General features: G+C 55.7%; 177 protein-coding genes, 2 tRNA genes, 1 other RNA gene and 1 pseudogene (1 of these 181 running past the window's edge). 92 read left to right on the top strand and 89 right to left on the bottom strand.

The window, feature by feature from the left end:
- The 3 genes from fdhF to BM205_RS07000 all read left to right on the top strand — a co-directional run.
- Window positions 1-1,761 (top strand): formate dehydrogenase subunit alpha (gene fdhF / locus BM205_RS07010; RefSeq protein ID WP_092413816.1); only part of this gene is annotated, 1,761 nt, incomplete at its 5' end.
- A gap of 17 nt (window positions 1,762-1,778) precedes the next feature.
- Entirely contained in the window at window positions 1,779-2,594 is an 816-nt protein-coding gene (gene fdhD / locus BM205_RS07005) for a formate dehydrogenase accessory sulfurtransferase FdhD (RefSeq protein WP_092413783.1), read from the top strand.
- Between the two features lie 59 nt (window positions 2,595-2,653).
- Window positions 2,654-2,878: a formate dehydrogenase subunit delta gene (locus BM205_RS07000; RefSeq protein ID WP_092413782.1), complete on the top strand. Its 225-nt coding sequence runs from the start codon at window positions 2,654-2,656 to the stop codon at window positions 2,876-2,878.
- A gap of 14 nt (window positions 2,879-2,892) precedes the next feature.
- Here the strand turns inward: BM205_RS07000 and BM205_RS06995 are convergent, their stop codons facing one another.
- Window positions 2,893-4,209, bottom strand: coding sequence for a lactonase family protein (locus tag BM205_RS06995; RefSeq protein WP_254783777.1), 1,317 nt, complete (start codon window positions 4,207-4,209; stop codon window positions 2,893-2,895).
- A 142-nt stretch (window positions 4,210-4,351) separates the two neighbouring features.
- Here BM205_RS06995 and BM205_RS06990 point away from each other — a divergent pair, with 142 nt between their 5' ends.
- The 5 genes from BM205_RS06990 (at window position 4,352) to BM205_RS06970 (ending at window position 6,352) form a co-directional block, all read left to right on the top strand.
- The gene (locus BM205_RS06990) at window positions 4,352-4,867 is read left to right on the top strand and encodes an FUSC family protein (RefSeq protein WP_092413781.1); all 516 of its coding nucleotides are present in this window, start codon (window positions 4,352-4,354) and stop codon (window positions 4,865-4,867) included.
- Window positions 4,868-4,939: 72 nt separating this feature from the next.
- Complete coding sequence (locus tag BM205_RS06985) at window positions 4,940-5,191, top strand: coiled-coil domain-containing protein (protein ID WP_092413780.1); 252 nt, start codon at window positions 4,940-4,942, stop codon at window positions 5,189-5,191.
- Window positions 5,188-5,499: a cell division protein ZapA gene (locus tag BM205_RS06980; RefSeq protein WP_092413779.1), complete on the top strand. Its 312-nt coding sequence runs from the start codon at window positions 5,188-5,190 to the stop codon at window positions 5,497-5,499. The genes BM205_RS06985 and BM205_RS06980 overlap by 4 nt, the downstream gene beginning before the upstream one ends.
- A gap of 121 nt (window positions 5,500-5,620) precedes the next feature.
- Window positions 5,621-5,801: non-coding RNA, 6S RNA (gene ssrS / locus BM205_RS06975), on the top strand.
- 86 nt (window positions 5,802-5,887) lie between these two features.
- Complete coding sequence (locus BM205_RS06970; RefSeq protein WP_092413778.1) at window positions 5,888-6,352, top strand: EVE domain-containing protein; 465 nt, start codon at window positions 5,888-5,890, stop codon at window positions 6,350-6,352.
- 33 nt (window positions 6,353-6,385) lie between these two features.
- Here the strand turns inward: BM205_RS06970 and BM205_RS06965 are convergent, their stop codons facing one another.
- The 4 genes from BM205_RS06965 to BM205_RS06950 form a co-directional block, all read right to left on the bottom strand.
- Window positions 6,386-7,933: a malonate--CoA ligase gene (locus tag BM205_RS06965; RefSeq protein WP_092413777.1), complete on the bottom strand. Its 1,548-nt coding sequence runs from the start codon at window positions 7,931-7,933 to the stop codon at window positions 6,386-6,388.
- Between the two features lie 76 nt (window positions 7,934-8,009).
- Window positions 8,010-8,867, bottom strand: a complete 858-nt coding sequence (gene lgt / locus BM205_RS06960; protein WP_092413776.1) for a prolipoprotein diacylglyceryl transferase — start codon at window positions 8,865-8,867, stop codon at window positions 8,010-8,012.
- 5 nt (window positions 8,868-8,872) lie between these two features.
- On the bottom strand, window positions 8,873-9,766 hold the full coding sequence (locus tag BM205_RS06955) for a LysR family transcriptional regulator (protein WP_092413775.1): 894 nt from the start codon (window positions 9,764-9,766) through the stop codon (window positions 8,873-8,875).
- Window positions 9,767-9,878: 112 nt separating this feature from the next.
- The gene (locus tag BM205_RS06950) at window positions 9,879-10,115 is read right to left on the bottom strand and encodes a TIGR04438 family Trp-rich protein (RefSeq protein WP_092413774.1); all 237 of its coding nucleotides are present in this window, start codon (window positions 10,113-10,115) and stop codon (window positions 9,879-9,881) included.
- A 163-nt stretch (window positions 10,116-10,278) separates the two neighbouring features.
- On the opposite strand from BM205_RS06950, the gene BM205_RS06945 reads away from it, so the two are divergent.
- A complete protein-coding gene (locus tag BM205_RS06945; RefSeq protein WP_092413773.1) occupies window positions 10,279-10,590 on the top strand; it encodes a c-type cytochrome in 312 nt (103 codons plus the stop codon).
- A gap of 157 nt (window positions 10,591-10,747) precedes the next feature.
- Here the strand turns inward: BM205_RS06945 and BM205_RS06940 are convergent, their stop codons facing one another.
- From BM205_RS06940 to BM205_RS06930, 3 genes are all read right to left on the bottom strand, one after another.
- Window positions 10,748-11,881 (bottom strand): branched-chain amino acid ABC transporter substrate-binding protein, encoded by a 1,134-nt coding sequence (locus BM205_RS06940; RefSeq protein WP_254783780.1) that lies wholly within the window; start codon window positions 11,879-11,881, stop codon window positions 10,748-10,750.
- A 278-nt stretch (window positions 11,882-12,159) separates the two neighbouring features.
- The gene (locus BM205_RS06935; RefSeq protein WP_371326464.1) at window positions 12,160-13,305 is read right to left on the bottom strand and encodes a branched-chain amino acid ABC transporter substrate-binding protein; all 1,146 of its coding nucleotides are present in this window, start codon (window positions 13,303-13,305) and stop codon (window positions 12,160-12,162) included.
- Window positions 13,306-13,633: 328 nt separating this feature from the next.
- Complete coding sequence (locus BM205_RS06930; RefSeq protein WP_092413771.1) at window positions 13,634-14,782, bottom strand: branched-chain amino acid ABC transporter substrate-binding protein; 1,149 nt, start codon at window positions 14,780-14,782, stop codon at window positions 13,634-13,636.
- A 177-nt stretch (window positions 14,783-14,959) separates the two neighbouring features.
- On the opposite strand from BM205_RS06930, the gene BM205_RS06925 reads away from it, so the two are divergent.
- Window positions 14,960-15,469, top strand: a complete 510-nt coding sequence (locus BM205_RS06925) for an Lrp/AsnC family transcriptional regulator (protein WP_092413770.1) — start codon at window positions 14,960-14,962, stop codon at window positions 15,467-15,469.
- 196 nt (window positions 15,470-15,665) lie between these two features.
- Here BM205_RS06925 and BM205_RS06920 read toward each other — a convergent pair whose 3' ends face one another.
- From BM205_RS06920 to folD, 6 genes are all read right to left on the bottom strand, one after another.
- Window positions 15,666-16,982, bottom strand: a complete 1,317-nt coding sequence (locus tag BM205_RS06920; protein ID WP_092413769.1) for a D-amino acid dehydrogenase — start codon at window positions 16,980-16,982, stop codon at window positions 15,666-15,668.
- A gap of 157 nt (window positions 16,983-17,139) precedes the next feature.
- Window positions 17,140-17,568 (bottom strand): hypothetical protein, encoded by a 429-nt coding sequence (locus BM205_RS06915; RefSeq protein ID WP_092413768.1) that lies wholly within the window; start codon window positions 17,566-17,568, stop codon window positions 17,140-17,142.
- 10 nt (window positions 17,569-17,578) lie between these two features.
- Window positions 17,579-18,004: a DNA polymerase III subunit chi gene (locus BM205_RS06910; RefSeq protein ID WP_092413767.1), complete on the bottom strand. Its 426-nt coding sequence runs from the start codon at window positions 18,002-18,004 to the stop codon at window positions 17,579-17,581.
- Window positions 18,005-18,031: 27 nt separating this feature from the next.
- Entirely contained in the window at window positions 18,032-18,643 is a 612-nt protein-coding gene (locus BM205_RS06905) for a glutaredoxin family protein (protein WP_254783776.1), read from the bottom strand.
- A gap of 96 nt (window positions 18,644-18,739) precedes the next feature.
- Entirely contained in the window at window positions 18,740-20,818 is a 2,079-nt protein-coding gene (locus BM205_RS06900) for a M3 family metallopeptidase (protein WP_175511190.1), read from the bottom strand.
- 5 nt (window positions 20,819-20,823) lie between these two features.
- Window positions 20,824-21,669 (bottom strand): bifunctional methylenetetrahydrofolate dehydrogenase/methenyltetrahydrofolate cyclohydrolase FolD, encoded by an 846-nt coding sequence (folD, locus tag BM205_RS06895; protein ID WP_092413765.1) that lies wholly within the window; start codon window positions 21,667-21,669, stop codon window positions 20,824-20,826.
- Between the two features lie 337 nt (window positions 21,670-22,006).
- Between folD and gshA the strand changes: the two genes are divergently transcribed.
- The 4 genes from gshA (at window position 22,007) to BM205_RS06875 (ending at window position 25,196) form a co-directional block, all read left to right on the top strand.
- Window positions 22,007-23,593: a glutamate--cysteine ligase gene (gshA, locus tag BM205_RS06890; RefSeq protein WP_092413812.1), complete on the top strand. Its 1,587-nt coding sequence runs from the start codon at window positions 22,007-22,009 to the stop codon at window positions 23,591-23,593.
- 116 nt (window positions 23,594-23,709) lie between these two features.
- Window positions 23,710-24,195 carry a MarR family winged helix-turn-helix transcriptional regulator gene (locus BM205_RS06885; RefSeq protein ID WP_092413764.1) on the top strand — a complete coding sequence of 162 codons (486 nt, stop codon included), beginning with the start codon at window positions 23,710-23,712 and terminating at the stop codon, window positions 24,193-24,195.
- A gap of 182 nt (window positions 24,196-24,377) precedes the next feature.
- On the top strand, window positions 24,378-24,803 hold the full coding sequence (locus tag BM205_RS06880; RefSeq protein WP_092413763.1) for an organic hydroperoxide resistance protein: 426 nt from the start codon (window positions 24,378-24,380) through the stop codon (window positions 24,801-24,803).
- Window positions 24,804-24,914: 111 nt separating this feature from the next.
- Window positions 24,915-25,196, top strand: a complete 282-nt coding sequence (locus BM205_RS06875) for an autotransporter domain-containing protein (RefSeq protein WP_256381757.1) — start codon at window positions 24,915-24,917, stop codon at window positions 25,194-25,196.
- A 5-nt stretch (window positions 25,197-25,201) separates the two neighbouring features.
- Here the strand turns inward: BM205_RS06875 and BM205_RS06870 are convergent, their stop codons facing one another.
- The gene (locus BM205_RS06870; protein ID WP_092413762.1) at window positions 25,202-27,910 is read right to left on the bottom strand and encodes an FtsK/SpoIIIE family DNA translocase; all 2,709 of its coding nucleotides are present in this window, start codon (window positions 27,908-27,910) and stop codon (window positions 25,202-25,204) included.
- 284 nt (window positions 27,911-28,194) lie between these two features.
- Between BM205_RS06870 and BM205_RS06865 the strand changes: the two genes are divergently transcribed.
- The gene (locus tag BM205_RS06865; RefSeq protein WP_092413761.1) at window positions 28,195-29,151 is read left to right on the top strand and encodes a hypothetical protein; all 957 of its coding nucleotides are present in this window, start codon (window positions 28,195-28,197) and stop codon (window positions 29,149-29,151) included.
- 58 nt (window positions 29,152-29,209) lie between these two features.
- Here BM205_RS06865 and BM205_RS06860 read toward each other — a convergent pair whose 3' ends face one another.
- The 12 genes from BM205_RS06860 to ybiB all read right to left on the bottom strand — a co-directional run bounded on the left by BM205_RS06860 (window position 29,210) and on the right by ybiB (window position 44,369).
- Window positions 29,210-32,029: an IPT/TIG domain-containing protein gene (locus BM205_RS06860; RefSeq protein ID WP_092413760.1), complete on the bottom strand. Its 2,820-nt coding sequence runs from the start codon at window positions 32,027-32,029 to the stop codon at window positions 29,210-29,212.
- A gap of 188 nt (window positions 32,030-32,217) precedes the next feature.
- Complete coding sequence (locus BM205_RS24230) at window positions 32,218-32,469, bottom strand: hypothetical protein (RefSeq protein ID WP_175511189.1); 252 nt, start codon at window positions 32,467-32,469, stop codon at window positions 32,218-32,220.
- Between the two features lie 27 nt (window positions 32,470-32,496).
- A tRNA-Ile gene (locus tag BM205_RS06855) sits at window positions 32,497-32,575 on the bottom strand.
- A 183-nt stretch (window positions 32,576-32,758) separates the two neighbouring features.
- Window positions 32,759-35,233 (bottom strand): RNA polymerase sigma factor RpoD, encoded by a 2,475-nt coding sequence (rpoD, locus tag BM205_RS06850; protein WP_371326463.1) that lies wholly within the window; start codon window positions 35,231-35,233, stop codon window positions 32,759-32,761.
- A 321-nt stretch (window positions 35,234-35,554) separates the two neighbouring features.
- On the bottom strand, window positions 35,555-37,351 hold the full coding sequence (gene dnaG / locus BM205_RS06840) for a DNA primase (RefSeq protein ID WP_092413757.1): 1,797 nt from the start codon (window positions 37,349-37,351) through the stop codon (window positions 35,555-35,557).
- Between the two features lie 52 nt (window positions 37,352-37,403).
- Window positions 37,404-37,853 (bottom strand): GatB/YqeY domain-containing protein, encoded by a 450-nt coding sequence (locus BM205_RS06835; RefSeq protein WP_092413756.1) that lies wholly within the window; start codon window positions 37,851-37,853, stop codon window positions 37,404-37,406.
- Window positions 37,854-38,056: 203 nt separating this feature from the next.
- Entirely contained in the window at window positions 38,057-38,269 is a 213-nt protein-coding gene (gene rpsU / locus BM205_RS06830; protein ID WP_005665410.1) for a 30S ribosomal protein S21, read from the bottom strand.
- Window positions 38,270-38,403: 134 nt separating this feature from the next.
- Window positions 38,404-39,282 (bottom strand): Wzz/FepE/Etk N-terminal domain-containing protein, encoded by an 879-nt coding sequence (locus BM205_RS06825; RefSeq protein ID WP_092413755.1) that lies wholly within the window; start codon window positions 39,280-39,282, stop codon window positions 38,404-38,406.
- A gap of 92 nt (window positions 39,283-39,374) precedes the next feature.
- Window positions 39,375-40,571, bottom strand: a complete 1,197-nt coding sequence (locus BM205_RS06820) for a BaiN/RdsA family NAD(P)/FAD-dependent oxidoreductase (RefSeq protein WP_092413754.1) — start codon at window positions 40,569-40,571, stop codon at window positions 39,375-39,377.
- 32 nt (window positions 40,572-40,603) lie between these two features.
- Window positions 40,604-41,806, bottom strand: coding sequence for a YbdK family carboxylate-amine ligase (locus BM205_RS06815; RefSeq protein WP_092413811.1), 1,203 nt, complete (start codon window positions 41,804-41,806; stop codon window positions 40,604-40,606).
- Window positions 41,807-41,817: 11 nt separating this feature from the next.
- Entirely contained in the window at window positions 41,818-43,026 is a 1,209-nt protein-coding gene (locus BM205_RS06810) for a cation:proton antiporter (RefSeq protein WP_092413753.1), read from the bottom strand.
- A 332-nt stretch (window positions 43,027-43,358) separates the two neighbouring features.
- Window positions 43,359-44,369: a DNA-binding protein YbiB gene (gene ybiB / locus BM205_RS06805; protein ID WP_092413752.1), complete on the bottom strand. Its 1,011-nt coding sequence runs from the start codon at window positions 44,367-44,369 to the stop codon at window positions 43,359-43,361.
- A 171-nt stretch (window positions 44,370-44,540) separates the two neighbouring features.
- Here ybiB and BM205_RS06800 point away from each other — a divergent pair, with 171 nt between their 5' ends.
- From BM205_RS06800 to BM205_RS06785, 4 genes are all read left to right on the top strand, one after another.
- Window positions 44,541-45,110: a sigma-70 family RNA polymerase sigma factor gene (locus BM205_RS06800; protein ID WP_092413751.1), complete on the top strand. Its 570-nt coding sequence runs from the start codon at window positions 44,541-44,543 to the stop codon at window positions 45,108-45,110.
- Between the two features lie 131 nt (window positions 45,111-45,241).
- Entirely contained in the window at window positions 45,242-45,433 is a 192-nt protein-coding gene (locus BM205_RS24650) for a zf-HC2 domain-containing protein (protein ID WP_092413750.1), read from the top strand.
- Window positions 45,434-45,517: 84 nt separating this feature from the next.
- Window positions 45,518-46,543, top strand: coding sequence for a tRNA (adenosine(37)-N6)-threonylcarbamoyltransferase complex transferase subunit TsaD (gene tsaD, locus BM205_RS06790; RefSeq protein ID WP_092413749.1), 1,026 nt, complete (start codon window positions 45,518-45,520; stop codon window positions 46,541-46,543).
- A 266-nt stretch (window positions 46,544-46,809) separates the two neighbouring features.
- Window positions 46,810-48,381 (top strand): DEAD/DEAH box helicase, encoded by a 1,572-nt coding sequence (locus tag BM205_RS06785; RefSeq protein ID WP_254783775.1) that lies wholly within the window; start codon window positions 46,810-46,812, stop codon window positions 48,379-48,381.
- A gap of 20 nt (window positions 48,382-48,401) precedes the next feature.
- On the opposite strand, the gene gluQRS is transcribed toward BM205_RS06785, so the two are convergent.
- On the bottom strand, window positions 48,402-49,295 hold the full coding sequence (gluQRS, locus tag BM205_RS06780) for a tRNA glutamyl-Q(34) synthetase GluQRS (protein ID WP_092413748.1): 894 nt from the start codon (window positions 49,293-49,295) through the stop codon (window positions 48,402-48,404).
- Window positions 49,288-50,253, bottom strand: a complete 966-nt coding sequence (locus BM205_RS06775; RefSeq protein ID WP_092413747.1) for a LysR family transcriptional regulator — start codon at window positions 50,251-50,253, stop codon at window positions 49,288-49,290. The genes gluQRS and BM205_RS06775 overlap by 8 nt, the downstream gene beginning before the upstream one ends.
- Before the next feature lie 349 nt (window positions 50,254-50,602).
- Between BM205_RS06775 and BM205_RS06770 the strand changes: the two genes are divergently transcribed.
- Window positions 50,603-51,178: a flavodoxin family protein gene (locus BM205_RS06770; RefSeq protein WP_092413746.1), complete on the top strand. Its 576-nt coding sequence runs from the start codon at window positions 50,603-50,605 to the stop codon at window positions 51,176-51,178.
- Window positions 51,179-51,262: 84 nt separating this feature from the next.
- Here BM205_RS06770 and BM205_RS06765 read toward each other — a convergent pair whose 3' ends face one another.
- Window positions 51,263-52,141: a sulfurtransferase gene (locus tag BM205_RS06765; RefSeq protein WP_092413745.1), complete on the bottom strand. Its 879-nt coding sequence runs from the start codon at window positions 52,139-52,141 to the stop codon at window positions 51,263-51,265.
- Window positions 52,142-52,247: 106 nt separating this feature from the next.
- Here BM205_RS06765 and dnaE point away from each other — a divergent pair, with 106 nt between their 5' ends.
- From dnaE to BM205_RS06740, 5 genes are all read left to right on the top strand, one after another.
- Window positions 52,248-55,715 carry a DNA polymerase III subunit alpha gene (dnaE, locus tag BM205_RS06760; protein ID WP_092413744.1) on the top strand — a complete coding sequence of 1,156 codons (3,468 nt, stop codon included), beginning with the start codon at window positions 52,248-52,250 and terminating at the stop codon, window positions 55,713-55,715.
- Window positions 55,716-55,777: 62 nt separating this feature from the next.
- Window positions 55,778-57,073: an O-antigen ligase family protein gene (locus BM205_RS06755; protein WP_139227220.1), complete on the top strand. Its 1,296-nt coding sequence runs from the start codon at window positions 55,778-55,780 to the stop codon at window positions 57,071-57,073.
- A gap of 3 nt (window positions 57,074-57,076) precedes the next feature.
- Window positions 57,077-58,834 (top strand): lipid A export permease/ATP-binding protein MsbA, encoded by a 1,758-nt coding sequence (gene msbA, locus BM205_RS06750; RefSeq protein ID WP_092413742.1) that lies wholly within the window; start codon window positions 57,077-57,079, stop codon window positions 58,832-58,834.
- 71 nt (window positions 58,835-58,905) lie between these two features.
- Window positions 58,906-60,021, top strand: coding sequence for a glycosyltransferase family 9 protein (locus tag BM205_RS06745; protein ID WP_092413809.1), 1,116 nt, complete (start codon window positions 58,906-58,908; stop codon window positions 60,019-60,021).
- 3 nt (window positions 60,022-60,024) lie between these two features.
- Window positions 60,025-60,984, top strand: coding sequence for a glycosyltransferase family 8 protein (locus BM205_RS06740; protein WP_092413740.1), 960 nt, complete (start codon window positions 60,025-60,027; stop codon window positions 60,982-60,984).
- A 25-nt stretch (window positions 60,985-61,009) separates the two neighbouring features.
- Here the strand turns inward: BM205_RS06740 and BM205_RS06735 are convergent, their stop codons facing one another.
- The 10 genes from BM205_RS06735 to BM205_RS06690 form a co-directional block, all read right to left on the bottom strand.
- Window positions 61,010-62,056: a glycosyltransferase family 9 protein gene (locus tag BM205_RS06735; RefSeq protein WP_092413808.1), complete on the bottom strand. Its 1,047-nt coding sequence runs from the start codon at window positions 62,054-62,056 to the stop codon at window positions 61,010-61,012.
- Window positions 62,057-62,106: 50 nt separating this feature from the next.
- The gene (locus tag BM205_RS06730; RefSeq protein ID WP_092413738.1) at window positions 62,107-63,099 is read right to left on the bottom strand and encodes a glycosyltransferase family 8 protein; all 993 of its coding nucleotides are present in this window, start codon (window positions 63,097-63,099) and stop codon (window positions 62,107-62,109) included.
- A gap of 7 nt (window positions 63,100-63,106) precedes the next feature.
- Window positions 63,107-64,570 carry a ribonuclease G gene (rng, locus tag BM205_RS06725; RefSeq protein WP_092358991.1) on the bottom strand — a complete coding sequence of 488 codons (1,464 nt, stop codon included), beginning with the start codon at window positions 64,568-64,570 and terminating at the stop codon, window positions 63,107-63,109.
- Window positions 64,567-65,187 (bottom strand): Maf family protein, encoded by a 621-nt coding sequence (locus tag BM205_RS06720; protein ID WP_092413736.1) that lies wholly within the window; start codon window positions 65,185-65,187, stop codon window positions 64,567-64,569. Before BM205_RS06720 ends, rng begins: the two co-directional genes overlap by 4 nt.
- 102 nt (window positions 65,188-65,289) lie before the next feature.
- On the bottom strand, window positions 65,290-65,760 hold the full coding sequence (gene rlmH, locus BM205_RS06715) for a 23S rRNA (pseudouridine(1915)-N(3))-methyltransferase RlmH (protein WP_092413734.1): 471 nt from the start codon (window positions 65,758-65,760) through the stop codon (window positions 65,290-65,292).
- A 22-nt stretch (window positions 65,761-65,782) separates the two neighbouring features.
- A complete protein-coding gene (gene rsfS / locus BM205_RS06710) occupies window positions 65,783-66,412 on the bottom strand; it encodes a ribosome silencing factor (RefSeq protein ID WP_092413732.1) in 630 nt (209 codons plus the stop codon).
- A complete protein-coding gene (locus tag BM205_RS06705; RefSeq protein ID WP_092413730.1) occupies window positions 66,413-67,099 on the bottom strand; it encodes a nicotinate-nucleotide adenylyltransferase in 687 nt (228 codons plus the stop codon). It abuts the gene before it with no gap.
- Between the two features lie 14 nt (window positions 67,100-67,113).
- On the bottom strand, window positions 67,114-68,052 hold the full coding sequence (gene hemF, locus BM205_RS06700) for an oxygen-dependent coproporphyrinogen oxidase (protein WP_092413728.1): 939 nt from the start codon (window positions 68,050-68,052) through the stop codon (window positions 67,114-67,116).
- Between the two features lie 141 nt (window positions 68,053-68,193).
- On the bottom strand, window positions 68,194-69,468 hold the full coding sequence (gene purD, locus BM205_RS06695; protein ID WP_092413726.1) for a phosphoribosylamine--glycine ligase: 1,275 nt from the start codon (window positions 69,466-69,468) through the stop codon (window positions 68,194-68,196).
- A gap of 11 nt (window positions 69,469-69,479) precedes the next feature.
- Entirely contained in the window at window positions 69,480-70,205 is a 726-nt protein-coding gene (locus BM205_RS06690) for a YebC/PmpR family DNA-binding transcriptional regulator (protein WP_092413724.1), read from the bottom strand.
- A 125-nt stretch (window positions 70,206-70,330) separates the two neighbouring features.
- Between BM205_RS06690 and BM205_RS06685 the strand changes: the two genes are divergently transcribed.
- From BM205_RS06685 to BM205_RS06670, 4 genes are all read left to right on the top strand, one after another.
- A complete protein-coding gene (locus BM205_RS06685; protein ID WP_092413722.1) occupies window positions 70,331-71,848 on the top strand; it encodes a helicase HerA-like C-terminal domain-containing protein in 1,518 nt (505 codons plus the stop codon).
- A 126-nt stretch (window positions 71,849-71,974) separates the two neighbouring features.
- Complete coding sequence (locus BM205_RS06680; RefSeq protein WP_092413720.1) at window positions 71,975-72,886, top strand: DMT family transporter; 912 nt, start codon at window positions 71,975-71,977, stop codon at window positions 72,884-72,886.
- A 105-nt stretch (window positions 72,887-72,991) separates the two neighbouring features.
- Entirely contained in the window at window positions 72,992-73,966 is a 975-nt protein-coding gene (locus BM205_RS06675) for a quinone oxidoreductase family protein (protein ID WP_092413718.1), read from the top strand.
- A gap of 7 nt (window positions 73,967-73,973) precedes the next feature.
- Window positions 73,974-74,153: a hypothetical protein gene (locus tag BM205_RS06670; protein WP_092413716.1), complete on the top strand. Its 180-nt coding sequence runs from the start codon at window positions 73,974-73,976 to the stop codon at window positions 74,151-74,153.
- Window positions 74,154-74,244: 91 nt separating this feature from the next.
- On the opposite strand, the gene BM205_RS06665 is transcribed toward BM205_RS06670, so the two are convergent.
- Entirely contained in the window at window positions 74,245-74,877 is a 633-nt protein-coding gene (locus BM205_RS06665; protein ID WP_092413715.1) for a DUF4136 domain-containing protein, read from the bottom strand.
- 488 nt (window positions 74,878-75,365) lie between these two features.
- Here BM205_RS06665 and pepN point away from each other — a divergent pair, with 488 nt between their 5' ends.
- The 5 genes from pepN to BM205_RS06640 all read left to right on the top strand — a co-directional run bounded on the left by pepN (window position 75,366) and on the right by BM205_RS06640 (window position 80,877).
- Window positions 75,366-78,077, top strand: coding sequence for an aminopeptidase N (pepN, locus tag BM205_RS06660; RefSeq protein ID WP_092413713.1), 2,712 nt, complete (start codon window positions 75,366-75,368; stop codon window positions 78,075-78,077).
- Between the two features lie 97 nt (window positions 78,078-78,174).
- Window positions 78,175-79,176, top strand: a complete 1,002-nt coding sequence (locus BM205_RS06655; protein ID WP_092413711.1) for a class 1 fructose-bisphosphatase — start codon at window positions 78,175-78,177, stop codon at window positions 79,174-79,176.
- Window positions 79,177-79,364: 188 nt separating this feature from the next.
- A complete protein-coding gene (locus BM205_RS06650) occupies window positions 79,365-79,649 on the top strand; it encodes a hypothetical protein (RefSeq protein ID WP_092413709.1) in 285 nt (94 codons plus the stop codon).
- 215 nt (window positions 79,650-79,864) lie between these two features.
- Window positions 79,865-80,422: a DUF2726 domain-containing protein gene (locus BM205_RS06645; protein ID WP_175511186.1), complete on the top strand. Its 558-nt coding sequence runs from the start codon at window positions 79,865-79,867 to the stop codon at window positions 80,420-80,422.
- Between the two features lie 77 nt (window positions 80,423-80,499).
- Window positions 80,500-80,877: an RT0821/Lpp0805 family surface protein gene (locus tag BM205_RS06640; protein ID WP_092413705.1), complete on the top strand. Its 378-nt coding sequence runs from the start codon at window positions 80,500-80,502 to the stop codon at window positions 80,875-80,877.
- A 106-nt stretch (window positions 80,878-80,983) separates the two neighbouring features.
- Here the strand turns inward: BM205_RS06640 and BM205_RS06635 are convergent, their stop codons facing one another.
- Window positions 80,984-82,381, bottom strand: coding sequence for a GGDEF domain-containing protein (locus BM205_RS06635; RefSeq protein WP_254783774.1), 1,398 nt, complete (start codon window positions 82,379-82,381; stop codon window positions 80,984-80,986).
- Window positions 82,382-82,710: 329 nt separating this feature from the next.
- Here BM205_RS06635 and BM205_RS06630 point away from each other — a divergent pair, with 329 nt between their 5' ends.
- The 9 genes from BM205_RS06630 to BM205_RS06590 all read left to right on the top strand — a co-directional run bounded on the left by BM205_RS06630 (window position 82,711) and on the right by BM205_RS06590 (window position 90,419).
- Window positions 82,711-83,532, top strand: coding sequence for a GntR family transcriptional regulator (locus BM205_RS06630; RefSeq protein WP_092413701.1), 822 nt, complete (start codon window positions 82,711-82,713; stop codon window positions 83,530-83,532).
- A gap of 11 nt (window positions 83,533-83,543) precedes the next feature.
- Window positions 83,544-85,292: a fumarate reductase/succinate dehydrogenase flavoprotein subunit gene (locus BM205_RS06625; RefSeq protein WP_092413699.1), complete on the top strand. Its 1,749-nt coding sequence runs from the start codon at window positions 83,544-83,546 to the stop codon at window positions 85,290-85,292.
- A gap of 9 nt (window positions 85,293-85,301) precedes the next feature.
- Window positions 85,302-85,535 carry a 4Fe-4S dicluster domain-containing protein gene (locus tag BM205_RS06620; RefSeq protein WP_092413697.1) on the top strand — a complete coding sequence of 78 codons (234 nt, stop codon included), beginning with the start codon at window positions 85,302-85,304 and terminating at the stop codon, window positions 85,533-85,535.
- Window positions 85,536-85,596: 61 nt separating this feature from the next.
- Window positions 85,597-87,003: an ABC transporter substrate-binding protein gene (locus BM205_RS06615; protein WP_092413695.1), complete on the top strand. Its 1,407-nt coding sequence runs from the start codon at window positions 85,597-85,599 to the stop codon at window positions 87,001-87,003.
- A gap of 10 nt (window positions 87,004-87,013) precedes the next feature.
- Window positions 87,014-87,838: an ABC transporter permease gene (locus tag BM205_RS06610; protein WP_092413807.1), complete on the top strand. Its 825-nt coding sequence runs from the start codon at window positions 87,014-87,016 to the stop codon at window positions 87,836-87,838.
- A complete protein-coding gene (locus tag BM205_RS06605) occupies window positions 87,835-88,704 on the top strand; it encodes an ABC transporter ATP-binding protein (protein WP_254783773.1) in 870 nt (289 codons plus the stop codon). The genes BM205_RS06610 and BM205_RS06605 overlap by 4 nt, the downstream gene beginning before the upstream one ends.
- Window positions 88,705-88,721: 17 nt before the next feature.
- Complete coding sequence (locus BM205_RS06600; protein ID WP_092413805.1) at window positions 88,722-89,702, top strand: HEAT repeat domain-containing protein; 981 nt, start codon at window positions 88,722-88,724, stop codon at window positions 89,700-89,702.
- Window positions 89,702-90,016, top strand: a complete 315-nt coding sequence (locus tag BM205_RS06595; protein WP_092413693.1) for a DUF971 domain-containing protein — start codon at window positions 89,702-89,704, stop codon at window positions 90,014-90,016. Before BM205_RS06600 ends, BM205_RS06595 begins: the two co-directional genes overlap by 1 nt.
- Before the next feature lie 28 nt (window positions 90,017-90,044).
- Window positions 90,045-90,419 (top strand): nucleotide pyrophosphohydrolase, encoded by a 375-nt coding sequence (locus BM205_RS06590; RefSeq protein ID WP_092413691.1) that lies wholly within the window; start codon window positions 90,045-90,047, stop codon window positions 90,417-90,419.
- A gap of 21 nt (window positions 90,420-90,440) precedes the next feature.
- On the opposite strand, the gene BM205_RS06585 is transcribed toward BM205_RS06590, so the two are convergent.
- Window positions 90,441-90,851, bottom strand: a complete 411-nt coding sequence (locus BM205_RS06585) for a MerR family transcriptional regulator (protein ID WP_092413689.1) — start codon at window positions 90,849-90,851, stop codon at window positions 90,441-90,443.
- 69 nt (window positions 90,852-90,920) lie between these two features.
- Between BM205_RS06585 and BM205_RS06580 the strand changes: the two genes are divergently transcribed.
- Window positions 90,921-92,168: an NADH:flavin oxidoreductase/NADH oxidase family protein gene (locus tag BM205_RS06580; RefSeq protein WP_217646026.1), complete on the top strand. Its 1,248-nt coding sequence runs from the start codon at window positions 90,921-90,923 to the stop codon at window positions 92,166-92,168.
- A gap of 16 nt (window positions 92,169-92,184) precedes the next feature.
- Here the strand turns inward: BM205_RS06580 and BM205_RS06575 are convergent, their stop codons facing one another.
- On the bottom strand, window positions 92,185-93,045 hold the full coding sequence (locus BM205_RS06575) for a PhzF family phenazine biosynthesis protein (RefSeq protein ID WP_092413687.1): 861 nt from the start codon (window positions 93,043-93,045) through the stop codon (window positions 92,185-92,187).
- A gap of 181 nt (window positions 93,046-93,226) precedes the next feature.
- Between BM205_RS06575 and BM205_RS06570 the strand changes: the two genes are divergently transcribed.
- The 3 genes from BM205_RS06570 to BM205_RS06560 all read left to right on the top strand — a co-directional run bounded on the left by BM205_RS06570 (window position 93,227) and on the right by BM205_RS06560 (window position 95,294).
- The gene (locus tag BM205_RS06570) at window positions 93,227-94,240 is read left to right on the top strand and encodes a M14 family zinc carboxypeptidase (RefSeq protein WP_092413686.1); all 1,014 of its coding nucleotides are present in this window, start codon (window positions 93,227-93,229) and stop codon (window positions 94,238-94,240) included.
- The gene (locus BM205_RS06565) at window positions 94,233-95,021 is read left to right on the top strand and encodes an alpha/beta fold hydrolase (RefSeq protein WP_092413684.1); all 789 of its coding nucleotides are present in this window, start codon (window positions 94,233-94,235) and stop codon (window positions 95,019-95,021) included. The genes BM205_RS06570 and BM205_RS06565 overlap by 8 nt, the downstream gene beginning before the upstream one ends.
- Before the next feature lie 84 nt (window positions 95,022-95,105).
- The gene (locus tag BM205_RS06560; RefSeq protein WP_092413682.1) at window positions 95,106-95,294 is read left to right on the top strand and encodes a hypothetical protein; all 189 of its coding nucleotides are present in this window, start codon (window positions 95,106-95,108) and stop codon (window positions 95,292-95,294) included.
- Window positions 95,295-95,385: 91 nt separating this feature from the next.
- Here BM205_RS06560 and BM205_RS06555 read toward each other — a convergent pair whose 3' ends face one another.
- Window positions 95,386-95,757: a hypothetical protein gene (locus tag BM205_RS06555; protein ID WP_092413681.1), complete on the bottom strand. Its 372-nt coding sequence runs from the start codon at window positions 95,755-95,757 to the stop codon at window positions 95,386-95,388.
- A gap of 391 nt (window positions 95,758-96,148) precedes the next feature.
- Here BM205_RS06555 and BM205_RS06550 point away from each other — a divergent pair, with 391 nt between their 5' ends.
- Window positions 96,149-97,735, top strand: coding sequence for a sensor domain-containing diguanylate cyclase (locus BM205_RS06550; protein ID WP_092413679.1), 1,587 nt, complete (start codon window positions 96,149-96,151; stop codon window positions 97,733-97,735).
- A gap of 113 nt (window positions 97,736-97,848) precedes the next feature.
- Here the strand turns inward: BM205_RS06550 and BM205_RS06545 are convergent.
- The 10 genes and pseudogenes from BM205_RS06545 to BM205_RS06500 all read right to left on the bottom strand — a co-directional run.
- Window positions 97,849-98,175 (bottom strand): annotated as a pseudogene (locus BM205_RS06545) (helix-turn-helix domain-containing protein); the annotation flags it as partial.
- A 275-nt stretch (window positions 98,176-98,450) separates the two neighbouring features.
- On the bottom strand, window positions 98,451-100,061 hold the full coding sequence (locus tag BM205_RS06540; RefSeq protein WP_092413677.1) for a sensor domain-containing diguanylate cyclase: 1,611 nt from the start codon (window positions 100,059-100,061) through the stop codon (window positions 98,451-98,453).
- 636 nt (window positions 100,062-100,697) lie between these two features.
- Window positions 100,698-100,773, bottom strand: a tRNA-Thr gene (locus tag BM205_RS06535).
- 72 nt (window positions 100,774-100,845) lie between these two features.
- Window positions 100,846-102,336, bottom strand: coding sequence for a xylulokinase (xylB, locus tag BM205_RS06530; protein ID WP_092413676.1), 1,491 nt, complete (start codon window positions 102,334-102,336; stop codon window positions 100,846-100,848).
- 76 nt (window positions 102,337-102,412) lie between these two features.
- Window positions 102,413-103,819: a D-arabinitol 4-dehydrogenase gene (dalD, locus tag BM205_RS06525; protein ID WP_092413674.1), complete on the bottom strand. Its 1,407-nt coding sequence runs from the start codon at window positions 103,817-103,819 to the stop codon at window positions 102,413-102,415.
- Between the two features lie 24 nt (window positions 103,820-103,843).
- A complete protein-coding gene (locus BM205_RS06520) occupies window positions 103,844-104,998 on the bottom strand; it encodes an ABC transporter ATP-binding protein (RefSeq protein WP_092413672.1) in 1,155 nt (384 codons plus the stop codon).
- A gap of 77 nt (window positions 104,999-105,075) precedes the next feature.
- A complete protein-coding gene (locus BM205_RS06515; RefSeq protein ID WP_092413803.1) occupies window positions 105,076-105,765 on the bottom strand; it encodes an HAD family hydrolase in 690 nt (229 codons plus the stop codon).
- A gap of 20 nt (window positions 105,766-105,785) precedes the next feature.
- Entirely contained in the window at window positions 105,786-106,601 is an 816-nt protein-coding gene (locus BM205_RS06510; protein ID WP_092413670.1) for a carbohydrate ABC transporter permease, read from the bottom strand.
- The gene (locus BM205_RS06505; RefSeq protein WP_092413669.1) at window positions 106,598-107,527 is read right to left on the bottom strand and encodes a carbohydrate ABC transporter permease; all 930 of its coding nucleotides are present in this window, start codon (window positions 107,525-107,527) and stop codon (window positions 106,598-106,600) included. Before BM205_RS06505 ends, BM205_RS06510 begins: the two co-directional genes overlap by 4 nt.
- 93 nt (window positions 107,528-107,620) lie before the next feature.
- A complete protein-coding gene (locus BM205_RS06500) occupies window positions 107,621-108,895 on the bottom strand; it encodes an ABC transporter substrate-binding protein (RefSeq protein ID WP_175511192.1) in 1,275 nt (424 codons plus the stop codon).
- Between the two features lie 418 nt (window positions 108,896-109,313).
- Here BM205_RS06500 and BM205_RS06495 point away from each other — a divergent pair, with 418 nt between their 5' ends.
- Entirely contained in the window at window positions 109,314-110,279 is a 966-nt protein-coding gene (locus BM205_RS06495) for a sugar-binding transcriptional regulator (protein ID WP_092413665.1), read from the top strand.
- Between the two features lie 436 nt (window positions 110,280-110,715).
- Here the strand turns inward: BM205_RS06495 and BM205_RS24750 are convergent, their stop codons facing one another.
- Genes BM205_RS24750 through BM205_RS06480 form a run of 3 tightly spaced genes read right to left on the bottom strand, consistent with a single transcriptional unit; the run spans window position 110,716 to window position 113,128 of the window.
- Entirely contained in the window at window positions 110,716-111,012 is a 297-nt protein-coding gene (locus tag BM205_RS24750; protein ID WP_092413663.1) for a DUF6587 family protein, read from the bottom strand.
- Window positions 111,009-112,853, bottom strand: a complete 1,845-nt coding sequence (locus BM205_RS06485; protein WP_175511185.1) for a ferrous iron transporter B — start codon at window positions 112,851-112,853, stop codon at window positions 111,009-111,011. The genes BM205_RS24750 and BM205_RS06485 overlap by 4 nt, the downstream gene beginning before the upstream one ends.
- 35 nt (window positions 112,854-112,888) lie before the next feature.
- A complete protein-coding gene (locus BM205_RS06480; protein ID WP_092413802.1) occupies window positions 112,889-113,128 on the bottom strand; it encodes a FeoA family protein in 240 nt (79 codons plus the stop codon).
- A 263-nt stretch (window positions 113,129-113,391) separates the two neighbouring features.
- On the opposite strand from BM205_RS06480, the gene BM205_RS06475 reads away from it, so the two are divergent.
- The gene (locus BM205_RS06475) at window positions 113,392-114,522 is read left to right on the top strand and encodes an ABC transporter substrate-binding protein (protein ID WP_092413801.1); all 1,131 of its coding nucleotides are present in this window, start codon (window positions 113,392-113,394) and stop codon (window positions 114,520-114,522) included.
- Between the two features lie 19 nt (window positions 114,523-114,541).
- Here the strand turns inward: BM205_RS06475 and BM205_RS06470 are convergent, their stop codons facing one another.
- The 9 genes from BM205_RS06470 to BM205_RS06430 are packed head-to-tail and all read right to left on the bottom strand — an operon-like array spanning window position 114,542 to window position 123,942.
- Complete coding sequence (locus BM205_RS06470; RefSeq protein ID WP_254783771.1) at window positions 114,542-116,008, bottom strand: aldehyde dehydrogenase family protein; 1,467 nt, start codon at window positions 116,006-116,008, stop codon at window positions 114,542-114,544.
- Window positions 116,008-117,726: a 5-guanidino-2-oxopentanoate decarboxylase gene (locus tag BM205_RS06465; protein ID WP_092413658.1), complete on the bottom strand. Its 1,719-nt coding sequence runs from the start codon at window positions 117,724-117,726 to the stop codon at window positions 116,008-116,010. The genes BM205_RS06470 and BM205_RS06465 overlap by 1 nt, the downstream gene beginning before the upstream one ends.
- A gap of 6 nt (window positions 117,727-117,732) precedes the next feature.
- Window positions 117,733-118,389 carry an amino acid ABC transporter permease gene (locus tag BM205_RS06460; RefSeq protein WP_092413656.1) on the bottom strand — a complete coding sequence of 219 codons (657 nt, stop codon included), beginning with the start codon at window positions 118,387-118,389 and terminating at the stop codon, window positions 117,733-117,735.
- Window positions 118,386-119,054: an amino acid ABC transporter permease gene (locus tag BM205_RS06455; protein WP_092413654.1), complete on the bottom strand. Its 669-nt coding sequence runs from the start codon at window positions 119,052-119,054 to the stop codon at window positions 118,386-118,388. The genes BM205_RS06460 and BM205_RS06455 overlap by 4 nt, the downstream gene beginning before the upstream one ends.
- 27 nt (window positions 119,055-119,081) lie before the next feature.
- Entirely contained in the window at window positions 119,082-119,897 is an 816-nt protein-coding gene (locus BM205_RS06450) for a transporter substrate-binding domain-containing protein (protein ID WP_092413652.1), read from the bottom strand.
- A 49-nt stretch (window positions 119,898-119,946) separates the two neighbouring features.
- Complete coding sequence (locus tag BM205_RS06445) at window positions 119,947-121,062, bottom strand: ABC transporter ATP-binding protein (RefSeq protein WP_092413650.1); 1,116 nt, start codon at window positions 121,060-121,062, stop codon at window positions 119,947-119,949.
- A gap of 49 nt (window positions 121,063-121,111) precedes the next feature.
- A complete protein-coding gene (locus tag BM205_RS06440; RefSeq protein WP_092413648.1) occupies window positions 121,112-121,963 on the bottom strand; it encodes an ABC transporter permease in 852 nt (283 codons plus the stop codon).
- The gene (locus BM205_RS06435) at window positions 121,960-122,817 is read right to left on the bottom strand and encodes an ABC transporter permease (RefSeq protein ID WP_092413646.1); all 858 of its coding nucleotides are present in this window, start codon (window positions 122,815-122,817) and stop codon (window positions 121,960-121,962) included. Before BM205_RS06435 ends, BM205_RS06440 begins: the two co-directional genes overlap by 4 nt.
- 30 nt (window positions 122,818-122,847) lie before the next feature.
- Entirely contained in the window at window positions 122,848-123,942 is a 1,095-nt protein-coding gene (locus BM205_RS06430; RefSeq protein WP_092413644.1) for an ABC transporter substrate-binding protein, read from the bottom strand.
- Between the two features lie 409 nt (window positions 123,943-124,351).
- Here BM205_RS06430 and BM205_RS06425 point away from each other — a divergent pair, with 409 nt between their 5' ends.
- From BM205_RS06425 to BM205_RS06355, 15 genes are all read left to right on the top strand, one after another.
- On the top strand, window positions 124,352-125,242 hold the full coding sequence (locus BM205_RS06425) for a LysR substrate-binding domain-containing protein (protein ID WP_092413643.1): 891 nt from the start codon (window positions 124,352-124,354) through the stop codon (window positions 125,240-125,242).
- Window positions 125,243-125,633: 391 nt separating this feature from the next.
- On the top strand, window positions 125,634-127,289 hold the full coding sequence (locus BM205_RS06420) for a glycosyltransferase (RefSeq protein WP_092413642.1): 1,656 nt from the start codon (window positions 125,634-125,636) through the stop codon (window positions 127,287-127,289).
- Window positions 127,286-128,611 (top strand): glycosyltransferase, encoded by a 1,326-nt coding sequence (locus BM205_RS06415; RefSeq protein WP_092413641.1) that lies wholly within the window; start codon window positions 127,286-127,288, stop codon window positions 128,609-128,611. Before BM205_RS06420 ends, BM205_RS06415 begins: the two co-directional genes overlap by 4 nt.
- Before the next feature lie 84 nt (window positions 128,612-128,695).
- Window positions 128,696-129,811 (top strand): acyltransferase family protein, encoded by a 1,116-nt coding sequence (locus BM205_RS06410; protein WP_217646025.1) that lies wholly within the window; start codon window positions 128,696-128,698, stop codon window positions 129,809-129,811.
- A 59-nt stretch (window positions 129,812-129,870) separates the two neighbouring features.
- Entirely contained in the window at window positions 129,871-130,704 is an 834-nt protein-coding gene (locus BM205_RS06405) for a class I SAM-dependent methyltransferase (RefSeq protein ID WP_254783770.1), read from the top strand.
- A 54-nt stretch (window positions 130,705-130,758) separates the two neighbouring features.
- The gene (locus BM205_RS06400; RefSeq protein ID WP_092413635.1) at window positions 130,759-131,691 is read left to right on the top strand and encodes a GDP-mannose 4,6-dehydratase; all 933 of its coding nucleotides are present in this window, start codon (window positions 130,759-130,761) and stop codon (window positions 131,689-131,691) included.
- Window positions 131,692-131,774: 83 nt separating this feature from the next.
- Complete coding sequence (locus BM205_RS06395; protein WP_092413633.1) at window positions 131,775-132,746, top strand: GDP-mannose 4,6-dehydratase; 972 nt, start codon at window positions 131,775-131,777, stop codon at window positions 132,744-132,746.
- A 7-nt stretch (window positions 132,747-132,753) separates the two neighbouring features.
- Window positions 132,754-134,241, top strand: coding sequence for a mannose-1-phosphate guanylyltransferase/mannose-6-phosphate isomerase (locus BM205_RS06390; protein WP_217646024.1), 1,488 nt, complete (start codon window positions 132,754-132,756; stop codon window positions 134,239-134,241).
- A complete protein-coding gene (locus BM205_RS06385) occupies window positions 134,241-135,062 on the top strand; it encodes an ABC transporter permease (RefSeq protein WP_305763953.1) in 822 nt (273 codons plus the stop codon). Before BM205_RS06390 ends, BM205_RS06385 begins: the two co-directional genes overlap by 1 nt.
- On the top strand, window positions 135,062-136,318 hold the full coding sequence (locus BM205_RS06380) for an ABC transporter ATP-binding protein (RefSeq protein ID WP_175511191.1): 1,257 nt from the start codon (window positions 135,062-135,064) through the stop codon (window positions 136,316-136,318). Before BM205_RS06385 ends, BM205_RS06380 begins: the two co-directional genes overlap by 1 nt.
- Entirely contained in the window at window positions 136,315-137,715 is a 1,401-nt protein-coding gene (locus tag BM205_RS06375; protein WP_092413630.1) for a glycosyltransferase family 4 protein, read from the top strand. Before BM205_RS06380 ends, BM205_RS06375 begins: the two co-directional genes overlap by 4 nt.
- On the top strand, window positions 137,690-138,829 hold the full coding sequence (locus BM205_RS06370) for a glycosyltransferase family 4 protein (RefSeq protein ID WP_254783769.1): 1,140 nt from the start codon (window positions 137,690-137,692) through the stop codon (window positions 138,827-138,829). Before BM205_RS06375 ends, BM205_RS06370 begins: the two co-directional genes overlap by 26 nt.
- Window positions 138,830-138,951: 122 nt before the next feature.
- Window positions 138,952-140,100 (top strand): glycosyltransferase family 4 protein, encoded by a 1,149-nt coding sequence (locus BM205_RS06365; RefSeq protein ID WP_092413628.1) that lies wholly within the window; start codon window positions 138,952-138,954, stop codon window positions 140,098-140,100.
- Window positions 140,101-140,243: 143 nt separating this feature from the next.
- On the top strand, window positions 140,244-142,031 hold the full coding sequence (locus BM205_RS06360; RefSeq protein ID WP_175511184.1) for a GGDEF domain-containing protein: 1,788 nt from the start codon (window positions 140,244-140,246) through the stop codon (window positions 142,029-142,031).
- 102 nt (window positions 142,032-142,133) lie between these two features.
- Window positions 142,134-143,897: a DUF885 domain-containing protein gene (locus BM205_RS06355; RefSeq protein ID WP_092413624.1), complete on the top strand. Its 1,764-nt coding sequence runs from the start codon at window positions 142,134-142,136 to the stop codon at window positions 143,895-143,897.
- A 42-nt stretch (window positions 143,898-143,939) separates the two neighbouring features.
- Here the strand turns inward: BM205_RS06355 and BM205_RS06350 are convergent, their stop codons facing one another.
- Window positions 143,940-144,839 (bottom strand): LysR family transcriptional regulator, encoded by a 900-nt coding sequence (locus tag BM205_RS06350; protein WP_092413623.1) that lies wholly within the window; start codon window positions 144,837-144,839, stop codon window positions 143,940-143,942.
- Between the two features lie 147 nt (window positions 144,840-144,986).
- Here BM205_RS06350 and BM205_RS06345 point away from each other — a divergent pair, with 147 nt between their 5' ends.
- Window positions 144,987-145,994, top strand: coding sequence for an aldo/keto reductase (locus BM205_RS06345; protein WP_092413797.1), 1,008 nt, complete (start codon window positions 144,987-144,989; stop codon window positions 145,992-145,994).
- A gap of 25 nt (window positions 145,995-146,019) precedes the next feature.
- On the opposite strand, the gene BM205_RS06340 is transcribed toward BM205_RS06345, so the two are convergent.
- Window positions 146,020-146,901, bottom strand: a complete 882-nt coding sequence (locus BM205_RS06340; RefSeq protein ID WP_092413621.1) for a LysR family transcriptional regulator — start codon at window positions 146,899-146,901, stop codon at window positions 146,020-146,022.
- A 291-nt stretch (window positions 146,902-147,192) separates the two neighbouring features.
- Window positions 147,193-147,648, bottom strand: coding sequence for a Cd(II)/Pb(II)-responsive transcriptional regulator (gene cadR, locus BM205_RS06335; RefSeq protein ID WP_092413619.1), 456 nt, complete (start codon window positions 147,646-147,648; stop codon window positions 147,193-147,195).
- Between the two features lie 143 nt (window positions 147,649-147,791).
- On the opposite strand from cadR, the gene BM205_RS06330 reads away from it, so the two are divergent.
- Both BM205_RS06330 and BM205_RS06325 read left to right on the top strand, forming a co-directional pair.
- Window positions 147,792-150,071, top strand: coding sequence for a heavy metal translocating P-type ATPase (locus BM205_RS06330; protein ID WP_092413617.1), 2,280 nt, complete (start codon window positions 147,792-147,794; stop codon window positions 150,069-150,071).
- Between the two features lie 48 nt (window positions 150,072-150,119).
- Window positions 150,120-150,989, top strand: coding sequence for an MBL fold metallo-hydrolase (locus BM205_RS06325; protein WP_092413615.1), 870 nt, complete (start codon window positions 150,120-150,122; stop codon window positions 150,987-150,989).
- A gap of 18 nt (window positions 150,990-151,007) precedes the next feature.
- Here BM205_RS06325 and BM205_RS06320 read toward each other — a convergent pair whose 3' ends face one another.
- From BM205_RS06320 to BM205_RS06295, 6 genes are all read right to left on the bottom strand, one after another.
- A complete protein-coding gene (locus BM205_RS06320) occupies window positions 151,008-151,607 on the bottom strand; it encodes a DUF924 family protein (RefSeq protein WP_092413613.1) in 600 nt (199 codons plus the stop codon).
- 30 nt (window positions 151,608-151,637) lie between these two features.
- On the bottom strand, window positions 151,638-151,868 hold the full coding sequence (locus BM205_RS06315) for an RNA-binding S4 domain-containing protein (protein ID WP_092413611.1): 231 nt from the start codon (window positions 151,866-151,868) through the stop codon (window positions 151,638-151,640).
- A gap of 26 nt (window positions 151,869-151,894) precedes the next feature.
- Window positions 151,895-152,182: a hypothetical protein gene (locus BM205_RS06310; protein ID WP_092413609.1), complete on the bottom strand. Its 288-nt coding sequence runs from the start codon at window positions 152,180-152,182 to the stop codon at window positions 151,895-151,897.
- 16 nt (window positions 152,183-152,198) lie between these two features.
- The gene (locus BM205_RS06305) at window positions 152,199-152,582 is read right to left on the bottom strand and encodes an MAPEG family protein (RefSeq protein ID WP_092413607.1); all 384 of its coding nucleotides are present in this window, start codon (window positions 152,580-152,582) and stop codon (window positions 152,199-152,201) included.
- 28 nt (window positions 152,583-152,610) lie between these two features.
- Complete coding sequence (locus BM205_RS06300) at window positions 152,611-153,510, bottom strand: KPN_02809 family neutral zinc metallopeptidase (RefSeq protein ID WP_092413606.1); 900 nt, start codon at window positions 153,508-153,510, stop codon at window positions 152,611-152,613.
- A 97-nt stretch (window positions 153,511-153,607) separates the two neighbouring features.
- Complete coding sequence (locus tag BM205_RS06295) at window positions 153,608-154,726, bottom strand: SDR family oxidoreductase (RefSeq protein ID WP_092413605.1); 1,119 nt, start codon at window positions 154,724-154,726, stop codon at window positions 153,608-153,610.
- Between the two features lie 534 nt (window positions 154,727-155,260).
- Here BM205_RS06295 and BM205_RS06290 point away from each other — a divergent pair.
- From BM205_RS06290 to BM205_RS06280, 3 genes are all read left to right on the top strand, one after another.
- Entirely contained in the window at window positions 155,261-157,750 is a 2,490-nt protein-coding gene (locus BM205_RS06290; RefSeq protein ID WP_092413604.1) for an acyl-CoA dehydrogenase, read from the top strand.
- Between the two features lie 57 nt (window positions 157,751-157,807).
- Window positions 157,808-158,344, top strand: coding sequence for a spermidine N1-acetyltransferase (speG, locus tag BM205_RS06285; RefSeq protein WP_092413602.1), 537 nt, complete (start codon window positions 157,808-157,810; stop codon window positions 158,342-158,344).
- Window positions 158,345-158,486: 142 nt separating this feature from the next.
- A complete protein-coding gene (locus BM205_RS06280; protein WP_254783768.1) occupies window positions 158,487-159,020 on the top strand; it encodes a PadR family transcriptional regulator in 534 nt (177 codons plus the stop codon).
- 19 nt (window positions 159,021-159,039) lie between these two features.
- On the opposite strand, the gene sbcB is transcribed toward BM205_RS06280, so the two are convergent.
- Window positions 159,040-160,473, bottom strand: coding sequence for an exodeoxyribonuclease I (gene sbcB / locus BM205_RS06275; protein WP_092413598.1), 1,434 nt, complete (start codon window positions 160,471-160,473; stop codon window positions 159,040-159,042).
- Window positions 160,474-160,648: 175 nt separating this feature from the next.
- Here sbcB and BM205_RS24645 point away from each other — a divergent pair, with 175 nt between their 5' ends.
- On the top strand, window positions 160,649-160,969 hold the full coding sequence (locus BM205_RS24645) for a DUF3563 family protein (RefSeq protein WP_371326462.1): 321 nt from the start codon (window positions 160,649-160,651) through the stop codon (window positions 160,967-160,969).
- A gap of 228 nt (window positions 160,970-161,197) precedes the next feature.
- Here BM205_RS24645 and BM205_RS06265 read toward each other — a convergent pair whose 3' ends face one another.
- Window positions 161,198-161,500 (bottom strand): antibiotic biosynthesis monooxygenase family protein, encoded by a 303-nt coding sequence (locus tag BM205_RS06265; RefSeq protein ID WP_092413597.1) that lies wholly within the window; start codon window positions 161,498-161,500, stop codon window positions 161,198-161,200.
- Between the two features lie 122 nt (window positions 161,501-161,622).
- Here BM205_RS06265 and BM205_RS06260 point away from each other — a divergent pair, with 122 nt between their 5' ends.
- Together BM205_RS06260 and BM205_RS06255 are read left to right on the top strand one after the other, a co-directional pair.
- On the top strand, window positions 161,623-162,141 hold the full coding sequence (locus tag BM205_RS06260; RefSeq protein WP_092413595.1) for a DUF1269 domain-containing protein: 519 nt from the start codon (window positions 161,623-161,625) through the stop codon (window positions 162,139-162,141).
- Between the two features lie 236 nt (window positions 162,142-162,377).
- Window positions 162,378-163,676 (top strand): solute carrier family 23 protein, encoded by a 1,299-nt coding sequence (locus BM205_RS06255; RefSeq protein WP_092413594.1) that lies wholly within the window; start codon window positions 162,378-162,380, stop codon window positions 163,674-163,676.
- An 87-nt stretch (window positions 163,677-163,763) separates the two neighbouring features.
- Here the strand turns inward: BM205_RS06255 and BM205_RS06250 are convergent, their stop codons facing one another.
- On the bottom strand, window positions 163,764-165,023 hold the full coding sequence (locus BM205_RS06250; protein ID WP_254783767.1) for an MFS transporter: 1,260 nt from the start codon (window positions 165,021-165,023) through the stop codon (window positions 163,764-163,766).
- A gap of 139 nt (window positions 165,024-165,162) precedes the next feature.
- Between BM205_RS06250 and BM205_RS06245 the strand changes: the two genes are divergently transcribed.
- The 3 genes from BM205_RS06245 to BM205_RS06235 all read left to right on the top strand — a co-directional run bounded on the left by BM205_RS06245 (window position 165,163) and on the right by BM205_RS06235 (window position 167,044).
- Window positions 165,163-166,074 (top strand): LysR family transcriptional regulator, encoded by a 912-nt coding sequence (locus tag BM205_RS06245; RefSeq protein WP_092413592.1) that lies wholly within the window; start codon window positions 165,163-165,165, stop codon window positions 166,072-166,074.
- A gap of 91 nt (window positions 166,075-166,165) precedes the next feature.
- Window positions 166,166-166,570, top strand: a complete 405-nt coding sequence (locus BM205_RS06240; RefSeq protein WP_092413590.1) for a VOC family protein — start codon at window positions 166,166-166,168, stop codon at window positions 166,568-166,570.
- A gap of 72 nt (window positions 166,571-166,642) precedes the next feature.
- Window positions 166,643-167,044, top strand: a complete 402-nt coding sequence (locus tag BM205_RS06235) for a nuclear transport factor 2 family protein (protein WP_092413589.1) — start codon at window positions 166,643-166,645, stop codon at window positions 167,042-167,044.
- 91 nt (window positions 167,045-167,135) lie between these two features.
- Here BM205_RS06235 and BM205_RS06230 read toward each other — a convergent pair whose 3' ends face one another.
- The 8 genes from BM205_RS06230 to BM205_RS06195 form a co-directional block, all read right to left on the bottom strand.
- Window positions 167,136-168,386, bottom strand: a complete 1,251-nt coding sequence (locus BM205_RS06230; RefSeq protein ID WP_092413587.1) for a glycosyltransferase — start codon at window positions 168,384-168,386, stop codon at window positions 167,136-167,138.
- A gap of 28 nt (window positions 168,387-168,414) precedes the next feature.
- Entirely contained in the window at window positions 168,415-169,035 is a 621-nt protein-coding gene (locus tag BM205_RS06225; protein WP_092413585.1) for a TetR/AcrR family transcriptional regulator, read from the bottom strand.
- A gap of 171 nt (window positions 169,036-169,206) precedes the next feature.
- Window positions 169,207-169,716 (bottom strand): DUF1993 domain-containing protein, encoded by a 510-nt coding sequence (locus BM205_RS06220; protein ID WP_092413583.1) that lies wholly within the window; start codon window positions 169,714-169,716, stop codon window positions 169,207-169,209.
- 126 nt (window positions 169,717-169,842) lie between these two features.
- Complete coding sequence (locus BM205_RS06215) at window positions 169,843-170,313, bottom strand: DUF4429 domain-containing protein (RefSeq protein ID WP_092413581.1); 471 nt, start codon at window positions 170,311-170,313, stop codon at window positions 169,843-169,845.
- 213 nt (window positions 170,314-170,526) lie between these two features.
- Window positions 170,527-172,302, bottom strand: a complete 1,776-nt coding sequence (locus tag BM205_RS06210) for a glutamine--tRNA ligase/YqeY domain fusion protein (RefSeq protein WP_092413579.1) — start codon at window positions 172,300-172,302, stop codon at window positions 170,527-170,529.
- Between the two features lie 203 nt (window positions 172,303-172,505).
- Window positions 172,506-173,306: a LytR/AlgR family response regulator transcription factor gene (locus tag BM205_RS06205; protein ID WP_092413577.1), complete on the bottom strand. Its 801-nt coding sequence runs from the start codon at window positions 173,304-173,306 to the stop codon at window positions 172,506-172,508.
- Window positions 173,303-174,430 (bottom strand): sensor histidine kinase, encoded by a 1,128-nt coding sequence (locus BM205_RS06200; protein ID WP_092413575.1) that lies wholly within the window; start codon window positions 174,428-174,430, stop codon window positions 173,303-173,305. Before BM205_RS06200 ends, BM205_RS06205 begins: the two co-directional genes overlap by 4 nt.
- The gene (locus BM205_RS06195) at window positions 174,427-174,723 is read right to left on the bottom strand and encodes a 2TM domain-containing protein (RefSeq protein ID WP_092413573.1); all 297 of its coding nucleotides are present in this window, start codon (window positions 174,721-174,723) and stop codon (window positions 174,427-174,429) included. Before BM205_RS06195 ends, BM205_RS06200 begins: the two co-directional genes overlap by 4 nt.
- Before the next feature lie 281 nt (window positions 174,724-175,004).
- Between BM205_RS06195 and ugpQ the strand changes: the two genes are divergently transcribed.
- The 5 genes from ugpQ to BM205_RS06170 all read left to right on the top strand — a co-directional run bounded on the left by ugpQ (window position 175,005) and on the right by BM205_RS06170 (window position 181,524).
- On the top strand, window positions 175,005-175,790 hold the full coding sequence (gene ugpQ, locus BM205_RS06190; RefSeq protein WP_092413571.1) for a glycerophosphodiester phosphodiesterase: 786 nt from the start codon (window positions 175,005-175,007) through the stop codon (window positions 175,788-175,790).
- Window positions 175,791-175,995: 205 nt separating this feature from the next.
- Window positions 175,996-176,217: a hypothetical protein gene (locus BM205_RS06185; RefSeq protein ID WP_092413569.1), complete on the top strand. Its 222-nt coding sequence runs from the start codon at window positions 175,996-175,998 to the stop codon at window positions 176,215-176,217.
- A gap of 284 nt (window positions 176,218-176,501) precedes the next feature.
- Window positions 176,502-179,126: an alanine--tRNA ligase gene (gene alaS, locus BM205_RS06180; protein WP_092413567.1), complete on the top strand. Its 2,625-nt coding sequence runs from the start codon at window positions 176,502-176,504 to the stop codon at window positions 179,124-179,126.
- 119 nt (window positions 179,127-179,245) lie between these two features.
- Window positions 179,246-179,800: an NUDIX domain-containing protein gene (locus tag BM205_RS06175; protein ID WP_092413565.1), complete on the top strand. Its 555-nt coding sequence runs from the start codon at window positions 179,246-179,248 to the stop codon at window positions 179,798-179,800.
- Between the two features lie 134 nt (window positions 179,801-179,934).
- The gene (locus BM205_RS06170; protein ID WP_092413563.1) at window positions 179,935-181,524 is read left to right on the top strand and encodes a rhomboid family intramembrane serine protease; all 1,590 of its coding nucleotides are present in this window, start codon (window positions 179,935-179,937) and stop codon (window positions 181,522-181,524) included.
- Window positions 181,525-181,537: 13 nt separating this feature from the next.
- Here the strand turns inward: BM205_RS06170 and BM205_RS06165 are convergent, their stop codons facing one another.
- Complete coding sequence (locus BM205_RS06165; protein WP_092413561.1) at window positions 181,538-182,893, bottom strand: DUF4013 domain-containing protein; 1,356 nt, start codon at window positions 182,891-182,893, stop codon at window positions 181,538-181,540.
- Between the two features lie 260 nt (window positions 182,894-183,153).
- On the opposite strand from BM205_RS06165, the gene BM205_RS06160 reads away from it, so the two are divergent.
- The 4 genes from BM205_RS06160 to BM205_RS06145 all read left to right on the top strand — a co-directional run bounded on the left by BM205_RS06160 (window position 183,154) and on the right by BM205_RS06145 (window position 187,510).
- Window positions 183,154-183,381 carry a sulfurtransferase TusA family protein gene (locus BM205_RS06160; protein ID WP_170851072.1) on the top strand — a complete coding sequence of 76 codons (228 nt, stop codon included), beginning with the start codon at window positions 183,154-183,156 and terminating at the stop codon, window positions 183,379-183,381.
- A gap of 383 nt (window positions 183,382-183,764) precedes the next feature.
- Complete coding sequence (locus BM205_RS06155; RefSeq protein WP_092413559.1) at window positions 183,765-184,517, top strand: electron transfer flavoprotein subunit beta/FixA family protein; 753 nt, start codon at window positions 183,765-183,767, stop codon at window positions 184,515-184,517.
- A gap of 117 nt (window positions 184,518-184,634) precedes the next feature.
- Window positions 184,635-185,564, top strand: coding sequence for an electron transfer flavoprotein subunit alpha/FixB family protein (locus BM205_RS06150; RefSeq protein WP_092413557.1), 930 nt, complete (start codon window positions 184,635-184,637; stop codon window positions 185,562-185,564).
- A 155-nt stretch (window positions 185,565-185,719) separates the two neighbouring features.
- Window positions 185,720-187,510, top strand: a complete 1,791-nt coding sequence (locus BM205_RS06145; RefSeq protein ID WP_092413555.1) for an acyl-CoA dehydrogenase — start codon at window positions 185,720-185,722, stop codon at window positions 187,508-187,510.
- Window positions 187,511-187,582: 72 nt separating this feature from the next.
- Here BM205_RS06145 and BM205_RS06140 read toward each other — a convergent pair whose 3' ends face one another.
- Window positions 187,583-188,002 carry an NINE protein gene (locus tag BM205_RS06140; protein ID WP_092413553.1) on the bottom strand — a complete coding sequence of 140 codons (420 nt, stop codon included), beginning with the start codon at window positions 188,000-188,002 and terminating at the stop codon, window positions 187,583-187,585.
- 383 nt (window positions 188,003-188,385) lie between these two features.
- On the opposite strand from BM205_RS06140, the gene rpsP reads away from it, so the two are divergent.
- The 6 genes from rpsP to BM205_RS06110 form a co-directional block, all read left to right on the top strand.
- Window positions 188,386-188,637 carry a 30S ribosomal protein S16 gene (gene rpsP / locus BM205_RS06135; protein ID WP_092413551.1) on the top strand — a complete coding sequence of 84 codons (252 nt, stop codon included), beginning with the start codon at window positions 188,386-188,388 and terminating at the stop codon, window positions 188,635-188,637.
- Between the two features lie 18 nt (window positions 188,638-188,655).
- The gene (rimM, locus tag BM205_RS06130; RefSeq protein WP_254783766.1) at window positions 188,656-189,237 is read left to right on the top strand and encodes a ribosome maturation factor RimM; all 582 of its coding nucleotides are present in this window, start codon (window positions 188,656-188,658) and stop codon (window positions 189,235-189,237) included.
- A gap of 80 nt (window positions 189,238-189,317) precedes the next feature.
- The gene (gene trmD / locus BM205_RS06125; RefSeq protein ID WP_092413547.1) at window positions 189,318-190,067 is read left to right on the top strand and encodes a tRNA (guanosine(37)-N1)-methyltransferase TrmD; all 750 of its coding nucleotides are present in this window, start codon (window positions 189,318-189,320) and stop codon (window positions 190,065-190,067) included.
- A 153-nt stretch (window positions 190,068-190,220) separates the two neighbouring features.
- Window positions 190,221-190,613, top strand: coding sequence for a 50S ribosomal protein L19 (rplS, locus tag BM205_RS06120; protein WP_061942602.1), 393 nt, complete (start codon window positions 190,221-190,223; stop codon window positions 190,611-190,613).
- A gap of 216 nt (window positions 190,614-190,829) precedes the next feature.
- The gene (locus BM205_RS06115; RefSeq protein WP_175511183.1) at window positions 190,830-191,510 is read left to right on the top strand and encodes a CoA pyrophosphatase; all 681 of its coding nucleotides are present in this window, start codon (window positions 190,830-190,832) and stop codon (window positions 191,508-191,510) included.
- Between the two features lie 204 nt (window positions 191,511-191,714).
- Window positions 191,715-192,073, top strand: the beginning of a protein-coding gene (locus BM205_RS06110) for a CobD/CbiB family protein (protein WP_092413545.1). It continues 598 nt past the right edge of the window; 359 of the gene's 957 nt are visible here — the first part of the coding sequence; the start codon lies at window positions 191,715-191,717; its stop codon lies beyond the right edge, outside the window.

Genomic DNA, 192,073 nt, shown 5'->3' with positions numbered 1-192,073 from the left:
CGTGTCTGCCATTCGCCTACCGGCTACGGTTTGAAGCAAACGCTGGGCGAATCAGCCGGCACCCAGACTTTCGATTCTGTGATGAAGTCGGATGTGATCATGGTCATCGGCGCCAATCCGGTTGCCGCGCATCCGGTGTTTGCTTCACAGATGAAACGCCGCCTGCGCCAGGGCGCCAAGCTGATCGTGATCGATCCGCGCACTACTGAAATGGTGAAGTCGCCACATGTGCAGGCCGATTACCATCTCAAACTGCGGCCCGGCACCAACGTCGCCTTGATCACTGCGTTGGCGCACGTGATCCTGTCAGAAGGTTTGCAGAAGGAAGATTTCGTCGCGGAACGATGCGACCAGCAATCCTATGCCGACTGGAAGGAATTCGTGCTGCGGCCGGAGAATTCGCCGGAAATGATGGCTGATGTCATTGGCGTCCCCGCAGACCAGTTGCGCGGTGCGGCACGTTTGTTTGCCACCGCCGGCAACGGCGCCATCTACTACGGCCTCGGCGTGACCGAGCATGCGCAAGGTTCGACCATGGTGATCGGTATCGCCAACCTGGCGATGGCGACCGGGAATGTCGGCCGCGAAGGCGTCGGCGTCAATCCGCTGCGCGGCCAGAACAATGTCCAGGGTTCTTGCGACATGGGTTCATTCCCGCACGAATTACCCGGCTACCGGCATGTTTCTGATAGCACTGTGCGCGGCGAGTTCGAACAAGCCTGGGGCGTCACCTTGAGCCCCGAGCCGGGTTTGCGGATTCCGAACATGTTCGACGCCGCCATGGATGGCAGTTTCATGGGCTTGTATTGCGAAGGTGAAGACATCGTGCAGTCGGACCCGAATACGCAGCACGTCACCGCTGCGCTGGCTGCGATGGAATGCATCGTGGTGCAGGATCTGTTCCTCAACGAGACCGCTAAATATGCACACGTGTTCCTGCCCGGATCGTCGTTCCTGGAGAAGGATGGCACTTTCACCAACGCGGAACGACGTATCTCTCGCGTACGAAAAGTGATGCCGGCCAAGGGCGGCAAGTCGGATTGGGAAGTCACTGTCGCCTTGTCCGCGGCTCTTGGCTATCCGATGGATTACCAGCATCCTTCTCAAATCATGGATGAAATCGCCGCGCTGACACCTACCTTCCGCGGCGTCAGCTATGCCAAGCTGGAACAGGCTGGCAGCCTGCAGTGGCCATGCAATGACGCGGCACCCGAAGGCACGCCGATCATGCACATCAATGAGTTCGTGCGCGGCAAGGGCAAGTTCATCAATACCCAATATTTCGCTACCGATGAAAAGGTGACACCGAAATTCCCGTTGATCCTGACTACCGGCCGGATCTTGTCGCAATATAATGTCGGTGCCCAGACCCGGCGTACGGAGAACGTCGAGTGGCATAGCGAAGACCGGCTGGAGATCCATCCGCACGACGCCGAAGACCGAGGCATCAAGGAAGACGATTGGGTCGGCATTGAATCGCGTGCAGGACAGACCGTATTGCGCGCAACGGTGACCGAGCGGGTGCAGCCGGGTGTGGTGTATACCACCTTCCATTTCCCTGAGTCGGGCGCCAATGTCATCACCACCGATAATTCCGACTGGGCCACCAATTGTCCGGAATACAAGGTCACGGCAGTGCAGGTAATGCCGGTCAGCCAGCCTTCCGAATGGCAGAAGCAGTTCAGCCGTTTTACCGAGCAGCAACTGAAGCTGCTGCAAGGGCAAGCCGGGCATGAGGCTGAGGCCGCAGTCACCAAGTAATCGCATAGAGGAATAGCATGGCCACACCCGAATACGCCAGCAGCACTGAAGTCGATGTCGAAAAATGGAGTAACGGCGTCGTCAGCAAGCGCCGCGACGTGGTTGCCGAAGAAGTGCCGGTGGCGCTGGAATACAACGGTATTTCGCATGCCGTGATGATGGCGTCGCCTGCCGATCTGGAAGATTTTGCACTGGGTTTTTCCTTGACCGAGGGAATCTTGCAGGATCGCAGCGAGTTGTTCGATTGCGAGATCGTCACAGCGGAGGACGGAATTCAGGTGCAGATGCAGATTGCCACCGAGCGTTTTGTCGCGCTCAAGGAGAAGCGGCGCAACCTGACCGGCCGTACCGGTTGCGGTTTGTGTGGCGCGGAAACCTTGCAACAGGCGGTGCGTAAGCCGGCGCCGGTAACTTCCCGTGCGCAGTTTTCAGCGGCAGACATCTACACGGCAATGGCCGACATGCAAAAGCGGCAGCATTTGCAGCAGGTAACCGGCGCAACCCATGCCGCCGCATGGCTACAGGCTGACGGCAAAATTGCGTTGGTTCGGGAAGATGTCGGGCGTCACAATGCGCTCGATAAATTGATCGGCGCCTTGGCGCAAAAAAATCCCAAACAGGATTTTTCCAGCGGCGCAGTGCTGATCACCAGTCGCGCCAGTTATGAAATGGTGCAAAAGGCAGCGAGCACCGGATGTGGTTTTATCGTCGCGGTATCGGCTCCGACTGCGCTGGCGATCCGCCTGGCGGAACAGGCCCACGTCACCTTGCTTGGCTTCGTGCGGCAGCCCGGCCATGTGGTGTACGCTCATCCGCAGCGGTTGTTGCCATGAGTTGCCATGAATTTTCGTGACCACCGCCAAAACCAAACTGCAGCAGAAAGGGTAGCGTTATGAATGTAGAGCACCTGGTGAAGATGGCGAATCAGATCGGGTCATTTTTCGAGACCATGCCCGACCACCAGCAAGCCATGACGGATCTCACCAGCCACCTGAAGCGTAGCTGGGAGCCGCGCATGCGGCGCGCGTTGCTGGCGCATATTGAAGAACAGGGTGGAGCAGATCTCAAGCCTTTCGTGCTGGAGGCGATTCAGCAGCATCCCGGCAAGTTGCAGTAGTTTGCAGCAAGCGCTCAGCGTAAAAACACCATCTGCGAAGGGCTGCCCAGCCCGGTATACCTGTCGATAAATTCCAGCTTGCCGCTGTTCTTGTCGATGGCGAACTGGGTGATATTGTCGCTGCGCTGGTTCAACGCGTAGATATAACGCCCTTGCGGTTCAATCACGAGGCTGCGCGGATAGTCGCCGCGGGTCCATGTTTCTTCTACCCAGCTGAGTTTGCCTTGCGCACCGATGGCGAACTGGGCAATGCTGTTGCGCAGGCGGTTTGCCACATACAGGAAGCGGCCGTCGCGACCCAAGGTAAGGCCGGCGGCAAAACTGGTGCCCTGATAATTTTTCGGCAGGCTTGAGACGGTTTGCTGTTCTTGCAAAGTTCCTGAAGCCTGGTCGAAGTGATAGAGCGTCAGCGTTGAAGATTCTTCATTGATCAGGTAGACATACTTGCCGTTGGGATGAAACACGAAATGGCGCGGGCCGGCGCCGGCCGACGAGGCCTTGATGAAGGACGGCGTATTCGGCGTCAAGCTGCCGGTGCTTTGATCAAAGCACCATTGATATATCCGATCCAGCCCAAGGTCGGTAGAAAAGACAAATTTGCCGCTGGGGTCGCTGGCGATCATGTGCGCATGCGGACTGTCATGGCCGCTGGCGGCAAAGCTGCCGATAGCGGCTGCCTCGGGTCGCCCGGCGCCAACCGGACCGGCGCTTTGCCGGATCGATACGGCCGGTCGCAAGCTACCGTCTTCAGCTAGCGGGAACGACGCCACCGAGCCACTGCCGTAATTCGCAGTGAGCAGATAATTCTGTTTTGGTGTCAGCGCCACATGCACCGGGTTCTTGCCTTGCGCGTCCTGTTGATTCAACAGCGTTAGCGAGCCATCTGTCCGGTTCACCGCATACGCCGCCAGCACGCCGTGCTGGCTATCTTTGTAATTGTCCACCTCACTTGCTACATACAGCGTTTTGCCGGCGGCATCGAGATCTAACTGGGCCGCATTCGGCAGCGTGCTGACGACTTTCACCCGGCTTAGCGCGCCTGACTGGCTATCCACCCTGAACAGGTAGACGCCTTCGCCGTTAGGGTTGTAGGTTCCGACATAGGCAAATAGGGCCGGGGCAGGAGTCGACGGCGTTTCGGCTTTTAGCGGCATACTGGTCATGGTGAGTAGGACAATGGATAGCGCCATCCTTGTGGACAGGCGGGAGATCGCTGACTGAATCTGCATATTTTCTCCGGTAGCCGAGCCGGCAGCTTCGGCGTTTTTCTTCAGATTGTTTTCCAGATTCTTTGTCGGATTATGGCGACGAATGAATATAGGGTGATCCAAACCGATTGGCAATATGTAAATTCACGGCCGCCACGGACGAACCTTCGCCGGAGGTCCGTGTCACAGTGTAAGGTACTGAATTCTCGAGGCGAATCAGGTTCTCGGCTAAAATGGCGCTCGCACCGAAATTCTAAAGGCCGGAATGGACTTTCAATTCATTAGCCCCAGAAAAAATGCCCTGGTTTATCTGATCAAGATCGTGACGGGGTCGTTGATCACCTGGTACGGATTGCGCGCACTGGGTTTGGATGAGCCGTACTGGGCCTTGATTTCCCTGATCATTGTGACTGAGCCGGACGTCAACCTGGCCAAGGCGAACTTCCGGGCCCGTTTGATCAATACCCTGAATGGCTGTGTGGTGGCTTGTCTGGCGCTGGTTGTTCTCGGCCCCGGATTTCTGTCCTTGCTGGTCGCTTTGGCAACATCGGTGCTGGTGGCCATGTTGTTGCAGAACTATCCCGCCAACTGGCGTCTGGGCCCTGCGACCGTGGTTATCTTGATGTCAGCTGCGATTGGCGGTAAAGGCCTGCATCAGGAGTTGCAGTATGCTTTGTTGCGGGTCGGAGAGGTTATTGCCGGCAGTACCGTAGCATTATTGCAATCATTGGCGTATTCCTATGCACTCAAGCGCCTGGCACCGGCACCTACCAACACCTAATTGATGATCAACTGCTAGATTCATTGTTCGAATCTATTGACGTAATTTCCTTAGCGACACTATAGTGACAAAATGATTTCAGAATTCCATCAATTATCAGAGAAAATCGGCCAGTTGGCCGAGCTGACGCACGCCTTGCGTCGCGAAAATGCCGAACTGCGCCTGCGCGTGACCGGTTTGCAGAGTGAAAACGAAGAGTTGAAGCAACGCATCGGAGAAGCGCACCAGCGGGTAGCCGCCTTGCTGGAGAAATTTCCAGCATTGCCGGAAGCAGTATCGCAAGAAGCGTCGCAAAAATCGTTGCAAGATCAGGAGCTTACATGAGCCAGTTAAATGTCAGCATCATGGGCCAGCCATACACACTGGCTTGCAAAGAAGGCGAAGAAAAGGCGCTGCAGGAAGCCGTCACCTATCTGGATGGCAAAATGTCTGCCATCCGCGATGCCGGGAAAATTCGCGGCAATGATCGCATTGCCGTCATCGCCGCGCTTGGCATCGCTGCCGAATTATTGGGCAGCAAAGCTCCCGCAGGTCCGTTGTCCGATCTCACCATGTCGGAAGTAAAGCAGAACATCACTGCGATGCATGCAGTCCTGGATGAAGCGCTGGCTGCACAGGAAGACTTGTTTTAACTCTTGTGCTCATGACGCTGCGCCTGCCGGCCAGCCAAGTATTTGGCTGCTTTGCTGGCCGCATCGCACCAAAATTTTTGCCAAAAGGGGTTTGACTTGGATATCGTTTGGAGTAGACTAACGACTCCTGCCGTGTTCGCGATTGTCATAAAATCCTTGAACCATTTATACGCAACGGCTGCGGAATTTTGTTCGATAGGTGTGAGCGTCGCTAGTCCGATGAGCCCGAAATTGAACTAACTGCGGCCAACTTGAATCGCTTTGGTTCAGGATGCCGACAAAGCGGCACAGGCGGGACTTGATTCTAAAGCGGTTGCACATGTGCAGCCGCTTTTTTTATTTTCGACCGGATTTTCCATTTTATCTTTGATATCAGATTAGAGGCGAAATGAGTTATTGGCTAATGAAATCCGAGCCGGACGACGCCAGTATCGACGACGTCCTGGCCATGCCCAGACAAACCATCGCCTGGTATGGCGTGCGCAATTATCAAGCACGCAATTTCATGCGCGATGCGATGCGGGTCGGCGACGGCGTGCTGTTCTATCATTCCGGCTGCGCCGTGCCAGGGATAGCCGGCTTGGCCGAAGTGGCGAGCACGCCTTACCCTGACGACACGCAGTTTGATCCCAAGAGTAAATATTTCGATCCCAAGGCCGAGCGCGAGAATCCGCGCTGGATGCTGGTCGATGTGCGCGCCCTGAAGAAAACGCGTCTCGTCGCCTTGCCCGAATTGCGAGAACAGGAAGCGCTGGCCGAGATGCAGATCCTGCGCCGCGGCAACCGGCTTTCCATCACGCCGGTCGGCGCCGCCGAATGGCGCCACATCACAACCAAGCTTATGAAGGGGTGACGTTGCCCGTGGTTCGTACTATTTGCGTGCTCTTTATGTTCCGTAACGCTCGCGCAGCAAGTTTTTTTGTACTTTCCCCATGGTGTTGCGCGGCAGTTTTTCTGCAAAGAACACTTGCTTGGGCACCTTGAAATTGGCAATCGTGTTTTTCATCAAGGCGATCACATCCGCCGTCGTCAGCGTGGCTTCGGGCCGTTTCACGATCACCGCAGTCACTGCTTCACCGAAATCCTCGTGCGGAATGCCGATCACTGCGGATTCCAGTACGCCATCGATTTCATCTATCACGCTTTCGATTTCCTTCGGATAGACGTTATAACCGCCGGAAATAATCAAATCCTTGCTACGGCCGACGATTGCCAGGTAACCCTCGCTATCCAGTTTACCGACATCGCCGGTCTTGAAATAGCCGTCGGCAGTGAATTCCTCCGCAGTCTTTTCCGGCATGCACCAGTAACCCAGGAATACATTCGGTCCCTTGACCTGAATTTCGCCGATTTCACCGATTTGATCCGTGCCGCACACCACGTCGTCGCCGTTGCCGTCGGTTGTCATCAAACGTAGCGAGACCCCCGGCAATGGCAGGCCGACGGTGCCGCCGCGCCGTTCGCTGGCATACGGATTGGAGGTCAGCATTGCGGTCTCGCTCATGCCGTAGCGTTCCAGTATGGTGTGGCCGGTACGTGCGATAAATTCGGCAAAGGTATCTGTTAGCAAGGGCGCCGAGCCGGACACGAACAAGCGGATATTGCGGCAAGTGTTGCGATCGAATCCGCTGTTCGCCAGCAGCCGCACATAATAGGTCGGCACGCCCATGAAAACCGTGCTGCGGGGCAGTTGGCGGCAGACTTCTGCAGCGTCGAATTTCGGCAGGAAAATCATCTTGCTGCCGTTCAGCAGCGCGCCGTTGGCCGCTACCAGCAAGCCATGGATGTGAAACAGCGGCAGTGCATGCAGCAGGACGTCATCCGCTTGCCAGTGCCAGTATTGCTGCAACACCTGGGCGTTCGAGCCGATGTTGCCGTGCGAAAGCATGGCTCCCTTGCTGCGGCCGGTGGTGCCCGAGGTGTACAGGATCACGGCGAGATCGTCGGCCTGCTTTTCAACCGTCTCGAATTGGTCAGGATGATGCATGGCGCGCGCCAGCAGCGATCCGGAATTCCTGCGGCCATTACCACCTGCGCCTTCATCCAGCGTAAACAGATGCCGGGTGCCGGCCTTGAATGCGATCTGGGCTATCCAGCCGAAATTCTGCGGCGAGCAGACGAATACCGCAGGTTTTGCATCGCCGATGAAATATTCGATTTCGGCAGCACGATAGGCCGTGTTCAGCGGCAGGTAGACGAAACCGGCGCGTAATGTCGCCAGATAGAGAATCACTGCCTCGGGTGACTTTTCCACCTGCACGGCAATCCGCGCGCCGCTTGGCAGACCCAGGCTGCTGAGTAAGTTGGCCATCCTGGCGGATGCGCGTTCGATGTCGCCCCAGGTGTAGTACTGGCCGTCGTGGGTTTCGATGCAGCAAGCGGTTTTGTCGGCGGGAAAGCGCGAGGCAAAAAGTGCGTAAAGATTGGCAGTCATAGTCAAAACGGAAAAGGTAGGCGGGAAGCGTTCGCCAGGTCACCGTCAGGTGGTAAGGGAACGCCCGCACTTTGGTTCAGGATGTCGATTTGCCTGTTTGGGCTTTGGCTGGTGGCGCATCGGCGGCGCCAGCAAATTGATACGGCTTTCTATAAGCGATGACCAGCAATATGATGCCCAATACGATCATTGGCACCGACAGCATCTGGCCGGCGGAAATGGTGATGCCGCCAAACGTCACGTTATAGTCCGGCACGCGGAAATATTCGGTAAAGAAGCGGGCACAGCCGTACAGCAGCGAGAACATGCCGGCCACGGCCATGCGCGGCCGCGGTTTGCGCGAGAATATCCAGAGGATGATGAACAGCAAAATGCCGTCAACCAGCATCTGGTAAATCGGCGATGGATGACGCGGCAGGCTGTCCACGTTAGGCCAGATCATGGCCCACGGCAGCGACGGATCGGAGACTACGCGGCCCGGCAATTCACCATTGATGAAATTGCCGAGGCGGCCGGCGGCATAGCCGAGCGGTACCATGGGCGCGATGAAATCCATGATATCCATCAGTTTGCGGCCGGACTTGCGACCCCACCACCACATGGCAATCATGACGCCGATAAAGCCGCCGTGGAACGACATGCCGCCTTTCCAGACCGCGATGATTTCGCTCGGGTTGGAAAAATAGTAGGCCGGATCGTAAAAGAATACCTGCCCAAGGCGACCGCCGATCACTACCCCCAACACGCCATAAAACAGCATGTCGTCGATATCTTCTTTTTTCCAGCCGGCGGCGGCAATATGCGGTTGCTTGATCCTGATGCGGCCGACCCAGATGAACTGGATGAACGCCAGCAGATACATCAGGCCGTACCAACGCACATGGAGCGGCCCCAGAGAAAAGGCGATCGGGTCGGGTAATGGATGAATCAGCATGTTCTTTATTTCTTTCTCAATAATTCCAAAAAGGCTTGCAGTACGGGCGAAACATTATCACGGCGCCAGGCCAGGCCGGTTTCTACCAGCGGCGTCTGATCCTGCAATTCGCGATAGTCGACCCCCGGGCGTTGCAGGTTCGACACCGATTGTGGCACAAGCGCGATTCCCATGCCAGCCGATACCAGGCCGACGATGGTTTGCATCTGGATCGCCTCCTGGCCGATATGGGGAGTGACGCCGGCGGCCCGGAAACAACCCAGGATGGTGTCGTGGAAACCCGGCGAGATGCGGCGCGGGAAAATGATCAAGGGTATATCTGCCAGTGAGCTCAACGCGATCTTGCCCTTGGTCCGCAAAATTTTGAGCCCGCTGGGCGCCGCCAGGATCAGCGGCTCCGATAACACCGGCTGGTAATCCAGCGCCAGCTTGGCCTTGTCCGGCAAGGGCGGGATCAGCAGGCCGGCATCGATCCTGCCTTCCATCAATTGCGCCAGCTGGAGATCGCTGGTGGCTTCCTGCAAATCGATCTGCACTTGCGGATAGGCTTCACGGAAGGCCCGCAGCAGCGGTGGCAAGATACTGTAATCGGCAGTAGAGACAAACGACAGCGTAAGCAAACCGGATTCACCGGAAGCCGCACGCCGCACCAGGTCGGGCAGGGTGGCGGCCTGTTGCAACAGGCGTTGCGCCTCAGGCAGCAGCGCCAGCCCGGCCGGTGTCAGCGCCACGCTGCGTTTGGTGCGTGCAAACAGTGGCGTGCCAAGGTTGGCTTCGAGCGCCTGGATGGCTTGCGATAACGGCGGCTGCGTCATGTGCAGCCGCAGTGCGGCGCGGCCGAAATGCTTTTCTTCGGCAACCGCCACGAAATAGCGCAGTTGTCGCAGCTCGATATTCATATATTCTTCTTAAATTCGTCGTCGAACATTCGTCGTCAAAAGCCCGTAACTAATAAAAAAGCCGGAGAAGTACCGGCTTTTGGTGTTGCATAACGATGTCTTCCTGCGTATTTCAGCGGCCCCGGCCTTTATGGTTCTCAAAGGTCTTCTTGACCCGTTCCTGCCTGGTCTTTTCGATTGCTTCGTGCGCTTTGCGCTTGTCCAGGCCGAGCATCCGCTCCAGGAACTCAAACCAGATAAAGGCGACCGCCATCAGGCCAGCGATCCACCACCACGATATGCCGTCAAACGGACCGATCTCGAAGTATTTTAACGCTATTAGTGAAACGATAAGAATAATCAGTGGCATGGCTTTCCCTTTTCTATGCGGAAAGGATAGGGCGAAAGATGCCTGTGGTCAACGGATGTCGGTCTGATATGTTGAATTTCAGATGTATGTAGGTGTTTCCGAGATATGAGACAATGCAGGCGGGCAGGTAAAATGGTGTCACATTTTTTTGACGGAGATAAGAATGAAACGTTTGTTGATCTGTGCAGTGCTTGGTGCAATGGCCTCAGGTTCCGCCCTGGCGGACGCCGGTCTGGATCTGGCAAAAGCCAAGAACTGTCTGGCGTGCCACTCGGTAACTAACAAGGTGGTCGGTCCTGCGTACAAGGACGTTGCAGCGAAATTCGCCGGTCAAAAAGGCGCTGAAGACATGCTGGTGCAAAAAGTGTTGAAAGGCAGCACAGGTACCTGGGGTGCGATCCCGATGCCGGCCAATCCACAAGTGAGCGAAGCCGAAGCGCATACGCTGGTGAAATGGATTTTGTCGCTGAAGTAATAGCGCAGGCCATGCCGCTAACAGGGCGCTCAGATGAGCGCCTTTTTTTATGGCTGGAAGTCTAATAAAAAAAGCGTCCAGGCAAACCGGAACGCTCTTTAACTTGTATCTCGGAATAGGTGGGCGGGCACAAAGGCGTGCCCACCCTGCGACGCAGTTACTTCGTTACTGCCAGCTGGGTACGCTGGCCATCCCTGTAGGTATATAAAGTGATCGTGCCGTCCTTGATGTCGCCCTTGGCGTCAAACGAGATCATGCCGGTCACGCCCTTGTGGTGAATCTTGGCCAGCTCCGGCAGGTATTTTTTCGGATCGGCAGACTTGGCTTTTTGCATCGCGTCTGCCATGGTCATCAAGGCATCGTAGGTGTACGGCGCATAGATCACGACGTCCTTGCCATATTTTTGCTTGTAGGCTGTCTTGAAATCGTCCAGGCCTTTCCGGGCGGACTCTTCCACGCCGCCGGCTTCGGCGCAAATCACTTGATTGTTGCCGATGCCGTCGCCCGCCAGTTTAGGCAGGTCGGAAGTGCAAATGGCGTCGCCACCCATGAATTTGGCATTGATGGCCAGCTGCTTCATCTGGCGCAGCATAGGGCCGCCGCCGGCATCCAGTCCGCCGAAAAACACGATATCAGGTTTCCTGGCCTTGAACGAGGTCAGGATCGCATTGAAGTCGGTCGCCTTGTCGTTGGTGTATTGGGTGGACACGATGGTCATGCCGGCCGCCTTGGCCGCTTTGGTAAATTCTTCCGCCAGGCCCTGGCCATAGGCGGTGCGGTCGTCAATCACGGCTGCGGTCTTGGCATGCAATGTCTTGGCTGCATATCGGCCCAGGGCGCTACCCAGTTGGGCATCGCTAGCCACTACGCGGAAGGTGGTGTTGAAATTTTGCTGGGTATACTTTGCGCTGGTAGTCGAAGGCGAAATTTGCGGGATGCCGGCATCGTAATAAATTTTCGACGCAGGAATCGAAGTGCCCGAATTGACGTGGCCAATGACGCCGGCCACTTTGGCGTCGACCAGTTTTTGCGCTACTGCAGTGGCTTGTTTCGGATCGGATGCATCATCTTCCGCCATCAACATGAATTTGGTTTTCTTGCCGTCCAGCGTAATGCTTTTCGCGTTCAACTCTTCGATCGCCATCCTGGCGCCGTTTTCATTGTCTTTGCCGATGTGGGCGATGGGGCCGGTGATCGGGCCGACGTGTGCGATCTTGACCACTTGTTCCTGCGCATAAGCGCTTGCAGACACGGCCAATGCGATGGCAGCGGTCAACGGAATCATTTTCATTTTGTGCACCAGATTTCCTCCTGAGGATTTGCAGCGAAATTAATAAATTGATAGATTAATGGCAAGCAATTTTTTAGACAGCCGACTTCAATCGGTAGTTCGGTCTGTCCGCGGAGTTAAACGGTACAACATATGAATAGCTTCGCAAAGCGCTTTTATATGTTTTTTTGTCAATTCCGCAGAATGATATGTGTAATGTGCAGAGCAGCAGGGGAAAAATAAAAAAGCGCCCCGACGCTAAGGCCGGGGCGCCCCATGAAACAGCCGGTGAATGTTATTTATTTAGTGACCGCCAGCAAGGTGCGCTTGCCGTCCTTGTAGGTGTACAAGGTCAACGTGCCGTCCTTGATATCGCCCTTGGCATCGAAGGCGACCATGCCGGTCACGCCCTTGTGATGGATCTTCGCCAGTTCCGGCAGATATTTTTTCGGATCGGCGGAGTTGGCTTTTTGCATGGCTTCCACCATGGTCATCACAGAGTCGTACGAGTAGGGCGCATACAGTTTGACTTCAGTGTTGTATTTCTTCTGGAAGGCCGCCTTGAAATCGTCCAGGCCTTTTTTACCCGAATCTTCGACGCCGCCGGCTTCCGCGCACACTACCTGGTCATTGATCACGCCATCGCCTCCCAGTTTGCCCAGTTCGGCAGTACACATGCCGTCGCCGCCCATGAACTTGGCCTTGATGCCGAGCTGTTTCATCTGGCGCAGCATCGGGCCGGCAACCGCATCCATGCCGCCGAAGAAAATAACATCCGGATTCTTGGCTTTGATGGAAGTCAGGATGGCGTTGAAGTCGGTCGCCTTGTCGTTGGTGAACTGGGTCGCGACGATATTCACGCCAGCGGCTTTGGCGCCCTTGGCGAATTCCTGCGCAACCCCTTGACCGTAAGCGGTACGATCGTCGATCACGGCGATATTCTTGGCTTTCAGCGTGGTGGCCGCATAACGTCCCAGCGTGCCGCCCAGCTGGCCGTCGTTGGCGACTACGCGGAATACGCTGTTAAAACCTTGCTGGGTGTATTTCGGGCTGGTGGCAGCCGGCGAGATTTGCGGGATGCCGGCATCGTAGTAGATCTTGGAAGCCGGAATCGTGGTGCCCGAATTCAGGTGGCCGATAACGCCGTCGATTTTGGCGTCCACCAGTTTCTGCGCTGCGGCCGTGCCTTGCTTGGGATCGGATGCATCATCTTCCGCCAGCAAGACGAATTTGATTTTCTTGCCGCCCAGGGTAACGCCCTTGGCGTTCAATTCTTCGATCGCCATCTTGGCGCCGTTTTCCATGTCTTTGCCGAGATGGGCCGAAGGGCCGGTCACCGGACCGACATGGCCGATCTTGACGATTTGTTCCTCGGCATAGGCCGAGCCGGCAGCGCCCAGGGCCATCGCGATTGCTGCAGCCAACGGTAACATTTTATTCTTCATCTGCACGTGTTTCCTCCTAAGGATTAAGTAAGCAAAGATTTCCCGCTGTTTGCTCAGCGGAACATGTAAACATTACAACAGAAAAAAATCTTCGCATAGGTTTTTCCTGTGTTTTAAACAATACCCTCACGGCTGAGGTGGGGAATGCAGCTGGGATAACGAGGATATTTGGCGCGGGGCGGCGCTGGCGGGAAGATAAGCGGCAGTCGCGTTTCGCGTAACTGCCGGCAAATTCTTTGGCACGTACTAATGCGTGCAAATGCGTAATATTGTGTAATAAAAAAAACGCCCCGTCAGACGGGGCGTTTCCGGATACTGCGCGAGACGATTATTTTGTCACTGTCAGCAAAGTGCGTTTGCCATCCTTGTAGGTGTACAAAGTCAGCGAACCGTCCTTGATGTCGCCCTTAGGGTCGAACGAGATCACGCCCGTCACGCCTTGATGGTGAATCTTGGCCAGTTCAGGCAGGTATTTTTTCGGATCGGACGACTTGGCTTTTTGCATGGCGTCAACCATTGTCATCAGCGCGTCGTATTCATACGGTGCGTAGATCACGACTTCCTGGTTGAATCTCTTTTGGTACTTGGCCTTGAAGTCTTCCAGCGCTGCCTTGCCAGCATCTGGCACACCGCCAGCTTCGGCGCAGACTACCTGGTCGTCTTTCAAGCCTGCACCGGCCAGCTTGGCCAGCTCAGTGGTGCACAGGCCGTCGCCGCCCATGTATTTGGCTTTGATGCCGAGCTGGTCCATTTGACGCAGCATCGGGCCGCCGACCGCATCCATACCGCCGAAGAAGATCAGGTCAGGATTCTTGGCCTTGATGGAGGTCAGAATCGCGTTGAAGTCGGTAGCCTTGTCGGTCGTGAACTGAGTGGCGACGATAGTACCGCCGGCCTTCTTGGCGCTCTTGGCGAACTCTTCCGCAACCCCTTGGCCGTACGCGGTACGGTCATCGATCACGGCGATGTTCTTGGCCTTCAGCGTGTTGATAGCGTAGCGGCCCAGGGTGCCGCCCAGCTGGCCATCGTTGGCCACCACGCGGAACGCGGTATTGAAGCCTTGCTGGGTGTACTTAGGATTGGTGGCGGATGGCGAGATTTGCGGAATGCCTGCATCGTAATAGATCTTCGATGCCGGGATGGTCGTGCCGGAATTCATGTGGCCGATAACACCCTTGACCTTGGCGTCCACCAGCTTCTGCGCAACTGCAGTGCCTTGTTTCGGATCGGAAGCATCATCCTCGGAAGCCAATACGAAAGTAACTTTTTTACCGCCGATCATGGTGCCCTTGGCGTTCAGTTCCTCGATCGCCATCGTAGCGCCGTTTTCATTGTCCTTGCCGATGTGAGCGTTAGGACCTGTAAGCGGGCTGACTTGACCGATGGTGACGACTTCTTGAGCTGAAACAGGGCCGGCAAAGGCGAAAGCCATTGCAATTGCGCCAGCCAACGGAATCATTTTGATCTTGTTCTGCATGAATATCCTCCTGAGGATTTAAAATAAAACAATCTAACTACAGTTCTACCGTCCGCTGCTTTTCTATTATTTATTCAGATTGATCCGAATAAAGCAACGTTACAACATAAAAAACGCTTCGCATAGCGGTTTTTGCGAATTCTTAAAACAGCTGGAGTAGCCCTTGATTCCCTTGGCATGAGCAAACAACACACCCTAGACAAAGTCGATCGCAAACTGCTGAACTTGCTGCAGCGCGACAATCAAATGCCGACCCGAACCCTGGCCGAAAAAGCGCACATTTCCCAGCCAACCTGCCTGCGCCGCTTGCGCGATTTGCGCGAGGCCGGCATCATCAGCGGCGATGTCTCCCTGGTCGATCCGTTCGCGCTCGGTTACGGCATGCTGGCGTTCCTTGAAATCTCGCTGAATCACCAGTCAGACGAACACATGCAGGAATTCGAGCTGCGCATGAACAAGGAAGCGGAAGTCATGCAATGCTATTTCGTGTCCGGCGACTATGATTATTTCCTGGTCGTGCATGTGATCGATATGGATGCCTATTATCAGTTTGTGCGCCGGGTCATTTCGGGTTCCGGCAATGTCCGCCATTTCCAATCTCGTTTTCCGATGAAACGCGCCAAATTCGTTACACGGGTCGCCTTCGACGAGAAGCCGGCAACGGTCGAGGTGCGCATCGCCAAGTGATGCACTCGAACAGTGCGCCTTAGCAGCAAAAATAGCGGCGCGACTGATTCCCGCAGACACATACGCAAAAACCGCGCCATGCCACAGCCGATCGCCACAGATAAAAAAAACAGATAAAAAAAAGACCGGTGCTGTCGCCAGCATCGGTCTTTTTTATTGCGTGCTCATTGCCTTGCCATAGCAGGCATGACAGCAATCATGCCTGCACAGGACGCGGCAAAATCAATGGCTGCGGCGCCTGCCGTGGCATGCCGGTAAAGGCAAAATCGACCTCCGGCCGGCGGCCCGAGACGATCTCGGCGATGGCGCGTCCGGAACCGCAACCCATGGTCCAGCCGAGCGTGCCATGGCCGGTATTGAGGAACAGGTTGCTGATTCTGGTCTTGCCGATATACGGCACGTTGGATGGCGTCATCGGGCGCAGGCCGGTCCAGTAAACCGGATTGTCGTAGTCGCAGCCGTCCGGGAACAGCTCGCGGGTACGACGTGTGATCGCTTCGCAGCGAGTGGTGTTGAGTTCACGCGTGTAGCCGTTCAGTTCGCAGGTGCCGGCCACCCGCAGGCGGTCGCCCAGACGTGACACCACCAGTTTGTAACCGTCGTCGGTCAGCGAGACGCTTGGCGCGGCTTCCGAATTGGTAATCTGATAGGTGGCAGAATAACCTTTACCCGGATAGATCATCAGTTCGATACCCAGCGGTTTCAGCAACGGTGTCGAGAAGCTGCCCATGGCAACCACGAAAGCGTCGGCATGCAGTACTTCGTGACGGCCGTCGGCATTGATGACTTCGACTCCGGTGATCTTGGCGCCGGCGCCGCTGCCTTCGGTAATCAGTCGGGTGACGCTGGTGTTGTACTGGAAATTTACGCCCGCTTCGGCGGCTTTATCGGCCAGGCCCGAGGTGAATTTATAGACGTCGCCGGATTCATCGGTGGCGGTAAAGTCGCCGCCGACGATTTTGTCGCGGATGCTGGCCAGGGCAGGTTCGATCTTTACCACTTCATCGGCGCTGATCGAGTCGCGCGGGCAGCCCAGGTCGCGCATCAGCTTCGCGGCCGGCAGCGAGATGTCGAATTCTTTTTGGTCGGTATAGAAATGCAGGATGCCGCGTGTCAGGCAATCGTAGTCGACGCCAGTGTCGGCGCGTACGGCTTGCAGGGTCTGGCGGCTATATTCGCAGATGGCGACGATTTGGCGGATATTGTCGTTGGTGCGTGCCGGTGTGCATTCACGCAGGAAATTCAGCGCCCATTTCCATTGCAGCCATTCCGGACGGAAGCGATACAGCAACGGCGCATCTTCCTGCCCTAGCCATTTCAACACTTTCAACGGTGCTTGCGGATTGGCCCAAGGCTCGGCATGCGATACCGAAATCTGGCAGCCGTTGGCAAAGCTGGTCTCTTGCGCCGCACCTGGCTGGCGTTCGATCACTGTCACATCGTGACCTTCCTTGTTCAGGAACCAGGCAGAGCTAGTGCCGATAACGCCGGCGCCCAATACAATTACTTTCATCTCATCTCCAAAAACTACCGTTTTTAAACAAAATTACCGCTTTTCAATAGCGCTATTGTAAGAAAACATAGATTTTTTAGGCGATCAAAATGAGATCTATTTTTTTTACTTTTATCTACGGCATTGCAAATAGTGATTGAAAATCAAAAAAACTGCGTCAAATGTTTGTTTTTTTTAATTTAACTAATTCCAGGCTTACTGCTCGGCAAATCACTTCATCCAGGGTCTGATGCAAGCCGCTTCTGATTTGCGCCGCCATCCCTTCCACCGCAGTCTGCAACACGTCCGCCAAGCCGTCGCGGACACGCTGCTCGATAACGAAATCGATCCTGTCCTGCAACTGCTGCAAGACTTTTTCCCTTACCTCAGCCTCGAGCCGTTCCCAGTCATGCTGGCTCAGCGTGATCTCCCGCCGGGGCGAGGGCAAGTCGAAACTGTCTTCATCGTCGATTGCCGACGCCGATGTTGATACTGCAGCGCTGGCAATAGCCTCTGGCGGCGTTTCTATAATGTCGGTCAAAGTCGGTAGCGGAACAATGACCTCGGTCAATAAAGGGATATTGGCGTCATGTTTACCGTTGGTCATTACAGATTCCTCAAACATTGTCAGCAACAAAGTGGGTCAGCGGATAGCCGCGTTGCTGGTAAAAACGATAGCGCTCGCGTCCGCCGGCCTTGTCTTCTTCAGCCAGCGAGATGATTTCGAACATTCTTTCGAAGCGGGCGAAATGCAGTGGCGTCCTGCCGGACAGGTTGACCAGGATCTGGTGATGCGGCCACTCGGTTTCTTCGTCGGCGGCCAGGATCACCGGGGTTTGCGCCGCCAGAGGGTCGCCGGCCCTGACGTGCGGCAGGAAGTCGTGCTCGGAGAATGTCCAGAGCGCCTGGTCAAGCGTCGCCAGGTCCTCGGCATTACTGCTCAATATGACGATCTGGCGTTGTGCCATGCGGGCTTTGCGCACCAGTCGGCAGGTGTACAGAAATTTGTCCGAGATATTGGTGTGAAAGTCGATTTGCGTCATGAGTAATAATAGTGGGGCGGCAATGTCTTAAAAGCGGAAACCGGGAGGCGCGTTGCCTGCCGCCGGCAATGCGTCGCCGTTGTTGTTGGTGGTGCTGCCGATGGCCGGAGCTGCCGATTTACCCGGTGAGGCGGCGCCTGGTGCGGCGGCTACCGGCGCTGCATTGCGATAAGTTTTTGGCAAACGGTTGCTTTCCGGGTAGCCGGCTGCCGTCAGCGCGGTGCCCCAGGCTGCAGCAGAGAAGGCGCTTTCCTGGTTGCCGCCAACGGTCAGCACGGGCAGCTGGTCGCCCTTCGTGATCTTGTGTAACGCAGCAATGTCTTCATTGCTCTTCACGGTTTTTTCGCTGAACGGAATGCCGCGTTCGTTCAGCATTTTGCGGCCATCGTCGCAGGGGATGCATTTTTCCGCACTATACAGGGTGACAGGATGGTTTTTCACCGCCAGCGCCAGTTCATATGGCAGGCCGTCGCTACTGTCGCCACCACTGCCGGCAACGGTTTTTTGCGCTATCGCCTTGCCGGCGGCCGGCGGTGTATCACTATAAGTGACCTTGCCATCCGGGCCGGTGGATTTATACAGTTGCGCCTGTACGCTAGCGGCCGACATCAGCAGAAAAAACATTGCAGCGAATTTCATCCCAACCTTCATCCTCTTCCCCTCGTTGTAAGAATCGCCGACCTGCGGCGAAGGTTTACCTGCGTCCGTACTGTATTTGTACTGTGCCTATGGTTGTTATGCCGCCATGCCGCTATGCCGCAGCAGGGCGTCGATGCTTGGTTCGCGTCCGCGGAATGCCTTGAAAGATTCCAGCGCCGGACGCGAGCCGCCGACGGCCAGGATTTCGTCGTGGAATTTTCTGCCGGTCTCGGCCGACACCACATTCCCGCCGTGCGAAGCCGCTTCTTCAAACGCGCTATACGCATCGGCCGACAATACTTCAGCCCACTTGTAACTGTAATAACCGGCGGCGTAGCCACCGGCGAAAATGTGGCCGAAAGAATGCTGGAAGCGATTGAACGGCGGCGGGTTGATGACCGCGATCCCGGCGCGTACCTGGTTGATTACGTCTTGCACGCTTTGGCTGCCATACGGATCATAATCGTCATGCAAGCGCATGTCGAACAACGAAAACTCAACCTGGCGCAGGGTTTGCAGGCCCGACTGGAAATTCTTGGCGGCGATCATCTTGTCGTACAGCGCACGCGGCAAGGGCTCGCCGCTTTCCGCCTCGGATGTCATGTGCTGCAAGACTTCCCATTCCCAGCAAAAGTTTTCCATGAACTGCGAAGGCAATTCGACCGCATCCCATTCGACGCCGGAAATGCCGGACACGCCGATCTCGTCAACCCGGGTCAGCATGTGATGCAAGCCGTGGCCGAATTCGTGGAACAGGGTGATCACTTCGTCATGCGTAAACAAAGCCGGTTTGGCGACGCCGTCAACCACTGCCGGGGCGGTGAAATTACAGGTCAGGTAAGCAATCGGGGTCTGTATTTCGCTGCCAAGGCGGCGCCGGGCGCGTGCATCGTCCATCCATGCGCCGCCACGCTTGCCGTTGCGGGCATACAGGTCCAGATAGAACTGGCCGATCAGCTTGCCGTCTTTTTGAATCCGGAAAAACTTGACGTCCGGATGCCACACCGCGGCCTGGTCGGCGCTGATGTCGACGGAAAACAATTTCTGCACCAGTTGGAACAAGCCTGCGACCACCACCGGTTCCGGGAAATACTGTTTCACTTCTTGCTCGGAAAAAGCGTAGCGCTGCTCGCGCAGTTTTTCGGCGGTATAGGCCAGGTCCCAGGCTTCCAGCGAGGCCAGCCCCAGCTGTTCTGCGGCGAAGGCGCGCAGCTCGGCCAGATCCTGCTCTGCAAACGGGCGCGCGCGCTGGCCCAGGTCTTCCAGAAAATGCATCACCTCGGCAGGCGTCTTTGCCATCTTAGGCACCAGCGACAGCTCGGCATAATTCTTGAAGCCCAGCAGTTTCGCTTCTTCATTGCGCAAGCGCAGGATCTCGACAATGTTGGCGCTGTTGTCCCATTCCGGCTTTTCACCCAGTTCGGATGCCTTGGTCGCATTGGCGCGGTAGATTTTTTCACGCAAGGCGCGGTTGTCCGCATATTGCAGGATCGGAAAATAAGACGGGAAGTGCAGCGTAAATTTATACCCGGGCTTGCCATCCTGCTCGGCAGCGGCGCGCGCGGCCTGGCGCACGTCGTCCGGCAGGCCTGCCAATTCGGCCTCGTCGCTGACAAACAAGCCGTAGGCGTTGGTGGCGTCGAGAATGTTTTCCGAAAACCTGGTGGTGAGGGCTGCGTGTTTTTCCTGGATTTCGGCGAAACGGGTCTTCTTGGCCGGTGGCAGTTCTGCACCGCCCAGCCTGAAATCGCGTAGCGCGTTGTTGACTATCTTGCGCCGCGCCGCCGACAGGTCGGCGAAATCGAGGTTGTTCTTGATGGCTTTGTACTTATCGAACAAGGCCAGGTTTTGCGCCAGTGCAGTCCAGAACTCGATCAGTTTCGGCTGGTTTTCGTTGTACGCGGCACGCAATTCAGGTGTATCCGCTACCGCATTCAAATGGCTGACAATGCCCCACGCCCGGCCTAATTTTTCGGTCACGTGCTCCAGCGGGACGACAAAGTTGTCCCAGGTGACGGCATCGGTCGACGCTTCCAGCAGGGCGACAACGGTATGCGCCTGCTTGAGCAGCGCGACAATCGCCGGCGTGATGTCGGCTGGCGTGATTTTGTCGAACTTGGCCAGGCCGGTAAAGTCGAGCAGGGGATTGCTGGCGTTGATAGCGGTAGATGTCATTGCAATTACATTCTTTCTGCGGCTTCGATGGTGTTGACCAACAACATGGTGATGGTCATCGGACCGACGCCGCCTGGAACCGGGGTGATGTAACCGGCGACTTCCTTGGCGTTGTCGAAATCGACATCGCCGCACAGCTTGCCGTTATCGTCGCGGTTCATGCCGACGTCGATTACGGCCGCGCCGGGCTTGACCATGTCGGCGGTAACGATATTGCGTTTACCGGTAGCCACCACCAGGATATCGGCCATGCGGGTATGCAGCCCGAGGTCGCGCGTCTTCGAATTACAGATAGTGACAGTGGCGCCAGCTTGCAACAGCAGCATGGCTTGCGGCTTGCCGACGATATTCGAGGCGCCGACGACTACAGCATGGGCGCCGCGCACCGGGAAGTTGACCGATTCCAGCATTTTCATCACGCCGTAAGGCGTACACGGGCGGAACAGCGGCTGGCCAGTCATCAACAGGCCGGCGTTGCTGATATGGAAGCCGTCAACGTCTTTTTCAGCGGCGATGGCTTCGATCACCTTGTGGGCGTCGATGTGGGCCGGCAACGGCAATTGCACCAGGATGCCGTTGATTTTCGGATCGTGATTCAAGGCATCGATACGCGCCAGCAGGGCCGCTTCGGTCAGGTCCGCATCGTATTTCTCCAGCACCGAATACAAACCGTTGTCTTCGCAGGCCTTGACCTTGTTGCGCACATACACCTGCGAAGCCGGGCTGTCGCCGACCAGGATCACCGCCAGGCCAGGCTGCTTGCCCTGTGCGGTCAGTGCGGCGGCGCGCTTGGCGACATCGGCGCGCAGTTGTTTTGAAAGGAGGTTTCCGTCAATCAGTTGAGCTGGCATAGTGGTGGCGTGAAAATTGAAAGCAAAGCAGGATTATAAGGGGTGCGCCCCCATAAGTTTGCACCGACAGCGAGTTCCTTGCGGATTCTTGCAAATTTACCGAGGATTGCCTATTTGATAAAATACAGTGTGGGCAAGCTAGAGGCCAGTGCGATTTTCACCTGCCGATTGTGCTCCGGGCGACATCCAACGCGTTCTTTCATTTTCGGCTATTCTCGCCTTCTACGACCCGAGTTACGGGCAGCAATAACGTCGCGAAATCAAAAATCACGAAATCATGAAATCACCAAAGGCCAAAGAGCCCAAGATGATGAATTTGACAACAAAGGATGCTGAATTGACTGATCATTACACTCGCCGGCTGGCGCTGCTAGGGCAAGAGCAGCATCGCGGCTTGCTAGGCCAGGGTTTGCGCGGCATCGAGAGAGAAACATTGCGGGTTGACGGCAACGGCCGGCTGGCCCTGACACCGCATCCGCGCGCGCTGGGCTCGGCGCTGACGCAGCCGCAGATCACGACCGATTATTCGGAATCGCTTCTTGAATTCATTACTCCCGCCGAGCACGACATCGCAACGGCGCTGGCCGAGCTGGATGTGATCCATCGGTTCGTCTATTCGAAGCTGGGCGATGAATTACTCTGGAGCCAGTCGATGCCGGCCCATCTGCCGGCGGAAGAGCAGATTCCGATCGCCTGGTACGGCACATCGCACATGGGCATGCTGAAGCACGTCTACCGGCGTGGCCTGGCGCTGCGTTACGGCAAGCGCATGCAATGCATCGCCGGCATCCATTACAACTATTCGCTGGCGGAAGGGCTGTGGCAGGTCTTGCAGGAAGCTGAGGGCGCCAATGGTACGGCGGTGCATTTTCAATCGGAAAGTTATATCGCGACGGTGCGCAATTTTCGCCGCTACAGCTGGCTGCTGATGTATCTGTTCGGTGCATCGCCGGCCCTGTCGACCTGTTTCCTCGACGGCCGCCAGCATCGCCTGGAGCAACTGGACAAAGATACCTTGTACCTGCCGTACGCCACCAGCCTGCGCATGAGCGACCTCGGTTACACCAGCGAAGCCCAGGCTCGCCTGACGCCGCAGTTCAACAGCCTCGACAGCTACATCAAGAGCCTGGCACGGGCGGTCAGCCAGCCTTACCCGCCGTATGAAGCAATCGGCACCCATCGCGACGGCGAGTGGGTGCAAATCAATACCAATATCCTGCAGATCGAAAACGAGTACTACTCGACGATCCGGCCGAAACGCGTGATCAATTCCGGTGAACGGCCGATCCAGGCGCTCTCGGCGCGCGGCGTGCAATACATCGAAGTACGTTGCATGGACATCGATCCATTCGAGCCGATGGGCATCAACCTGGAAACTTCGCGCTTCCTCGACGCTTTCCTGTTGTTCTGCGCACTGGATGACAGCCCGCTGACCAGTGACGAGGAGAGCCTGGAAAACACCGAGAATTTCTCGCGTGCGGTGAAAGAGGGACGGCGTCCCGGATTGCAATTGCGGCGTGACGGCAATCCGGTCGGCTTGCAAGTCTGGGGCAAGGAATTGCTGGAGCGGATCGGCGCGGCTGCGGTCTTGCTCGACGCCCAACGCAGCGATGGCGCCCATGCCGCGTCGCTGGCAAAACAAAGCCTCAAGCTGGATCAGGTTGAACTGACACCATCGGCGCAAGTGTTGTCTATCCTGCAGCAGAACAAGGAATCGTTTGCCAGCTTCGCACTGCGCCAAAGCAAGGCACATGCGGCTTATTTCCTGGCGCATCCTCCGAGCCCGGAGGAACGCAATTATTTCGACACCCTGGCCGCCACGTCGCTGTCCGAACAGGAGAGCCTGGAACGTAGCCAGACCGGTGATTTCGATACCTTCGTCGCGGCTTATCGGGCCAGCACCTTGGGTAATATGAGCGTGTAAGTGGGGCGATGAGCGAGCGCAAGTCGCCGGGCATAGCTGATAGCAATCCCGGCGATAGTTATAAATGCAAACTAGATTGCTTGCAATTTAATTTCGAGCTATGTAATATTCAATTAATGGAAACCAGCAAACAACCAACCGCAAGCATCCCGTCCGAGTCATTCGGGCCGGAAAGCCTGCTGCTGGATAATCAGTTGTGCTTTGCGTTGTATTCGGCATCGCTGACCATGACCAAGATTTACAAGCCGCTGTTGCAGAAATTGGGCCTGACGTATCCGCAGTACCTGGTGCTGCTGACCTTGTGGGAGCGCGACGAGTTGACCGTGTCGGCCTTGGGCGAGCGCCTGTACCTGGATTCCGGCACCTTGACGCCGCTACTCAAACGCCTGGAAAGCAGCGGGTTTTTACGCCGCCAACGCGCCTCCCACGACGAGCGTCAGGTAATCGTCAGCTTGACCGCTGCGGGTAAAAATCTTCGTCAGCAAGCACAGGTGATACCGCAGCAAGTGAGTTGCAGTGCCGAATGTTCGCTGGATGAATTGAATGCCCTGACCAAGGAGTTGCAGCGGTTACGTGCTGCGATGGCAGGTAATATTGCTTGAAGATAGAGGCATGATTTCGCAGTTGATATAAGTTGCGAGCAATATAATTGCGTATAAGTTTTGTCATGCCTGACGTTTCATTCTTGCGTCATTTTAATGTTGTATCTTTTAATCCGGATCGTCAGTACGGCCGACTGGTCTGATCCAAAGGATTTCCCCAACGGCCATTAAAGGAAATAATCATGTCAGTTGAAAATATCTTGTACACAGCGCAAGCCACAGCAACCGGTGGCCGTGATGGCCGCGCTATCTCGTCCGACAATGTGCTGGACGTTAAATTGACGACGCCAAAAGAATTGGGCGGCGCCGGTGGTGTCGGCACCAATCCTGAGCAATTGTTTGCAGCGGGCTATTCTGCATGCTTCATCGGTGCAATGAAATTCGTCGCCGCGCAAGAAAAAATCACTTTGCCAGCTGACGTGGCGATTACCGGCCTGGTCGGCATCGGTGTGATTCCTGGCGGCTTTGGCATCGCAGTGGAATTGCAAATTTCCTTGCCGGGCATGGATGCCGGCGCAGCTGAAGCGCTGGTCAACAAGGCGCACAAGGTTTGCCCATATTCCAACGCCACGCGCGGCAATGTCGACGTTACCCTGACCCTGGTGTAATTCTGACAAAACATTTCTGATGTAGCGACAGAGGCGGAAGATACGCCTCATCCCCAGCCTGGCTTGCCAGGCTTTTTTTTCGCCCGGTTTATATAGAGGCAGGGTGGGCGCCTGAATCCAGGCGCAACTTCAGACGCGATCTCAGACGTATCCGCCGATGCCCGGCTGACACCCTACGCCGGACTGGCTTTCAGGGCGGCGTATGTGGGTGCGCCGGCGGCGGGCTTTACGGTGCAGGGGATCGGCTTGTCGCGCAATGCCGGCTGGGTCGGACTGGGCTTGACTACGGCGGTGGACAAGCGCTGGGGCTGGTATCTCAACTACGATGCGCAGCTGGGCAACGGCGGCTTGGGTAACAATGTGCTGTCGCTGGGGGCTGCGCTACAAATTTGATTGATTTATTCCGCTTGCACCGGCGTCAGTACTTCACGACTGCCGTTGGTAGCTACTGAAGAAACAATCCCGGCGGCTTCCATCTGTTCCACCAGGCGGGCCGCACGATTGTAGCCGACGCGGAACTGCCGTTGTACCGATGAAATCGAGGCACGCCGGGTGCGCACGACGAAAGCCACGGCTTCGTCGTACAGCGGATCGGCCTCGACATCCTGGTTATCACCGAGCAGGTCTGTGCCGGCACCCTCGGCAGGCACGCCGGCTAAAATCGCTTCTTCGTATTCAGGTTCACCAAACTGTTTCAAGTGCTCGACTACCCGATGCACTTCTGCATCCGAGACAAAGGCCCCATGAACCCGCTGCGGGTAGCCGGACCCTGGCGGCAGGAAAAGCATGTCGCCGTGGCCGAGCAGGGCTTCGGCGCCCATCTGGTCGAGGATGGTCCTGGAATCGATTTTCGACGATACCTGGAACGCCACCCGGGTAGGGATATTGGCTTTGATCAGTCCGGTGATGACATCTACCGAAGGGCGTTGCGTAGCCAAAATCAAGTGAATGCCAGCCGCCCGGGCTTTCTGTGCCAGGCGCGCGATCAGTTCTTCGATCTTCTTGCCAGTTACCATCATCAGATCCGCCAGCTCGTCGATGATCACGACGATCAGCGGCAGGGTAGACAGTGGTTCGGGTGCGTCCGGAGTAAGCGAGAACGGATTGCTGACTTTCTTGCCGCGCATTTCGCCATCGCGGATCTTCTGATTGAATCCTGCCACGTTACGCACGCCGAGTGCAGACATGAGACGGTAACGTTTATCCATCTCGGCCACGCACCAGGTCAGCGCATTGGAGGCCAGTTTCATGTCGGTGACCACCGGCGCCAGCAGATGTGGAATGCCCTCGTATACCGAGAGCTCCAGCATCTTGGGATCGATCATGATAAGGCGCACTTCTTCCGGTGTTGCTTTATACAACAGCGACAAAATCATTGCATTGATGGCCACCGATTTACCGGAACCGGTCGTGCCGGCCACCAGCATATGCGGCGCCCGCGCCAGATCGGCTACCACCGGAGCGCCGGTGATGTCTTTACCCAGGGCTAGCGTCAAGTGCGATGCGGAATCCTGATAGGCTGGCGACTCCAGTATTTCCGACAGGCGGATCATCTGCCGCTTTGGATTGGGTAACTCAAGACCCATGCAGGTTTTGCCGGGAATGGTTTCCACCACCCGGATAGACGTCAGGCCCAATGCGCGCGACAAATCCTTCATCAGGCCGACAATCTGGCTGCCGCGCACACCAAGCGCCGGCTCTACCTCGAAGCGTGTAATCACCGGCCCGGCGTCGGCACCCAGCACGGTCACCGGTACTTTGAATTCCTTCAGGCGCTGCTCGATCAGCAAGCCGGTTTCGGCCAGGCGTTCAAGCGGAATGTCGATCAGTTCGTTGACGGCAGGATCCAGCAAGTCGAGCCCGGGCAAATCAATGCGCACTTCGTGTAGCGGGCGGAACGAGAAATCAGCTTCGTTATCGCTATGGCTAACGTTCGTCGGCAGTGCCGGCACTTCGCTTGAAATCGATGGTTGCAATACGGTTTGCACAACAACGGCGTCCACTTTATCTGCAACAGGACAGGCGGGCGTAATCTCAGGTGATGCAACCGGTACCGCGCGAAGCTGCGGGCTTGCCGCTGCAGAACCGGATGTGACTGCTTCCTGATGGATGATATTGATTGGGGAAATCGGGGTACCGGCAGCAAGCGGCGATATCGCTGCCGCGGGCGTCGGAGCTACCGTATTTGGCATGCCGCCCGGTTCGCTCGGAAGCGTTACCGGCCGATCGGGAAATGTTGTACCTGATATCGAAGTGACGGGCGCCGCTGTCATTGAAGCAGGAGTATGGCTAGAAGTATAGCTAGAAGCGGGGCCGGGACGTGTGCTGATGGTTGTTGTCTGCGGCGCACCGCGACTCTGGATTCGTTCAGTCTGGCGCATGTGCATCGCGTCTTTGCGCGCTGTGCTTGCGTTCCGTGCCTGCTGCGCCATATGCGCGCGCGCCCGCATTGCCGGCGTCGGAATGATCTGTTCAACCGTGGCCCATTCCGCCATGCTTCTGGCGCTGGCTTTCACCTCAATTCGCTTGGCCGGGAGTGTTTGTTGCCTTTGTTTTCTGCCAGGAATTTCAGGCAGATCGGCGCTTGAAGGCAATTGCCAGGATTTCCTGCTGCGCGGCGGCACCGCGATACTTTCGCGCGATCTTGCCGGCCAGGATGCGGAGTGGGCAGGTGTGACGACGGGCGCTATCCGCTGTTCGCGCGAGGCATCGGACTGCTGTTTGTTTGGCGGGAAAAATCGTTGCAACAGGGCGGTTTTTTGCGCGAACGATTTCAACCATTCACTCCCGAATAGCCATGAGAGCGCAAGGACGCCGATTGCCATCAACACCAGCACACTGCCGAAGGTGCCCAGCACGGCCATGCAACCCTGTGCCAGTGCGTAGCCCAGCCGAACGCCATCGGGCGGCGTCGATTCATGTGTGCGCAGCATGGCTTCCAATGCACTACTGCTGCAAAGTAACAGGAACGTACCCAGCCACAAACGGATCGATCCTGGGCCGCGGAGCGGGTTTATCCCTGATCGGCGCGCTTTGAACACGCGTACAAGCAAAGGGGTAAACCACAGTAAAGACCATCCGAACCAACTGAAAACTGCTATATGCATACTCAAATTCAACGAAAAATCGATGTCCGGTAATCCGGAGGCTTATGCTAATCACGATACGGCAGGGTTCCGATCGACATAAGCCGGATCCGCTGCCTGGAGCGAAGGAAGCCCGACGAGGTTGGCAGGACGTCCTGAAATCAAAGTAGGTGATATTAACCGAAAAAGCATCAGGTGTTTCGTACCTGGCAGTAGTGCGTTGTCAGAACTGCGAGCATACTTAGCGTGGTAAAGATGGCAGGGGCGACCAAGGGGATGATATGGATGAGAAGAACTCATCGCGTATGACTTCACTCGGAACACACACGATAGCGAATGGCTGGATCAGCTTCGCGGCGGATCCCGGGCAGAAGGAGCGTTGCCTGGCGCGTTTGCGCGAGGGCGAGCTCGGCCCGGACAACCAACCCTCTGATTGCGCAGCAGGGGGCAAACACCGCTTTAGTGACGAACTTGGCGTGCCCGAGACGCTTGCCGTGGTGATTGACGTACTATGCTGGCTGCGCCAGTCGGAAGGAAAAATCAGCGCGCGCGCGCAGGCAATCGACCTGATCGAAGCCATCCCTGTAGGGGTGGATCTCGGCCCAGCCTCGCAACGTTACGCCCATTGGCTGCTGCACGATACGCAATGGGGTATAGCTCAATATTGCGCTACGGAACCATTGAAGGGTGTGGCGGCGCGACTTAAAGTATTGCACGACAAAGAACTTGCCGGCTTGGCGATTGACGACAGCGAGTGGCCCGTTCTTGCACCGGATACCCCTATAGAGACAGGCGCTGCAGACGAAGAGGACGGCCGGCACCTGGAGGATTTGTTCGCCTCTTTCGCAACTCCTTTGCAGAGGATTGACGTCGAGCAAATGGGACGGCTGTGTGGCGCCGTGGCGTATTTTGCCGGAGAGCAAGCGCGGTCTGATTTCTGGACTGACAGCGAACAGCGCCAGATGGATGATTTGTATGGTGCATTTTGTGTGAGCACGGAACAAATCCTGGGTCCGCGCCCGCCCCCACAGCAAACCGCAGAATTGAAAGACTGGATCCGGCATGAACAAGCTCTGGATGCCGCCTGGGAGAAACAGATGCGTCAGCAGCAGTGGCAGCTATGGCGGCGCTGGGATGCATGGGGTGAAAAACAGGCTGCGCTATATGCCGCGTTCAATGGGGCAGCAGTTGACCTTATCTTGTCGCTGTTCAAGCAGGCGCCACGTCGGGATGTGTTGACCCCGGGGCAGCAGCTGCATTGAATTGATGCCACGGGTTGCTAACTGACCGGACCGCGTGGCGCCGTCCGGTCATATCGCTTTAATGCGGGAAACTAACCAGGCGCGCTTGTATTGGCGATGACAAGCTGAGATCGAAACGGCCGCCGCTTGGCAAGTCTTTAATATCAAATGACGCCTTGCCACTTTCCAGGCCACCGCCAAGCACAGTCTTGACGCCTGCAGGGGAGACGTAGATCACCGACAAGAATGGTTCCAGGGTTGCGTTCCAGGTGATTGCCAGGCGCCCGTTCAAGGTTGCCCAGCTGACCGATGATGCCATCGCCTGAGCACTGCCGGCGGTTGCAGACTGGCTTGCGATTTTCAGGCTTTGCGCTTGCTTAGGCTGCTGCATGGCTTGCAATTGCCCGTTGCGCAAAACCTCGATAGACGCGATCTCTCCCGGATTGGGCAAGCTGACCCAAAAGTGGCTGGTTGCATCTGCGGCATCGGCCACACTGACCGGTTCGAACGGTAGTTTGTAAGTCTGGCCGCTGACTGTATGCAGACGTAATTCATGGATCGACCTGGCTGTCGCGGTATCGATTCCCGTCTTGGCAGCCGACGCTGATGCAGGGTGCAGCAGCACGCCATGGGCAGTTAATTCACCCGATATGGTCAGATAACCGTCAGGCGTTGGCGTTGCTATGCTAGCGGCAGTAGCAAGAACCAGGGGTTGCGGAATGGCGGCGGTGCGCGACTCGGCAAACTGCTGCGCCCGGATGTAACTGAAATCAGAGAACCATGTGCCGCCGCAATAACCCATGACATCTTTCATTTGCGTGTTGCTTGGCGTCAGCGGCGCGCTTAATACACCTACCTGCGTGTCGCTGTTATAGGGGCTGTTGTAGACCGCCAGTGAACTGAGGTCGGCGGTGGCGTTGGGGTAGGCCGGATCCGGATTGGCTGCGCCGCCGCAGGGAGCATGCATCAAGGAATGGTTATGCCCCATCTCATGCACCATGATTGCTTGCCACTGCGGCCATTTATTATCGAACGGATCGCCTTGGCCGGCGCTGCTGGTCCAGTCCAGACCAATTGCTGATACTGGAGAACCGCTGCTTTGAGCTGTGGTACCTAAATAACCGAGGCCCGCGATAAATGACGAAGGGGTCGGCGCATACATCGGGACAAAACCATAGTAAAAGGCGGTCGGAGCTTCGGTCCGGCGCGCACTTTCCAGTTGTCCTAATGCGCTTGACCAATTCATGCCGGCAGTGTTAGTGGCGCCGCTGATCACCAGAGGTGAGCGTTGCTGCACCACGATATTGCCGTTTGCATAGGGATAGACGCGTGCCAATGCTGCCCGGACGTCTGACAGTGCCGGTGGCAACACGCCGGTGGCGCTTCCGACCGTAAGCGGCACCAGAACGACGCGCAGGCTGGTCGGCGCACCGACGGCAGGCGATACGTCCTGGCTAGCCGGGCTGCTGTTGGCGCCAGCCGCTACTCTGATGCCGACTTTGACGCCGGGTTGTACCCAGGCCGCAGGCAGGACTGCATTGAAGCTGTTATTCAGGCTGTAGTCATCTTGCGCGGTAGGCAGATTGGCCGGTCCGCTCATCGTCAGTACGCCTAATGTCGCACCGGTGCTGCTGCTGACTGACAAATTTACTACCGGGCTCTTGGTGCCGGCTGCCGGTGCGAGAACCGTTGCACGTACCAGGGCAGGGCGCCCAGGCGTCAGGCGCAGCGTCGGGTCGGTGGAATTTTTGTCGAACACATTTGCAAAGTCGATGCTGCTGATCCATAGCCCGACGCCGCCTGTGCTATCGATGGTGCCGGCATTGACGGCCGCCTGGCCCGGCGCTGTCAGCATCACGGTGCCGCTGGCGCCAAGTTTTACGTTCAGCACGATCTGGGTAGCGCTGCTGCTGACGATGGTCGCGCTCGAATTGCCGACTTTGGCCGCAGTGACGGTATTCAGGTTTGTTCCGGTAACCGTCAGTACCGTCGTGGCGCCGCTTGTGGAGCTGAGCAGTGCGGTCACGGTGACAGCCGGCACTACGGAGAAGACTGCTGCGCTGTGGACTTCCTGATAGCGGTCAACCACAGCCAGAGGGCCGGAAGCGGCGCCGGCCGGAACGGTAAAGGTGACGGTGCTGTTAGATGCGCTGGATACCGACGCAATCGTACCGTTGGCGAACAGGATGTTGGTTACCGCTGCCAGGCCGCTGCCGCTAATCGTGACGCTGCTGCCAACGATGCCGAGCTGCGGCAGCACGGCCACAATCGATGCCGGCTGATAGCCGTTGAATTGATATCCGCTGTTGACCGGAGCGCCGTTTACGATCAGCGTCAACACACCCGAAACCGCCTGGGCCGGCATGGCGAGTGTCGCCGAAGTGCTGGAACTATTGACGATCGTCAGATTGACGCCCGCTATCTGATAACCGCTAACCCGATCAAGATTAGTCCCGTAAATAGTGAAATTGCTGCCGGCGGCTACGTTGACGGTAGACACGCCTGTTACCAGCGGTGACGGCAGGCTGGAAGTAAACGTGGTCGCCGATTGCACTGAAAATCCTGAACCGGACAATGTGACGGCCCCGCTCACCGCAACGACAGGAATCGTAATCGTAATTTGCGTATCGCTGACGATTGTGAAAGCGACTGTCGCCGAGCCGATGGTAACGGTGGTTACTTTCTGAAAGCCGGTTCCGGTGATCGTCAAGGTGGCGCCGGCAGATGCGCTAGGGCTTGACAGCGCGCTGATGCTTACAGCGGCCACGGGCGCCGGGGCTGCAATCGATGTCGGTGCAGTTCCTGCACTGTCGCCTGATCCGCCGCCACCACCGCAACCGGACTGGCTCAGGATAGTGCCGACTAAAACGAGAGCAAGAAGCTTCTTATTGTTTTTCATTAAAACACGCTGCCTTTGGGCTAAAGAGATAGGACGGCTCGACTTCCTGAGATGCCTTGCCTTGCAATGATTCAGGTAAAGCTAAATGTTTCTTTGTGGAAATTTCGTGCGTGATTGTAATTGGTAAAGATGTCCGGCGTAAAGTGCTGCGGACTCTGAAATGTCAGGGGGTTGTAGGCATTCGTCCATTAGCTGCCTTTGCGTGCATCAATCGATCGTCGTCGCAGTGTTGTAAATCCCACTTGGTTCATTCCCGCTTTTCGAAAAAGCATGACGAATCCGGCGCCGAATGTGGCGAGCGCCATGAGCAGTGACGACAAGGGGCTATCTAACGTCCGCCAGTACTCAGCGTTACGCGCACCTGGCAACGGAGTCTTTAAGGTCGGCAATTGACCGAATTGGTCAAAAAAATCCCCACCAAAAGAAAATGCGGGCTGCATGAAATATCATGCAGCCCGCATCAGTCTTGGTGGGCCCCCCCAGAGTCGAACTGGGCACCAACGGATTATGAGTCCGCTGCTCTAACCAAGCATGAGCTAGGGGCCCAATTCCTCAGGGCGCTGTAGTTGTCGTGCTTACGGCGTCTGCGGAAGACATATCCGCTTAACCGCACTACAGCATCTTAAAATCAATCCCGTATTATAGAAAAATACCTGAATGAAAGGTAGTTGAATTATCGTGAATCATTGAAAATGCATTCAAAAAACGCTGAATGACTCACGATTAACCTTAATTACCTTCGAGGAAGCTCTTCAGCTTGTCGGAACGCGATGGATGGCGCAGCTTGCGCAGCGCTTTAGCTTCTATTTGACGAATCCGCTCACGCGTCACGTCGAATTGCTTGCCGACTTCTTCCAATGTATGGTCGGTCGACATTTCAATCCCGAAACGCATCCGCAATACCTTCGCTTCACGTGGGGTCAGCGAGTCCAGGATATCTTTCACCACACCGCGCATCGATGCATGCAGAGCTGCATCCGCCGGTGCCAGCGTGTTGTTATCCTCGATGAAATCGCCCAGGTGGGAATCGTCGTCGTCGCCGATCGGTGTTTCCATCGAAATCGGCTCTTTGGCGATCTTCATGATCTTGCGGATTTTGTCTTCCGGCATTTCCATCTTGATCGCGAGAGTCGCTGGATCCGGTTCGGCGCCGGTTTCCTGCAAGATCTGGCGCGAGATGCGGTTCATCTTGTTGATCGTTTCGATCATGTGCACCGGAATACGGATGGTGCGGGCCTGATCGGCGATCGAACGGGTGATGGCCTGACGGATCCACCATGTTGCATAGGTCGAGAATTTATAGCCGCGGCGATATTCGAACTTGTCGACCGCTTTCATCAAACCGATATTACCTTCCTGGATCAGATCCAGGAATTGCAAACCACGGTTGGTGTATTTTTTGGCGATCGAGATCACCAGCCGCAAGTTGGCTTCGGTCATCTCGCGCTTGGCCATCCGGGCTTTCCGTTCACCGGCGCCCATCTTCTTGTTGATGCCGCGCAGATCAGGCAATGGCAACACGACGCGTGCTTGCAAGTCGATCAGGCGTTGCTGCAACTCTTTCACAGCCGGTACGTTACGGCCGAGCACGGTGCTGTATGCATGGTTGCCGTTGACTTCACCGTCGACCCAGTCGAGATTGGTTTCGTTACCTGGAAAAACCTTGATGAAATGCGGGCGCGGCATGCCACACTTGTTCACCGCGACATCAAGGATCTGGCGCTCGATCTGACGTACTTCATCGACCTGACCGCGCAGGGTGTCGCACAATTTTTCGACGACTTTGGCGGTAAAGCGAATCCCCAGCAATTCATTCGAGATGATTTCCTGTGCCTTGACGTAAGGCTTCGAGTTGTAGCCTTCTTTTTCGAAAGCCTTGCGCATCTTGTCGAACTGGGTCGAGATGGTCTCGAACTTGCCGAGTGCATCACGCTTCAATTGTTCAAGTTGTTCAGCCGAGAAGCCGGCAGCGCCAGAGGTTGAGCTGGCGTCATCTTCTTCTTCGGCTTCTTCTTCCTCTTCTTCGTCTTCTTCGCTGTCGTCGTCGGTGGCAACTACTGCTGCACTGGCGGTTGCTGCTTCGTCTGTCTGGTTAGGATCGACCAGGCCATCGACGATTTCGTCAATCTTGATCTCGTCCTTGCCGATCTTGTCGGCAGCCAGCAGGATTTCTGCGATGGTTGTCGGGCAGGCGGAAATTGCCTGGATCATGTCTTTCAAGCCGTCTTCGATACGCTTGGCGATTTCAATTTCGCCTTCGCGCGTCAGCAGTTCGACCGAACCCATTTCACGCATGTACATGCGGACCGGATCGGTGGTGCGGCCGAAGTCTGAATCGACGGTAGACAGCGCAGCTTCTGCCGCAGCCTCTGCATCGTCGTCGCTGGCGACGGTGGCAACGTTATCGGACAGCAGTAAAGTCTCTGCGTCAGGCGCCTGTTCGGAAACGGCGATACCCATGTCGCTGAAAGTACCGATGATGCCTTCGATGGCTTCCGGATCGATAATGTTTTCAGGCAGGTGATCGTTGATTTCGGCGAAGGTCAGGAAGCCGCGCTCTTTACCCATCTTGATCAGGGTCTTGAGCTTTTGACGGCGGGCTTCGAGTTCTTCTTCGCTAGCTTCGGTGTCGGACGAGAAGGCGTCTTTCAGCAAGGCCTTTTCCTTGGCTTTGCGATCTTTCGCCTTGGCCTTGTCGACCGCTTTCAGTTCAGCGCGCTCGACGGCATTGAGTGCCGCGACTTCGTCGTTTTCCGGCTGGAATTCTTTTGGCTTGCGGCCACGACGTCCCGGTACCTTCACCGACGGCAAGATATAGCCGGAGGTATCAATCGCCGCCAATGTTGCGGCATCCGTGGTTTGACTTACGCCTGATCCAATCATCACGCTGACGTCGGCTTTAACTGGAGCTGCCGCTACGTTTTTGGATGATTTGACGACTTTGAGTTGTGGTTTCTTGTTTGTCACAGGGGCTTTCGATTTCACAGATACTGGTTTTGCAACAGCTCTTGATGCATTCGTGGTCGTTGCAGTTGCTTTAGAAACTACCTTCTTGCTAACGGGCTTCACTGCCGTTTTGGGTGAAACTGCCGTCTTTTTAACGGTGGATTGCGCGCTTGAAGAGGAACTGCTTGTTTTGCCCTTGGCCGCTGCCGGCTTCGTATTTTTTACAGAAAGTGTCAGGGGTTTCGCTGGTCTCTTCATTGCATTCGCCATGGAATTAAATACCAATTGGTTACACTGATTTGCGTGCAGCAGCTGCCTGTACTCTGTCCGTTGAATTTTGATAAGCCTGAATCGCTGACAGAATCACCTGAGCGCCGGTTCTTTCCTCGTTACGTCCTATCCACCTAAATCAATCTGGTGCTACTATCAATTCAACGCCCAATTTGGCTAAGCCTAAGGTGTTGAATCTAAAGCCTTTAATTATAGCATATGGAGGGCCTTTCCTCCAATGGAAGCGGCCGCTTTGTGCTGCCGGATTTCCCTCTTTTACATCGATCCGCTTATATTTTAAGCAAATTTTTAACGTAAATTCATTTCCGCTTCAGCCTCGCGCCGCAACTGTTCCTGTTTTTGCATCAATTCCCGATAGCGATTGCGCGCTTCTTCATTGCCAAGTCCGGTTGCTGCCAACTGATCGAGTTCGTCTTTCAATATCTTCATTTTAGTCTGGCGAATTGCGCCCGCCAGTTCTAATCGCGCCGCTTCGGTTTCGGATTCCGATTCTGCTGCAATTTCTGCAATCAACGATTCAAAATCCTCGCCGCCTTCGCGTAAATGTTCAGCCAGCGTTGCAAAATTGGCTTGTTCGCCCATCGCATGGCTGGCGGTAATCAGGCGGGCCAGCATTTCTGCGCGATCCGGTGCAAAGTGCGCCACAGCATCCAGCGCTGCATCATCCAGTTCCGAGGCGAATGCCGGGTGGGCGACCAGCAAACGGATGATTTGCCGCTCCAGTCCGACTGGCGCCGGCCGGTTGCTGCGCGGTGGCGCGCGGCGCGCGGTAGCGATCGGCTTCGTCAGTTCAAACAAGGACTCGATTTCGTTCGGCGTCGATTGTGTCAACTGCGCCAGGCCGCGCACTATCTGCAGCCTCAATGAAGAGGGAGGCATCAATTGCAGCAATGGCTTGGCGTCGTATTGCGCCCGCGCCCGTCCTTCAGACGTGTTCAAATCGGCTTCGGTCGTGACCTCGTTCAGTAAAAATTGCGATAAAGGCATGGCGTCATGAATCTGCCGCTCAAATGCCTCCGCGCCCATTTCCCGTACAAAACTGTCCGGGTCGTGTTCCTGCGGCAGAAACAGGAATTTGATGATTTTATTGTCGGTCGCATGGGGCAGGCAGGCATCCAAAGCACGCCGCGCCGCTTTACGGCCAGCTCGATCGCCATCGAAACTGAAGACGACATGATCGGTCTGGCGCAGCAATTTATGCACGTGGGTCGGTGTGCAGGCGGTTCCCAATGTGGCTACTGCCTGCGGGAATCCCAATTGAGCCAACGCCACCACATCCATATAGCCTTCAGTTACCAGCACGTAGCCCGCGTCGCGGATTGCCTGGCGCGCTTCGAACAAACCATACAGCTCATTACCCTTCTGAAATAAGGGTGTTTCCGGCGAATTCAAGTACTTCGGTTCGCCGCCATCCAATACGCGGCCGCCAAAACCGATAACTTGCCCTTTGGTGTTGCGTATTGGAAACATGATGCGATCGCGGAAGCGGTCATAGCGCTTGCGATTGTTACCATCTTCATCAGTTCGGTCGATCACCAGGCCGGATTCGACCAGGGCAGTCACTTCATAGTCGGGGAAGACCTGGCGCAGGCTATCCCAGTTGTCTGGCGAATAACCCAACCCGAATTTCGCTGCAACCTCGCCAGTCAAGCCGCGTCGCTTCAAGTAGTCGACGGCATTGGGTGCAGTGCGTAAATGTTGTCGATAAAAATCGCAGGCAGCGTTCATCGCGTCGGACAAGGCCAGGCTCTTTGCCTGGTATTCAGCGCGTTGTGCCGGCGGGATCTTATCGTCGTTATCCGGCACCGTCATGCCGACGCCTTGCGCCAGGTCTTTCACTGCTTCCACAAAGCCAAGGCCGGAATATTCGATCAGGAAGCCGATCGCCGTGCCATGCGCGCCACAACCAAAGCAGTGATAAAACTGCTTAGTCGGACTCACCGTGAAGCTAGGTGATTTTTCGTTATGGAAAGGGCACAAGCCCATCAGGTTTGCGCCGCCTTTTTTCAATTGCACGTACTTGCCCACCACATCGACAATGTCGACGCGGTTGAGCAGGTCCTGAATAAAGGATTGAGGGATCACGTAGACTTGAGGGCGGGCAGCGGGTTTGTGTGTTTATCGGGCAATCAAGCGATCAGGCTTTAGTCAGTGCGACTTTCACCAGAGCCGAGACCGTAGTCATGTCGGCGCGGCCAGCCAGCTTAGGTTTCAGGATGGCCATGACCTTGCCCATGTCCTGCGGGCCGGCGGCGCCACTGGCCGCAACCGCTGCAGCCACCTCAGCCTGGATTTCCGCATCCGTCAGGCCTGCAGGCATGTAGTCGGCGAGGATAACCAGTTCGGCTTTCTCGATATCGGCCAGATCCTGGCGGCCACCGGCTTCGAACTGGCTGATCGAGTCTTTGCGTTGCTTGATCATCTTTTCGATGATGGCCAGTACGTGGGTGTCGCCCAGTTCGATGCGCTCATCTACTTCTTTTTGTTTGATTGCTGCTGTGATCAGGCGGATGGTGCCCAGTTTTGCAGTCTCTTTGGCGCGCATCGCGGCCTTCATGTCTTCGGTGATCTGTTCTTTCAAGCCCATGCGGTTCTCCATTCGGTGGTGTTTTTCATCTGAAATCAGAAAAACAAAAATACTCGATGACGATGGCGGCCGAGTCGTGCAAGGCTGCCGTTGATGGTGTGAAAAACGGCAAAACCCGCTGCGGAGCAACACCGGAGCGGGTTTGTAACGCGATTCAGTCAGCCGCAACAAGATTTGTATGCGGTGAAGAATTAGTACAAATATTAGTACAGTTTTTTCGGCAATTGCTGGCTGCGAATGCGTTTGTAATGACGTTTTACAGCAGCTGCCAGCTTGCGCTTGCGCTCTGCAGTTGGCTTTTCGTAAAATTCACGTGCACGCAACTCAGTCAGCAGACCTGTTTTTTCAATAGTGCGCTTGAAGCGACGCATCGCAACTTCGAAGGGCTCATTTTCTTTAAGACGAATTGTGGTCATGTAAATTCAAACCAATGTTTGTGTAGGGAAGAACGAGATTATAGCGGGGAAAACCAATAAATGGAAGTCTTATCCTGCGATGATTTAATCTTGCCACTTATTTGCAACATTAATTGCAACGTCACTTACAGAGCTCAGGACGACGCTTTGGGACGATTGCGATCCAGGAAAATAGCAATCGCGGCGCCTGCTATTGCCCCAAGAATCAGTCCGATGGCGAGAAATATCGAAAGTTTTGGGAAGTAGGGTTTTACCGGTACGTAAATAGCATCTACCAGCATAGTCGGGAAACTGTCAGTTTTTGTGCGCAGATCCATCAAGGCGGCTTGTTCGTTCGTCAGGTTGCGTATTTGCTCATCCTGTTTTGCCAGCACGTTGATAGCCACCACACTTGGCTCAAATCTGGCTCCGGCAGGGGTGCTCGTCGCATTCTTGAGACTGGCTTCCATGCGGGCTTTCTCGGTTGTTGCCTGCAACATTTCGCGCGTATTGGCCTCAAGGCGATCATTCAGGTTTTTCACCATTGGCGCCAGGCGCACATTATGCACACTTACCAGTGCTTGTACCGCTGCGTTCAAGCTGTTTTTGGCCTCTTCCTGGGACAGGCCGGCAACGTTGACATCCACGAAATCGGTGTTCTTTCCAGGAGTAGCTTTAAGTGTTTTGCGGAAAAGACCGGTGCGTGCGTCGCTCTCCTCATTTAAAGGAAGACCGACCGCAGTCAATGCGTAATCTTGCAGCTGGCGCTGCTTGAAGCGCTCGGCAGCTTGTGCCGTAGGTTCAATCAAAGTTGTTGGGTTGATTGGCAATTGACCAATTTGTATGGTTGCCGATGCCTGCCATTGGGGTGCTATGGTGAATTTGAGTGCGATTGCAGCCATCGTGGCGACGATAATGCACGCCAGCAAAACCAGCCAATGGCGTTTGAAACTGCCTAGTATTGCGGCTAGATCAGTCAGTTCGGTATTTTCGAGTTGTGTTGCGTCAGTGCCGTGCGACAAATTATTGCTCATGGGAAAGTAATATCTCTAATAGATTTTATTAATTGGATTGTTATGTAACGTGATTTTACTGCTTGCGAGGCAATAGATGTACGTCTTCATGGTCAAATTGCCAGTCCTGCCGCAGTACCTGACGCCCACGCCCACTGAAAGTTGTAGCCGCCCAGCCATCCGGTGACGTCCACCGACTCGCCAATAAAATACAAGCCATTGACCTGCTTGGACATCATGCTCTGCTGCGATAGTTCCCTGGTATCGATCCCACCCAGGGTAACTTCGGCTTTGCGATAACCTTCAGAGCCATTGGGCAAGATAGTCCAGCGATTGATTGCATCCCCCAAATTTCGCAGCTGGCGGTCTGGCATGTCAGCCAGGCGCGCTGCCGGATCCAGCTTGTTGGCTTCGATGATGCCGTGCGCCAGCCGTGTCGGTAGCCATTGTGCGAAGACGTTGCCAAGATTCTTTTTAACCGAGGTTTTGCCTTCAATTAATGTGCTGACAACGTCGATTTCAGGCAGGAGATTCAATGACAGAGGGGCACCAGCTTTCCAAAAGCTGGAGATCTGCAGGATCGCCGGCCCTGATAGCCCACGATGCGTGAATAGCAAGTCTTCCTTGAATTCACCACGGTTTTTTTTATCACCGGTTTCCACTTCAACCGGCAATGCAATGCCGGCCAGCGGCAAAAATGGCTGCCAGGCTGCTGCATCAAAGGTCAGGGGTACCAGGCCGGGCTGAGGTTCGATCACGTCCAGATCAAATTGACGCGCGATGCGATAAGCGAAATCGGTCGCGCCAATTTTGGGAATCGACAAGCCACCGGTTGCGATGACGACATTGCTCGCAAGTATTTCTCCGGCGCTGCTGTCTATCCGAAACAGATCGCCATCCTTACCCACATTGGCAACGCTGCAAGGCATGCGCCAGCTGACATTGCCCAGATCGCACTCGGCTTTCAGCATGGCGATCACTTGCTCAGAAGAATCGTCGCAGAACAATTGCCCTTTGTGCTTTTCGTGATAGCCGATCCGATAGCGCTTCATCAAGCTAAGGAAGTCTTGCGGCGTGTAGCGTGACAGGGCGCTTTTGCAAAAATGCGGGTTCTGCGACAGAAAATTTTGCGGTCCGGCGTTGATGTTGGTGAAATTGCAACGGCCGCCGCCCGAGATGCGGATTTTTTCCGCCAGCTTGGTGGCGTGATCGATGAGGACGACTTTTTTCCCGCGTTGCCCGGCGACTGCGGCGCACATCATGCCCGCAGCGCCGGCGCCGATGACGGCGACATCAAATTGTTTTTGCATTGATTCTTGTTGACATGATATTTAAAACCACGTTACTGGAAATATGGCGGCGGCTCTTGCCCCATCCATAGTTCGGACGACAGGCGCATCATGTCATTGAGCGAGCCGCGCTGGGTAAATGTTTGTCTAAGCCAGTTGGCGTCACTGAGACGGTCTTCTGCCATGTGGCGCAGGCGCTTTATGGTCAGTTGCTCCGCTTCGTTCTGAGTATACCGCTGCAAATCCTGCAGATGGTCTAGCAGATGCTGGTAGATAGGTAATTTCGACGAGTCGGCCGGGTTGTTGCCATGCAACGCCATGGAGCCGTTCAGTCCATAACGGCTGGCTTCGAAGCGATTGTATTGATACAGCAGGTAAAAATCGTTGGTGATGACAAATGGCCGTTCCGTCAAAATCCAGCGCGCCAGCAATTGCGCGTAGCATCCCAGGTGTGCCGCGTGCTCAATCGTCAGCGGCGTGTCGCAAACGCGGATTTCAACCGTGCCGTATTCCGGTTTGGGCCGGATGTCCCAGTAAAAATCCTTCATGCTGCCGATGATTCCCATGCGCAGCAATTCATCGTAATACGATTCAAAATCGGTCCATCGGGTCAGTGTCGGCGCGGTTCCCGACAGCGGGAATGCGCGCACCACATTGCTGCGCGATGATTCGAACTTGGTATCGGCACCTTGATAAAACGGCGAGGCGGCCGAGAGCGCAATGAAATGCGGCACGAAGCGCGAAAACGCATGCGTCAGGTAGAGCGCGTCGTCGCCGTTTGGTACGCCGATGTGGATATGCTGGCCGAAGACGGTGAAGGTCTTTGCCAGATAACCATACTTTTCATGCAGATGATGGAAGCGTTCGCTAGGCGTAATCCGTTGTTCGTTCCAGTGCTGGAAGGGGTGCGCACCGCCGCCGGAGACGTCGATGTTCAGGTATTGCGCGCCCCGGTTCAGCGCAGCGCGCAAACCCTTCAGCTCCTCGATCAGATGGTCGACCCGGGTGTGCACATCTGAATTCAGCTCGATCATGCCCTGCGTCATTTCCAGCTTGATCTGTTTTTGCAAGTCGCGCGGCTCGATCCAGGTCAGCAGGTCAACGGCGTCGCTGGCCAGGTTGTAGTTGCGGCGATTGACCAGTTGCAACTCGAGTTCGATTCCCATCGTGAACGGGTTGGAACTGGTGAAAGGCAGGCTGGTTTCCGCAGATTGCGTTTCTCCGCCTGCGGTGCCACCTTTGGTATTTTCATTCATGGCCTTATCCATCATTCGCGTCCGCTTTCTCCAGATTTGATCAAGGCAAACTGCGTTGCTATCGGCCCCATCAATTCCAGCACGATCAGGCAGCCAGCCAGCAGCGGCAAGACATCTGCAGTGGTGCTTGGATAGAGATAGGCAGTTGTTTGCATCAATCCCAGTCCGGCCTCCGTCATGGGTAATGTTCCCAAGGTAATGAGTGCCGCCTGTTTCCATTTCATCTTGGCAAAATGGGCAAACGCAAAGACCCCGCAAGCCATGGCAAGAAAGCGCGCCGCGATAAGTACGGCAACCGAGGCACCCACCATCGACAGGTCGGACAAGCGGATCGACGCGCCTATCGTGATAAACAACATCACGATGAACAACTCATTGGCGACGCCAAATTCAAGCTCCATCAGATCATATTGATGATCAAGGTTCTTCGACATGATGGCGAAGATCAGCATGGTAAGCAATATTGGCAGCTGCAGTGCGTGCGCCGCGCCAATCGCCAGTGTGATGACGGCAATCACAAGCACAAACTGACGGCTCGGCTGGCGTCCCAGCAAGCGCGCCAGCGGAATCATCAGGCGATAGGTCAGATATGCCAATATCAGCGAGCCACCCAGCGAATAAAAGGTATGCGCCAACAGCGTACCGAATGGCGTAGCGCTTTCATGGGCAACAACCGGCAGCAAGGCATAGGCGGCCAGAATTGCGACAAAATTATTCAGCGCCGTCATGGCGGCCAGGCGACGCGTCACCTGACCTTCTGCCTTGAGGTCGCGCACTACCACCATGACAACCGCCGGCGCAGTGGCGATGGCCAGCACGCCTCCCAACAGCGCCAGTACCTTGGAAGTACCAAACCATATCAGTGCGCCGCTGACGAACGCGAAACACAATACGGCGCTCAGGACGACCGTCGCCAGCAACCATTTTTCCCGGCGCAGCCAGCCGATATCGACATAGCGCCCCAGCTGATATACCACCAGCGCCATCGCCACGTCGGAAAAAATATTCGCCAGTTTGAGCACATCGCCGGATAACAGATCTAGTCCGCCGACACCCAGAAAAAAGCCGACGATCAGATAGCCGGTGATACGTGGAAACCAAGGGTTTTTCGTTACGATATGACCGCCCACCAGCCCGAACAGCAGCAAGCTGCCGAACAGTAACAGCGCATTCCATTGAATGGGCTGTGCTAGCGCAAAGGGCGGAAGAGTCCAATCCATGGATCCTCCAGAAAGTTAGTCTTGCAGCAAAGTACGACTGCTGGACAAGTTGCCGTATGGGCAGATGAATGGGGATAATGCTGAACTACACGAATACATGCTTACTTGCTTAACAGCCAGGCGCACTCTCCTTGCTTGATTATATTTGTGTCGCGCTATCGAATCTGTTTAAGCTTTAACCTAAGAATGCACACAATATGAAACGCTTAACGGCAACACTTTGAGCGGTCGACTGCCAGATAGTACATGCATCTGCTCTTGGCATCGTCAATCTACGGTGTTTGTTCTTCCTTGCAAGAATTAGTTCCCTTGGGGGAATTACTGTTTATTGATTACCGTGACTTATTGTATTGCATGTGTAGCGCACGGGAAACCCTCAGGCATTGTTCGACCTGTTCGGCAATCGGTTTCGGAATCAGTTCTTTTTGCACCAGTGCCTGTTGTATCCAGCTGGCGGTAGTGACGGCGTCGCGCTGTTCGGGCAGGGGCGGGATCTCGTCGGCGATGGTTTGTTTCTCTATCAGCGTGGTTTGGGTGCCGCCATGTAACCAGTCGATTTTTTGTGCCTTCCTGGCATTGGCTACCGTTTCACCCTCGGTACCGCGCATTAAAAACACATCTCCGCGTTCCGCTGCAGCGGTAGTCGTGAAATAGGCAGTCAGCATTGTCAGGTATTCGGGATGCGTGTACGAACTCAGGCGCAGGGCAGGAATCACAAACGGTTGCATGATTTTGACCAGCGTGTGGGTTGAGTTACGGACGCCGAGGATCCTCCGCATAGCGAGTAACCTTGCCATTTTCGGCGCCAGTGCATCAATTGGCATGAAGGCCGGCAGGTGTTTGGCAAAGCACTGTTGTGCCTGCTCGATGCTGTTGCAGATCGGCTGGCCCAGCGCTTGAAAAACTTCGGCGCTGGTGACGCGGCCGGGATCTGTCAAAACGCCGTGCAAAAGTACCGGCACGCCTTCACGCGCCAGCAACATCGCCAGCAAAGGGGTCAGGTTGGCCATGTGGCGCGCGCCATTGTAGCTGGGGAGGACAATCGGTGCGTACTGCCAGGTACTTGCCGCGTTTTCATCGGTATTGGCCACGAGCGATATTTGTGTAAATGATGCTTCCGCCGCTTCCAGGAAACCGGCGATTTCCTCTACCGATTCGCCCTTGATGCGCATCGCCAGCAGGATTCCGCCCAGTTCCAGATCGGAGACGCGACCATCCAGCATGGCAGCGTATAAATCATGCGCATCGTTGCGTGACAGGCTGCGCGCACCATCCTTGCCGCGTCCGATTTCCTTGATGAAGCGAGCGGCGGGGAACGGTTCGGCGGGCGGAATATTTTTCATGTATAGATAATGATTGAGGTTTGCGGGCAACGAATGAAGGTGGGCATATTTGTAGCGATTTTACTTTACCCGCCTGAGTTCATGGCCATCAGGTAGAATCGTCGCCTGTCGGGAGACCGGCAATGGGTGCTGTTTTTTGACTTCTCCTTGGCTTCTCCTATCCGGGTTTATATGGCATTTGATCCTAGCCAGCTTGAAACACTGCGGCCGCAACTAGTGCGGTTTGCCGCGCTGCAGTTGCGCAATGACGCCCTGGCCGAAGATGCCGTCTCTGAAACCATCCTCGCGGTGCTTGAGCATCCGGATCGTTTTCAACAGCAGTCTTCATTCAAAACCTACGTCATTGGCATCCTTAAGCACAAATTGCTGGATCAGCTGCGACGGGGCAAGCGCGAGGTACAACTATTGAATATCGACGATGACGGAGAACGCAGCGATGCCGAGATGATCGATGCTTTATTCACATCGACAGGGCATGCAGTGGAAGCCGCGCCCAGTTGGGGAAATCCTGACCAGACGCTGGAGCGCAAGGAGTTTTTCGATATTTTACAGTTGTGCATCGACAAGTTGCCGGCTAAAACCGGACGCATTTTCATGATGCGGGAATGGCTGGAACTGGATACCGAGGCAATTTGCAAAGAGTTGGATATCACCGCTGCGAATGCGTGGGTATTACTGTACCGGGCACGTGCCCGGCTGCGGGAATGCTTGCAATTGAACTGGTTCGGCACGCAATCTTGAATCGCCTGACTTCGTGAGCAATATAAGATAGTGCGAATTTCATTGTAAGGATTACATTCGTGGCGCGACTATTCATGGATACCGAAAAACTCGCCAGACCAGTTAATTTATTTTTATGTCATATTTAATTTATGTCGTATAAGCGTTTGATCCCACACTGTCGCGATACGCAATTTCTGCTGTCCCAGGCGCAGGATAGCAATTTGTCGCCATTAACCCGGATTCGGGTCCGCATACATCTGTGGACTTGCACCGCGTGCACCCGATTTTCACAGCAACTGGCTTTCATGCGCAAGGCGATGGAGCAACTGGGCAAGGATTAGGGATTAGTCAAACGCCCCACATGGCTTCGCGCGTCGGCCGCGCTTTCCTTTACAATGCGGCATTGTATAAATTTTGCCCCACCCATGATTGTTCTCGGCGTTGAATCTTCCTGTGACGAAACCGGCCTCGCGCTCTACGATACCGAGCGCGGCTTGCTGTCTCATGCCTTGTATTCGCAAGTAGCGATGCATGAGCAGTATGGCGGCGTGGTGCCGGAACTGGCTTCGCGCGACCACATTCGGCGCGCGATCCCTCTGTTGCAGCAAGTGCTGGCAGAAAGCGGCATCGCGCGGCACGACATCGACGCCATCGCCTATACCCAGGGACCGGGACTGGCCGGCGCACTGCTGGTCGGCGCATCGGTTGCTTGCGGCCTTGGACTGGCGCTGGATAAACCCATGCTGGGCGTACATCACCTGGAAGGGCACTTGTTGTCGCCCCTGTTGGCCAGCGATCCGCCAAAATTCCCGTTTGTTGCCTTGCTGGTGTCCGGCGGTCACACGCAATTGATGCGGGTTGACGGTGTCGGGCAATATAGTTTGCTGGGGGAAACACTAGACGATGCCGCCGGTGAAGCGTTTGATAAGTCGGCCAAGCTGTTAGGTCTTGGTTATCCCGGTGGCCCCGCAATTTCACGCCTGGCTGAATTCGGCGACCCGTCGGTGTATCAATTACCGCGGCCGATGCTGCATTCGAAAAATCTGGATTTCAGTTTTTCCGGGCTAAAAACAGCGGTACTGACCCTTGTCAAAAATCATACGACCAATATTTGCGACCAGGACAAAGCCAATATCGCACGTGCCTTTGTGGACGCGTTGGTTGACGTGTTGCTGGCCAAATGCCTGGCAGCCCTCAGGCAGACCGGTCTCAAGCGCCTGGTGATCGCGGGCGGAGTGGGCGCCAACCAGCAATTGCGTAGCGCCCTCAACGCCGCAGCAGAGAAGCGGCGCTTCCGGGTGTACTACCCGGAACTGGAGTTTTGTACCGACAACGGGGCGATGATCGCCTTCGCCGGCGCGATGCGCTTGCAAATCAATCCGCAGGCGGCGCAGCATACCTATGGATTCAATGTGCGGCCGCGTTGGCCGCTCAATGAGCTTGGCATCTGAACCTGAGGAACCTGAGCAATTTCCCAGCTAGGCGTATAATGCGCGACTGTGGTATAAAACATGTCGGCAATGATGTCAAAGTAATAATCCGACTTATGGTGCCTGTTATGGCGCATCCACAATCATTCGGCTCGCATGGCGGCGTTGTAGTTTGTCCCGGCAAGGACTGATCGTCGTCAATGAGCTGACACGAAATTCACGAATTCAATTGAGAGCAAATAGTGCCTTTGTTGGAGTGCATATTGCACCGAAGGCCGCCAACTACCATGTCCGAGATACAGTCCGAGATACAGTCTGAGAAGCAGGCTGAAATTCAAGTTGAAATTCAAGCCGAAATTCAAGCTGATCCAGCAGTGCCAACCACGCCCGCCGTCCGTTTTGCAGACTTCGGGTTGTCCCCGGATATCCTGCGCGCGTTGACCGATCAGGGCTACGTCCATCCAACCCCGATCCAGGCGGAAGCGATTCCGGTGGTATTGCAAGGGCGCGATGTCATGGGTGCGGCACAGACAGGGACCGGCAAGACAGCCGGTTTTTCCTTACCTATCATTCAGTTGTTGCTGGCGCATGCCAACAACAGCGCCTCGCCGGCGCGACATCCGGTACGCGCCTTGATCCTGACCCCTACGCGCGAACTGGCCGATCAGGTGGCTGAGAACGTCAAGGCCTATTGCCGCCATACTCCGTTGCGGTCGACCGTGGTGTTTGGCGGTGTCGATATCGCGCCGCAAACTGCTGCTTTGCGCTCAGGCATCGAAATCGTGATTGCTACGCCAGGACGCTTGCTGGATCATGTCCAGCAAAAAACGTTGAACCTGTCGCAAACGCAAATCCTGGTGATGGATGAAGCCGATCGCATGCTGGACATGGGTTTCCTGCCCGATTTGCAGCGCATCATCAACCTGTTGCCGAAAGAGCGGCAGAACTTGATGTTCTCTGCCACGTTCTCGGGCGAAATCAAAAAGCTGGCGTCGACGTTCCTCAGAAATCCCGTGACGATCGAAGTGGCGCGCAGCAACGCGACTGCCGATAACGTGACGCAAACCATGTACCACGTCAATGAGCAAGCCAAGGCAGAGGCGGTGTCGTACATTATTCGCGAGCGCAATCTTAAGCAGGTAATCGTTTTTTCAAATACCAAGATCGGCGCATCGAAGCTGGCGCGTCATCTGGAAAACGAAGGCGTCAAGGCATCGGCGATTCATGGCGACAAGACGCAGAATGAACGGATGGCTGCGCTGGAAGCCTTCAAGCAAGGCGAGATCGAAGTGCTGGTGGCGACCGATGTCGCCGCGCGCGGGCTGGATATCGCCGAACTGCCATGTGTGATCAATTTTGATTTGCCTTATAACGCCGAAGATTATGTGCACCGGATTGGCCGTACCGGCCGTGCCGGCGCGTCAGGCGATGCTATTTCCTTGTATGCCGACAAGGACGAACGCTTGCTGGTTGATATCGAAAAGATGATCAAGCACAAGTTCGTCCGCGCCGAGCTGACCGGATTTGTGGCGAAGCCGTCAAGTGGCGAGCGCGAACGTTCCGGGCGCGGCGCCGAGGGGCGTAGCGATCGTGGTGGTGATCGCAGCGGCGGTGATCGTGGTGGCGAAGGCCGCGGTGCGCCGTCTGGCCGCAGCTTGCAGCACACACGCAGCGCCTATACCTCGACGCCGACTTCGCCTTCGCGCAGGGAAAAAATCGATCCTTGGTTCCTCAAGCCTTACGAGCCGACGCTCGAACCTGAAGCGGCGGCATCCAAGGTGGCGCCGACAGGTGGCGCGATTAAACCGCCAAAAGTGAAGTTGGCAGCCTTGCTGGGTGGCTTGCCGAAGCGCCAGTAAACTTTTCAGATCAGATCAACTCAGCTCTGGCGAGTCATTTCGAGATTAGCCCATGCTGTCGTCGCCAGCGGCCAGAACGCGGCGATGCTGTCTACCTGACCGATATCCAGCCCCAGGAACCAGGCAGCCTTGCTCAGCGCAAGCAGCGGTTGCTTGATGTCGATAGCTTGCGCACCGTTCTGTTTGGATAGTTTTTCGCCGTCGGCATTGGTGATCACCGGTACGTGCAGGTATTGCGGCGTTGCCAGTTTCAATTGGCGTTGCAGGTAAATCTGACGTGCGGTCGAATCCAGCAAATCGGCGCCGCGCACCACATGTGTAACACCTTGGTCGGCATCGTCGACAACCACCGCTAGCTGGTATGCCCAAAAACCATCTGCGCGTTTCAGAACGAAATCTCCCACTTCTATCGCCAGGTGTTGCTGCACGCGGCCAAGCCAGCGATCGTCAAAAATAATCAATTCATCGACATGCCCTGGATCTGGCACCCGCAGGCGGTAAGCGCGTGCCGGCTTGCCAACCGGTAAGCCGTCGCGGCAGGTGCCCGGATAGACCGCCGCACCGTCGGCCGCCACACAGATGCGGGAGTCGACAATCTCACGGCGTGTGCAACCGCATGGGTAGGCCAATCGCCCGAGCCGATCGAATGCTGCTTCATACAATCCCGTGCGCTGGCTTTGAAACACTACTTCGCCATCCCAATGCATGCCTAGCTTGTCCAGATCGGCCAGGATCGATTCCGCCGCACCTGCTGCTGTGCGGGCTTCATCGACATCTTCCATCCGTAACAGCCAGCGACCACGATTGGCCTTGGCATCCAGGTAGCTGGCCATCGCCGCGACCAGCGAGCCGGCATGCAAAGGTCCGGTGGGCGAGGGGGCGAAGCGGCCGATATAGCTTGTTTGATTAGACATTGTTGATCGATTCGTGATGATATGGCGCCGATGCTGGCGCTGGCGATCCAAGCAGTGTGTGCTGAATCGCAGGGTCGCTGAGTTGCGCAATGAACCATTTGAGAGATTTTCCCACGACTGGCGTGCGCCAGGCGATTTGCGTCTTGTCGCTGGGTTTTGCTTCAATGGTTTGTTTTTCGATCAATGCGCCTGATGCAAAATAGGGCGCTGCCATCCAGCGCGGCAAATGGCCGCAGCCAAGGCCGCTGAGCTGGGCTTGCAACTTGGCTGGAATGGACGGCACGGTCAGAATATCTTGCCCGCTTAACAGGCCGGACGTAATGCTGGGCAAGGTGCGCCCGGTGTCGCCAACGGCTACCGCGCGATATTGCTGTATCAGGCTGGCTGTAAGCGGTTCTGGCGCGTTTGCCAAGGGATGGCCGGGGGCGACCGCGAAGACCCAGTCGATCGTACCTAGCTGGCGGATCTGGAAACCGCCGCTCATGCGAATACTGTCGGGGCCGCTTTGAGGCGCGCCAATTGCCAGGTCGGCACGATCCGACAATAACGCTTCCCACACTCCTGATAAAGCCTCGTGCGAAAAACGCAGGCGGGTGCCGGCATTCTGACGATCGAAGGCAGCGATCAGCGGCAGCAGGCTGTCAAACGGGATGATGCTGTCGAGGACGATGCGCAGCTCCACTTCCCAGCCGGTTGCGGCACGTTTGACGCGCCGTTCCAGCTCTTGCGCGGCCAGCAACAGATGACGGCCCTCGGTCAGCAACTCCTGGCCGGCGCTGGTCAGTTTCGCGCGATGGCCACGACGGTCGAACAATAAAACGTCCAGGTCTTCTTCCAGCTTGCGGACACTATAAGTAAGCGCCGAAGGAACGCGATCCAGTTCGATGGCTGCGGCGGCAAAACTGCCTTTGCGGGCTATCGTATCGAGAACTTGCAGTGCTTCTAGCGTCAGATTCATTGATACTTGGCGAGGAAGGATGTTGCAAAAATTTCATTCAGATAAATTGAATGATATATCGGAATTTAGCTTCTGTCTTACGCCATTCCGCAGGTCTATAGTGCCAAACAATGCAGTGGATTCATATAACGTATTTCTATAGTGAAATAATTTTCTGGATATATCATGATCCAATTACGTGAAGGCGCAGATTCCGTTCGGGCCGGTCATGTTTGGCTTGACTGTCATTTTGGCTTTTCGTTCGCGGGATATCATGACTCGCTGCAATTTGGAAATTTGTCGCGCTGATAGTTGTACATATTTACATGTTTGTTTTTTAATCGGACTCCTACTTCACAAGGGCATTGTCATGACAAAAGTTGCTATTGTTTATCATTCCGGCTACGGCCATACAAAAAGCCAGGCTGAAGCCGTACACGCTGGCGTACTGCGGGCGCCGGGCGCGACTCCTGAACTGATTGCCATCGATGCCGAAGGCAATCTCAGCGAGGCGGCCTGGGCATCGCTGGAAGCTGCCGACGCCATTATCTTTGGCACGCCGACATACATGGGCACGGTTTCCTGGCAGTTCAAGAAATTTGCCGATACATCGTCGAAGCAATGGTTCGGCCAGAAGTGGAAGGACAAGGTAGCAGCCGGCTTTACCAATTCGGCGACCATGAATGGCGACAAGGGCACCACCATGAGCTATCTGATTACATTTGCAATGCAGCACAGCATGGTCTGGGTCGGCACTGGCCTGATGCCGTCGAACAGCAAGGCGGCACAACGTAACGACGTGAACTTCATCGGCGGTTTCTCCGGTGCACTGGCGCAAAGCCCGTCGGACTCCTCGCCGGAAGAAGGCCCGGCGGCTGGCGATCTTGAAACTGCCAAGCAGTTTGGCAAGCGTGTTGCCGAAACCGCGCAGAAATTCAAGAAATAATCGTTGCATATTCACTGCATAATCGCTGAAAAAGCAAAAAGCCCGCTTGCGTACTGCAAGCGGGCTTTTAATTGGTCGTTACGATTAAAGTGCAGTCGTGGCTTCTGTTGGCGCCGCGACGGCTTCCGGCTCGCAATGTGGGCAGGACTTGCCCGCCACATACTGCGGCGACAGTTGCTGACGTGGCGTCACCACTGCACGGCAAGCATAGCATTGCACTGTAGCGGTTTCCTGCAGCTGCGGATTGAGCGCGGTGCGATAGTCGAATACGAAACAATCGCCGTCGTAATGGGCGCCGCCGCATTCTTCGAAATATTTGAGAATTCCGCCTTCCAGCTGATAGACGCTGTCGTAGCCGATATTTTGCATGTGGATCGCAGCTTTTTCACAGCGGATGCCACCGGTGCAGAACGTGACTACCGTCTTGTCCGCTAATTCATCCTTGTGCTCGGCGATCACGGCAGGAAATTCGCTGAATTTTTCGATGCGGTAATCAATAGTGTTTTCAAAGGTGCCGACATCGACTTCAAACGCGTTGCGGGTGTCGAGCATGACCACCGGCCGGCCGTTATCGTCATGACCCTGGTCGAGCCAGCGCTTCAGCGTTTGGGCTTGCACCGCAGGAGCGCGGCCCAGCTCCGGCTTGATCAACGGGTGCTTCATCGTAATGATTTCAGATTTCAGCTTGACCAGCATGCGCGTGAAAGGTTGTTTTTCGGAATAACTTTCTTTCACTTCCAGATCCGAAAAACGTTCGTCAGCGCGCAGCCACGCCAGAAACTGATCGATTTGCTCACGCATGCCGGCCAGAAACAGGTTAATTCCTTCAGGAGTAAGCAAGATCGTGCCTTTTAGTTGCAATTGCTTACAAACTGCAAGAAATTCAGGGCGCTTCTGCTCTGTGTCTATGAAAGTGATAAATTTATAGGCGGCTATATTGACGAAAGGATGACTGGACTGCATGGTGTATTTCTCGGTAAGTCGTTGATTTATCAGTATTATAAACGCCAGAAGCAGGATTGCCCAATTTTGCCGATAGCCAGCAAGGCCTCAGGGTAAAATACCGGCCATGACGACACCGCAATTTATTCATCTCCGCCTCCACTCTGAGTACTCTATTGTCGATGGCTTGGTACGTATCGACGACGTAGTGAAAGCTGCAGCCAAAGATAACCAGGCAGCGCTTGGTATTTCCGACCTGGCCAATTTGTTTGGCATGGTCAAATTCTACAAGGCGGCACGCGGTAAAGGCATCAAGCCGATTATCGGCTGTGACGTCTGGATCACTAGTGACGACGATCGTGATAAACCTTCGCGCTTGCTGTTGCTGGTCAAGAACCGTGGCGGTTATTTGCAATTGTGCGAATTGCTGTCCCGCGCCTGGCTGGAAAACCTGCATCGCGGCCGCGCTGAAATTCGCGCTGAATGGCTGGCCGACCTGAAGGACCAGAGCGGCGGCAACGGCCTGATTGCGCTGTCCGGTGCGCACTTCGGTGATATCGGCATTGCTATCGATAACGGTAACGTTGGGTTGGCCGAGCGTTGCATTGAACGCTGGGCGACTATTTTTCCCGACAATTTCTATGTCGAGATCCAGCGCGCCGATCAGCCCAATATGGAAGCGCATGTGCGTCAGGCGGTGGCGCTGGCGGCCAAATTCAACGTGCCGGTGGTGGCGACCCATCCTATCCAGTTCCTGGATAAAGAAGAATTCATCGCGCATGAAGCGCGTACTTGTATCGCTGAAGGTGAAATGCTGGCCAATGCGCGTCGTGTGCGTCGCTTCAATGACCAGCAATCGTTCAAGACCCAAGCCGAAATGGCCGAGCTGTTCGCCGATATGCCGGCGGCTTTGCAGAATTCGATCGAAATTGCCAAACGTTGCAACCTGATACTGCAACTGGGCAAACCCCAATTGCCGGATTTTCCGACGCCGGACGGCATGACGATCGGCGAGTTTCTGATACAGCAATCGCAGGAAGGCCTGGAGCTGCGCCTGGTGCATCTGTTCCCTGACGAAGCCAAGCGTGAGCAACAGCGTCAACGTTATCAGGACAGGTTGAAATTTGAAACCGACACCATCATCAAGATGGGTTTCCCCGGCTACTTCCTGATCGTTGCCGAATTTATCCGCTGGGCCAAACAGAACGGCGTGCCGGTCGGACCGGGACGGGGTTCGGGCGCCGGTTCGCTGGTGGCGTATTCGCTGCAGATTACCGACCTTGATCCGCTCAAATACAATTTGCTGTTCGAACGTTTCCTGAATCCTGAACGGGTATCGATGCCCGACTTCGATATCGACTTTTGCCAGGAAGGCCGTGATCGCGTCATCCAGCACGTCAAGGATTTGTACGGCAAGGATGCGGTGTCGCAGATCGCCACCTTCGGTACGATGGCGGCCAAGGGCGCCATCCGTGATGTCGGCCGGGTGCTCGATTTTGGCTACAATTTTTGCGACGGCATCTCCAAGCTGATCCCGTTCAAGCCGGGCAAGCATGTGACGATTGCCGATGCCATCCAGGAAGAGCCGATGCTGGCGGAGCGCCTGGAAAATGAGGAAGAGGTTAAGCAGCTGCTTAACCTGGCGCAGCAAGTCGAGGGCATCGCACGTAACATCGGCATGCATGCCGGTGGCGTGTTGATCGCACCTGGCAAACTGACGGATTTCTGCCCGCTGTATACACAGGGCGGCGATGCCGGCGTTGTTTCGCAGTACGACAAGGATGATGTGGAAGCCGTCGGCCTGGTCAAGTTCGACTTTTTGGGTTTGACCACGCTGACGATTCTTGATCGTGCGGTACGCTACATCAAGCAGCTCGATCCGGCCATGGCCGATTTCAGCCTGGAAAAACTGCCGCTCAATGACCGGGCATCGTATGAACTCCTGACCGCCGCCAGAACGGTCGCCGTGTTCCAGCTGGAAAGCCGCGGCATGCAAGGCATGCTGAAAGATGCACGTCCCGACCGCTTTGAGGACATTATCGCGCTGGTGGCGCTGTATCGTCCGGGTCCGATGGACCTGATTCCGGATTTCTGCAAACGTAAGCACGGTGAACGCTTCGATTATCCCGACCCACGCACTGAAGGCATCTTGTCTGAAACTTACGGCATCATGGTGTATCAGGAGCAGGTGATGCAGATGGCGCAGGTGGTCGGCGGCTACTCGCTCGGCGGCGCGGATTTGCTGCGGCGGGCGATGGGTAAAAAGAAAGCGGAAGAAATGGCAGAGCACCGCCAGATTTTCCGCGACGGTGCGGCCAAGGATGGCTTGAGCGAAGCCAAGGCCGACGAGATTTTCGACTTGATGGAAAAGTTTGCGGGCTACGGCTTTAACAAGTCGCACGCCGCCGCATATGCATTGCTGTCCTACCACACTGCTTACCTGAAAGCGCATCACCCCGCCGCGTTCATGGCCGCCAACTTGTCGCTGGCGATGGATGACACGGAGAAGGTCAAGATCCTGGTGGAAGATTCGCTTGTCGTGTGCAAGCTGACCTTGCTGCCGCCGGACATCAATCTGTCGGATTATCGTTTTACGCCTGAAGGCGAGGCGGGTAAAAAAGCCACTTTCATCCGCTACGGCCTGGGTGCCGTGAAGGGCTCGGGGCAGAATGCGATTGAAGCTATTATCGCCGCACGCAAAGAGAAGCCTTTCGTCGATCTGTTCGATTTCTGCCTGCGCGTGGATAAGCGCCAGATCAATCGCCGCACCATCGAATCGCTGATACGCGCAGGCGCGTTCGATTGTTTCAAGGTGGACCGCGGGATTCTGTTGGCTTCGGTGCCGCGCGCGATGGAAGCTGCGGATCAGAAACTGGCATCCGCAAACCAGGTTAGCCTGTTTGGCGGCGACGACAGCGATCTTGAAGCACCTATCGAATACGTGCAGGCAACGCCGTGGACTGACAAGCAGAAATTGACCGAAGAGAAGATTGCGCTTGGTTTCTATCTGTCGGGACATTTGTTTCATGCCTACGCTGCGGAGGCGCGTCGGTTTGCGCGCACGCCGCTGGGCAGTCTGGAACCTTCACGTGAACCACGTACCCTGGCCGGCATCATTTCCGGCTTGCGGACGCAAATGACCCAGCGCGGGAAGATGATGATCGTCACGCTGGACGACGGTAGTGCGACTGTCGATGTCACGGTTTACAACGAACAGTTCGAGCCGAACAAGGCGTTCTTCAAGGAAGACGAATTCCTGGTAGTGCAGGGCAAGGTCTCCGAAGATCGGTTTAATGGCGGGTTGCGGGTCTCGGCAGAAAAGGTGATGGATATCGCCACTGCGCGGATTCACTACGGGCGCCAGTTTGTCTTGTCGCTTGCTTCCCCAGACCAGAAAATTGATCCGGCCTACCTGAAAAATGTGCTGACACCGCACCGTTCTGAACATGGATTGCCGATGACTCTGCGCTATTCCGGGAATGGCGTGGCTTGCGAAATCATGCTTGGTGATGCCTGGCGTGTCGCGCCTAATGATGAGTTGCAAGGATCTCTTGTAGAAAAGCTCGGCAAAGAGTCGGTTGCGGTCGAGTACTAAGGTGTACGACCTGAGCAGCGACAGTGATCATCGCCATGTGGATCTTGAGTTGATAAGAATTTTTGGCAGACACGCATCAGCAGAAATATTCTGCGCTAAATTCGGAGAAAAATTTGTCGTCTTATTTTAAGTGGCCGGTATTCCTAGCCATTGTGCTGTTTCCAGCCTTGTCGATATCGCTACACAATGTTGGGAACGCATGTCTGTTCTCTCTGTTCCTTCTGGCTATTGTGGCGGCAGCTTGCCGTTACAAACCGATGGGAATAAGTTTTGGTCAGTTGCTGAAAGACTACTGGCCGCTCCATCTCGCCATGGTATCGCTAGCGCTTGCCGTATTGCTGAATCAAATTCTGACGGGGATATTTGCGGTCAAATATTATGATACGGCGTTGAGAATCGCTCTGTTTGTACCGGTGTTATGGGTAATTTTGGCATTGCCGCTGAATTATTTGAAAAAAATACAATGGGCGTTTGCTGTAGGTGCGTTGCTAGCCCTTATCAAAATTTATGTAATTACGGCGGCCGAGGGGCTACGTCCGCCAAATATCGGTTTTCTGGCGATAATTCCGTTTTCCGACATGGCGTTGTTGTTCGGTATCCTGGCGCTAATTTCCATAGGCTGGAATGAGCGTGACGAAAAGCTGGCGATCGGATTCAAAGTATTAGCTTGTTGTGCGGGTATATATGTCACCATTTTGTCTCAAACCAGAGGCAGCTGGATTGCAATCCCGGTTTTTGCTTTAACTGCCTTCATGCTGCTTAGGAATATACGTGTTCGTTACAGATTGGCTATTCTTGTATTGGTACTGACGACGCTTGGAACTGTATTCACCTTTAGCAGCGTGGTCCAAAACAGGCTCGCGGCCGCTAAAACAGATATAACCTTGTATGCAGACCGGGAAAATGCCGATACTTCGCTGGGAATCCGCTTGCAACTCTGGCGAGCGTCCTGGGAGCTGTTCAAGGAACATCCGCTGGTCGGTGTCGGAAGGGAGAATTTCAGCGACGGCTTGGACGATTTATCCGCACGTCGCATAATTACCCCCATGGCCACCTCGTTTTCGCACTCTCATAATGAAATTCTATTCAATATGGCGATTCTAGGTGTGTTTGGCCTGCTGGCAATCTTGTCGATCTATTTCGTTCCAGGCTATTACTTTTTACGGGAAATTCGTCATCCGGACAGCGTGGTAAAGACCGCCGCTGGCATGGGTTTAATACTTTGCCTGGGTTTTTTCGTCTTCGGTCTTACGGACATGATGTTTTTTTGGAGTGTGCTGGGCGGCGTGTATAGCATGAGCGTCGCGGCATTTCTTGCCTGTATCATAAAACGAAAAAAAGAACTGAAAGCAGCCTGATTGATGAGCACTTCTTCCTACACGACATATTTCAAGCGTCTTGCAGTACTACATCGGCCATATAAAAAGCGATTGGCCCTGGGCCTGCTTGGCATGGTGGTTACAGCAGCGACAGAACCGCTGGTAGCTTATATTTTCAAGGTTTTGCTGGATCACGGATTCGTCGAAAAACCGACTTTTCCGCTGTGGCTGGTACCGGTGGCGGTGATCGGTGCTTTTGTCGCACGCGGCGCATCGACTTTTTTGACAACCTACATGACTAACTGGGTTTCCACCCGGGTGTTGAATACACTGCGTCAGCAGATGTTCAATCGTATCTTGAATGTGTCGATTGATTTTCATGCTACCCATACGGTAGGGCGTGTGATCAATTCGATCATGTTTGAAGTACAGCAAATCATTGAGATGATCAGCAAATTGTTTACCTCGATTGTCCGCTGCGTTCTAACTGTCGCGGGTTTGTTGGGATACATGCTGTTTATCAGCTGGAAATTGACGATAGTTGCCTTGGTATTGATGCCGCTGATGGTCCTGGTGGTACGCACCACCGCCAAGCGCTTAAAAAAATTGAATAAGGATTCACTCGACGTCAATGCGCAGTTGACGCAGGTAATCGAGGAAACTACCCGCGCGCAGCAGGTAATCAAGGTATTCGGTGGCGAAGCCTACGAGAGGAAGCGATTCGAAGAGTCGGCAGAACATATTCGCCATTACAGCATGCGGATGACCAGCACATTTGCCGCCACTGTGCCGGTGACGCAGATCATGATGGCCTGCGCGATGTCGGTAATGATCACGATGGGACTGGTGCAAGCAAGCCACTCTCAACTGACTGCCGGCGACTTCGTGTCTTTTCTAGCGGCAATGATTGCCTTGCAGGTGCCACTGAAGCAGCTGGCAGAGGTGAACGGTCCGCTACAGCGCGGAATGGCGGCGGCAGAAGCGGTTTTTAAGTTGATTGACAGTCCGGTTGAACGGACCGGCGGCAAGCAGCTGGACAAGCGGGTTCTGGGGAAAATAGAATTTTCGAATGTCGGTTTTTCTTATCCGGGCCAAGACAAACCTGCTTTGAAGGCAATCAGTCTTAACGTCGAGCCGGGTGAAACCATCGCATTCGTCGGTATGTCGGGAGGCGGAAAATCGACTTTGGTCAATCTGATTCCAGGATTCTATTCCGTTACCGAAGGCCGTATTCTTCTGGACGACATGCCTATTGAGGAGATATCGCTGAATAGCTTGCGGGCGCAGATCGCCATGGTGAGCCAGAACGTAGTGCTGTTCAACGACACTATCGCTGCTAATATCGCCTATGGCGACAGTGTGCCAAGCCGCGAAAGGATTGAGGCGGCGGCCAGGGCGGCGCATCTGACGGAGATGATCGCAGGCTTGACCGAGGGTTACGAGACGCAAATTGGCGATAACGGTTCACGCTTGTCGGGTGGCCAGCGGCAGCGCCTGGCGATGGCGCGTGCCATCTATAAAGACGCTCCCATCCTGATTCTGGACGAAGCTACATCGGCGCTCGATACCGAGTCGGAACGGGCAGTGCAGGCAGCTTTGGACCAACTGATGCAGGGCCGCACCACATTCGTGATTGCGCATCGATTGTCGACTATTGAGCGGGCAAGTCGTATTGTCGTCCTTTCCAATGGCAGTATCGTCGAAGTTGGCACGCACGACGAATTGCTTGCCAAGCGGGGAGCGTACGCCAATTTGTATCACCTGCAGTTTTCCAAGGACGCCGTGAATGTGGAAATGTAATGGCGGAAATCTTGAGCAATGTGCTTGAGATAGCAGATGTTCATCTTCAAGAAAAATCACAAGAAAATCTCATGACAGCACAACTTGTTCCGGGCGACGTATTAAAGAAAACAGATAAGATTCTATTCATCGCCCATCTTGCGCTCGGCGATTTTACTTATCTACAAAACTGTTTCCAGGCTTTCGCACAGGCATTCCCCCATATCAAAATCCACATTTGGGTGGATGAGGTACGCCGTACCAGGCAGGCTGCAGCCTGGCCGTTCCTCAAAAAGTATGCCTTGTATGACTGGCTGGCCGAATGCCCTTTTGTCGCCAAGGTATACCAGCAGACCTATAGCCCGGATTTGTATGAGCAATCGATCGCCGAAGCGCAGCAGCAGGATTATCCGCTGGTAGTGTCATTGTCGACCTTGCGGCCACCGATGTACGCCACGATGGCACGTCAAATCAGTCCGCGCGGTTTTGTCGTCGGCATGAAGAAACCTGCCGGCATGCTTGCTCTGCATAAGCACCTGGCGTATCGCAAACTGGATGCCGCACTCGATCCGGACCGCGGCGTACGCTCCGGCATGCATATCAGCGACGTCTATGCCGGCTGGTTCCAGCAACTGTTCGGCATGGCGAGCGAGCCGGCTTCGCGCTTCCCTTTTGTGCATATCCCACCGCAATGGCAACGCGCGGCGCAAGACCAGTTGCGCGAATGGGGATTCAAATACCAGGAGCCGCCTGCTACTGGCAAGCTGCTGTTCATCAATCCCTATGCCAAGAATAACAAGCGCTGCTGGCCGCTGGAACGTGTAGTTGAACTGGTCACAGCTCTGAATCAGCTGGAGGCCTGGCGCGGCGCGCATTTCATTGTCAACGTTGTGCCGGAAGAAATGGAGAACGCCAGAAAGTTCTTTGCACAGCACGCCGCGCAGCAAGTGCGCTTGTTTAGCGCGCAAGAGAACTTTTTCCAGCTGCCGGCGATGTTGCTTGAATGCGATTTGATCGTGTCGGTTGAAACGGCGGTCATGCATCTTGCCAACGCGGTGCGGGTCCCGGTGGTTGCCCTGATGCGCCAGAAAAATCCGGAATGGGCGCCAATAGATCAGGAGCATAGCGTGGTGATCACTACCGCCAACCGTCGTGATTGGGTGAAGGCAATCACCGTCGCTCAGGTGGTTGATGTTTTGGGGCGCTGACAGATGAATTTTTCGGTGGAAGAAAAGACCAGCGGCCGGCAGCCGTTGCATATCGCCTTTGGCGTAGACTGCAACTATTTTCTGGGCATGGGTGTGGCGATCGTGTCGGTCCTGGAAAACAACCGTGACCAGACCCTGGTTTTTCACGTGTTGACGCCGTTGATTTCGGATGAAAATGCAGCCAGGCTACGGCAGATTGAAACCGATTATCAGACGGTGATCAATGTCCGGATAATCGATCCCTCGATTTTTGACGAATTCGCGAATTTCCCGAGCTTCAGCCAATATTCAGCGGCGATTTTTACACGACTCCTGATTGCCGGTGCGCTGCATGGCGTCGCCGACAAGGTACTTTACCTTGATGCCGATATCGTCTGCCAAGGCAGCATCGCCGATCTGTTGGCTATCGATATCAGTGATTGCGTAGTGGCGGCCGTCGGCGACGTAGGGTCGATCGCCGAGAACCAGATCGCGACCTTGCAATTGTCGGGCCGGCAGTACTTCAATTCCGGCATGCTCTATATTAATGTCGATAACTGGATGGCGAGCGATGTCTGGCATCACGCGGTAAAGGCTATTCTTGCCAGTGGCAAGAAATTTTCATTCCCGGACCAGGACGCCTTGAATATCGTGCTGGACGGCAGGGCGAAGATCATCGATTCGAAATTCAACTGGATGTACGATTTGTTTGGCGAAACCGCCAGCAACAAGAAGATCGCCAAAGATGCGGTGTTCGTCCACTTTGTCGGCAGGCTGAAGCCCTGGCATGACTGGTGTTGCAATCCATCGAACGACCTGTTTTTTAAATATCAGGACTTGTCGCCCTGGGCCGGGGTTGCCTTATATCCGCCGAAGAACTACAAGGAAATGCGGATGTTTTCGCAAGGCCTGCGTAAAACAGGCGAGTGGAGGCGGAGCATGGTGTGGTACGCCAAATACCTGCTGCATAAATTTTTCCCCTGATCGAATCGTTTGGGGCCAACTTTATCTACTTAATGCCGACCTGGTCATCAACAGTTCGTTTTTGATCGACCCACTCCAGGACATTTCTTTCCACCAGGTCCGGTGAGATATTCCTCATGCAATCGCAAGTAAGCGCATGCTTGATTTTGCAGCCATTGCAGTCGACAATCGGCTGGCACAACGATCTTGCCCGGATGCCGAGGGCTCCCCATCGGCCGGGGTGCATGGAGCGGGCGCCCGGAAACAAGCCGATCGTACGCTGTCCGAACGCCGCGGACATATGCAAGGGACCGGTGCCGCTGGCAATCAAGCCGTCGGCAGCATGGATAAAGCATGCTAGTTCGGCTAACGTGAATTTTCCGCAGACATTACTAACATTGGGCAACTGCAGTAGTTCCGGCGCATTGTCAGCCAGCCACTGGCCTTCCGCAGCGCTGCCGGTCACCCACACGTGCAGGTCCCTTTGCTTGCCCAGGGATTTTGCCAGCTGCACGAAATAATCGCTTGGCCACTCGCGGCCATGACCGTTGGATTTCGGATGGATAATCAGGTTGAAGCGATACGGCCGCAGCATCTGGTCAAGCACCGGATCGTGAGGAATCTTGAAATGATACATCGCCGGGATGGCAGCCAGCTCAGGGATATAGTCGATGCCAAGCGGGCGCAGATACTTGAAGTTGAGCTGAGCCTCGTGGCTGTCGGAACCACCCCGGGTGAAATGTACCGGGCGGTTGCAATGCCACCAGTTGAACCAGGTCCGGTAGGCATTGCCGATGCGCACCGGTATCCTGGCTTTGTGCGCCGCCGCCGCCAGGCGCTTGTCGAGCTGGGCAAACAGGATGACATCGATATCCGATTCGGCGAAATAAGCCGCCGGATCGACCAGGCTTTCCATCTCTATCACTGCATCTACCGTGGAGCAATAACGAACTACCGACGCCGCATACGCCCGGCAAAGAAAACTGATTTTTACGCCCGGAAAGCGCTGCTTGATATAAGCGGTCAGAGGCAGCGTGAGTATGACGTCGCCGATATTATCGGTGCGACATATCAGAATATGCGAGATTGCCATGTTCAAATCGATTTGCAAAAAGGTAAGGAAAATTTTCAGAAACGATGTGCTTATCGGGCTGCCAGATATTTCATATACCATCTGAAACTATCAAGCACCTGGCCTCGCTTCATCAGAAAACGGGAGTACATCCTCATCTCTTTATAATTTCTTGGCACCGGATCGAGCGGCAGGTCAGCCCAGGGCGAAAGCGCCTGGTATTTGACGAACAAGTCCCTGGACGCATGCAAACACCAGTCGTTCCAGGGCTTTACCGCGCCGGCGAAGTGAATGAAGACCACCTTGCCGATATCGCGCATCTGGCGCTTGTCTTTTTCCAGGTCATGGATCAGGTCATAGAGGAAATTCCATTTCCGGTCGATGTACTTGATTTTCCCTTCCAACACCACGTTGAGCGCGTCCTGGTCCGGGAACCTGTAGTCCTTGCCGTTTTCGAGGATGGCAAGAATGGTCTTTTCAGTGATTTCCTGGGCCATCCAGTTATCCACGTGCATGTACATCACACCGGAATTGAAATACTTTTGCGATGACAATTGCAAGGCCGCGCAGCGCCTCCGGGTGGTTTCATCGGCGTCCGGCACGACAATCGCCGCGCTATCGCCGAAATCCATTTGCAGCAACTCAGCCATGCTGCCGACGCACAGGATATCCGCATCCAGGTAGAGGACCTTGTCGCAAATGTCACGTAAAGTGGAGGGGATCAGCAAACGCGTGAAGATGGTCGGCGAATAGTAAGAGAACTGTGAGATGTGCGCGAATGGCTGGAATACAACCGGATCGATGATGTGCACGTGCGTCTTGAGCTGGTACATCTGTTCCAGCTCCTTGAAGCGCCTGCGGTTATCTTCTGAAAGTGAAAAGGCGAACACATGGAAAGTGAAAGTCACACCTGGACTGTTGGCGATGATGGAGGCGATCGTCGCTCCCATGCTGCGGCAATAGTGGTCGTCGACACAGAAGGCGATGTGGAAAGAATTGTCAGCTTCGCCGGACGCGTTAAGAGCATCAGAAGCGGCAGCAGAAGTCGGTAAAGAACTATTCATGTAAACCTTACATAAGGATGATGTCGTATTGCTCCTGCGGATAAACCGTTTCCACTTGCAGAGAAATCGGTTTATGAATGAAATCGCCCAGCATGGCCAGATGCTGCGATTCTTCTTCGAGGAACATGTCGACCACCACCTGCGATGCCAGGATGCGGAATTCGCGCGGGTTGAACTGTTTGGCTTCGCGCAGTACTTCGCGCAGGATTTCGTAGCAAATGGTGCGCGCAGTCTTGACCTGGCCCTTGCCGTTGCAGGCGGGGCAGGGTTCGCACAAGATATGCGCCAGCGATTCGCGCGTGCGTTTGCGGGTCATTTCCACCAGGCCCAGCGCGGAAAATTCCGATACCGATTTCTTGGTGCGGTCGCGCAGCAGCGCTTTGTGCAACTCAGCCAGCACAGCGAGCTTGTGCTCGCTATTCTCCATGTCGATGAAATCGAGAATGATGATGCCGCCCAGGTTACGTAACCTGAGCTGGCGCGCAATAGCGTGCGCCGCTTCCAGATTGGTTTTGAAAATGGTGTCGTCGAAATTGCGGCCGTTGACGAAACTGCCGGTGTTGACGTCGATGGTAGTCATCGCTTCAGTCTGGTCGACGATCAGGTAGCCGCCGGACTTGAGCGGCACGCGGCGACTCAGTGCTTCCTGGATTTCTTCCTCTACGCCGTACAGGTCGAACAAAGGACGCTCACCGGTGTAATGCATCAGCCGCGCCGTGACAGACGGCGTGTAGCTGGCGGCGAATTCTTGCAACTTCTGGAAATTTTCACGCGAGTCGACCTGGATGGTGGTGGTCTCGTCGTTGACAAAATCACGCAGCACGCGCTGCGCCAGACTCAAATCCTGATGCAGCAAGGTCGGCGCCGGTTTGGTTTTTGCCAGCAGTGTGATGGACGACCAGGTCTTGCGCAAATATTCGATATCCATCTGCAGATCGGCGTCCGAGGCGTCTTCGGCCATGGTGCGGATGATGAACCCGCCTTTTTCCTCAGGCGGCAGCAGCTTTTGGACTTTGTTCTTCAGCAGTTCGCGTTCGGCTTCATTTTCAATTCGCTGCGAAATACCTATATGCCGGTCTTGCGGCAGATACACCAGCATCCGGCCGGCGATGGAAATCTGGGTCGACAGCCTGGCGCCTTTGGTGCCGATAGGGTCTTTCACCACTTGCACCGTCAGCGACTGGCCGTCGAACAGCAGTTTTTCAATCGGCGTCTGTTGTGCCGCCTGGCCATCGTGCGCACGGGTTTCCCAGATGTCGGCGACGTGCAGAAAGGCTGCGCGCTCAAGTCCGATATCGATAAAGGCCGACTGCATGCCGGGTAGCACGCGAACCACTTTGCCCAGATAGATATTGCCGGCCAGGCCGCGCGACAAAGTGCGTTCGATATGCAATTCCTGCACCGCTCCCTGGAATATCAGCGCAACGCGCGTTTCCTGGGGGGTGATGTTGACGAGGATGTCTTCGCTCATAAAATGCGGATGCCTGCCTGTTGTAGTAGTTGTGCGGTTTCGAAAAGAGGTAAGCCCATGATGCCTGAATGGCTGCCGCGTATGCTTTCGATGAAAATCGCTGCCGGTCCCTGGATGCCATAAGCACCGGCCTTATCGTAAGGCTCGCTGGTATTGCAGTAGGCTTCGATCGTGGCCTCTGGCAGCTCTTGGAATAAGACATCGGAAACTTGCGTGAGTTGCCAGGACTCTTCGCGATGGATGACGGCAACGCTGGTGAGGACCTGATGGGTGCGGCCCGACAATAGTCGCAACATGGCGATCGCCTCGGCCTTGCCGGAAGGTTTACCGAGAATCCGGCCGTCGATCGTCACCGTGGTATCGGCAGCCAGGATAGGGCGCACCGGCAAACTGCGCCAGATCATCATCTGGCGTGCAGCCTGGGCTTTTTCGATGGTCACCCTGGCGACATAGTCCTGCGGCGATTCGTCCGGCAAGACTTCTTCGCTGACATCGGGGCCGCGTGGCGTCTGGTCACGCAGCAGCAGCAATTCAAACGCGACGTCGATCTGCCGCAGCAACTCCCGCCGGCGCGGGCTTTTCGAGGCAAGGTAGATTTTCTGGAAAGGATTTTTCATTGCTGGAGGTTGCGGCGACGCGTCGTCTGATAATTCCAGCGATTATTACAGAGTTACATAGGTATTGGGTGGCTTATTGGCGCACCCAAGGGGGCAAAGGGTTCATACCCGATGATAAGGATGGTTCTGGGTAATCGACCAGGCCCGGTACAGCTGTTCGGCCAGCAGCACCCTGACCATGCCGTGCGGTAGAGTCAGGCTGGAGATGCGCAGCAAGCTATCGGCTCCGGCCTTGAATTCCGGGTCCAGACCATCGGCGCCGCCAATGATGAAGGCGACATCACGCCCGTCGCGCTGCCATTGGGTCAGCTGTTGCGATAACTGGACACTGGTAAGGTCTTTACCGCGCTCATCAAGGGCGATGATACGCACGCCTTTCGGCAGTACCGCCTCGATCCTGCTGCGTTCCAGCGCCATGGCTGTTTCCGCGGTCTTGCTGCCGGAGCGTTCGACCGGCTTGATTTCCTTGAGGACGATGCGGCAATCCGGCGGCATGCGTTTCGCATACTCGCCGAAGCCGTTTTCTATCCATGCCGGCATCTTGTGGCCGACCGCAGCGATGATGAGCTGCATGAGGAACTATGGATGCAGCAGCTTATTCAGCTGCTTTGGTTTTTGCCGGAGCGCGCTTGACAGCGGGTTTCTTGGCAGGTGCTTTCTTTGGCGCTGCAGCCTTCTTCGGTGGCACCGAGCTCTTCGATGGCGCTACCTTGATGGTTTTGCCGACTGCCTTCTTGGTGCCGTCAGTCTTGACCGGCTTCTTGCGCGCTGGCGCTTTCTTCGGTGTTTCGTCTTCTGCCTTCAATGCTTGCGAAGTAGTCAGGTGGCGCGAAACCTTCTTCGGCGCTGCTTCTTCAGCTGCAGTCTGGGTGGAAAGCCGTTTGGCGGCGCCGAACTTGACTTCCTTGTCGCCCCAGATTTCTTCCAGGCGGTAATAAGCGCGGATCGCCGGTTGCATGATGTGGACCACCATGTCACCCATGTCGACCAGTACCCATTCGCCGGTGTCTTCACCTTCGACGCTGAGAATCGTGCCGCCGTTTTCCTTGACCTTATCGCGTACCGAGGAGGCCAGCGCTTTGGTTTGGCGATTGGAGGTACCGGAAGCAATCGCGATACGGTCGAACAAACCGGTCAGGTGGACCGTGTCGTAGACGCGAATGTCTTGGGCTTTGACGTCTTCGAGTGCATCGATGACGAGACTTTGTAGTTTTTTGATATCCATTTAATTCTTATAGAGATGGTGTTGTTCAATATAGTCCAGTACTGCCGCCGGGACCAGCGTATCGGGTCTTTTTGCATTGTGCAGCGCGGAACGAATTTCTGTTGCCGAAATGTCTACAGCTAAATTTTTCGCCAGGTAGGTCAAGCCATGCGCGCTCTGGCGAATCTGCTCCGGGGTGGCGGCGCGGCGTGTAAATTCGCGCGTAACCTCGGCTGGAACCCGTGATTCGTCCATGGCAAAACCGGGCCGCGAGGCCACGCCCAGATGGGCATAGTCAAACAAGCGATCCCAACCTTGCCAGCTGTTCAAGTGCTGCAACTGGTCTGCACCCATCAGGAACACGATAGACGCCTGCGGCCCAAGTTCGGCCCGCAATGCTTGCAGCGTATCGATCGTATACGTCGCGGTCTGCCGCTGGATTTCCTGCTGGTCGATGACGACCGCTACGCTTTGCTGGCTAAATGCACGCCTGACCATCTCCACCCGTTGCTCCGGAGTGGCTTCCAGGCCATGCTTTTGCCAGGGGTTGCCGGTAGGAATCACCCGCAACTCGTCTGGCGCTAACAAGGTCACAAAGTATTTCGCCAGCGCCACATGACCATTATGGACCGGATCGAAACTACCGCCGAGGACTGCGATGCATGGTCTGGGCCTAGGCCCAGACCCGGAGGTTTGATTGGATGTCATAGGAGAACTGCCCATCAAACCCACTCGCGATGGATCAGAAAATCGGTATATAGCTTGGCTTCCGGGCTTCCAGCCGCCGGTTGCCAGTCGTAACGCCACTTGACCACGGGTGGCATCGACATCAGGATGGACTCGGTACGTCCCCCGGATTGCAGACCGAACAAAGTGCCGCGATCATACACTAAATTGAATTCAACATAGCGGCCACGACGATATGCCTGGAAATCGCGCTCGGTTTCACCGAAGGGAATATCCTTGCGGCGGGCCAGGATCGGGGCATATGCAGGGATGAAAGCATTGCCGACGCTCTGCATCATGGCAAAGCTCTGTTCGAACCCCAACTGGTTGAAATCGTCGAAGAAAATGCCGCCGACGCCGCGCGGTTCCTTACGGTGCTTCAGATAGAAGTAGTCGTCGCACCATTTTTTGAAGCGTGGGTAGAGCGCTGCATTCTGGCCGCTGGCATCGTCAAAGGGTGTCAGGGCGTCGCGGCAGCTGCGGTGAAAATGCTCGACGTCTTCCGTAAAGCCGTAATACGGCGTCAGATCGATGCCGCCGCCAAACCACCATACCGGCTCCTGGCCTTCTGCGCTGGCGATAAAGAAGCGCACGTTCATATGCACGGTAGGTGCAAACGGGTTGCGCGGATGCATGACCAGCGACACGCCCATGGCTTCCCAGTGCCGGCCTGCGAGTTCAGGACGGTTGGCGGCTGCCGACGGCGGCAGGCTTTTGCCCGTCACGTGCGAAAAACCGACACCGCCGCGTTCCAGTACGTTGCCTTCTTCGATGATGCGCGAAATACCGCCACCCCCTTCTGCGCGCTGCCATTGATCGCTGCCGAAAGGTTTGCCGTCAATCTGTTCCAGCGCGGCAACGATGCGTGCTTGCAGGTCGAGCAAGTAGGATTTGACGGCCTCGGCCGGATTGTCGGGAGTGATGTTTAAGCTCATCGAGAGATAGAGATAGTGCTTGCGCTAAAAGAAGTAGGGTGGGCAAGTTCTTTTGTCCACGCTGCAATGCACTGCGACACTAAGTCGGCGTGGCATCCCGCGTGGGTACGGGTGCCCACCCTACGTATCATGGTTGCCTTATCAGGCATGTTTCTTGAGTGCCCGCCAGCCGATATCGCGGCGGAATTGCGCACCGCTGAAATGAATCGAGTCGATTACGTTGTAAGCTTGCTTCTGTGCCACTTTGACACTGTCGCCCAGACCGACAACGCATAGAACCCGGCCACCGGAAGTGGTCAGGCGCTCACCGTTGAGGGTGGTGCCGGCATGGAATGTCACCGTGTCGGCAGTCTCGGCGGGAATCCCGGAAATCAGGTCATCCTTGCGCGGAGCGTCGGGGTAGCCGGCGGCGGCCATCACCACGCCCAGCGCGGTACGGCGGTCCCACTCCAGTTCAATCGTGTCCAGTGTGCCGGTGACGGCATGCTCCATCACCGTCAGCAGATCGGTTTTCAGGCGCGCCATGATCGGCTGGGTTTCCGGATCGCCCATGCGGCAATTGAATTCCAGTGTCTTCGGGTTGCCTTTGTCGTCGATCATCAGGCCGGCATACAAAAAGCCGCTGAATGGAATGCCGTCCTTGGCCATGCCTTGCACGGTAGGTGTAATGATTTCGCGCATGACGCGCGCGTGCAATGCCGGAGTGACGATAGGCGCCGGCGAATAAGCGCCCATGCCGCCGGTGTTCGGACCCTGGTCGTCATCTTTGAGGCGCTTATGGTCCTGGCTGGTTGCCAGCGGCAAGATGTTCTTGCCGTCAACCATGACGATGAAGCTGGCTTCCTCGCCCGCCAGGAATTCTTCGATCACCACGCGTGCGCCGGCATCGCCGAGGCGATTGTCGGACAACATCATGTCGACCGCGCCATGGGCTTCTTCTAGCGTCATGGCAACCACTACGCCTTTGCCGGCAGCCAGGCCATCGGCCTTGATGACGATAGGAGCGCCTTTTTGGTCGATGTACTGGTGGGCAGCGTCGACGTCGGAGAAGGTTTGATATTCGGCAGTCGGGATGTGGTGCCGTTGCATGAACGATTTGGCGAAGTCTTTCGAGCTTTCCAGCTGCGCCGCTTCACGCGTCGGTCCGAAAATCTTCAAGCCGCGGTCGCGGAAGATATTCACGATACCGGCAGCCAGCGGAGTTTCCGGGCCGACTACGGTAAGCGCGACATGTTCCCGCACGACGAAATCCGCGAGCTCCGCAGGATCGGTAATATTGATGTTTTCCAGCCGCTGATCCAGGGCCGTACCGCCATTGCCGGGCGCCACGTAGACAGTTTGTATGCGCGGTGATTGGGCGATTTTCCACGCCAGGGCATGCTCACGGCCGCCAGAGCCCACTACCAGAATTTTCATAGGAACCTGATTCAGTCTTCGATTATTGCGTTACTGTAAATTTCTTGCACGTCGTCCAGGTTTTCCAGGGCGTCGAGCAGCTTTTGCATCTTGATCGCATCGTCACCCGAAAACACGGTTTCGGTTGCCGGCTTCATGATGATTTCGGCCATTTCGGCCTTGAAACCGGCTTTTTCCAACGCCTCTTTGAGCGCTGCAAAATCATGCGGTGCGGAAATAACTTCAATCCCGCCTTCGTCATCGGTAACAACATCCTCTGCGCCGGCTTCCAGCGCGGCTTCCATCAAGGCGTCCTCATTGGTGCCAGGCGCGAACAGCAACTGGCCGCAATGCTTGAACATGAAGGCTACCGAGCCCTCGGTGCCCATGTTGCCGCCGAACTTGGAAAACGCATGGCGGACTTCAGCCACGGTGCGGATTCTGTTGTCAGTCATGCAATCGACAATGATGGCGGCGCCGTTGATGCCGTAGCCTTCGTAACGCACTTCTTCATAATTGACGCCGTCCAGGCCACCGCTGCCGCGCTGGATTGCCCGGGTTACGTTATCCTTTGGCATATTGGCATCGGATGCCTTGTCGATTGCCAGCCGCAAACGCGGGTTGGCATCGACATCGCCACCGCCCATACGGGCCGCCACAGTGATTTCCTTGATCAGTCGGGTCCAGATTTTGCCGCGTTTGGCATCGGTGGCGGCCTTCTTATGCTTAATATTGGCCCATTTGCTGTGTCCAGCCATGATGGTTCTTTCTTGCTTGAGTTAGCTATAATCAAAGCGCAATTTTACCATATTGCACTTTCCTGAAATCGACTGAAATCCACTGCTTATCCACTTATTTACCTGCCAACCAAGCCTGCCAAAACATGTCCAATCCCCTCCTGATTGCCAAAAACGCCCAGCAAGACCTGACGCTTCTGCCTGCATTGGTGAACCGCCACGGTTGCATCACCGGCGCCACCGGTACCGGTAAAACCGTGACTTTGCAGGTCATCGCGCAAGCACTGTCGGACAGTGGCGTGCCGGTATTCATGGCGGACGTCAAAGGCGACCTGGGCGGTCTCGGCAAGGCCGGCGCGCCGTCGGACAAGCTCAGGCAGCGCCTCGCAACACTCGGAATCTATGAACCGAAATGGGCGGCGACGCCAGTGACTTTCTGGGATGTGTACGGCGAGCAGGGGCATCCGGTGCGGGCCACCATGTCCGACATGGGACCGTTGCTGCTGGCGCGCATGCTCAATCTGAACGACACGCAACAGGGTGTGCTGCAGCTGGTTTTCAAGTTAGCCGACGATAACGGCTTGCTACTGCTGGACCTGAAGGATCTGCGGGCGATGCTGCAGCACGTTGGCGATAACGCCGCCAGCTTCCAGACCGAATACGGCAATATTTCCGCCGCCAGCATCGGCGCTATCCAGCGTGGCCTGATCGGCATCGGCGAGCAGGGTGGGGAGCAATTCTTCGGCGAACCGATGCTGAACATCGACGATCTGATCCAGACCGACGGTAACGGCAAGGGTGTGGTGAATATCCTGGCTGCCGACAAACTGATGAACGCACCGCGCCTGTATTCCACCTTTTTGCTGTGGATGCTGTCGGAGCTGTTCGAGCATTTGCCGGAAGTCGGCGATCTGGAAAAACCGAAGCTGGTGTTTTTCTTCGATGAAGCCCATTTGCTGTTCAGCGAAGCGCCTAAGCCGTTGCTGCAAAAAATCGAGCAGGTGGTACGCCTGATCCGCTCCAAGGGTGTAGGCGTATTCTTCGTTACGCAAAATCCTCTGGATATTCCCGATACCGTACTGGGCCAGCTGGGCAACCGCGTGCAGCATGCGTTGCGCGCCTATACGCCGCGCGACCAGAAGGCAGTGCAAGCCGCCGCCGATACCTTCCGCGCCAACCCGGCATTGAATACCGCGCAAATCATCAGCGAGCTTGGCGTCGGCGAAGCGCTGGTGTCTTTCCTGGATGAGAAAGGCCGTCCGAATATCGTCGAGCGCGCCTTCATCCTGCCGCCGGCATCGCAAATCGGCCCGCTCACAGATGACGAGCGCAAACAGTTGATGGCAACCTCGATCGTCGCCGGCGTGTATGAAGCTGCAGTCGATCGCGAGTCCGCGTATGAAAAACTGAAGGGACGTGCCGCATCTGTCCCGGCACCAGCGACCAAAGGTGGCGCCGAAGCCGGTGCAGATTCTTCAAGTGATTCCAGTAGCGGTTCAGGCACTTCGTGGGGCAGCGTACTGGGCGGGCTGCTCGGCGGTGGTTCGGGGCGCAAGGACAGCGTGGTGCAAGCGGTAGTCAAATCTGCTGCACGTACTATCGGCTCGCAAGTCGGTCGTGAATTGATACGCGGCGTATTGGGATCCTTGCTGAAAAAGAAGTGAGATTGTCCGTCTCCGTGATTGCGTTTTACCGGCGGGGAGGGGGGCGAATTTTTCCCGTTCGTTCCTATCCGCTCCCTTAGCAACGCGATTTCCACATACCTATTACAATTCCATCACGGGCAAGCAATGAGCAGCAAGTTACACCCTGGTAGTCGCCAGATTTTTCTTGGCGGCTTGGCAATCGCGGTCGCCGGCGCCATCCTGTTTTCCGCCAAGGCGATTGTCGCCAAGCTGATATATCGTTATCAGGTTGATGCGGTGTTGCTGATTACGTTTCGCATGTTGTTTGCGTTGCCCTTGTTTGCTGCGGTGGCCTTGTGGAAGGCGCGTAGCGAAACATCGCTGTCGAATGCCGACCGGGTGCGGATTGTGGTGTTGGGACTGATCGGGTACTACCTGTCGAGTTTTCTCGATTTTCTCGGCTTGCAGTATATTTCTGCCGGGCTGGAGCGCTTGATCCTGTTCTTGACGCCTTCGTTCGTGCTGTTGATGTCGTTCTTGTTTTATCGGCGCCGGGTGAGTTGGCTGGAATGGATTGCTTTATTGATTTCCTATTTGGGAACGGTGCTGGTGTTCCTGCACGATGTACGCCTGGGCGGATCGAATATCGGCCTCGGTAGTGCGCTGGTGCTAGGCGCGGCAATCAGTTATGCGCTGTACCTGATGCTCTCGGGTGAACTGGTGAGCCGGGTCGGTGCGATGCGGCTGGTGGCGTACGCGATGTGTGTGTCTTGTGCCGCTTGTATTTTGCAATTCGTGCTGTTGCGGCCGCTGCCGATCCTGTGGCAACAGCCGCCGGCGGTGTATGGCTTGTCCATCATTAATGCGGTGTTTTGCACTGTATTGCCGGTATTTATGACGATGATCGCGGTGGCGCGCATCGGCCCGGCGACTGCGGCGCAGGCCGGCATGGTGGGGCCGGTCTCCACGTTGTTTTTGGGGGCATTGATTTTGGCGGAACCGATTACCGCGATTCAATTGACAGGTACCGGTCTGGTGTTGGTTGGTATTTATCTGATTTCAAAAAAGAAATCATAGAAAAAGTAAGAGAAAAAACAAAAACAAGAGCAAAAAAGAGCAAAAAAAGAGCAAAAAACGGGGATTTGAGGAAGTTAGACGCACTATTTGGAGGTGATAACAATCATGGTAAAAGCAATCAGGATGTCGAGGACCGGTGGCCCGGAAGTGATGGAGTATGTCGACGTGGAGGTCGGCGAGCCAGGGCTGGGCGAAGTACGCATACGGCATGTCGCTTGCGGTCTGAATTTCATCGATGTCTACTTTCGCAGCGGCTTGTATCCACAGCCATTGCCAGGCGGCCTGGGACAGGAAGCTGCCGGCGTGATCGAAGCGGTTGGCGCCGGCGTGCAGCATGTCAAAGTGGGGGACCGGGTGTCGTATGCCACGCGTCCCAATGGCGCGTATTCCGAGGCACGTGTGATGCCTGCCGCGTTCCTGGTCAAATTACCTGATTCCATCAGTTTCGATACCGCGGCTGCGATGACGCTGCAAGGTTTGACTGTGCAATACCTGTTTCGCCGTACCTTCCCTTTGCGCGGTGGCGAAACCATCCTGTTTCACGCTGCTGCCGGCGGCGTCGGCCTGATTGCCTGCCAATGGGCCAAAGCGCTGGGTGTAACCATGATCGGCACGGTCAGCTCAGCTGAAAAAGCGGCGCTGGCGACAGCGGCCGGTTGCACCCATGTGATCAATTACAAAACCGAGAATTTCGTTGAACGGGTGCGGGAAATTACCGGCGGCAAAGGCGTGCCGGTGGTCTACGACTCGATCGGCAAGGATACCTTCATCGGCTCCCTGGATAGCCTGGCGCCGCTGGGCACCATGGTCAGTTTTGGCAACGCTTCCGGCGCGGTGCCGCCGTTCAGCCTGAATGAGCTGGCTTCGCGCGGTTCGCTGACGATCACCCGGCCTTCGCTGCCTAGTTATATTTCCAGCCGGGCCGATCTGGATGCGGCGGCAGCGGATCTGTTCCAGATGGTGGACAGTAAGAAAATCACGATTGAAATCAATCAGCGCTATGCCTTGAAAGATGTGGCGCAAGCGCATATCGATCTGGAATCGCGTAAAACCACCGGCTCCACTATTCTGATTCCCTGAGACAGTTATGAATGACCCCTTGAAACAGCAGCCAGATGCGCACCAGGACAACCCGATGAATCATCCGGAAGAGCAGGCAACCGGCAGCGAAGGCTCGCCCAAGTTTGGCCGCTTGTTGATCGTGCTGGTACTGTCGGTGATACTGATCGGTTTCATCACGTTTGCCAGCGAATGGTTTTATAGCTGAAAATATTCCCGCGCAATACAAAAACGGCCTGTGGTCTCATCGAAATGAGAGCACAGGCCGTTTTGTCGTGGACGGGATTACTACGGGATTTCTATTTTTGATCTTCAACCTTTAACTTAACCTGACGCGAGACACCGCTTTGCCCCGGGAAGTCGGTGAATGCGCTGCGCACCAGATACGGCATTACGGCCGCCAGTGAGTTCATCTTGCCTTCGCTGGTGACGGTGACGTCGTACAGTTTTTGGCCATTGCCGGCGCGCGTGATCGTGATATTCAGGCGACGCTGGAATAGTTGATAGTTGTATTCGCGTTGGCCCACCACCTGCGGTGCGTACCAGAACGGGTCGTAAAACGGGCTGTAGAGCCCTGGCCGTCCCCAGCCGTAGGGTCCGTAGGGGCCGTACCACATCGGGTCGGCTACGACCGGCTCCACCACGCGGACCTCGCGCCCTGCGATGTCATAGTGAAGGGAGACTTTCAATTGCGGGGCGGAGTTGCTGGCAGGTATGAATCCAAGGCGCTGTAGTTCGGCAGCCACCAGATTCTCGTAATTCCGATATTCCAGATCGTTGTTCTGCGCTGCCGTATGCTCGAACACATAGGATTTGTTCGGCAAATCTGCCGGCCATTCGTTAAAGGCGGTAACGTCGCTGGTGATGACGGTGGCACAGCCGCCCAGCAGCAGTGCAAGTGCAGCTAAACCGAGACTAATGATGCGTTTCATGTAATTCCTCTTCGTGGGGGATGTGCTGGCCAGTTCCGTAGCTTGCCTGATAGGCGGGCATCTGGTGCTGGCAGCGTCAATTCTGGCTGGCTAGTGTATCTGGCTGGACTATGTCTATTTTAGCCAAGTCCTCATAGTGTTGCTCTATCGCTTTGTCACACTCTGTAACCTTGGCGGCCGGCACACAGCTTGATAGAAACGAATTAGTGATTTTATGACAATTTTAACGAATTTGCACGACAAGGCCATATTTGCGGTTTGATAGCGCCAGATTGCCGAAAAGGTGGCAATCCCGTGGCAATTCCACTGCAAATTACATGAAGCTTTACGCATTGATTGGTAGAATCACAGTCTGCCCGAATTATTAACCAAGTCACTGAGCGATCCTTAGCAGACCCACTTAGTTGCCGACTGTAGTTACCAGCCATAGTTATCAACCGTAGTTATCAATCGCAGTTATTAAAATTAACCGTCACCAGACTACTTCCATGCGCACAGATACTTCCGCCACACCACTCGCTATCCTTCGTAAGGATTACACCGTTCCCGCCTTCCTGGTCGACACCGTCGACATGGGTTTCGACCTCGATCCGGCAGCGACCCGTATCGCCACCCGCATCACGATGCACCGCAATCCTGCCAGCAGCAGCAAGGAAATCGTCCTGTTCGGCGAAGAGCTGGAACTGGTACAGCTGCGCCTCAACGGCAAGCAACTGAAACCTGGCCAGTACCAGCTCGAAGCGGGAAAATTGCGTATCGCATCGGCGCCGGCCAAGGTCGTGCTGGAAATTGAAACGCTGACCAGTCCGGAAAAAAATACGTCGTTGATGGGTTTGTATGTGTCCAACGGCAATTTCTTCACCCAGTGCGAAGCTGAAGGCTTCCGCAAGATTACCTATTTCCCGGACCGTCCCGATGTGATGGCCAAATACACCGTCATGCTGCGCGCCGACAAGAAGAAATATCCGGTGCTGCTGTCGAACGGCAATCTGATCGAAGAGGGCGACCTCGCCGATGGCCGCCACTACGCCAAATGGGAAGACCCGTTCAAGAAACCGTCTTATCTGTTTGCGCTGGTAGCTGGCAACCTGGTTTGCCAGGAACAAAAATACACATTGAAATCCGGCCGCGAAGTCTTGTTGCAGGTCTGGGTAGAAGACGGCAACCTCGACAAGACCCAGCACGCCATGGATTCGCTGATCAACAGCATTCGCTGGGATGAAGAGCGCTTCGGCCTGGAGCTTGACCTGGATCGTTTCATGATCGTTGCCGTCGGCGATTTCAACATGGGCGCGATGGAAAACAAGGGCCTGAATATTTTCAATACCAAATATGTCCTGGCCAATTCGCGTATCGCCACCGATGTCGACTACGCCAATATCGAAGCAGTGGTCGGCCACGAATATTTCCACAACTGGACCGGTAACCGCGTCACCTGCCGCGACTGGTTCCAGCTGTCCCTGAAAGAAGGTTTGACCGTGTTCCGCGACCAGGAGTTTTCAGCTGACATGGTCGGTACCGACAGCGGTCGCGCCGTCAAGCGGATCGATGATGTGCGCGTCTTGCGCCAGGCGCAGTTCCCTGAAGACGCTGGCCCGATGGCGCACTCGGTGCGGCCTGACTCCTACGTCGAGATCAATAATTTCTACACCGTCACGATTTATGAAAAGGGAGCCGAAGTAGTGCGCATGTACCAGACTTTGTTTGGCCGTGACGGCTTCCGCAAGGGTATGGACCTGTACTTCGAACGCCACGACGGCCAGGCAGTCGAATGCGACGATTTCCGTGCCGCGATGGTGGATGCCAACGGGCGTGATCTGAGCCAGTTCGAACGCTGGTACAGCCAGGCCGGCACGCCGCGGGTGCAAGTGCAGAGCAAGTACGACGCCGCCAAGAAAACCTATGAACTGACACTGTCGCAGACCTGCGCCGCGACCCCTGGCCAGGCCAAGAAATTGCCATTCCATATCCCGGTTGCGGTCGGCCTGCTCGACGCTAACGGCAAGGACATGGCGCTACGCCTGAGCACCGACGGCAAAGGTAGCACCGCCGCTGAAACCACGCGTGTGCTTGAACTGACCAAAGCCCAGCAGACTTTCCGTTTCGTCGATGTGGCCGAAGCACCGGTGCCGTCGATCCTGCGTAATTTCTCCGCACCGGTAGTGCTGGATGTCGAATACAGTGATGCCGAGCTGGCCTTCCTGCTGGCGCACGACAGCGATCCCTTCAACCGCTGGGAAGCCGGTCAGCGCCTGGCTACGCGCAGCTTGCTGGCGCTGACCGCTGCGGTGCAGGATGCCTCGCAAGCCGGCCACGTGCTGGCGCTGCAAGATGTCTTGAACAATGCAGCCTCCAATAGCGGCGCCCTGGGTACGGCATTCGGCTTGATACTCAATGACGCATCGCTTGACGCCGCTTTCCGCGAGCAAGCCTTGACGCTGCCATCGGAAGCGTTGCTGGCAGAGCAGACCGAAGTGATCGACCCGCAAGCGATCCACCGGTCGCGTCAATACCTGCGCGGCAAACTGGGCCTGGCGCTCAAGGATGACCTGCTGGCGGCATATCACGCGAATCAGACTCCAGGTGCTTACAGCCCTGACGCAAAAGCGTCCGGCAAGCGCGCGTTGAAGAACGTAGCGCTGGCGTATCTGATCCAGGCCGACGATGCCGATGCGCATGCGCTGGCGCAGCAGCAATACGATAACGCCAACAACATGACCGACCGCCTGGCCGCACTGGTCGCGCTGACCAACAGCAGCGCGCCGGGGAAGGCTGCAGCCCTGGAAAAATTCTATAAGGATTTCGAACAGGAAGCGCTGGTCATCGACAAGTGGTTCGCCCTGCAGGCTACGGCTTACACTGCCGATGTTGCGGCTATCCGCACTTTGTCGGAACATCCAGCCTTCACGCTGAAAAACCCGAACCGTGCGCGCAGCTTGATTTTTAGTTTCTGCAGCGGCAATCCGGTCAATTTCCATGCGGTCGACGGCAGCGGTTATGAATTCTGGGCAGACCAGGTGATCGCACTTAACGGTGTAAATCCGCAAGTTGCGGCACGCCTGGCGCGCAGCCTGGATCGCTGGCGCAAATATGCGCCAGCGCTGCAGGAAAAAATGCGCACCGCTTTGCAACGCGTCGCAGCGGCACCGAACTTATCGAAGGATGTACTTGAAGTCATCGGCAAAGCGCTAGCCAATTGAGTTTTTTTATTTCACTGCAAGTTTTATTTTCAGTCGCGGGTTTTTCCGCGGCTGATAGTGACCAGACAGTGAAGAGCCACAATAAAGAAAGAGCAATATGAAACGTATCAGTCTTACCCAGCATTTGATAGAGCAGCAACGTCTGCACAACAGCATTCCGGCAGAACTGCGCCTGCTGATCGAAGTAGTCGGCCGCGCCTGCAAAACCATCAGCCATGCCGTCGGCAAAGGCGCACTGGGTGAAGTGCTGGGCAGCGCTGACAGCGAGAACGTGCAAGGCGAAGTGCAGAAAAAACTGGATATCATTTCCAACGAAATCCTGCTGGAAGCCAATGAATGGGGTGGTCACCTGGCCGCCATGGCTTCGGAAGAAATGGAATCCATCCATCCGATTCCAAACCGTTATCCGCAAGGCGAATACTTGCTGTTGTTCGACCCGCTCGACGGCTCCAGCAATATCGACGTCAATGTCTCTATCGGTACCATTTTTTCGGTGCTGAAAGCACCGGATGGCATGAGTTCGCCGACTGAGCAGGATTTCATGCAGCCAGGCCGCAAGCAGGTTGCTGCCGGCTACGCTGTGTACGGCCCGCAAACCATGCTGGTGCTGACTACCGGTAACGGCGTGCATTGCTTTACCTTGGATCGTGAGATGGGTTCGTGGGTATTGACCCAGCGCGACATGCAAATCCCGGCCGAGACCAAGGAATTTGCGATTAACTCTTCCAACGCTCGCCACTGGCATGCGCCGGTCACGCGTTACGTCAACGAAATGCTGGCCGGCAGCACCGGTCCGCGTCAAAAAGACTTCAACATGCGCTGGATCGCATCGATGGTCGCTGACGTCCATCGCATTCTGAATCGCGGCGGCATCTTCATGTACCCGGCCGATGCGCGTGAACCGGACAAGCCAGGCAAGTTGCGCCTGATGTACGAAGCCAACCCGATGGCTTTCATCGTCGAGCAAGCTGGTGGCGCTGCCACTGACGGCAAGCAGGCGATCCTGGATATCCAGCCGGAGAAATTGCATCAGCGTGTGCCGGTCTTCCTCGGTTCCAAGAGCGAAGTCGAACTGGTAACGCGCTACCATCAGGAATAGGTCGGAAAACGCAGGAACCCTCTCCACGAGGCCTGGTCAGAAACAGATCAGGCGCTTCGCGGAGTGCGACGACAGCAAAACGCCAGACCTAGTAAAATCGCACACCTGCAGCAAATGCACCTGCAGCAATCGCAACTGCAGCAATCGCAACTGCAGCAATATTTATCAATGAGTACAAGAGGAACAGATTGAAAACAGCACTAGTCGGAGATAAGGATATCCCCGAATTCGATCACGATATCATGACCAATCTACTGATCAAGACGGTAGAGTTGAACGTTGTCCGGCAAGAGCAGATATTGCTCGGCATCCGCAATGCAAAGCAAGAAATCTACCGCGTTATCGGCGCTTCCAGCGATAAGCAGTTCGTCAATGCATCGGAAGAGCTGGAAGACCTGGGCTTGACCAATGAATTGGACGAAGCCGATCGCGCCAAGAACGGCTACGACGCGATTTTCGGATTAAGCGAGTAACAGTTCAGCCTGATACTGTCAGCCCGATTCAGCGGGCCGACAGGGTTTAAAGGGCAAGATCGACATCTTACGCCCCCTTCCTCCGCCAGTCTCCGGGCATGCCTGGTTTGTGTCCGCGATTAGAGCAAACCCACTGTTAGCATCGCATTTTTGGCTTCATTATATTTCCATATGGAAATATAATGGCCGCTGCATTCAACCAGGGGGACATAATAATGAAAGCAATCATTGCACTGACGGCGCTCACGATCATTGTCATGGCGGTTATCGCCATGCTAACTCGGGAGAAGCAGGCGACCCAGCAGAAGCGTCGTGAATACATCAAGAAAAAGCCTTTGTCGAACAATGACCAAGTCATGTACTGGCGGCTGGTCGGTGCGCTGCCGGATTACATGGTGCTGGCACAAGTCGGCTTGAGCCGTTGCCTAGGCACCAAAGATAGCGGCGGCCTGGATACCCTGACATCGAAGAATCTGGATTTCGTGATTTGCGATAAAGCCAGTGACGTGGTTGCGGTAATTGAAATAGATACCAAGAATCATAACAACAAGACCCTCAGTAAAGAAGATGAGCAAAAGTACAAGGCGTTGAAAAAGGCCGGCATCGACATCATCAGGTGGCGCGCAAATTCGCTGCCAAGCGAAGCTGACATCAGAGAGCGGTTTACGTTATTGGACCCCAGCAAAAAGCTGCGGGTGGTGAAAAGCAAGACTCATCAAACCAGTATTTTCGGGATAGGCATAGGCAAATATCGCAACACCGGCGCCGGTTGATCCGTCCACTTGGTATCTCGCCCTGATGAATTATATGCAATAATTCATCGCCCAATATGCTATATGGAGAAATCAAAATGCGTAAGCAACTGCCGTTTTTAGCGAGTGTCGTTTTAGCTGGTTGTTTAATTACCGCCTCTCATGCTGCAAACCTGCGGTTTTTGAATGACACGCCGATGACCTATCTGAAACCGAAAGACAAGACATCGCTCGTCGCAGCTGTCGATAGTGTTCTGACCAATAAAGGGGATGGCGAGGAGCAGCAATGGACCAATGAAGGTCTCGGTAATTCTGTGGCCATTCAGGCTGAGTTGAGTGCTGCGGACACGGTCAAGACAGATGCCAGGATCTGTCGCAGAATACATATTGCGCTTCATGCAAAAGGCCAGGATCAGACTTTGTCGATACCAGCTTGCAAGATGGCTGAGGGAAACTGGGCAGTGCAAAAAAAATGAATATAGTGGAAGCCTCGTACCTTGAGTGGTCTGAGGCTTTCCGGGTTTTCACCCGTGGCAAAACCACGTACAGCAAATATCAGGTCAAGCCTGCACTAGTAACATCTCATGTCGTAACCACGCAGTTACGGCCATGATCTTTTGCGCGATAAAGACGCTCGTCCGCGGCACGGAAAATCGTATCGATGGTATTGCCATCGTGGCCGAACTGCGAAACGCCAATGCTCACCGTGAGTATCACTTTCGGCACAGCGACGCTGGTAAACGCGGTGTTTTCCGTGGCCGACCGGATACGTTCGCCAATTGCCATTGCCACCTCGAGCGTTGCCTGGGGCAGTAAAATCATGAACTCCTCGCCGCCCATGCGCGCCACACCGTCATAAGGGCGGATCTCTTCCAGACATTTCTGCACGAAGCCCTGCAATACTTCGTCACCCACCTGATGGCCGTAATGATCGTTGATGGCCTTGAAATTATCCAGGTCGAGAGCCAACAGGGAAAACGATAGATTGTCCCGTTTTGCCCTGGCGATTTCAGCGTCTACGCATTCGATAAAATGACGCCGGTTGGAAGCGCCGGTCAAAGGATCGGTGGATGCCAGATGCTCTAGCATCTGGTTGCTATGCTTCAATTCTTGCAGCGCGTTTTCTGTCCTCACCATCGACATCGCCAGGCGATTCACCATTTCTTCCTGATTGTAGATATTGGAGAATGAACGGGTGGTGTGGAATGCCTGGATGATGCCGTAGCTGAGGAAGAAAAAGCCGCCGGCAAAGATGGCATGGGCCAGCCACCACATATGATTCCACGGGCGGCCGAGGATGAAGGCCAACGATGACAAGCCGAACAAGGCGATCGAAATGCCGAAAATCGTCATCAGCGGCGAGCGGATGCGCCCGGCCAGCATGATAGTGATGTTGACTGCGGAAAAGAACAACGCACCGCCTTCCATCGTCAGGCGTACCGCCGGATTACCGGCAATTGGCGAGTAGGCGAGAATTGCAACCGCGATATCGATCAGCAGGAACACCGCTACCCATATCAGCCATGAACGCGGATTGACGCGTTGTTCAGGCGTGTCCGCTTCCAGGTTGAACGACAGTAAGCCAATCAGCAGCAGGATCGCCATCGCCAGGCGGGATGCCGGACCGTACAGCAGGAATAGCCAGATATTGTGATGCGCCATGCCGGTAAACGCGCCGTGCAGGGCATAGATCAGGGTAAACCCGAGAAAACCCAAGGTCAGCCAGCGCAGCATAGGTTCGCCGGACGACCGATAGCAGCGCCAACTCACATAGGTAACGAAAAGACCTTCAAGGGTGGCCGCAGCAATGGCAATTTCATGGAACAGGTGATTGTCGAATTTGAGCGCCGGATCCTGGAAGAAATACAGGTAGCCAATCATGGCAGCGGGAGATAGTGCGAAGGCGGCAAGCAGGAAAGCCGCATAAATTTTGGTCACGCGGCGGATTGGCTCTGGCCGCATGCCGATTGTTGCGCTCATGTCCATATGCATCCTCAACCGAGATGATGGTTCGGTCATTGCCGTCACGGTCAATCACTGGCGGCAAGTCAGTTCACAAATTTACAGTCGAAAACAAATTCCGGCAAGCAAGCTGGCAACCAACTTATATCACGTAGGTCGTTGCGACGGAAGTGCTTGCAAAATAGGCATCTTTTCAAGCGTCGAAAAAACTGCTGCCGCCTTGTGCATGGGTAGCTGTAGCTGGAATTTCGCATAAGCATCTGTAAATAGATTCGTTCACGCCATACGGCATTCTCCGTAGCATCCAGTGCATCGACATAACCTGTCATAACAGGTGGGAATGCATCATGAAAAATTTTCGTACGCTGGAGCTGTCGCCGGTTCCCTTGTATACCCAGGTCAAGGAGAATTTGCGAGAACGCATACTGGACGGCAGTTATGCGCCGCATGCCCAACTGCCTGCGGAAAGTGAGATGAGCGCGATTTTCGGCGTCAGTCGCATCACTATCCGCCAGGCATTGAGCGATCTCCAGAAGGAAGGCGTGATCTTCAAGATTCCCGGTAAGGGCAGCTTCGTATCGAAGCCGAAAGCTTTCCAGCAACTGACGCAGCTGGAAGGTTTTGCAGAAGCGATGTCGCGCATGGGTTATGAAATCTACAATCAGGTAACCAGCCACAAAATCATCGACGCGCCGCCCAAGGTGGCGCGGCAATTCGGGTTGAGCGCCGCCGCACCTATCACCGAAATCAAGCGCATCCGCTTTTTGAATCGCGAGCCGGTTTCCCTTGAGATTACTTACTTACCGCAGGAAATCGGTGAACGTTTGCGCAAGGAAGACCTGGCGACACGGGACATCTTTCTGATACTGGAGAATGACTACGGCATCGCGCTGGGCCATGCCGATTTGCAAATCGACGCCTTGCTGGCCGATGTCACCCTGGCGCATGCGCTGCGTGTGCCGGAAGGCACGGCGTTGCTGCGCCTACAGCGCTTGACGCATCGCGCCGACCGCACGCCGCTGGACTTCGAATACCTGTACTTCCGCGGCGACGCCTTCCAATACCGCTTACAGATCGAGCGCAAGGCAGCTGATGCCACAGCTTCGCCATCGCCTGTGCGCAGGGTTGACAACAAGACGCGCAGCAAGCGCAGCACCGCCTGTGAATAACCGGGAACACCATGCAAACACATATACAAACCGTAGACGTGCTGGTTATTGGCGGCGGCACCGCCGGGCCGATGGCCGCAGTCAAAGCCAAGGAAGCCAATCCCGCGCTGCGCGTACTGCTGCTCGAAAAGGCTAATGTCAAACGCAGCGGCGCGATTTCGATGGGGATGGATGGCTTGAACAATGCAGTGGTTCCGGGCCACGCCACGCCAACCCAGTATGTGAAGGAAATCACGATCGCCAACGACGGCATCGTCAATCAAAAGACGGTAATGGCGTATGCCGAAAACAGCTTTTCGATGATAGAAGAACTGGATCGCTGGGGCGTCAAATTTGAAAAGGATGAAACCGGCGACTATGCGATGCGCAAGGTGCATCACATGGGCAGTTATGTACTGCCGATGCCGGAAGGCCACGACATCAAGAAAGTGTTGTATCGCCGCCTAAAGCGCACCCGGGTCGAGATTTCCAATCGGCTGGTAGTCACCCGGCTATTGCTGGCGCAAGACGGCAGCATCGCCGGCGCGATGGCGTTCGATTGCCGCACCGCGGATTTTCATGTGGTGCGCGCCAAGACGGTGATCCTCAGCACCGGTGCGGCGGGGCGCCTTGGTTTGCCTTCCTCGGGCTACTTGTTCGGTACCTATGAAAATCCGACCAATGCCGGCGACGGATACAGCATGGCGTATCACGCCGGCGCCGAGCTCAGCGGCATAGAGTGCTTCCAGATCAATCCCTTGATCAAGGATTACAACGGTCCTGCGTGCGCGTATGTCACCGGGCCGTTCGGTGGCTATACCACCAACAGTAAGGGCGAACGTTTCATCGAATGCGATTACTGGAGCGGCCAGATGATGAAGGAGTTCTATCGCGAACTGCAAGGCGGCAACGGGCCTGTGTTCCTCAAGTTGAATCACCTTGCGGAAGAAACCATCAGCACCATAGAAACTATCCTGCATACCAACGAACGCCCGAGCCGCGGCCGCTTCCACGCCGGGCGTGGAACCGACTACCGGGAGCAGATGGTGGAAATGCATATTTCGGAAATCGGCTTGTGCAGCGGCCATTCGGCATCCGGGGTGTGGGTCAATGAACATGCGGAAACCACGGTGGCCGGCCTGTATGCCGCCGGCGACCTGGCATGCGTTCCACACAACTACATGCTGGGTGCCTTCGTCTACGGCAAGCTGGCTGGAGAAAGCGCGGCGCGGCGTTGCGCCGGGCACGAGCTGGCCGAGCTCGACCAGCAACAGGTAGAAACAGAGAGAAACCGCGTCTGGGCGCCGTTGTCGCGTACTGACGGCTTGCCGCCGGCGCAGGTCGAATACAAGCTGCGGCGCATGGTCAACGACTACCTGCAACCGCCGAAGGTGACGCGCAAGATGGAGATCGGGCTGAGCCGCTTCGAAGCCATCAGCACGGATCTGGAACGCCTTTCTGCCAGCAATCCGCATGAGCTGATGCGGGCGATGGAAGTGCATGCGATCCGGGATTGCGCCGAGATGGCGGCGCGCGCCTCGCTGTATCGCACAGAAAGCCGGTGGGGTTTGTATCACGATCGGGTCGATTACCCGGAGCGCAACGACAAGGATTGGTTTGTCCATGTCCAGGTGAAGCGGGAAAACGGTCGCATGACTTGCTTCAAGCGCCCGATCGAGCCATACATCGTCGCACTGGACGAGCAGGAAAAAGACGCCTACCGGCACCTGCGCGTCAAGGTCGAAGACGAATCAAAGCCAGAACCATCGATAGTCATTTAGGAGACAACCATGCCGCTAGCTTTCAGCCCATCCAGCGTACCGGTCACGGTCGATGCAGATAAATGCATTGCCCATAAAGGCTGCACAGTCTGCGTCGACGTTTGCCCGCTCGATGTGCTGGCCATAGACATGATCAAGGGCAAGGCTTACATGAAATTCGACGAATGCTGGTACTGCATGCCATGTGAACAGGATTGTCCGACCGGTGCCGTGCATGTCGATATTCCATATCTGTTGCGCTGATGCCGGCGCAAGTCATCGCTGTCTAAAATTTTTACACCAAGCCATATAGGGAGAAACAAATATGCATTTGAATCGATCCATGAGCGCGCTGTCGGTTTTGTTCGTGCTGGCATCCGGAGCGGCCCGGGCGGAAACCATCCGCGTGGCAATCGGTACCCAGGATACAACCGTCAATTGCGCCACCGGCGGTGTATTGATACGCGAACTGAAATTGCTGGAGAAATACCTGCCGCACGATGGCAAGTACAAGGATGTAAATTATCAGATCGAATGGAAAAATTTCACTTCCGGCGCGCCGCTGACCAGTGAAATGGTAGCCGGAAAACTTGATATCGGATCGATGGCCGATTTCCCCGGCGCATTGAACGGCGCCACGTTTCAAAAAGCCGGCAGGAAGAGTGTTTTCATCAATGTCTTATCCGGCAGCACCATTGGCAGCGGTAACGGTATCGTAGTCCCCAGGACCTCGCCGGTGCAATCGCTGGCGGATTTGAAAGGCAAGACCATTTCCGTGCCGTTCGCCTCCACCGCGCATGGTTTGCTGTTGCGCGCGGTGAAGGCGCAAGGCTGGGATCCGGAAAAGGACATCACCATCGTTACCCAGGCGCCTGAAATTGCGGGGCCGGCATTGCAAGCCAACAAGATCGACGCCCACGCCGACTTTGTGCCGTTTGCCGAGCTGTTTCCGTACCGTGGTTATGCACGTAAGATATACGATGGCTCGCAAGCCAATGCCGCCACTTTCCACGGCACTTTGGCGGATGCCGAATATGCGCGTAAATATCCGGAAATTGTCGTCGCGTTCGAACGTGCGGCGATCGAAGCCGACCGCTTGTTTGCGGCAGAGCCCGAAAAATACAGCGAACTGGTGGCCCGGAATACCGGTATCGATGCCGAAGTGATTTACCTGTTTCACGGGCCGCAGGGTTTGCAGACCCGGGACCTGAGCTGGAAGCCCGAATATCGCCAGGCGCTGAAGACCGCGATAGAAACCTTGCGTTTGCTGAAGCGTGTCGACAGTGACCTCGACGTTAACGCTTTCATCGATGATCGCTACGTGCGCACCGCCTTTCAGCAAGCCAGCCTGAATTACGAAGCGCAACTGAAAAACTATGCGAAGCAGCCATTCGCGGAAAAAGCGGCAAAAGATGCGCGCACCGGCAAAACCATCGAGGACACGCAGCGCCTTGCCCAGATCTGGGTCCAGGGAGAGGCACGCGTGCGCAACTATGCGTCGCCGGAGTCGGCATTCCTCGATCTCTCCGGGCTGGAGGAGAGCGGCAAGAAAATCCGCGTAATCTACGGCACGGATCGCAGTAATGGATTGAAGCTGTTTGCCAGCGACGGCTGGTACGTCGTCAATGGAAAAGAGATCAATGCGTTCCTGTTGAAAGAGACGGCCGAAACGTGGATCAAGCAACATGGCGGCAAGATCGTCGAGTATGCCGCTGCCCGGGCTGCAGTCTGAAGACGAACATATGACTGCCTTCATTTTGCGCTCCGCATGGCGATTGCCAGTCGGACGCCCGGCTATCGCGCGGCCGTTGTTGAAACTGGTGTCGCTCGTCGTCTGCGTGCTGGCCTGGCAATGGGCCGCCGGGCATCGCCTTGATCTGGGCCTGGTCACCTTCAGCAATGTACCGACGCCGCTCGAAGTAGCGGCGGCGGCGTGGGAGTTCCTGCATTCACCGAAATTGCTGCAGCATGTGGGCAGCAGCCTGCTGCGCGTGTTTGCGGGGTTCGGTATTGCTGCGGCAGCCGGTATTGCCCTCGGGCTGTTGATCGGACGTTCGCAGCTGCTGGAAGACAGCTTTTTGCCGCCGCTGGAAGTGTTGCGGCCGATACCCGCCGTGGCGTGGATTCCGCTAGCGATCCTGATGTTTCCGTCGTCTGAAATGTCGATGATTTTTATCACTTTCCTCGGGGCGTTGTTTCCGATCCTGCTCAATACGATCCACGGCGTGGACGGGATCGATGCGCGGCTGATAGCTTCCGCCAAGAGTTTGGGCTGCGGCAAGCGCGCCATATTTTCAGAAGTGGTTTTCCCGGCGGCAGCGCCAAGCATCGTCACCGGTTTGTCGATCGGCATGGGGACCGCCTGGTTTTGCCTGGTGACTGCAGAAATGATTTCCGGCCAATACGGCATCGGCTATTTCACCTGGGCCTCTTATACCGTGCAAAATTATCCGGCGATCGTGGTTGGCATGTTGTTCATCGGCTTGCTGGGAATGGGCAGCAGCGCCCTGATCCGCTGGCTGGGTACGGCCTTTATGCCCTGGTATCTGCAGGAGAAGAGAAAATGACGAATCCTGCAATGAATTCTGCAATGAATCCTGTAGCAAGCGGCAAACTAGCCATCGACCGGTTGCATATCCGGCTGGGGCGCGGCGAGCGTGCGTTCGATGCCGTCTGCGATATCTCGTTCACGGTTGAGCCTGGCCAGCTGGTGTGTCTGCTGGGCCCGTCCGGTTGCGGAAAATCGACTTTGCTAGGCGCCATCGCAGGCCATCTGAGCAGCGCCGCCGGCAGCATCCGGCTGGATGGCGATACGGTCAACGGACCGCATCCGGACCGCGGCCTGGTATTCCAGCACCATACGTTGTTCCCGTGGAAGAACGTGCTCGACAACGTCGCCTTCGGGCTCAAGATGCAAGGCGTCAAACGTGCCGAGCGCAACCGGCGTGCGCAGGAGTTGCTGGAGCTGGTTGGCCTGGCGGGTTTCGAACGTTCGTATCCGGCGCAGCTGTCGGGCGGCATGCAGCAACGGGTGGAAATTGCGCGGGTGCTGATCAATCGTCCCAAGGTATTGCTGATGGATGAACCGTTTGGTGCACTCGACGCACAAACGCGGCTGATGATGCAGCAACTGTTGTTGCAGGTATGGTCGTCGATCCGCACCTCGATCATTTTCATTACCCACGATATCGATGAGGCATTGTTTCTGGCAGACCGGCTTTTCGTGATGAGTGCGCATCCCGGTCGCATTATCGAAGAACTGGATATCGATTTCACGCGGCCGCGCAGTCACCAGCTGGTGACCTCTGCCGATTTCGTCGCACTCAAGGCGCGTTGCCTCGCACTGCTGCATCCGCAGCGCGACATGCTGTCCCTGGAACGGCTCAGCCCGCTCGGGGTGATCCACGCGAGGCAGTTACGATTCGCGATATGAACCACGGTCACATATTCATGAAGGAACTACTTTTGAGCCATCCTGCCGACGCAACACCTGAGCTTCAAGTCATCAGTGCAAGGCTGCAATCGCCGGACAGTGAAATCCGGCGCATCGCTATCCTCGATCTGACCGACCTTGCCGGCGACGAGCATGTCTACTTGTTTGTCAGCGCCCTGAACGATGCATCGCCGCCGGTGCGTCGTGAGGCTGCGGCTGCGCTGCAGGCCTTTGAATGCGAGCAGGGCGTGGCCGCCTTGGTGAACCTGCTTGGCGACGAAGATGCCGAAGTCCGCAATACCGCATCGGACAGCCTGGGCGACTTGAAACTGACTTCATCCGCGACATATCTTCTGCCTGCTGTTTCGCACCCGTTGCCGCAGGTGCGGGCATCCGCGCTGCGTGCGCTGAAACCTTTACGAGTGATGGCTAGCTATCAACCTGCAATTACCGCACTGTCGGATCAGGACGCGATGGTCCGACGTGAAGCGGTAGCTGTGCTCGGTTATTTGAAACATCCGCAAGCATTATCGTCGTTGCAGGCTTTGTTATACAGCGACAGCGATGCCGAGGTGCGTCGCGCGGCAGTGGGAGCGCTGGGTTACGCCAGCGATGAAAATGATTTGCCTGCGTTATTGAAGGGATTGCATGACGAGGCATGGCAAGTTCGCGAAGAAGCGGCAACCACGATAGGCAAGCTGCGTCTGGCGGCGGCGATCGACCCGCTGATCGACAGCCTGCAGGACGCCTACTGGCAAGTTCGCCTGCGTGCCGCACGTAGCCTTGGACGATTACGTAATCCGTCAGCGGTAGCAGCGTTGCTAACGCTGCTGGCGCACCAGATCAGCAACTTGCGCAAGGAAGCTGCGCTGGCGCTGGGGGAAATCGGCTCCGGCTTGGCGCTGGACCAATTGGAAAAACATCAAGCCGATCCGGATCCGGAAGTCAGAAAATCCGTACGCCTGGCAATACAGCAGATTAACACTACGTCAATTTAATGAAACAGGTCGACACGCTAAGTTATCTGCGCAACAGCAATCTGCTTGAGATTATCCGGCTTGATGGCAGCTGCCTGCAGATCACGGGCAGGAAACTGCGCCTGGCCTGCAGGTGCGGGGATTGCTGTAGCGATCGTCAACAGGATTTGCCGCCGGTGGACGCTGAGCCTGCATTCAAGGTCGAGGCGGTTGAAGCTGTCGGCAGTTACGGAATAAGGTTATTTTTTGAAGACGGCCACAACCGTGGGATTTATCCGTGGAGCTATCTGGAGCAGATCGGTGATATGGATATAGAGCGCCGACTACCTATATGATGGTGAAAACTTAAAACGGAGCGTTGTCATGGCCGATCAATCTGAAAAAGGTGATTTCTCCCGCTTACGCGAAGAAATTCGCCAATTCGTCGCCGAACGCGATTGGGATCAATTTCATACCCCTAAAAACCTGTCCTCGGCACTGTGCGTCGAAGCGGCCGAACTTCTTGAACATTTTCAATGGCTGCCGACCGGCAGCGGCGATGAGCTCAATCCAGCCAAGTTGCAGCAGGTCCGGCATGAAATGGCTGATGTACTGGTCTACCTGATTCGCCTGGCCGACAAACTCGATGTCGATCTCAGCGTCGCCGTATCAGAAAAAATGATCCTGAACCGGCTTAAATATCCAGCCGATAAAGTACGTGGCGATGCGCGCAAGTACTCGGAATACGAGGACGAATAGCAGCAGTCACCTGCAATCACCTTAGTGCTTCTCTTTCCTGGCAAGCTTGCCGTTTATCAAAGAACTGGTGTTCAGGCATTCCCCCTCCGCCCAGGTTTCGCGCAGCGTGGTGCGCAGGGCGCGCAAATGTTGCTGCTGCTCACGCAGCGAATTCATGAGCTGTTCTATCTCTTGCAGCCGCCCATCCAGTTTGCGCAGCAGATCGTCTTTCGATAATTCCTCATGGCTGGCAAATACGCTGCGGATAGCGTCTAGCGAAAACCCCAGGCTTTGCGCCATCTGGATCCGACGCAGGCGTTCCACGGCCGCTTCGGAGTAATCGCGATAGCCGTTGGCGCCGCGTTCAGCTTTAGGCAGCAAGCCGCTTTGCTCGTAATAGCGGATGGCTGAGGAAGCCATGCCGGTTTTGTCCGCCAGTTCACCAATCTTCATAGTGCTTGACCTTCAAGTTGACTTCAAGCTTAGGATACAGTATTTCCACCCTTTGCAAGCGGACCCGCCATGACTTCAACCATGTTTTCATCTTTGCAACTGCCGAACGGCAGCGTCTTGCCCAACCGCCTCGCCAAAGCCGCGATGGAGGAAAACATGGCCGACAGCGGCCAGTTGCCAGGCCCCGCCATCCATCGGCTTTATCGCGCCTGGGCCGACGGCGGCGCCGGCTTGATTATTACAGGTAATGTCATGATCGACGGCCGGGCGCTGACCGGCCCGGGCGGCATCGTGCTGGAAGCCGAGACGCCCTTGGCACCCTTTACGCAATGGGCCCAGGCGGCAAAGCACAAGGGCGCACAAGTGTGGATGCAGCTCAATCATCCGGGCCGTCAGGTGATGGCAGCCATGGGCGGCACTGCTTGGGCGCCATCAGCGTTGGCGTTGGACATGGGTAAGCACAGCAAGCTCTTCGTACAGCCCAAAGCCATGAATGATGCTGAGATCCAGGAAGTCATCGCGCGCTTCGCCGCCAGCGCCGCTGCCGCCGAGCGGGCCGGATTTACCGGGGTCGAAATCCACGCCGCACACGGCTATCTGATTTCACAATTCCTGTCGCCTTTGAGTAATCAACGCAAGGATGACTGGGGCGGCAGTTTGCCAAACCGGGCGCGCTTGCTGTTGGAAGTGGTGCGCGCGGTGCGGGCCACCGTCACGGCAGGATTTTGCGTTGCGGTGAAACTCAACTCCGCCGATTTTCAGCGCGGCGGTTTTAGTGAGGACGACGCCAGGCAAGTCATCCTGTGGCTCAATGAATTGCAAGTGGATCTGGTCGAGCTGTCCGGTGGCAGCTACGAAAGTCCCGCGATGCAAGGACGCACCGCAGATGGCCATACCCTGGCGCGCGAAGCGTATTTCCTGGAGTTTGCCAAGGAGCTGGCCGCCGTCGCCCATATGCCTGTAATGACTACCGGCGGTATCAGCCGCAAGGCGGTGGCGGAGCAGGTGCTGGCCAGCGGAGTAGCGGTGGCAGGGATGGCTACGGCGCTGGCGATAGTGCCCGATTTGCCTGCGCAATGGCTGGCCGGCGGTGACCAGACTGCCCGCAGCCAACAAGTTGAGTGGAAGGATCAGGTCATGGCGGCAGTGGCGCGTATGGCCCTGGTAAAACGCCGTTTGCGCTTACTTGGCGCCAGCCGCGTGGCAGCCGGGAATCAAACCGGCAATCATTCGGCGCTGCTGACCTTGATCATCGATCAGATGCGCACCCGGCGCCTGACGCGGCGTTATCGGCGCTGGTCGCAGGCGCGGGCCTGATCGTTCGGGTTGAGCGCTACAGGCTGATCTTGCCGCGGCCGATTTCGATGACTTTACCGCCCACTTGAATCGTGGAGTCGGCCGTCACTTTGAGCCGCAACAGGCAGGGACGTTGCACCGCCTCACCTTGTTCTATTTGATATTCGGCGGGCAGCGGATGGCCATTGGCGATCAGCCAGCCGCCAAGATTGGCGCAAGCCGATCCGGTGCCGGGATCTTCAACTACACCGCCACCTTGCTTGGCGAAGAAATAGCGAGATACGACCAGGCCAGAGCGATCCGGATCGAAAGCAAACACATACACGGTCTTGCGTTCCAGGCTGCTTTCAGGCCAAACATCGATCTGCGCGCTATCTGGACGGGCGCGGCGCACAGCATCTGTGCTGCGTAGCGCGACCAGCAGCTGATCGGTGCCGGTGTCGATCCATAAAGGCGCGGCCAGCAAATCGTCTTCGTTCAAGCTGAGTAATGCGGCCATCCCGGCTTGCGTCAGATTTGCCGCGGCCGTCTTTAGTCCGCCAGGTTGCGGTGCAGTGAAAGTCCAGACATCGCCCTCGGCTAATACCGGAACCACTCCTGCAGTGAATTCCAACGAGAGTGCATCGCCGGTATTGGCAAGGTCACGCACCACATGCGCGGTGCCCAGCGTAGGGTGGCCGGCAAACCGCATTTCATAACCGGGAGTAAAGATGCGCACACGGGCGTTGGCACGCTCGGAAGGCAGGATGAATGTGGTTTCCGATAGATTGAACTGCAGCGCCAGGGCCTGCATGGTGGCGTCATCCATGCCACGCGCGTCTTCAAATACGCATAGCTGATTGCCGCCGAAAGTGGATTCGGCAAAGACGTTGAGGATACGGAAGGCGTAAGTGGACATGGAAACCTGCTGTTCTGACAAGGTGGAAATTTTAGCAGGTAAATTGATTGCGCCAGACTAGCCACGATGAGGGCACAGTTTTTAGATACCCCCTTGACAATGCCTCAAACAAGGAGCAAAAGTTTCCTTGCCCCGATCCGATTCCGATTCATCCTGTAAGCGGGGCAGCGGAGGCGCGGAAATGGACTTCAATTTGCCCGAATTGACTGAACTGGAACGCATTATTCAGGAGGGGCAACCTTATCTGGAAAGCCGGTCCGTGTGTGAAATCGAATTGAAGGGCCATCATTTCCCGGTCTATGTCCTGTCTGTCGGCAGCAAAGATCCGGCGGCGCCGGCGGTCGGTTTCTTCGGCGGCGTGCATGGTCTCGAACGCATCGGCACCCGAGTTCTCCTGGCCTTTTTGCGCAGCTTGCTGGCACGCTTGAAATGGGATGCGGCATTGCATCACCAACTGGCGTCGGTACGCTTGATTTTCATGCCTTTGGTAAACCCTGCAGGGATGTGGGACAGTACCCGCTGCAATCCGAGAGGCGTGGACCTGATGCGCAATGCACCCATAAATGCCAGTGAAAAAGTCCTTTTCCTGCTCGGCGGCCAACGCATCAGCTCTCGTTTGCCGTGGTACCGAGGGGTATGCGATGCGCCGATGGAAGCCGAAGCGCAGGCACTGTGCAGCGTCGTGCAGCAAGAGCTGCTGAGCCGTGAATTCAGCATCGCGCTGGATTGCCACTCCGGCTTCGGATTGAAGGACCGGATCTGGTTTCCTTATGCGCACAGCAGGACGCCAATCCGGCACTTGCCGCAAGTTCTGGCTCTCAAGGATCTGTTTAATCAAACCTACCGGGAACACAATTATTTGTTCGAGGCGCAAAACTGTCAGTATCTGACCCATGGCGATTTGTGGGACTACCTCTACCAGCAAGTACCGGCCAGCAGTGACCGTGTGTTTCTCCCGCTCACGCTGGAGATGGGATCCTGGCGCTGGGTAAAAGAAAATCCGCGCCAGCTGTTTTCCCGCCAGGGCATGTTTAATCCCAAATCACCCGTGCGTTTGCATCGCGTGTTGCGCAGCCATCTGGTATGGCTCGATTTCCTTACCAGGGCCGCCGGCGCTCACCAGTATTGGATGCCAGGCAGTGCAGGGCAACAAGAACGGCAAGAGCAAGAGCAACACGAGATGCATCATGAGTAAATGGGTGTTTCTGCGGGGGCTGATGCGGGAGACGCGGCACTGGGGAAAATTTCCAGACCTGTTCCGTTCGATGGTGCCGGAGGCTGACATCACGCTTCTCGATTTACCCGGCAATGGCAGTTTGCACGCACTCAGAAGTCCGGCGCGAGTGGAGGATATGACCGATTTCTGCCGACAGCAGCTCTTGAGCCGGAATATCACGCCGCCCTATAATTTATTTGCCTTGTCTTTGGGGGGAATGGTTGCGACCGATTGGGCCATGCGTTATCCGGATGAAATAGCTGGCTGCGTCCTGCTCAATACCAGCTTACGTCCTGTCAACCCATTCTATCGGCGCCTGAGGCTGCGCAATTATCCGGCGCTGCTCGCTCTTGGATTATCGAGTCTGCTTAACCGCAATATCGGGCGGCAGGAACGTCTCCTGTTGCGCTTGACCAGCAATCAGCATGCGCAGCAGGCCGATGTGCTGGCTGACTGGATCAGTTATCAACACGACCAACCGGTCACACATCAGAACGCCCTGCGACAGCTATACGCGGCAATCCGCTATCGCGTGCCCGCGCAGGCACCCGCGGCGCCGCTACTGATTCTCGCCGGTAGCGCGGACCGGCTGATCGATTCACGTTGTTCGCAGCAGCTGGCGCATCAATGGCAGGCAGCCCTGGCGACCCAGGCCACGGCCGGTCATGACCTTACATTGGATGCCGGACATTGGGTGGCAGAACAGGTACGGGATTGGCTTGCAAGCTCTGCTAATGCACATGGCACCCAGAGAGAGTAGCATTTACCTCATGGTCTGGAGCAAATCGACTGACATTGACAAAACCTAACCGAAGTTAGCAAGCCTTGAATGAGGAAGATAAAAATGCAAGACTGGCACTCGATCGTTACTCTTATCGTGGTGATCGGCGCTCCGGCGCTCGGCATCTACTTCTATATCAAGGCGTACGGCGGCGAAAACGGGGAAAGGCATGCCAAGATGCGCATGCAAGGCCCTTTTGTTCCGGACAATGAAAGCGATGCAAGGGTGGACGAAGAACCCAAACGCACATAGCGAACATGGTAGCTCGCCCCATGAAATGGATGATGCGCATGCTAACGTCTTGGCGAGTTCGATTTGCATGGATTGAGTACCCATGCAGTTGTTAAACATCCGTTCCGTCGAAATACAGCTTCAAGACCATGATCTCACGCGACACTTCCTTAGGAAAACCTTTACGCGTACCTCTCTGATCCAGCAAAAGTTCAGAAAACAGTTTTTCGCAAGCAGAGCGCCGCTGCCAGACATCGGCAAACTGGTTAGCAATACGCGGATGGTGTTTGATCAGCCATAAAGGCCACGTCTCCGTGGGCAGCGACAGCAGCCATTCGTATGTTCGCTCCTGCATGTTTACATCCGCAGGCCCCAGCAAGCGGCGTAAAAGCTCCCAGTTTTTTTCATGTTTGGTCTGCCGCTCTGCATCGAGTACGGCTTTTGCTTCCACGACCGAGACTTTTTCAAATGGAATTGAATTCATAACGCCCCCCTCCAAAAAACATCAGGTCGAATTTGGCATGTCCCAGGCGACCGCGAGTGTTAATCCATGTCAATTCAGGCGCTCGACCACAGCTAACATATATTGCCATACAGAATCAATTTTCGCCTGTTTAATCGTTGATCCGATAGTCATTACAAGACGAAGCCCAAAACTGAGCGTCGTGCGACGCTTCGCTAAACGCCAAGAATTTTGTAATTCGATTCACGCAATTAATTAACAAATCGCTAGTGACATCGGCCTCTGAAGGTTTATGATCAACAAAGATTTCTTAGTGGAAATACAAGCAAATGCCTGGACTCAAGCCCTTGCCGTTGCGCTAAAAAGGAGTAAAGCGGATTCATGAATTTGCCGTGATTACGCAAAAAAAACTATGAGCGGTCTTCTTGACACACTAACGCGGCAAGTGGGATTGGCGACCAAGCGGATCTCCATCACGACACTGGCACTGATTTTCGTGATTCTGGTCTGCTTGTCACTGGCATTCATTGACGGATGGAGAAGCTGGACGGCGCGGGACATCCAGTTGCGCGAGATGGCGATTTCCACCTCCAACATGACGCGTGCCATGGCACAGCACGCCGACGATATGATTAAAGCGGCCGACACGACCCTGGTGGGTCTTGTCGAACGTGTGCAGACGGATGGTACCGGCCCTGCCGCCCGGCAACGGTTACACCTGTTGTTGCTGCAGCGAGTTGATGAGTTACCTCAACTCCAGGGCTTATTCATTTATGACGAAACCGGCCGCTGGCTTGCGAATGCATTACCCGCAACGCCAGCCAATATGAATAACTCGGACCAGGATTATTTCATTTACCATCGCACTCATTTTGATTCCACGCCGTATATCGGACTCCCCATACGCAGCCGATCAACAGGAACCTGGATCATCACGGTGTCGCGCAGAATCAATCATGCCGATGGCAGCTTTGCCGGTGTGGCGCTGGCGACCGTCAGCATGGATTATTTCAACAAATTTTACGATAGCTTCGATATTGGCCGTCACGGTGCAATCGTGTTGGGGTTAAATAACGGGGTCATGTTGACGCGCCGCCCGCTTTTGACGGACTCCGTCGGCAAGGACATGGCAAATACCGTCTTGTTTCGTGAGAATGTGTCGAAGAGGCCAACTGGCACGATTTTTATCGTATCGGCTCAGGACGGAGTGAAACGACTGAACAGCTTCCGGCATCTTGAGCATTACCCGTTATTCGTTGCCACCGCGCTGTCAAAAGATGAAATCCTTGCAGACTGGCTGGTCGATACTTACGTGCATTCGGTGGGGACGGCGATACTACTTATTGTGCTGGGTTTGCTTGGATTCTATCTCGTCGGTCAAATCAAGCAGCGTTTGAATGCTGAAGCCGAATTGATACGTACACGCGATGCGCTGGAAGGGCTCAACCAGACACTCGAACGGCTATCGCTGCAAGACGGTCTCACCGGGCTTGCGAACCGGCGTCACTTCGATCTTGCCTTGGACAAGGAATTTAGTCGCGCAATACGAGATGCAAGTTCGTTGGCCTTGATAATGATTGATGTCGACTGCTTTAAACAATATAACGACCTCTACGGACACGCGGCAGGCGACGAATGTTTACGGGAAATCAGCAGGATTGTCAAAAACAGTCAAAATCGGCCTGGAGACCTGGCCGCACGCTACGGCGGTGAAGAGCTTGGCGTACTTCTTCCAGGTACTGACGTGCGCGGAGCCATGGCTATTGCCGAAAAAATCCGTACAGAGATACACAACCTGCGAATTGAACACGCCGGCAACTCGGTCGGCGTGGTCACGGTCAGTGCTGGCGTCGACGCGCTCATCCCTCAGGATCTGGATAAGCCGATAGGACTGATAAAAGCCGCAGATAAAGCGCTCTATGCGGCAAAATCAGGCGGCCGTGATCGTGTTTGCGAAACTGCCAGCTTTGATAGCCTCAATCCACCGGTGGTTCAGTAACAACCGTTGCCATCGGATCCCGTTGTTATCGATATGGCCGAACTGGTGCGGAGAGAGGAATCTAATATGGCTGTTCGTTTGCTTGCTGAATTGACCTGGTCAGTTTGACCCGCCCGCCATACCCTCGCGAAAGCCGCGACCCGGTCGTAAGATCCTTCAAAACCCAATTCCTTCAGGTCTTCATGGATCTGTTTCAATGTGCGCCGTTGCTTGCGTGATTTGGCCGCCTCGGTCTTTAATAATGCCGATAACTGGAACGCATATTTGTCGATTGCACTGGGCGAACGCCGCTCCGCGTAGGACGGCTCTGTGATTTCCGTGCGCAGATAGCGTCGGACGGTGTTTCTGGAGATGCCAAGGCGCCTGGCGATCTCTCTTAGGGGGACCTGGTCGCGAATATGCCAGCGTCGAATAATGCCTAGTAATGCCACGTCGATCACTCCAATCCCCCTACTCAATGTTGTGAGCAGGATTGTGTATTAAACGTGGGTCAGTTTCGTGTGCAAATTATGCGGCAAAGTGGGTCAATTTTGGATGCCAATCAACAGCGTAGAACTGGTGCGGGGTTTCAGTCTCATTAAGGGATGGACTGTACGAAATAGGGGAGAGCAGGATGCCGTTTCGCGATATTCTTAAACTGCCTCCCCATTTTTTACAAATTGATGCTGTATGTTATTGATTTTGTTGATAAGTTGATTCCTGTTGCTGGGCCAAATTATACGGTGGCGAACGGATCCTGCTGGGCAGCGGATCCACGGGAATTGCAGGCGCTGGTATTTTCACATACACGATCACGTCCGCTGGATTTTGCTGTGTAAAGCGCCTTGTCTGCGGCCTGTATCAGTTCTAATGGTTTATCGTGATCCTGAACTGGAATGACTGCATCGACACCTGCACTAACTGTAACTACGCCGGCCGAGTTACCGGTATGTTCGATTCCCAGGTTGTGTATCTCCAGACGGATCTTTTCGGCAATGGCCATCGCTCCCCTCACGTCAGTGCCAGGAAGCAGTACGCCAAGTTCTTCACCGCCGTAGCGGGCGGCTACGTCCCCCGGCCGATTTTGATTGGTTTTAACAACTTCACTGATCTTTCGCAGACATTCATCGCCTGCTGCGTGACCGTAGATGTCGTTATATTGTTTGAAGCAGTCGACATCAATCATGACGAGAGCCAATGAACTCGCCTCTCGTATCGCACGGCTAAACTCCTTGTCTAGCGCAATGTCGAAGTGACGGCGGTTCGCAAGACCGGTGAGGCCGTCTTGCAATGCCAGCCTTTCAAGCGTCTGGTTGAGTGTTTCCAACGCGTCCCGCGCTCGAACGAGTTCTGCTTCGGCATTCAAGCGTAGCTTGATTTGACCAACGAGATGAAATCCTAACAAGCCCAACACGACGAGTAGTACCGTTACGCCTGCAGTATGCACGTAAGTGTCTGTCAGCCAATCGGCAAGAATCTCATCTTTTGATAACGCTGTCGAGACGTATAAAGGGTAGTTATCCAGATGTCGAAAACTGTTCAGCCGCGTCACCCCGTCCTGGGCCGACACGATGAAAACCGTGCCCGCTGCTTTCTTGGAGATGCTGTCACGATATAGAGGGACGTTTGCCATGCTTTTGCCGGTGTAATCATTTAAAAGCGGCCTGCGAGTCAGCATGATACCGTTGTTTAACGCCAGAACGATCGCGCCATGACGGCCAATATCGAAGCTCTCGTAAAATTTGACGAAATAGTCAATGTTGATTGTCGCCAGTGCGACACCGGCAAAGCTGCCATCGGCGTGATTGATTCTGCGCGACACAGTGATGATCCACACGCCTGTTGATCGGCTGCGTATCGGCAGCCCGATATACGGTTTCGGATCAACATTGGAGCGGTGATAGATGAAGTAATCCCGATCCGCGTTATTAACATTGGGCGGCGTTGCAGGTAACGAATTAACGAGCCAGCGCCCGTTTTCGTCATAGATGAACAGGCCCTGGAGTTGGGGCAACTCATTCACTCGCATCACTAGTAGTGCATGTAGTCGCAACAACGCATGAGGACCGGTACCCTCTGCTTGCACGCGTTCGACGAGCCCAACCAGGGTGGTGTCCGCCGCTCTAATTGTATCGTTGGCGTGTTGCGCTATGGCGCGCGTCATGTTGGAGGTGGAAATTGCCATTTCGTGCAGCTGAATATTCCGCGCCGTCCAGCTTCGCCATCCATCGATGAATGCCAGCGACAGGCAGACGAGAATCACGAAAATCATAGCCAAAGCCGTGATTGGTATCCGTTTAGTTGCCAATCCAACTTGCCGCGTAAATATGCTGAAGAAACCGCTCATAGTTTTTTTGGAGGGTGACTACAAATTCAAAAGTCGGAGCGAGTCTTTTTCTATCGCAAAATTTGAATACTTTGTGCGTTGCAAAAGTCATGGCGACCAAAATAGTTTTCGTGTGGAAACCATTAGTAATCATAGACCTAATTCGATCAATGCCAAAAGTTATTTTTTATTTAATTGGTTGAATCTGGAGTTTTCGGGATACGCCGCACTCGCTACAATGCAGGAGCGGGCGGTACGGTGGCTTTTCAAAACGCTGATTTTTTTACTAAAAAATAACTGAAATCGCATTTAAGCAATTGATTTTGTTGATGTCTTGATACCTGTTGGCGGAATCTGGTTCGCCGTCTTAGTCGTGGGGCCGTACAACCCACCCTCCAGCACCTAATTACTCATTGCGTGTTGTCACAGCTGCGATCAATCAGACCGCCAAGAATTCCCTCCAAATATAGTTGAAATGCTGCGTAGCCATCTTTCAGCAATTCTTCACTATTGTAAAAGCGGAACAATTGCCAGATTTCAGGACTGCAAAGAAAATTGCGGAAGAAGCTGAGGTTAGCTATGGCGAAATGCTGTCCGCACTAGCCACAGAAGAAGAACGGAAGGGTAGCAGCCACGTGAAAGCTGCTATTAAAGGGCTGGTGCCGGAGAGAGGAGTCGAACCCCCGACCTCTTCATTACGAATGAATTGCTCTACCAACTGAGCTACACCGGCACTGCTTTTGCAAAAAACCAAGCAAGAGCACAAACAGATTTTAGCAGCAATTAATCGCTAAATTAAAGCTATTCAATGCCCGGTCTGATTGACATCTACACTTCGTTCCGGACGACACCGGTAAATCTCGCGGAACGCCGCCAACCGCGGCTGCAGCGCTGCATGGCGTTGCGCGTTCGGGGTAAAGGCTTCGCGTAACGGTGGTTTGGCGCAGATGACGGCTTCCTTGTCCGGCTGGTCGTTGGCGGCCAGCCAGGCCAGGCGGGCCGCGCCCAGCGCGCCGCCGGTTTCGCTGCCAATGTGGGTCACCATGCGCACATTCAGCGCATCGGCGATCAGTTGCGCCCAGTACGGGCTGCGTGAACCGCCGCCTACCAATGATAATTCGGAGACCTCAGTGCCAGCAGTGTGCAGGGCGGCGAGGCCGTCGGCCATGCCGAAGGTGACGCCTTCGATCACGGCATAACCGAGCGCGGCGCGGCCGTGGGCGTGCGACAGGCCATGGAATACGCCTTGTGCATAGGGATCGTTGTGGGGCGTGCGTTCGCCAGACAAGTAGGGCAGGAATAGCGGTGCATTTTCCAGTGCGGCTGAATCAAGCCCGGCGATTTCATTCAGCAATGTGGCCTCGTCGACACTGACCAGCCGGCAGAACCAGCGCAGGCAGCTGGCGGCCGAAAGCATCACGCTCATCTGGTGCCAGCGGCCGGGCAGGGCGTGGCAGAAGGCGTGCACGGCCTGGGCTGGATTTGGGCGGAAGCGGTCGTTTACGACGAACAGTACGCCCGAGGTGCCGAGCGAGACAAAGCCGTCGCCGGGATTCACCGCACCGATACCTACCGCACTGGCGGCGCCGTCGCCGCCACCGCCGGCCACGATGACTTCTGGCGACAGGCCCCAGGCATCTGCCACTTCAGGCAGCAGCGTGCCGGATGACTCGCCACCTTCCACCAGGCGTGGCATGTGCGAGCGGCGCATGCCGGTCGCTGCCAGTAATGCATCCGACCAGTCGCGTTTGGCGACATCGAGCCACAGGGTGCCGGCGGCATCGGATGGTTCGGATACCTTGTTGCCGGTCATTTTCAGGCGCAGCCAGTCTTTCGGCAGCAGCACCATCTGCATGGCGGAAAATATTTCCGGTTCGTGACGCGCCAGCCATAGCAGCTTTGGGGCGGTAAAGCCGGGCATGGCCAGGTTGCCGGCGATCTGATGCAATTGTGGTGCAAGTTCGGTCAGTTCGGCGCATTCGCTGATGCTGCGCAAGTCGTTCCATAGGATCGCCGGACGCAAGACGCGATCTTGTGCGCCGAGCAGCACGGCACCGTGCATCTGGCCAGACAGGCCGATGGCACGCACGGCGCGAAACTCTGCGGGCGCTTTTGTTCGTAGTTTAACGATGGCTTCACAGGTAGCCTGCCACCATTGTTCAGGATCTTGTTCCGACCAGCGCGGTTGCGGGCGGGATACGGTTAATGCGGTGCCGGCATCGGCAAGCAAATTGCCAGCCTGATCCATCAAAACTATCTTGACTTCCGAAGTGCCCAAGTCGATGCCGAGATACATATCTCCATCCTATTGTATTTTTATGCACGGTTATCATGGCTGTTGCGGTAACAGGTGCTGCGAGCGCAGCACCCAGTCAGGTTTGCCGGGCAAGCCAATCCTGGATATGTATCACCGCTTCACGCAATGGCTCTTCAAGCTGCAAGCTGCCAGCTAGTGTGCCCCATAAGGCGGGATCGGCGCAATAGGTGCGGACCGGATCGGCGCTGTTTAGCATGGCGCGGGTGGTTGTTTCGTCGAAGACGCCATCTTGATAAGCATAAGGCAATTCATCGTTGGCCCAGCGTTGCAAGAACAGGAAGAATAGCGCCGGCAGGATCAAAGTGGCATGCGGCACGACGCCGCGCTCAATACATTCTTGTAGAGTCGGCACGATGAAGCCAGGGATCTTCGAGAAGCCGTCCGCAGCAACCCGTTGATTACTGTCCTGGATATTCGGATTGCCAAAGCGTTCCAGCACAACGTCGCGATAGTTCTCCAGGTTGAGCGGGCTCGGCGACAGGCAAGGGATGACATCTTGGGTGACATAGTCGTAAGCCATTTTGCGGATGTCAGCCCGAGCGCAACCTTCATGGATATAGTTCAGTCCGACCAATGTGCCGGCCCACGCGATGCAGCTGTGAGTGGCGTTGAGTATGCGGATCTTGGCTTCTTCATAAGGCAGCACCGATTGCACCATTTCGACGCCGACTTTTTCCAGAGGCGGACGTCCGGCGACAAAATTATCTTCAATCACCCATTGGATAAATGACTCTGCCATCAGCGCGCAGGGATCGGCCTGGCCGCAGGCTTGCGCCACGCGCGTCCGGACTTCTTCGGTGGGACGCGGCGTGATGCGATCGACCATCGAGTTGGGGCTGCTGGTGTGTTCTGCCACCCATTGCTGCAAATCGGTTTCGCCGCGTAATGCGAGAAACTGCAGCAGGCCGTCATGAAAACGTTCGCCGTTGTGGCGCAAGTTGTCGCAATTGAGCAGGGTGACCGGACCGCCGTTGGCAGCTGCGCGCGCGCGCAGGATGGCCGTCAGGGCGCCGTAGATCGTATTCAGTTCGCCTTGCAGGTCGGCGGCAAGATCGGGATTGCTGGTGTCCAGGCGGTGATGGTGATCTAGATAATAGCCACCTTCGGTGACGGTGAATGAAATTATCCTGGTGGCGTTTCTTGCGCCGAAGCTTGTCAATTCAAGCAGCGCTGCATCCCAGGGAACGATGGTCTTGATCGATCGAATCGTTTCGTAATTGCGCACACCGCCGGGCGTCACGGTCTCCAGCGTATATGCGCCGCCCTGGCGCTCCAGCGCATCCAGCAACGGTGTCATGTCATCGCGGATGTTAGCCAATGCGAGTGACCAGCCGGTGTCGCCGGCTTCCATCAGATGGTGCAGATATACGGCCTGGTGCGCGCGGTGAAAAGAACCTGCGCCGATGTGTAGCCAGATGTTGTCGGCAGGCTCGGCGGCGGAGGCGGAGGAAGTGGCTTGCATGGTGTGTCCTGAATAAATAAAATTTTATGCCGTCTGCGAAGCAGCCTGTTGCGCCTGGCCCGTCGCCGCGTGCGGGGCGGAGGCCGTCGAATCCAGTCGGCGCAAGGCGCGGCCGCTTTGATCGAACAGGTGGCAGCGCTGCGGATCGGCGGACACTCCGATTTCGCTGCCGCGCTGCATGCTCACGGTGTCGGCCACGCGCAGTACCAGTGGTTCGTCGGACAGTGTGGAGTCAGCGTACAGATAGGAAAAATCGCCGAGTGCTTCGAGCACCGTGAATTTTGCCTTCAGCATCGGATTGTGCGGATCAAGCATCAGGTGTTCCGCGCGCACGCCGATGCTGACGGGAGCGCCGATCTGCAAGCTGCTGCCATCAACCGCAACCGATTGCCTGCCGCCGCTGGCTAGTTCAACCAGCACGCCGTAATTAGCGATGGCAGCTACTGTGCCATCGATGAAATTCATTTTTGGCGAGCCGATAAAACCTGCCACAAACCGATTCGCCGGATGATGATAAAGCTGCTGCGGCGAGCCGACTTGTTCGACCCTTCCAGCAGACAGCACTACGATCTTGTCGGCCAGCGTCATGGCTTCGATCTGGTCGTGAGTGACGTAGATCATGGTGGTCTTGAGTTGGTCGTGCAGTCGTGAAAATTCGAGACGCATCTTGACCCGCAGGGCAGAATCCAGGTTGGACAAAGGTTCGTCGAACAGGAACACGCTCGGTTCACGCGTAATGGCGCGGCCGATGGCTACCCGCTGACGCTGGCCGCCCGACAAGGCCTTCGGCTTGCGGTCCAGCAGATGATCGATGTGCAAGGTCTTGGCGGCACGCTGGACCGCGGTGTCGATCTCGGCCTTAGATTTGCCGGCGATCTTGAGGCCGAAAGCCATGTTGTCGTACAGCGTCATGTGTGGATACAGTGCATACGACTGGAACACCATCGCAATGCCGCGCTTGGCTGGCGGCACATCGTTCATGCGGGCGTCGCCGATGAACAGGTCGCCGCTGCTGATATCTTCCAGGCCGGCGATCATGCGCAGCAAAGTGGATTTGCCACAGCCGCTGGGACCGACGAAGACGACGAATTCGCCGTCTTCGATGTCGAGATTGATGTCGCGCATGACTTCATTATCATCGTAGCTCTTGATGAGATTTCTGATCGTTACGCCTGCCATGATGGTCTCCTTCTGTTTTCTTCGTGGATCGCCGCCGCGGGTTACGGAAGGTGGCGACTCAATGTAAATGTGTGGAATTACGCCGTCTGTCTGCCGAGCAGTTCCGCCAGCTGTTGCATGTCGTCGAATATCCATTCGGCGCCGGCTGCCAGCAATCTTGCGCCGGCGCGTGTGCGATCGTGCGCTACACCGATAAAACCGATGACCCGGATGCCGGCGGCAACTGCGGAACGGACGCCGGTGACGCTGTCGTCAATCGCGATGCATTGTTGTGGCGATACGCCAAAGCCGGCAGCTGCGGCCAGGTAGACGTCGGGCGCCGGCTTGGGATTGCCGATCTCATAGCCGCTATGGATGTGGCCTTCGAACTGCTCTAGCAAGTCACAGCGACGCAAGCCCGCGCGGATACGATCCAGGCTACTGTTGCTGGCCACCGCCTTGGGTAACGGGATTGCTGCCAGCGCTTGCCTGACACCAGGCACAGGATTGACTTCCTCGCTGCAGGCACGGCTGACAAACAGGTTGATCGCGCTATAGTCCGCCGGGGCCAGCTCTAACTTGAACTCGTGATTGATTTCATCCAGCAGCTGATCGGTCATCATTCCCAGCCGTTCGGCAATTGCGCTATGCAATGCGGGGCCGGCATGCGGTATCGAAGGCGACAAATACGGCGTCAGCTGGCGATGCAGCACACTGAGGGCGATGCTTTCGCTATCCAGCAATACGCCGTCGCAATCGCAGATGAGATGGCTGATGTGGGTAGTCATCGCGTTATCCATTGAATCCGTCATTTCACTGCGCCAAAGGTAAGGCCGCGCACCAGCTGTTTTTGCGCCAGCCAGCCGAGCACCATGATCGGCGCTATCGCCAGCAGCGAGGCGGCTGACAGCTTGGCCCAGAACAGACCCTCCGGGTTCGAGTAAGAGGCGATGAATACGGTCAGCGGCGCACCGCTGACGCTGGTCAGGTTGATGCTCCAGAATGCTTCATTCCACGACAGGATAATCAGCAGCAGGCCGGTCGAGACCAGCCCCGGCATGGAGGTCGGCAGCAGCAGGTACGCCATTTCCTGCCAGGCGTTGGCGCCGTCGATCCGTGCCGCTTCGAGGATTTCCTTTGGCACGTCGTTGAAGTAGGTGAACGCCATCCAGACCGCAATCGGCAGGTTGATCAAAGTGTAGATGATGGTCAGCCCGGTTACCGTATCGAGCAGGCCGGTATTCTTGGCCAGCAGATAGATCGGAATCAGTACGCCTACCGCGGGCATCATCTTGGTCGACAGCATCCATAGCAACAGTTTCTGGGTGCGGGCGGTAGGGAAAAATGCCATCGCATACGCTGCCGGCACCGCGATCAGCAATGCCAGCGCGGTAGAACCCAGCGAGACGATCAGCGAATTCACGACAAAGTCCATGTAGTTACTGCGCGCCATCACTTCATGGAAGCTTTCCAGCGTTGGCCAGAAAATCAAGGTCGGCACATAGGCCTGGTGTTCGGTCTTGAAGGCAGTGATCGCAACCCAGAAGATAGGAAAAAACAGGACGATGGCGCAAGCCCACGCTACCAGTCCCAGCCACAGCCGGTTCTTATTTTTTGCGTTCATTTTTCGTTCGCTCCTTTCAGGTTCTTGGCCATCATCCGTACCAGGAAGAACGACACAATATTGGCCAGGATCACGGCGATGATGCCGCCGGCCGAGGCGATGCCGATGTCGAACTGCTGCAAGCCGATCGAATACACCAGGTACGCCAGATTGGTAGTCGCGGTGCCAGGACCGCCGGCAGTGGTGGTGAAGATTTCGGCAAAGATCGATAGCAGGAAAATCGTTTCAATCATGATGACCACCGTGATCGCCCGCTTGAGATGCGGCAGCACCACATACCAGAACACACGGATCGGTCCGGCGCCATCCAGTTGCGCCGCTTCTTTCTGTTCCATATCCAGCGATTGCAGCGCCGTCAACAGGATCAGGAAGGCGAATGGAATCCATTGCCAGGCGACGATCATGATCACCGACAGCATCGGATATTCGGCCAGCCAGTCGATCGGCTCCAGGCCGAGCAGGCGCATGGCCCATGCCAGCAGGCCGTACACCGGATGCAGGATCATGTTTTTCCAGATCAGGGCGGCGACGGTAGGCATAACGAAGAACGGTCCGATCACCAGCAGACGGGCGATGCCGCGGCCGAAAAACGGCTGGTCGAACAGCACCGCCAGCAGCGTGCCGGAGACCACACTGATAACCAGCACCGAACCGATCAGAACCAGCGTATTGAGGATCGACGGCCAGAACGCCGGATCGTTGAGCAGGAAGGCATAGTTGTCCAGCCCGACAAAGCCGGTTACATCCGGCATCATCAAGTTATACCGGATGACCGAGAAGTACAGCGTCATTGCCAGCGGCACGATCATCCACAGCAGCAACAAGAAGACCGAGGGTGTTTGCAGCAACCTTACCGGCTTGAATTTGCTGGCGTTTGGCCGCACCGGTACGGCCGCGTTTGCGATCTGGGCGGAAGGAGTCGACATGATGAATTACCTCTTACGTTTTTGCGCGCCGATAGACGGGATGGCCAGGGTGGACACAAGGCGCCCACCCTACGGAGCATTACCAGCGGCGTATTACTTGATGTAGCGTCCCTGACGCATCACCCGGTCCGCTTGCGCCTGCGATGTCTGCAATGCAGCTTCGACGGTCGACTTGCCAGCCAGCGCGCCGGCAATTGCCTGGCCGACTACCGTGCCCAGCGACTGGAACTCGGGAATCGTCACGAACTGGATGCCGGTGTAAGGCACTTTTTGCAAGGTCGCATCTTTGGTGTCGGCCGACTGGATCGCGTTTAGCACGAAGTCGGAATACGGCGCCGCCTTTTTATATTCGGGCGAAGCGTAGGTCGACATGCGGGTGCCAGGAGGCACCAGCCCCCAGCCTTTTTCCTTGGCGACCAGTTGCACGTATTCCTTGGAAGTCGCCCAGGCGGCAAATTTCTTGGCAGCGTCCTGCGATTTCGACGATTTCGGAATCGCTAGCGACCAGATCCACAACCAGTGCGAGCCTTTAGGCGTGACCGCCACCGGTGACGGCGCAAATGCGACCTTGCCGACTACCTTCGATTCCTTGCTGCTGTAGATCATGCCGGCCGCCACGGTAGCGTCGATCCACATACCGCATTTGCCGCTGGAGAACAGCACCAGGTTTTCGTTGAAGCCGTTGGAGGTGGCGCCGGCGGGACCGTATTTGCGCAGCAGGTCGACATAGGTGGTGACCGCATTTTTCCACTCGGGAGAATTGAGTTGCGGCTGCCATTTTTCATCGAACCAGCGGGCGCCGAAAGTGTTCACCATGGTACCGACCAGCGCCATGTTCTCGCCCCATCCGGCGCGGCCACGCAAGCAGATGCCGGCGATGCCGTTTTGCTTGTCGGTCAGCTTTTCAGCGAAACCGGCGATATCCTGGAAGGTTGGATGCTCAGGCATTTTCAAGCCCTTTTCCGCAAACAGGTCTTTGCGGTAATAGGTCATCGAGCTTTCGGCATAGAACGGCAGTGCGTACAACTTGCCGCCTTCGGTCAGGCCTTCACGTACGGTCTTGATCAGGTCGGCTTCGTCGTAGCTGGCAGGCAAGCCTTCCATCGGCGCCAGCCAGCCTTTCTTGGCCCAGATCGGCGCTTCATATGCGCCGATAGTCATCAGGTCGAACTGGCCGCTGCCGGTGGCGATGTCGGTGGTAACCCGCTGCCGCAGCACGTTTTCTTCCAGTACCACCCAGCGCAACTTGATGTCGGGGTTGGCTGCTTCGAAATTCGATGAGAGTTTTTGCAGTTCGATCATGTCCGGATTGTTGATCGTCGCGATGTTGACGGTAGTCGGTGCGGCCCAGGCGCTGCTGCAGAGCATCGCTATCGAGATAAGGCTGAACGGCGCCAGGACCGCTGAAAGCGAACTGGCACGAATGCTGCGACGTTTCATGTTTGTCTCCATGGTTGGAATGATCAATACGCCATGCCGACTTGCGCGGCTTCGCGTTATCACTTTCTCAGATGGCAATTAACGCTCGGTTGCCATCGGGAAAATTATTTAACGTTGTCTTTTGATTTGTATTTTTGTATGCTTGTTTCAAATATTGAGCAAAAGACTTTTCGTTGAGCAAATAATCATCCATGAATCAATGCGTGTCAAGATTTTGTTCTGCTGCGCTGCACTATCTGGGACAATTCCCGGGTCGAATGCCAAAAAAACAGGATAGTGGCGACGCTGGCGATGCATGTTGTGGAGACGGGTGCCGAGCGATCCATGCCGCAAAAAAGGAAATCAGATGGCATCAAGAAATGAAAAGCTGGATCTCGCTGCGCGTGCGGCGTGGATGTATTACGTGGCTGGCAATACGCAAAATGAAATCGCCGATCACCTTGGCATTTCGCGCCAGATGGCGCAGCGGCTGGTGGCTTATGCGCGCGAATCGGGACTGGTCAAGGTGCGGGTTGAGCATCCGGTGTCGACTTGCCTGGAACTGGCGGCGGCGTTGCAGCAGCGCTACGGCCTTGAGCAATGCCATGTGGTGCCGAGCGAAGGTGCGGGCGGCAGCGTGGTCGACGAGGCCGGGGTGCAGCAGATGCTGGCGGTGGTGGGGGCTGAGGTGATGGAGCGCTATCTGCAGCAGGAGACGCCGCTGGTGGTGAATGTCGGGTCGGGGCGGACTTTGAAGGCGGTGCTGGAGGCGGTTACTGAAATGGAGCGGCCGCAGCATCGGATCGTTTCGATGGTGGGGGCGATTGCTGCTGATGGTTCGTCGAACCGTTATGACGTGGCGCTTACGGCTGCCGATAAAATCCAGGCGCGTTTCTTTTTCTTGCCGGCGCCGCTGGTGGCTGACAGTGCCGAGGATATGCGGCAGTGGTGTAATCATCGGGTGTATCGGATCGTTGCAGATCTGGCGCAGCAGGCGGATGTGACCTTCATCGGAGTCGGCACGATTGCGCTTGGTTGTCCGATGCATGAGGATGGTTTCATTACGGCGGAAGAGGTTAAGCAGTTGCAGGGATACGGGGCGGTGGGGGAGATGATCGGGCATGCGATTGCCGGCGACGGTCGCCTGATTGCATCACCGCTTGAGGAGCGTGTCACCAGTTTGCCGCTGACTTCGCCGCCGACGCGGCCGGTGATCGGCATGGCTGGTGGCGTCAAGAAGGCGGAAGCGATTCGGGCGGTCTTGCGCGGAGGTTGGTGGTCGGGCTTGATCACCGACGAATACTGCGCACGCTACGCGCTACAAGACGATTAGTTAGCGGCCTACGGAGTGCGTGTCGTTACTTAAAACGTTCGCTACTCCGTGGATGCATGCCGGGGGCGGCCCGGCAGCCGCTCACTTTCTTTTGCTTCGCCAAAAGAAAGTAAGCAAAGAAAGGGCTGGAGCATCGCTCCTGCCAAAGCCATCACCTCCGCAGGAGGTCCCCAAATGTGTCACGTGCCAGTCGGGTGGGGAAACCAACTCGCTTCGCTCAAACATGTTCCCCCACAATTCCCGACTGACACGCGCCACATTTGGCAGCGTCCCCATGCGGACTTCAAAGTCAAAAGCCGCGTCAAAAACAATCGCACGCAGTTATTTAGGGTCAGAGTCAACTTTCGCAGGCTTTATCGCGAAACTTGACCCTAATTAACGAACCACGGAGCACATGCATTAGCATTCAACCGCTAAAAAATAACTCACGCGATTTCTATTCCCCGGAACGCTCGCGAAACTGCACCGGTTGCTCCACCGCGGCAGACCCAGAACCACATCCAGTAGAACAAGATCCGCACCCACTCCCACATCCTCCCGCCGCGGCCTCCGGCTGCAACCGCTTGCCAATCGCCCGCAACACTACCGGTCGAGAGCTCGCACTCAACGAGTCCGCCAATGCCGCCTGCCAGCGCTGACTGGTGGCCGGCATCAAACGACGGCACGCATAAATCAAACTGGCAATCACTGCCAAGCCAATCACAATGGCCTGGATTACGAGAAATGGCGTCATGTCAGGAACTTCGTAATTTGATAGGTAAGGAAAGCGGCAAGGTAGGCCAGGCCGAACAGGTAGGTGGTGGCGAAAGCGACTATTTTCCAGGAGTTGGTTTCGCGGCGCATCACTGCCAGCGTCGACATGCATTGCGGGGCAAACACATACCAGGCTAGCAGCGCCAGCGCAGTTGCCAGCGACCATTGATGGGCTATCACCGGGCCCAGTTGCGACGCAATCATGTCTTCGCTGCCGGACATGGCGTACACGGTTCCCAGCGCCGATACGGCGACTTCGCGTGCGGCCATGCCGGGTACCAGTGCAATGCAGATCTGCCAGTTAAAACCGATAGGGGCAAAGACGTATTCGAGCAGATGGCCGATCCTGCCGGCCAGGCTGTAATCGATGGCGGGCATGGTCGCCCCTGCCGGCGGGCCGGGGAAGGTCGACAGGAACCACAACAGCACGGTGAGCGCCAGGATGATGGTGGTGACCCGGCGTAAGAATATCAACGCCCGTTCCCACAGGCCGATGGCGATGTTGCGCGCGCCGGGCAGGCGGTAGGATGGCAATTCCATCAGCAATGCGTGCTCGCTCTTGTCCTTGCGCACGCGCTTGATGACCCAGGATACCGCCAACGCGCTGACGATGCCGGCCACATACAGCACGAACAGGACAATGCCTTGCATATTGAACAGGCCCCAGACGCTTGTGTTCGGGATGAAGGCGGCGATCAGCAAGGTGTACACCGGCAGCCGTGCCGAGCAAGTCATCAGCGGTGCTACCAGGATGGTGGTCAGGCGGTCGCGTGGGTCCTGGATGCTGCGGGTGGCCATGATGCCGGGAATCGCACAGGCGAAACTCGACAGTAGCGGAATGAACGAACGGCCGGTGAGGCCGGCTTTGAACATCATGCGGTCAAGCAGGAAGGCGGCGCGCGGCAGATAGCCGGATTCTTCCAGCACCAGGATAAAGAAAAACAGGATCAGGATTTGCGGCAGGAATACCAGCACGGTGCCGAGGCCGCCGAAGATGCCGTCGCTGATCAGGCTGCGCAGCAGGCTTTCCGGCATCGCGCCGGCAACCCAGGCGCCGACCGCGCCGACGCCGGCCTGGATAGCCGCCATCAGCGGTTGTGCCCAGGAAAAAACTGCCTGGAAAATAAAGAACATGATGGCCGCCAGCAGTGTTAGTCCGAAGACCGGATGTAATACCCAGCGATCGATCATGTCGTCGATCATCGACGTGTTGCGCGGCATGGTGACTGCTGCCGCCAGCATACTGCGCACTTGCGCATGCAAGTCGTCGTCGACGCCGCTGGCCGTTGGCGCCGGCGCTGTTGCAGCAGCCTGGTCCAGATGCCGGATAAGTTCGCTTGCGCCGCCACTGCGTACTGCCACGGTTTCGATCACCGGAATGCCGAGGCGGCGTTCCAGCTCTTCGCGGTCGATCGCGATGCCGCGTTTGCGGGCGGCATCCATCATGTTCAATGCCAGCACCATGGGCCGGCCCAGCCGTTTGACTTCCAATACAAAACGCAAATGCAAACGCAGATTGGTTGCATCGGCGACGCAGACCACCAGATCCGGCAACGCTTCCCCGGGCATTTGGCCCAGGCATACTTTGCGGGTAATCATCTCGTCCGGGCTGGTCGCTTCCAGGCTATACGCACCGGGCAAGTCGAGTAATTGGAATAGCCGTCCGGAAGGGGCGGTGAAGCGACCTTCCTTGCGTTCTACCGTGACGCCGGCGTAGTTCGCCACTTTCTGGCGGCTTCCGGTTAACTGGTTGAACAGGGCGGTCTTACCGCAGTTTGGGTTACCGACCAAGGCGATGCGGAGGGAGGATGCGCTAGACATGAGGCTATGTATGGGGATGAGCTGGAGGCTGAAATTCAGGAAGCGGGATTGACATGGACCCGGTGCGCTTCGGCGCGGCGCAGGGCGAAACGCGTGAAGCCGATTTGTATCATCAGCGGATCGGCGCCAACCGGTCCGCGCGCTACCAGGCTCACTGCTTCTCCCTGGACAAAGCCCAGTTCGCGCAAGCGGTTGGCAATCGGGTCTAGTTCCAACGCGTCTTCCACGTATTCGATCACTGCAGGGGTGAACGGGGTCAAGTCACAAAGTCTCATAAGCAAGCCATAAATAAGCCATAAACCAGCATGATCAATAATGATTCTCATTATATCGGATAGCGCCTTATTGTTTTCCCGGCCGGGGAAAATTGCATGGCTTGCTTGACAGTACACCCCCCTTTGCGTTTTACTTGGCGCAATTTTCCGCGCTGCAACAAATTTTATCGGCTATTTTCGGTAGCGCTACCATCTGGCATGTCAAATTTGCAATGGATTTGCAACATTCATCAACTTTATCTAAACGAATAATCGGATTTCGCATGCGCCTTCATAAATCACTTGCCCTGTCAGCGCTGTTGTTGACTGCCGCTTTTTGTCACGCTGAAACGGGCGTTACCGCCACCACCATCACCCTCGGCCAGTCGGCAGCCTTTACCGGTCCTGCCAAAGAACTGGGCAAGGGCATGAATGAAGGCGCGCAAGCGTATTTCGATCAGGTCAATGACAGCGGCGGCGTGTTCGGCAGAAAAATCATCCTTAAAACCAAGGATGACGGCTACGAGCCGGACCGGGCATTGGCGAATACCCGTCAATTCATCGAACAGGATGACGTACTTGCCCTGTTCGGCTACGTCGGTACGCCGACCTCGAATGCATCGATTCCAGCCGCGACCAAGGCTAAGCTGCCGTTCTTCGCGCCGTTTACCGGCGCCCAGTCGCTGCGCGAACCGTTCAACCGGAATATCTTCAACGTCCGCGCCAGTTACTTTGCCGAGACTGAAAAAATCGTACAGCAAATTACCACGTTGTCATTGAAGCGGATCGCTGTCTTTTATCAGAATGATGCCTACGGCAAGGCTGGCCTGGAGGGGGTGACCCGGGCGTTGAAGAAACGCGGCATCGAAGTGGTCGGGTTAGGCACGGTGGAACGCAATAGCGTGGACGTCAGCGACGCCGTCGCCAAGATCCGGAAAAGCAATCCGCAGACGGTCATCATGGTGTCGGCTTACAATTCCAGCGCCGCCTTTATCAAGGCGATGATAGCCGCCGGCAGTCCGCCATCGTTCTGGAACATCTCGTTCGTCGGCAGCCAGCAACTGGTGAATGCACTTGGCAAGGACGCCAGCGGCGTGCAGATCGCGCAAGTGATGCCGGCGCCTTGGGATGAAGTCAATGCCATCGTCAAGGAATACCGCAAGTACTACCTGCAAAACGGCAAGAGAGAGTGGGATTACGTCAGCATGGAAGGTTTTATTGCCGCCAAGGTCATGGTGGAAGGCCTCAAACGCGCTGGCAGTAATTTGTCGCGCGATAGTTTGATCAAGGCATTGGAAACCCTGAACCATTATGACGCCGGTGGCTATTTTGTGACCTTCAGCCCGAGCAATCACAATGGTTCAGAGTTCGTCGACCTGACGATGGTAGCCAAGAGCGGCAGATTCTTGCATTGAACTATCCGAACTATCGGGATTATCCAAATGCCGCCATCACCACGTGTTTGATTTCCTGAAACGCGTGTAAGCCCCAAGGTCCCAGCTCGCGGCCTATGCTGCTTTTCTTCATGCCGCCCCATGAGGTTTGCGGGAAAATCACCTGCGGGCTGTTGACCCACACCAGGCCTACGTCCAACGCCGCCGACACGCGGCTGGCGCGTTCGCGGTCCGAGGTTAGTACGGTCGCCACCAGGCCGTATTCGCTTCGATTGGCGATCGCAATTGCTTCCTGCTCGCTGTCGAAGGTATTGATGCACAGGACCGGGCCGAAGATTTCTTCGCACCACAAAGGGCTGTCGAAGGGCACATCTGCAAAGATCGTCGGTGCTACAAAATATCCCCTGGAGATAGCTGGCTGACGACCACCGCCAGTGACTACGTTAAGTCCCGCGTTCAGTCCCTGCTGAATATATTGCTGTACTTTCCGATATTGCTGGCGACTGCTCAAGGGGCCCATCTGGGTAGCTGGATCCATCGGATCGCCGACCTTGATGGATTCGACACGCTGCTTGAGGCGTGCAGTGAAATCCTCTGCAATGCTGCGTTCAATCAGCAGGCGTGAGGTTGCCGAGCACATTTGCCCGGCGTTGAAAAATATCCCGCCGCAGACGATGTCGAGCGCCTGTTCGATATCTGCATCGGCAAACATCAGCGCCGCCGATTTTCCGCCCAACTCCAGGCTGACGCGTTTGAGATCGTCCGCGGCGGCTCTCATCACTGTCTGGCCGACGGCGGTGCTGCCGGTGAAAGAGACTTTACGTACGGCCGGATGGGAAACCAGCGCGGCGCCGACTTCGGCGCCGCTACCGGTGATCAGATTGAAGACGCCGGCCGGCAATCCGGCTTGATCGATTATCGCAGCCAGCGCCAGCTCTGGTAACGGCGTGATTTCGGACGGCTTGAGCACTACCGTGCAGCCTGCCGCTAATGCCGGTGCGACTTTCCATGCGGTGGTTACCATAGGAAAATTCCAAGGTACGATCAAGGCCGCGACACCACACGGCTCACGCCGCAGCGTCGCCGTAAAGTCATCGCTGGGCAGGATGACCGGTTGATCTTGATGCGTGTCGAGTTGCTCGGCCAGTTCGGCGTAATAGTTGAAGGTGGCGACTACATCGCCGATATCGATCAGCGATTCGCTCAGGGGTTTGCCATTGTTGGCGGTTTGCAGGCGAGCCAGCTGCTCCTGCTGTTCCAGCACTCCGCTGGCAATTGCACGTAAGCAGGCGGCGCGTTCAACGCCGGTACTTTTTCCCCATGCCGCCTGCGCCGCAGCGGCTGCCGCGACGGCATCGTCGACATCCTGCGCTGCGCCGACAGCGACCTCGGCTAGTGCCGCTTCGGTGGCGGGATTGAATACCGTTTCCATCCGGCCGGACCGTGCATCGCACCAACGACCCGCAATATAGAGTTGATGCGGCTGATGCAGTTGATTGTGCGCCATCATTGCTCCCGCCCGGTCCACTCGATTTCTGAAATTTCAATCACGGTTGGCGTGCTGGCTGACCTCGCCAGTTGCAAGGCGCTGGCCAGCTCCGTTGCTGTTGCCACGTGTTGAGCTGCGCAGCCGAAGCCGCGTGCAATCGCAATGAAATCCGGCGTGTAGATATCGACGCCAACCGGTTCGATGGCGCGGTTCTGCATGTATTTCTTGATTTCCCCATAGCCGCTGTTATTCCATAGCAGGATGATCACCGGCACGCCGGCTTCCACCGCACTGGCCAGTTCCGGTAAGGTAAATTGCAAGCCGCCGTCGCCGATCAGGCATATCACCGGTGTGCCGGCAGTGGCGAGTTTGGCGCCGATTGCAGCCGGCAATGCATAACCGAGCGTGCCGTATCCGGTCGATGAGTTGAACCAGCTGCGCGGAGTGCGCGCATCGAAGGTGATATTGCCGGTATATACCGGCTGGGTAGAGTCGCCGACATAGATCGCATCCGGCAGCGTGCTCGCCACCACTTTTAGCATGCGATGCTGCATGCGCGCCGCGTGATCGAGGCTGGAATCGATTTCGCATCGCAAAGCGGCAACCCGTTTTCCGCCCCAAGAGACATCGGGACGGAGCGCATGCAAAAGCGGTTCGGGTTGTAACGACAATTGCTGCAACAAGCCTTGCAACGCGCTGCCGGTATCGGACAGCAGGGCCAGCGTGGCGGGATAGTTGCGCGCCAGTTGCTGCGCATCGATGTCGATGCGGATCAGTTTTCCAGGAATGCGGAAGCCGCCGTCGAATACGGTGTCGTAGTCGGTTTCGCCGAGCTCGGTGCCGACCGCCAGCACCACATCGGCTTCACACACCAGGGCGCGCGTTGCCGCTGTAGATTGGGTCGAGCCGAGTAACAGCGGATGCTGCGGCGGCAGCAGACCTTTGGCATTGATGGTGAGCGCCGTCGGCGCCTGCAAACGTTCTGCCAGTTGCTGCAATTCGATACCGGCATTGACGGCGCCGCCGCCGGCCAGGATCAAGGGCCGCCTGGCTTGGCGCAGCATGGCAGCAGCTTCGGCTATGCTGCGCGGATCGGCGCAGGGTTTGGAGGTGCGGGCCGGCATGGCGGTAGACAGATGCGCGGCAGGGGCGACAATCACATCCAGCGGGATTTCAATATGCACCGGTCGCGGGCGGGCGCTGTCGAACACGGCAAAAGCGCGCGCCAATACGGCAGGAAGTTCATCGGCGCTCATCAGCGTATGCGAGAATGCAGTCATGCCGGCAAACACGCCACGTTGTGACGGCAACTCATGCAGCATGCCGTTGCCATTGCCCAGATGCCGACGGGCGTTGACACTGGAAATCACCAGCATCGGAATCGAATCGGCGTAGGCTTGCGCCATGGCGGTAGCGATATTGGTCATGCCGGGGCCTGTGATGATGAAGCAGACGCCGGGTTTGCCACTGACCCGCGCATAGCCGTCGGCCATGAAGCCGGCGCCTTGTTCGTGGCGCGGCGTGATGTGGCGCATGCTCGAGCGTGCCAGCCCGCGGTACAGCTCAACGGTATGGACGCCGGGAATGCCGAACACCAGTTCGACGCCATAGTTTTCCAGCAGCTTGACCAGCACTTCGCCGCAAGTTGCAGCAGCAGGTGCGATCGTCAGTGATGCAGATGCGCCGGCGTCAGTGGCGACGGTTTTGTCAATCTCAGTAATCTCGAGTCGTTTCATTTTGTTTTAGCGATTGGTCTTGCGTTGATGTTGGCGTTCCAGCTTGCGTGCATACCAGGTCAGTGGAAAGCACATGGCGAAATACAACAGGGCCACCATCCCGTAAATCGGGAAAGGGCGGAAAGTGGAATTGGTAAGCATGTTGCCGACCTTGGTCAGTTCGATCAGGCCGATGATGGAAGTCAGGGCGGTGCTCTTAACCACCTGCACCAAAAAGCCTACCGTCGGTGCGATGGCAATCCGCAATGCTTGCGGCAGCACGATTTCACGCAGCTGCTGCGTGTAAGTCATGCCGAGGCTGGCGCCCGCATGCCATTGGCCGCGGGGAATAGCCGCGACGCAGCCGCCCCAGATCTCCGCCAGGTAGGCGCTGGTATACAGCGTCAGCGTGAAGCTGGCCGCCAGCCATGGCGAGACGTCGATGCCAAATAGCGGCAACCCGAAGAACACCATGAACAATTGCATCAGCAATGGCGTTCCCTGGATTATTTCTATGTACAAGTCGATGACTGCAGTGAGCTGGCGCTGGCCGACCAGCCGCAGGCCGAGCAACAGCAAGCCGCATGCGCCGCCACCGGCAAATGCGATCAGCGCTAGCAATACCGTCCAGCGTGCGGCCAACATCAAGTTACCGGCCATGCCCCATAAAGTGAACTCCATCATCGCTGCCGTCCTGCAAAAAGTCCGCGCGCCATGCGGTTCATCAGGCGTCGCAATACAATCGCCAGCACCAGGTAGATGACGGTGATCACCAGGTAGATTTCAAAGGAACGGAAATTACGCGACTGGATATAGTTGGCGGCATAGGTCAGGTCGGTAACCGAAATCTGCGACACGACGGCCGAGCCAAGCATCACGATCAGCACCTGGCAGGCCAGCGCCGGGAATACCGTAGCCAGCGCTTGCGGCAATATGACGGAGCGGAACGCCTGCCGTTGCGTCAACCCGATCGCCAGCGCCGCCTGATATTGTCCGCGCGATACGGCTTCAATTCCGGCACGTACGATTTCGATAGCGTAGGCGCCCAGATTGATCGTCATCGCCAGCAATGCCGCTTCCATTTCGTTGATCTGCACGCCGAGGCCTGGCAAACCAAAGAAGATGAAGAACAACTGCACAATAAACGGCGTGTTGCGAATCAACTCGACATAGGTGGCAATCGCGCCGCGGACAGCCTTTCCGCCTTTCCATTGCAAGGCAGCGCCGCCGATGCCGATCACGGCACCGAGAAAAGTGGCGACCGCGGTCAGGCCAAGCGTGATCGCAATACCGTGCACGATCATGCCGGCGTATTGTTGCAGATCGCTGAAGTCGAACGCATAAGTCATGCTGATTGCCTTCCTATGTCCGGCTGCTTATAAATCCGCCGGCAGCGGTACTCGCAGCCATTTTTGCGAAATCTTGTTCAGGCTGCCATCTTTCTTGGCCTGCACGATGGCCTGGTTGATCTGTTGCGTCAGGCGCGGTTCGTTCTTGTTCAGGCCGACGTGATCGGGTGAGCTGAACAACTGGAATTTTTGTTGAATGCCGGCGGCCGGGTTCTTGGCCATGATGGTGGCGCCGACGTCATTGCCGACTACCATCAATTGCGTCTGCCCAGACAGGAACGCAGAGATGGCGCCGTTGGGATCGTCAAAGCGCTTGATCGTGGCTTCAGACGGAGCCACTTTGGAAATGCTCAAGTCCTCAAGCGTGCCGCGGGCGACGGATATGCTCTTGCCGGCCAGGTCGGCATTGTTCTTGACGGTCATTTTTGGACCGCCGAACACCGCCAGATAGTAGGGGGCGTAAGCATCGGTAAAATCGATGACCTTGGCTCGTTCAGGTGTTTGCCCGACCGACAACAATAGGTCCACTTTGCCGCCGGCGAGGTAAGCCATGCGATTGTCGCCGGTGACCTGTATCAGTTCTACCTTGGTTTTTAGTGCCTTACCGATCAATTCAGCCATGTCGATGTCGTAGCCGAGCGGCTTCATGTCTGGCCCGATCGAACCGAACGGCGGGTAATCCATGAAGACGCCGATCCTGACCTTGCCATTCTTGCTGATGTTATCGATGGCGTCGGCCTGGCTTGGCGCAGCATGCAACATGCCCGCCGTGAGCAGGATGGCAGCGCCGATCTTGCATATGCGGCGATTCAGGAGGGTGTCGCAGAGAGGCAATATGTTCATGGTGTTTCCTCGATGTGTAGATTGATGAATCGGTAGGTGAAATGCGCTATCAGGCAGCGAGCCGGCCTGGGCTGGCATCGATCAGCTTGCAGGCATGCGGCGGCAAGGTTGCCAATACCTGGCTCCCGATCGCCAATCCCGGAACTTCGCGCGGGCTGGTCGCCACGGTCAGCGAAAAGCCGGAACAATCTATGGTGGCTTCCAGCGACGAGCCTACATCGCGGATAAAGCTGACCTGGCCTGGCAGGCAATTGTTGTTGTCGTTGCGGATGCTGGATTGTAGATCCTTGTGACCGACCGCTTCGCTGATTTTCAGGCAGACATCTTCGGGACGGATCAACAAGCGGATTTCCTGGCCATCGCTGATCTTGCGGGAGCCGCTGATATCGATCTGCTGGCCGCCTGCCAGCCGCACCCGTTGATCGCCGTTTGGCACCGCTGGCAGGATGTTGCCGAGACCGATGAAATCGGCGACGAATTCATTGACAGGATCCCTATACACTTCCAGCGGCGAACCGATTTGCGCTATCCGGCCCTGTTCCATCACTACAATCACGTCGGCCATGGTCATTGCCTCACGCTGGTCATGCGTCACCATGATGGTGGTGATGCCGAGGCGTTGCTGCAGCAAACGGATTTCAACCTGCATCGCTTCGCGCAGTTTGGCGTCCAGCGCCGACAGCGGTTCGTCCAGCAATAGCAGTTTAGGAGCAGACGCCAGCGCGCGCGCAATCGCCACCCGCTGCCGCTGACCACCTGATAATTGCGCCACTGGACGATTGGCCATGTGCGGTAACTGGATCAGCTGCAGCAATTCGTCGACCCGTTTTTCCTGGCTTTGCTTGTCGACCTTGCGCAAACGCAGCGGGTAGGCAATGTTGCCAGCCACGCTCATGTGGGGGAACAGCGCCAGCGACTGGAACACCATGCCGAAATCGCGTTCGCAGGCCGGTACATTGGTGAGGTCTTTACCGGCCATGGTGAGGCGGCCGCTGGTTGGTGTTTCGAGGCCGGCGATCATGCGCAGCAATGTGGTCTTGCCGCAGCCGGACGGCCCGAGGAAACACACCAGCTTACCTTCCGGGATGCTCAGGTTGACGTGTTTCACGACTTGCACCGCGCCGAATTGCTTGTTGACGTTTTCAATGACTAATTGATTGCTCATGTTGTGCTCGCTAAGTTGGAACGCATTTTTCAATATCTGATTAGAGTGCTTAGAGCGCTACGCCGTCGTCGCCCACCAGCTTTTCCAGCAGCCAGATCAAGCCGAAGTCGATCAGCACGATAAACACGGCGAACGAGAATACGGTAGGGTCGAGCGACGAAACGGTGCGGCTGTACAGCCATACCGGCAAGGTCATGGTGTCAACGTCATACAGGAAAAAGGTCACCGTGAATTCGTTGAAAGAGACGATGAAGGCGAACAGCATCCCGGCCATGATGCCGGGCCGCATCAGCGGCAGCACGACGTCGAACATGGCACGCATCGGCCGTGCTCCCATCAGATAGGCTGCCTCTTCGAATTCCGGACCGATGCCGGCAATCGATGCCGAACAATTCTTGACCGCGAACGGCAACGCCAGGATCACATGGGCGATAACCAACCGGAAAATACCTAGCTCAACCGGGATATAGTTGAACACCAACAGCAACGAAATGCCCAGCATTACCAGTGGATACACCATTGGCAAGGCGATGAATTGCTCGATGACGCCTTTGCCCGGGAAGTTGAAGCGGTTGAGTGCATAGGCTGCAGGAATTGCCACCGCCGCCGCGATCAGCATGGTCGCCACGGCCACCTTGAGGCTGGTGCCAAGCGCCTGCCCCATCGACAGGACGTCGCTGGCGTCAGGCGACATGAAGGTGTGCCAGGCCGCCCGATACCATTGCAAGCCATAGCTGGGTGGCGGGAAGGCCAGGGTGTCGGAGGCGCCGAACGACATGATGATCATGGTGATGATCGGCATCGCTGCCAGTATCAGCACCACGGCCGCCAGCACCCCGGTTAGCCGGGTGAGCTGGCCGGGCAGGGCGCGCCGCAAGAAAGGGAGAGTGAGTGAAGTCATTGTGTGTTCCCCAGCATTTTCTGTGACCGATGCACCAGTTTTTGCGACAGCGCCATTACCGCCAAAGTCGCCAGCATCAATACGACGCTGGTGGCTGACGCAGCGGGCCAGTTGAGCAAAGGCGTGATCTGGTCACGCACCAGCACCGCCAGCATGGAGACCCGGCGTCCGCCGAGCAGCAACGGCACCGCAAAGGCGCTGGCATTGTAGGCAAACACCAGCAGCGCGCCCGACAGAATCCCTGGCATCGCCAGCGGCAGCAGCACATGACGCAAGATCTGCCAGCGACTGGCGCCCATGGTTGCGGCGGCTTCTTCGTAGCTGCCTGAAATCGCTTTCAGCGCACTGGCCATCGGCAATGCCGCCAGCGGGAACGCCGTCTGTATCAGTCCCAGCAATACACCGTTTTCACGATATAGCCATTGCACCGGACGCTGTACGATACCCAGCGCCAGCAGCGAATTGTTGAGTACGCCGCCAGGGCCGAGGATGATCAGCCAGCCATAACTTTGCAGCAACAGATTCACCAGCAACGGCAGCAGCACGCCCGTCAGCAACAGGCGTCGCGCCAGTTTGGATTTGGCGCGCGCCATGGCAATCGCTACCGGGATCGCCAACAGCACTGCCAGCACCGTGCTTTGAAACGCCAGGCGCAAAGTGAGCCAAAGCGATTTCATATAGTAAGGCGTGGCCAGGTCGGCATAGCTGGTCAACGAAACGCTGTGCCATTCGTCGCCGTTACTGCCTAGGCTCATGCGGATGACCGCCAGCGCCGCCGCCGCCAGTACTGCCAGGAACAGCAGTACCGGCAATAGCAGCAGCCACGGTCGTGCATTGGAATTCTGATCGAGCATTGCTTTTACCTTTGCCTTTGCTTGTCTCGATTACGCCGAAAAGATCTCGGTGTAGCGTCGCATCCATTCGCTTTGCACCACGGCCAGCGCCTTGTCGTCGTGGATCTGAGCTTTCTCTGCGATTTGTTTTGCGCTCGGGACGTAGCGGCTGCTTTCTGCCGGAATTGCAGCCTTGGTATTCACCGGTCCGTTGAGCACGTCGGCAGCCATTTTTCCCTGTACAACCGGGTCCAGCGTATGGTTGATGAAGGCGTGGATCAGGTCGAGGTCGCCCGGATGCGATTTCGGAATCACCGTGTACATCAGTTGCGCGGCGAAGCCTTCCTTCATATCGTAGGCGACGCCCATCTTGTATTCCGGCTTCTTGATGGCGACCGGGAAGAACGCCGGCGAGTAGATGCCACCGATGTCCAGCGCGTTGGTGCGGAACAGTTCGGCCACCTGGTTCGGATTTTCGCCGAGCATCAGGATGCGATCCTTGAGCAGCGCCAGCTTCTTGAAACCAGGATCGATATTTTTTTGTGAACCGCCGGACAATTTCGCGGCAATGATGGCAAGGTCGACTGCCTCGACCCAGCTTGGCGGCGGCAGAAAGATGCGGCCGCTATATTTTTGATCCCATAAGGCTTCGTAAGTGGATGGCGGCGCCTTGAAAGTTGACGTGTTGTAGATCAGGCCGTTAGTCCACAACAGGTAGCCGACACCGAAACCGTTGGCGCCGCTGCGATGCTCAGGCGCGACATCTTTCAGATTCGGCAGGCGAGCCAGATCCGGTTGCATCAGCAAACCGGCATCTGCCAGACCCGAAGCGCCGACACCTGCCAGTGTGATCACATCATATTGCGGCTTGTTGCCGGCAGCTTTCAGTTTGGCGACCATGCCCGAAGTACCATCCGCGCGGTCGGCAATCACTTTGGCGCCGGTTTTTTCAGAGAAGCTGGCCGCGATATTACGCAGCGCTGCCAGGCCGGTGTCGTCTGACCAGGTAAGGAAGCGTAGCGTCTTGCCTTTGAAGTTCTGTTCCTGTGCAAAGACGTTCACAAATGGTGCGGATAGCGTGGATGCGGCAATCGATGCACCAATTGCTTTGATGACGTTACGACGTTTGGTATCTGTATTTTGCATGGCTTGCTCCTGCTGTGAAAGTGTGGAAACAACTGCTGAATGCCTATGATTTGCTATGCTGGCGCTACTTGCTGATGCAAGAGGTATGCCAGATATTGCCTAAAGGCATTAGTTTTAATGATTGCTAGGATGCATAAAGCTAATGCCTGAAAAGACTTCGGGCAGCAGGCATAGATGCCGCTTGGTAACTAGGGCTGGGTCGTTTCCACCAAGGGTGGCGCGCTGAGGGATAGGGTGCATTTTGTCTCGCTCCGGTATTAGAAAATGTATTTTCTTTGTGAAATGTCCCTGTGGGATCTGATCACTTTTTTATGCTTGCTATTCTTGTGCATTGCCCGGGTCTTCACAAACGAAATATAATCATAGGAGCCATGCGTTTTCCTGGTGGCTTGAATCTCCGGAGATGCTCATGCGAAAATTGCCACCTTTGAACGCCCTGCAAGTCTTCGAGACTGTCGCGCGCCATCAAAACATTACGCATGCCGCCAACTACCTGTGCCTGACCCAAGGTGCGGTCAGCCGGCAGATACTGATCCTGGAAGAGTATTACGGCTTCCCGTTGTTCCAGCGCCATGCGCGCGGTTTGACGCTGACCGAAGAGGGCGAGCTGCTGCTGCCGGCAGTGCGCGAAAGCTTCGCGCGGATTGAAGAGATTTCAACCCGGTTGACGCGGCAGAGGACCGATCTGGCATTGAAAGTGCCGACCTGCATCATGCGTTGGATTTATCCCAAGATCATGCTGTTCCAGGCTGAGCATCCGGATATCCAGCTGCAGGTCACGACAGCGTTGCAGCACAATGTCGACTTCCAGCGCGAGTCGTTTGACGCGGCCATCGTGTACGGCACGCCGACCGGTAAAGATACTCATTCGCTCTTGCTGTTTACCGAGCAATTGACGCCGGTATGTTCGCCGGCGATGCTCAAGCAACAACCGCAATTAGTGCCGGAGCAACTGGCGCAGCAGACTTTGCTTCATCCCACCAGGGATCATCGGGATTGGGAAATGTGGTTGCGCTTTGCGGGCGTCAAAGGCGTAGACGCTAGCAGCGGACAGAGTTTTGAAACCCTGGATTCGGCCGTGAACGCCGCGGCGCAAGGATTCGGCGTGGCGATAGGCGATTGCATCCTGGCCGGCGACGATCTCGAGATGCAGCGCCTGGTCAAACCGTTCGACTGTGTGATGCCGGGGCAAAGCTATTACTTCGTTTATCCGGAAAGCGTCGCTAACCAGCAAAAAGTCAGCATCTTCCGCGAGTGGATCAGCCAGTACTGCATGGAGCATGCGCTGCCGGCGGCATGAATGACTGGCTGGTTGATTGGCAAATTACGCTCAATCTTATTTTGATTGATATTTTTGCAACTATTGTCGATTGTGCATTACACTCCAGCTCAGCGCTTCTTGTCAGATCAACTGACTGGTATTCTCAAAACAACCCTGCGTTACATTTCGACACAATAGGGTTCCAGCTCTAAAGCTGGGGCTGATCGTACTACCGACCACTGGTATCAGGTATTATCGACAGCAACAGGGGGAGTGTTTGATCGGAAACTTTCTTGGTGATGCGCCGCACGGCTGCCCCCGCCCCCTGAATACATAATAAAGAATTGCCTCGTTTACGGGGTTGAGACTAGTCTGATGTTGCAATAAGCAATGGTTGGACGATTAACATTCGACTAAAAGTACGATTTTGATGAATTTCATTCTGTATTCGGATATTGGCGAAAGTACGATCGATAAAAGCCTTGGTTTACCAGAGTACAGCTACTATTTCGTCTTGAAAGCCTTTCGTACCGTGTTGGCAGAACTCGGTACGGTCACGCTGGTACGGTACCCGGAAACTGAAGTCGATCCCCTGTTTGAAGAATGCCGGCAACGCGGCGAGGAATGCGTGTTCCTGTCCTTTTCCCCGCCGAACAAGACACTGATCAATCTCAAATGCCCGACAATTTCAGTTTTTGCATGGGAATACAGCAATATCCCCGATGAAATGTGGGATGACGATGCGCGTAACGACTGGCGTGTAGTGTTTGCCCGTCATGGCAGGGCGATAACGCTGTCAACCTATACAGCCCGCATTGTCAGGGATGCAATGGGAGCGGCATTTCCGGTGTTGGCGGCGCCGGCGCCTTTGTGGGAGCAATTTGCCGGCGCTCGCGCGCGATTCGGCGCCAGGTTGCCGCCAAGGGAAAGTATGCTTCACCTGCGCGGCACCGTAATCGATAGTCATTTGTTGGGTTTGTCCGCGGACGGTTTGATCGCGCACATCACCTTTCCCGAGGCGTCGGATGAAGTGGAGCCGCTATCGTTGCCGCCGCCTGAACCGCAGCAACTGGTGCCTGAACCGCCGCCTGAACCGCCGCAATTGGCGCCAGAGCCGCCTGCCCAGCCTGAACCCGTAGTAGCGCCCGCCAAAAACTTGCGTTATCGACTGGCTGTGACCAAACGCCATTTGCTGACATGGTATCGTGAAGCATTGCGCGATCTGCTGCCTTTATGGTTAGCCAGAGCAGTCGCGGTCAGCGGACGTAGCGGCGATGCTCTCGTACGCGCTGCGATGGGTTTTGAAAGCAGGGCAATTCCGCCGCAGCAGTTGCCGATAGCGCCGCCGCAATCGCCTGAACTAGCGGACCCGCCACCGCCACCGCTACTGCTAGTTGCGCCGGCCGAGATGCTGGAGCCGGAAGCAGTGGTCAATCTGGAAGGGGTGGTTTATACCTCGATCCTCAGTCCCAAGGACGGCCGCAAGAACTGGTTCGACATGGTGACCGCATTTTGCTGGACATTCCGTGACGTCGAAGACGCGACGCTTGTGCTGAAGATGAATGAGCGTGATCTGTCGCGGTATCACAACACTTTGCTGACTTTGCTGTCGCAGCTGGCGCCGTTCAAATGCCGGGTCCTGACCCTGCACGCCTACCTGGACGACGCAACTTATGAGGAACTGATCGGCGCCACCACCTATTACGTCAACACCTCGCTGTGCGAAGGTTTGTGTTTGCCGCTGATGGAGTTCATGTGCTGTGGTAAGCCGGTCATCGCGCCGCAGCACACGGCGATGGAAGACTATATTGACGATAGCGCAGCCTTCGTCGTCAAGTCCGGCCTCGAGCACAATGTCTGGCCGCACGATCCGCGCGACCTGTTCCGCACCTTGCGTTACCGCCTCGACTGGGAGTCAATCTGCACAGCGTACGAAGACAGCTATCGGGTAGCCAGACAGCAGCCTGAAAAATATCTCGACATGAGCAAGCACGCCATGGCGCGCCTGGAGTCCTATAGTTCAGGAGCGGTCGTGAAGGAACAGCTGCGCAGTTTCTTTCAGCAAGCAGGGGCGGCCGCCAGATGATTATTATTATTTATTCAGAAACCAACTCCGGCTCGATTGCGTCCAATCTGGGCTTGCCAGAATATAGTTATTACTTCGTCTTGAAAGAATTCCGCCAGGTGCTGGAACAGATTGGCATCGTGGTTGCCGTCAGCGATCCTGCGCGTGAGGTGGATGATATCTACAGGAGCGCCAAAGCACATGGCGAATCCTGCGTTTTCCTGTCATTTTCGCCACCGCATAAAACGGTGGTCGGTCTGACTTGTCCGACCGTCCCGGTATTCGCCTGGGAATTCAGTACGCTGCCCAATGAAGTCTGGTTTGGCGAGTCGCGCCATGACTGGCGCTATGTGTTCGATAAAGTCGGCAGCGCGATCACGCATTCGGTATTCACCGCGGACTCGGTGCGGCAGGCGATGACGCCGGCGTTCCCGGTAGCATCCATCCCGGCGCCGGTCTGGGATCGTTTTGCCGCGTTACGCGAGAAATTATCGATTGCCAATTATCCTGGCGGTGTCGACCTGCATGTGGCCGGCACTGTCATCGATAGCCGTACGGTCGACCTTTCCCCTTATAGCGTGCCGCGCCGACGTGATCCCAAGCCGGATCTGGTGCGGCCGCCGGCGCTTGCCAGGCGTGAGCCGGTCAAGGTTCATATCGATGGCGTGGTGTATACCTCGGTTTTCAATCCGTATGACGGACGCAAGAACTGGTACGACATGATCAGCGCCTTTTGCTGGGCTTTCCGCGATGTCGACGACGCCACGCTGGTGTTGAAGCTGACTCACCACGACGTGCGTATCGGCATCGACAATCTGCTCGAGAACGTCTATAAGCTGACGCCGTTCAAGTGCCGCATTTTGCTGATCCACGGTTACCTGAGCGACGCTGATTACGAACGCCTGGTATCGGCAACGACTTATGTCCTGAATACTTCGCACGGCGAAGGCCAATGCCTGCCTTTGATGGAATTCATGTCCTGCGGCAAGCCGGCCATCGCGCCGCGCAATACCGCCATGGCCGACTATATCGATAACGACAATGCTTTTGTGCTGGACTCCAACACGGAGCCCAGTCACTGGCCGCACGACCCGCGCCAGGCATACCGTACCCTGCGTTACCGCATAGACTGGGGCACTTTGCTTGCCGCCTACAAAGACAGTTATCGGGTCGCCAAGCAGGAACCGGACAAATATTGGCAAATGGCCGAACATGCGGTGCGACGGTTGCAACAGCACTGCTCGCGTGCAGTGATCAAGGAGCGCTTGCTCGCTTTTTTTGCCGCCCATCCGCGGATGAATGGACATGACGGTGCCAAGGTCGCGGAAAAGGTCTCGACATGATGAAATTTCTCGCCGCCCGCAAACCCGACCATAGCTGAGATCCGGAGCCGATCGCACATGAACCAGCGGATTAAAGACATCGAATTGTTGCGCGGGATCGCCGTGCTTTTTGTATTGTTCGAGCATACGCGTTTCAATTTGATTGGACAGCCGGGCGAAATTCTTGCGTATGGCTATAGCCATTTCGGATTTTGGACCGGGGTTGATTTGTTCTTTGCGATTTCCGGTTTCGTCATTGCAAGGGATCTGATTCCGCGGCTTAACCGCACCGAAGATCGCCAGGGTTTCTTTTCTGTCGCAATCAGGTTCTGGATCCGGCGCGCCTGGCGCTTGTGGCCTTCTGCGTGGCTTTGGCTGGCGCTGTTGTTGCTGGCAGCTGTGGTTTTCAGGAAATCCGGCATATTCGGCTCCCTGCAGGCGAATCTGGATGGAACCCTTGCAGGGCTTCTGAATTATGCAAACTTTCGCCTGATGTACAAGTTTGGATTTGAAGAACTCGGGCCGGCTTTTCCGTATTGGAGCCTCTCGCTGGAAGAGCAGTTTTACTTGTTGCTGCCGATTATCGCCTTTGTCTGCCGTCGCTGGCTTTCCGGTGTATTGATTGTCTTGGTAGCACTGCAATTCTTTGCGCTTCGTAACCATTCACTCCTATTGATGCAGACGCGATCCGATGCGCTGTTGTTGGGCGTGCTGCTGGCAATCTGGAGCGCGCACGGTAGTTATCGCAGATTGGAACCGATTTTTCTCCAAACGCGAAACTGGGTGCGTTTTGCTCTCCTCGCGATCCTGGTCGCCGGATTGGCAGTAATCGGCACGGAGCAGCCTGAGAATTTCCGTTATCGGGTCGGGGTCGTTGCCTTGGTTTCCGCAGCACTGGTTTGGATTGCCTCCTACGATGCGGATTATCTGATGCCGGACAATCCGTTGAAGCGTGTTCTGCTGTGGGTAGGAAGTCGTTCCTATGCACTGTATCTGACGCATATACCTGCCTATCTCATGAGTCGTCAAATCTGGTACTGGATCACCCCCGCAGATACCGTTTTCGACCAAACCTACAATCTCAGGCTGATATTCACAGCTGCGGCGCTGGTGATTGCATTCAGCGAACTTAATTATCGTTTTATTGAAGTCCCCTTACGCGCACGTGGTAAAAAAATTGTCGACAGGATGGGCGAGCGCCAGCTTCAGTTTCAGACCTAGTTCACTTGCATCAGGTAACGTCCATCGATAACAGTGAAAGCAAAAACAGTATGCGAGACATGTTCAAAAAAATTTTCGGTATCAGGAAAAGCAAGGCGGTTGTTCCCGAAGCGCCTGCCACGGTGGCGGTACCGCCAGCGGTGGCGATCGATTCTTTCCATGTAGGCTTGCGCGATGCCTTGGAAAGTGGCTGGTATCTACACGAAAGCAGTGAACTGTATCGCGGCTTTGTCATCAGCGCTGAAGATGTGGTGCTCGATATCGGCTGCGGCGACGGCGGCAATTCGCTGTTTTGCGCGAACCACGGCGCGCATGTGATCGTGGCTGACATCGACGCGGCGAAGGTGGAGTCCACCATGCAGCGTCTGGCGGAAACCCCTGCGCGGCTGGTGCAGGGAATAGTGGGCGATGCCAATCCCTTGAAGCTGGAAGATGGCATAGCATCCAAAGTGGTGTGCATGGAAGTGCTGGAACATGTCGACGATACCGCGCAGTTTCTGAGCGAACTGGTCAGGGTTGGCAAGCCGGGTGCGCATTACCTGCTGTCGGTGCCGGATCCGGTGCAAGAGACATTGCAAAAAGGATTGGCTCCGCCCTGGTATTTCGAGAAGCCGAACCATATCCGCATTATTCAGCGCGACGAATTTGAAAAGATGGTGACAGATGCCGGCCTGGTGATCGAGCGGCACGAGTACTTCGGTTTCTACTGGTCGGTCTGGTGGCTTTTTTTCTGGATTAGCAAGGTCGATCTGAGCAATGCAAGTCATCCTTTGCTGGATAACTGGGCAAAGACATGGGAAACGTTGATGGATACTCCGGATGGTGAGCAAGTCAGGCTTGCATTGAACAATTTCATGCCGAAAAGCCAGGTCATTATTGCGCGCAAGCCGTGATGAAAAGCGCGGTATGTCTTTAACCGAACAACGGCAGGGAAGGATTGACTGCATATGAAACGTTTATTTATAACCGGACAGTCGGGATTTGTCGGTCTGGCTTTTGAGCGCATGCGTACCCACTTGGTCGCTGCGCAAGGTTGGGAGCTGGTGCCGGCGGATAGTCCTTACGATTTGCTGGATCCGGATTCGCTGGAGCGTGTACTACGGCAGGCGCGTCCGGATGCCGTGATCCATCTTGCCGGGCAGACCTTCATACCGGAAGCATTTCGTGATCCGGCGCACACCCTGGACGTCAATCTCAAAGGAACGCTTAACCTGCTGCAAGCACTGCAGCGGAGCGGCTTCGACGGCACTTTCCTATATATCAGTTCCGGCGACGTCTACGGCCGGGTGAGTCCGGAATTCTTGCCGATCAGCGAGCAGCAGCCGGCGCGTCCGCAGAATCCCTATGCAGTCAGCAAGGCCGCGGCAGAATTGTTGTGTTACCAGTGGAGCTGCAATATGCCTTGGCGCATTCTGGTAGCGCGCCCGTTTAACCACATCGGCCCGGGGCAGCGAGAAGATTTTGTAATCTCAAGCGTCGCGCGGCAATTGGCGCGCATCAAGCTGGGACTGCAAGGCGCCGGCATACTGGTTGGCGACGTCGATGTCAGTCGCGATTTCCTTGATGTGGAAGATGTCATTTCAGCGTATCTGGCGCTGTTGGAAAAAGGTCAGAATGGGGAAATCTACAATGTTTGCTCAGGCAAGGAGTATCTGATCCGCGACATGATTGCCAGCATGCTCTACCTGACCGAGATGGATGTCGCGATCGAGCAAGATCCAGCGCGTTTGCGGCCGTCCGACCTGCGCCGGGTGAAGGGCTGCAATCAAAAAATCGCGCTGGCGACAGCATGGACACCGCGCATTCCGATGCAGCAGACCTTGCTGAGCGTTTTGTCGGATTGGGATGTCAGAGTGGCGGCGGAGAGCGCCACGCGGTGACTCCCGGCCAGGTGCAATTGAGATGAGCAGAGCAAGAGTAAAGCAAGAGTAAAGCAAGAACAGAAATAACGGAGATAGACGCGATGACAAAAACTGCATTGATTACCGGCATTACGGGACAAGACGGCGCCTACCTTGCCAAGTTGTTGCTTGATAAGGGCTATAAGGTTTACGGCTTGCTGGCAAGACGCAGCAGCGATAGCCTGTGGCGTTTGCGGGAGCTGGGAATTGTGGAGAGACTGCAATTCATTGAAGGTGACCTGGCCGATGCAACCTCAGCAATCAGGGCGGTGTGCCAGTCGCGTCCTGATGAAATTTATAACCTGGGCGCACAAAGTTTTGTCGGCACTTCCTGGAACCAGCCGGTGGTAACCGGCATGGTAGATGGCTTGGGCGTGACACACATGCTGGAAGCGATTCGCCAGTTCAGTCCCGAGTCGCGTTTCTATCAAGCCTCCACCAGCGAGATGTTCGGCTTGATCCAGGCTGAGCACCAGGATGAAAGCACGCCGTTCTATCCGCGCAGCCCTTACGGCGTGGCCAAGCTCTACGGCCATTGGATCACCGTCAATTATCGGGAGAGTTTTGGTTTGCATGCATCCAGCGGCATCTTGTTCAATCATGAATCGCCTTTGCGTGGCATAGAGTTCGTCACGCGCAAGGTAACTGACGCAGCGGCACGCATCAAACTCGGTAAACAAAAGGAACTGCGGCTTGGCAACATCGACGCCAAGCGCGACTGGGGTTTTGCCGGCGACTACGTGGAAGCAATGTGGTTGATGCTGCAACAAGAACAAGCCGATGACTATGTAATTGCCACCGGCATCACCACCAGCGTGCGCGATATGTGCCGTATCGCTTTCTCTCATCTTGACCTGAATTATGAAGATTACCTGGTAATCGATCCACAACTGTTCCGGCCGGCCGAAGTGGATGTCTTGCTTGGTAACCCGGCTAAAGCTCTGCGGAAATTGGATTGGAAGCCGAAAACCGGTCTCGAACAATTGATCCGGCAAATGGTTGACGCAGATTTGCGCCGCGTCGGCAAAGAATAAGGGGGAGATGAAAATGCGCACTCCAGAACCCGGTATCCCGTTAACAGCAACCGCAGTGATTGTTCCGGTGGTGCTTTCAGGTGGCGCCGGCGCGCGCCTGTGGCCGGTGTCGCGCGAAGGGCATCCCAAGCCATTCATCAAACTCCCTGACGGCAAGAGTCTGCTGCAAAAAACCTATCAGCGAGTCGCCCAGCTCGGCATCCGTGGCGATATTCTGAGTGTCACCAACCGGGATTACTACTTCCAGAGCAAAGACGAATTCACGTCGGCCGACCTGGGTATCCATCATCGGCCGCATTTCATACTTGAACCGTCGGGTCGTAATACGGCGCCTGCGATTGCTGTCGCCGCATTGTCGTTGCGCGCGCTGCATGGCGACAATACCATCATGGTAGTGATGCCTGCAGATCATCTGATCAAAGACGTCGAACGATTGTCCGAAGCTGTGCATCACGCGGTGGAAGTCGCTAAGCAGGGTTATCTGGTGACCTTCGGTGTGCGGCCGTTGGCACCCGAAACCGGCTACGGTTATATCGAATGCGGCGCAGAAATCGATGCAGCCGGAGCCGCCACGGTAAAGCGTTTCATCGAAAAGCCGGATGCGGAACGGGCTGCCGCCTTTGTCGAAAGCGGCAAACATTTATGGAATGCCGGCATATTCTGCTTCTCGGTGTCGACTTTTTTAAGCGAGCTGGAAAAGTACTCGCCTGACATCCTGTCGCTGGCCAGCGCATGCATCGAAGCCAGTCCCGCCAGTCCGTCGGCCGGCGTCTTGCTGCAGGAGCTGGATGGGAACAGTTTCGTGGCGATGCAAGATATTTCAATCGACTATGCGCTGCTGGAGCGCTCTGACCTGGTAGCGGTAATACCGGCCAGTTTTGACTGGAACGATATCGGCTCCTGGGGCGCTTTACGACAGCTGGTGGAGCCGGATGAACAGGAAAACCGCGTGCTGGGCGAAGCCGTGCTGATCGACAGCAGGAACAATTACATATACTCCGAGCAGCGTCTGGTGGCGACAGTCGGGGTCAACAACCTGATCGTAGTGGATACGCCTGACGCGCTTTTGATCGCGCATCCGGATCATGTGCAGAATGTGAAAAAGATTGTGCATCGGCTCAAGAGCGCCGAGCACGACACTTATAAATTACATCGCACCGTGTTTCGGCCATGGGGCAGTTATACCTTGCTGGAACAAGGACCGAACTTCAAGATCAAACGCATCGTCGTCAAGCAAGGCGCATCGCTATCGTTGCAGATGCATCATCATCGCAGCGAGCATTGGGTGGTGGTGCATGGCATGGCCAAGGTGGTCAACGGCGAACAGGAAATCTACGTCAACACCAACGAATCTACCTATATCCCCGCCGGAACCAGGCATCGTCTGGAAAATCCGGGTCTGCTGGAACTGGTCATGATAGAAGTGCAGAGCGGCGCTTACCTGGGCGAAGACGATATCGTGCGTTTTGACGACAAATACGGCAGGTGCAAATAATGTTGAAAATACGGTCGCAGACCAAGACTCAAACCATGTTGAGCTCGCTGTGGCACTACCGTGGCTTCATGCTCGGCAGTGTCAAGCGCGAGTTCCAGGGGCGCTACCGCAATTCGATGCTTGGAGCCGTATGGATGGTGCTAAACCCGCTGGCAATGATTGTGGTGTATACGGTGATTTTTTCGCAATTGATGCATGCGCGTTTGCCTAATGCCAGCAGCCAGTTTGCCTATGGGATTTATCTGTGCGCCGGCTTGCTGACCTGGGGATTTTTTACCGAGACCGTATCGCGCATGCAAAACGTGTTTCTGGAAAACGGCAACATGATCAAGAAGCTGAATTTCCCACGCATTTGCCTGCCGATCATCACGGTAATGAATGCGGGGGTGAATTTCTCCATCATTTTCGGCTTGTTCCTGGGGTTCCTGCTCATAACAGGTAATTTTCCAGGCTGGGCTTTCCTTGGCGTGTTGCCATTGCTGTTGATACAAATACTGTTCTCTATCGGCCTGGGCATTGTTCTTGGCGTGCTGAACGTATTTTTTCGCGACATCGGCCAGCTGTTCGGCATCGTGCTGCAGTTTTGGTTTTGGTTTACGCCGATTGTGTATACGGTCACCACCTTGCCTGCGGGGGTGCAAGGCTTGCTCAAATTTAATCCGATGACAGCTCTGATGATTGCCTATCAGGGAATTTTCGTCAGCGGCGCGTGGCCGCGCTGGAGCGATCTGTGGGTAGTGACCTTGTTGAGCGTTGCCCTGTGTATTTTCGGCTTACAGCTGTTCCGCCGGCATGCAGGTGAAATGGTGGATGAACTATGATGGGTAAGATCACGGTTAAAGGTTTAGGCAAAGCCTACAAGACATATAACGGACGCTGGGCGCGCCTGGCTGAATGGGTGCTGCCTTTTGCAGGGCCGCGGCATCAGTTGCACTGGGTTTTGCAGGATATCGATTTCGAATTGGCGGCTGGCGAGGCTGTCGGTATTGTCGGCGTCAATGGCGCTGGAAAAAGCACTCTCTTGAAAATGATCGCGGGGACTACCCAAGGTACTGCCGGTACCATCGACATTCAGGGACGGGTGGCGGCGCTGCTGGAACTCGGCATGGGTTTTCACCCGGATTTTACCGGCAGGCAGAACGCCATCATGGCCGGCCAGTTGCAGGGCCTGAGAGCAGAGGAAATCGAGGCGCTGATGCCGGCTATCGAGGCATTCGCCGAAATTGGCGAATACATGGATCAGCCGATACGAACTTACTCCAGCGGAATGCAGATGCGGCTGGCATTCAGTGTTGCAACGGCCAGTCGGCCGGACGTGTTGATTGTCGATGAAGCTTTGTCCGTCGGCGACGCGTATTTTCAACACAAGAGTTTTGAACGGATCAGAGAGTTCCGCCGCGCCGGTACTACCTTGTTAATCGTGTCGCACGATCGTTACGCTATCCAGACCATTTGCGATCGCGCCATACTGCTTAACCGCGGGCGTTTGGAAATGCAAGGCAGTCCGGTGGAAGTGATGGATTTCTACAATGCCATGATGGCTGAGCGCGACCGCAGTACCGTCCGGCAAGAGCGCCAGCCAGATGGAAAGGTGAGAACCATTTCCGGAACCGGCGAAGCCAGCGTTTCCGAGGTCAGGCTGCTGGACGATGAGGGCAAGGAAATCGACGTGGTTGAAGTCGGAGCCTACGTTACGCTGGAAGTCCGGGTTGCGATCAACGCCGAAGTGCCGCGTCTGGTGATGGGCTACATGATCACGGACAAGCTGGGACTAGCTGTATTCGGCATCAATACCCACCGCCTGAACAAACCGCAGACCGATTTGCAGGTGGGAGAGGATCTGGTTTATCGCTGGCGCTTTGCCATGAATCTCGGCAAAGGTAATTATGCGATTTCGATTTCCCTGTCGAAACTGGACTCTCATCTTGATACCAATTATGAGTGGCGCGACTACAGCGTCGTTTTCCATGTCGTCAATACGCATCGGCCGGATTTTGTCGGTTGCGCATTCCTGGAACCCGAAGTGGCGGTGGTGCGGTCGCTCGGAAATGCCCGCAGGGATGGTTTAGCGGCATGAACAGATTCCTGATCGAATGTACTTACGTATTTCATCATCCCGAAATGAACTCGGGAATACAACGCGTCGTCCGCAATATCATCAATCATTTGCCGTTGGTGCAGGACGAAGCAGAATGCATCCCCGTCATATTCAAGGATGGAAAGATACTTGAAGTCAAACAGCTGGCGCCAACGTATACAGATGAGTGGCGTAGCCGAGTGCGGCAGAAACTGGAAAAAGTTGCCCGGAAGCTGGTGCAGGTACGCAATCGTTACTGGCTGATTCACTCGCGTTTGCTGCGATTCTGGCCATGGAACGCTTCTCACAATGTACAGCGGGTAACGTACGTCTTGTGTCGCCTGGTTAGTCTGTCGTTCGTATTGCCTTTATATCTGACCGAATGGGTTCTCAGGAAAACCGAGGTACAGCAGCGTGCGTTTGAAATGGAATGCCGCGCCGACGATGTCCTGGTATTGCTGGATTCATCCTGGCATGCCGATTTTTTCCCTGTGGCGGAGCGGTTGCAACAGGAAGGCGTGGCTATCGTCTCGGTTATCTACGATCTGATTCCGTTGACCCATCCCCAGTTTTGCGATGGCCCGCTGGTGCAGGTATTCGATCGCTGGTTTGACTGGATTGCCAATACGGCGGATGGCTTCATTGCGATTTCGAGCACCATCCGTGACGAGGTGCGAGACGAGGTACAGCGACGCTTGGGCAAGGAACGAGTCGCTTCACGCTGGTTCGATTTCTTCCATCTTGGTTCCGAGCTCGATCAGATCGATCCAAACCAGTCGGTACGTCCGGTGGTGGAAAAGTTGTTTACATCCGGCCGTGCCATCTATCTGATGGTCAGCACCATCGAGCCGCGCAAGAATCACGCCTACCTGCTGGATGCCTTCGAGCATCTGTGGCGGGACGGCAGCGACGTCGTGTTGTGCTTCATCGGACGCATAGGATGGAAGAATGAGCGTCTGATCGAGCGCGTGAAAAATCATCCTGAACTGAAGCGGCGCCTGTTCATGTTCAACGATCTTAGCGACGTCGAGCTGGAGTATTGTTACAGTCACGCGAAAGCGCTGGTCTTCCCTTCATTCGTGGAGGGTTTCGGTCTGCCGCTGGTGGAGGCGATGCAACGTGGTTTGCCGGTGATGGCGAGCGACATTCCGGTATTTCATGAGATAGGTGGCGAATTTATCAGCTATTTTGATTTGCATCATCCGGAATCATTATCCCGGCAGGTACAGCAATATGAAGGCAGTGGAATTTTTCCAGCGACGCGAGATGTGGCAGACTGGTCTTGCCTGAGTTGGGAAGGTTCGGCGCGCCAGCTTATAGAACGGGTTGGGCGTCAGGTACGAATTCAGCAATGCGTGCAGAGTGAATACGATGAAACTGACCATTGCCCTGAATAGCAAGATCCTGCGCGCGCCGCGCACCGGTATCGGCAACTATGTTGCGGAGTTGGCGCAGGCGTTGCAGAAAATTCCGGATCTCGGAATGCACTATTTCTCAGGCTCACGCTGGCAAGATATGCTCGTTAGCACGCAGACAGCTGGTTATTCGCGTTGGGCTGGCTCCGCCAGGCGTTTGCCGGGCGCTTACGTCTTGCGGCGGACGCTTGAGCAGCAATGCTTTAACCGCGGGGCAAATAAGTTACGTCCGGATGTGTATCACGAACCCAGTTTATGGCCGTTCAATTTTTCCGGCCGGACCGTGATGACGGTGCATGACCTGACGCATGTTCATTATCCGCAAACACAACCTAAAGATCGCCTGAAGGAAATCGAGCGCAGGTTGCCGTCGGCCCTGGCGCGTGTCAGCCGGATCTTGGTGGATTCCGAATTTATCGGGCAAGAGATCAAGAAATATTTCGGCTTGCCGGAACAAAAAATTGTGGTGGCGCCGCTGGCCTGTTCCAGCATATTCCACCCCAGGGTTGAACAGCAGCTGGCAGCGCGTCTCCAAAAATTTGACCTGGCCTATCGCGGTTTCATCCTGTCGGTCGGGACGCTGGAGCCGCGCAAGAATCTGTTGCTGACGCTGAAGGCGCACGCGCGTTTGCCATTGCCGTTGCAGGAGCGTTTCCCTTTGTTGATAGTCGGCATGCCAGGATGGCAAGCCGGGGAATTGAACGCTGCGTTGTCACAAGCGATCAGTTCCGGCCACGTGCGCTTGGCGGGTTATCTGGATCAGGCGGACCTGGCTTGCGTCATGGTGGCGGCCAGGATCATGGTGTTTCCTTCCTTGTATGAGGGTTTTGGCCTGCCGGTGCTGGAAGCGATGGCCAGCGGCACACCGGTGATTGCCTCTGCCTGCGCCAGTCTGCCAGAAGTGGCGGGCGCGGCCGGTACTTATGTCGATCCGCATGATGAAGTCGGACTGACGGAGCAGATGCGCCGCCTGATCGAGGATGACAGCGCCTGGACGGCGCAGCGTATCGCCGGTTTGGAGCGGTCTGCGCAGTTTTCATGGGAAAAATGCGCGGCGATCACTGCCGAGGTGTATCGGCAGGTCGCTAATGACTAAAGTTAAGTAATAAGTTAAGTAATGTTATTTGCTGTTGTTGTAGGCAGTCCGTATAAATAGAAAAATAGCCTTTCACTTCATGTTGTATCGGAAGATGGGGCAGATGACGAGAGGAGTATGCAATGCGGGTTCTTCATTTCTACAAGACTTATCAGTCGGAATCGTATGGCGGAATCGAACAAACCATTTATCAGTTATGTAAATGCTCGTCTGCCAGCGGCATCGAGAGCGAGGTATTGACTCTCAGCGATAATCCCGATCCGGCGGAGTTGATATACGAAGGCCATAAGGTACATCGGGTCAAACTCGACCTGCAAATTGCGTCGACCGGATTTTCGTTTGCTGCGCTTAAGCGTTTTGCGCAGCTCGCGGCCGAGGTCGATATCGTGCATTACCATTTTCCGTGGCCGTTCATGGATCTGGCGCATTTCGTTACGCGCATGAACAAGCCGAGCGTGGTTACCTATCACTCCGACATCGTGCGTTACAAAACACTGTTGCAGTTGTACCGGCCGTTGATGCATCGCTTCCTCGACAGCGTCGATGCAATCGTCGCCACTTCCCCTAATTATCTGCAAACCAGTTCGGTACTGGCCGGATACAGAGACAAGACGCAGGTAATTCCCATCGGTCTAGACAAGGACAACTATCCATCGCCGTCTGCGGCGCGGATGGAAGAGTGGAGAAAGCGGATCGGTCCGCGTTTTTTCTTGTTTGTAGGCGTTATCCGCTATTACAAAGGTTTGCACATTCTGCTGGACGCGGCACGCGGAACCGATTATCCGATTGTGATCGTCGGCGCCGGGCCGATTGAGCAGGAGCTGAAAAGGCGCGCCGATGAGCAAGGACTGCGCAATGTGATTTTCCTGGGTACGGTGAGCGATGAGGACAAGGTTGCATTGTTGCAGCTGTCTTACGCAATCGTATTTCCGTCGCATTTGCGTTCGGAAGCATTTGGCATCTCCCTGCTGGAAGGGGCGATGTACGGCAAGCCGATGATTTCCAGCGAGATCGGCACCGGCACCAGTTATATCAACAACCACGGTGAAACCGGACTGGTGGTTCCACCCAGCGATCCGGAGGCCTTCCGGCAGGCGATGCAGCAACTGTGGGATAACCCCGGGCAGGCGCAGGCAATGGGCGCGCGCGCCCAAGCGCGTTACCAGAAATTGTTCACGGCACGGTTGATGGGGGAGAGCTATGCCACGCTGTATCGTGATGTGCTGGCAATGTACGGGCAGACGGAAACACAGGTGAGCCTGGGGACCTGAACAGTCGGACAGGTTGAGACTGTGGCGGATTGTGATAGGATCGCTGAAATAATAATCTATTGAAATTTAAATGTAAATAGATTGCAACTATTAAAAACAATCAACTACATTCTTTGACTTAATCTGTACGCATGTTATTTCGTATGTCGCTCAATCGCCTGTTTTGGCTGATTTCGATCTTGCTGATGCTGCTTTTTCTGACCTTGACCGGCCGGATCGTCAGCAGCGAATGGTCCGTATACGAACGCAGTACAAAGAGCATGCCTGCCATTAAGAATTTGCAGCTGGCGTTACTGGTGGAAGAAGCGTTGGCGGCCGAGCGTGGGCCTGTCAATTCGATGTTGACGCAGGAATCGGACGATGCCGCAGAGGTGGTTCCACGGCTGGAGCAGGCGCGTTCCGCCAGCGATCAGTCGCTGGCAACCTTGCACCATGCTCTGCAAGTACAAGCTGACCCGGCGCTGGCGCCGGTACTTGAGCAGGTGGAATCGACACAGCAAGCGCTGGCGGCGGCACGTAAAGAAGCCGCTCCTTTACTAGCCGGGCCGAAACAGCAGCGCGACATGGCCGCCGTCGGTACCGCACTGGAAATGATGGCCCATGCGATCGGTGTTTTTGCGCCGGCGATTACCACTTTGTCCGGAATTGCGGTCAAGTCGGATGCACAGCTTAGCGACGGTTTGCAAGGCGCTCAGCTAACCTCCAGTTTGCGCAATATTGCGGGGCAGATAGGATCTGTCCCGATTGCTCCGGTAGCCGCTCAGCGCCCTTTTACCTCTCAGGAAATCTACGCATTCTCCAAATTATCGGGACAGATTGAACAGTTGTATTCGGTGATTGAACTGCAACTGCACGCGTACAGCGGCAATCCAGCCGTGGAAGTTGCCTTGAATACGGTGCGTGATCAATACCTCGGCGCCGGCCTGGGTTTCCTGGACGAATTGTTCGTCATCGGGCGCAGTACGGGAAACTACGGTTTGAGCGCCCATGATGTGACCGCACGCTATGTCCCGAAAATGGCGGCGATTCCGCACCTGCGCGATCTGGTCCTGGCCGAGATGCTAAAGCAAGCCGACTATAAAAACAGGCAGGCCGCCTATGTCCTGTGGGCAGCAACCGGCCTGGGGGTTATTGCGCTGGGTATTTTCATGCTGCTCATGCGGGTGATACGACAGCGCGTCCTGCGCCCGATTCTTGATGCTACCGATCTTTTCACATCGCTGGCCGAGGAGCGTTTGAGTACAGCTATTCCGATACCAAGTCATGACGATGAGATTGGCGCCATGATGCGCGCGATACATGTATTGAAGGCCCATAGCCTGGCCAAAGTCGGCCTCGAAAAACAGCGCGAGGAGCTGATTGCCCAATTGCAGACCTTGTCCGACACGGATTTCCTGACAGGGCTGATGAATCGCCGTGCATTCTTTTCGCAAGGCGAGCAGCAATTCGGTATCGCTCAGCGTTATCGGCGGCAGTTGGTGCTGATCGTGATGGATGTCGATCATTTCAAGGCAGTCAATGACCGGTACGGGCATCCGGGGGGCGATCAGGCGCTGCGTGGCGTGGCGGACCTGTGTCGGCGATATCGTCGCAAGGTCGATCTGCTGGCACGCTATGGCGGTGAGGAGTTCATCCTGCTGTTACCCGAAATCGATTTGTCTCAAGGGCTTGCCGTCGCGGAGAAATTGCGCAGTGCTATCGATGCCTGCCATTTGCAGCTGGATGATGGCCAGATCGTCAATGTCACCGCCAGTTTTGGCGTGGCGGCGTTTGATTGCGAGGCTGTCGATTACGACAAGAGTCTTGAAAGCCTGATTGAACGCGCCGATCAGGCCTTGTATCAAGCCAAGCATGGTGGCCGCAACAGGGTAGTGGCATCGCCGCAGCGCAAAGTTGACGAATCGTTTCCGTCATCTGATGTTCCGGTTTGAGATAGTGCCCCAAGGGGGAGCCCGATGGTGAGAAAGAAATTTCTGTTGAGAAATTTTCCGACGTGATTTGCTAGAATGGCGGGCTAATCTTCGGAGACATGGATGAACAAATTCCTTTTTATTTTTACGCTGCTTTTCAGTCTTCTATTGGCGCCGTTCAGCTACGCCGCAACGCCACATCAGCAACTCAATACACTCTTTGACAGCGACTGGCAGTGGAGCATGCGCAACGCACCGGAGTTTGCCACCGCCGTTGGCGACAATCGCTTTAACGACCGGTTGTCGGATGTTTCGTTGGCAGCCAGCCTGGCAGGCAATCTCCACCAGGAGCAGATGCTGGCTCAAGCCAGGCGCATTGATCGTAACAAATTAAGTAGCCAGGATCTGGTTTCCTACGATCTGTTCGTTTATGAAAAACAGAAGAACATCCAGGCCGCCAAATTCTACCCGTACAATCCGGAACCGATCTCGCAACTGAACGGTGTCCAGTTCGAGTTTCCGCAACTGGTTGCGCAAACGCCATTCAATACCGCCAAGGATTATCGTAATTACCTGGGGCGCCTGCGGGCATTGCCGAAGTACGTCGATGGTGTGATTGCGCAATTGCAGCAAGGCGTCAAATCCGGTTGGGTGGCGCCCAAAGTCACGATGAGCGCGGTGCCGGGGCAGCTTCAGGAATTTGTCGCCAAACTCGATAGCAGCCTGTTGGCGGCCCCGTTCAAAGACATGCCTGCTTCGATTCCGGCGGCGCAGCGCACCAGCCTGGCGCGTGAAGGCGAGCGCCTGCTGCAGCAAGGTGTGGCGCCGGCTTTCCGCAAACTGGACGCTTACATCAGCGACACCTATCTGCCCGCTTGTCGCGACAGCATAGCGGCGTCGAGTTTGCCCGGCGGTGCGGCGTATTACGCCTACAAGGTCAAGGAAAACACCACCACCAGCATGACGCCGCAAGAGATCCACGAGGTCGGGCTGCAGGAAGTGGCGCGGATTCAAGCGGAAATGAAACTGGTGATGCAGCAGACCGGATTCAAGGGAACGTTCGCAGAATTCATCACTTTCCTGAATACGGATCCGCGTTTCTATTACACCAAACCGGAAGATCTGCTGGCCGGCTACAAGGAGATCATCAAGAAATCATCCGCGCAGTTGCCGCTTTTTTTTGCCGATATTCCCCGCGCTGCGGTCGATGTGAAACCGGTGCCGGAAGTGGGTGCGGAGAACCAGGCCGGCGCTTACTATGAACCTGGAACGCCGGATGGTTCGCGGCCGGGTTATTTCGTCGCCAACCTGTCGAAGCTGGATTCGCGTCCTAAGTGGGAAATGGAAACCCTCACCTTGCATGAGTCGGTGCCTGGCCACCATTTGCAGACCGCGCGCGCCCAGGAAATAAAAGGCTTGCCTGAGTTCCGGCGCTTCGGCTGGTACGTTGCTTTCGGCGAAGGCTGGGCGTTGTATGCCGAAAGCCTGGGAGGCGAAATGGGTTTCTATACCGATCCCTATTCGAAGTTCGGGCATCTCAACGATGAGTTGTTCCGGGCTGCCCGCCTGGTGGTCGATACAGGGATGCATGCGCTGGGCTGGACGCGGCAACAGGCGATCGACTACATGAACGTCAACACGGCCAATCCACCGCACGACAACCAGGTCGAAATCGACCGCTACATCGTCGATCCCGGCCAGGCCCTGGGTTACAAGATCGGCCAGCTGAAAATCAAGGCCTTGCGCGAAAAGGCGCAGCAGGAATTGGGTAGCAAGTTCGACCTGCGGCGCTTTAACAACGCCGTCATCGACAATGGCGCCTTGCCGCTGGAGATGTTGGAAACGCAGATAAACACCTGGATTGCGCAACAAGCGGCAGCTGTCTAGTTGCTGAATGCCTAAGCTGACCTTGCGATGATGCAGGCCGGCTCAGGCGTAGCGGGCCGCCAGCAATTTCGCGATCCAGTCGACAAACACCCGCACGCGCGGCGACAGGTGTTTGTTGTGGGCGTACACCACGGATACCGGTAATGGCGCCGGCTTGAAATCCGGCAGCACTTCTTCAACAGCGCCGCTCTCCAGTAACTCTTCCAGACCGAAGCGCGGCGCTTGTATCAATCCTAGTCCGGCGATGCAGGCGGCCAGGTAAGCCTCCGAGCTGGCCACCGAGATCTGGCCGGGAAGCTTCAGGAATCGCGGTTCGCCATCCTCCAGATATTCCCAGCCAAGGTCGCGCCCGGTGCGGCTGGAAAAATAATTGACCACCATGTGATGCTGTAAATCGCCCAAGGTCTGCGGCCGGCCGTGGCGATCCAGGTAAGACTTGGCCGCGCAGTTGATCTGCTCCATGTTGCCGATGCGGCGCGCGATCAGGCTGGAATCGCTGAGAGGACCGGCGCGCACCACACAGTCGACCGCTTCGCCGATGAGGTCGACGAAGCGGTCGGTGGCGCTCAACTTGATTCGCAGGTTCGGATACTGCGCAAAAAAATCCGGCAACGCTGGTATCACCACCGTGTGCGCCAGGCGTTCCGGCAAGTCAACCCGGATCACGCCGCGCGGCTGCAACTGGTCCTGCTGGAACAGGGTATCGACATCTTCGAATTCAGCCAATATTCGAGTGCAACGATCAAGGTAGGTGATGCCTTCATCGGTCAACGTTACCTTGCGTGTGGTGCGCTGTAGCAAGCGGACCCCGAGGTGTTTCTCAAGCGCCTGAACCGCATTGGTAACGGTGGCTGCCGGCAAATTCAACTGCTCGGCCGCACGGCTGAAGCTGCCCAGTTCGGCGACGCGAGAGAAGACTTCCATTGCCTGAATCCGATCCATGGGCGCTCCTATTTCCTATTGTTAGCAATTTTCGAATAAAGAAATCATTTTATGCGCATTTATTAATTTTTGGACACGGACAATAATGTGTTCAAGGCGGCCATATCTGGTTTCGCCCTTCCCATCGAATACATGAAGGATGTCATTATGAGAATGCAAAAACTAGGTAGTACCGGCCCGCAATCCTCCATCATCGGCCTTGGCTGCATGGGTATGTCCGACTTGTACGGACCCGCCGATGAAACTGAAAGCATCGCCACGCTGCACGCAGCAATCGATGCCGGTATCACTCTGCTGGATACCGGCGATTTTTACGGCATGGGACATAACGAGATGCTGATTCGGGAAGCCTTGCGCACCCGCAATCGTGATCAGGTACTGCTCAGCGTTAAATTCGGCGCCATGCGCGATCCCGCCGGCAATTGGAGCGGTATCGACGGCAGGCCTGAGGCGGTGAAGAGTTTCCTGGCTTACACCTTGCGCCGGCTCGGCACAGATCATATCGATATCTATCGCCCGGCACGGCTCGATCCGGCCGTGCCGATTGAAGAAACGGTAGGCGCCATCGCCGACATGGTGAAAGCAGGGTACGTGCGTCATATCGGTTTGTCGGAAGTTGGTGCGCAAACCCTGCGCCGGGCACAGGCAGTGCATCCGATTTCCGATCTGCAAATTGAGTATTCGCTGGTGTCGCGCGGTATCGAAGCCGAGATCCTGCCGGTTTGCCGTGAACTCGGCATCGGCATTACTGCCTACGGCGTGTTGTCGCGCGGTTTGATCAGCGGACACTGGGGCAAGGACAAGGTGTTGGCGCCAGGCGATTTTCGTGGCCGTAATCCACGTTTCATTGGCGACAATCTGGCGCACAACCTGGCTTTGCTGGATGCCTTGCAGGCCATCGCCGCCGACAAGCAGGCGACCGTGGCGCAGATTGCAATCGCCTGGGTAATGTCGCGTGGCGCAGATATCGTGCCGCTGGTCGGCGCGCGTCGTCGTGACCGCCTGGCTGAATCACTGGGGGCAATGGATATTCAGTTAAGTACCGATGATCTGGCGCGGATCGAGGTAGCCGTGCCAGCCGGTGCAATCGCCGGTGAACGTTATGCGCCGGTAATGATGGCCCATCTCGATAGCGAACACCGCCACACTAGCTGAGTTTTATTTCTGTGAAACTCGGGCTTTAAAGCTTTAATTGCAGGAAATCCAGAAAGCAGGTGATGCGCCGGGCCAGCTGGGTATTCCTGTAATACACCGCATGGATCTGTTGCCGGTAACCATTGTTATGCTCTGCCAGGATATCGACCAGCGTCCCCCGGGCAATATCCTCGCGCACCATGAAAGCCGACAGGCAGGCAATCCCAAGCCCATGCAGCGCCAGCTGACGTATGGTTTCGCCGCCGGATGCCGATAGCGTCGGAGTGATCGGCAGCTGCTCTTCCTGTTGTTGTCGCAACGGCCAGTTGTTGAGCGATTCCGGCTGCGTGAAACCAATCAGCTGATGTTGCTTCAACTCTTCCGCGCTGGCTGGCGTGCCATGCGCGCGCAGGTAATCGGGGCTGGCGACGATGTGCAGCTGGCTTGCTCCCAGCCGGCGCGCATGCAGCATCGAATCTTGCAACGCACCGTGGCGGATGGCGATGTCGGTGCGTTGCTGCAGCAAATCGATATTCTGGTCGTTGCTGGTCAACTCAAGCGTAATGTCTGGATAGTTACTGCGAAATTCGGCTATATGCGGCACTATGCAGTGCAGCATGAAAGGCGGCGAGGCGTCTACCCGCAGACGTCCCGATGGCCTTTGATGGCGCACCTGGATGGCTTCTTCCGCTTCCTCCATCGCCGCAATGATCGTGCGTGCCTTTTCCAGAAAAAGATGGCCCTCTTCGGTCAACTCCATGCGGCGCGTGGTGCGGGTCAGGAGCGTGGTGGCCAGCTTCTGTTCCAGCCGCGACAATGCGCGGCTCAAGCCGGATGTGGTCTGGCCCAACTGCTCGGCGGCGGCGCTGAGTGTGCCGTTGTCAACCACGGCGATAAAAATCCGGAGATCGTCTGAGTGTATATTCATCGTGAGTGTCAGAGGGGTGCAAGGCCCTAGGGTCTGTTAACAATTGATTTGGGAGATGCGTTCAAACCAAAACGTGTGCTGGCAAGGCGCGTGGTGTAGCAGGGGCCGAGGCCCCTGTAAACCATGCAACGCGGCCAGCGCACGTTTTGGTTTGAACCCTCCGGGAACGGCTGCAGGCGTCACATGCCGTCGTTACTTCTCCTTGCCGTAGCACCGCTACGTCGCGTCGTCGCGCCTAGGCCTGTAACGCCTGCCGCGCGTTCGCACTCCCAAATCAAATGTTAACAGACCCTAGTGAACGCCGCCGCCATGACTGCCCAGGTTGGCCGGCGCTTCGTCTTCCATGCTGGCCAGGCCTTGCAGGATGCCGCAATCCTTGGCAGCCTGGGATTTCTGGCATTGCTTGCGCAATTGCTTCAGTTGCGTTTGCAACGCTTTCAATTCGCTGATGCGGTCGGCGACATGCTCGATATGGTGGTCCAGCAAGGTATTTACTTCGGCACAGTTATCTTCCGGCAAGTCGCGAAACTGCAGCAGCTTGCGTACTTCATCCAAGGTCATGTCCAGTGAGCGGCAATGGCGGATGAATTGCAGGCGTTCGATATGCGCTTGCCCGTATAGCCGGTAATTGCTTTGGGAGCGCGCCGCCAGCGGCAGCAAGCCTTCGCGTTCGTAATAGCGGATGGTTTCGACCGGGCAGCCGGCGTGACTGGCCAGCTCGCCGATTTTGAGTGAAGTTGTGCTCATGGTTGTTTTTCCTGTTACTTCAAACTAAATGCTTGACCTTATAGTAGCTACAGGGTTTTAAATGTGCAAGGAGTAATCAATTGTTGGTAATTAATTGATTCATTGCGTTTTTGAATAAGACCCGAGTCAAGGAGAACCACACCATGGGCCGTTGCGAACACGACCACCACGATCATCAGCATAAGCACGATCACCAGCATGAGCATGCTCATGCTCATGCGGGCACGCCGGCCGTCAGTCGCGCGCCATTGGCCGCCGGCGCCGAGCAGGCCGTGTTCCTGATCCAGAAAATGGATTGTCCGACTGAAGAGAAACTGATCAGGGACAAGCTCCGGGGCATGGCCGGCATCGACGCCATGCAATTCAATCTGATCCAGCGCGAGCTGACGGTCCAGCATCGTTTGCCCTCGGTGGCCGCTATTGTCGCTACCTTGAAAGCACTGGACATGGAGCCGGCGCTCAAATCGGACACGCTGACCGGCGCGGTCGATCTGACCCAAGGCATGGGCGATGGCGCTTTCAAGATATCCCGTAAAAAATGGTTGCTGATGGCAATCTCTGGCCTCACTGCGGTCGGCGCCGAGGTAGTGGTTTGGACCGGTGGCCAGGACAATTCATGGCTGGTGATCAGCCTGGCGCTGGTTGCGATCTTGAGCGGTGGCCTGGATACCTTGAAAAAGGGCTGGATAGCGCTGCGGAATTTCTCTCTCAACATGAATTTCCTGATGTCGCTGGCGGTGATCGGTGCTGCCGTCATCGGCCAATGGCCGGAGGCTGCAGTCGTGATCTTCCTGTTTGCGCTGGCGGAAATGATAGAAGCATTGTCGCTCGACCGCGCCCGCAACGCGATTAAAGGGTTGATGGCGATGGCGCCGGATCTGGCGACTGTGCAAGATGCCGATGGCGCGTGGCGAGAAGTCGCCACCGGCGAGGTGGCGCTGGCTGCGTTGATCCGGGTCAAGCCGGGCGCGCGCGTGCCGCTGGACGGGCTAGTGACAGAAGGCCAAACCACCATCAACCAGGCGGCCATTACCGGCGAGAGCATGCCGGTAGAGAAGCAGGCCGGCGATCAAGTGTTCGCCGGCACGATCAATGAGCGCGGCTCCTTTATCTATAGGGTGACTGCGCTGCAAGCCAATTCGACCCTGGCGCGCATCATCAAGAGCGTGCAGCAAGCGCAAGGCGAGCGCGCACCGACACAGCGTTTTGTCGATCAGTTTGCGCGCTATTACATACCGGTGGTGGTGTTGGCCGCGATACTGGTCGCCACTTTGCCGCCATTGCTGATGGGGCTGGGCTTTTATTCGTGGCTGTACAAGGCGCTGGTGCTGCTGGTGATCGCCTGTCCTTGCGCGCTGGTGATTTCTACGCCGGTGACGGTGGTTAGCGGGCTTGCGGCCGCGGCCAGGAACGGGGTGTTGATAAAGGGCGGCGTCTACCTGGAGATGGGGCGCAAGATCAAGGCACTGGCATTGGACAAAACCGGCACGCTGACCCAAGGCAAGCCGCGTGTCACCGATATACAGCTGGTGCAGCCGCCAGCTGATGCAGATGACCGCGGGTTATTGCAATTGCGGCGTCAGGCGGCAAGTCTGGCCAGCCGTTCCGATCATCCGGTATCGGGCGCGGTCGTTGCGCATTGGCAAATATCGGGTGATGCAGAAAATTTGTTCGAAGTCGGTGCTTTCGAAGCGTTGACCGGTCGTGGCGTGCAGGGCGAGATCGATGGCCGGCAATTTTATCTGGGTAACCATCGGTTGGTGCATGAAATGAATATTTGCAATCCTGCGCTGGAAGCACGCTTGTCGGCGCTGGAGAGCGAAGGGAAGACCACGGTGGTGCTGTGCTCAGCCACGCAGCCGTTGTTGATTCTGGCGGTCGCCGATACGGTGCGCGATACTGCTGCGGAAGCGGTAGCCAGGTTGCATGCGATCGGTGTCGAAGTTGTCATGCTGACCGGCGACAATACGCATACTGCGCAAGCCATCGCCGCCCAGGTTGGCATCAGCGACGCCCGTGGCGATCAGTTGCCGCAAGACAAGCGCGATGCCGTCAATGAATTGCGCCAGCGCTTTGGCTACGTCGGCATGGTGGGTGACGGCATCAACGATGCGCCGGCGTTGGCGCAGGCCAATATCGGATTTGCGATGGCGGCGGCGGGTAGCGATACTGCGCTGGAAACGGCCGATGTCGCGTTGATGGATGATGACCTGCGCAAGATCACAGATTTCATTCGTTTAAGTAAAAAGACACACACGGTGCTGATGCAAAATATCGCCTTGGCGCTGGGCATCAAAGCGATCTTCCTGGTCCTGGCCCTGACTGGCGAAGCGACGCTGTGGATGGCGGTGTTCGCCGACATGGGCGCGAGCTTGCTGGTGGTGTTTAACGGATTAAGACTGGTGCGCGCATTGCGTACTTGATGCCTATTCATATATAGTCATTTGTAGTTGAATTCAGGATGCGGTCAAATGGCAAGCCCACAAATAGAAGTCATTTTCGATCAAGATACCTCCACGTTTACCTATGTGGTGTATACCGCGGCGGGTAGCGAGTGCGCGGTGATTGATTCGGTGCTTGGTTACGATCCGATTGCCGGCCACACTTCCACCACGTCGGCTGATCGCGTGATTGAGTTCGTGCGCAGCAAGGACTTGAAGGTGCAATGGTTGTTGGAAACCCACGCCCACGCCGATCACATTTCGGCTGCACCTTACCTGCGCCAGCATCTGGGCGGCGCAATCGCCATTGGCAATCAGATCAGTGTGGTTCAGGGCGTATTCAAAAAAATCTTCAACCTGCAATCGGATTTTTTGCTGGATGGTACCCAGTTCGATTATTTGTTCGCGCCTGACGAGGTTTTCCACATCGGCAGCCTGCGAGCGCAAGCGTTGCATGTTCCGGGGCATACGCCGGCCGACATGGCTTATCTGGTGGAGCAGGATGTGGTGTTTGTCGGCGATACGCTGTTCATGCCGGACCTGGGTTCAGCGCGCTGCGATTTTCCCGGTGGCAGCGCCAGCAGCCTGTATCGGTCGGTGAGCAGGTTGTTGAGTCTGCCGCAGTCGACCCGGTTGTTCGTGTGCCACGATTATCCGCCCGATGGCCGGGCTCCCGCCTGCGAGGCGACAGTTGCCGAGCAACGCGCAAAAAACATCCACGTGCGGGACGGTATCAGCGAGAATGAATTCATCGCCATGCGTAACCGGCGCGATGCCACGCTGGGTTTGCCAACTTTGATGCTACCTTCGATCCAGCTCAATATCTGTGCCGGCGTATTGCCCGCAGCAGAAGAGAACGGTGTGAGCTATCTGAAGATCCCGCTGAATGTTGTCTTGTAAAGCCGCTCAAAGGAACGCCTAAAAAGACGAGCCGGGCTGCTGCAGGAAGTCCAGCTCTTCAGGTGTCGACTGGCGTTGCAGAATATGGTTGCGATGCGGAAAGCGGCCGAAGCGAGCGATGATGTCGCGGTGCCGGATGGCGAATGAGAGGTAGCCCGAAAAACACTCCTTCTGGCTTGGCGCAACTTGTTCGACCAGTGCAGCGCACAGCGCCACCGCCTGCTCCTGGTCTGGCAGCAATTCTGAATGCGTCAGCGGCAAGTGCAGGAAGGTCCGTTCGATCGGGCGCAATGCGGCATAGAAATCCGGCTGCAGGCCGCTACGGCAAAAACGGCGCGCCAGCGTATCGAATGCAAATGAACGTGGCGTTTTGCGGTACATATTGCGCGGAAACTGATCAGTCAGCAGAACCAGGGCCATCACGCCTTGAGGTGTGTTTTCCCAATCCGGCAACTGGTTTTTCTCAGCGGCAAGCAAGGTTGTTTCAAACCGCTGCCTGATGCGCAAATCGAGATCAGGATTTTTACTCCACCAGAGCTTGCCTTGCTGTCTGGCGGTAGCGACGTCGTCCGGATCGTCGCCGAACCAGAATTCTGTGATCGCCAGAATATTTTCCATCTTTTGTGTCTGCCTGGCGCCGGCTAACGATCAGCCTGCGTTGCGCCGAGGCAGCACATAGATAAGAAGGTCGCCAATGGTCACTTTTTGACCCGCTTGAATCTTGCAAGTCTTGCGCAATTCGATTTTGCCGTCGACCGCTACCACGCCACTGGCAACCAGCGCCTTGCCGGCGCCGCCGCTGTCGCATACGCCAGTCAGCTTGAGCAGTTGATTGAGTTCGACGTAATCGCTGTTGAGGCGTAATTCCAGTTGTTGCATAGTATTCCGATGAGATAAATAAGTGTTCAGGTGTTAGCTGTGCGGCTCAGCGCCAGTTGCGCCTGGTCCAGCCAGACGTGCAGCTGGGCCAGCAGATCCTGCTGGCTGAACGAGCAGCTCTCTTCAGTGAACAGGCTGCCGGCTTCCAGCCGTCCGAGGAAATTTTCTGCCACTTCCGCAAAGCGGGGAGGTAAAGACGAAAGTAGTGCAGCCTGCGCGCGCCAGGTCTGGCATAGTGCGGTTGCACTGCTGCCGTTATTCTGCAATGCGGTTACCGCGTCGCGCAGTAGTTGAATGGTGTCTTGATGCGGCATGTTGTAACTATATGCTTTAGTGAGTCAGTCCCGCCAATACGAACAAGCCGATCGCCGCCGCGAACGCAATGGCCCACACGGCCGAACGTGCGCTGGGGAGGTCTTTCAGATACAAAACGGTATAGACGATGCGGGCGATGATGAAGATCATTGCCAGCAAATTCAGCATGTTTTGTGTGGCATGTACCTGCTGCGCAATGATTACACCGGCGGCAAAAAACGGGAATGCCTCGAAATGATTACGGTGCGCATAGTCGGCACGACGCCGTATGCCCGATTGTTTCTCCAGCCAGGCGCGCGGTTCGGCATTATCAAAGTCGGGACGGCCACGCTTGGCGATCACGATTGTAAATAACGGCATCAATCCAGCTATCAGTACGCACCAATAAGCAATTGTCATAGGTCTTCCCGATTAACGAAACACGCCATTAGAGTGTTTTTACTTCAAATGTATTGCAGGATTTGACTTCGCCGCTGCTGATACCCTGCTTGAACCAGCGTACCCGTTGCGCCGAAGTGCCATGGGTGAACGAGTCCGGTACGACGTAGCCTTGCTCCTGTTTTTGCAGGGCATCGTCACCGATCGCGGTAGCGGCGTTCAAAGCGCCTTCAACATCGCCTTGCTCCAGGATGCTGCGCGCCTGGTTGGCGTGGAAGGCCCAGACTCCGGCCAGGCAATCGGCTTGCAGTTCCAGCCGCACCGACATGGCGTTCGCCTGTGCTTTCGACATCTGGCGCTCGGCGCTGTGGACCTTGTCCATGATGCCCATCAGGTTTTGCACGTGATGGCCGACTTCATGGGCGATCACATAAGCTTGCGCAAATTCACCGGATACATGAAAGCGCTGCTGCATCAATTGATAAAAGCTGAGGTCGATGTATACCTTGCGGTCGCCGGGGCAGTAAAAAGGGCCGGAAGCGGTTTGTCCGGTGCCGCATGCAGTTTGGGTGGAGCCGGAAAACAGTTTCAGGGTTGGCGCTGCATAAGTCTTGCCATTGGCGCGGAAAATCTGGGTCCAGACGTCTTCGGTATCGGCCAGCACGGTGCGCACGAATTTGGTCTGCCGATCTTGTGCGGGCGCTGCGTGGTTGGGGCCGCGGGCTCCGCCGGGAGCTTGCTGCGACTGCTGCTGCGGCTGGCTGACCGGGCCACCGCTTAGCAGGCTGATGACGGTAGTCGGACTAATGCCGAAGAAATAGGACGCCACCAGTGCAATGGCGATAGTGCCAAGCCCGATGGAGCGACCACCGCCGAAACCACCACCGCCGCCACCCTCGTTGCGGGCGTCCTCGACGTTGTCACTTTCCCGATTGCCTTCCCATTTCATGGCTGCTTCCCCTGTTGATGTTAGTAGGCAATTTTAACGGAATCGCTACAACCGACAACAGATAGATGCAAAACTACTGTGAGATATGGCAAAAAATTTATTTGAAATCCCATTTCATCTGCTCGGCAATCGGAATGTGTTTTGCCGATTCGACGCAGAGCGGGAGGTAGTCGGTAAAGCGCGGTGCCGGACTAATGCCTTCGGTCAGCAGGTTTGCATTGTCAAATACATAATTCAAGCCGGCAAACGCACCATACAGCTTGAGCGCGCGCAGCAGCAGGCGGTCATTGCATTCAGGGACGCATTCGCGCATGCGCGGCAGCAGGGTGGCGATAGCATCGGGCGTGATTTGCTTGTAAGTAGGACCAATCGGCTCGATACCGCGAGCGGCAGCCAGAGCCAGGTCGATTTCGCGGAACGATACGCTCGAGACGAGTCCGGCCGAGATATGGAATACGTTATGTGTCAGCGTATCTTTCTGGGCCAGGTCGATGATGGCCTGGGCACACCAGTCGACCGGTACCACATCGACTTTTTCATCGAGAGAAGTGGTCAGCGCGCCAAGCAGTTGCCAGACCATGAAGACCCAGAAAATACTTTGCGACGGCGCGCAACCCAGCTTGGTGTGGCCGACAATAATCGACGGCCGGACATAGATCACCGGCAGGTCGGGATACATGTCGCGCAACTTCTTTTCGCCCAACGCCTTGGAGCGGGTATATGGCACCAGATGCTGGTCGCCGAGCGGCAGGTCGATCTGTTCCTTTACCACGGCATTGATGCCGGCGCCTTCGCCGCAAGCCATGGCGGTGCCGATGTACATGAAGCGCTTCAAGGCAGGCCGCTGATGCATCAGCTTGCCGAGCGCCACGGTGCCATCGACATTGATTGTTTCGAGCAAAGGATGTTTCGAGAAAGTCGCCAGGGCAGCCGAATGGATCACTACCGATACCCGATCCAGGCGCGGATCGTTGCTTACGCTATCAAGTTCCGACAAGTCGGAGCAAAGGATTTGATCGACGCCGATTTGTGCAACGTCAGCCGCACTTGCGCCCAGCAGCTGCAAATTTTCGACAACCCGGGCGTGCGCCGCAGCCGGGGTTTCCGCACGTGCCAACAGCAGTAGATTTTTACCAAGACCGCGGTGAATTGCTTCAACTGCATTGGCGCCACCTAGAAAGCCGGTCGCACCGGTCATCAAAATTAAATTATTCATGAAAGGCGTGTGCTCTTGTAACTTATCTAAAGTGAGTTGATGGTTGCCTGCTGTTTGGGCTGGCTACGGGGTGGTTTATGGCGATGATGTTGGTTGCTGAGCTTGGCGACTTGATTTTTTGTTAAGTATTTTCATTTGCCGCACAAGGTTGTAAGAGCATACAGTCATCGTAACGCGCGATTCTATAGTAGGGTTGACAAACCGATACAAAGATTTACAAAGATTTTCAAGTTGCCGATGCGATATTTTGTTATTGATTATCAAATTATCACGTCGGATAAGTGTTGTACAACATTTAAATTTGCTTCCTGTGAACTTTCGTCAGATAAAAAGTGACCAAAGGTAAAGAAAGAATTATCGGACCACATCGTCAGGCAAGGCTGTTGCCTGATGCACCCGTCGGGGAGCCCGCTGGGGGACCGTTCCGCATTCAGTCCCGTCCTATTCTGTACCCGTCGCCCAGATTCAGTCTTCAGTGTAATTGCGGCCGTGACCAGGATGGGCGCGCGATGAACCGCCAAATTGGGAGTCAACATGTTCTATTGGATCGCAGCGCTGCTTATCGGCGCTATGGCATTAATGCAGTTGCGCGTGAGCGCCTGGGTTTGGCTGCTTGCCATACTGCTCTGGATCGGCGGCGGTTTCTGGCTGGCCGGGATCGGTCTGCTGGCAGCGATATTGCTGTTGCTGCTACTGGTGATTCCGGCCTTGATCGTGGCGGTCAAACCACTGCGATACAGACTGCTGAGCCGTCCGGTATTGAAAATTTTCCAGCGCATCTTGCCGCGCATGTCGCAGACCGAACGCGATGCAATCGAGGCGGGCACTACCTGGTGGGACGCCGAACTGTTTTCCGGCAAACCAGCCTGGGACAAGTTGCTGCAACTGCCGGCGCCGAAACTGACAGAGGAAGAGCAGGCTTTCTTCGATAACGAAGTCGAGCAATTGTGCGGCCTGGTCAGCGACTGGGACAGTACCGAGATCTGGCAGGATCTGTCGCCGCAGGCCTGGCAGTTCGTCAAGGAGAAAGGTTTCCTCGGCATGATCATTCCTAAACAATATGGCGGCAAGGAGTTTTCCGCCTACATGCATTCGCAAGTGATCATGAAGTTGTCGTCGCATTGTTCCGCCGCCGCGATTTCGGTGATGGTGCCGAACTCGCTGGGCCCGGCTGAATTGTTGCTGCAATACGGCACTGAAATACAAAAGGATTATTTCCTGCCGCGGCTGGCTGCTGGCGAAGAAATCCCGTGCTTTGCCTTGACCAGTCCCTATGCCGGTTCAGATGCGGCGGCGATACCGGATATCGGCGTGGTATGCATGGGCAGCTACGACGGCCAGCAAATGCTGGGTTTCAAGATCACCTGGGATAAGCGCTACATCACATTGAGCCCGGTGGCGACGGTGCTCGGGCTGGCATTCCGGGTCCACGATCCGGATCAGTTGCTGACTACCGATGGCACGACAGACCTGGGCATCACCTGCGCGCTGATCCCGACCAATCATCCCGGTGTGGTGACCGGGCGCCGTCACTGGCCTTTGAATGCCGTGTTCCAGAACGGTCCGACTTCCGGCAAAGACGTTTTCATCCCGCTCGACTGGGTGATAGGCGGCCGCGAACAGATCGGCAAGGGCTGGCGCATGCTGATGGAATGCCTGGCCGCCGGCCGCGCAATTTCGTTGCCGTCGTCGACTGTCGGTTTTTCCAAACTGGCGGTACGCGGTACCAGTGCCTACGTCGCGATGCGTCATCAATTCCGGATTCCGATCGGCAAATTCGAAGGAATCCATGAAATGCTGGCGCGCATGGGCGGCAACCTGTATCTGATGGATGCGGTGCGCAGGTTGTCGGCGCTGGCGGTGGATGCCGGTGAAAAACCTTCGGTGATCTCGGCTATCTCGAAATATCACGTGACCGAACGCGGCCGGGTCTTGGTCAATGCCGGCATGGATGTGTTGGGCGGCAAAGGTATATGCATGGGTCCGAACAACTTCCTGGCGCGCAGTTATCAGCAGATGCCGATTGCGATTACGGTTGAAGGCGCTAATATCCTGACGCGCTGCCTGATCATTTTCGGCCAGGGCGCGATTCGTTGCCACCCTTACGTACTGAAAGAAATGAGCGCCGCCGGCGAGATAGATCAAGGCAAGGCCCTGGTCGAATTCGACCAGGCATTCTTCGGACACATCAGTTTTGTGTTCGCCAATTTTTCACGGACGTTACTGGCCGGATTGTCTAGCGGCAGTTTGCCAGCTGCGCCGCGGGCAGCGCCGCAAGAGCTGCGGCATTTTTACCGCGCGGTTAACCGCATGTCGGCAGCGTTCGCCTTGCTGAGCGATATGTCGATGTTCATATTCGGCGGCTCGCTGAAATTCCGCGAGCGCGTTTCCGGACGGCTGGGCGACATCTTGTCGCAGCTGTATCTGGTATCCAGCGTGCTCAAGCGCTACGAGGATGACGGCCGGCCGCAGGACGATTTGCCTTACGTGCACTGGGCGATACAAGATGCCTTGCATCAGGCGCAGGAAGCTTATCTGGGTGTGTTGGACAATTTCCCGAATCGCGTGCTGGCAGTCCTGTTGCGTTTCGTCGCATTTCCATTCGGCCGGCCTTATCAGTTGCCATCGGACGCGCTGGACAGTACGGTGGCAAGGATCATGCAAATCAATGGCGACAGCCGTGACCGCCTGACCGCCGGTATGCACATGTCACGCCCTGAGCAATCGCCGCACGCCTATGGCGAGTTGGCTTTCCAGTTGATTCCACAGGTGAATGCTATTGAAGCGCGGCTCAAACCCGCGTTCCAGGCTGGCACGCTGGCGCCGATGCCGCAAAGCCTGATCGAGATGCAGCACTGGATAACCGCCGCGGCCGCCAGCGGCGACATTACAGAACAAGAGCAGCAGGTCTTGCAGGACTATGCGCGTTACGGTGATGCCAGCGTTCAGGTAGATGATTTTCCGCAGGATTTCAATCAACTGGAATCGGTGCAGAAGCGCATGCAGGCGCAATCTCAATCTTAAGCGCGACAGTCACAGAATACAAAAAACAGAATTTGCAACAAGTAAGAAAGAAATCAAATGACTACCCTAGTGCAGCCGGGTCTGAAACTGCGACCCCTGGAGCGTAACGATTTGCACTTTGTGCATCAGCTCGACAACAACAGCAACATCATGCGCTATTGGTTCGAAGAGCCGTATGAGGCTTACGTCGAACTGGTGCAACTGTACGACCAGCACGTGCATGATCAAAGCGAACGACGGTTTATCCTGGAAAGCGACAACGGCGAAATGGTGGGGCTGGTCGAGCTGGTCGAGATCACCCATATTCATCGACGCGCGGAATTCCAGATTATCGTCGCACCGGGTGCGCAGGGTAAGGGTTATGCCGAGCGCGCAACCCGGCTGGCGATTGAATACGCGTTCTGCGTGCTCAATTTATACAAGCTCTACCTGTACGTTGATAAGGAAAACCAAAAGGCGATCCATATTTACCAAAAATGCGGATTTGAACTGGAGAGCGAGCTGAAAAGCGAATTTTTCATCAATGGGGTGTATCGCGATGCGGTTCGAATGTGCATGTTCCAGCCTGAATATCTGTCTAAACGACAACGTTGAGATACTTTTTTGGCAGATCCGGGCCAAGGATTATCGAAACTCAACCTTGACTTAGTAGTTTCTAAGATATATCTTAGTATCTCATTCAATGAGATAAGGAACAGCTATGTTTGGTCATAGAAGAGGCTGCGACCACAGCCGTATGCATCAAGGTCATGAAAGGCAACATCGTGGTGGCGGTTTGTTTGAGCGGGGCGGGCGGCGTGAAGGTGGCCGTGGCGGACGCATGTTCGAGCAAGGCAGTTTGCGGTTGGTAATTCTTAATCTGTTGCAAGAAAAGCCACGCCATGGTTACGAAGTCATCAAGGCAATCGAGGAACTGGTGGGCGGCGATTACAGCCCGAGCCCGGGCGTGATCTATCCGACTTTGACTTTGCTGGAAGAGTTGGGTTATGCCGCCATTGAGGCTGAAACCGGCGGCAAGAAGTTGTATCGCCTCACACCTGAGGGCGCTGTGTTTTTAACCGCTAATGGCGAAGCTCTGGCCCTGGCGCTGCAACGGCTGGAGGCGGCACAACGTGCATCCGGCAGTTCCGCACCGGAGTTGAAGCGAGCGATCCAGAACTTCCGTATGGCGCTGCATACAAGGCTGGAAAAAGGCGAACTCAGCCAGGAGCAGATCCGCGCCATTGTCGATGCCATCGACCTGGCGGCGGTGAAGATCGAACGGACCTGACTGGCCGCGAGCAGGCCGGTTAATCGCGTGCCGGCGCGATCATTTCCGCATAGTCATACAAGGCGCCGAGAATTTCTTCGCCGCGTTCGTCTGTGGATTCCGATAAATTATCGATCTCTTCAAACAGCATATCCACCGTGCGTGCCTTGCCTTCGCCATCGAACAGGCGGGCGGCGCGGTGCTCTTCCCAGCGCTGCTGGTCTTCTGCCGTCAGGGTTTCAGGAAAATTGCGGGCGCGGTAGCGGAATGCCAGTTCTTCGAGGCGCTGATCGTCGAAGCTAATATGCGCAGCGGCCAGCTTTTGCGGCGACAGCGCGCGCAGTTCATTCAATTTGCGGCGATCGTTATTTCCGATGAAACCGCCATACAAGTCTTCGTCGACATCGTTAGCAGCTTCTTCAGGGCGTTGGAATACCTGGCGCCACAAGCCGCTAAGATCGGGCGCCCTGGCGGCAATCTCGGCATGACGCAGCGCCAGCGGAATATCTATGCCCCAGCGCGTCGCCATGTCGCCCGATAACGTTTGCAATTTGTTGATCACCATCGGCGATTTATTCAGATGCACCGATTTCAACGGCAAACGCGTCACACCCTCAGGCAAGGCATCGGTTTTGCTGAACAATCGGGTACGCACGGTATCCGCATCCATGGAAAATAGTTCGCTGGGATCAAACGCCAGGTCCCAGGCCAATATTTCATTCTTGTTGGTGGGGTGTATGCCGATTGGCCACATGACCGCGAGGCAGCCGCGTTCGGCCGGGAACATGCCGGAAATATGCAGGAATGGGCGTGGCGTCGGCAAGCCGATTTCAGCGCCGGCGCGATCTTTCTTGTGTAGTGCGAGGCAGAAATCGAATAATTTCGGCTGATGCTGCCGGATCAGGCGCGCCAGGGCGATCGTCGCCCGCACATCGGACAGCGCATCATGCGCCGCTTCGTGGCTGAGGCCGTTGGCGGCAGTCAGGTGCTCCAGGCGGAAACTCGGCCGTCCCTCATCGTTAAGGGGCCATTGAATGCCGTCGGGGCGCAGGGCGTAAGCGGTGCGCACCACATCCAGGATATCCCAGCGGCCACACTGATTTTGCCATTCGCGCGCATAAGGATCGATCAGGTTGCGCCAAAACAGGAAACGCGTGACCTCGTCGTCAAACCGGATCGTGTTGTAGCCGACGCCTATGGTGCCCGGCTCAGAAAATGCCTTCTCAATCTGTGCCGCGAACTGGTGTTCGGGAACCCCGCGTTCCAGACATACCTGCGGAGTGATGCCGGTAATCAGGCAGGACTGGGGATCTGGCAGGAAATCATTTGCTGGTTGGCAATACAGCATGATCGGTTCGCCGATTTCATTCAATTCGGCATCCGTGCGGATTGCTGCAAATTGGGCCGGACGGTCACGTCGCGGCTGGACGCCAAAAGTTTCGTAGTCGTGCCAGAGGAAGGTATGCGTTGACATTGATGAGGGCTAACGTGCTTGAGAGAGGTGCAGCAGTTTACAGGCATCTTTCCATGCCTGTATAGCAGTTTTACAACGCTTTAAGTCAAATCCTAAGAAGCACCAAAAAGGGGCTTTTAGCCCCTTAAATTCACCAAAATGATAACTGCTATTGGCAATCGAAATTGGATAATTAATGGGGAAACGCTATTCTGATTGTGCGACGCAACAATTGGCTTGCGGTGAACGCAAAACGAAAGAGGAAATCATCATGTCTACAATGACAATCAGCAACAGTTCTAGCATTGCCCGTCCAGCTACTTCGGTACAAGCTGCCAGCGTTTTCAGCAGTGTCGCCGCTTTCTTCAAGCGCCTCGGCAATGCTTATGAGCGTTCGGAAGCAGCACGTAAAGAAGCCTACCTGGCAGAAGCAGTCGACCTGTATGACCTGGAATATCGTATGCAACGCCTGGACCGTGAAAGCGCCCAGACAGCAGCATGGATCAAGGGTTTCTAAGTTTCAAGTTAAGTACAGCGTCAGGTTTTACGGCAGTTAATTGCCGGCAGTAAGCAGTAGTTGTAAATAATAATTGTGTAGTTGCATGGTTGCAAACAAGTAGTTCGGTATCTGGCAGTTCATCTATATCACTGCGTAGCAGTTGGGCATCCCGCCGGCATTGGCCGTCAGACCGGGTTGCCCTGCTGCTCACACAGTGCATTTCTGTTTACAATTCCTGGTATTAATTCAGTTTGATTCCGCGACTAGCGTGAAATGCTCGACCACCGGCGCCACTGCGAAAAATGGCCCGACCACCGCACGCCATTCGGCAAATGCCGGCGATTCGCGAAAGTCGACTGTATGGTTTTCCAGCGTTTGCCAGGAAATCGTCAGCACATAACGTTCCGGCGATTCAATTCCCTTATGTACCTTGAAACCGGCAAAACCTTTGGCTTTGCTGATGATTTGTTCAACTCCGCGTTGAATGGCGGCATCAAACTCCTGTTGTTTACCCGGTTGGATGCGGATATCGGCTAATTCGAGAATCATGGGGGTTTCCATCGTTGTTGGTTGGCGGAATCTGGATTGTCGCATTTTTAGCGGCAATCAACCTTTGTGGATTCCCTGCTGATTGACTATGCTGAAAGCATAACCAGTCATAGGAGACCATCATGTTGGGCAGACAACGACTTTATTTCATGTTGCCGGACGTTTCCAGTGCACGCAGCACACTAGACGAATTGCTGTTGGCCCGGGTCGGGATTCGGCACATTCACTTCTGGGGCGCTGACGGGACATTACCGGCTGATATGCCTGAAGCCAATGTGTTTCACAAAACCGACCTCGCCAATGGAGCAGAAATAGGTTTGCTGGCGGGAGGTGTGCTAGGTCTGCTGTTGGGCATGTGGCTGGTGTATTTCCCTCCGGAGTGGGTACACCTGAACTGGCTGGCGTTGGTGGGTCTGACGCTGGCCGGAGCGGTGCTGGGTAGCTGGATGTCAGGAATGGCGGCGGCGGCGCTGCCCAACTCACGTCTGAAAGCGTTCCATGCCGGGATTGACGAGGGCAAGATCTTGCTCCTGGTCGACGTGCCGTTCAAACGGGTGCCGGAAATTGAGGAGTTAATCGAGAAGCGTCATCCGGAAGCCGCTTTCTCTGGCGTGGAAAAACATCTTCCGGTCTTTCCATAATTTCATCGGACTAGCGATAACGAACACCGGCCATCCCGCCGGTGTTTTTTTATGTCCGCTGTATTGTAATTTTTCCGGATTCTTTGCTGATCGATTGTTATTTTGTTGTTAGCTTCGTACACTAGCTTCCGGTTAAAAACAAAATCAATCATACGGTTCTACGCTGTCCGCCGAGCCAGGTTAATACCAGGCCCGGTCACGGCAGGCAAGTAAATCGACATACAGGGAGGAAATGCATGGCAGCTTCTTATTTTCCCAAATGGCGTCTGCGCGCCAGTACGGCGGACGGGCAGGGACAAGTTATCGCTGCCGACGAGCGTTTGCCGTGGCCGCAAACTTTCGCCATGGGGGTGCAGCACGTTGTTGCGATGTTCGGTTCGACGGTGCTGGCGCCGCTGCTGATGGGTTTCGATCCGAACCTGGCGATTTTCATGTCCGGCATCGGTACTTTGCTGTTCTTTGTCCTGGTGGGCGGCAGGGTGCCGAGCTACCTTGGTTCCAGCTTTTCTTTCATCGGCCTGGTGATTGCGGTTAGTGCCTACGGCGGCCACGGACTCAATCCCAACCTTGGCGTTGCGCTGGGCGGCATCATTGCCTGCGGCGTGGTGTATGCGCTGATCGGCTTGCTGGTAATGGCGATCGGTACGCGCTGGATCGAAACCCTGATGCCGCCGGTAGTCACCGGTGCGGTGGTGGCTGTGATCGGGCTCAATCTGGCGCCGATTGCGGTGAAGGGTGTCAGCGGCAATAATTTCGATGCCTGGATGGCGCTGGGGACTGTCCTGTGCGTCGGCGGCGTTGCCGTGTTTGCGCGCGGTATGCTGCAGCGGCTGCTGATTCTGGTCGGCTTGATGCTTGCATATGTGATTTATGCGGTGCTGACCAATGGCGCAGGGTTAGGTAAGCCGATTGATTTCGGCATCGTTGCGAATGCCGCCTGGTTCGGTATCCCGCATTTTTCCGCGCCGGTATTCAAGGCTGATGCGATGGCTTTGCTGGCGCCGATTGCGATTATCCTGGTGGCGGAAAACCTGGGGCATATCAAAGCTGTGGCGGCCATGACCGGACAGAATCTTGATAAATACATGGGCCGCGCCTTTGTCGGCGACGGCTTGGCGACGATTGTGTCGGGCAGCGTCGGCGGCACCGGCGTCACCACCTATGCTGAAAATATTGGCGTGATGGCGGTGACCAAGATTTATTCGACCTTGGTATTCGTGGTAGCCGCTTGCCTGGCAATCATCTTGGGTTTTTCACCGAAATTCGGCGCCGTGATTCAAACCATTCCAGGTGCAGTGCTTGGCGGCGTCTCGATTGTGGTGTTCGGCCTGATAGCTGTTTCCGGCGCGCGCATCTGGGTCGAAAACAAGGTGGATTTTTCGAACAACCGCAATTTGATCGTTGCCGCCGTCACCTTGGTGTTGGGGGCGGGCGACTTTACCTTGAAACTTGGCCAGTTCTCCCTGGGCGGTATCGGCACAGCGACCTTTGGCGCGATTATTCTGCACGCTTTGCTGCGGGAAAAGAAAGCCTGAGCTATAAGTTAAGCTTGGCGTTTTGTTCACCCGTGTTCACTCATAAAAAACTGCGCAAGGGTCTACCTTGCGCAGTTTTTTTATAACTCAATGTTTCTGCAACGCGCCAATCACCAGCGTTGTAACCGCATAAGCGATGCCAAGCAGGCAGACTGCAGTCCAGCCGCCGTTGGCCCAGGCTAGCGCGGCGCTAGCCGCACCGAGCGCGCCGCCGACAAAAAAGATACCGACGAATAAACCGTTCAAGCGTCCGCGCGCTTCCGGCTGCAACAGGTTGATGGCGCGCCGGCCCAAAGTCTGATCAGTGGTGACGCCGGCATCCAGGGCGATGGCGGCAAGTACCAGCAGGCCGATTGCAAGCAGCGGATGGTCGGCGATCGTAAAGCCGCCCCAACCGGCGCCGGCGACACCCGCCAGCAGCAATGCCGCGATCATCAGCAGATGCGCGGCCAGGCTGGCGGGCCGAGTCCAGCCGCGGTCGCCGATGCGGCCGGCGAGCGGCGCTGCGACGGCTCCGGCCACCCCGGCCAGCGCGAACAGGGCGATATGGCGTTGATTCAGATTAAAGGGCGACTGCGTTAAAAGCAACGCAACCGCGGTCCAGAACAAACTAAAGGTTGCCATCGCCAATGCTGCCGTCAGCGCGCGTCGGCGCAGGACCGGCTGGCTCAGCAGCAAATTCCACAGGGAACTGATCAAGGCCAGGTAAGACAGGCCGGCAACCGGTTGCCGGGTTGGCAGCGTGCGGCTCAAAGTGGCTGCCACCAAGGCTACCGATGCGGTCAGCACCAGGTACAGCAAGCGCCAGCCGCCGAGATCCACCAGTAAACTAGCCAGGGGGCGAGATAGCAGAATGCCCAGCATCAGCCCACTCATCACATTACCGACCACTTTGCCGCGGTGTGCTTCGCAAGCCAGCAGCGCCGCCAACGGCACCATGATCTGGATCGCGCTTGAGGCACTGCCCGCGAGGAAGATCGCCAGCAGGAATATCCAACCGGAAGTTGATATAGTCGCCGCCGCCAATGCCAGCGCGCAGCAAGCCAGCAGACGCACGATCAGTTGGCGGTTTTCCAGCAGGTCGGCCAGCGGCACCAGCAGGATCAGACCGGCGGCATAACCCAGTTGCGGCAGCATGGCGACCATACCGCTCAGGCGGGAATCCAGGCCGAGCGCAGCCGCGATCGGGGCGATCAGGGTTTGGGTTGCGAACAGATTAATGACGGTGATGCCTACTGCGGCGGCAAACAATATTTGCAGAGTGGCTGGGATACCGCCATTGGCGGCGCGTGCGGTGATAGCCGGCGCGGCAGGGTAGGCGGCATTGGGAGGCAAGGGTGCGTTCATGGCGTTCTTCGCTTGGCATGGCTTGCAGCGGGAGCGGCGTAGTCCTATCCCTGGCAAGCGGATTTCAATGAGGTGATTGTGCAGCCGCAATCTTTATGCTACAAGTGAATTATTATCATAACTATTATGCGAGTTTGTTGTGAATACTCATGATATCGAGGCTTTCGTGGCCGTCGTCGAGACCGGCTCGATTGTTGCAGCTGCAACCCGCCTGCATCTGACCCAGCCAGGCATCAGCCGGCGTGTCCAAAGCCTGGAGGACAGGTTGGGAGTCGCCTTGCTGGAGCGTCAGTCGAAACCGCTAAAACCTACCGCTGCCGGCCGCGAGGTATATCAGCGTGGCCGCCGTGTGCTGGGATCGGTTGCGGATTTGCTGGCTGGCGTAGAACCCGGTTCGGAGGCAAGCGGTGAGTTTCGTCTGGGTGTGGCGCCGTTTCTGGCTGAATTGGCCCTGACTCACCCGATTGACCGTTTACGCACAGAATTCGCCAAACTGACCTTGCGCATCACTACCGGCTGGTCGCCGACCTTGCTGACTTTGTTGGAAAGCAATACGATCGATGCCGCAGCGGTGGTGTTGCCGGACGACGTGATGCCGCCCAGTACGTTGACAACACATTTGCTTAGCCACCAGATGCCGGTGATCGTGGCGCACCGTGATGCGGGATTGAGCGAAGGCCGCTTGTCTTTGCGGGAACTGGCATCGCAAGCCTGGGTCCTGAACCAGGATGGCTGCGGCATACGTCGCTCAATCCGCAATACGCTGGACGCAGCCCGTTTGCCGGTCGATGTTGCGGTCGAAGCCTTCGGCACTGAGCTGCAATTGTCGTTGGTGGCGCGCGGCGTCGGCATCGGCATGGTCATGCCTGGCGCCTTGGCGCGCAGTGCTTTTCGCGATCAGTTGCGGGTGTTGCAAGTGCCGGAATTCAAGGCCGGCGTGAATACATGGCTGGTGCATGCTCGCGCGCCGGGACGACTGGCGGCACCGATCGAGCGATTGCGCCTGGATATGAGCGAGATGCTGGATGCGGAGGAACGTTTGCTGGTTTGAGGCGGCTCTAAGGCATCCGTATCATTGCTAATGTGCGGACGCGTGCTTCGCACCATGATTGTCAGGCGACAGGCGACAGGGGGCAGCGGCAATGGAACTTCTCGTGAACATCGATGTTGACAGCATTGAGAAGGCAATTCGCTTCTACGAGGCGTCGTTTGGATTAACGGTCGGTCGACGTTTCGGCGTCAGCGGCGTAGAAATGTTGGGGAGCTCCGCGCCGATCTATCTCTTGGTCAAAGCGCAAGGAACGCAAGCATCGGGCGCAACCGCTCAGCGCCGTACTTACGACCGCCACTGGACGCCAGTCCATCTCGATTTTGTCGTTGAAGACATCGAATCTGCAGTTCAGAAGGCGGTCTCAGCCGGAGCGCAGCTTGAGGAGCCCGTCGCCACGCACAAGTGGGGGCGGCTCGCACTCATGGCGGATCCCTTCGGCAACGGTTTTTGTTTGGTTCAATTTCTTGGACGAGGTTATGATGAGATTGCGGAGTGACGATGGAGCGTCAAATGGTGTCGCCCGTAACCTTCAACCACCAATCGCTGTCTAAGATAAGTGAGAAGTAGCATGGCATATTCCACAATTGAGCGCTGGCACGAGATTATCAAGTCGCGCGACATCGCTTCCTTGAAAGCATTGCTCGCCGATGATGTGGTCTTCGAATCACCGGTTGTTCACACGCCCCAAAGTGGCAATGCGATCACGATCAAATACCTTGCCGCCGCCTTGCATGTCTTAAATAACGGCACGTTCCAATACCTGAATGAATGGCTCGGCCCTGATTCAGCGGTGTTGGAGTTCCAAACAACCTGTGACGGCATCCTGATCAATGGTGTGGACATGATCAGGTGGAACGACAAGGGTTTGATTACACACTTCAAGGTGATGATTCGCCCGCTAAAGGCTGTCAACAAAATTCACGAATTGATGGGCCAGATGCTTCAGCGTGACGCCGCACAACAAGGGTAAAACCGGGATCTCGCTACAATTGGCGTGGCGACAACGACTGTGAACTATCGGCCAAACGAGGATATGGGCGAGGCTGAAACTTCCTCTGGAATTAATTTTGTGCTTGAAATTTTTTCTCGATAAGCTCCACAGCTGTTTTTACGCCATCCTCGCGCTGCATTATTGTTCCTAGTTCGTTTGCCTTATTCTTCATATCACTCGAATGGAGAGTAGAGTTGATCGCACTGGCAAGTTGATCCGTTGTGAGTGTATTGCGGTGCAAGACCTTGCCTCCTGCGCCGATCCTTTGCAATTCACGCCCCCAAAAAATCTGGTCAAAAGCATGTTCCACCACAATGGACGGGCGACCTGCGCGCAATGACGAATGGGTCGTACCTGCGCCACCGTGATGCACTATGGCTGAGCAGTGCGGGAACACCTTGGCATGCGGCGCCTGGCTACATCTGAATATGTTCGGGGATTGTTTCCCGCTCCAGGCTGACTGAATCACGGCACGACATCCGGCTTGCTCGATAGCGTCGAACATTATTTGATCTGTTTGCTCACTGTGGAATGGAGCCAGCGAACCGAATGTCATATAAATTGGCGGTGCGCCTGAATAAATAAATGCCTCCATTCCTTCTGGTGCCGGAATATGGCGATCCGATGCAGGGAAATTCAGGTCGCCGCAAATTTGAATATGATCCCCCCAATCCTGCCGCCGGGCGGTGAGGGTCGGGCTGGATGCAATCAAAGTCAGGTCTTTCGATTCATATAGCTGCTTCTGCATGCTTTCGAGAGGAAGAAGACCCTCACGTCTGCGAATGTTTTCAGCCAAAGAAAACAATTTCTTCCTTCCTACATAGTCACCTAGCATCCACGTCAGCGGATTCAAAACCGATCCTAGATTGGGGCCGAACAAAGGAATATATTTGGTGCGAATCGCCAAGGGAGCGAACGCAACTACCACGCGTGGGCAGCCGGTTTTTTCTGCTGCGGTAAGCAACGTGTGACTCATCATGTGACCGATCACGATGTCATTTTCAGTGCAAAGTTTGTGGGATGCCTGGTACATCGCTTCCACGGCGGGATTGAAAAATTTATCCATCACGAACATGAACTGCTTCATCGGATCATTGGTCCGGACAATCGCCTCCATGGCTTCGTTCATGCCGACTGTAAACTCGTCAAACGCTTTGAAAGAATTGAAACCTCCTGCCGTTGAATATGCAGAGTAGTCCTTGTTGTCTACGCTGGTATAGGCTACTGTCACCTGATGACCGGCAGCCTGCAAGCCTTCCGCCAATGCCAGGAATGGCAGGATATCGCCGTCGCTTCCCCAACTCTGCATCCCGATTTTCATTGCGTATCTTCCTTATCCGGTTTGCACATCATTTTGTCAAAAGAGGGTAGTGGGATTGCAGTAGTGTGCTGACCATTGCCGCTTGCGTATCCACCTTGAATTCGCTATCTCGAAGACCGACCGTCAAACCCAGCAAGTAAAAAGACCAGAAACCAATGGCGACTTCCGTGACGTCGCCGATCGGTGCTATTTCTTTTCTTTGCGCTGCGCCGATAAACAGGAGGCCGATTTTCTCCAGGAATGCCATCGTTTGCGCATGCACAATCTGACCGGCCGGCCCTGTAAGAAATAGCGATTCTTTCACCAGAACCCTGGAAAGCGACTGGTTTTTGGCGTAATAACCGTAAATATCCGAAAGGACATGCTTTAGCTGCAGGTGGATATCTCTCTTGGGTAATGTCTTGAATGCGCGGGCAAGTATCGCCCCGATATCTTCCTCGAAGGCCGCTACCAAAATGGCAGGCTTGTCCGGGAAGTGTTTGAAAAGGGTGCCGAGGCCAACTCCGCAGTGGCTAGCCAACTGGCGCATCGTGGTCAGGTCGTACCCATGCTGTTGAAAGAGGGCGTAGGCAGATTCCAGGATCAGGCGCCGGGTTTCTTCTTTCTGAAGATCTCTGCGATTTGCTTTCTGATTTTCCCTAAGCATCATTAGGCGCTTTCTCTTTTGATCTCTTGAATCTCATGGTTCGGTGAACATGAACCTTTAGTGAACATGTTCACCTTAAATCAAAAAAAATGGCGCGTCAACAGTCGCGCCAGAATGCCCCTTGAGGCAAAGCCTCAAGGTTCTGAATTACGCAATTACTTAGTGGGCTTAATCTTAATAAGCACCCATGAAATCGCGCTTGCCGATTTCCACGCCGTTGTGACGCAGGATGTCATAAGCGGTAGTCACGTGGAAGAAGAATTGCGGCAGGCCATAGCCCAGCAGGTAAGTCTGGCCGCTCAGTTTCTTTTCTTTCGGTGTGCCAGGACGCAATACGATTTCGAGCGTTTCGCTGCCGTCGATTTGCGCCGCGCTCAGGCCGTCGATAAATGCCAATGTCTTCTTGATACGGGCATGCAGGTCGGCGAACGTCTGTTCGTTGTCTTCATATGCCGGAACTTCGGCGCCGGCCAGGCGGGCTGGCACGCTTTTGGCAAAATCGGCGGCGATCTGTACCTGGCGGATCAGCGGAAACATGTCCGGGAACAGGCGTGCTTGCAGGAAGGCGTTAGGGTCGATTTTCTTTTCGGTCGCGTGCGCCTCTGCCTTTGCCAATACGTCATTGAGCGCCGTCAGCATCTGTTTGAAAACGGGAATCGAAGCGCTGTGCATGGAGATGGTCATGAGTGTTCCTTGGTTGGTGTTGCAGAGTGTTCGGGAAAGGTGGTGTGACTAAGTGGGGGTGACGAACTTGCGTGATTATAGTGCTTGCTTGAAGAGTTCGCTGCCGGCGTCTCATTACAGTAAACGCTAAAGTCCCAGCAGCTTTTTCTTGGTGCTGATCCATTCCGAGCGCGAGATAAGTCCCGCCTTGTATTGCGCTGCCAGTCTGTCCAACTGTTCAAAATCTACGGGCGCACGGGTGAGCAGCTGGGAGGCTGCGATCTTTTTCTCGATCTCGCTTTTCAGATTCGCGAATTGGGTGAATTGCCTGCGATTGAACAGCACCGTGTTTTCATCGTTGGCGGCGCGAATGAGGGTGGTGTCGCTTTGCGTACCGCTGGTTAAATAAAAGCGGATATAACCATTGGTCAAAAGTCCGGGCACCTCGATGCGCACCCCGCTGAGGGCGGAAATCGGAATGTCTTTATCGCGGTTCCTTGATTGAGTCAGCCGCGCCATGGCGCCGGCACGTTTTATCTGGACTCGGTCGCTGAGCAGCGTTACCTGGCCATTGATGCCCCGTAACTGTATTTCCACTTGTATGACCGCTGGCTCCACGCTTACTTCCTTCTTTCTTACCGTCTTTTTTGCCTTCTATTTCAATCTTCTCAGTACCGATTTTGTCAGTACCGATTCCGGCCGCCCATGGTCAGATAATGTAACACCGGCTTGCCAAGTAATAAAGACGCCGCACCGAATTTACGGTGCGGCGTCTTTTGCATGCCGATGATGGGGGCTAGCTGCGGGTTGAACCGGGTTTTTACCGGGCTTTTATTTACCCCAGCTGTCTTTCAACGTAACAGTCCGATTGAATACCGGCTTGCCGGGTTTGGAATCAATACGGTCGGCGACGAAGTAGCCATGCCGTTCGAACTGGTAGCGCTCTTCCGCCTTGGCGTCCTTCAAGCCGGGCTCCAGGTAGGCCTTGATCACTTGCTTGGCGTTCGGATTCAAGGCAGCCTTGAAATCCTTGCCGCCGGCATCCGGATGCGGATCCGTGAACAGGCGGTCGTACAGCCGCACTTCTGCTTCTACCGCATGGGCGACGCTGATCCAGTGAATGTTGCCTTTGACCTTGTAGTTGGCGCTGCCTTCGGTGCCACTCTTGCTGTCAGGAAAGTATGTGCAATGCACTGCGATGACTTTGCCATCCGCATCTTTTTCAAAGCCGGTGCATTCGACCACATAACCGTGGCGCAGGCGCACCCGGCTGCCGGGCTTGTCGGCGGTGGGTGGGAACAGGCGGAAATACCCTTTGACCGGGGTTTCCATGAAATCTTCCTGTTCGATCCATAGTGTGTTGCTTATTGGAAAGTGACGCAGTGCGGTAGCGTGTTCCGGATGCGCCGGTGGATAGACCGGTGCGTGACATGCCACGGTTTCGCCTTCAGGGAAATTGTCGATGATCAGTTTCAGAGGTTGCAGCACTGCGCTGGCGCGGGGTGCCTTGGGGTCGAGATCTTCGCGCAGGGCGCCTTCCAGCGAACTCATGTCGATCCAGCCGTCGGACTTGGTGACGCCGGTGCGATCACAAAACAATTGCAGCGATTCCGGCGTAAAGCCGCGGCGGCGGATGCCAACCAGGGTCGGCATGCGCGGATCGTCCCAGCCGTCGACGATGCCTTCATCCACCAGCTGGCGCAGCTTGCGCTTGCTGGTGATCACGTAGGTAACGTTGAGGCGCGAGAATTCGTACTGGTGCGGCACCGGTTTTTGCAGGAAGCCGGCACTGCTCAAATGTTCCAGCAGCCAGTCGTAGAAAGGGCGGTGATCCTGGAATTCCAGGGTGCAGATCGAGTGCGAAATGTTTTCCAGCGCATCCGAAATCGGGTGCGTGAAGTCGTACATCGGATAGATGCACCATTTGTCGCCGGTACGGTGATGATGGGCGTGACGGATCCGGTAGATCGCCGGGTCGCGCAGGTTCATGTTGGGCGACGCCATATCGATCCTGGCGCGCACGATGTGTTCGCCATCCTTGAAATCGCCAGCCTTCATGCGGCGGAACAGATCCAGCGATTCATCGGCCGGGCGGTTGCGGAATGGTGAGTCCTTACCCACTTCGCCGAAATTACCGCGATTGGCGGCCATTTGTTCGGCGCTTTGGCTATCGACATAAGCCAGGCCGGCGGTGATCAGGTATTCCGCCATGGTGTACAACTGGTCGAAGTAGTCGCTGGCGAAGTAAAGATGTTCGCCGGTACTGTCTTTCCAGTCGAAACCCAGCCACCGAACGCTGTCGATGATGGTATCGACATATTCCTGTTCTTCTTTTTCAGGATTGGTGTCGTCGAAGCGCAAGTTGCAGCGGCCGGCATAATCGCGCGCCAGGCCGAAGTTGACGCAAATCGACTTGGCATGGCCGATATGCAGGTAGCCGTTGGGTTCTGGCGGAAAACGGGTGACCACCTGCGGTAACGGCTGTCCCTGGCTGTCCTTGCGCTCGGCGTAGGCGCCCGCGGTCAGATCGGTTTCGATGATGCCGCGCAAGAAATTGGACGAGGCTGGTGCAGGTGGGGTGTGGCCGTTAGTGTGATCGGTGCTCATGGAGAATTGGTTTATACGCTTTGCTGAATGGTAGGGATGTACTTCATTCTACCGTAGCGAGAGCGTTTTCTGGCGCGGCGGGGTAGATTTTGTTGCAGCGCAAATACGAGGCAGCCCAAATAGAACGTTTATCAAAAAGACATTTTATAGTTAAAAAGCCCGGGCCACTGGATAGCGGCCCGGAGTATTGCTTATACCGTTGCTTACATCTGGCGGAACAGGTGGGCAAACACGCGGCTCACCGTCGGCATCTCTGTGCGGCCGCGCAGCTTGAGCGTCAGCTTGCCGCTTTCGTCGCGTATCGCCATCTGGATCGACTGGTGATTGACGATGGTGCCGCGATGCACCTGCCAGAACTGCCGGCTGTCGAGCTGCGGCAGCAATTCCTTGAGACTGGTGCGGATCAGCGACTCGCTGTCGGCGGTGACGACATTGATATATTTGTCGGTGGCTTCGAAATAGATTACCTCGCTGATCGGGATCATGCGGATCTGGTTGCCGACCGCGGCCCGGATCATGGTCAGCGGTTCGACGCTGGCGCTGGTCTTGGGCTGCATGTTGTGCAGCTGGCCGATCAGGTTATCCAGCGCGGTATGGCCGTCGTTATTCTGTTGCAGACGTTGCTGCAGGCGGGCGATGGTCTTGCCCAGGCGGGCGTCGCTGATCGGTTTCAGCACGTAATCGGCGGCGGCATGCTCGAAGGCGCTGATCGCGTATTCGTCGTAGGCGGTAACAAACACGATCAGCGGGAATGTTTCGTTCTCAGGCCATTCTTCGGCCAGTTCCTGGGCCGCTTCGAGCCCGGTTTTCCCTGGCATCTTGATATCGAGGAACAGGATGTCGGGACGTTGCCGGAGGGTTTGATCGATCACCGCCTGGCCGTTGTCGACGCTGGCAATGATCTGCAACTCCGGCCACAGACGTTGCAACGCCTGCAGCAGCGCGGCCGCCAGGATCGGTTCGTCTTCGGCAATCAGGGCGCGCAAATTGGATGGTGATGTCATGACAGGATGGGCAATTGGAGTTGGGCGATGACGCCATGCGGCAGCTTCGGTTTCACGGTCAGGCTAGCCTGCGAACCATATAGTGCCTGCAAGCGTTCGTGGATATTGCTGAGGCCGATATGGCCGACGTTGTGTGCTTGGCCAGTCGGCGTCTGCTGCTCGACGTCGGCGAAGCCGTTGGCGAGACCGAGGCCGGTATCGCTGACGTCCAGCAGAAGCAACTGGCCCTGGCGGCTGGCGCTGACTTCGACCCGGCCGCCTTCGATCTTGGGTTCCAAACCGTGCTTGATGGCGTTCTCGACCAAGGGCTGGAGCAGCATCGGTGCAATCACGGTATCGCGCAGCGCGGCCGGTAATTGCAGGTTGAAGCTGAGGCGGCTGCCCATGCGCAGCGACATCAGTTCCAGATAGGCTTCCATCAGGCTGAACTCTTGCGCCAGCGTGGTTTGCTCGATGCGTGAGGAGGAGAGCGAGGCACGCAGAAAGTGGATCAACTGGTCCAGCATTTGTTGAGCCCGGGCTGCATCAAGCGCAATCAGGCTTTGCAATGTCGCCAACGTATTGAACAGCATATGCGGTTCGATCTGCGCCTGCAGCATTTGCAACTGCGCCTGCAACGCTTGTTTCTCGACGGCGGCGGTACGTGCCCTTTCAATCGCGGCCTGATTGCGCAGTTCGGCCAGCGTGCTGAGATTCCAGAAAAACAGCGTAGCGCCGACACAGACCGAGACGGTCAGGATAATCAGGCCGATGCCGTTTACGTCCATATACATAGATAAGGCAAAATTATTTGTTGGCAGACCGAGCAGGTGATAGGCCAGTCGGCTGCCGAGGACTTGGGCAATGCCTGCCGCCAGCAGTATGTAGGCGAGAAAGTGCACTTTGCGCGGCGTGGTGTTACGCCAGAACACATAGCGGCCGCCTTCTATGAACACCATCGCCAGCATGCCGATGCACAGGGAAAACACCAGGTTCGGCAAGAACTGGTCGCTGATGCGCATCACATAAGTGACAATCACAGCGCAGGCGATGGTGATGCCGAGGTTGATATACAAGCTGCGCAATAGGCGCCGCGCCAATGGCTCGGTGGTTTGCGGCAATGCGGTCTCTGGTGTCGGCTTCATGCTGGAGGGATATGGTTATTTTTTTCTAGTTCTCGTTCTATCATGCGCCGTTTCCACTGCGCGCCAGGGTTCTTGAGGAACACTGCCAAGGCGTGGAATAGTAACCCGATTCCCCAACCCAGGATCGGTCCCAGCACCCACGGACGACACGGATTATGCAAGAAATTCAGCAGCACCAGGCCGCTGTTGACAATCACGTATGCCGCCAGGTCCAGGTAAAAGCCGATTTTCCGTTCGACCTGGCGTTGTGCGTCTTGATAGTGTGGATTGGTGTTCGGGGTGACATCCCTCATGGCAATCCTCCGTCGTGTGGCAATGAAACCATTGTGAGCTGGTCCGCAGCCGCAAAAAAGTGAAATGCGACGAAACCGTGATTGCATGGCGCGAATCGCAGTCGGCGGTCGCGGATTGCCAAATCAGTCAAATCCATTAAGAATGAGGGTAAGCAAGGTGAACTCTGACTGAGCGTAACTGGCCGCAGCAATTGCTCGCAAATCGCTCCTGTCAATCACGCCGTCATTCTGATTTACTTATTTACTCGATGACTTATTTATTCGATGGAAAGAGAAGATTCATGTGGCCTTATCCCAAAATAGTCGCGCATCGCGGCGGCGGTACGCTGGCACCGGAAAATACGCTGGCGGCGTTGCGTTGCGGCCTTGAACACGGATACCGCGCGGTCGAGTTCGACGTCATGCTGGCGCGCGACAGTGTGCCGATCCTGATGCATGACGCCGTATTTGGCCGCACAGTGCGCGGCATCGGCAAGGTAGCGGACTTCAGCTCAGATGAGCTGACTGCAATGGATGCCGGCAGCTGGCTCGGCCCGCAGTTTGCCGGCGAGCCGATATGCACTTATCGGCAAGTGCTTGAATTTTGCCGGCGGCACGGTATCTGGATGAATGTTGAAATCAAACCGGCTGAGGGGTTTGAGGTGGAGACGGGGCGTATTGTCGCCCAGGTAACAGAGGAATTCTTTGCCGATGCGGTAGCGGTGCATGTGGCTGGCGGCCGCGGCACCTGGGCCGATCCTGCATTGCCTTTGTTTTCGTCGTTTTCGTTTGAAGCCCTGCGCGCGGCGCAGGTCGCGGCGCCGGATATTCCGCGCGGCTTCCTGACCGACGTCATCGAAGATGACTGGCAACAGCGCCTGGAGGAGCTGGATGCGGTTGCCTTGCATACTAACCACAAATACTTGTCGCCGATGCAGGCGCAGGCGGTCAAGCAGGCCGGTTATGGTTTATTTTGCTATACGGTGAATAAGCCGGCGCGAGCCAAGGAGATATTAGGCTGGGGCGTGGACGGTTTCTGCACCGACCGGATTGATCTGATCGGCGCCAATTTTTCCCCGCTCGGCTGAACCGAAAGTGGTTCGTGCGCCAGCTGTGTAAACAAAGTTCAAACTCCCCGTAACATCATGTCAACCAATTCAATAAGCTGGCGTTAATAGAGTGCAGAACCGAGTTTCGGGCCATATTTCATCGAAGTCATGCATATGGTTGAACTTTATTTACTCGTAAAGCGTCACATTTACTTGTTTTTTCAATAATTGAAAGGAAGTTAAGATGAAGATCAACAAATTGCTGGCTGCCGTAGTTATCGCTGCTTTCGCTTTACCAGTCATGGCACAAAGTGCTCCTGCCGCAGCGCCGGCTCCTGCCGCACCAATGGCAGCTCCTGCCGATGCGCCGGCAGCCGCTGCACCAGCTAAAAAAATGAATAAAAAGCATCATCGCTCTGCTAAAAAACACGCGATCAAAGCTGTACCGGTCAACAAGGGCGCCTGATAGCCCGATGCAAGGCTGATAGGAAGCTTAATTCAGACTGCGGTTCGTCAGAATGCAGGCCTCGTATCATCGAAAGCCCGTTGGGAGTGATCCTGATGGGCTTTTTTCATCGTGCCGCGGCCACCGTGCCCCGGCTGAATTGCGGGGCTGCCGGTATCACGTATAATCAAAGGTTTGCAAAAGGACATACACGTAACCGTAGCGTGTCCGGTCTCGGACCGGCCTGTGGCGTTTAGCGTGCTCCCTTGCTTTTTCCTTGCACCGTTTCATTTTTGCCCAAGAACATGAACTCAGCCGAAATCCGCGAAAAGTTTCTCAAATTCTTTGAATCCAAAGGCCATACCATCGTGCGCTCGTCGAGCCTGGTGCCTGGCAACGATCCGACACTGCTGTTTACCAACTCCGGTATGGTGCAGTTCAAGGATGTGTTCCTGGGTACCGAGAAGCGCAACTATGTGCGCGCCACGTCGGTACAGCGCTGCCTGCGCGCCGGCGGCAAACATAACGATCTGGAAAACGTCGGCTACACCGCACGTCATCACACTTTTTTCGAAATGCTGGGCAACTGGTCGTTCGGCGACTACTTCAAGCACGATTCGCTGGTCTGGGCCTGGGAGCTGCTGACCAAGGTATACGGCCTGCCGGCTGACAAGCTGTGGGCGACCGTCTACGAGACGGATGACGAAGCCTACGATATCTGGCACAAGGTGATCGGCCTGCCGAAGGAGCGCATCGTGCGCATCGGCGACAACAAGGGCGCACCGTATGCATCGGACAATTTCTGGCAAATGGCCGATACCGGCCCTTGCGGTCCTTGCTCCGAAATATTCTACGACCACGGTCCTGACGTCTGGGGTGGTCCTCCGGGCAGCCCGGAGCAGGACGGCGACCGCTACATCGAAATCTGGAACAACGTGTTCATGCAATTCGACCGCCAGATCGATCCGAAGACCGGCGTTGCCACGCTGACGCCGTTGCCGAAGCAATGCGTCGATACCGGCATGGGCCTGGAGCGCCTGGCCGCGGTATTGCAGCATGTTCACAGCAACTACGAAATCGACTTGTTCCAGAAACTGATCAAGGCGGCTGCACGTGAAACCAATATCACCGACCTGGAAAACAATTCGCTGAAAGTGATCGCCGATCATATTCGCGCCTGTTCTTTCCTGGTGGTCGATGGCGTGATTCCTGGCAATGAAGGTCGCGGTTACGTGTTGCGCCGGATTATCCGCCGCGCGCTGCGCCACGGCCACAAGCTGGGCCAGACCAAGCCGTTTTTCTACAAGCTGGTCAAGGACCTGGTGCAGGAAATGGGCGCTGCCTATCCGGAATTGCCGGAAGCCGCGGAGCGCGTCGAACAAGTCCTCAAGCAGGAAGAAGAACGTTTTGGCGAAACGCTGGAAAACGGCATGAAGATCCTGGAAGCGGCGCTGGCAAAGACGCCGAAGAAGCTGGACGGCGAAACTGCATTTACGCTGTACGACACTTTCGGTTTCCCGCTCGATCTGACCGCGGATATTTGCCGCGAACGTGAAGTCGAGCTGGATGAAGCAGGCTTTGCCACGGCAATGGAACGTCAGAAATCGACTGCCCGCGCTGCGGGTAAATTCAAGATGGCGGCGGCAGTGGAATACAGCGGCGACAAGACCCGCTTCGTCGGTTACGACGCCCTGGCGCATGACGCCAAGGTGCTGGCACTGTATGTGGATGGCAGCGCGGTACAGAAAATCGAAGCCGGCCAGGATGCCATCGTGGTGCTCGACACCACGCCGTTCTACGCCGAGTCGGGTGGCCAGGTTGGTGATTCGGGCGTACTGGAAGCGGCGGGCGCCTTGTTTGAGGTAGCAGATACGCTGAAAATCCAGGCCGAAGTTTTCGGTCATCACGGCAATCTGCGCAGCGGCTCGCTGGCAGTCGGCGATCAGCTGAGCGCCAAGGTGGATACCGCAATACGTGGCCGCACCATACGCAATCACTCGGCAACCCACCTGATGCATAAGGCGTTGCGCGAAGTATTGGGCGGCCATGTCTCCCAAAAGGGCTCCCTGGTCGATGCCGACAAAACCCGTTTCGACTTCAGTCATAACGCCCCGGTAAGCGCCGACGAAATTCGTCGCATCGAGGAAATCGTCAATCGCGAAATCCTGGCCAACGTGGCTACCGAAGCCAAGCTGATGTCGTTCGACGATGCGGTTGGCGCTGGCGCCATGGCGTTGTTCGGTGAAAAATACGGCGACGAAGTGCGTGTATTGTCGATTGGCAGCTCGCGTGAGTTGTGCGGTGGTACCCACGTCACCCGTACCGGCGATATCGGCTTGTTCAAGATCGTGGCGGAAGGCGGCGTTGCTGCCGGCATTCGCCGTATCGAAGCGGTGACCGGCGAAGCAGGGCTGGCGCTGGTGCAGAACCTGAGTAATCGCGTCAACGAAGCCGCTGCGGCGTTGAAAGCGCAACCGGAAGAACTGACGCAACGTATCGCCCAGGTGCAGGAACACGTCAAGGCGTTGGAAAAGGAACTGGGCAGCCTGAAGTCGAAACTGGCTGCGAACCAGGGCGACGAACTGGTTAGCCAGGCCGTCGACGTCAACGGTATCAAGGTATTGGCGGCTACCCTGGAAGGCGCCGACAGTGCAACCTTGCGCGAAACCATGGATAAGCTGAAGGATAAGCTGAAGACTGCGGCTATCGTCCTGGCTGCCGTGAAGGATGGCAAAGTGAGCCTGATCGCCGGTGTCACCGCAGACGCTACTTCGAAGGTCAAGGCGGGCGAGCTGGTCAACTTCGTTGCTCAGCAAGTGGGTGGCAAAGGCGGCGGCCGTCCTGATATGGCGCAAGCCGGCGGCACCGATCCGAGCGGCCTGACGGCGGCATTGCAAGGTGTCGCTGCGTGGGTCGGCGAACGCGCATAACATCAGTCGCCAAACTGTCACTGAGATAGTGGCTGCACAAAGCGGGAAGCATCAAATCGCAGTAGTATCGCGGATTGGTTCTTCCCGTTTTTTTTTGCCCTTAACTAAATAACCCCGACATGAGCGAATTTAAATTTTGCCCGGTGTGCGCCAAATCCCTGATTCAACGTGCCGACGAAGGCGAAGCCGGAAAATTGCGCCTGGCCTGCCCCGAGGGGCACTGGACGCATTGGGATAATCCGTTGCCGGTACTGGCGGCGATAGTCGAGATCGACGGCAAGATCCTGCTGGCGCGCAATGCCGCATGGCAGGAGGGCATGTTTGCACTGATCACGGGATTCATGGAGCGCGACGAGACCCCGGAGCAGGGCATTGCGCGTGAACTCAAGGAAGAAACCAATCTTGATGCCGAGCAGGTCACGCTGATCGGCGTCTACGAATTCATGCGCAAGAACGAACTCATCATCGCCTATCACGTCAAGGCATCCGGCCAGATCCAACTGTCGCCGGAACTGCTGGAGTATCGCCTGCTGGAGCCGGTGGCATTGCGTCCCTGGCGCGCCGGCACCGGCCACGCTGTCGCCGACTGGATGCGGGCGCAAGGGTTGGCGGTTGAGTATGTTGAGCGGCCTCTGTTGCAGACCGCGCAGCCTGAAACAGCCTTGAAAACCTGAGGACGCGCTGAGGGGTGGTCAGAATACGCCTCGGTTAAGGCGGAAGAATTGTTGTTGGTAAAAAATAACGCTGCCATGCGGCAATGACTAGGTAAAATTGCGCTATTACAATTTATTCCTGCTCCTGAGCCGCCATGCTGATAATCCCGGTAGACCGTAAGCCAGACTGGAAGCGCCCGCCGCTGGTGACTATCCTGCTGGTGCTGATCAATCTGCTGATTTATTTCGGTTTTGAATGGCATGAGCGCAGCCAGATGGAACCGGCCGCGCATTATTACCTCGTCGAGTCGCGCTTACCAGAATTCGAATTTCCGGCCTATGCGCGTTATCTGGAAAGCGATAAAAAGCCTGAGGCCGCTGAAGCCATGCGCAAAGCCTCGGCGCGTTGGCGGCAATTGCGCGAACGCGCCGATGTGGCCGCGGCACGCGACGGCAAGACCGCCTCATTGGAAGATTATCAGCAACTTATCCAGCGTTGGTATGTGCTGGATGCCGACCTCCGTTTTGCCGCCTTGATGCAGCAAGCCAAACCGGCTGTGCTGGGCACACTCACTGACGACGATCTGGCCGAATGGAAAGAGCAGCGCGAGCATTACGTGCTGACCCGTACGCGGAGTTTTACCGAGCGCTATTCACTGATCCCGGCGCAGGCATCCGAGCGCCCGATTACGCTGCTTACCCACATGTTCCTGCACGCCAGCGTCGACCACGTGCTGGGCAATATGGTGTTTCTGGCGATGGTCGGCTATGCGGTGGAAATCCTGTTGGGCGGTGGCTGGTATTTGCTGTTTTACCTGCTATCGGGTTTGTTGTCGGCAGCGTTTTATCTTTTGTTCGAAGGTGACTGCATGGTGCTGTCGCTGGGAGCATCGGGGGCCATTTCCGGGGTCATGGGGATATACACCGTGCTGTACGGTTTGCGCAAGATACGTTTCTTTTACTGGTTCCTGTTTTATTTCGATTTCTTCAAGGCGCCGGCATTGATCATGTTGCCGATCTGGGTCGGCAAGGAAGCGTTCGACTTATTGTTTGCTGCGCCGTCGAATACCAATTACTACGCCCATATCGGCGGCTTGCTGGGCGGCGCATTGCTAGCCTTGCTGTATCGCTTGCTGGCGCGGCGCAAGCTGGATCAGGCACACGCCAATTATGTCGCTCCTGCCGACGACGATCAGCGATTGCGTAACTTGCAGCAGAGTGCGTATTCAGCCCTCAGCCGCCTGGATTTCACGCGTGCCCGGCGCGACTTCAGCAGCCTGGTGAGCAAAACCCTGGAGCAACGGAAAACGCCTAAACCGGATTGGCTGCTGCAATTATTCAATCTGTCGAAAGAAACGCCGGCTGCGCCGATTTTCCACAAGACAGCAGAGATGTTGTTGCGCTTGCCAAAAGGCAGCCTGGCCGAAGATAAAATTCATCAGGTCTACCTGGATTATGTGGCAAGAGCCGAACCGCGGCCGCAGCTAAGCAGCGACCAATCGCTGGCGGCCGCCAAGAGATTTGCATTGAACGGCCAGCCGCAAACTGCAGCAGCCATCTTGCAGATATTGATGGTGACTGCGCGCCAGCATCAGCAATTGCCGCAACTGGTGCAGGTCGTGGCCAGGGGCTTCATGGCGGCGGGCATACACGACAAAGCGCAGCATTATCAGAAATTGCTGTTGCAGCAATTTCCAATGAGCGAAGAAAGCCGCCTGGCAACCAGTCCCGGTAATCGTTATTAATACTAATTGGTGATCAGGTTTGCGCGGCGCCTTGGCCCTGCATCAGGCGTTCGATTACATCTTTGTATTGTTGGGCTTCGCTGGCCGCCGGGTTGGTTGGCCATTGTGCAATCACATGGTTGAACAACGACAAGGCGCGGGTATCCTGGCGCAGGTGATCGGATAGCAGCTTGCCGGCCAGGACCAGCGCCGCCGGCACATCTTTATGATGCGCTGCGCGCTTGTGGAAACCGGAGACGATCTCCAATGCAATCTGATGTTCGCGTACGGAAGCAGCGGCTGCTGCAATTTCCAATACGTGATCGGGATTGTCGATCTTGAATTCCGGATCAAGCAGGCGCGCTTGCCGCCAGCTATCGCCGATCCGGCCGCTTTTGCCCGAGCGGGCCAGTGCAAACAGATGACGTGGCGCATATTCCAGCTGCTTGCTCTTGTCGCCCTTGAGCATCAGCAGTTTGGCGTAGTGGCCCGACAGTTGCGCGTTGAACTGGTCGTAGCGCAATTCTTCCCACACCATTTCTATCGCCATGTTGATGTCGCCGTCGCGCACCAGCGTACCGATTTGCTGCGCCAGGATTTCATCGTCGCTGAGAGGGCGGTTTTGGCGGCTGCTGGCGAGTGCGTTGATTTCAAAATTGCGATCCGGCGAGTAGCCGATCTCCTGATGGTACTGGTACATCGTGTAACCCATCAAATTGAAACCGACCAAAGTGAAATAGGCGCAAGCGAAAATGCTCAAGGCGATCAGCAGGGTGATCGGCACTTTCCCCAGGAACAGCATGACGGTAACCGGTGCGCACTGGCTCAATATGAATCCGAACGCCCATAGCGCCAGATAAGGCCAGCCGCAGGCCTTGATCATCTTGAACACGTTGAATGGATTGATGGCGTCGCTAAAGCTATGGGTATGTCCCAGCACCATGATGCTGGCCGGCAGCATCAGATTGACTACGGCGCTTCCCAGCAGCCCGAGAAACGGATGGATGTCGGCCATGATGGCGATGAAAAAGCCTTGCACCAGCATCACGAAATAGAGCTTGTAGGGCGTCATCTTGTGCATGTCGTCCGGCTCGTCGAAATCGGCGTAGCGCAAATTGCCAAGCGAGGTTTGCTCCAGGATCCGGAATGCCTGACGCATCAGGTCGATGGAGAGACCAATGCCGACCAGTACCGCAACGATTAGAATGACAGGAGAGAATCCGTCGTCGTCGCCACTCCTGCCCAATACCCATAAACCGCTGCCAACCAGCGCATAAAGCACCGGACGCCAGATCAGCTGCTGCTGCATTGGATACAAGAAGAATTGAGGTAAGCGTTGCCAGAACGGCGTAACGTTGCTGAAAGGTTTTTCGCTAAGACTGTCCCGCATGCTGTTCCTCAGAATGGTTCGCCATTGGTTGCCATGGGGCGGCGTTATCCCTGGCGATTGCGTCTGTTACATGTTGTTATTTTATGAATGAATGTTAGCACGCGAATAGCAATATTAATTGCATTAAAGACATATTTATTTATGGCACTGTTGTTGTAAAAATGATGGATGGTTTGCTGCGACGCGTCAAAGGCGTCTGCGTTTGGAGTAGAATCGATAAATAGCATCAAATGTTAAAAATCTTTATATACGAAGTGGTTATGGAATTTAATAAAGAACTCGACGCACGCGGTTTGCATTGCCCACTGCCGATTTTGAAAACCAAGAAGGCGTTGGCAGACATGCTGAGCGGCGAAGTGCTACGTGTGATGGCGACTGACTCTGGTTCGGTGCGCGATTTTCAGGCGTTCGCGAAGCAGACAGGTAATGATTTGCTGGAGCAGAGCGAAGAAAACAGGGAATTTATTTTCTTCATGAAGCGTAAGTAAGAAAGTAAATGGGCGTTGGCCTACAGTCAGCCTTTTATCGTAGTCTCCGCAGCAGATTTTTACCCAGCACCGTTTTTATCGTCAATTCGTGCCGCAACCAGCGTCCTGCTGGTCGCGCAATACCTCGGTTTTATCCCTTTCTGTCTTCCGTTTCAGGTCGGCGCAGCGCATTTCCATTGCATAAATCACATTAAACCTATTTTGTTTTACAAAAAACTGGTGCGATTAGTCCGTTTGCTCTAAGATTTAATAGAACGATCGTGCTAAATTTCAGCGTCGGACTGAATTCTCTCTTATAATTCCTAATTAAGATTTACGTTAACGTCAATTGACGTCAACCCGCATCAACCCAGATTTTTTTATTTCAATAAAAAGGCATACCGATGAAAGTATTAGTACCAGTCAAGCGTGTCGTCGACTACAACGTCAAGGTGCGGGTTAAATCGGACGGCAGCGGTGTAGATATTGCGAACGTCAAGATGTCAATGAATCCGTTTGATGAAATCGCGGTGGAAGAAGCCACGCGCCTGAAAGAGGGCGGCAAGGTGACGGAAGTGATCGCGATTTCCTGCGGTGTTACGCAATGCCAGGAAACGCTACGCACGGCGATGGCGATTGGCGCCGACCGCGGCGTGCTGGTCGATACCGGCGACACCGATCTGCAACCGCTGGCGGTGGCCAAGTTGTTGAAAGCCGTGGCTGACAAAGAGCAACCGCAGCTGATCATCCTGGGTAAGCAAGCGATCGACGACGATTGCAACCAGACCGGCCAGATGCTGGCTGCGCTGCTGGGCTGGCCACAAGCCACCTTTGCATCCAAGGTGGTGCTGGAAGACGGCAAGGTTACCGTTACGCGTGAAGTCGACGGCGGCCTGGAAACCATCGCCCTGACACTGCCAGCCATCATCACCACCGATTTGCGCCTGAACGAGCCGCGCTACGTGACGCTGCCGAACATCATGAAGGCCAAGAAGAAGACTCTGGATGTGTTCAAGCCGGCCGATCTGGGTGTGGATGTCGAACCGCGCCTGAAGACGCTGAAAGTGGTGGAACCAGCCAAGCGCAGCGCCGGCATCAAGGTGCCTGACGTCGCTACCCTGGTCGCCAAGCTGAAGAACGAAGCCAAGGTACTGTAAGCGGGATCGGCTTAAAAACCGATTTAGCTTACCGAACTACACAACCTATTCAAGAAACAAGCGCAGCGCCGTATCACGATAAGGATGCAGGCGAGCGTACATAACTCTGGAGCCGACATGACAGCCCTCGTCATTGCTGAACACGATAACGCCTCATTAAAAGGCAGCACCCTCAATACCATTACCGCCGCCAGCCAATGCGGCGGCGAAGTCCACGTACTGGTCGCCGGCAGCAACTGCGGCGCCGCCGCCCAAGCCGCCGCGCAAGCCGCCGGCGTGACCAAAGTACTGGTCGCCGATGCAGCTTACTTTGCCGATGGCCTGGCAGAAAACGTCACCGAGCAAGTGCTGGCGCTGGCTTCCGCCTACAGCCACATCCTGGCGCCGGCAACCGCTTACGGTAAAAACATCTTGCCGCGCGTCGCCGCCAAACTGGACGTCGGCCAGATTTCCGAAATCACCAAGGTCGACAGCCCGGATACATTCGAGCGTCCGATCTATGCCGGTAACGCCATCGCCACCGTGCAATCGAGCGACGCTACCAAGGTCATCACCGTTCGCACTACCGGTTTTGACGCTGCTGGCGGCGGCGGTTCTGCCGCCGTGGAAAATATCGCGGCCGCAGCCGACTTCGGCAAATCCGCATTTGTCTCGCGCGAGCTGGCCAAATCGGATCGTCCTGAGCTGACGGCAGCCAAGATCATCGTATCGGGCGGGCGCGGCATGGGTTCCGCTGAAAACTTCAAGATCCTGGAGCCGCTGGCTGACAAGCTGGGTGCTGCAATGGGCGCCTCGCGCGCTGCGGTGGACGCGGGCTTCGTGCCGAACGACTGGCAAGTCGGACAAACCGGCAAGATCGTCGCGCCGCAGCTGTATATCGCCGTCGGTATTTCGGGCGCGATCCAGCATTTGGCCGGGATGAAAGATTCCAAGGTCATCGTCGCCATCAACAAGGATGAAGAAGCGCCGATTTTCTCGGTCGCCGACTACGGTATTGTTGGCGACTTGTTTGAGATCGTGCCGCAACTGGTGGCCGAACTGGGTTAAGCCGACGGGCGTTTTGCAGGACGTTGGGAGCTCAGCTTTTGAAGCAAGGCCTTTCAGCGTTTTGTTAAAAATAGAAAGTAAAAAGTATACGGGTGGTATTGCGGGTGCTGGCAGAGTCAGGCTCTGCGGTGCCGCCCAATTTTTTGGAGTAACACATGAGTTATGTCGCCCCGTTGAAAGACATGCTGTTCGTGCTGAACGAGCTGGCTGGCCTGGAGCAGGTCAGCACACTGCCTGGTTGCGAAGACGCGACACCGGAAACCGTGGAAGCAGTGTTGCAAGAGAATGCTAAATTCTGCAGTGAAGTGGTAGCGCCATTAAACCGCAGCGGAGATCTGGAGCCCAGCTATTGGCATGATGGCGAAGTCACCACCAGCAAGGGTTTTAAAGAGGCATTCAAGGCCTTTGCGGAAGCCGGCTGGCAAGGCGTGCAGCATCCGGTTGAATTTGGCGGCCAGGGTTTGCCCAAGCTGGTGGCGACACCGTGCATAGAGATGCTGAATGCGGCCAATCTGTCTTTTGCTTTGTGCCCGCTATTGAGCGACGGCGCTATCGAAGCCTTGCTGACTGCCGGTAGCGATGAGCAAAAGCGGATTTACCTGGAAAACCTGGTATCCGGCAAATGGACCGGCACCATGAATCTGACCGAGCCGCAAGCCGGTTCCGACCTGGCGCTGGTGCGTACCCGTGCCGTACCGCAGGGCGATGGCACTTACAAGATTTCCGGCACCAAGATTTTCATCACCTACGGTGAGCACGATATGGCTGAGAATATCGCGCATCTGGTGTTGGCGCGTACCCCTAATGCGCCGGAAGGCGTGAAGGGTATTTCGCTATTCATCGTGCCCAAATTCATGGTCAATGCGGATGGTTCGCCCGGTGCACGCAACGATGTCCATTGCGTCTCGCTGGAACACAAGCTCGGCATCAAGGCCAGCCCGACTGCGGTGCTGCAGTTCGGCGACCACGGCGGTGCCGTCGGTACCTTGGTGGGCGAAGAGAATCGCGGCCTCGAATACATGTTCATCATGATGAATGCAGCGCGTTTTGCAGTTGGTCTGCAAGGCATCAGCGTCGCCGAGCGTGCTTATCAAAAAGCAGTGGCTTACGCCAAAGACCGCGTGCAATCGCGTGACCTGGCCGGTTCAGCCGGCGCCGTGACGATTATCCATCAGCCGGATGTACGGCGCATGCTGATGAGCATGCGTTCGCAGACCGAGGCGGCGCGTGCGTTGGCGTATGTCACCGCGGCTGCTCACGATGCTGCTCATCATCACGCCGATGCAGCGACGCGTAAAGCGAACCAGGCATTCTATGAATACATGGTGCCGATCGTCAAAGGCTGGTCGACCGAGATGTCGATCGACGTGGCGTCGACCGGTGTGCAGATTCATGGCGGCATGGGCTTTATCGAAGAAACCGGTGCAGCGCAGTTCTATCGCGATGCGCGGATCTTGACGATTTATGAAGGCACCACCGCGATCCAGGCTAACGACCTGATCGGCCGCAAGACTGTGCGCGATGGCGGCGCTGTCGCCAAGGGCATCATTGCCCAGGTGCGTGCTACCCAGGCCGAGCTGGCGGGCAGCGGAGCGGCCGACCTGGTCGCCATTGGCAAGCAACTGGCCAGCGGCGCCGATGCACTGGAGCAGGTGGTTAGCTACGTGGTTGATAATCTCAAGAGCGATATCAAAGGCGTGTTTGCCGGTAGCGTGCCGTACCTGAAGCTGGCCGGCATCGTGTTGGGCGGCTGGCAGCTTGGCCGCGCTGCGCTGATTGCAACGCAAAAACTGCAGTCGGCTGCGGGCGACAGCAATTTCTATCATGCCAAGATCGGTACGGCGCGCTTCTTTGCCGACCATATTCTGTCTCAGGCCGACGCATATCGCATCTCGATTGTCGAAGGCAGTAGCGGTGTGATGGCGTTGACGGAAGATCAGTTCTGATTTTTTGCAGACGTAAAAAAAGCAGCCGGCGGCTGCTTTTTTATGGTGTCGCTGCGCATCTGGTTTCAAAGCTCAACCGTAGGCGCCGCCAGTGAACAGAAGGTCGAAGGTGCGGGCAATCGAGCCGATCAAGGCAATCGCGCCGACTCCCAGCGTCAAGACCACCAGCAAGACGACAAACCAGCTGGAGTTGGATTGGCGGCCGGAGTTGGCATTATATTGGGCATCCCATTTTTCATCCGGGGTCAATCCTATGACCAGCGATTCGATCACGGCAACCAGGCCCGAGATGATCAGCGGTCCAAACAGGAACGCCACTTGCTGATTTTGTCTAAAAAACAAGTAAAGGAGCATGGAAATTGGCAGGGTAGCAAAATGCAGCCATCCCCAGATGTCTTGAAATCCCTTTAGATAGAAGCGATGCAGGCCTAAGCTGCCAAATACGGTAGCCACGAAGGTGGCGAGTGTCTTGTTCTTGTGGGATTGGGTCATTGGCAGGATGGGTGGATGAAATGTGTGGAATATGTAATAAATTAGCCAATAAGCAGGCAAAAAGCAGGTAATAAGCAGGCAATCCTTGCATCAGCCGGGAATATTGCTAATATACGGGCTTGGCTATCGCCACTGATGTTTCCGGGGTGCACCATGCGTGTCGGAAAGCAGATTGAGGGCGTAGTGTACAGCCTGCTTCAATAGAATGTCACTTTGATAGTCAGGCCCGCTTTCGGCATAGCGCCGTATAGCGTTTTGGAGCCCTGCAAATACCTGTTTGACGTAGTGAAACCACACCCATGGCCTGCTTTGGTTGCGGGGTCGGCTCACTTTGCGTTATAATTTGCGGCTTTTTCCGTGTTCGAACACTTTTTGGAAACATTATGGTCGTTATTCGTTTATCCCGTGGTGGCGCAAAGAAGCGTCCTTTTTACAACATCGTAGCTACTGATTCGCGCAATCGCCGTGACGGTCGCTTCATCGAGCGTATCGGCTTTTACAATCCGGTAGCATCCGGTGCAGAAGAGACTTTCCGCATTGCTCAGGACCGCCTGACGCATTGGCAAGGTGTTGGCGCGCAAATGTCGCCGACAGTTGCACGTCTGGTTGCTGACGCTGCCAAAAAAGCTGCTTAATTTTAAGCAGTTGAGCCGTTGAATACGTCAGTAAACTTGTCGACCACAGCCCCAGCTGGAACTGCAATACCTTCAGATTTGGTGGTGGTCGGTTACATTACTGGCGCCTACGGTATTAATGGCTGGGTGCGGATCAAACCGTATTCGGCCGATGCCGATGCACTGTTGCACGCCAAGACATGGTGGCTGAACCGGCAGAACTCGCCGGAATTGCACGATGTCGAAATGATGCAGGCGAAAAACCACAGTGGCGACATTGTGGCGCGCCTGATGGGTGTGGCAGGGCGTGACGCAGCCGAAGCCATGAAGGGCAGTGTGGTTCATATTCCACGCAGCCATTTCCCGGCGCTTTCGGATGATGAATTCTATTGGGTCGATCTGATCGGCCTGGTGGTTGAAAATCTGCAAGGCGAGCATTTGGGCGTGGTCGCTGATTTGATGGACAACGGTGCACATCCGATTCTTCGGATTACGGTGCCGGCAGTCGCAGATCAGGATAAAACCGCCCCCGAGTTATTGATCCCGTTTGTTGAGCAGTTCGTCAAGACGGTGGATCAGGCAGCAAAGAAAATCACGGTTGACTGGGGACTGGATTATTAATTCCAGGCTTGAATCGAGCATCGGCTCCAGGCAGCTAAAGCAGCAAACAAGATCGCAAGCGAAACAAAAAGGTGCGCGGTATGCAATTTGATGTCGTCACACTGTTTCCCGAAATGTTTGTTGCATTGACGCAATCGGGTGTTACCCGGCGTGCGTTTGAACAAAAAAGATGCGAGCTGGCTTTGTGGAATCCGCGTGATTTCACGACCGACAATCATCGTACCGTGGATGACCGGCCTTATGGCGGCGGCCCCGGCATGGTGATGATGGCGAAGCCGCTGGAAGCTGCGATTGAAGCAGCCAAGGCGCGTCAGCTGCAGCAAAGCCTGCCTGCACCGAGAGTAGTCTATCTGTCACCGCAAGGCCGGCCACTGACGCATCAGCGCGTCATGGAATTGCGTACCGAACCTGGTTTGGTATTGCTCTGTGGCCGTTATGAAGCGGTTGACCAGCGTTTGCTGGATCGTTGCGTGGATGAAGAAATCAGCCTTGGCGATTTCGTTTTGTCCGGCGGCGAATTACCGGCGATGGCTTTGATGGATGCGGTGATCCGGCAGTTGCCCGGGGTATTGAATGACGGCGCATCGGCAGTTGAAGACAGTTTTGTCAATGGCTTGCTGGATTGTCCGCATTACACCCGGCCGGAACAGTATGAAGGCGTAGCAGTGCCGCCGGTCTTGATGGGCGGGCATCACGCTGAAATCGAAAAATGGCGGCGTCAGCAAATGCTGTCTGCCACGGCAAAGAAACGGCCGGATCTGATTCAGAAGATACGCGCTGCCGGTTTGCTGAGTGCAGCCGATGAAAAGTTTTTACGGAATTCAGGTTAAGTACGAAAGTGCTTGATCGCCGGGTTGTAGTTAGTAGTATGCAGTAAAGCAGTACCAAGGGGAGGCCAGCCGGCCACCTGTGTATTAACCCCATCCTCTACTGAGCAGTGCTTTGCACAATTGGCGTCAGCAAGATGGTATATGGAGCTAAAAATGGACTTGATCCAACAACTTGAGCAAGAAGAAATTGCTCGCCTTGCCAAAAATATCCCTGAATTCGCACCAGGCGATACTGTCATCGTCAGCGTTAACGTAGTTGAAGGTACGCGCAAGCGTGCTCAGGCTTACGAAGGCGTTGTGATTTCGCGTCGTAACCGTGGTCTGAACTCCAACTTCATCGTCCGTAAGATTTCTTCCGGCGAAGGCGTTGAGCGTACATTCCAACTGTACTCGCCACTGATCGCGTCGATCGAAGTCAAGCGTCGCGGCGATGTCCGTCGCGCCAAGCTGTACTACCTGCGTGAGCGTTCCGGTAAATCGGCACGTATCAAGGAAAAATTGCCACAGCGTCGCAACACTGCAAAGGCTGCACCAGCAGCAGAGTAAGTGGTTGTTATGCAGGCATAGGTATTGCATAAAAAAGGGGCGCCGTCAGGTGCCCCTTTTTGCATTTGAGATTTATGTTTGCTGCAAGCTATCGCATGATCCCCACTAAATAGTTGCCGCAAAGTAAAATAGCGTTAATTGTTATTATCTGTGACCGGGATAGCTCCTTCGCTGCCATCGCGGTAAAGTATTGAAAAGATTGCTAGAGGAATTTTCTTGGTTAAATTGACTTTCGATCCCCTGATGTTGCCGGTTGATGCGGTTGCCGGTGAATCTGCGTTGGCGCCCGAAAGGATGAATGCCGCGTGGCTGCGTCAGCGTTTCGCGCAGCGGCCGGAATGGCATCCGGAGCACCTGGATAGCCATACCGTGCAACGCATGGCGCAGCAGCAGGACAAGCCGGTAACGCCGGCATCGGTGTTGATTCCCATTGTCATGCACGAGCAGCAGCCGACGCTGTTGTTTACCCAGCGCGCCGCCCACCTGACCGATCATGCGGGGCAAGTGAGTTTTCCCGGTGGGCGCATGGAGCAGAGCGATGCCTCGCCAATTGAAACCGCGCTGCGTGAAGCCGAAGAGGAAATCGGCCTGGCGCGCCGCCAGGTCGAGGTGATCGGCAGTTTGCCGGAATATTTTACCGGCACCGGCTATCGCGTAACGCCAGTGGTGTGCCTGGTCAATCCGCCAGTCAGCTTGCGGGCCGATCCAAACGAAGTAGCTGAAATCTTTGAAGTCCCGCTGGCATTCCTGATGGATGGCCTAAACCATCAGTTGCGCAGCATCGATCTGCCGGATGGTTATCGCCGCACCTTTTATGCGATGCCCTATGAGCGCTTCTTCATTTGGGGAGCGACTGCTGCGATGTTAAGGAATCTGTTTCATTTTCTCCGGGCTTAGATTCATTGTGCAGCGCCCAAATGCGTGGCAGGCACGGAAAACAAGTTCAGTACAAGTTTGATTCTGTGCGTGTGCTGCGTTATCGTATGGGATACTGCAATTTTAGATGTTATGGCAACGCTAATGGACCGCGATATGGCGGATATGGGTGCCGATCTTGCCGCGCCGCTGCTGGCGCCGTCGATTGATTTATAGGGCTGGTTAATGACATTTCTCTCTATTCTGTTTGCATTGCTGATCGAGCAACTGAAACCGCTGCGCGCGGACAATCCCGTCTATGCATGGGTCAAGCATTTCGCGAACAAGATAGAGGCATCGTTTAATGCAGGTCAGGCGCGTCAGGGCCGGCTGGGCTGGTTTTGCGTGATACTGGCACTCACCGTCCCGACCGCGTTGATCTATTGGTTATGCGTGCATATCGGGGCCTGGGCGGCACTGCTCTGGAATGTCCTGATCGTGTATCTGACCCTCGGCTTCCGCCATTACAGCCATTACTTCAGCTCGATTCAACTGGCCCTCAATACTGGCGACGACGCCACGGCGCGAACCTTGCTGGCCGAATG

Origin of the sequence: Collimonas sp. OK307 (genome assembly GCF_900113705.1) — a bacterium.
In the GTDB taxonomy this organism is placed as follows: Bacteria; Pseudomonadota; Gammaproteobacteria; order Burkholderiales; family Burkholderiaceae_D; genus Collimonas.
This window is presented reverse-complemented; position numbering and strand designations above follow the sequence as displayed.

Bases quoted from the DNA above. Each gene is read 5' to 3' on its own strand.
- fdhD (WP_092413783.1), top strand. From the start codon at position 1,779: ATGGCCACACCCGAATACGCCAGCAGCACTGAAGTCGATGTCGAAAAA.
- BM205_RS07000 (WP_092413782.1), top strand. From the start codon at position 2,654: ATGAATGTAGAGCACCTGGTGAAGATGGCGAATCAGATCGGGTCATTT.
- BM205_RS06990 (WP_092413781.1), top strand. From the start codon at position 4,352: ATGGACTTTCAATTCATTAGCCCCAGAAAAAATGCCCTGGTTTATCTG.
- BM205_RS06985 (WP_092413780.1), top strand. From the start codon at position 4,940: ATGATTTCAGAATTCCATCAATTATCAGAGAAAATCGGCCAGTTGGCC.
- BM205_RS06980 (WP_092413779.1), top strand. From the start codon at position 5,188: ATGAGCCAGTTAAATGTCAGCATCATGGGCCAGCCATACACACTGGCT.
- BM205_RS06970 (WP_092413778.1), top strand. From the start codon at position 5,888: ATGAGTTATTGGCTAATGAAATCCGAGCCGGACGACGCCAGTATCGAC.
- BM205_RS06965 (WP_092413777.1), bottom strand. From the start codon at position 7,933: ATGACTGCCAATCTTTACGCACTTTTTGCCTCGCGCTTTCCCGCCGAC.
- lgt (WP_092413776.1), bottom strand. From the start codon at position 8,867: ATGCTGATTCATCCATTACCCGACCCGATCGCCTTTTCTCTGGGGCCG.
- BM205_RS06955 (WP_092413775.1), bottom strand. From the start codon at position 9,766: ATGAATATCGAGCTGCGACAACTGCGCTATTTCGTGGCGGTTGCCGAA.
- BM205_RS06950 (WP_092413774.1), bottom strand. From the start codon at position 10,115: ATGCCACTGATTATTCTTATCGTTTCACTAATAGCGTTAAAATACTTC.
- BM205_RS06945 (WP_092413773.1), top strand. From the start codon at position 10,279: ATGAAACGTTTGTTGATCTGTGCAGTGCTTGGTGCAATGGCCTCAGGT.
- BM205_RS06940 (WP_254783780.1), bottom strand. From the start codon at position 11,881: ATGAAAATGATTCCGTTGACCGCTGCCATCGCATTGGCCGTGTCTGCA.
- BM205_RS06935 (WP_371326464.1), bottom strand. From the start codon at position 13,305: ATGAAGAATAAAATGTTACCGTTGGCTGCAGCAATCGCGATGGCCCTG.
- BM205_RS06930 (WP_092413771.1), bottom strand. From the start codon at position 14,782: ATGCAGAACAAGATCAAAATGATTCCGTTGGCTGGCGCAATTGCAATG.
- BM205_RS06925 (WP_092413770.1), top strand. From the start codon at position 14,960: ATGAGCAAACAACACACCCTAGACAAAGTCGATCGCAAACTGCTGAAC.
- BM205_RS06920 (WP_092413769.1), bottom strand. From the start codon at position 16,982: ATGAAAGTAATTGTATTGGGCGCCGGCGTTATCGGCACTAGCTCTGCC.
- BM205_RS06915 (WP_092413768.1), bottom strand. From the start codon at position 17,568: ATGACCAACGGTAAACATGACGCCAATATCCCTTTATTGACCGAGGTC.
- BM205_RS06910 (WP_092413767.1), bottom strand. From the start codon at position 18,004: ATGACGCAAATCGACTTTCACACCAATATCTCGGACAAATTTCTGTAC.
- BM205_RS06905 (WP_254783776.1), bottom strand. From the start codon at position 18,643: ATGAAATTCGCTGCAATGTTTTTTCTGCTGATGTCGGCCGCTAGCGTA.
- BM205_RS06900 (WP_175511190.1), bottom strand. From the start codon at position 20,818: ATGACATCTACCGCTATCAACGCCAGCAATCCCCTGCTCGACTTTACC.
- folD (WP_092413765.1), bottom strand. From the start codon at position 21,669: ATGCCAGCTCAACTGATTGACGGAAACCTCCTTTCAAAACAACTGCGC.
- BM205_RS06885 (WP_092413764.1), top strand. From the start codon at position 23,710: ATGGAAACCAGCAAACAACCAACCGCAAGCATCCCGTCCGAGTCATTC.
- BM205_RS06880 (WP_092413763.1), top strand. From the start codon at position 24,378: ATGTCAGTTGAAAATATCTTGTACACAGCGCAAGCCACAGCAACCGGT.
- BM205_RS06870 (WP_092413762.1), bottom strand. From the start codon at position 27,910: ATGCATATAGCAGTTTTCAGTTGGTTCGGATGGTCTTTACTGTGGTTT.
- BM205_RS06865 (WP_092413761.1), top strand. From the start codon at position 28,195: ATGACTTCACTCGGAACACACACGATAGCGAATGGCTGGATCAGCTTC.
- BM205_RS06860 (WP_092413760.1), bottom strand. From the start codon at position 32,029: ATGAAAAACAATAAGAAGCTTCTTGCTCTCGTTTTAGTCGGCACTATC.
- BM205_RS24230 (WP_175511189.1), bottom strand. From the start codon at position 32,469: ATGCAGCCCGCATTTTCTTTTGGTGGGGATTTTTTTGACCAATTCGGT.
- rpoD (WP_371326463.1), bottom strand. From the start codon at position 35,233: ATGAAGAGACCAGCGAAACCCCTGACACTTTCTGTAAAAAATACGAAG.
- BM205_RS06835 (WP_092413756.1), bottom strand. From the start codon at position 37,853: ATGGGCTTGAAAGAACAGATCACCGAAGACATGAAGGCCGCGATGCGC.
- rpsU (WP_005665410.1), bottom strand. From the start codon at position 38,269: ATGACCACAATTCGTCTTAAAGAAAATGAGCCCTTCGAAGTTGCGATG.
- BM205_RS06825 (WP_092413755.1), bottom strand. From the start codon at position 39,282: ATGAGCAATAATTTGTCGCACGGCACTGACGCAACACAACTCGAAAAT.
- BM205_RS06820 (WP_092413754.1), bottom strand. From the start codon at position 40,571: ATGCAAAAACAATTTGATGTCGCCGTCATCGGCGCCGGCGCTGCGGGC.
- BM205_RS06815 (WP_092413811.1), bottom strand. From the start codon at position 41,806: ATGAATGAAAATACCAAAGGTGGCACCGCAGGCGGAGAAACGCAATCT.
- BM205_RS06810 (WP_092413753.1), bottom strand. From the start codon at position 43,026: ATGGATTGGACTCTTCCGCCCTTTGCGCTAGCACAGCCCATTCAATGG.
- ybiB (WP_092413752.1), bottom strand. From the start codon at position 44,369: ATGAAAAATATTCCGCCCGCCGAACCGTTCCCCGCCGCTCGCTTCATC.
- BM205_RS06800 (WP_092413751.1), top strand. From the start codon at position 44,541: ATGGCATTTGATCCTAGCCAGCTTGAAACACTGCGGCCGCAACTAGTG.
- BM205_RS24650 (WP_092413750.1), top strand. From the start codon at position 45,242: ATGTCGTATAAGCGTTTGATCCCACACTGTCGCGATACGCAATTTCTG.
- tsaD (WP_092413749.1), top strand. From the start codon at position 45,518: ATGATTGTTCTCGGCGTTGAATCTTCCTGTGACGAAACCGGCCTCGCG.
- BM205_RS06785 (WP_254783775.1), top strand. From the start codon at position 46,810: ATGTCCGAGATACAGTCCGAGATACAGTCTGAGAAGCAGGCTGAAATT.
- gluQRS (WP_092413748.1), bottom strand. From the start codon at position 49,295: ATGTCTAATCAAACAAGCTATATCGGCCGCTTCGCCCCCTCGCCCACC.
- BM205_RS06775 (WP_092413747.1), bottom strand. From the start codon at position 50,253: ATGAATCTGACGCTAGAAGCACTGCAAGTTCTCGATACGATAGCCCGC.
- BM205_RS06770 (WP_092413746.1), top strand. From the start codon at position 50,603: ATGACAAAAGTTGCTATTGTTTATCATTCCGGCTACGGCCATACAAAA.
- BM205_RS06765 (WP_092413745.1), bottom strand. From the start codon at position 52,141: ATGCAGTCCAGTCATCCTTTCGTCAATATAGCCGCCTATAAATTTATC.
- dnaE (WP_092413744.1), top strand. From the start codon at position 52,248: ATGACGACACCGCAATTTATTCATCTCCGCCTCCACTCTGAGTACTCT.
- msbA (WP_092413742.1), top strand. From the start codon at position 57,077: ATGAGCACTTCTTCCTACACGACATATTTCAAGCGTCTTGCAGTACTA.
- BM205_RS06745 (WP_092413809.1), top strand. From the start codon at position 58,906: ATGACAGCACAACTTGTTCCGGGCGACGTATTAAAGAAAACAGATAAG.
- BM205_RS06740 (WP_092413740.1), top strand. From the start codon at position 60,025: ATGAATTTTTCGGTGGAAGAAAAGACCAGCGGCCGGCAGCCGTTGCAT.
- BM205_RS06735 (WP_092413808.1), bottom strand. From the start codon at position 62,056: ATGGCAATCTCGCATATTCTGATATGTCGCACCGATAATATCGGCGAC.
- BM205_RS06730 (WP_092413738.1), bottom strand. From the start codon at position 63,099: ATGAATAGTTCTTTACCGACTTCTGCTGCCGCTTCTGATGCTCTTAAC.
- rng (WP_092358991.1), bottom strand. From the start codon at position 64,570: ATGAGCGAAGACATCCTCGTCAACATCACCCCCCAGGAAACGCGCGTT.
- BM205_RS06720 (WP_092413736.1), bottom strand. From the start codon at position 65,187: ATGAAAAATCCTTTCCAGAAAATCTACCTTGCCTCGAAAAGCCCGCGC.
- rlmH (WP_092413734.1), bottom strand. From the start codon at position 65,760: ATGCAGCTCATCATCGCTGCGGTCGGCCACAAGATGCCGGCATGGATA.
- rsfS (WP_092413732.1), bottom strand. From the start codon at position 66,412: ATGGATATCAAAAAACTACAAAGTCTCGTCATCGATGCACTCGAAGAC.
- BM205_RS06705 (WP_092413730.1), bottom strand. From the start codon at position 67,099: ATGACATCCAATCAAACCTCCGGGTCTGGGCCTAGGCCCAGACCATGC.
- hemF (WP_092413728.1), bottom strand. From the start codon at position 68,052: ATGAGCTTAAACATCACTCCCGACAATCCGGCCGAGGCCGTCAAATCC.
- purD (WP_092413726.1), bottom strand. From the start codon at position 69,468: ATGAAAATTCTGGTAGTGGGCTCTGGCGGCCGTGAGCATGCCCTGGCG.
- BM205_RS06690 (WP_092413724.1), bottom strand. From the start codon at position 70,205: ATGGCTGGACACAGCAAATGGGCCAATATTAAGCATAAGAAGGCCGCC.
- BM205_RS06685 (WP_092413722.1), top strand. From the start codon at position 70,331: ATGTCCAATCCCCTCCTGATTGCCAAAAACGCCCAGCAAGACCTGACG.
- BM205_RS06680 (WP_092413720.1), top strand. From the start codon at position 71,975: ATGAGCAGCAAGTTACACCCTGGTAGTCGCCAGATTTTTCTTGGCGGC.
- BM205_RS06675 (WP_092413718.1), top strand. From the start codon at position 72,992: ATGGTAAAAGCAATCAGGATGTCGAGGACCGGTGGCCCGGAAGTGATG.
- BM205_RS06670 (WP_092413716.1), top strand. From the start codon at position 73,974: ATGAATGACCCCTTGAAACAGCAGCCAGATGCGCACCAGGACAACCCG.
- BM205_RS06665 (WP_092413715.1), bottom strand. From the start codon at position 74,877: ATGAAACGCATCATTAGTCTCGGTTTAGCTGCACTTGCACTGCTGCTG.
- pepN (WP_092413713.1), top strand. From the start codon at position 75,366: ATGCGCACAGATACTTCCGCCACACCACTCGCTATCCTTCGTAAGGAT.
- BM205_RS06655 (WP_092413711.1), top strand. From the start codon at position 78,175: ATGAAACGTATCAGTCTTACCCAGCATTTGATAGAGCAGCAACGTCTG.
- BM205_RS06645 (WP_175511186.1), top strand. From the start codon at position 79,865: ATGAAAGCAATCATTGCACTGACGGCGCTCACGATCATTGTCATGGCG.
- BM205_RS06640 (WP_092413705.1), top strand. From the start codon at position 80,500: ATGCGTAAGCAACTGCCGTTTTTAGCGAGTGTCGTTTTAGCTGGTTGT.
- BM205_RS06635 (WP_254783774.1), bottom strand. From the start codon at position 82,381: ATGAGCGCAACAATCGGCATGCGGCCAGAGCCAATCCGCCGCGTGACC.
- BM205_RS06630 (WP_092413701.1), top strand. From the start codon at position 82,711: ATGAAAAATTTTCGTACGCTGGAGCTGTCGCCGGTTCCCTTGTATACC.
- BM205_RS06625 (WP_092413699.1), top strand. From the start codon at position 83,544: ATGCAAACACATATACAAACCGTAGACGTGCTGGTTATTGGCGGCGGC.
- BM205_RS06620 (WP_092413697.1), top strand. From the start codon at position 85,302: ATGCCGCTAGCTTTCAGCCCATCCAGCGTACCGGTCACGGTCGATGCA.
- BM205_RS06615 (WP_092413695.1), top strand. From the start codon at position 85,597: ATGCATTTGAATCGATCCATGAGCGCGCTGTCGGTTTTGTTCGTGCTG.
- BM205_RS06610 (WP_092413807.1), top strand. From the start codon at position 87,014: ATGACTGCCTTCATTTTGCGCTCCGCATGGCGATTGCCAGTCGGACGC.
- BM205_RS06605 (WP_254783773.1), top strand. From the start codon at position 87,835: ATGACGAATCCTGCAATGAATTCTGCAATGAATCCTGTAGCAAGCGGC.
- BM205_RS06600 (WP_092413805.1), top strand. From the start codon at position 88,722: ATGAAGGAACTACTTTTGAGCCATCCTGCCGACGCAACACCTGAGCTT.
- BM205_RS06595 (WP_092413693.1), top strand. From the start codon at position 89,702: ATGAAACAGGTCGACACGCTAAGTTATCTGCGCAACAGCAATCTGCTT.
- BM205_RS06590 (WP_092413691.1), top strand. From the start codon at position 90,045: ATGGCCGATCAATCTGAAAAAGGTGATTTCTCCCGCTTACGCGAAGAA.
- BM205_RS06585 (WP_092413689.1), bottom strand. From the start codon at position 90,851: ATGAAGATTGGTGAACTGGCGGACAAAACCGGCATGGCTTCCTCAGCC.
- BM205_RS06580 (WP_217646026.1), top strand. From the start codon at position 90,921: ATGACTTCAACCATGTTTTCATCTTTGCAACTGCCGAACGGCAGCGTC.
- BM205_RS06575 (WP_092413687.1), bottom strand. From the start codon at position 93,045: ATGTCCACTTACGCCTTCCGTATCCTCAACGTCTTTGCCGAATCCACT.
- BM205_RS06570 (WP_092413686.1), top strand. From the start codon at position 93,227: ATGGACTTCAATTTGCCCGAATTGACTGAACTGGAACGCATTATTCAG.
- BM205_RS06565 (WP_092413684.1), top strand. From the start codon at position 94,233: ATGAGTAAATGGGTGTTTCTGCGGGGGCTGATGCGGGAGACGCGGCAC.
- BM205_RS06560 (WP_092413682.1), top strand. From the start codon at position 95,106: ATGCAAGACTGGCACTCGATCGTTACTCTTATCGTGGTGATCGGCGCT.
- BM205_RS06555 (WP_092413681.1), bottom strand. From the start codon at position 95,757: ATGAATTCAATTCCATTTGAAAAAGTCTCGGTCGTGGAAGCAAAAGCC.
- BM205_RS06550 (WP_092413679.1), top strand. From the start codon at position 96,149: ATGAGCGGTCTTCTTGACACACTAACGCGGCAAGTGGGATTGGCGACC.
- BM205_RS06540 (WP_092413677.1), bottom strand. From the start codon at position 100,061: ATGAGCGGTTTCTTCAGCATATTTACGCGGCAAGTTGGATTGGCAACT.
- xylB (WP_092413676.1), bottom strand. From the start codon at position 102,336: ATGTATCTCGGCATCGACTTGGGCACTTCGGAAGTCAAGATAGTTTTG.
- dalD (WP_092413674.1), bottom strand. From the start codon at position 103,819: ATGCAAGCCACTTCCTCCGCCTCCGCCGCCGAGCCTGCCGACAACATC.
- BM205_RS06520 (WP_092413672.1), bottom strand. From the start codon at position 104,998: ATGGCAGGCGTAACGATCAGAAATCTCATCAAGAGCTACGATGATAAT.
- BM205_RS06515 (WP_092413803.1), bottom strand. From the start codon at position 105,765: ATGACTACCCACATCAGCCATCTCATCTGCGATTGCGACGGCGTATTG.
- BM205_RS06510 (WP_092413670.1), bottom strand. From the start codon at position 106,601: ATGAACGCAAAAAATAAGAACCGGCTGTGGCTGGGACTGGTAGCGTGG.
- BM205_RS06505 (WP_092413669.1), bottom strand. From the start codon at position 107,527: ATGTCGACTCCTTCCGCCCAGATCGCAAACGCGGCCGTACCGGTGCGG.
- BM205_RS06500 (WP_175511192.1), bottom strand. From the start codon at position 108,895: ATGCTCTGCAGCAGCGCCTGGGCCGCACCGACTACCGTCAACATCGCG.
- BM205_RS06495 (WP_092413665.1), top strand. From the start codon at position 109,314: ATGGCATCAAGAAATGAAAAGCTGGATCTCGCTGCGCGTGCGGCGTGG.
- BM205_RS24750 (WP_092413663.1), bottom strand. From the start codon at position 111,012: ATGACGCCATTTCTCGTAATCCAGGCCATTGTGATTGGCTTGGCAGTG.
- BM205_RS06485 (WP_175511185.1), bottom strand. From the start codon at position 112,853: ATGTCTAGCGCATCCTCCCTCCGCATCGCCTTGGTCGGTAACCCAAAC.
- BM205_RS06480 (WP_092413802.1), bottom strand. From the start codon at position 113,128: ATGAGACTTTGTGACTTGACCCCGTTCACCCCTGCAGTGATCGAATAC.
- BM205_RS06475 (WP_092413801.1), top strand. From the start codon at position 113,392: ATGCGCCTTCATAAATCACTTGCCCTGTCAGCGCTGTTGTTGACTGCC.
- BM205_RS06470 (WP_254783771.1), bottom strand. From the start codon at position 116,008: ATGGCGCACAATCAACTGCATCAGCCGCATCAACTCTATATTGCGGGT.
- BM205_RS06465 (WP_092413658.1), bottom strand. From the start codon at position 117,726: ATGAAACGACTCGAGATTACTGAGATTGACAAAACCGTCGCCACTGAC.
- BM205_RS06460 (WP_092413656.1), bottom strand. From the start codon at position 118,389: ATGATGGAGTTCACTTTATGGGGCATGGCCGGTAACTTGATGTTGGCC.
- BM205_RS06455 (WP_092413654.1), bottom strand. From the start codon at position 119,054: ATGACTTATGCGTTCGACTTCAGCGATCTGCAACAATACGCCGGCATG.
- BM205_RS06450 (WP_092413652.1), bottom strand. From the start codon at position 119,897: ATGAACATATTGCCTCTCTGCGACACCCTCCTGAATCGCCGCATATGC.
- BM205_RS06445 (WP_092413650.1), bottom strand. From the start codon at position 121,062: ATGAGCAATCAATTAGTCATTGAAAACGTCAACAAGCAATTCGGCGCG.
- BM205_RS06440 (WP_092413648.1), bottom strand. From the start codon at position 121,963: ATGACTTCACTCACTCTCCCTTTCTTGCGGCGCGCCCTGCCCGGCCAG.
- BM205_RS06435 (WP_092413646.1), bottom strand. From the start codon at position 122,817: ATGCTCGATCAGAATTCCAATGCACGACCGTGGCTGCTGCTATTGCCG.
- BM205_RS06430 (WP_092413644.1), bottom strand. From the start codon at position 123,942: ATGCAAAATACAGATACCAAACGTCGTAACGTCATCAAAGCAATTGGT.
- BM205_RS06425 (WP_092413643.1), top strand. From the start codon at position 124,352: ATGCGAAAATTGCCACCTTTGAACGCCCTGCAAGTCTTCGAGACTGTC.
- BM205_RS06420 (WP_092413642.1), top strand. From the start codon at position 125,634: ATGAATTTCATTCTGTATTCGGATATTGGCGAAAGTACGATCGATAAA.
- BM205_RS06415 (WP_092413641.1), top strand. From the start codon at position 127,286: ATGATTATTATTATTTATTCAGAAACCAACTCCGGCTCGATTGCGTCC.
- BM205_RS06405 (WP_254783770.1), top strand. From the start codon at position 129,871: ATGTTCAAAAAAATTTTCGGTATCAGGAAAAGCAAGGCGGTTGTTCCC.
- BM205_RS06400 (WP_092413635.1), top strand. From the start codon at position 130,759: ATGAAACGTTTATTTATAACCGGACAGTCGGGATTTGTCGGTCTGGCT.
- BM205_RS06395 (WP_092413633.1), top strand. From the start codon at position 131,775: ATGACAAAAACTGCATTGATTACCGGCATTACGGGACAAGACGGCGCC.
- BM205_RS06390 (WP_217646024.1), top strand. From the start codon at position 132,754: ATGAAAATGCGCACTCCAGAACCCGGTATCCCGTTAACAGCAACCGCA.
- BM205_RS06385 (WP_305763953.1), top strand. From the start codon at position 134,241: ATGTTGAAAATACGGTCGCAGACCAAGACTCAAACCATGTTGAGCTCG.
- BM205_RS06380 (WP_175511191.1), top strand. From the start codon at position 135,062: ATGGGTAAGATCACGGTTAAAGGTTTAGGCAAAGCCTACAAGACATAT.
- BM205_RS06375 (WP_092413630.1), top strand. From the start codon at position 136,315: ATGAACAGATTCCTGATCGAATGTACTTACGTATTTCATCATCCCGAA.
- BM205_RS06370 (WP_254783769.1), top strand. From the start codon at position 137,690: ATGAAACTGACCATTGCCCTGAATAGCAAGATCCTGCGCGCGCCGCGC.
- BM205_RS06365 (WP_092413628.1), top strand. From the start codon at position 138,952: ATGCGGGTTCTTCATTTCTACAAGACTTATCAGTCGGAATCGTATGGC.
- BM205_RS06360 (WP_175511184.1), top strand. From the start codon at position 140,244: ATGTCGCTCAATCGCCTGTTTTGGCTGATTTCGATCTTGCTGATGCTG.
- BM205_RS06355 (WP_092413624.1), top strand. From the start codon at position 142,134: ATGAACAAATTCCTTTTTATTTTTACGCTGCTTTTCAGTCTTCTATTG.
- BM205_RS06350 (WP_092413623.1), bottom strand. From the start codon at position 144,839: ATGGATCGGATTCAGGCAATGGAAGTCTTCTCTCGCGTCGCCGAACTG.
- BM205_RS06345 (WP_092413797.1), top strand. From the start codon at position 144,987: ATGAGAATGCAAAAACTAGGTAGTACCGGCCCGCAATCCTCCATCATC.
- BM205_RS06340 (WP_092413621.1), bottom strand. From the start codon at position 146,901: ATGAATATACACTCAGACGATCTCCGGATTTTTATCGCCGTGGTTGAC.
- cadR (WP_092413619.1), bottom strand. From the start codon at position 147,648: ATGAGCACAACTTCACTCAAAATCGGCGAGCTGGCCAGTCACGCCGGC.
- BM205_RS06330 (WP_092413617.1), top strand. From the start codon at position 147,792: ATGGGCCGTTGCGAACACGACCACCACGATCATCAGCATAAGCACGAT.
- BM205_RS06325 (WP_092413615.1), top strand. From the start codon at position 150,120: ATGGCAAGCCCACAAATAGAAGTCATTTTCGATCAAGATACCTCCACG.
- BM205_RS06320 (WP_092413613.1), bottom strand. From the start codon at position 151,607: ATGGAAAATATTCTGGCGATCACAGAATTCTGGTTCGGCGACGATCCG.
- BM205_RS06315 (WP_092413611.1), bottom strand. From the start codon at position 151,868: ATGCAACAACTGGAATTACGCCTCAACAGCGATTACGTCGAACTCAAT.
- BM205_RS06310 (WP_092413609.1), bottom strand. From the start codon at position 152,182: ATGCCGCATCAAGACACCATTCAACTACTGCGCGACGCGGTAACCGCA.
- BM205_RS06305 (WP_092413607.1), bottom strand. From the start codon at position 152,582: ATGACAATTGCTTATTGGTGCGTACTGATAGCTGGATTGATGCCGTTA.
- BM205_RS06300 (WP_092413606.1), bottom strand. From the start codon at position 153,510: ATGAAATGGGAAGGCAATCGGGAAAGTGACAACGTCGAGGACGCCCGC.
- BM205_RS06295 (WP_092413605.1), bottom strand. From the start codon at position 154,726: ATGAATAATTTAATTTTGATGACCGGTGCGACCGGCTTTCTAGGTGGC.
- BM205_RS06290 (WP_092413604.1), top strand. From the start codon at position 155,261: ATGTTCTATTGGATCGCAGCGCTGCTTATCGGCGCTATGGCATTAATG.
- speG (WP_092413602.1), top strand. From the start codon at position 157,808: ATGACTACCCTAGTGCAGCCGGGTCTGAAACTGCGACCCCTGGAGCGT.
- BM205_RS06280 (WP_254783768.1), top strand. From the start codon at position 158,487: ATGCATCAAGGTCATGAAAGGCAACATCGTGGTGGCGGTTTGTTTGAG.
- sbcB (WP_092413598.1), bottom strand. From the start codon at position 160,473: ATGTCAACGCATACCTTCCTCTGGCACGACTACGAAACTTTTGGCGTC.
- BM205_RS24645 (WP_371326462.1), top strand. From the start codon at position 160,649: ATGGGGAAACGCTATTCTGATTGTGCGACGCAACAATTGGCTTGCGGT.
- BM205_RS06265 (WP_092413597.1), bottom strand. From the start codon at position 161,500: ATGATTCTCGAATTAGCCGATATCCGCATCCAACCGGGTAAACAACAG.
- BM205_RS06260 (WP_092413595.1), top strand. From the start codon at position 161,623: ATGTTGGGCAGACAACGACTTTATTTCATGTTGCCGGACGTTTCCAGT.
- BM205_RS06255 (WP_092413594.1), top strand. From the start codon at position 162,378: ATGGCAGCTTCTTATTTTCCCAAATGGCGTCTGCGCGCCAGTACGGCG.
- BM205_RS06250 (WP_254783767.1), bottom strand. From the start codon at position 165,023: ATGAACGCACCCTTGCCTCCCAATGCCGCCTACCCTGCCGCGCCGGCT.
- BM205_RS06240 (WP_092413590.1), top strand. From the start codon at position 166,166: ATGGAACTTCTCGTGAACATCGATGTTGACAGCATTGAGAAGGCAATT.
- BM205_RS06235 (WP_092413589.1), top strand. From the start codon at position 166,643: ATGGCATATTCCACAATTGAGCGCTGGCACGAGATTATCAAGTCGCGC.
- BM205_RS06230 (WP_092413587.1), bottom strand. From the start codon at position 168,386: ATGAAAATCGGGATGCAGAGTTGGGGAAGCGACGGCGATATCCTGCCA.
- BM205_RS06225 (WP_092413585.1), bottom strand. From the start codon at position 169,035: ATGATGCTTAGGGAAAATCAGAAAGCAAATCGCAGAGATCTTCAGAAA.
- BM205_RS06220 (WP_092413583.1), bottom strand. From the start codon at position 169,716: ATGACCATCTCCATGCACAGCGCTTCGATTCCCGTTTTCAAACAGATG.
- BM205_RS06210 (WP_092413579.1), bottom strand. From the start codon at position 172,302: ATGAGCACCGATCACACTAACGGCCACACCCCACCTGCACCAGCCTCG.
- BM205_RS06205 (WP_092413577.1), bottom strand. From the start codon at position 173,306: ATGACATCACCATCCAATTTGCGCGCCCTGATTGCCGAAGACGAACCG.
- BM205_RS06200 (WP_092413575.1), bottom strand. From the start codon at position 174,430: ATGAAGCCGACACCAGAGACCGCATTGCCGCAAACCACCGAGCCATTG.
- BM205_RS06195 (WP_092413573.1), bottom strand. From the start codon at position 174,723: ATGAGGGATGTCACCCCGAACACCAATCCACACTATCAAGACGCACAA.
- ugpQ (WP_092413571.1), top strand. From the start codon at position 175,005: ATGTGGCCTTATCCCAAAATAGTCGCGCATCGCGGCGGCGGTACGCTG.
- BM205_RS06185 (WP_092413569.1), top strand. From the start codon at position 175,996: ATGAAGATCAACAAATTGCTGGCTGCCGTAGTTATCGCTGCTTTCGCT.
- alaS (WP_092413567.1), top strand. From the start codon at position 176,502: ATGAACTCAGCCGAAATCCGCGAAAAGTTTCTCAAATTCTTTGAATCC.
- BM205_RS06175 (WP_092413565.1), top strand. From the start codon at position 179,246: ATGAGCGAATTTAAATTTTGCCCGGTGTGCGCCAAATCCCTGATTCAA.
- BM205_RS06170 (WP_092413563.1), top strand. From the start codon at position 179,935: ATGCTGATAATCCCGGTAGACCGTAAGCCAGACTGGAAGCGCCCGCCG.
- BM205_RS06165 (WP_092413561.1), bottom strand. From the start codon at position 182,893: ATGCGGGACAGTCTTAGCGAAAAACCTTTCAGCAACGTTACGCCGTTC.
- BM205_RS06160 (WP_170851072.1), top strand. From the start codon at position 183,154: ATGGAATTTAATAAAGAACTCGACGCACGCGGTTTGCATTGCCCACTG.
- BM205_RS06155 (WP_092413559.1), top strand. From the start codon at position 183,765: ATGAAAGTATTAGTACCAGTCAAGCGTGTCGTCGACTACAACGTCAAG.
- BM205_RS06150 (WP_092413557.1), top strand. From the start codon at position 184,635: ATGACAGCCCTCGTCATTGCTGAACACGATAACGCCTCATTAAAAGGC.
- BM205_RS06145 (WP_092413555.1), top strand. From the start codon at position 185,720: ATGAGTTATGTCGCCCCGTTGAAAGACATGCTGTTCGTGCTGAACGAG.
- BM205_RS06140 (WP_092413553.1), bottom strand. From the start codon at position 188,002: ATGACCCAATCCCACAAGAACAAGACACTCGCCACCTTCGTGGCTACC.
- rpsP (WP_092413551.1), top strand. From the start codon at position 188,386: ATGGTCGTTATTCGTTTATCCCGTGGTGGCGCAAAGAAGCGTCCTTTT.
- trmD (WP_092413547.1), top strand. From the start codon at position 189,318: ATGCAATTTGATGTCGTCACACTGTTTCCCGAAATGTTTGTTGCATTG.
- rplS (WP_061942602.1), top strand. From the start codon at position 190,221: ATGGACTTGATCCAACAACTTGAGCAAGAAGAAATTGCTCGCCTTGCC.